This is a genomic window from Brevibacillus reuszeri (assembly GCF_002897295.1).
Taxonomy (GTDB): Bacteria; Bacillota; Bacilli; order Brevibacillales; family Brevibacillaceae; genus Brevibacillus; species Brevibacillus reuszeri_A.
The window spans coordinates 230686-422834 of the sequence record NZ_BEXF01000003.1 but is presented as its reverse complement, the minus strand read 5'-3'; the positions used below and the strand labels follow the sequence as shown (position 1 = coordinate 422834).

Below are 192149 nucleotides of genomic sequence, written 5' to 3'. Positions count from 1 at the left end.
AGGATTTGTTCAATAGCCGTAATTTTTACCGGACCGGAAATCTTTGCTCTGTGAGACATAAAAATGCTCCTCCTTGCAGGTAGACAGTTTTATTATTTCAACTGTCTACCCGAAGGGGAGCATATCAATTCGTGTTCAGAAGGTCTTTTTGCTGTGGAAGTGTGAAATGCCAAGATAGTCATTGCCCGACTGTTCTTTTTCACCTATAATACATAAATGATTATGATAATTATTATCAATTATGTTTTGGAGGTAACTTACGCATGAAAAAAAGGTCAACCCTGCAAATAGCTTCTTCCCTGCTGGTATTTACCGCACTTCTCGTCAGCGCCTGCTCTGGCAATACAGGTACAACTCCCGAAAAAGCTGCTCCCGAGCAAGCTGCGGCTACGGAACGCGTAGTAACAGATGCAATGGGAAATAAAGTAACACTACCAGTACATCCCCAGAAGGTGATTGCTACATATTTAGAAGACCATCTCGTAGCATTGGGAGTAAAGCCTGTTGCCCAATGGTCTGTAGGAGAAGGCTCTGTCCAAGGCTATTTGCAAAAGGAGCTGGCAGGAATTCCAGCGATCCCTTACGATTTACCGCTAGAGGTCGTCATGAGCCATAGCCCTGATCTGATTATTTTGGAAAGCGCCGAGCTTGCTGCCGGTGATAAGTACAATCAATATGCCAAAATCGCACCGACCTATGCAGTTGGAATCGAAAAAAATACGGATTGGCGAAAAGAACTGCTAGCGGTAGGAGAGGTTCTAAATAAAGGGGATGAAGCCAAAGCCGTCCTGGCAGCCTATGAAAAGAAAGCACAGGAAGCCAAGGAAAAGCTGCAGCAAGGGATAGGGACCAAATCTGCCACCGCGCTATGGGTTCTACCGAAAAGCACTTTTGTTGTAAAAGAGACCATGTCTAGCGGCGATGTTCTCTACAAGGATTTAGGATTTACGGTTCCAGAAATCGTGAAGGAAGTGACCCAAGCCAGCGATGCAAACTGGAGCAAAATTACATTGGAAAAATTGGCAGTCCTAAATACTGACTACTTGTTCATCGTGAACAGCAAAGGCATGCCTTTGAAAGAGCTCGTAAGTGATCCGGTCTACGCTAATATACCAGCGGTGAAAAATGGACATGTCTACGAGTTTTCAAAAGACTCGAGCTGGCTCTATTCCGGAACGATTGCAAATGGACAGATCATCGATGATGTGGTGAAAAGCGTTATGAACTAGGCAGGGAGGGCTCTCTATGAGGCACATGCTTTCCCAGGTGGAGATGTTCCAGACTGGCTGGTTGAACAATGCAAAAAAGGCAACAGACCTTCGTTGCCTTTTTGCTATGCGAAAACGAACGGACATTTTTTCTTACGGGACTTGCTTACTGTCAATTGCCCCTGTTCTTCCGGCTTTCACATGCTTCAGCTCAGCGACAATGATGAAGCTGACGATTACAAGCAAAAACCACGAGCTGATTTTACTGAGGTGCACGAGCTCCCAGCCCGACCGTTGATTCGGGTAATACCATGCCCCCAGGAAGGTAGCGATATTTTCCGCAATCCAGATGAAAAAGCCAATCAAAAAGTAGGCGAGAGGAAGCGGCATGAAAAACCGCTCATGTGTGACACGAAAATAAACGCGCGTTTTCCAAAACACGATAAAGATTGCTGCCATCAATACCCACCGTATATCCCAAAGGAAGTGATGGGTAAAAAAGTTGAGATAAATGGCCGCGCCGAGTGTAATGGCAAACAGTGGGTTTGGCCAGCCTGTGATGCTTACGTCTAGTCTTCGCCACGCTTGACATAGATAACTCGCAACACTTGCGTACATAAATCCACTGTACAGTGGTACTCCAAAAAACTTGCTGAGTGCTGCCTCTGGATACCCCCAAGAGCCCATATGCACCTTGAATAGCTCAAGTGCCAGACCAATCACGTGAAAAACGGAGATGACCTTCAACTCATCCACGCTTTCCAGTCCACTTTTTACCATAAAAATTTGAAAGAGCAGACAAAGCACAAGCAGCAAATCGTAGCGAGCTAGACCAGGGACGGTAACGAATTTGGACAAAGCGAGCGAAGCAAAAATAAAGACTGGAAAGATGCAGGACATTGCCTCCTGATAACCAAAATGTAGCAGGAGGCGTATAAACCGGATCACTCTTCGATCACTTCAGCTGGGGTTGGACCTTTGGCTACAGGCAAATCATATGAGCTCCAATCGCTCCAGCTACCCGCGTACAGTTTTACATCTGTCCGTCCCGCTGCATGAAAGGCAAGCAGGTTCGTGCAAGCAGTCACGCCAGAGCCGCAGTAGACGATAATGTCCTGCTTCGCAAAGTCAGCAATGCGCGCTTGCAATTTTTCTACCGGGAGCATCGTCAGGTCTGCTGCGAGATTCTCTTTATAAAAGAAGCTAAGAGCACCAGGAATGTGGCCTGCTTTAGGGTCCAGTGGTTCTACTTCCCCGCGATAGCGTTCTGCTGCACGTGAGTCCAAGAGTACGGTTTGCTCGCTGCGCTCACGCACTCCCTGAATATCCACCAGCATATCCTGCCGCACGTTTGGCGTGAAGGTACGAGGCTTTGGTGTTGGCACGTCTGCTGTCGACGCGAAGCCAGCCTGCTTCCAGGCAGCATAGCCGCCGTCCAGCACGGCTACCTTGTCATGACCGAGGTAGCGCAAAAGCCACCACAGACGTCCAGCCATCGCCATTTCCTGATCGTCATATGCGATGACGGTAACATTTTCATCTATTCCTGCCTGTGAAAACAGGGAAGCGAGTTTAGCGGGATCAGGCAATGGATGACGTCCGCCATGTTCACTTTTGTGTCCAGAGAGATCGCGGTTCAAATCAAAGTATAAGGCACCAGGAATATGATCAACCCGATAATCTTCGGCACCGGCTTCTGCCGCGCTCAGTGCAAAACGGCAATCGGCGATGACCACGTTTTCATCATCGAGATGATCCTTGAGCCATTGTGGGGTGACGAGTGCTTGCATGTATCTCCCTACTTTCCCTTTTTTCCTCCATCATAGCAGATGACCCGGGAATCAGGTACAATATTTCTGGTAGAGGAATGTGACCATCGTTTTTGTATAGGCTTTGGTAAAGAGGGGGAAGGAGAAGAATAATGAAGCGCATCGTACGTTATTTTCTGGAGGGCTTGCTTTATGTGATCCCGCTCGCGGTCACCATTTACATCCTGTATTACATTTTCACGACGGTAGACAGCTGGTTGAATCTCCAGATACCCGGAGTAGGGTTTCTCCTGACGATTTTGGGCATCACAATCATTGGCTTTCTGGCATCGAATGTGCTGACACGTGGGGTTTTATCGCTAGTGTCCAAAGTATTTGAAAAAGTACCCTTTATCAAATTGATCTATTCGTCCCTCAAGGATTTGATTGGAGCATTCGTAGGGGACAAAAAGAGCTTCGACAAGCCTGTACTGGTAACGCTGTTTAAAGACGGAAACGCAAAGGTCATCGGCTTTATTACAAAGGAAAGCCTGGAAGCATACGGGCTTACTGACCATGTAGCCGTATACGTTCCGCAATCGTATAACTTCGCGGGGAATCTGCTGCTGTTTCCAAGTGAGCAGGTACAGCCATTAGACGTGGAAAGCGCCGAAGCAATGGCTTTTCTCGTATCCGGTGGAGTCTCAGGGAAAAAATCAGATAAAAGTGAGGAGAAAAAGTAAGAGAAGGCTGCCATGCGCAGCTTTTTTTATTTCTGAGCAGTCAAATATAGTGAAGACAAGGTACCTTGCAATGTATAGTACCGTGTGATAGGATATTACTGGAAAGATCATCAAAACCAGATACAAAGAGGAGAGGGACAAGTATGAGTCCAACGGTGAAAGCATACCTGGACACATTGTACGAGCAATTGAAAATCATGCCAGAAGAGGATCGCTTGGAGTCCGTTCGCGAAATCGAGACTCATATAATAGATGGAATCAGGAACGGTAAAAAAGAAGCTGATATATTAGAGAAGCTGGGAGATCCCAAGCTGCTTGCAAAAGCGTATCGCAGTGAGCACATCATGCAGAGGGGCAACACGCGTTCCATTCGTGATGTTCTGACCATAATTGGATTTTATTGTACAACAGGCTTACTCAGTGTCATCGTAGTCCCGGTTTTAGCAACAATTGCCTATGGCTTCGGTTTTAGTGCTATTCTTGTTTTTGTAGCAGGGATCGTTCGCAGTTTTGGAGTAACTTGGATTCAGATGGATCTCGGGCCAAATTACACCGTTCCGATCGAATGGAGCATGGCATACGTCATCATTATTGGCGGCATTATTGGGTGGATTGCCTATATCAGTAATAAATATTTGAAAAAGTACATAACGTTCGTACAGAAGCACTATCGCACCTTACTCCCTGTAAAATGAACATGAACAACCAACGTTGAAAAGTAGAAGAAAATAAAAACGAGCTGCCAAAAACGGGCAGCTTGTTTGTTTCTGCAAGAGATCTATTAACTACTGAAAAACCCGCTACGACTGGAATGTCTGCGACGATAGTGGCGGTGACCGTATGTTTTATTACCCTGCTTCCAAAATGGGTTATGGTGTCTGTAATCGCTACTACTGTACCTTCGATAACCGTGCCTGCCGCTTTTCCATAAGAAGCTGACACCTTTTTTCAATAAGGCTACCACAATAATAATAGCGATAATGAACAGGACCAAACCGATACCCAAGATGGTAAGTATAACTGACATCCACATCGCTCCTCAATAAAAGGTCTACCATTGTTTACGGATATCCCTTCTAGAAGTTTCGAGAAAGATGTCGCCCTCGCAATTAGCCCTCTGCGTTCAAATATTTCTCGTATGGCGTATAATCGATTTGCTTCGTTTTCAAATGGGCGATCAGCCATTTATGATCACGCTTGGGAGTTGCTACGATATAGCCCTTGACGATCAGGTCTGTCGTGATCGTAGTCGCTTTTTCTTCCAGCGCAATTTGACCGATTCTCGCTGCGATTGAGCGTCTGGCCACGTCGCGGAACAGCTGGGGAACTGGGTCTACAAGCTCGTTCAGAAGAGTGAGTCCCTCGTCTGTCCAGAGAGAACGGGTCTGGTCGATGTAATGATCCTGCCAGTCTAGATCGGATTTACCGTCCTTCTTCGGCATGGATTTTAAAAACTTGCGAAACATAAAATACCCACCAATGCCCATTAGGCCGACCAGTATAAAAGTCCAGGAAACGATGAACAGGGAAAACCCCGTGGACATTTCAGCCATCTGCGAACACCTCTTTTACCGTAACGTTTTCATGAAAAAAGGAATAGATAGTAAAAGTGTACCGTATTTTGGTTCTGGCAACAAACTTTTTGTGCTTTTGGCTATCCTTGGGGTTTACTCTTCCCAAGAACACATACAATTTAGTATGATTAGAATTAATCTTTATAGGGAGTTGACGCTCATGTTCAAGCTTGGACAACGCGTCGTCATCGTTGCCGACTCCTTTGAGCAAGGTTTGCCACTCGGTGAGTACGGTTATTTAATCGCTCGTGACCGTAATCCGGACAGCGCGTTTGCGTGGGTAATCCGCATCCCCAAAATAGATAAGCAGTTTCCTATTGTAGAAGATGATATTGATCTAGAGGAACGTCTGCTGGAGGAGGAAGCAGCGCGTGTATCACACGAAGCTTTGCTCGACTATGCTTTGGCCACGCGCAACGAGGCTCTGTTCCGACAACTGATGGGTATGCAGGATGTCGAGGAGACGAATGACGAACCCGCGAAGGAATCAATGGAGGATTTTATTCGTAAAGTAAACATGAAAGCCTGGATTTGAGGCACGAACTTATCCGGTACCTTGAAACTATTGCGAAGGAAATGAAAGTGAGGCTGTTTCATGTCTGATTTTGTGACGTTTACCAATGAATTTGGTCATTCCATCGAAATGTCCCGAGAGGATTATCAGAAGAAGGTGATCCCACATAACCTGGATATGTACTGGGATGAGAAGGAAAAGCTTCGCGATTTCGCGATGGAGTTGGTGAAGGATCAATTTCATGAGCAGGCTGCCGTTGCGGCGGACAGGCTTCTCGAATTATATGGTCCGATTGAGTCTGCCCTGATTTTCCGTGCAGTCGTACATATGCAAGCAAAAGAATTCGACCGTGCCAAATCGATCTTGACGGATTGCCTGGAACGATTCCCGTCGTCAGGTACTGCCTGCACAAATCTCGCCAAGATTTATGCGTACGAGGGGGACGAGGCAAAAGCGTTTGAGACGCTGAATACGGGATTACATAAAGACCCGAACCAAGAAAATGGACTCAACATGTATGTAGAAAGCTTTCTGCATAGTGGGAAAAAGGAAGAGCTGCGTGGACAGCTGGAGGCGCTTTCAGGCAAAGAAGGGGCATGGCGCCCACAACTGCATCTGGCACGCCTCGCCTTGACCGAGGAAAATCTGCTCAAAGCCATGCATTGGTATACGCTTGCGATCGAAGGAGCAAAAGACCGCTTCGAGGTCGTCATGACGGTAACTGGTGAATTGGGACAAGCAGGCTATGTATACCAGCTCATTCAGATTTGTGAAAAGTTCTGGACCCCTGAATTCCCACTTCCTTATGCCGGCTTTAACTATGCCAACGCACTGCTCGCAACCGATCAAAAAGAAAAAGCAATCGCGATTTTGCGAAACATGCAAGAGCATTTGCCCGACAACTACAAGCCCATGATCGATCACTTCCTCGCACGTGTACCCGGCGCACAGGAAGTCGAGGCTGCTGCACAGCAAAAAGTCGCAGACAGTCAATCCGCTGACCCAGCAAGCAAAAAGAGCTGGTGGAAGTTCTGGAAGCAATGATTAGGAAGCAAAAAGTACGCCCGGCCAATTGCGTCGGGCGTTTTTACTTTGGCGAGATTGTAGCGCCCTGAGTTGATTGTCTATCCCAGCTGCTTGATTTTCTCGGATATCTTATCTTGCTTGTCCTCATCCCAGACGATGGATATCTCAAAGGTACCAGGCTCAAAAAACAATGGGAATCTGCGGCGAAACCACGGCTGCATCGGAACCTCGTCAATTTTATCGATCGGAACCCAATGAAGCTCACCTTCTGGAGGATTCGTCAAAAGCTCTCCTTCAAAGAGGGTGGCCAAGTAGTTAAACACCATATAGCGCAGGCCTGTCTGTGGCACCATGAATTCGTCAATACCTTTAAAAACGAGATCACTTACAGTTAAACCTGTTTCTTCGTAAACCTCGCGGATTGCGGCTTCCGTCAAGCTTTCGGGATATTCTACTTTCCCACCAGGGGCGATAAATCCCGGGAAGCCTTTGGAGTTGGGGCGATTTATGAGGAGAACCTGATCATGGTCACGGATCATGCACATCGTCATCAGCTCGTATGTAATCGGTGTAACAGCAGGCGTAGGCGTACTCATCGAAACGTTTTGACTCCTTTCCTTTTTTTGTAGTATAGCATAAGCAAACGGTACTAGCCGCCCCGGGTAGCGTTCCAGTACCGTTTGGTCAATCCATCTATTTAAACTGGCTGGTGAGCCGCCGTTCTAAGAAAGCGACGCCTTGGTACATCAGAGTCGCGACGACTGCGATGATAGCGAGGCTCATCATGACCAGGGTAAAATTAAAGACCTGGAATCCATAAATGATCAGGTAGCCAAGACCTTGCTGGGATACGAGGAACTCTCCGACAATGACGCCTACCCAGGAAAGGCCGACATTTACTTTCAATGTGGCAAGAATGGTGGGAATGGTAGCGGGTAGAATCACCAAGGAAAAGATTTGCCGCTTGTTGCCACCGAGTGTTTGCACGACTTTGATGTAGTTTTGATTGACTTCCTTAAAGCTGGTGTAGATGTTGATCGTGGTGATGATGACCGAGATTGCACAGCCCATGGCGATGACGGAAAACAAACCGGGTCCAAAGCTGACGATAAACACCGGACCAAGCGCCACCTTGGGCATGCTGTTGGCGATGACTAAATAGGGCTCCAGTACACGTGAAAGAAAAGGGGACCACCAGATGATGGCTGCGAGCACGGTCCCAAGAATCGTTCCGAGTAAAAAACCTATGATTGTCTCCCAAACGGTCATTCCAATATGGGGGAGAAGACTACCATCTAGTAACTGCGTCCAGAATTGAGCCCAAACTTTTGAGGGGTAGCTGAAAATCAGCGCGTTGATCGTATTCGTGCGGGCTAAAAGCTCCCAAAGTCCGAGAAACAAGAGGAACAAAATGACCTGGGTCGTAAACACCCATGTACGTGTTTTGCGTACATCTTTCAAATAGCGTCGATGGACGGATTCAAGTTCCTTTGGCTGCATCAGATACTACCTCCATCTCTTTCCAAACGCGATGGAACAAGTCTTGAAAACCTTCTTGATTCCGTGCGTCAAATGGAAGGGTATCTCGAATCGTGGGAGGAACAACGATCTCGCTATTGATCCGACCAGGATTCCGAGAAAGGATGTAGATACGATCACCCATCGCTATCGATTCAGAGAGGTCATGAGTGACCAGAATGGCGGTTTTCTTATGACGGCGTAAAGCTGAGAATATCAAGTCCTCCAGCTTTAGCTTGGTTTGATAATCTAAAGCGGAGAATGGTTCATCCAAGAGCAATACATCAGGCTGGCAGGCAAGAGTTCGAACGAGGGCAACTCGCTGCCTCATACCGCCTGAGAGCTGCATCGGAGAGGAATTGCGAACATCCGCTAGCTCCATTTCATCTAGCAGGTGAAGCGCATATTCTTCTGTTTCTTTGCTTCTGATGCCCTGTATATCCAAACCGAGGAAGACATTGTCCTCGATTGTACGCCAGTTAAACAAATAGTCTTGCTGCAGCATGTAACCGACTTGACGTGATGTACCAGATACGACATGACCATCAATCAGGACTTTGCCGGCTGTAGGCTTCTCCAATCCGGCAATCAGGGAGAGTAGCGTCGTCTTTCCGCAACCACTGGGACCGACCAAACAGATGAACTCGCCTTCCTCCACGCGCAGGTTAATGTCTTTGACCGCCATGAATGCCCTGGTCGTGGATAAGTAGAGATGGGTCACGTGGCCGAGCTCGATCTTGGCCGGCGCAGAAGGAATCTTGTTCATAGTCTATTTCCCTTCCTTGGCTGTTTTGGCAAAGCTGGTATTGACCAGTTTGGTATAATCCACGCGCTGTTTGAGCTCTCCGGCGGCGTCCATGATCTCCTGCAGCTGGTTCCATTCTGCTTCGTCCAAAATCGGATCTGTTGCGTAAGAGCCTTGTTCCAAATAGCGTTTTACGGAGCTCTCCAAAATTTCGGGCTTGATCTGTTCAAAGTATTTGCTGATGACTTCAGCCGTTTCCTTTGGACTGTGGCTCGCAACCCACTGTTGCCCTTTGTAGACCGCATTGGTAAACTTTTGGATAGCGGCTGAATTGCTGTCCAAATAGCTTTGCTTCGTCATGAATACGGTGTATGGCACCGTACCGCTTTCTTTTCCGAAAGAAGCGACGACGTGACCGATTCCTTCTTGTTCAAAACGTGATGCCTCTGGCTCGAACAATTGGACGTATTCACCTGTTCCGGAGGCAAACGAGGCAGCTATATTTTTGAACTCGATATTTTGAATCAGGGTAAGGTCGCTTTGCGGATTGATATTATGCTGTTTCAGTACGTATTCTCCAACCATCTGCGGCATGCCGCCTTTTCGCTGACCGAGGAATACGCTGCCTTTCACTTGATCGAACGAAAAATTGTCTACTTTATTTCGTGCGACAAGAAAAGTACCGTCTGTTTGAGTCAACTGGGCGAAGTTGATCACGGGGTCTGCTGCCCCCTGCTGAGATACATAAATACTGGTTTCAGAGCCGACCAGTGCTACCTCAATCCCCCCGGATAATAGGGCAGACATTACCTTGTCGCCACCGGGAATGGTAGATAGCTCGACATCCAAACCCTCTTCTTTAAAAAATCCCTTTTCAAGTGCGACATACTGCGGCGCATAAAAAAGAGAGCGAGTAACTTCGCCAATTCTTATTTTTTCAGGTGTGCTGGAGCATCCGGCCAAGAAAGTCATAACAGCAAGGCCGGTGGCTAGCCCCAGCGAGAAAAGTCGTTTCATATCCAATGTCCCTCCTCCATGACTGGTGTTTGTTGTAGGCTATGCGCCCAGACAAAAAAGGGTGAATGCCCAGCAATGCGAACAGGCACCAGATTGGCAGCTGAGGAGGAAGTAATGAAGGAGATGTATCTGCTGTGATCGTTACATTTTTAGGAACAGGATCAGGAGCACCTACCACCAGACGCAACGTTAGCGGGATCGGGCTTCGATTTTTACAGGCAGGAAAGTGGTGGCTGTTTGATTGTGGAGAAGGCACACAGCATCAGCTGCTGCGTGCTCCGATGAAGATCAGTCAGCTGGAGAAAATTTTTATTACCCACCTTCACGGGGATCATCTCTATGGCTTGATTGGTTTACTGGCAAGCAGGTCTCTGAGAAATGGGGAAGCGTCCACTTTGGAGCTGTACGGACCACCTGGGTTGGATCGTTATTTTAAAGCTGTCATGGAAACGAGCCCCGTGCACCTGCAATATCCCTTGCAGCTGCGAATCGTCAGTGAAGGTGTCGTCTATGAGGATGAGGATGTCATCGTGACATGCCGTTTGGCTAATCACCGAGTGGCTTCCTATGCTTATTCTGTCGTGGAAAAAGAAAAGCCAGGTGCCTTCCAAGTGGATTTGGCAAAGGCAGCGGGTGTACCGTTTGGCCCTCTGTACGGTGCTCTCAAGAGAGGAGAGCAGATTACGCTTGAGGATGGTCGTGTCCTGGACGGAAAGGACTTTGTAGGAGAGCCTCAGCCAGGGCGCAAAATTGTTTTTAGTGGAGACACCATGCCGTGTCAGTCTGTATTGGAGCTGGCGGAAGGTGCTGATTTGTTGGTGCATGAAGCGACTTATGCCGATAAGGATCAAGACCTAGCGGTGCGCAGTGGTCATTCGACAGCAAAGGAAGCAGCAGAAATCGGGAAAAAAGCGGGAATTAAAATGCTTTGTCTGACGCACTTTAGTCCTCGGTATGAAGATGAGGAAGGGGATTTCACGATGGAGGATCTGCTCGCAGAGGCACAGGAGATCTTTCCATGCACCTTGCTGGCGGAGGATTTAGGCAGCGTTCCCGTAAAACGTGTGCGAAAATCGGTGGGAGAAGCAGCAGAAGCCTGTTATAATGAATGATCATCAACAAGGAAAGAGGGGGAATATGAAACGGGTTACCTTTTTGACACCAGAAGAGCTGGTGGCGCATTGTGAAAATGAAGAAGTTAGCTTGGTAATTGAATACCGGGACGATGATAATAAACAGCGGCAGGTTACTTTGGCGGGTGAGCGCTTGAAAGAAGCAGCTGAGTATTTGCGTCGTCCGAAGTTTGAGGCTTATTACCGCAAGGACGGCATATTTTTTGAAGTAGTAGTGGGCTGGAAGTAATCGAGTTTATACAAAGAGAGCTTTACTGGAGAGGAAAGGTGAAAGGCAGTGTCCGGTATACGGATTCGCAGGTCAATCGTTGTTCGCTACTTCATGTTTATTTTGGGGCTGTTCATCGGTGCCTTTGGCTGTGTTCTCGCCATCAAAGCAAATCTGGGTGTAGCGCCGTGGGATACGTTCCACATTGGTCTGCAAAAAACGTTTGGACTAACGATCGGAATTTGGTCGCAAATCGTGGGAGTTATTGTTATTTTATCTTCTTATGTCGTTGCGAAAATCAAACCGACGTTTGGCATGTTTTTAAACATGATCTGTTTTGGCAGCTTTCTCGATTTGATTCTGTGGTGGAATCTGGTTCCTGAGCCTGAATCAATCTGGACGCGCCTGGTGATGTTTTTGATCGGGGTTGTGGTGATGACGATCGGTATCGGCATGTATTTGTCGCCTCGCCTCGGAGCAGGTCCGCGAGACAGCTTTATGCTTGCGATGAATGAGCGCTTGGGATGGAGCATCCAAAAAGTGCGCTTGATCATTGAGATCACTGTCTTGCTTGCTGGTGCAGCTCTGGGCGGGCCAGTGTCGATAGGCACGGTCCTCATTGCTGTTCTGACGGGTCCGCTGATCCAACGAACCATTCCTTTTTGGCAAATGGTTATGAAAAAACAATACGACTTGATTGAACCGGTAGAACGGCAGGCTGGATAAGGCTTTCCTCGGTCAGCAATACAACGAATATCCCGATTTGGGTGCTTGTATGGGCAATCGTCCAATCATGATTGGTTATGCGCACATACAGTATAACTAGTTGCTGACAAAGGAGGGAAAGCGAATGAGTAGCCTGTTTAACGGCGGTTTTGACGACTTTGCTTTAATACTGGTGTTGTTCGTATTGCTGACAATTGTTGGATGTGCTTGCGACTAAAATCTTGTATCGTTCTTAGTTTGGCAAAGCAAAAGGGAGAGCAGCCGCTCTCCCTTTTGTTTTTTTATCCTAATTTCTCATGAACTTGTTTTTGGACACTGGAAATTTGCTTGTCGGATAATTTAACTCCTACAGCCTTGCTCACTTTTTTTATCAGGCTTTTCAATTTTTTATCATCCTTCAAGTCTTTTTTCGAGTAGCCTTTGGCCAGCGACTTGATATCCTTCATTTTCCATTTCTTTTTGCTTTTTTTATTGATTTTCTTCAACAGATCACTTGTCTTGCCTTTGCTTTTTTTCTTTGCCATAGTAGATCGCTCCCATCCTATGAAATACGCCTGCCCTATGCAGTTATATGGGAGCGTGCTGTTATTTGCTTGGACATATGGCTACTGTATTTCGCCTATTTTGGCAGGCGTGTGTATTTGCCCAAACCCACCAAGGCAGTACGAACATAGGATGAGGCAGAGCATTGCATGACAGGAGGCTAGAGAATTGAAAATAATCAGCTTTCAAAAAAATATGCCGTTTCAAGAGATTGTCGCCGAAATAAAAGCAAATGTCATGGGGAAAGCAGAGAAGCTGCCTTGGCGCTGCTTCCATGATTTATCCTGTATGTGTGTCAATCAAAATGTGTATGAACGCCATCACAAGCACTTCAGCAAATATCAGGCAACGGTCGAGGAAAATGTAACCATCAGTGTCCATGCCGAAGGAGAAGATGAAGTGCCATGGGGTGTGAAATATGTAGGTGCACAAAAGCTATGGCGCAAAGGCCGTGGAGCAGGTGTGAAGGTGGCAGTTATTGATACAGGTATCTCCCGGGAGCATTTTGATTTGAGGGATCAGATAAGAGGCGGCGTCGATCTTGTACGCGGCAGACAAAACGGACATGGTACCCATGTAGCAGGGATCATCGTCGCTGAATTAAATCAGAGGGGCATCGTTGGCGTTTCGCCTGAAGCAGAAATCTATGACGTGCGGGCGTTTGGGGAAGCCGGAAAATCATCCTTGTCCACGATTTTGCGTGCGATTGATTGGTCAGTAGAAAATCAAATGGATATTATCAATATGAGCTTCGGGATGCCTCAATACAGCGAGGCATTGGCGCGGGCGGTAGATAGGGCGAGCGAGCGTGGAGTGGTCATGGTCGCATCTGCAGGCAACAATGGAGGAGAAGTGGAGTATCCTGCCCGATACAAAAATGTTGTGGGTGTCAGTGCGATCGATCAAAAGGGAAAGCTGGCGTCGTTTAGTGCACGCGGTGCGGGGGCAAATACAAAGGCTCCTGGAGTTGAAATTTTGTCTACGTGGCCAGGGAATCAGTTTAAACAACTAAATGGCACATCGATGGCAGCTCCGCATGTTACAGGGCTGATGGCGCTTGAATTATCACGAAAACGAAAAACACCTACGTCGTAACGACGTGTGCTCATCCGGCCATACACGAAAGCCCCAGGACTGCTCCGGGGGCTTTTTTGCATACATATTCGTATAGGGTGGTCACATTGTCATTGATGCATTTTCGTTTCGTGGTCTTGCTGGACACGGAACCATATATTAAGATCATTAATGACACTGGCCAATTCGTGAATTTCACTGTTCAATTCGCACGAACGAGCAAAATTCTCCTCTTCAGACATTTGCTTGGTTTTATCGATAATCACGGTTTCCACTCGAATGATTTGGTCAGGGATGGTCGCACGGATTTCTTCCCATTCCAGCAAAATGTCAGCTCTCTCTGCGGAAGAATATTCTTCCCACTCCAGGCCAAGCGCAGGAAGGCGAATGCCCAGTCGTTCATCAAGTATAAACTGATAGCGCAAAGGTAATCTCACTCCTCTCCACAACCATCATACCAAAAATGGAGCTAGACGGGGAGAGAAAAAAGCGCGCGGAAGGTGGAAAACAATGCAGGAAAAACGCGTGCTCATTGATGCAGATGCGTGTCCGCGACAAGCACTTATCATTGCACAAACGCTATGCAGGGAGCTTGGCTGGAAATGTGTGACGTTTGCCAGCTACAACCATCAAATTGGCTCTGATAACCACGTCACGGTGGATGCTGGCCCGCAAGCGGTCGATATGAAGCTGGCGAATGAGACACGTGCTGGAGACATTGTGGTCACACAGGATATCGGCCTTGCTGCTTTGATTCTTGGAAAAAAAGGATTGGCGCTAACACCACATGGAATGATCTTCGACCCACAACGAATCACCTTTCATTTAGAAGAACGTAACGAAAAGGCTCGTTTTCGGCGGGGGGGAGGACGCACGAGAGGACCTGCCGCTAGGACGAGAGAGGATGATGAGCGATTTGCAGAGTCGCTCCAATTAGTAATGGGTAAAGGAGAGTAATATGAGATCGAGAAAAAACGAGACGTGCTTGATCGTTTGGGCTTTTTTGTTTGCGATTTTGTCAGCGGTCATGCTCATTTTGTATACGAGAAATGCCGTATCGAAAATGGATGAGGCAGCCTTTGCGCTGGTAGCAGATATTCGTACGGATGGCTTAACTGTATTATTTCATTTTCTTACGCATTTTGGCGGTGGCACTGTATTGGCTCCATTGGGGGTAGTGCTTGTCATTGCTTTTTTCATAAAAGGACATCGGGATAAAGCGATGCTGGTCATACTGACACTCGGGGTATGCGAGTTAGTGAACGAAGTGATGAAGCTGATGTTTGCTCGGACTCGCCCAGACGGATTACATCTGATCGATTTGCCAACCTCGTTCTCCTTCCCCAGCGGTCATGCAATGGTCGGTTCAGCCTTTTATCTCATGCTCGCCTATTTGATAAGTCGCTGGGGGCAGGAAAAGCGCTGGTCACACTATGTGCAGCCTGTTGCCCTGATTTTTATCGTTATGGTAGCTGGCAGCCGTGTGTATTTAGGCGTCCATTATTTAAGCGATGTATTAACGGGCTTTGCGCTTTCGATGTTTTGGTATTTTGTCGTGCGTATCGGACTTGCGAGGTGGGAGGGTAGACGCCATACGCTCACCCATCCATTGCAGCAATCTCAATAGAACCTAAGTCGAATATCCCCATTCTTTCATCAGACCCAGCCATTTTTCTACGCTGGGTTTGTTCTTTTTGTCTTTGGGCAGAACGATATACGCAGACCGTTTCGGTGGCTTATTTCCGGTAATAATTAATTCCTTTAATGTTCCTGCAGCCAGATCAGCTTTGACAGCTGAGCGGGTCAAAAGGCTTACGCCAACACCTTCCTTGATCAAATCAATCGCAAGCTCCGCTTTGTCAACCGTCAGCTTAGGCACATAGTTGCGCGGCAGCGTCTGTCTGATCCATTCGTTGAACGGGGGACCCCAATTCATATAGAGAAGAGGCATATTGCGCAGCTCGCGGGAATCTACATGAGTCGCGGAGGTGATCGAATTGTCCGGAGCACAGACCAATACAACCTCGTCCTCCCAGGTAGGGATTACATCAAATGTGGGGAGAGATGGTGGTACATAGACAATCCCGATTTGTATGACGTTGTCCAGCAAGTATTGGATAACATCTGAGGAATGTCCGGTTTTTGTACTTATCGCAATTTGTGGGTAACGGTAGTGGTATTCCTTTAGGATCGGCTCTAGGGTGGAGGTCCAGATGGCATTCAGGCTGCCGATAGACAAATAATCTTCATAAGGCTGTAGGGATGCTACCTCATTCAGTGCTTCATGAGAAAGCTTGAGGATTCTCTCAGCGTAGGGCAACAGCGTCAACCCGGCTTGAGTGATCTCCACACTTCGCTTGTCCCGAATGAAGAGAGGCTTACCTACTTTTTCTTCCAGTTGTTTTATGCGCATAGTCACAGTAGACTGAACCAAATGGAGCATTTCCGCCGCTTTGGTAAAATTCTTCGTCTGGGCCAACGTGTAAAAAGCGCGCAATTGTTCGAAGTCCATAAGGTGAGAATCCCTCTTATCTAAATATTTGATTACAATATACAAAATTGTTCGTTTCTCAAATTATACCCTGTTATTTAAGCTGGGGATATCCCTATTTCATGTAGGGTATTGAGAGAGCGAGGGGTATTTACGATGAAACGGGAAATATGGAGAGAAACGCCGTTTTCAGTAAAATTGCTGTTAACTACATCCTTTTTAATGAATTTAGGATTTTATGCGTTAATCCCATATCTCACTCTATATTTAACTGGCAGTATCGGCTGGACACTTGCCATGGCTGGATTTGTTTTGAGTGTGAGACAATTTTCCCAGCAGGGCTTTGCTTTTTTGGGCGGAGTGATGGCAGATGTTTTTGGATACAAAGGCGCAATGGTTCTTGGTATGGGGATTCGTGCCGTCGGATTTGCCATGTTTGCCTTCTGTACAGAAACATGGCAATTTTTTGTAGCTGCTATCTTGTCAGGCTTGGGCGGAGCACTTTTTGATCCAGCGGGATCGGCGGCTTTTGCGGTTTTGACTCCTGATTCCATTCGCAAAGAGGTATTCGCGTTTCGGAATGTATTAATGAATATTGCAGTCGTCGGCTCCCAAATTGTAGGGACTGCCTTGTCTGCCGTTGATTTTACGTACTTATCGTTATTTGCAGGCGGAATGTTTGCCATTAATGCCATCCTCTCTTTTGTGCTACTGCCGCCAATCGCAGCAACAAATACGCGGCATAGTGTGTGGGAGAGCATGTCTATCGTACTGAAAGATCGGCGCTTTGTGCGCTTTACGATTATATTGATGGGCTATTACTACCTGAATATGCAGGTTTTCTTAACAATTCCGATGCTTGTAGAGGATGTGACCCATAACAAAGCGTACGTCGGGATTGTACTGTCTGCCCTATCACTGTTTGTCATCCTGTTTCAAATGAAAGTGACACAGTGGCTTGAGGGCTACCAGCAAAGACTGACGTTAATCGGTATAGGTACACTTGTGATGAGCATGGGACTGTTCCTCTTTACCTTTGCTGACTCGCTTTGGATGCTTTTGGTTGACGTATTCCTCTACGCATTGGGTACGATGATTGCGGTGCCGAATTTGGTTGATGTTGTTCCGCGTTTTGCTCCCAAAGAGCTTGTAGGTGCGTACTACGGGTTTAATGGCTATTCGATTGCAATCGGAGGTTCGCTCGGGCAGGTTGCTGGCGGCTGGGTATACGACATTGGCTTCAGGCTCCAGACCCCATGGCTTCCATGGACCATCTGTCTCGTTGTCGGGTTGGTGGTGGCGTGGATGCTGTATCAGATGGAGCGCGATACTGGGCAGATCGGAAATGATTATCCAAAGATTGCACGTTCATAAAATTGACACCGAAAAAAATCGGGCGGAATTGAAACATTTTCCATCGGAAGTACGTATATAACGGTAGAGATGACTGGCGTATGAAAGAGAGGGAATCAGATATGGAAGATATGAAGAAGCTAAAAAAGATGTTACTGGTAACAAGTTCCCTTGGATTCGCTGTATTTGCGATGGTAGTGATTACAGAGATTGTACGAATTTCCTTGTAACACGAGCGATAGGAAAAGCATAGAATACAAAAAGCTTGCAGCTTCTACAAAGAGCTGCAAGCTTTTCTTTTGGTTCCAAAGATCATGTTCGAGAGCGTGAATTAGCTCGTTGGCTCCAGCTTTTTCTTATAGTGAAGCTGGTAAACGATGATCGCGATAATCATAAACGGAATACCGCAGTAGAGGGCAATACGCTGCTCTGGATCGAAAGCAAGGCTGACCAACACTGTCAGGTTCAACACCAAAGAAACAATAGGGACGATCGGATAAAGCGGTGTACGGAACTTGAGATCCTCAAGCTTGCCGCCATTTTTCAAGTAGTGGCGACGGAAGGCGAGCTGAGATGCTGATATCGAAATCCAGCCTACTTGTGCACCTAGTCCCGCAATCGACAGCAGAACCATGAACACCGTGTTTTCTGCAAAAAAACCGGACAACAGGGACAAAAGCGCAATGGCAAACGTAATCGAAAGCGCATTCATTGGAATGCCTTTTTTATTTACTGCAGCGAGTTTTTTGGAAGCCATTCCTTCATTAGAAAGGGCATAGAGCATCCGGGTAGCTGCGTACAGTCCTGAGTTTGCTACGGACAACAGAGCAGTCAGAACGACAAAGTTCATAATATCAGCAGCATACGGAATACCGATACTATCGAATACGACAACAAAAGGACTCTCAATCACACCAGCTTGCTCGTGTGGAATCATACCAGCCAAAATGAAAATTGCAAGAATAAAGAACACGAGTGTACGCCAAACCGTATTTCGGATCGATTGTGGAATCGTCTTCTCAGGCTCCTTGCTTTCCCCAGCAGCGATACCGATAAGCTCTGTTCCTTGGAAGGAGAAGTTCACCGTAATCATGGTCATCAACAGACCCGTAATTCCGTGGGGCAGCAAAGGCGAATTCGTGAAATTCGAGAACATCGGTGCCGGCTGTCCGTTTTTCAAATCAATCAGACCAAACATCGCGGCTCCACCTAAAATGATAAACAAGATGATAGCGCTTACTTTAATGCTGGAAAACCAAAATTCGGATTCACCAAAAGCTCGCGCTGACAACGCATTCAACAGGAAAAGAACACCACCAAAAATAGCACACCACATCCAGACGGGAGAGTCAGGGAACCACCGCTGCATCAACAATCCAGAGGACAACAGCTCAAGAGCGACCGTTACCGCCCATCCTAACCAATACAACCAGCCTACACCAAAACCGAGAGAAGGACTGACGAAGCGCGTCATGTAGGTCTGAAACGAACCGGACACGGGCATCGCTACGGTCAATTCCCCAAGGCATAGCATCGTCAGATACATGATAAAGCCACCAACTAGAAAGGAAAGAATGGTTCCAATAGGTCCAGCCTGACTGATTGTATAGCCAGAACCGAGGAACAATCCGGTTCCTATAACCCCTCCGAGAGAAATCATGAAGAGATGTCTACTACTCATGCTGCGTTTTAGTTCATTTTGTTGTTCATGGCTCGTGTTCATATAACCCTCTCCTAACGCAAAAAATATAGCATGAATGAATACGTTTTCAAGCGTGATATATGCATAGCAAGAATGATACCAAAAGAAAGACGCAGATGAAATCAAGCGTGGAGTGGAAGTTTATGGATAAAGTGCAAAAAAATTTTTCGTTCTTGTGCAAAATAATTAAAAAAACGCCAAATAATTTGGCGTTTTATGAAAAAAGATTGAATTTTATCCCTTCATACCTAATTTTCGCAAACGGTATTGAAGACTTTGCCGACTGATTTGTAGTTCTTTGGCAGCGCGTGAAATATTTCCATTGTAACGGTCAACGACATGGTGAATGTAGGCAGTTTCAAATTCCTGCATTGTTTCCTTTAACGAGCGGCCGTCCTCGGTGAACGAAAGGATTGGTGTCTGCTGCTCTGGAATGACGACTGAATTGGCGGGAGCGCGTCGCAAAAAATGGAGAGGCAAGTGATCGTAGCGTATCGTTGTTTCATCGATCATTAAATTCATTGCGCCTTCGATCAAGTGCTGCAGCTCGCGCACATTTCCAGGCCAATCATGCTCCCGGAAAAAGTGCAAAACATCATCACTTACACCAGTCACTTCCATTTGAAACAGTTCATTATATTTTTCAATAAAGTGCGAAGTCAGCACAGGAATATCTTCTTTTCTCTCCCGCAGAGGTGGCAAAAACAACGTGACAACTCCCAGACGGTAATAAAGGTCTTTTCGCAAATGCTGATTGGCAATTGCCTCCACGGGGTCTTCATTGATAGCGGCAACGATGCGAACATCGATGGAACGGTCTTTTGTGTCGCCAATCCGGCGAATGGACTTCTCCTGCAAGGCACGCAACAATTTTGCTTGCAGTGGCATACTAAGCGAGTTGATTTCATCGAGAAAAAGCGTCCCGCCCTCAGCCTGCTCGAACAAGCCCGGTCGCTCAACCGCCCCAGTAAACGCACCACGAGCGGTCCCGAACAAGAGACCCTCAATCAGACTGTCAGGCAGTGCTGCACAGTTTTGGGAAATGAGCGGCCCGGATGCCCGCAGGCTAGCGTTGTGTATGCTTTGCACAAACAGTTCCTTGCCCGCGCCCGTTTCACCTACAACCAATACGGAGGATGAGGTTCGCGCAGCCCGTTTGGCATTTTCAATCACATCGAGAATGGGGGTACTTTTCCCGATGATTTGCTCAAACGTGTACCTGGAGCCATTTTTTTGCAACAGGTTTTCACGAATGAGACGTTCCATTTTGGTTACGTCATTGGCAATTTCCATAGCGCCAACGATTTGTCCGTTCTCCACGATGGGATACGTATTGTTAATGGTTGTAATTTCTTTTTGCTTGTCATTAAAATACGTTTGTCTTGTATTGCGAATACTATTTCCAGTTCGTAAGCAGGTGAGCAGCGTGCTTTCTTGACCGTTTGGAAACTGAAATACTTCAGACAAAGGCTTGTGCAGGACGTCCTGTCTCGCCATGGATTCTAATTCCGTCATTTTTTGATTGTAAACAATCGTAGTGCCCAGAGCGTCAATGACATGCACGCCTTCATTCATTCTGTCCAATATATGTTCGTAGATGCGCAAAAACGTGTCGAGTGTAGAAGGGGACATCGAAGACGACACAATAATTCACCAGCCTTTCCTCATAGAAATATCATAACACGAAAAAAAGATGGTGCAAAATGTTTATGCACCGCGTTAATCAGAAAATGTTGCATGCAAAAATATTTTGCGTTAAATTCGCTGAATCTGCGTGATTTCTAGTGGGTTTTAAGTTGGCATTGATCTTGCAAAGTAAATAATGGCAAGTGACATTGAAGGAGGACATTCACATGGGAAAAACACAAGTTGTTATTGATCAAACAGAAAAATTCGGTGCGCGCAACTATAATCCGCTCCCAATTGTTATCTCCAAAGCTGAAGGCGTATGGGTTGAAGATCCAGAGGGCAACAAATACCTCGATATGCTCAGTGCTTACTCCGCACTGAATCAAGGTCACCGCCACCCACGCATCATCCAAGCGCTGAAAGATCAAGCAGACAAAGTTACCTTGACTTCTCGTGCTTTCTATAACGATCAATTGGGTGAATTCTACGAAAAGCTGTCTGCCCTGACTGGAAAAGAAATGATTCTGCCAATGAACACAGGTGCTGAAGCTGTTGAGACAGCACTGAAAGCCGTTCGTCGTTGGGCATATGATGTGAAAAAAGTACCTGAAAACCAAGCAGAAATCATCGTTTGTGAAGGTAACTTCCATGGCCGTACAGTAACTGTAACGTCTTTCTCCTCTGATGAAGGCTACAGACGTGGTTTTGGTCCTTTCACACCTGGCTTCAAAATCATTCCTTACGGCGATATCGAAGCACTGAAACAAGCGATCACTCCAAATACAGCAGCATTCATGCTGGAACCAATTCAAGGGGAAGCGGGTATCCTCATTCCTCAGGATGGTTTCCTGAAACAAGCACAAGAGCTGTGCAAAGCCAATAACGTACTCTTGGTATGTGATGAAATCCAAACTGGATTTGGCCGTACAGGTAAAATGTTCGCAAGCGATTGGGAAGATGTTAAACCAGATATGTACATCATGGGGAAAGCTCTTGGCGGTGGTGTGTTCCCAATCTCTGCAATCGCAGCTGACAAAGAAATCCTCAGTGTATTCGAGCCAGGCTCCCACGGTTCTACATTCGGTGGAAACCCACTGGGTTGTGCGGTAGCAATCGCTGCTATGGATGTATTGGCTGACGAAGGATTGGTTCAACGCTCCCTTGAAATGGGTGAGTACTTCATTGGTAAACTCCGTGAAATCAATAACCCAGTGATCAAAGAAATCCGTGGTCGTGGACTGTTCATCGGTGTGGAGCTGACAACAGCAGCACGTCCTTATTGCGAGCAACTGAAAGAATTGGGACTGCTTTGCAAAGAAACACATGAAACAACGATCCGTTTCGCACCACCACTCATGATCAGCAAGGAAGATCTCGACTGGGCAATCGAACGCATCAAAAAAGTGTTGAGCTAATCAATGAAGATGAGAAAAAGCCGTTCCCTAGGGAATGGCTTTTTTCATGACAAAAATATGTCAAAAAGTTTTTGAGAATCGTTCGACAAAATTTGACAACATGTGGATAAGACTGGAAGAAAAATCCACATCGTCCCCTCTCGCTTTTGATCAGTTACACACAAATTGCCCACAAGTTACTAACAAGATGTCCACATGAGTTGTGGATATCAGAACGGTTGTTCGTTTTATAAGCATCTGTTACAATGGGCTCATAAACGAGATGGAGGTGAGCAAAGGTGAAATACTTGAGCGACCAAATGTTGATAGAAGTATATCATCGAGCTATCGACCTTCAACTAGATTCTGCTTTTATTGACCTGCTCAAAGCAGAATTAAAGCATCGAGAGATTCGAATTGGTCAGGTTAGTGCTTAACTCCAAAAAATATTCAATTGAAATTTAACATGAAAGCCATCCCTATTCTTAGCGGATGGCTTTTTCTTTCCTAAAAAAGAAAGCAGCTATGGAGCTGTTATGAATTCAAGTGCAGTGATTCCAGTCAACGGTTCTTCCTTTGCGAGCAGTGTTTCAGGCAGATAGAAGTATACGGGACCGTTTTCTTTAATCGGCCTACCGTCCTTGGAAAATTGCAAGATGGCACGTCTCGCTTCCTCTAGAGGAAGGATGACGGACTCTTGATTCTCGCGGTGAAGACGAACATGTGTCGCTTCTGGCAGTGGCTGCGCATTTGTAATAAAAGGGGCCAAGTGGATGCCGTACTCGCCCTCCAGTACTTTACGCTCTTCTGCCAGCGTACGTCGCTCCTGTGGCAAGGTTGCGCCCTCACGAAGCTCCTTGTCCCATTGTGTACCGGTTCCTTGCAGATATTTGGCTTGCTTGGACAAATCTGTATCAGTTTCACCCGTATAGGTGGAAAGATCAAATTTTCTCTCATCAAAAACCCAGACAGTCGGATCTAAGGTAATAGGGAAAGAGACGGCCCCTTTAAACACGATTACGTCAGACATGAGGCAAACCTCCAATATGTAGTAGCGTACCTGATTTATTGTACCGCAGGGGTAGAGAGGAGGCAAACAGCGATTACACTTGTCCATGGAATGAAAAAAAGTATATTCTGAAAAGTAGAAAACGATGAAGAGGTGAAAGCGAGTGAGATACAGCTTTGATGAGCGAATCGATCGAACAGGTACTAATAGTGTAAAGTGGGAGACAAATCACCCGGATTATAATGCGGAGGGAATGCTGCCATTATGGGTGGCAGACATGGACTTTGCCTGCCCGCCAGAAGTGACGGAAGCGTTGATTAAAAGAGCTTCCCACCCGATTTATGGCTATCCGATGAAGCAGGCAGCCTTTTATCAGAGCTTGCAGGAATGGATCCAGAAGCGTTTTGGCGTCACGGTAGAACAGAGCTGGATGACGGGGATAACGGGAGTGGTGCCAGGCCTGCATGTCGCGATCGAGGCTTTTACGCAAGGGGGTGAAAAGGTATTGATTCAGTCACCAGTCTATCACCCCTTCTTTCATGCAGTCACAAATAGAGGGCGTCAGGTAGTTACCAGCTCTCTCGTTCAGAACGAGGGGCGCTACGAAATGGATTGGGACGATCTGGCGAAAAAATTAAGTGATCCTGCTGTAAAGCTGATGCTCTTGTGCAGTCCGCATAATCCGGTTGGACGTGTGTGGACCAAAGAAGAGCTGGAAAGGCTGGGGACGCTATGTGCGCAGCAGGGAGTGATCGTTGTGGCAGACGAGATTCATGCAGACCTGATACTCAAAGAGGGCAGCCACACGCCGTACTACTCCCTGTCGCCTGAGCTTTCCAAAAACAGCGTTACTTTTTTGTCAGCGAGCAAGACCTTCAATCTCGCCGGATTGTTCACCTCCTATTTGTTAACAGAGAATAGCCAGCTGCTGCGAGATTTTTCACGGACAGCCTCCAAAATGGGCTACGAAAATTTGAATTTGTTCGGAATGGAAGCTACGATTGCGGCGTATCGACATGGTGAGGCGTGGCTGGAGGAGCTGCTTGTCTATTTGAAGGGAAATGCAGACTATCTGAATCGATTCTTAGCAGACAAGCTCCCAGAAGTTTCGATGGCAGTTCCGGAGGCTACCTATCTCGGATGGATGGATTTTCGCTCATTGGGCTTGTCTCAGTCAGAGCTAAACAAGCTGCTTCGTCAGGAAGCGAAGCTGGGGCTACACGACGGTGTCACATTTGGTCCCGAGGGAGAGGGCTTCCAACGAATTAATTTTGGCTGCCCCAGATCGATTCTGATCGAAGCCATGGAGCGGCTCGCGAGCGTAATTCGTAAGTAGGGTGCCAGCATTTGACAGTGACCCTTTTGATATCTACAATTTACATATGACAACTGTGAGTGGCAAGAGGAGAGAGCTTATGGACAGAGCTTTGGCAACAAAGCAATTGGAAGATGTTTTGAATCAGGCATCCGCTTATACGAATAAAGGCAGTGTCGCAACGTACATTCCGGAGTTAGCCAAAGAGGACCCGAAGCAATTGGGTATCAGTGTCTGTTTTTCGGATGGAACGTTATTATCAGTTGGGGATGTAGATGTTCGCTTCACGCTGCAAAGTATCTCCAAAATTTTTTCGCTCATCATCGCGCTCTGCCAAAATGGCCAAAAGCATGTGTTCGAGCGAGTGGGAAAAGAGCCTACGGGAGATCCGTTCAACTCTATTATCAAGCTAGAGACGATCAAGCCGCACAAGCCGTTAAATCCGATGATCAATGCAGGAGCTATCGCGGTTGCGGGTATGATCCAAGGAAAAAATATAGACGAGCGGTTGAATAGTGTCTTGGACATGCTTCGCAAAATGACGGGAAATCCGAGCATTTGTGTGAATGAAGCAGTCTACTGTTCGGAGAAAAGGACAGCTGACCGCAATCGAGCACTCGCCTGGTTCCTAAAGGATAGCGGCATTTTGACCACGGATGTAGAGGAGACCTTGGATCTATACTTCCGTCACTGTGCGATAGAGGTAACGGCCAAGGATGTTGCCAGGCTGGGAATGGTCCTCGCCGCAGACGGAATGGATATGCAAACAGGGGAGCGGTATTTCCCTGAGGAGGTTGCACGTATTTGCAAGACCTTCATGGTAACTTGTGGCATGTACAACGCTTCGGGAGAGTTTGCCATTGATGTTGGCATACCAGCAAAAAGCGGCGTCGCTGGCGGGATTATGGCGACGGTGCCTCAGAAAATGGGAATTGGGGTTTTTGGACCTACTTTGGATGAAAAAGGAAACTCGGTTGCTGGAGTCGAGCTGCTCAGGCTACTCTCAAAAGAGTGGAAACTTGGTATCTTTTAGCTTCTTGCAGTTGTTCGTTCTTCGCCCCTTTTCAAATGGCCCAGAATAACGTACTATGTATGTTAAGGATGGAGGCAAACGGAGGGATAGGTTTTGACAGAAATTAAGGTTCCCGATCTGGAACAAAAAGCGCTAGCGTTGCTTCAAGCAGACGCAGACAAGATTTATAAACTGATCGACGTACAGATGGAGAACCTGACTATGCCGCAGTGCCCACTGTATGAAGAGGTACTAGATACTCAGATGTTCGGGCTTTCCCGTGAAGTAGAGTATGCAGTACGCCTAGGACTTATTGGTGAAGAGATCGGCCGGGAAATTATGGGGTCCCTGGAACGCAAATTGGCTCATCTCCATGAATTGTATAATCAGAAGTAAAAGCGAGGAGAGCAAGCGATATTCCTCGCTTTTCATTTTGTCTAAAAAAAGAGCTTGATTATTTTTTGTGTGTATATTAAATTTGTAACTATGTTTTTTATTGTGGAAAATGCGATGATGGAGACTAGTACACGGATCGTCCACTTGACAGGGAGAGGCTGCCAGAGACTGTAAGCAGCTTTGAAGTGTGACCGTAGAATTCCCTCCAGAGCAGTTCTCTGAAAGTCTCTGACCAATAGGAGAAAATCGGGTCATTCCGTTATCGATGATCAAGTGAGGCATGGAAAGAAGTAACTCTATGCTTAATCAGGGTGGTACCGCGAATAAACTCGTCCCTTTTGTGGACGGGTTTTTTTTGTTTTCTACAAACAACATGATAGACCTACAGAGGAGTGAAAATGGTTATGAAACAAACCGAGCAATGGACGAGCAGGCTAGGCTTTATTCTAGCTGCAGCAGGTTCAGCAATCGGTCTGGGAGCAATCTGGAAGTTTCCTTATATCGTAGGAACGAGCGGAGGCGGGGCTTTTTTTCTTTTATTTTTGCTGTTTACTGTGGCAATTGGCCTTCCGCTGCTACTCGGGGAGTTCACGATTGGACGGAGTACCCAAAAAGAGGCCATTTCCGCTTATCGAACGATTGCCCCAGGTACTTTGTGGCATTGGGTAGGGCGTCTGGGTGTGATCACCTGCTTTCTACTGCTTTCGTTCTATAGTGTGGTAGGGGGCTGGATTTTGTCCTATTTGCTGCGCGGTCTGACTGGTCAAATTACAGGTCCTCACTATGACACGTTATTCGGAGAGGTTATTGCTGACCCGATTGGCGCTGTGGCTGCGCAACTGGTATTTATGCTGATCACAGCCTGGGTAGTAGCTCGTGGAGTGCAAAGCGGGATTGAATCAGCCGACAAATACATGATGCCTGCACTTTTTATTTTATTTGTGGTGTTGATGGTTCGCTCTCTGACGCTGGAGGGAGCAATGGAAGGGGTCTCCTTCTTTTTGCGACCTGATTTTTCCAAGCTGGATGCCCAATCGATTTTGTATGCCATGGGACAGTCCTTCTTTTCCCTGAGTGTCGGGGTATCCGTAATGGTAACGTACAGCTCTTATTTGGCCAAAAATGAAAGTCTCGTGCGTTCTGCTGGCTCCATTGTCAGCTTGAACGTATTTGTTTCCTTGTTTGCGGGTCTTGCGATTTTTCCAGCTGTTTTTTCACTTGGAGTCGAGCCTACAGCAGGGCCAGGATTGCTCTTTATCGTTCTGCCATCTGTGTTTGAAAAGCTTGCATTCGGTAGCTTCTTCCTGCTGATCTTTCTGGCACTGTTCCTGTTTGCAACCTTGACCTCAGCCTTTTCCATGCTCGAGATCATTGTGGCGTCTCTGGCCAAAGGAGATGAAGCCAAGCGAAAGCGTCTATCTTGGTTGATTGGCTTGCTCATTTTCGCTGCCGGAGTCCCTTCTGCGCTTTCCTTTGGTATTTGGAGCGAGTTTACTCTGTTCGGCAAGTCGATCTTCGATGCGGTTGATTTTTTGGTCAGCAATTTGTTGATGCCGCTCGGAGCATTGCTGATTGCGATCTTCGTTCCATTCAAAATGAAACGCGAGGTCTTGATCGCAGAATTGCAGGCGGATTCCCGTTTGGGCAAAAAGCTGTTTGTAGTTTGGCTGCTCTTGCTCAAATACGTAGCTCCGCTGGCAATTATTTTCGTCTTTTTGAATACATTGGGGATTCTGTAGCGAGATATACAGTAGAAAGGACTGCTGGGCTTGATCTAAGCCACCTGCAGTCCTTTTTTTAAACATGCGTGACCAAATGCCTAGGCAAAGAAAAAAGCGGTCCCTAGGATGATGTAGACGGTAAGGAGGAGGACACCCTCAAACCAGTTTGTGGCCCCGTCTTTGGTGATGGATATCGTGATAAAGGTAGCGACTCCGATTGCAGCGAGTTCAAATGGAGAAAAGACGATGTCCATAGGCTTGCCAATCAGCAGGCTGACTAACACGAGGGTAGGAGCCACAAAGAGAGCAATTTGCAAGCTGGAGCCGATCGCAATTTCAACGGCTGCGCCAATCCGGCCCTTCAAAGCCATTAACATGGCTGCGCTATGCTCAGCAGCGTTTCCGATGATGGCGATCACAAAAGCACCGACGAACAGCTCAGACCACCCCAGTGACTGTGAAACGTGCTGGACCCCATGTACAAGCCATTCGGATACAATCGCAACGAACACGGTAGAGACGGCCAGCATGATAATGGAAACGCCTTTGGACCATACGGCTTCACTGCCATGCGGTTCGATGTCTGATAAAAAATCACTGTGAGTGACCATCGAAAATACGAGCCACAGAACATAAGCGATGATGAGTAGAGCGGCAATGACAATGCTTAAGGTCTCAATCTTGACTGGTGGCAGCTCCTGCATAAAGACAGCAGGGATGAACAAGGCAACAATCGCCAGCGTCATCAGCGACGCGTTGTGTCCAGCCAGTCTGCTGTTAAAGGTCTGCTCTTTGTATTTAAGACCACCCAAAAATACGCTAAGCCCAAGTACGAGCAGCATATTCCCGATAATCGCCCCTGTGATGGAGGCTTTGACCATGTCAAAAAGCCCTTCTTTCACGAGAAAAAAAGCGATGATCAGCTCAGCTGCGTTGCCAAAGGTGGCATTGAGAAAGCCACCAATGCGATCTCCCGCGTAGTGAGCTACGCTCTCGGTTGATTTGCCTAACCACGCAGCCAAAAAGATGATGGCGAGCGAGGAGGTTGCAAATTGAAACATCTCATTTTCGGTGAAATAATGGGCGAATGCAGCCAAAAGGAGAGAGGCACCCACCAGTGTAAAAAAGAGCCGCAAGTTCATTCGATCACCTCGTCTGTATGAATGGTTGATTGGATAAGGGCAGAGTAGATAGTTTACCCTATGCACAAAAAATCACCATATCCTTCTGGATTTTTGTCCAGGTAGGTATAGGGTTCCTCTAGTGGAAGAAACTAAACAGTGAATGAAAAATTGGGAGGTGGCTCGTATGACAAAGCCTTTACTGTGCCCGACGTGCAAGTCAAATCGCATGAGATTTACCGTCATCGAACAAACACCACGCTATATGCGCCTCGATCCACAATCGGGCGAAGTGGTAGCGGAGCTAAGCTCGGAACAGCTGGACATGTTTCACCAGCCGTACAAAGGTGAATCCTATATGGTTCAATGTGGGGTATGCGGGACGACAGAGCCGGAAGAACGCTTCGTAAAAATGGCTCAGCACGTGCAGAATCAACGATCCTAACATGGCAAAGACACAAAAAGAAAACAGGCACGTGGTCAATGACGACCGTGCCTGTTTTTTGTTTGATTCTAGCGGCAGAAAATATGTCTGCCGATCTTTTTGATTTGTGGACGGCTCCAAATCCAGCCAGAGGTAGCGGTATCCGGGTTGAAGTAGTAAATGGCGCCTCCGGTAGGGTCCCATCCTTTCAGGGCATCGTTCACGGCCTTTTTGGACTGCTCGTTTGGCGTCAGCCAGATTTGACCATCTGCCACTGCTGTAAAGGCACGCGGTTCAAAAATGACACCGGCAGGCGTGTTTGGAAACGCCGCATTCTTGGTTCGGTTCAAGATAACAGCGGCAACAGCCACCTGGCCGATGTACGGTTCGCCACGCGATTCACCATAAACAGCATTGGCCATTAAACGTAAATCATTCTCAGAGATTCCCGCGGCACGATAGGTTTCTTTTTTGGGAGCACTTGGTGCGCTCGGTGCACTCGGTGCTGCCTGCGAGGTTTCCGGAACGCCTAGTTCAGCGGCGGTTGGTTTGTATTGTGTTGTGGCATTGTATAGCTTTACTTTTGTTTTCGGACCAAGCACTCCGTCTACCTTCAACCCAAACTCGTATTGAAAGTTGCGCAATGCCCAGTAAGAGCGCCAACCAAAAATGCCATCCACTTTTCCGGTATAGAAGCCCAAAAATTTCAGTCGTCCTTGCATTTCGCGGACGTCCTTCCCTTCCGCTCCTACCTTGACGATTTGTTGGCTGAAGGCATCAGAGCGCATTGGCAAAACCACTACAGCAGTCGTGACTAAAATTGCAACAACGACAACAGCCATCAGCCATTTGAAAGGCTGCTTCATGGCAAATCCTCCTTCTTTAGGGTGCAACAACACCCAGATGATAATTGTTAGGTTACCCAAATTCCGTCAGCCAGCCTTAGTAAAAAGCTGGGGATTGTGTAGACTAGCGGATGACAAACTCACTTGAATAACAGGGAGGCAGACGGATGAAGGTAGCCCAGTTTATCACCGTGCAGTTGGTTCAGTGGGGAGTAACGCGGGTATACGGTGTAGCAGGAGATGCCATATTTGCATGGCTGGATGCTTTAGGACGCCAGGACAAGCTTGAGTACATAGCGTGCAAGCATGAGGCTGCTGCCGCAATGATGGCAAGCGCGGAGGCAAAATTGACGGGGAGACCAGCCGTTTGTACGGCTACGATGGGGCCAGGTGCAATTAACCTGTTGAACGGGCTGGCAGATGCTTACTCTGATCGCGTACCGGTCATTGCCATAACTGGACACGTAGAGACGAAAAAGCTGGGGGGAGGCTATAAGCAATACATCCCGCTAGAAGATGTGATACGACCCATCGCGCGTTACTCGACTACCGTCGTCCATCCGCAGGCAATAGGGGAAGTTATGCACAAAGCATTTGTTTGTGCGATGCACCAAAAAGGGGTAGCACATGTGGCCATTTGCAAGGATGTCTTTGAACGGATGACAGATGCTCCACTTGTTCCAGAGCTGCCACGTGTAACTGCGGCTGTACGCCCAGACCGTTTAGAAATGGAATATGCACAAGAGCAGCTTATGAATGCGAAAAGACCTCTCGTCCTGCTTGGGATCGGGGCGAGAGACACAGCACAAGGCTGCCGCCAACTGGCTGAACAACTGGGGGCTGGTATTTTGCTGACGCTTGGGGCAAAAGGGATTCTGGAGGATTCTCATCCGCTCGTTTTGGGTGGCTTGGGTGAAGGGGGAAGCGAGACAGCACTGCTTGCTTTGGCAGAGGCTGATGTTCTGTTGATTTTAGGGGCGAGCTGGTTCCCGCGAGCTTTTTTGCCAAAGGAGCTGGCGATTGTTCATGTAGATACCAATCCTGAATCGATTCACGCCCACCCCAAGCTGCAGTCGGTGACGGCAGATTTGGATGATGTGCTGTCTTTATGGCTGAGGCGTTTAGAATCTCGTCGAATAGACCAAGCTTGGGAAGAACAGGTAGAGCGATGGCATGCCCGCTTTTGGGAGGAAACACAGCAGATTACAGAGCAACAGCCAAATGAATTGGTAAAACCAGAAACATTGTTCCATACACTCGGAAAAGTGGTGGAGGAGGATGCGATCATCGTGCTTGATACTGGGGAGCATACTATCTGGTTTAACCGGGCATTTCGTGGGACACAGCAAGTTCCTCTATTCTCTGGTAAATGGCGCACGATGGGATTTGGTCTGCCCGCTGCCATTGCGGCCAAGCTCACGCATCCAGAAAAACAGGTGGTTTGCGTGACTGGCGATGGCGGATTCCAGATGAATCTTCCCGAGCTGATGACTGCAGTGGAACAGCATACGGACTTTGTGCTCATCGTCGTGAATAACGGGACTCTTGGTCTAGAACAAATGAAAATGGTACAGGCAGGATATCAGCCATTTGGTGTAAGACTGCACAACCCTGATTTTGTGTTGTGGGCAGCGGCTTGCGGTGTCCAGGGGCAGATCGTGGAGAGTGTGTCGTCCCTAGAACAGCAATTGAAGCAGGCGCTTTCTAGCGGGCGGTTGACGCTGCTTGATGTACACTGCAGCGCACCGACATTGACCGAGAGAAAAAAACAAATTCCCTTCCAAGCCCAAGCTTGATTTGTTTATAATGAGTAAAAAGGTAAATGGACCCAGATAGGGAAAGCAAACTATTCGGGCGAAGAGGAGGACGTCCAGATGGCTGACAGGCTCGGTGATATTAGAGTTGCAGATCAAGTGATTGCAGTCATTGCTGGAGTGGCGGTTGAAGAAGTGCTTGACGTATCTGTTCGATCCGGTGGGCTGTATCAGGATTTGGCTAAGAAAATCAATGGAGGGGCAAAAGGGATCACGGTGTTTGTCACAGACGATAGAGTCACCATTGATATGCGAGTGTCTGTGCGATACGGAGCGCCGATTCACCAAGTGTGTCACACGCTGCAGGAGAAGGTAAAGGAAGCTGTGGAAGCATTGACTGGCCTTTTCGTAGAGGCGGTAAACGTCCGTGTCGAAACGATAGAAATCAAAAATCCATAAGCAAGAACGAGTCAATGGAAATGGGTTCGCTTTCTCACGTTAAAATAAAACGACCTGCGTAGTTGGCAGGTCGTTTTTCATTTGCAGTTTTCATCCGCACACTACATGGAATATGGCTGCTTCTGCAGCTGCTCGTCCACCTTTTGCCTGCTTACTTCCCTAGAAACACTCAGGAGGAAGCCTGTGGAAATGAGACAGACGAGAAGCGAAGAGCCCCCGTAGCTGATAAACGGAAGAGGTACCCCTGTAAGCGGAATAAATCCGGTTACGCCGCCGATATTCAGGATGGCCTGAAGTCCGATCATACTGACCACACCAATCCCTGCAAGGCTGGCAAACGGGTCTTTAACCCGTAGACAAATGTGAATGCCGCGCAACAAAAACAAGAGGTATACCAGCAAAAAGAGGGAGGAGCCGATAAATCCAAGTTCTTCTGTAATGATGGAGAAAATGAAATCGGTGTGCCTCTCCGGCAGGTACAAATACTTTTGAATGCTTTTTCCGAATCCGGTACCTGATAGTCCCCCGTGGGCGATGGCAATCCATGACTGAATGATGTTGTACCCGGTGTGCATCGGATCGCTCCAAGGGTCCATGTACGAGTTAATACGATCCAGGGCGTGCTGCTTGGTAGAGATATACCCCGTCAGGGCAATGGTGACAGCAGGTCCACCAAGCAAGATGAGGTGGCGAATCTTGACGCCTCCGCAGATCATCACGATCAATGAGCTCCCGAGAAGAATGGCCGCAGTCCCTAAGTCAGGTTGAATCGCAATGAGAAGAAAAAAGATCCCGGTAACGACCAAGGGTGGCATCAAGCCAGATTTTAGCTTGCGCACACCTTCCCCCTTTTTCGCGATGATTGCAGCCAAATACAGGATTAGTCCCAGCTTGGCAAACTCGGCAGGCTGTAAGTTGAACGAACCAATCTTAAACCAGGAGCGTGCCCCGTTAATATATTGACCAATCCCGGGAATCAAAACCAGAAGCAAGGCCAGGAAGCTAACCATGGCAATCAGCAAAAAATTGCGCTTGTAAAAGGAGAAGGGGATGTTCATCGCAATCAGCATCCCGACCACACCAATCAGCAAAAAGCGGATTTGCCGTTTGACAAAATACAGCTCATCGCCACCACAGTAAGAGCAGCCGTTGGAGGTAAAGCTGGTCAAAGCAAAAATAGAGCTGGAGCTGAGTACCATCGTGATGCCAAAGCCGACAATCAGGGCGGTTAAAAACAGGAGCAAAAAATCAGGAACGCCCCTCGTCTTCATGGTAAAACCCCCCTCTACGTGAAACAGAGAGGGGAGTCCTCTCTGTAACGCAGTGCATTTTCGATTTGAATTTTAGTGCGAAGACAGTTTTTCTTTCAGCATTTGCAGCTTGAGCTTCGCCGTTTTCACAGCAGAGTCAGGCATCGGGAAGTCATAGTCCAGTCCGTGCGGGAACAGGTGCTTACCCATGTAAGGCTCTTCCAGCTTGAGAACAGCATGGGTATCTTCCAGTTTGCCTTGGGTCACGTTTGCTTCGATACGCAGATAGAAAACGTTTCCTTTATCTTGGATTTTATAGTCGTATGTAGCGTGTTTGTAATCCCAAGCGCCGCGGTCAAATCCGAGCTCGCTCATGTAGTGCTCCAGATCGGCGAAAAAGACTTCTTTAGTGCCAACCCCAGTGTCTTTAATAACCATCCTATTTCCTCCTACAAATGGTGATATTCACTTATTCATCATAGTCTGTTTTTGGAAGAATCGCAATGGATAACTCGGTATTGTGGATGGATGACCATGATTGGTTAGATATGGTATAATTTGTTACTACAATAGTTCGGTTTCTCAAGGGCGGTCGGCATCCCCGAATGAGAGGGGGTGATACCATGACAGTATTCGAGGCACTAAGTCTAATGTTGACATTTGGGACTTTAGTAGTGATGCTGTCTTCTAGTCGAAAAAAGTAGACCTCCCTTGAGCTAGACAGCCAGGAGGTCTACGAGCTGGTACTGTGAGCCGACTCCCATGTAGGAACGACTGTTGTAGCTTACGGCCGTAGGGGTGATGAGGCACCCTTGCGGCCTTTTTGGCTACATTCACAGAAACCATGCTTCCATCTTAACATAGGGGGTGTGTCTTCTCTAGTCAGAAAAATCATGACACACGTCCCGGTTGGCGCATGAAACGATAGGTAGCAGGACACACTACAATCGTTCATTAGCAAAAGGAGGAGACTGACATGGCGAAAGTAGAAAACCGCACATTGCGTGAGATTATGACGAAAGATGTCGCTACTGTGACGCTTAAGGATAATGTGTACGAGGTAGCTTGCAAGATGCGCGACTGGAACGTCGGTGTCATCCCTGTAGTGGATGAGAAGCAAGATGTGATCGGGGTCATTACAGACCGTGACATCGTTATTCGTGGACTTGCTGAAAAGCATGAGGGCTCTACTGCGACAGAAGTGGTCATGACACGTGATATCATTCTTGGTCAACCAGGAATGACTGTGGATGAAGCAGCGAAGATTATGGCTCAGCACCAAATTCGCCGTTTACCCGTTGTGGAAAATGGCAAGCTGGTGGGGATTGTAGCTCTTGCTGACATGGCGATTCGCCAGGTCCACCATGACGAGGCAAGCGATGCGCTGCAGGAAATTTCCGAGCCAGCGACTCATTAAGGAAAAATAACTATACAAGTCAAGCGGAAAAGCTGTTGGACGTATCCAAGCAGCTTTTTCTTTTTGGACTTTACATTCACGTAACGGTAAGGTTTATGATACAAAGGAAGAAATCATGCGGGAGAGGAACCTCATGCAAATCAAGGACATTGCACGACGTTTGCATATTACACCGCGCGCCATCCGTTTTTATGAAGAAAAAGGACTGATTCAACCCAAAAAGGCGGATGAATCTGGTTATCGCTATTTTTCAGAAGAGGATGTTTGGCGTTTGCAGACGATTATTACATTGCGAGAAGTGGGAATGCCCATCGATGATATCCGGGAGCTTTTGCAGGAGCAAAATGAAACGGAAGGCAGCCTCCTTCATTATTTGGAGCTACAGCGCTCCTTTATGTACAGTAGATGGGTAGAGATGAGCAAGGTGATATCGACTACCGAGGCGATGATTGAAAGAGTGAAGCGTGATGACAGGATCGATCCAGGTGCCTTGTACGAGTTGGCAGAAGCGAACAAGCGGCTTCGTGAAACCCGGGATAATTGGGTGGATCGCTGGAATTTTAATCACATCGCAGACAAGTATGACGAACTGGTGACCCGTGAACACGATGGATTCAATACACACGCGTTTTATAATGAAATCTTAGATCAAGTAGTCGAGGCAGTTGCCCCGACGCCCGGTGAGTCTGGGCTGGATGCGGGAACGGGGACGGGGAATCTCGCTAGTCGTTTTATTAAAAAAGGAGTCCACATGAGTGGTTTTGATCAATCCCCTCAGATGCTCCTACAATGTCGACGTAAATCTCCTGAGGTGGAAACCAAGCTCGGCACTTTTTTTGCTTTTCCGTTTCTTGAAAATGATTTTGATTTTGTGGCTACAAGCTATGCCCTGCACCATTTGACAGATGATCAGAAGCAGCTTGCCTTGGCAGAATGCCGCAGGGTTTTAAAGCCAGGGGGCAGGCTGATTATTGCGGACTTGATGTTTGTGGATCAGGAGCATCGCAGCTCTCATTTGGATCATTTGCGCCAGCAGGGTAACGAAGAAGCCATTTCGCAAATCCTAGACAGATGCTACGCTGATCGATCACGTATGCTGGCAGAGCTTGATTCATTGGGCTTCGTTACGGAGGTAAGGCAGTTAACCACATATGTCCACTTGATCTGGGCGAGGCTCGGGTAGAACATCCTTTTCATATTTGGGCTCTTCCATGTAATGACACGTGTCTAGTCTGTTGCATAGGCTGTAGCGAGAAGGAAAGGGGGACTCCGCTATGGGTCTATTCGACGGTTTCTTTGACCGAGATAATGATGAGCTATTGTGGATTATTATCGTTGTGGTCGTTCTATTGTTCTTATTTAACTCCGATCGCGACTAAGAGTGCTCGTATAGACAAAACGACCTTGAGCAAGGTCGTTTTTTTCGGTTTCCTCGTGTCATTTCCTCCGGGTATTGACCGAAGCCTTTTCTTCCACTACTCTGGAAAACAATGCAACAATGAAAAGGGGAAGGGAAGAAATGAAGCGTTGGACGTTTTGGATCTGCCTGATGATGGTGGCGATCATGCTGGGAGCCTGTGCTTCTAGTGGACAGCCGCAGGCAAATGGACAGATGGAGGCCACAGTAAAACGTGTGGTCGATGGAGATACGTTTGAACTCGAAAATGGAGAAAAAGTGCGGATGATTGGGATGGATACTCCCGAGACAGTCAAGCCCAACCATCCTGTAGAGCCATATGGAAAAGAAGCAAGTAATTTTACAAAGGAGCTTTTGACGGGGCAAAAAGTCACATTGAAGTTTGACGTAGAACCGTATGACAAATACAAGCGGCTGCTCGCGTACGTTTACTTGTCTGATGGTACTTTTGTGAATGAAAAGCTGGTTCGTGATGGGTATGCCCACATCATGACGATTCCGCCAAACGTGGCCAAGGCCGATTTGTTTTTGGAGGCAGAGAGGGAAGCGAGAGAACAGAACCGCGGTTTATGGGGGCTGCAAGACGAGAATAAAGCAGACTCCAAAAAGAAAGAGAATCAGCCAAAGAAATCGGCAAAGGAGTCTGCGAATAAAGCGGAGCAGCCTCCAGAAGGAAAATTGATCAAAGGCAACATTAACTCCAAGGGAGACAAAATCTATCACGTTCCAGGATCCGCCAGCTACGAACAGACGAACGCCGAGATGTGGTTCGCAACGGAAGAAGAAGCGCAGGCGGCGGGCTTCCGCGCACCAAAGCGGTAGATTTCCAATGAACTGCAACGAAATCAATAAAAAAAGTTGGCCCTATCTGTTTCTAACGGATAGGGTTTTTGTATATTTTGTCGAAGATTTCAACATATTGTCAATAGATGTTGTATAGTAAAAGATGACATATGTCCTGTAGTAAACAATGTAAGTAAAGGTGATTGGATATATTGGAGCAAAAATATACTGGTATGTTTCAAATGTAATGTGCAATCAGATGGGGGAGTTACATGTTTACAGAAATCACCGACGTTGCTTATGCGTTATCCGCACTGGAAGAGTCTTCTATTATATCCGTCACAGATCATGAAGGAAAAATCATCTATGTTAATCACCTTTTTTGTGAGATATCTCAGTATGAGAGTCATGAGCTGATTGGAAAAACGCATAACAAAATCGACTCGGGCTTCCATCCCAAGGCATTTTTTAAGGATTTATGGGATACGATCATTCATGGAAAAGTATGGAAGGGTGAAATGAAAAACCAGGCAAAGGATGGTACGATTTATTGGTTGGATATCACCTTGGTACCATTTCGCAATGATGATGGATTCATCTATCAATACGTGGCAATCGGAAAGGACATTACCGAGCGCAAACAGGTAGAAGAATCGCTGGGTCATACGATGAAGGATTTACATGATATTAAAAATGCGCTGGACGAATCCTCCATTGTGGCGATCACGGACGAGAAGGGCGTTATTACTTATGTTAATGATAAATTTTGTGAGGTTTCAAAATATGACATAGAAGAGCTGGTTGGCAAGACACATCGACTCATTAATTCTGGTTATCATCCGAAAACCTTTTTCAGGGAGATGTGGGAGACAATCAGACGAGGGCAAGTGTGGAAGGGAGAAGTGAAGAATCGGGCCAAGGACGGCAGTGAATATTGGATGAATACAACGATTGTTCCGTTTCTGGACGATGAAGGCGCGCCGTATCAATATGTCTCCATCCGTACAGATATCACGGACCGCATAAAAGCAGAAACCGCATTGGCGGAAGCGATGCAAAATGATTTCCGCAGGACAGTAAAAAATTTGCAGAACTGCGTCTTTAAAATTGTCACGGACAAAAAAGGTACCATTACGTTTACGTTATGCGAAGGCAAAATTGCCGAGGAACTCGGTCTAACAACAGAGAAAACGATGAGAAAAACGTCTCATGAGGTTTTTCCTGAGGATGTTGCCGATCAGCTGGAAACGCAATTTCAGATTGCATTCAATGGGGAGATTGTCAATTTTGAATTGGCCTATTTAGATAAATTTTTATACATTACACTATCCCCTATTGAAGAAAACGATCAAATATTAGAAGTAGTAGGCTCCATGATGGATGTTACTGAAAGAAAAAAAGCAGCTGAAATCATACATTACATGGCTCATTATGATTCGTTGACCAATTTGCCAAATCGTACGTTGTTCAATGAAACACTGAGATTGGCCTTGCAGCAGGCGAAGCAAAAGAAACAGAAAATCGGAGTTATGTTCATCGACTTGGATCGATTTAAAAATATAAATGATACGCTCGGTCACTCAATCGGAGATATTTTGCTCAAGGCGGTTGCCCAGCGATTGCTTGGTTGTTTACGCAAAGGAGATTCCGTTTCTAGGCAAGGCGGTGATGAGTTTGCGATTTTCTTGACAGACGTTACACGTGAGGAAGTTGCAGATATCGCCAAACGCATTATTGATATGATGGCGGAATCAGTCACGTTGGAACATTTGGAGCTGTACATAACACCAAGCATCGGCATCAGCTTGTACCCCGATGATGGAGAAGATATCGAGGTCTTGCTGAAAAACGCAGACGCTGCTATGTATCTCGCCAAAGAGCAGGGGAAAAACAACTTTCAATTCTTTTCAGAGGAACTACATCGGTCCATCTCGAAAAAGCTCAAGCTTGAGGGTGAACTGAGAAAAGCGCTGGATGAGCGGCAATTTATCCTGTATTATCAGCCGAAGATCAACATTAACACAGGTAAAATTATTGGCACCGAGGCATTGATTCGTTGGGAGCATCCAGAACTAGGGCTGATACCACCGATCCAGTTCATCCCGATTGCTGAAGAAACGGGATTGATTGTCAAAATTGGCGAATGGGTGATGCGGACAGCTTGCCACCAAACCAAAGAGTGGCAAGAAGCCGGGTACAAGGACTTGTCTGTAGCCGTCAATATTTCTTTGCGTCAATTTATGCAAAACAATTTGATTGAAATGATTGAGAGTATCCTCGCAGAAACGGCTTTGGAACCGAAATTTTTGGAGCTGGAGATTACAGAAAGCATGGCACTGGATGCGACGTATACGATTCGCATGCTGAACAGGCTGAAAGCTCTTGGCATTAGCATCAGCATCGATGATTTTGGGACGGGCTACAGCTCCCTGAGTTATTTGAGCCAGTTTCCAATCGACCGCCTCAAAATAGATCAATCCTTTATGCGCAACCTGAATACAAGCAATCAAGCCATCGTAAAAACAATCATCGATATGGCGCATAATATGAACATCGCAGTCATAGCAGAAGGTGTGGAAACACAAACGCATGTGGATTTTCTAAAAGGACAAATGTGCAAAGAGGTTCAAGGGTACTTTTACAGCAAGCCATTGCCGTACAAAGAAGCAACAGACCTTTTATATACAAAAAGTTGAAGCCAAAGCTTGACATGAAACGTACTTCCAGTGAACGTAAAAAATCTCCCTTGCTACAGGACGATGCAGAAAGCTGCATTTGCCTACAAGGGAGATTTTTATTTGATTATAAAAGATTGCGCTTCGTATCATTGAGGTCCCAGGCTAGCCGTAATGATTCAACGACCTGATCTGCCGCAGTTTCTGCATCTATATCACTGCTGGAAATACTGTAGTGATTCAAGGCATAGGCGGACTTTCTACTTTTGAAAAGCTCCTCAATCTGATCCAAAGACTTATTTTGTAAAATCGGACGACTGTCGATAATCAGTGGAATGCGTTCCTTCCAGGCTTCCCACGATACGTCGATGAAAAAAACGATGCAATTGGCGAGGCAAATATTTCTCACTTCTTCCTGCATGTAAGCACCGCCGCCGAGGGAAATGATTTTCGAGTGAGTTTCTGAGCAAAGCGACACAATCAGCTCACGTTCCATTTTACGAAAGCTGGCTTCACCAAGCTCTTGAAAAATCGCCGAAACAGGCATTTGGTGGATTCGCTCAATTTCCTGGTCAATATCAATGAAATCTCGGGACAATTTATTGGCGACAAGCTGTCCGACCGTGGTTTTTCCAGCACCCATAAATCCGATAAAAACAATGTTCTTTTCACGAAACGATATTTCTATATTTTCAGTCATTTTTTTACTCTCTTTCCATCGTCTTGATGATTGCCTCTATACATTATGACGTCTATTATGATGCGAAAAAGAGCCTTGTGTCAATTCTATTTGAGAGAAATTCTCTTTTGCTTCACATTACTAAAGTGGGTGGATCCTCACCGCGTCTGGAATTAACGAGCAATGGTCTTTTTTTGAGGAAAGCTTGTGCACGAATCACGCCTAGTAGACTGGTGACATAGTGTAGTGGTGAGTAGTCAGATACCTATATCTGAAGGAGGATGTCTGCTTTGCAATCGCAAACAAGGGTCTACTTTCCTTATGTTGGCCCATTCGACCCCTGCCCACCTAAACGTGTAAAGACGTACCAGGTTCCACCTGAGTTATTCATCACCTTTCAACCACCAAATCTCCCGCAATATTCGCCAAGTGAAGCGTTGCGTTTAGGTACATTATGGCCTGCGCTGTTTAGTCCTTACAATCCTGCAGCAGATAGGGCAGGTGGGCTAGGATGACACCTGCGAACAACTCTTTCGATCAGCAGCATTATTACGCGTTGCTCGAAGAACTACAGGCGATCGACTTCGTGCTGGTTGAACTCAATCTGTATCTGGACACACACCCTACGGATGCAAATGCTATCGAACAGTTCAACCAGCTAACCCAAAAGCGTTGGAGTCTGGCAAACGAATACGAAGCTTTGTATGGCCCGTTGCAAAATTTTGGGCGCAGTTATTCCGGATTTCCTTGGCAGTGGAACGAAGAGCCATGGCCATGGCAAGTGTAGAAATGAGGGGTAATCGTAACCATGTGGATTTATGAGAAAAAGCTTCAATACCCGGTGCGTGTAAGCAAATGCGACGTTAGAATGGCGAAATTTTTAATGGAGCAATACGGAGGAGCAGACGGGGAATTAGCGGCAGCCCTGCGGTACATGAACCAACGTTATACCATTCCAAACAAGGTAATCGGGCTGCTCACCGATATCGCTACAGAAGAATTTGCGCATCTAGAAATGATTGCGACGATGGTTTACAAGCTGACGAAGGATGCGTCAGTAGAACAGCTGGAAGAAGCGGGGCTTGGGGCGCATTATGCGAATCATGACAGGGCATTGTTTTACAGTAACGCAGCAGGGGTGCCGTGGACAGCAACCTATATACAAGCCAAGGGCGATCCAATCGCAGATTTGTATGAGGATATTGCTGCGGAGGAAAAAGCACGGGCTACCTACCAGTGGCTGATTGATATGACGGATGACGTGGATTTACAAGACAGTCTGAAATTTTTGCGCGAACGTGAAGTCGTACACTCGCTACGCTTCAGAGAGGCTGTCGAGATTTTAAAGGAAGATCAGGAAACCAAGAAAATTTTTTAGCAGCCAAAAGAAAAAGAGAGCCTCCAGAGCTCTCTTTTTTGCGCTGCCGTTTCTTACACTTCCATAATGATGGGAAGAATCATCGGTCTTCTTTTCGTACGCGCATACAGGTACTGTCCGATGGATTCCCGGATGCCTTGTTTCAAACGGTTCCATTGATTCACGTTTTCTGCTGATAAAGTCGCCAAGGTTTCCGCGGCGATTCGAGTCGCTTCTTCCAGTAGTCCCTCGAATTCTGATGCGAAAACAAATCCACGCGAGATGAGATCGGGCCCCGAGAGAATTTTGCCATCCGTTTTACTACGGGTGATCACTACTACGAGAATACCGTCTTCTGAAAGATGCTTCCGATCCCGCAGGATTACAGTTCCTACATCGCCGATACCTAGCCCGTCGACAAGGGTGCTTCCTGCTGGCACCTTGCGTTCTTGCCAGGCTTCTTGGTTTTGGAAATCAACGACATCACCGTTGTTCAAGATAAAAATATTTTCGGTCTCGATTCCGAGCGATTCTGCCAATATGCGATGCTGCTGCAGCATCCGATATTCGCCATGGATCGGGATAAAGTAGGTCGGCTTCATGAGTGTAAGCATTAATTTCAATTCTTCCTGACTGCCGTGACCAGAAACATGCATACCTGTTCCAGACCCGTAAATGACATGGGCACCGAGAATGAACAAATTGTCAACGATGCGTGATACATTTCGCTCGTTTCCAGGAATCGGGGATGAGGAAAGAATAACGGTGTCACCTGGCCGTACCTTGATATGTCGATAGCCAGAAGTGGACAGGCGTGCAAGTGCGGCATTCGGTTCTCCTTGGCTGCCAGTGCACAGAACGGCTATCTGGCTGGGATCGAGCTGATTTGCTTCATCGGCCTCGATCAGCATTCCTTCGGGGATATACAAATATCCTTGTTCAGAAGCGATCCGTACGACGTTTACCATGCTGCGTCCGAGCAAGACGAGCTTTCGATTTGTCAATTGTGCTGCATCGATTACCTGCTGCAGGCGATAAACATTGGAGGCAAAGGTCGATACGAAAACCTGTTGCTTTGCTTTCATGAACGCCTCTTTTAAATGCTCGCCAACATGAATCTCGGATGGAGTAAAGCCGGACCGCTCTGCATTAGTGCTCTCAGACAATAATACGAGGACTCCTTTTTGCCCGATTGCCGCCATCTTGTATAGGTCTGGCGATTGATTGTTCACGGGGGTCAAATCAAATTTAAAATCCCCGGTATGGACAACTGTGCCTTCCGGTGTATCAAAAACAACCCCAAGACAATCAGGTATGCTGTGATTGGTTTGGAAAAAACGGATTTGCAAAGAACCCAGCTGAATTTCTGAGTCGGAATGAATCGTGATCAGCTCCGAATCGTTCAGCAGCTGATGCTCCTTCAGCTTTTCAGCAACCAGTCCTAACGTTAAGCGTGTCCCGTATAGAGGGATGTTCAACTGTTTTAGGAAATAAGGAATCCCGCCGATGTGATCCTCATGTCCATGAGTGATGATGAGCCCCCGTACTTTATCACGATTTTCCAACAAGTACGTGATATCTGGGATAATCAGGTCAATTCCCAAGTAGCTCTCATCCGGGAATTTCGAGCCGCAATCGATTACGACAATATCGTCATCATATTGAATGACGTACATATTTTTTCCGATTTCATAAACGCCACCTAAGGCAAAGATGGACAGCGCACGCGAAGCAGACATTTGTGAAGTGGACCTCCTTGCAACACCATAATGTGGTTAATCTTTGCGATAGTTAGATGGATTATGTAACAGACACCGTAGGTTAGTGAGAATAATTGGCAGGAAAAAGTCGCATGATAACCAAGTCAAATAACAAACATGATGACTGGAGGCCTCTATGGAACCGATTTCCCAAACACGACACATAAACGAACAGCTTGCACACTGCCAGCAGCTAATCGGACAATTGGTACAGCAAACTCAACAAGCTTCTGCTCAATACCAACAGTTGTTAAAGCAGGAACAGCAAAATGCTATGCAGCTGCAGCAGCTCGCTCAGCGTGAACAACAGGCTGTTCAAATCATTCAGACTGCGCTTCAGGGCCACCAAAAAGCCATCCAACAATTGCAGCATGTTTCAACTATTTGCAATCAGGTTGCCCATTCGGCTTTGCCTACCAACACAGTTTTTGCAAATACAAACCAACTTGAAACAGGTTTCGGCAACTATTCGCAGCAGTAATAAAGGTAATGCCCTGAGTAAGAAAAGAAGTCATGGCGCTGGAGAAATGATTATGAATGAACGCTCGAGCAATCGGGCACAATGTGGGATGACTGAATTTGGAAAGGGGTTGTCCCGGTGAAGGCAAAAAGACTGATATTTCGTTTGCTGCTGCTGATTGCTGTTGCAGCCTGCATCGAGTGGTTCCTGTATGCGAACAAAGAGACACAAACAGGGGCTGATGTGGAGAACGTTCAGACCCAGCAAGTCGCTCCGACGCTCGCAGTCAAACATTCCTTGGAGCAAGATGACCTGAAGCTGCAGCTTGCTGTAACCAACTTTTCTTTTTCTCTTGAAAACATGGGAAAAGAAAACAAGCACGGAGAAGGTCATGTCCACCTTTATCTGGATGGAAAAAAGGTAGCAAAGGTATTTGAGTCTTCGTACGTTCTAAAGGATATTCCGAGCGGTAAGCATGAAGTCATGGTGGAGCTTGCTCATAACAACCACGAGTCGTACGGTGTGTCCGAACGCTTTTCCGTTGAGGTAGCGCCTTAACATTACATACGAAAAGCGTGGTGTTTCATGCAAAAAAGCCGACATCCGAGTGCCGTGTGGCGCTTCGAAGTCGGCTTTTTGTATAATGGATTAGCTCAATCTTATTAGCGGAACTGAACGTTTACTTGTGCCTGCTGGTCAGGAAGTGCGATCACCAAGGTTGGATACGAAATAACTTGGATTTTCATGGACCCAGGAGCGGGAGACTGCAGATGAACGCGAACCGTATAGCCATGTGCTCCAGTTTTCTGGATTTGATCCGTTACGATGCGATATCCACCAGTTGGGCGCTGTCCTGCGCTTATGACGACATACGCTTTTCCGTTTGCGCGAACGATTGTATGTCCACCACTTTTCCGTACTTTTGTCAAAGCAGTTTGCACGGCAGGTGGATACGGTGCTGCCACAGCTTCATATTGTACATCGTTTTGAGCAGCCACTTCCGTCACAGGAGTGGATACGGTAGGATGTTGAGTAGGCAAAGCGTGTGTACCCGTGATCGTCAAAGCAGCGGCAAGCAACAAGCCAGGAATTGTGTTTATCATTAACGATTTCCCTCCTATATAGATGCAATCATTTACAATCATTTTCATGAAAGAAGCAGAGGTGACGGGCGTGCGCGTACAGGATTCGCTGGAATACCTGTCCGAATCAACACAGCAAGCTATTTTGGTAGAACAAACGAGGCGATTTGGGATCGCTGACGACATGGATCTATCTTCACGATTGCAAGACCCTCATTTCTTGGGTCAGGTGTGGGAACAGGCAGGCGAGCTGGAACGAACAGTGATCAGACTATTCGTGACGAGTGCAACAAGAGGTTTTTTTAGCAAACGTTCCTGGGAACGTGAAACGGCAAAAGAGCACAGACATCTGTCAGTCGGTTTAACAAAGTTACGGCGACTGGGACTGATCTTGACTGTACGAAAAATGTGGAGTGAAGTCGGTTATTTCATGCCGCAGGAAGTGCGGGAGCAGATGACTGTTTATCTGCTGCCAGAAGCCTCCCAGGCATATGTCTCTCTTTCAAAAACGCTCCCTTATTATATATCAGCAGGTAGGGGTATACAGCTGGATCTTTTTGGGCTTTTGATTTTTATCCGTGAGAATCAAGTTTCGGTGACGCAAAAAGGAACGATTCACCGTCGCATGTTTCAAAAGATGCAGCCTCTGCTGTCTCTTTCAGACGAACATGTCAAAGGCTTGTCACTGCCTCCGTTGGATCAGGAGCCGAGGGAGGGCTTGGCTTTGACCGTCGCTCTTGACCTTGCGCTTAGGCTGGGACTGGTACAAATCATGGAGCGACGACTGGTCATCTCGCCGCACCAGATCAAAATGTGGCTTTCACAATCGGCTCCTGCAAGGTGGGAGCAGTTATTTGAATTGATCATTACGCAATACTTGCCACATGGCAGCTGGTGGGATGCGTTTGCCCAGCAAATGAAAGCGGTGCCCCTCGATCAATGGTGTTTTCTTGAGAGCCAATTGAGCATGCTAGAGAAAGCAGGATTTGCTCTGCCAGCAGAAGCAAAAAATCTTGTTACAGAGCAGTGGCTGCATTTTCTTGCTGGACTCGGCTGGATTCACCTGGGGGAGGACGACGATAAGAAGCTGTATTGGCGCTGGAACAGCTTGCCGCGGTTGACAGCTGAGGAAGGCTGGTTCATCGATCCTACTGGTGCTGTTACAATTCCTCCATTGGTACCGCTGCAGGATGTGTGGGAGATTAGCAAACTGTGCCAGCTTCAATTTGATGGACCCTTGATTCGCGGAGAATTACATGCAAGAATGCTCCAATCCTTTCTCACGGCTGGCGCATCCGAAGAGCAGGCGATGGACATCCTGTGCTCCGGATCGGCACATCCACTGCCGGATAGCCTTACTGAGATGATCCATCAGTGGGCGAAAACAGCACGTCAAATACAGATCGAGCCTTGCTTTCGTGTACGTACGGCTCATGCCGGATTCATCGAGGAATGGAAGCAGATTCCCGAATTTCACTCGTTCTTGTCCCAAATCATATCACCAACAGATTTTCTCATTCCCCAGGGTCAAGAACTAGCTTTGGTAGAGACATTGCGCCAGTTTGGCTACGAGCCGCAGGTGTTGACCCATTTTCCTGCGAAGCCTGCTGATGCGGAAATGGAGACGGATGATAAGGGGCGGAACGGATTATTTCTTGTAGAGCGCCCGTGGGATGGGTATGCCGTAGAAAATACGTTCCCTGAGCAAATGGAAGGGATTACGGAGATTGTCTCGTTGCCAAAAATGTGGACCCAGCATTTTCAATCATACCATCCACAATCGATGCGCGATTTGTTTAAACGGTCCGCTGAATTGCAGCTCGAAGTCGAGTTTCAACCGCGAGACAAGGAAAAGCTGCGTGGTACACCACTGGAGGTTCGCATTGAGCTTGGTTACTGGATGGTAACCATGGAGACGACGAGTGGTAAACAAAAGTACCGCCTAGAGGAAATAGAGCGAGTGCGCATTGTGGTGCCTCAATATCTGTACTAAGAAAGTGGATCATGGTACAATCAAGGGGGTAATTATGGCGTTACTGTGAAAGGAGGTCTCGCTCTATGGAAACATTGGAAGCCGCGGACATCACGCAATTAATGATGGAATCCCATGAATTGTCCTCAATGATTAACCAATCACGCGAGGTCTCAGAATACCTGCAGGCTAAGCGCGAGATGGAATTGGATACAGAAGTTCAGCGTTTGCTTGTTTTGTTCGAGAAGAAAAAAGAGCAATACGAGGATGTACAACGTTTCGGGAAATACCATCCCGACTACAATCATATATCCAAAGAAGTCAGGGAGCTGAAGCGCACGATAGAGCTGCGGGATTCTGTGCAGGCTTTCAAACGTGCGGAAGACACGCTTGACGAGCTGTTGTATCAAGTGAGTCGGACCATTGCTCATGCCGTTTCCAATACGATCAAGGTCCCCAGCAACAATCCGTTTTTGGAAGTGCAGGGCAGCGGTTGTGGAAGTGGCGGAAGCTGCGGCTGCAGCGTGAAAAGCCGTCCAAGCTAAGTACCCGACGGGATGATTTAAGGCGTTTGTTTTTCTCGCAACAAAAAGCAGTCTTCACACAGGTTGCCACAACAAAATTGCTTTTCACTCGGTACGAGAAAGCGAAAGCGATAAACATGCTGGGTTTCGTGTGAACGCACATATATACACTCTAGCTTTAATTTAGTATCCGTGGTCAGACGCTCACCCGTCTCCATCAGTCTTTTTGTCAGACTCGGAGCGGGGAGCGTACTGCTTACATAGAAGAAGCGTTGTCCGGCATGGGTTTGCCATCCGGTTTTTGTCACAATGCCTTGCTGATGGAGCTTTTCTTCAAATTTTTGATAAAAAGTTGCCAACATAAGGCCTCGATTCCTTTCTGTAACAAATTTCCACTAACGGTCATAATAACATAATTGGGAAGGAGACCGACTGCCAAACATGAGAGAGCGAAGACTGGGGGTAGCGGTGTGGGTGAAGAACACGCGAGCCGCCAAAAATTTACGCAAATTTGGCACCATTCATTACATCTCCAAGCGGTTAAACTATGTTTCGATGTATGTGGATGCCAATCAGTTGGATGAGACGATTCGCATTATGGAAAAGCTGCATTTTGTAACCAAGATTGAACGTTCTCATCGCCACGAGATACCGGTAGAATATAATAATGCAAGACCGGATAAAGCGAAGGAATACGATTACAAGCAGGAAAAGAATCAAGTAATGGCGCTCGCCGAAACACTGATGACAGAGGAAGGAACTCCGGTCACTGTCGTTTCGACATAAGTGCCTAGAGGCTGCCATATTTCGGCAGCTTTTTTGCTTTTGCTAAAACGTTGTTCATGATATGCTTATGAAAGATGAAAAAATGAGTGACAATGCGAATGAATGCGTTTTCAAAATGCATACATATAAGTAAGAGGAAGGGTGGGAGCATACATCCATGATTCAACTAGACATTAACTGCGATATGGCAGAAGGCTTTAGCCGCAGCCGACAATCCGAGGATTTAGGAATTATGAAGTGGATTACCTCCGTCAACATCGCGTGCGGATTGCATGCGGGCGACCCGCACCTCATTAGCAGAACCATTGAGGCAGCTCTCAAGCACGATGTAAAAATCGGAGCTCATCCGGGCTATGCGGATATCCAAGGCTTTGGACGACGCTCGATGAACCTTTCGGTGAATGAAGTGTATGAGCTGGTTTTGTACCAGGTGGCTGCATTGTCTGGTATGACCCGTGCGATGGGAGGAGAGCTTCACCATGTGAAACTGCATGGCGCCTTGTACAATGAGGCGGCAGAGCGTCCTGAGCTGGCAGAAGCGGTTGTATCAGCGATTGCAGATATCGATGAAGAGTTGATTCTGTATGCACTGTCGGGTAGCAAGCTGGTTGAAGCGGGCTTGGAGCATGGCCTGCAGGTTGCCGAAGAGGTTTTTGCCGAGCGTGCCTATTTGCCAAATGGGCGATTGGCGCCACGTGAGCTGGAAGGCAGTGTCCTGATCAGCAAGGAAGAGCGCATGGAGCAAACGCGTCAGCTGGTGCTGAAGCAAAAGGTGCTGACAGTAAATGGGCAGCATATTGACCTGGCAGCGGATACCTTATGTGTTCTTCAGGAAGGACCGGATGTACTGCAATTCCTGGGCGATTTGCATCGCTGGGCGAAGCAGAATGGCGTATCGATTGAGCCGATTATGGCTAGGTAACTGACTAAAAAAGGAAAGCCATACAGGAATGACCTGTCCACCAAGGATTCAGGCGTACCTGTATGGCTTTTTTGTTTAGCTGATTGAAGGACTTAAAAGAGGCTCTTTCTTTTTTTGCGAAATGAGTTTGCCGTCTTCGATCATCAAGATGACATCAGCCAGCTTCTCAGCCTCTTCCCGATCATGGGTGACCAATAGAAACGGGATGTTCCACATTTGGTGCAGTCGCAAAAGCTCATCCTGGCATTGTCTTCGTGTTTCAGCATCGAGAGCAGATAAAGGCTCGTCAAGCAAGAGAATATCTGGCTCTGTGGCTAAAGCGCGGACGAGGGCGACGCGTTGCTTTTGCCCGCCAGATAATTGATGCGGGTACTTTTGCATCAGCTGATCAATTCCAACTGAAGAGAGCAAAGGCTCCAGGTGCAGCTCATGACCTTCCTTCAGTCCGTAACGGACGTTTTGGGCTACCGTCATGTGCGGGAAAAGCGCATAGTCCTGAAATAAATAACCGATATTTCGCTTTTGCACCGGGAGTGGCTTCTTGCCCTGTTCATAAAAAAACTGATCATGGAGCTTGATATGCCCATAATCGGGATGGACAAGTCCTGCGATACAGTTCAAGATCGTCGTTTTGCCAGAACCGGAAGGACCAAACAAGACTACAACCTCTTGCTGGATGGAAAAACGAACGTCCAATAAAAAATCAGGCAATCGCTTCTTTATGTCAACCGTAAGCATATGGGTCCACCTGCCTTACTTTTGATTGGCGTATCGGCGTACATTGCGCCTGCTCCACCAGTTGAGCCAGAGGGTAGTCCCCATCCCGAGCGAAACAATGATAACAACCCAGAACAGAGCCTTTTCCATTTGGCCTGCCTCGACTGCAAAATAGATGGCGACAGGAATTGTATCCGTTTTTCCTGGAATATATCCAGCCAGCATGAGAGTAGCGCCGAATTCACCTAAGCCACGGGCAAAGGACAGGACAAATCCGGCTAAAAGACCTGGCCACGCCAAAGGAAACGCCACTGTCCAAAAGACTCGCCACTCCGAAGCTCCCATCGTCCGAGCCGCGTTTTCAAAGCGTCGATCTACGCCAGTAAAGGCGGCAACAGCACTTTGGTACATTAAGGGGAAGGAAACCACGACAGAGGCAATAACAGCTCCTGTCAGGGTAAAAACGACGGTAATGCCAAACCATTCGTTTAGCAACTGTCCAAGAAAGCCATTTTTCCCAAAAAGCATTAACAGCCCAAAGCCAACGACTGTGGGCGGAAGAACAAGTGGCAATAAAAAAAGAGATTCCAAAACATGCTTTCCCCAAAAGTCCTTTTGAGTCATCCATCTGGCAGCTAACATCCCGAGTATAAAAACAAGGGAGGTGGAGAGCGCAGCTACTTTTAGAGAAAGCAGTAATGGTGTGAGATTTGTTTCGATCATCGCTAACCACCTCCTTTTTTCTTACGTGCAATGTGTCGTTATTGGAATCCGTACTTTTTCAAGATCTCTTTTCCCTTGTCACTTGTCAAGTAGGTAAGAAAAGCTTTTGCTGCATCCCCGTGCTGGGTTGCAGTAACTACAGCACCAGGATAAACGATAGGCTTGTGCCATTCTGGCTTTGCTGTCGCCAATACTTTTACATTTTTGGAGATAGCCGCATCGCTGGAGTAGACAACACCCACCTCGGCGTTGCCAGATTCAACAAACGTCAACACTTGTCTCACGTCACTACCATATACCATGCGACCAGAGAGGCTCTCCCACAATTTCAATGCCTCAAGTGTTTCTTTGGCATAACGGCCAGCAGGGACCGTCTCAGGCTCGCCAACTGCGATGTGCTTGATAGCTGGATTGTTCAGCTCTTCAAAGGAAGAGATTGCTGGCGTACTATTCGCATTTGCCACTAGAACGAGTGCATTGCCGGTGAAATCCTGGCGAGTCGCCTTGTCGATCAGCTGCTTTTCTTCTAATCCATCCATATCCTTTTTGCTCGCAGACAAAAAGACGTCAGATGGAGCACCCTGCGTAATTTGGGTAGCCAATTTACCAGAGCTGCCAAAGTTAAAAGTAAGTGTGGTTCCCGGATGATCGGATTCAAAAGATGTTTTCAGTTCATTCAGTGCATCAGTCAAGCTCGCAGCGGCAGAGATCATTAATTCGACCTTTTCCGCTTCAGGCTGCTTTGTTTCGGAGACTGCCGGCGTATTTGGCTGCGGTGCGCTTTGCTGTGGCGCTGGTTGCGAGGTGGAGCAGGCTGTTATTATGAGGCAAAGAGCGGCCCCAATAGCCAGGAGTTGCTTCTTCATTTCGATAAGACCCCCAATGTTATGTTTAGTTATAATTAATTATAACTGGATATAATTAGATTATAGTGATTTGTCATTAATAATCAATTGCGATTTTTGTATAATGGAATGAGTATGAAATAGAGTGGAACTAATAGGAGGTCGGCTATGAGTAATGAAAATTCCTATACGACAGAAGAAATCGCAAAGCTTTTGCGAATTTCCAAGCTGACCGTCTATGACTTGATAAAAAAAGGAGAATTGCCTGCTTATCGAGTCGGCAGGCAGATGCGTGTAGATGCAAGCGATCTGGAAGCGTATAAAACACGGGCAAAAGGAGAGTATCGTCAAGTTCCTTCTCCTTCACCTCAAGCCAGTCAAATTCAGCAAGTTATTCTTAACGGAAATAACACTGCTGGAAGTGCCGTACGAAATATTATCATAAGCGGTCAGGATGTCAGCCTCGATATGCTAGCGACCCAATTAACGCAAAAGGACAAAACGATTCGCCCACTACGCTCTTACGTCGGCAGCCTGAACAGCTTGGTAGCGATGTACAATGGTGAAGCAGATATCGTCAGCACGCATTTGTACGATGGGGATACAGACCAATACAATGTTCCTTATGTTCGCAGAATTTTGTCCGGACATCGTTTTATTATCGTGAACATGCTATCTCGGCTCGCCGGCTTTTACGTACAGCCTGGGAATCCGAAGCAAATAAGCTCGTGGAAGGACTTGACCAAGCCGGGGGTTCGGATGATTAACCGGGAAAAAGGCTCAGGAGCACGCACACTCATCGAAGAACAGTTTCGCATCCACGGCATCGCAGGCAAGGATGTGCCCGGATACGAGCGGGAAGAGGCCAATCATTTGGCAGTAGCGGGGGCTGTCGCTAGAAAAGAAGCGGATGTGGGGGTCGGAATCGAGAAGGCAGCAAGCTTGGTAGGCGTTGATTTTTTGCCAGTAGTGCGCGAAAGCTATGATTTAGTTGTGATGAAGACAAAAGAAAATGAGTCATTAATCCGATACATAGTAGAGGTGCTGCAATCTGCTTCCTTCCAGAAAGAGCTGGAAGCGATCGGGGGCTACGATTTGCGTCACACTGGACAAGTCGTATACGAAACGTGGTAACAAGGATCACGTGAAGCATCTTGCCAGCCCTGCGAATTTTTACTCAGCTTTACTAACTTTTGGTACAATAGAATTCTGGCTACGCCTTGCCTTTTGTCAGGCGCAGCAGGATAAAAAAAGAACGCTTGCCGCCGAGCGATTTGGGGGCTGTCATGAGAAAATTGCAAAAAACGAGCCTATTAGTTTGTCTAACGATCCTGGTCCTCTTTGGTTCAGCTGGAGTAATCGCTTATTGGCCGGCGATATCACAGTTTCTTGCGGCAAGTCAGACTGCCGTATCCGAGCAGACGGGAGTAGACCCGTTCTCCTATGATCCACCCTTGCCGTCTTATGTAAAGGATTTGCATCCAGCCTATAAGATACAGGCAGAATTACATTCATCCGAAGCCAAAATATCAGGCAAGATGACTGTGGAGTTTGACAACCCGAAAACAAAAGATGTCAGGTTGTACGTGTACGATTACATATGGAACAAAATGTCAGTTAAATCTATCCGCTACAAAGAGAGGGCATTGCCGTTCAACAGGGAGATTTCCGTTGTCAAGCTGGACAATCCATTTGGCAATGAACTGCGCGGTGAGCTCACGATCGAATTTGAAAATCCGGTTCCGCGCAGAGGTACGCGCTTCGGGGTTAAGGACGATATCTGGACCTTAACGACATGGTATCCGATGCTGGCAGCACAAAATCAACAAGGAAACTGGTATGATCCACCGCAGCGTATCGATTTTGGCGATCCGTTTATTTATCACTATGGCGACTATGATGTATCCTTTGTTTCCCCACGAGGCTATCAGTGGGTTAGCTCCGCGGGGAGAGGGCAGATCCGCGAGTTGGAAGGTAGTAAACAGGAGATTCATTATCACGGGAAAAAGCTGCTCAATTTTGCTTTGGTAGGAAGTCCGCTGTATCACATTGAAACGATTACGTTTCCACCTAATTTGACGGTTGATATTGCCTCGGTAGATAAAGGAAATATAGAGCGAATCAAGGCAATTGCCGAATCTGTTTTCCCTACGTACACGGATTGGTACGGGGCTTTGCCTTATCCACATGTGTCTATTGCAGAAACAAGCACAGGTACGACCTATGCGATGGAGTATGCCAACCTCGCCATATTCAAGCGGGACATGTACCAGCGAAATCTGATCGACCACTGGCTGCCGCACGAAATCGCCCACTTATGGTGGTATAACAGCGTGGCAACACTGGAAGCATCGCATGGCTGGCTAGATGAGGGCTTGGTGGAATTAAGTGTATATCATTATTTGCAAAATCGTTATGGCGATCAGTCAGCATCCACACTGCTAAGCGAGTATACACGTGACAATCAGCGTTTGCGGGAGAAGTATCCTGCGGGCAAGCTGGACAAGCCACTGCAAACCTTTGCGACGGAAGAAGAGTTCCACTGGACGTGGTACTCAAAGGGCGCGCTTTTGTTTGACAATCTTCGCCGGCAAATTGGGGATGACAGCTACAAGCGCTTTTTGAAACGTGTACAACAAAACTACCATGGCAGTGTCATTGGAGCCGAGCATCTTGATCAAGCACTGGGGCAAGCGCTCCAGGGTGAAGCCAAATATTTCGTCACCAACACGAAAAATCCGCATACCCAAGGCTTTGCCCCCGTTTATTTTGAACCTTATATCACCACGGTAATTAACGGCATGAGCTTTTATCCAACAATCCCGGCAAGAGTCACCAAAAATACCGTCTACATTCCGCTTCGAGAAGTAGGTGAACGCATGGGACTTGGGATTAGCTGGGATAAAGAGAAACAAATGATTCGGGTAAAAGGATATGGTCGGGAAGTATTTATAAAAGAGCGCGAACAGATGGCTATGGTTGGGGAAAAGCGTTTGGATCTTGGCCAACCACTCCTGGAAATCAAAGAACGCACGATGGTTCCGCTATCCTTTTTCGACCAGGCACTCGGGTTTGAAACCATCTATGAACCGGAAGAGAAAACGGTAAAAATTTATACAAGAGCAGCAGGAAATTGATGGGGATCAGACTGCGAAGCGACTGAAGCTGAAAATACTAGCCATACGGTTGAAATCTGAGGGGACGGGACAGACTAGAAGTGAAGCGCTCCGCCGCAGGCAAAACGGCGTGAATCCGCAGGGTATAAAGGAGGTCACGTACGATGTCTTTTCAGGAGTATTTGAAATATCTGACCCGCTTGTTTGTCACGTACATGGAAACCCCAAAAGATGAACGTCGTCAACGCAAGACGCCAAAAGAATCTTGGTCGTCGCGTTGGTTCGGGGCAATTCCGATGTCTATTCGTCTATTGTGGCGTAAGTAAATTGTGGACGGAGGATGAAGATGGCGAGAGTAGCAGTTGAAAATTCCCTTTCTGAGATTAGCAAAATGCTGCGTGACAATGGTTACGAGGTCGTTGATTTAGGGAACTGGCAGCAGGTGGTCGATGCAATCGTCATCACTGGCCAGGACATAAACGTACTTGGTGATCAAAACAAAACAATTACGAGTGCACCTGTGATCAACGCAGAAGGCATGACAGCAAATGAAGTTTTCCATGCGGTAAACGTAAGACTGTCTCCGATGGACCATCATTGAACAGCGGCTGCTACAAACTAACGAGCTCTCCGACCGGTTATTCGGCAGGAGAGCTTGTTTGATTTAGATAAAAATGTCCCACTTTTTTGGCATAGGTGTAGGGAACAAAGCGCAAGCCCTCATCCCAGACGCCGACATACGCATTTTGGTCATCCCATAAATGAAGCGAGCTGACGACAAAGGGAGCAAGCACCTTCGAATGATGCAAAGGAACAGTAAGGGTAATAGAAGAGCCTTCCTGCTGCTGCCAGAGCTGTTTCCAGGTGATATCAGAGGTGGACTGCAGCTGATGGACCCAGCCAATCTGATCAAAAGGATCGGATTCCTGCTGCTTCAGGAGGCGCGTCTGGGTCAAGCGCTGGCCGCTATGAACCAATTCATTGGGAGGCAAAGTGCGCATTACTGGTTCATTTGCGATGAATGCAGTCGGGTAAGGCTCGCCTGTTTTGGCGTTCACCATATGCGAAGCAGGGTTTTGGGTAAGGAGCCAATGGGAAGCGAAACCGTCATAGACTGGCTCCGCTGCGATTTCCCTTGGCGCAAAAGCATCATCAAACAGAATGTATTCTCCTAGCCCGTATTCCAGCAAAACAAATTTACTTTTTGGATCAGGATCAGAGTCAGGTGTTTCTCCGACAACCAAATACCCGACTTGCTTGCCTGATTTTTTGATGCTTACCAGCCATTGACGTTGATTGGCACCCAGCGTCTGGACCTCGGTTTGTGAATGCTGCCATTCTTTGAAGCCCGGGTCCCGATTCGCGATTGCGTCCTTCCACTCCGTGATTTGTGTTTGGAACTGCTTGTCCCAGCTGGTGTCCTCGGCATTTACAGGCATGGCGAGAAGCAGCAGCATCGAGAGCAGGGCAGAGATGAGCGGGAAAAATCGTCTGGTCACAAAGCATGCACCACCTTTAATAAGGCTATCCTATTCCTATTGTAACCAGGTATACCAAAAAGATTTGTTGCAACTTGTCTTTTCCGCTTCATAATTTCTCGTTGTTCTTTTACATGATTCGCCGTGAAACGGGGGTATTAGCTTTGCTTAGAATCGGTGTCATAGGGAATGGTGCAGGGGCGGAGTATAAATAGAAAAGCCCGCCATTGATGAGCTGCACCTCAATGCGTGGTTCGTACTGCCATTTGAGCTCGTCCATCCGACGCTTTCGTTCCTCTTCTGGCGTGCTTTTTTGCCATTCCCCATGATCGATCTGTTCGCGTGGTGTCGTCTGAATGCCATTTGCACGTAAAAAGTCGAGGATTCGCCCACCGGAGGACCGATATTCGTCAAGTGTCTGCGGCTGTTCGACAACGGTACTGGCAAGTGAGACCGCAGGAGCAGACGGGATATTATTTTCGACAGTCACTTCTTGTGTCGGAGCTTCTTCCTCTTCTTCTGTACTTTCTCTTGATGCATCGTCCTCAGCAGCGGGTTCGCGCCGCGCCAGCTCCTCGTAATACGCAGCAAGAATAGCCAGCTCTTCCATCAAGCGCTCCCGTGCTTCCTCAGCCCACTTTTGATCTTCTTTTTCCAGCACAGTACTGACTTCCTGCTTTGCCATCTCCAGCGCTTGCTCGATACTTATCCTCCGGTCCAACGTGTAAAAGTAATCCGGGATGGCGGGCGTAAGAGGCAACTGAAACAGGAAGGAGGTAAAATCGTGTACGATCCGCGGGTTATGCAGGTTAATCCCCAGATACAATAAAATATCGCGCTTCTTGTCACACAGCAGTGATAGTTTGAGATTCAGTGCAAGCCATGGAACGAGTGGGGCAGAACGGCGTTTCCCACCTGCTCCCAGCGCCAGCGGGCTTTGCTCGTACATACAGAGAAATCGCCCGTGCTTTTTCGTTGAATCGAAAATTTGCTGCATCCGCGCCGCTCCCAGATGCATATGCTCGGCGCGTACTCCATCCGGCATGCGATCTGGGTTGAAGGCAAATGTCAGCACCAGAGGCTGATAGGCGAGATTCATTTTTTCCACCCAGCTCCAGTAAAATGGGCGATTGCCGATGTCTTTATCTACTTCTACTGGCAGCTTCACAGTCAAATAATCGGGATGTGTTTCTACAATATGAGCCGAAAAAGTGGCAAGATAGCGTTCGATGAATTGCCGCACTTGTTGCTGTTGCATGAGAGAGCCTCTTTTCTTGTATTAGAGTGCGTGCTTATGTTTATTTATTGATCAGCAGCTTCCGTTAACGGAGTCTCTGATCGTGTTTGCCGCACCGCGCGTATAGCATGGCCCATATTGTCCAGCTTCAGGGCCATTTCTTTATTGGAGTGTGAATCCATAATGATTTGAATCAGATTTTCCTCTAGTGACTGGCTCAGGTTAAGCCGCTCCACAATATCGTCCAGTTCACCGATAACCATTTCAAATAAATCAATTTTTTCATAGAGCAAGCTCAGGATGTTTTCTTCGATTGTGCCGATTGTCGACATGTTGTAAATATGCACATCCCGTTTTTGACCCAAACGATGTACACGACCGATTCGCTGCTCGACACGCATCGGATTCCACGGAAGATCGTAATTGATTACCTGATTGCAGAACTGGAGATTGATGCCTTCACCGCCAGCCTCTGTCGCGATTAATACTTGTGCGCGATTTTGGAACAAATCCGTCATCCAGTCTTTTTTACTGCGCTTAAATCCACCGCGAAATGGTACGGAGGTGATGCCGTGATCATGCAAGTATTTTTGCAAGTAATTTTGGGTGGCGCGATATTCTGTGAAAATGATGACCTTGTCATTAATTTGTTGAATCAGCTCAACGGTTTTGGCTGCTTTGGAATGTGTCTCGATTTTTTTAATCATCTCGACCAGATGGATGATTTGCTCGCGTAGCGGGGAATCCTCCGCCATTCTTTGATGCATGTTGTACAGTGTCATGAACGAAGCTTCCTTGCTGGAACAGACCTCACGCTGCAAGGTGATGAGTGCGAGTGAATTGAAGCCGCCGATGCCAGACTGGTACTGCTCGCGAACAAAGCGGGTAACACCGTCATAAAGAGCCATTTCCTCTACCGAGAGCTCAATCGGAATGGACTGCACGCGACGACTCGTAAACTGGATACCGCCGTCGCTGCGCTTATTTCGGATCATCACCTTCTCTATTTCCTCACGCAGCTTGTCGCTGTTTTTGGACTGACGCTTGCCCTCTACATAATTGGAGGAAAAAGAAGTCGTGTGGCCGAGGTGACCGGGCTTTAGCAAATTGATCAGATTGTACAGCTCATCCATCTCGTTTTGAATCGGAGTGGCAGTTAGGAGCAGACAATATTTTTTGCGAATTTCTTTTACGAATTGATAGTTTCGGGTTCGCTTGTTTTTGAGCTTGTGCGCTTCATCGATGATGAGCATATCGTAATCGATATCGAGGACGTGACGGCGATGAGGATCACGTTTGGCGGTATCGATTGAGGCGACGACGACCTCATGCTGACGCCACATGTACTCTTTTTTCTGGGCAACGGCAGGAATTCCGAATTTTTGCTGCAGCTCTTTCGTCCATTGAATGACGAGAGAGGCTGGGACGAGAATGAGAATTTTTTTGGCCAATCCACGAACCATATACTCCTTCATGATCAAGCCGGCCTCGATCGTTTTTCCGAGGCCAACCTCATCAGCGAGAATGGCTCGCCCGCGCATATCTAAAAGCACACGCTCAGCCGTTTGAAGCTGATGGGGAAAAGGAGACAAGAGGGGTAAATACTTCAGGCATTGCAACTGGTCAAACTCATGGACAGCCATGGCCTCCTCTGCTTCCAACGCGAGTTTCCAAAGCTCCCATTTGTCCCAGGGTCCATCCTGCTGCAGACGTTCTGAAAGCGGATCTATCCAGCTCGTATCAAATGAAACAGGAACATTCGGCATATTGGTTACTCCTTTGCGTAGCTCTGCCATAAGTTACAAGTCATTCTCTAAAAAACTTAACGTTTTTTATATGAAATAACATTTTGTTAAGTATTTCTTAATCTGACTGTTAATTTGTATATTTTCAACTGCGTAGTCTCGTGGTAGGATAAAGGAGAAAGTTCCTTTCCTAGTATGGAAAAGTTATCAATAACTTATGTATGACCATCTAACCACCGCGAATGATAGTAGCAGGGAGAGACTGCGAGCACCACTGCAGCGCCGAAGGAGCAAGCCGGAAACGGTGAATCTCTCAGGCAAAAGTACCTCTACTGGACGCAACTCTGGAGAGAGCTCGCAAGGAGCCACCAAAGGGGAAACTTGCAAGTGAGGAGAACCCCGACTCACTTGATTCGCAAGGTAACTCTCAGGTACCAAGGACAGAGGAGGAAAAATGGGCACCCTTATTTTGGTGTACCGTTTTTTCGACTCTGTCTTTTTTGTGCAGGTAGGAATGAGAAATTCTTATCGGTATATGCACAGCCGCGGCTCCGCCACAAGGCATGGCGTAGCCAGGTTTTCTAGTTCAGGGGGAAAAATGCCATAACGCATGGTTAACAGGAGGTGCCACACATGTCCAATCTGAAGCGAACGCCTTTGTTCGATTCATATGCAAAGTATGGTGGAAAGACAATCGACTTCGGCGGATGGGAATTGCCTGTGCAGTTCTCAAGTATTGGCCAGGAGCACGAGGCAGTTCGGACAAAAGCTGGTCTGTTTGATGTTTCCCACATGGGAGAGGTGGATGTAAAAGGGGAGAATGCTCTCGCTTACCTCCAGCACGTTACGACAAATGACGTGTCCAAACTCGCAGTAGGGCAGGCACAATACAGTGTTCTGTGTTATCCAGATGGCGGGACCATTGATGATCTGCTTGTATACAAATACGCAGATGACCATTACCTGCTAGTTATTAATGCTGGAAATATTGACAAAGACTATGCCTGGCTCAAGGAGCATTTGATTCCAGGTGTGACCATTGAAAATATCTCTCCACAAACGGCTCAAATTGCGATTCAAGGCCCTCTGGCTGAATCGATTCTGCAAAAACTGACAACGACAGATTTGTCCCAAATCGGGTTTTTCCGCTTTGAGCGTGATGTCGTCATCGATGGCATTTCGGCACTTGTATCTCGCACAGGATACACGGGTGAAGACGGATTTGAAATTTATTTAGACGCAGATAAAGCGGTCAAACTGTGGGATACACTTCTTCTCGCAGGACAGGAAGACGGTCTTCTGCCATGCGGACTCGGTGCGCGTGACACGCTGCGTTTCGAAGCAAAGCTGCCACTCTACGGCCAAGAGCTGAGCAAGGACATTACTCCGATCGAAGCGGGTATTGGCTTTGCAGTTAAGGTAGATAAAGAAGTAGCATTCATCGGTCAAGAAGCGTTGAAGGCACAAAAGGAAAACGGTTCGCCTCGCAAACTGGTCGGTATTGAAATGATCGACCGCGGTATTCCGCGCACGCACTATCCTGTATACGCAGGCGAAGAGCTCATTGGTGAAGTGACGACAGGTACTCAGTCACCAACCTTGAAAAAGAACGTCGGTCTCGCACTCGTGAAAACCGAGCACGCGGCTATTGGTACGCAACTCGAGGTAGAAATTCGAGGTAAACGTTTAAAGGCAGAGGTTGTTTCTGCTCCGTTCTACAAACGTCCGAAAAACTAAGCTGTACCCACCAAACATCCTATTAGAGGAGGACAACGTTCGTGAAATACCGCTACCTGCCACAAACCGATCAGGACAAGCGCGAAATGCTGGAAACGCTAGGAATTTCGAGCATTGATGAGCTGTTCGCTGACATCCCTGAGGAAGTACGCTTCAAAGGTGCTCTCAATATTCCAGAGGCGTTGTCTGAGCCTGACCTGGTGAAGTACTTCACACGTCTGGCCAATCAGAATGTAAATTTCAGCACACATGTAAACTTCCTCGGTGCAGGAGTTTATCAGCACTATACACCGAGCACGGTGAATCATATGCTCTTGCGCGGTGAGTTTTTCACTGCTTACACCCCATACCAGCCTGAAATCAGCCAAGGAGAGCTGCAGGCGATTTTCGAATTCCAGACAATGGTATGCGAGCTGACTGGCATGGAAGTAGCAAACTCCTCGATGTATGACGGAGCGACTTCTTTGGCAGAGGCAGCAATGATGGCCGCTGGTCATACAGGCAAGAAACGCGTAATCGTGTCTCGCGCTGTGCATCCTGAAGCACGCGGCGTGCTGAAAACCTACGCATATGGTCAAAACGTTGAGCTGATAGAAGTAGGGACGAACAGTGACGGTGTCACCGATCCTGCTGCATTAGAAGCACTCATCGATGATAATACGGCGGCAGTTATTGTTCAGTATCCAAACTTCTTCGGTAACGTAGAAGATCTGGCTACGATTGAGCCTATTGCACATGGAAAAGGCGCTCTCTTGATTGCTTCGTCGAATCCACTCGCACTGGGCGTATTGGAAGCACCAGGCAAGCTCGGAGCAGACATCGTGGTAGGGGATATGCAACCATTCGGTATTCCGGCATCCTTTGGTGGACCACACTGCGGTTACTTTGCAACAACAACCAAGCTCATGCGCAAAATGCCAGGCCGTATCGTTGGTCAAACCAAGGATGAGAATGGCAAGCGCGGTTTTGTGTTGACACTGCAAGCGCGCGAACAGCACATCCGTCGTGAAAAAGCGACATCGAATATTTGCTCAAACCAAGCATTGCTCGCACTGGCGGCTGCAATTACATTGACAGCACTCGGCAAAAATGGTGTTCAAGAAATGGCGATGATGAACCTGCAAAAAGCGCATTACGCTAAAAAAGCCCTGGAAGCAAAAGGACTAGAGGTAGTGAATGCATCCCCGTTCTTCAACGAATTCATCGTAAAGCTGAACAAACCAGTTGCTGATGTGAACAAAAAACTGCTTGCAGCAGGCATGATCGGGGGCTACGATCTCGGACTGGATTATCCAGAGCTGGCACAGCATACCTTGATCGCAGTAACCGAGCTGAGAACCAAAGAAGAGATCGACACACTGGCGGCTGAATTGGAGGCGATCACACGTGCGTAACGACCAGGAGAAAGCACTGATCTTTGAAATGAGCAAACCAGGCCGTGTGGGCTACAATTTGCCTGCGCTTGATGTACCTGAAGTAGAGGTTGCCTCTCTGCTGCCAAAGCATCTGATTCGTGAAACACCGGCTGAGCTGCCGGAAGTATCCGAGCTGCAACTGGTACGTCACTATACAGAGCTGTCTCGTCGCAACCATGGGGTAGACAACGGCTTTTACCCACTTGGTTCTTGCACGATGAAATACAATCCAAAAATTAACGAGGATATCGCTCGTTATGCTGGCTTTGCTCAAACACATCCTTATCAACCGGAAGAAACGGTTCAGGGTGCGCTGGAGCTCTTGTACAATCTGCAAGACGAGTTGGCTGAAATCACTGGGATGGACGCAGTTACATTGCAGCCGGCAGCAGGTGCAGCAGGTGAGTGGACTGGTCTGATGATGATTCGCGCTTACCATGAAAGCCGTGGAGAAGACCACCGTACAAAAGTTATCGTACCTAACTCCGCCCACGGAACAAACCCTGCTTCTGCAGCGGTTGCAGGTTTGGATACAGTCACTATTGCTTCTGATGAGCGCGGTTTGGTTGATATTCAGGCTCTGCGTGATGCAGTTGGCTCGGATACGGCAGCATTGATGCTGACAAACCCGAATACGCTCGGACTGTTTGAGGAAGACATCGTGGAAATGGCGAAAATCGTCCACGAAGCTGGCGGTCTCCTGTATTATGATGGAGCAAATGCCAATGCAATTCTCGGTATTGCTCGTCCTGGAGACATGGGCTTTGATGTTGTGCACTTGAACTTGCACAAAACATTCACAGGTCCTCACGGCGGCGGCGGTCCTGGTGCGGGTCCAGTAGGGGTTAAAAAGGTACTGGAGCCATTCCTGCCAACTCCGATCGTAGCTAAGAAAGAAGACGGAACCTTCTACTGGGATAGCAATCGCCCGAATTCCATTGGTCGTGTAAAAGGCTATAACGGAAACTTCGGTATCCTCGTTCGTGCATACAGCTACATCCGTACGATGGGGCCAGAAGGCTTGCTCCAGGTTTCCCAAAATGCGGTACTCAGTGCAAACTACATGATGCGTCGTCTGGCTACAGCGTACAACCTGCCATTTGACCGTGTGTGCAAGCATGAGTTCGTGTTGTCTGGCGTGAACCAGAAGAAATTGGGTGTTCGTACATTGGATATTGCGAAGCGTTTGCTCGACTTCGGCTACCATCCACCAACCATCTACTTCCCGCTCATCGTGGATGAGTGCTTGATGATTGAACCAACGGAAACAGAAACGAAAGAAACACTGGATGAATTCATCGATGTCATGCTGCAAATCGCTCGCGAGTGTGAAGAGAATCCGGAAATCGTACAGGAAGCACCTCATACAACTGTTGTAAAGCGTTTGGATGAGGCAACAGCTGCCAGAAAACCAATCCTTCGTTACCAACCTCAAGCGTAATACTTTTTTTGCCAAGCCGCCTGTTCGTTATGGGCGGCTTTTCTTTCCAGATGGTGCTATCATGGATGAGGATAGCGATTCCCTAGGGATGTGGGAGGAGAGCGGGATGAAAAAGCGTATTGCGTTTACAGGTGGAGGTTCGGCAGGGCATGTGACTGTCAATCTTGCCTTGATTCCTCATTTTATTCAGGCGGGCTGGGAGGTAGCTTATATCGGCTCGACAGCTGGCATCGAGCGAGATCTGGTATCAGGTATGTCCGGTGTTCACTACGTGGGGATATCCTCAGGCAAGCTGCGCCGTTATTTTGACTGGAAAAATATCACAGATCCTGTGCGTGTAACGAAAGGAATCTGGCAAGCCTATCGCTTTTTGCGGACGTGGAAGCCGCAAGTCATCTTCTCCAAAGGCGGCTTTGTCTCTGTACCGGTAGTACTTGGAGGATGGCTGAATCGCCAACCAGTGGTCATCCATGAATCGGATTTGACCCCAGGACTGGCAAATCGCCTGGCTACGCCCTTTGCAAACAAGATTTGTGCTACCTTTCCCGAAACGGTCAATCATTTGCCGCAGGAAAAAGGGGTTCACGTAGGGGCGGTTGTACGCGAAGAATTGAAGCGTGGGAGAAACGACAAAGGACTTGCATTTTGTGGGTTTACCAAACATAAACCGATCTTACTTGTGATGGGCGGAAGCCTGGGGGCACGTCGCATCAACGAAGCTGTCCGGAACAATCTCACACAGCTGCTGGCGACTTATCAGATTGTACATATTTGTGGAAAAGGGCAAGTAGACGAAGGATTTCAGCTAACAGGTTACCGCCAGTATGAATACGTTCAGGAAGAACTGGCGGATCTTATCGCCATGGCAGACCTGGTCATATCACGTGCCGGCTCCAATGCCATATTTGAATTTTTAACGATGCAAAAACCAATGCTGCTGATTCCGTTGTCACGGGCAGCAAGTCGGGGAGACCAGATTGTGAATGCTCGTTCTTTTGAGAAGCAAGGCTTTTGCCATGTGCTTCAGGAAGAGGACATCACGGACGAGGCATTTACGCAGGCGATCACCGCGTTGATGGAGAAGCGGGGGGCGATCGTGCAGCGGATGCAGCAAGCAAAGCAGCATGATGCCTTGACTCGGGTGATCACGGTTTTACAAGAGGTCGCCAACTGATTTAGCCCATTAGAAGCTTGCAGTATTTTGCCAGACCAGCGTACAATGAAGGCGTTGTCAAAGAGGAGGTACTTTACTATGGAACAGTGGCGCTATATCGTGACGGAGCCGATGTCTCCCGCGATGAATATGGCAGTAGACGAAGCGATATTGCAATTGCACAGCGAAGGCAAGGTAGGACCTACCGTTCGTTTTTATACATGGGATCCCGCAACGTTGTCGATCGGTTATTTCCAGAAGGCAGTTAAGGAAATTAACATGGATGAGGTACATAAAAGAGGGCTAGGCTTTGTTCGTCGTCCAACGGGGGGGAGAGCTGTCCTGCACGATCAGGAGCTGACCTATAGCGTCATCGTATCGGAGGAGCATCCCAAAATGCCGACGGGTGTGACGGAGGCATACAAGATCATTAGCCTGGGACTCCTGCATGGTTTTCAAAATCTGGGACTTCAAGCTGAAATGGTGTCACTGGCAAGCGAAGAGGAAAAAGAAAAGTACAACTCGCCAGGCTCTTCTGCATGTTTTGACTCGCCATCCTGGTATGAACTGGTTGTCGAAGGGAAAAAGGTTGCTGGAAGCGCGCAGACGCGTCAAAAAGGCGTAATCCTGCAGCATGGCTCCATTTTGCTCGATATGGATGTAGAGCTGTTGTTTTCACTCTTGAATTTCCCATCCGAACGAGTCAAGGAACGGATGATGGAAAGCTTCCGTCAAAAGGCGGTCACGATCAACGAGGTAAGCTCACGACCGATCAGTTTGCAGGAAGTTGTAGATGCATTTGGCCGCGGCTTTGCATCGGGACTGGAAGTTGAGCTGGTTCCAACTGAGCTGACGAGCGAAGAGCGCACGCTGGCAGAAGAGCTGGCACGAACTCGCTACGCGACAGACGAGTGGAATCTGCGCCGATAACACAAAGAAACGTAATCAAAATGCAAAAGCTCTCAGCGGACAGCAGTAGATGCCGTTGAGAGCTTTTTGTACAGGAGCGAATAAATACAGTCGCGACACTGTAGACCGTGTAAGTATTGCTTTCATACTGACGATACGTCATTACGTTAACGGGTAGTATAGTTGAAAAAGAAGTTACATGTAAAACTCGAATATAAAATGTACTTGGATAGCTAAAAATACGAAAGACAGGAGTTAGATACGATGATAAAAGGTTTCGGAGGAATATTTTGGAGAACGAAGGACCTTGAAACAATAAAAAAGTGGTACAGTGAAGTCTTGAAGATTGAATTAGATAATTGGAATGGGACTGTGATAAAACCCCAATTAGGAAATGAGACTATTTTTTCTTTTTTTACTGAGAATGACAGTTATTTCCCAACAGAACAACAAGTGATGTTAAATTTCCAAGTACATAATCTAGACGAGACGATTAAGCATCTTGAACATATTGGAGTACCTCTTGCAAGGGAAAAAGAGATAAGTGAATTCGGAAAGTTTATTTGGATTGAAGATCCTGAAGGTCGACTGGTCGAGCTTTGGGAGAAATAATGACTTCATTCATTTGATATTGAGCTAACGGGGCGATAGTTCAAAAAACAGCGGGAGCCGAGGACTTTATTTTCTGGTCCATGGCTACCGCTGTATTGATTGGTCTATCTATAACTTTATTATCTTCGAATAATTAGCGCTGTCAGGCTTTAGTAGTTAGACGAGCACACTTTCGTTAATGTGCTGTTCAAACAAGGCTTGAAGCTTTTGCACGATTGGACCGACTTTTCCGTCACCGATCGGTTGGCCATCCACAGAAATTAACGACATGATCTCAACCGTAGTACTGGTCAGGAACAGCTCATCTGCTTGCTTGAGGAACGTGATATCGAAAGGCTCCTCATGGACAGCGATGCCGTTTTCTTTGGCGAGATCAATCACACTCTGTCTAGTAATGCCATGCAAAATCATGTGATCTGCCGGATGCGTATACAATGCGCCGTTCTTTACAGCAAACAGATTGGCGGAGCTGCACTCTGTGATTGTGCCGTTGCGGTGCAGGATGGATTCCTGTGCGCCGGCATCCTTTGCATACTGCTTCACCAGCACAGCACCTAAGAGATTGAGAGTTTTGATGTCACAGCGGAGCCAACGAATATCATCAACAAGCTGTGCGCTCCAGCCCTTTTTCATATCTTCTAGAGGACGAGCTTTTTTACGCACAAATGCCATGATAACAGGCTTGATGCCACTCGGAATATCGTGTACACGAGGGGCTGCTCCACGAGAAATTTGCAAATAAAGACTGGCGTCATCTTGATCGGTCAAATTGTTCTTTTCAATGAGCTGCAAAGCCACTTCACTGAGTTCTTCCGGGCTCCAAGGCAAATCTAGCTTGATTTCCCGAGCGCTTCTGTACAAGCGCGTCAGATGCCCCTCCCATTGATACATCTTCCCCTTGTAGATACGAACAACCTCGTAAATACCATCTCCGAAGTTGTAGCCGCGGTCTTCAGGGTGCACCGCTAATTGACCCTCTTCCACCCAATTGCCGTCTACATATAGCATGGTGAATCCTCCTTCAGTGCAATCCGCTTGTTCTACTTTCGGAACAGATCATTCCCGTTAACGCTATGAAGCATGAAAGTACCCGAAAAACGAAGGCCCACGTTTTGTACCGTTAAGCCAAGTTTTTCTAACAACGGTTTATGAATCAACCTTAGCACCATCGGTATGAGGGGGTCAATTTGAAAATAGCAAAATGGTTATCAATAATTTTGCGTGTTGGGACACCCTTCTATAAACATTTCATATGGAGGCAAAACGCGGTGGAGGAATCGACAAATCGACGCTTTCCAAGGTATGTACATAGGGGTACAGAAAGATTTGGGAAGAAGAGAAACTAAAGCTGTCGTCCATTGACGCCAGATGATGGTATTTGACTAACTATTCTGACTAGACGCTGTTTGAGAAAACAGCCCATAATAAATAAACAAAGCGAATGAGAAGGGAGAATGCTATGCGATCCGTCCGATTTTATGCCATGAGCGCACTGCTTGCTTGGGGAATGACGCTCTTGCCATTGCCGTTCTCCTCTACAGTAAGTGCGATAGATATACCAGAGTGGATCGATGAAGACAATTTATCTCGACATATGGATCATCTCGCCAGATTGCCTCGGCCACCTGCTACTGAAACAGAGTTTGCTGCTGGAGCCTACGTGGAGGAAGTACTGCGCTCCTACGGGTATCAGACATCGTTGCAGCCCTTTTACTATTACACCTATCAAAAGCCCTCTACCCTGTCATTTCAAGTGGAGGGAGTGCAGGTAAGCTGGAATCCGCATGGCTTGACCTATGGACCAAACGGGGTGGGAACAGCCCGGATTGTCAACAGCGGGCAGGGAACTGCTGCTGATTTTGAAAACGGAAAAGCCCGGGGGAATATTGCCTTTGTCCAAAGGGGCGAGATTCCATTCGCAGAAAAAGTGAGACAGGCTGCGGCTGCTGGTGCGGTAGCCGTCGTTATTGGAAATGATCGGGAAGGAGAATGGAAGGGTACCCTGAAGGAGCCGTTGGACATGTCGGTGCCAGTGATTGCGCTGTCAAAAGAAGAGGGTCTGCTTTTACAAAAGCTGCTTCTGGCCAATGAACAGCTGAAGGCGACGGTGAAGGTAGAGGGTAGCTACTCCAGCAAGCAAACCTCTGCAAATTTCGTCGCTACTCGCAAGCCGACCCAAGGGGGAACAGGGCAAATCGTGATGGTAACTGCTCATCACGACTCCGTACCTTTTTCACCTGCTGCAAATCATGGTGCTGCTGGCCTGGCCGTTTTATTGGAGCTTGCGCGCACGATGGCAGAGCGTCCGATTGATACAGAGATACGCTTCGTCAGTTTAGGAGCAATATCGGCGGGTGAGAAGGGAGCGGGTGCATACGTTAGCTCTTTATCTGCTGGGGAAAAAGAAAGAATCATCGCAGCGTACAGCCTAGATGGAGTGGGAAGCGAGGATGCTGGTGATTTACTGGTGACGACGGCTCTACGGACAAAGAACCTGCCTGTAGAATTGGCAGAGAAGGCGGGAGCGCGTTTCTCGAGCGCCGCAGAGGATCAGGTGAGTGGATATCGGGAGGACAGAACTTTGGCTTTGGCTGGAATCCCTACCGCACTCATCACACGTCCACCTGTTAATCAGTTGCGAAATCAGGCAGAGGATACACGTGAGAAGATCAGTCTGGAGCAATTGAGCAAAACCGCACAGCTGATGTTTACAGCCATCACGAAAATTACGGATACCAGTACTTCCGCGTACGCGCGAGGAAAAGAGAAAATGCCCGAGCAAAAGCCTGAAGCGGAAGAGGAAAATTAGGCACTTGCTACCATCAAACGTGAAAAAGCGTCCTGAGCAAAGGGGCGCTTTTTTTGAGGGAATAATGTCGTAATATGTCGAATGACAAGGAATAGTCACATTTCGATAAAAATCGTATAATTTTTAAGAATCTTAAAAATTTGTTCGATTTAAATCATTTTGCTACTTGCGACCATGCTTCACTTCCATCCAATGTAAAACAACGAATCAAGTCATCCCAGCACCTAGTTAATGTAATGACATCATCGAAGCAGTGGAGGTTGTGATGAAACAAGTAAGCTCTTTTTCCATTGATTATGTCCTTCTTCTTTTAGTTGGGTGGGTACCCATTCAAGCCGTTATTTTATGTTTGTCCCCCAACTATGCAGACACACGCTATTTTATTCTTACGCAACTGCTGTTTACGTTCTTTGTCGTATTTTGGATGAACCGGTTGTTGAAGAAAGTTCGGGTTTTGAAAAAGACTACGTTAGAATTGGATGCATTAGTAGGAGCTGGAAACGATCAGCTAAAGAAAACGGATCTGGCAATTGCCGTTGTGCAGCAAATGACGGATGCGGTGGCCATTTTGGATCAGCAAGGAAAAATTGTGCTGATAAATCAGGCTTTTTTGGATCTGACAGGATACGAGGAAGAAAAACTGATCGGCCGCCGGGTTTCGAGCGGCTCTGAAGAGTTAACCGCTTTGGTAGAACGCCATTACATTGATGTTCTAGAGGGGAAAGGAATTAGCGGTTTGGAAATGGTGCGGCGTCGCCCAAATGGCACAACTGTGCGTATTTTGTTTGATCTGGTCCCGTTATACAGTCAAACAAAAAAAGTAGTTGGTATCGTATGGCGCTCACGGGAAGTGGACAATCGTCAGCATACAGAGCTCTCATTTGAGGAGGGCCAGGCGAACTTCCATTTGATCACGGAGAATATGACAGATATGGTCTTCGTGTATGGACAAAATAGAGTTCCTAAATATATATCGGCATCGCTGGCAATGCTGCTGGGCTACACGGCAGATGAGCTTATGCAGATGGAGGATAGGTCCAAGCTGATTCATCCTGAGGATTTGGAAAAAGTCGAAAAAGTGTTTACCAGCAGCTGGACAAAAGAAACCGTGACGACCATTTTATACCGCATGCTCCATCGGGACGGACATTGGCTGCATGTAGAATCACGCTACAAACCGATCAAAGACTATGGAGGCAAAGTCGACAGCATCATGATCCTTTCGCGCGACGTAACCGAGCTGATCCGTGCAAAGGAATTACTACGCCAATCGGACAAGCTCTCGGCGCTTGGCCAATTAGCGGCAGGAATTGCCCATGAAATCAGAAATCCGTTGACCTCACTTCGTGGATTTGTTCAGCTGTTGCAATCCTCCCTGGAGGACAATGAAAAGCGCTATTGCGAGATCATGCTTGCGGAGCTGGACCGTATTAATTTTATTGTCAGTGAATTGCTCGTCTTGGCAAAGCCACAAGGAGTAAAATACCAGCAAAAGGATATTGCCAAAATCGTGGAAGACGTTATTTCCTTTTTGGCTAGCCAAGCGAATTTAAATAACATTCAAATACATACTTCGATCCAATCACAGCTGCCATTCGTTTCCTGCGAAGAGAATCAGCTGAAGCAGGTGCTCCTGAATATTTGCAAAAATGCCATTGAAGCATTGCCAGATGGCGGTGAGATCTACGTGGAGGTCGTACGTGAATCGTCTGCCTACCTGCAAGTGCTTATACGGGATACTGGCTGTGGTATAGATTCTGAGCATATACCGCGTCTCGGGGAGCCTTTTTACACCACCAAGGAAAACGGGACTGGACTCGGTCTAATGATCAGCTCGCGTATTTTGGAAGATCACGGAGGCAGTATCCGAATTGAAAGCAAAAGGCAACAGGGGACTACAGTAAGCATCCTGTTGCCTGTTTCAGCCAGCTCTTGATTCAGCTTTGTCGTTTCCAAATGTATCTGCCCAAAACGAGCATGCCGCAGTAAGTGGCAGCACTGGCAATCACCGTAGTGCTCCAGGGGATAGCAAGCGGAACCAGGGCAACTAATAACAGAGTAACCAGAATGACCAAAACAAGGGGAGCAAGCTGTAAATCATTGCGCTGCGCTACAGGGGCGGCAAGAGCGTACGTAAGCGTAGCGATCATAAGCGCTCCGTGTGCGAGAGAAAGTATGGCAAGTAGCCAATCTCCCATGGGAATAAGCTGCAGCAGGATCTGCTTCGTGGGCAAAGCCAGAGCGTGAACATCGTGCCAATATGCCAGTAGGATCGCTTGGCCTAGCAGGGTAGTCAAAAAGAAGAAGCCGGTCCCAATCCCAACACCACGCCATAGTGTATGCTCACTGCCTGTTCGAGCCGCGAGTGGGATCGTGACAACGATGCAAAGCAGCGTGTGCGAAGCGAGATAAAAAAGAGAATGTATAAGCCAATTCAGATTCATTTGATAGCCTAGACCGGGAATAGGCACATGAAACTGTTCGATAAAAATGAGACCGAATAAGAAAAAGCCGATGGCCAAGGAGATACCTAAGCCGGATACAATCCATTTCCAGCTGCGCAAAATAAAAACGACAGAAAGGAGAATGGTAAGGAGGATAAACCAAATAGGAGACAAGCCTTGGATGAGGTTACTCGCCATTTGACTGATCATGACTCCGACATAGGCAATCAATAAAAAATGAGTGACAACAGATAGAGTAGACGCAATTGCTTCGCCAAATAGGTACAAATAGAGATCGTAAATCGAGCGCGCGCCGATGCGATGGCATAAAGCGAGTAGGGAGTACCCGAGCCAGCCCATCCCAAGACTGACAAGCACGATGCCAATGGTTCCCCATGAGCCGAAATATGTGAAAAAGCGTAGCCATTCATAACCGCCTAAATAGGTTCCTCCAAGTGCAGACCCGGCAAATACAATAGCGATCTGCCATGCGGCTTTGTCCATAGGCATCATCCTTCTATCCAACTTGGTACAAGTGTATGAGAGAAGTGGGCTTGTTCAGAACCGTAGATAGAAAACAAACATTTTTATTTACTAATTATACTTATTTGGTTATAATTACAATATCAGCATTGATTTTTCGTATGGGGTGATACAAATGAAAATCGTAGGAATTGCTGGAAGCATGAATGCAAATTCGACGACAAAGCAAGCGGTACAAATCGTACTGGACGCAGCGAAGGAAGCAGGAGCAACTGTCGAGATGATCCACCTCGCTGAATGGAAACTGCCTATTTATGATGATAGAGAGGATTCATCCACTTATCCTGAGGCAGTACATGCATTTACAAAAGCGATCTCAGAAGCGGACGCACTGGTGATTGGATCACCTGAATACCATGGGACTATCAGTGGAGCATTAAAAAATGCGATGGACTTTCTGGAGGGCCGGCATCTTCGCGACAAGCAGGTAGCTTTGATTGGTACAGCGGGCGGGAGCATGGGAGCGACAAATACAGTCAACACCCTGCAATTGATCATGCGCAATCTGCATGCATGGCCACTCCCATCTAGTCCGAGTGTTCCAAACGCATACAATGCGTTCACACCGGAAGGCAAGCTCAAAGATGAACGCTTACAGGCTCGTATGGAGGGCTTGGGCAAGCAATTGGTCCAATTTGTCCAAATGATGAACCTAAATCGTGAAAAACAACCGAATTAGGGCAGGTTTATCTTGCAAATGCTTCTCAATAAGCGGTATTATATTTCTACGTGCCTTTTTTGGACGTCAGAAATATACGGTTTGGAAATGAGGGGTTCACATGCCGACGCCGAGTATGGAAGACTATTTGGAACGCATTTACAGCTTAATTGAAGAAAAGGGCTATGCTCGTGTCTCCGATATCGCTGAAGCGTTGGAAGTACATCCCTCTTCGGTTACGAAGATGGTACAAAAACTGGACAAGGACAAGTACCTCGTCTATGAAAAATATCGTGGGCTGGTTTTGACTGCAAAAGGAAAAAAGATTGGCAAAAGGTTAGTTGACCGCCACAGCCTTCTTGAGGAATTCATGCGAGTCATTGGTGTTGCAGAGGAGCATGTGTATCAGGATGTTGAGGGAATCGAGCATCACCTCAGCTGGGAATCCATCACGTGCTTGGAATACCTCGTGCAATACTTCCAGGCTGATCCTGCCCGGATGGAAGAGCTTCGACGCATCCGCCAGGAAGATGAGCAAAAAGAAGAATAACAATGACATGTAAAGAAGCGCAAGCCGTCCAGGCTTGCGCTTTTCGCTGTCGTAAGGGATTAGCCATCACCCTATATTTGTAGAGAGGAGCATTTTTTCGGGCAAGATGCTGTCGTGCTTCGGTCAACAGGCATAGAAAAGGCTGTTTTAAGGAGGCTGACATGAAAGCAGACGCAGTCTTTGAGGGTGGCGGAGTGAAGGGGATTGCTTTTCTTGGGGCCTTACAGGTAATGGAAGAGCATGGCTACACATGGGAAAAGCTGGCTGGTACTTCCGCCGGTTCTATCGTAGCAGCCTTGCTTAGTGCTGGATACACCAGTCAGGAGCTAAAACCGATCTACGAAGAACTGGATTACCTCTATTTTCTTCAGCGAAGCGGAATGGGTCGCCTGCCAGTTGTGGGCCCGATTTATGAGCTGGTTGTCCGAGAAGGGGTTTATCGTGCGGATCGGATTGAATTGTTTGTGGAAGATTTGCTGCGTAGAAAAGGAATACGAACCTTTGGGGACCTTCCCATCGGCAAGCTGCGCATCGTTGCCTCGGATATCAGTGTTGGCAAGATGCTCGTCATGCCGGATGACTTGGTGCGATACGATTTGGACCCTGAAGATTTTCCGATTGCTAGGGCTGTTCGAATGTCGTCCTCTATTCCTTTTTTCTTTCAACCTGCGCTTTTAAAAAAGCCAGGCCAAACTCACTATATCGTAGACGGTGCTCTACTGAGCAACTACCCTGTCTGGCTGTTTGATGTGGACGGTACGCCCCGCTGGCCAACGATCGGTTTTCGTCTCCAGGACGACCAAGGGAAAAGGAATGAGGACCGCATAAAAGGGCTGTTCTCGTTTGCGAGCAGCCTTCTTTCCACCATGCTGGATGCCCATGACCGCCTTCACGTCGAAAAAGCAAAAGCAGTGCGGACTATTTTTATCAACACGCTCGGTGTTCGAACTACTCAATTCCAATTGCCACCTGAAATGAAGCAGCAGCTGTTTTCGTCCGGGGAATCGGCAGCACGTGTGTTTTTAGAACATTGGGATTTCGATGACTATGTCAAAGTCTTTCGCAATACCTCTCCCAAAATACCCGTGTGAAACGTTATAACCTTTGTACAAAAAAGAAACAGGCAGCCTTATTCGGGCAACCTGTTTCTTTTTCGTTTCGCATTCTTCAATGAGAGATGTGGTCTTGCGATTTCTGATCGCTCTGCTTTTCTTTGGATTTCCCTTTGTTGCCATCAATCACTCGGAATGGGTGATCTTTCCTGGGCGACGCAGATTGCTTTTTAAACGCTTGTCGGATGACCGGTGTTTTGGGACTCCCCTTGGTTTTTGGCTTTGCGTGCTTAGGCTTTCGCTGCTCAGATGCCCGGGGAAAGAAGGAGCCGCTTTGCAAGTAATTTCGAACCACCAAAAAGAGTACCACACACAATCCCAAAATAATCAAGGTGTTAATGGGGTCAGCGATGAGTTTAGTCATAAATCCATAGATTGCAAGCAACAACACAATCAGAATCACTGGTGGGATGCGGCGTAACATAGGGCTTCACCTCTATGAGATTAAAAGTGCCTCACGTTATCCGGTCGTAGCCATTCTCTCTTGCACATGCTTCTGATCAAGCTCTCGCATCTTTTGGAAGGAAGCGATCGCTACTTCCACTTGACTGTCGTCTGGCTCTCTCGTTGTGATCTTTTGGAGCCACAATCCTGGGTAGCCAAGATAACGGAGGACTGGAGTTTCACGAAGCTTGTTTGTCCACTGTAGAACCTCATAGGAAACGCCAATCACCAGTGGCAAGAGAACAATGCGTTGCACGACACGTTCCGTCAGGGAGTCATAACTGAACAGTGAGTAAATCACGACACCGACGAATACCGTGAAAATGAGAAAACTACTGCCGCAACGGTAATGCAAGGTGGAAAATTTTTGCACATTCGCTACTGTTAATTCTACCCCGGACTCGAAGGCATTAATCACTTTGTGCTCAGCCCCATGATATTGAAACAGCCTTTTGATGATGGGGGCTTTCGCTATGGCAGTAATGTAGCCGAGGAGTAGAAGAATCTTAAAGCCGCCTTCTGCCAAGGTCTGAGGTACGCCATCTGGAACCCATTTACCCAATAGAAAGTCGGCAAGAAATACGGGAACGAGCGTGAATACGAATTTGCCGAACAAGAACGAGAGGACACCAACGACCGCAACACCAAGAATCATGGTAAGTTTGGATGGGCCTTCCGATACTTCTTCACCAGATTCCGTATTGTAGCGCTCGGAGGCGAAGTTGAGATGTTTGGCCCCGTTCGCACTTGCCTCAATTAATCCGACAATCCCGCGCAAAAACGGAATTTTTTTCAAGGGAGTAATCCATTTATATTCCGTTCGGGGGGCTTCAAAATACTCAATGTCTTGATTTTTTTTGCGAACAGCTGTAACGGTCATAGTTTTGCCGCCGAACATGACACCTTCGATAACGGCCTGACCACCGTAGCTGGGTACTTTTTGCTCTGCCAACGTGAATCACCTTCCTTACCTCCTATATTAACGGAAATAAGGCAATGAGGCTACAAGCAGTTCACGATCTGGTTAGAAAAGTCAACAATTAGTGAAAAACAAGCAGGGCGCGCATACTACAAAGGAGGTGATGTATGTGGAAGCGACTAAGACAAGAGGTAGGCATCGAGAAAATAAAGCAGAGCAGGAAGGACAGCAAACAAGTAAGCAGTCGTCGACATCCAAAGTGCTTGAGATTGCTTTTTGGGGCACGATTATTTGGAGTATTGTTCGTTTGCTTGCCCACTTTTTAAATCTGACCCCTTACGGATTGGGCGCTTTTGCACGTCCACTGGTGGGTGTGGATGAGAATTCGATAGCCGGTATTGGTTTGGGAGCAGTGATTCTTTTTATCGAAGCTCTCGTTGCGACATTCTTGTTCTCCATGCTGTTTAGCAGACAGCGGGTATGGTGGAGCGGCTTGTTATTTGGACTAGTTATGCTCATGATTGCAGGATTTTTTTTCCGGATGGGGAACTGGGACTTTGACACCTTGTCTAGTGAAGGGGCTTGGTATTTATCCTTTGGTTTGTTCGTAGGAATGACTTTGACCCTGGAGGAATCAGATGAAATCCACTGACACGCAAATCGGGTGATGGAGAACCATCCCCACGGAAGAATAAGTGCAAATCTTTCTAATCGTATGGACTACTCTTTCATCTCTATTCCATTTGCAGGGCTTGTGGTAAAATGTTTCATTAGTAAAAAAACTTTTTTATCGAAACCTATTTGGGGAGGGATGCATAATGACTTCCATCCTATTGCTGAATGGCCCAAATCTCAATTTATTGGGAACACGGGAGCCAGACGTATATGGAAGGGAAACACTTGCGGATTTGGTCACGAATCTAAGCAAGGTAATGGATGAGCTGGGAGGCAAGCTAGAACATTGCCAATCCAATCACGAAGGCGTACTGATCGATGCGATTCATCAAGCACGAGGCGTTCATGACGGGATCCTGATAAACCCAGGTGCTTTCACACATTACAGCTATGCGATACGTGATGCACTGTCGAGTGTGGCCCTGCCAACTATCGAAATACATATTTCCAATATTCATGCCAGAGAAGAATTTAGACATCATTCTGTTCTCGCTCCTATTGTGATCGGACAAGTTGTCGGTTTGGGAATGGATGGCTATGAGTGGGCATTGCGTGCCCTTGTCCGCAAAATCGAAAAGAAATAAAGGGACCAAAGATGAAAGGGGAGACGGTTGTGATGAAACAACGTCTGACAAAATTAAGAGAAGCACTAGCAAATTTGGGAGCGGATGCGCTCATTACAGAAAAAGCAGAGAATCGTTTTTATTTGAGCGGTTTCTCTGGCTCAACTGGCTGGGTGATTGTAACCGAATCCGAAGCCTTTCTGGTAACAGATTTCCGTTATGTAGAACAAGCACAGGAGCAGGCCCCAGATTTTACGGTCGTAAACAATGAGCGCAAAGCAATTGAAGCAATCGCAAAGCTTTTAGCAGACAAAGGAATCAAGCGTTTGGCGTTTGAGAGCAGTGTTTCATTTGGCACACATCAAGAATGGAATCGGGCATTTGAAAATGTTGAATTGATTGCAACGAGTGGACTTGTGGAAAAAATTCGGATGTTCAAGGATGAATCCGAAATGGTAATCATCCGCGAGGCTGTCCGAATAGCCGAAGTGGCATTTGAGCATATTCAAGGCTATATCAGACCAGGAGTACGTGAAACAGATGTGGCGCTTGAACTCGAATACTTCATGCGCAAGCAAGGTGCGACAGGTTCTGCATTTGATATGATCGTGGCTTCTGGTGTTCGCGGGGCACTACCACATGGACGTGCAAGTGAGAAAATTATCGAGGCGGGCGAAATGGTTACACTTGATTTTGGTGCCGCTTACAATGGGTATAATTCAGATATTACCCGTACGCTTGCTGTTGGTGAGCCGAGTTCAAAAATGAAAGAGATTTACGACATTGTCCTGCGTGCACAGCTTGCGGGTGTACAAGCTCTGAAGCCCGGCGTATCTGCCAAGGCTGCGGATGCTGCAACACGTGACATTATCACAGCTGCAGGCTATGGAGACGCGTATGGCCACAGTGCTGGGCACGGACTTGGCATTGAAGTGCACGAGCTGCCAGGATTGTCGACTGTAAGCACCTTTGTCTTGGAGCCAGGGATGCTCGTGACGATGGAACCAGGCATTTATGTTAGCGGGCTTGGTGGCGTGCGTATTGAGGACGATGTGCTCATCACAGCAGATGGCCATGAGAACCTAGGCAAGTCTACGAAAGAGTTGATCATTTTGCCCGTCTAATTTATACTATTTCTGTTATTGATTGATTCTCGGGAGGACTACCATGATCTCTGTAAACGATTTTCGTACTGGCTTGACAATCGAAGTAGATGGCAATATTTATACCGTGCTTGAATTCCAACACGTAAAACCAGGAAAAGGTGCAGCATTTGTGCGCTCCAAGCTGCGCAACCTGCGCAACGGAAATACGACTGAAATGACGTTCCGTGGCGGAGAGAAAGTGAACCCAGCCCGCATCGAGTCTAGCACCATGCAATACCTGTATGCGAGTGGAGACGACTACACATTCATGAATACGGAAACTTACGAGCAAATGACATTTACTCGTAGCCAAATCGAGCGTGAGCTGCGTTTCCTCAAGGAAAACATGAACGTACAAATCATGCAATACAACGGAGAGACGATCGGAATTCAACTTCCTAACACGGTTGAACTCGTTGTAACAGAATGTGAGCCAGGTGTAAAAGGGGATACAGCTTCTAACGTAACGAAGAAAGCTACCCTGGAAACTGGCTTCGTAGTAAACGTTCCTCTTTTCGTAGAAGAAGGAGAGCGTCTGATCATCGATACTCGTTCGGAAGCGTATGTTTCCCGCGCGTAAACGGCGAAAGTACAAAAAAAGCTGTGCCCATCTGGGTGCAGCTTTTTTTGTTGCCAAAAGCAGGTGTTTGATAAAAAGTTTTGAAAAGCTTGAAAGAAAATACAATCTGATCCGTTAAACCAAGTGAGCCTGCCAAAAAGAGCGCTGCGCAGCGAACTGATTTTTGGGATAGGAGGATCTATCAAGTGCAGGACGATTGGTTGATCATACAACAAGTGCGTGAGGGAGACAGGGAAGTTTATGCGCACCTCGTTGACAAGTACAAGGATAAATTGTACGGCTTTCTGTACCGAATGACTGGACAGACGCAGGATGCACAAGACCTGACGCAAGAGGTCTTCTTCAAAGCATTCTGTCAGTTGGACAAATACAGACCAACAGATGCGTTTTTGGCCTGGTTATACCGAATCGGGTCCAATCTTTGTATAGATGTCTGGCGTAAAAACAAGCGTTACTCCAGGGAGCCTTTGGAAGAGGCGATGCTTATTGAGAACAACACGCCGGAAAAAGCATACCTCAAAAAAGAAAAGAAAGACGTCATAGGGCGCCAGATCATGGCATTAGGGGAAGAATATCGTGCGGCATTCCTGTTGAAATATACGGAGCAGCTCAGCTACAAGGAAATCAGCGAAATCCTCAATCTACCTATGACCACTGTACAGATGCGGATTCATCATGCTAAGAAAAAGCTGCGGGCCGGCTTTGCTCACGAAATGTCAGGAGGTGCTGCCATCTATGAATTGTTCTAAAGCTGATGCAGTGCGAGCCTATTTTCGTGGAGAGCTTCCTGAAAAAGAAAACAGACAAGTAGAGAAACATGTGGACAGCTGCCCGCATTGCAGTCGCCTGGTGTCTGAGGAAGATGAATTCGTATTGGAGATTGTGCTGCCGCCAACCCAGCTCCCGGCTGATTTCACCCAGCAGGTCATGCGTTCATTAGAGAATGTACCGATTCCCGTTCCGAAACCAAACTGGAAAAAAAGGAGTATTTCCATTATGAAAAAAACAGCATTAGCAGTTGCGAGTGTGACTGCTCTCATTACTTTTGGTTCGATTGTGTCCCCTACGTTTGCCAGCTACGTGACCAGTGTCATAGATTCGATCAAAGGAGTGGACAATGGAATAAAAAAAGCGGTAGAAACTGGTTATGTACAGGTAATCAACAAGAGTGACACGCAGCAAGGCGTTACCTTTACTGTGAAAGAAGTAGTTGCCGATCCGACGCGTATCGCGATCTTTTCCAGACTAGTAGATCGGGATGGAAAACAAATCAAATTGAAAGACAGCGAAAAATTTATCCTTACTTTTATGGATAAGGACGGAAACAAAATTGAACGTAAAGGCGGCCAATCTCAACGTCCGGATGGAGAGTATTTTGTTTTTGAGCGCGAAATCTTCAAGGACTGGCCAGAGCCAAGTAAAATCCCAGATGAAATCCAAATCAATATTAAAACAAATTCTCTCGATGGGAGACTCGGTAACTGGGAGGTAACGTTCCCGGTGGATATGAAAAAGGCAAGAGCTGTCGCTGTTGTAACGGACATCAATCAGCAGTATACAACGCCACAAGGTATCTCGTTCTCGTTCAAAAATATCATGACAACACCAAGCGCCAGTATTATTGAGATGGAGCGGACAGCAACAGATAAGTGGACTCAGCGGTTGAATCAAATCATGAGTGAGCACAATTGGAACATGGCTACACTAGAAAAAGGAAAAAACAAAGAAGCCGATATGGTGCTCCGTTATTTAAAGGATGTGGGTATTGCTGTTCAAATTTTCGACGAGAAGGGCAATGCAGTAGCCGGATATGACGATGTATTGCATGCCGATATTAACAATCTGAAAAAGAACGACCTCAAAAACATGAACATTGTTGAAGGATCTGAAGACGGCTCGGTATATACGATTCGGCATGGATTCTCGCCATTTGCAAAAAATCAAAAGCTGACCATGAAGCTGCACTCACTTTATATACATGAACCAGCAAATTTTGAGATGACAGTAGACGCAAATGCTTTAAGCAAGCATTCCGTTACGGTCGAAAAGGACGGAGCCTCCTTTCTCTTGCAAAGCCTTCATGTAAAAAACACAGATAAGGAAGAAATGATAGAGGGCGGATTCTATGATGAACCAGGTGTGGTAATTCCGTTCACAGGTAAATTGCCGGAGGGAGTGATTGATTCGCTCGCATGGAAAGCAAAGGATGAGTCAGGAAGAGTGTATGAAGTATCATACGACAGAAAGTATAACAGAGGTGAAGACGGTCGAATCCACGTTACAGGAGCATTCTTCATCGAGGGCATGGTACAGCAACCGAAGACGCTCACTCTTTCGTATATGCTCCAAAAGAAACAATATCGCGACCTGCATTGGGAAGTCCCATTTGAAATAGAAAAATAACGGGCATTAGAGCATTAAACCAGTCACTCGTTCTTTACATTGAAAACATCCTTTAAATACGTATGACCCCCTTCTTTCATCTCCTGAAGGGGGTTTTGTTGTATTCTATCCTTTTTACTTGTCATCAACGCTGCGCACGCCAGCGGTTCAGCAGTTCGTTTAGCGAGTCCAAAAAATATTCGATGCCTCTGTCCATTTCTACAAAGCGCTTGGAGATTATCTCGTTTTCATTCACGTCTTGAATTTGCGCTCCTTTTTCAATCGTCTTTTTCAAGGAATGAACTCGCTCAATGGAGGCGAGGAACTCTCTTTCCAGAGCATTTTCTGAATATATGTAGTAGGTGATGCGGTCACCTGTTATGCTCTTTTTTTCTACATGCCCAGACTGTAGCAGTAAACGCATGTTGGTCGACACGCTACCAAGGCTAACCTGGAGTGCTGTCGCAATTTGTTCAGCCGACAGTGTGCCTTCAGTAACCATTAGCAAGCCCAAAATTCTCCCCGCGATTCTGGATGCGCCTTGCTGCTCGTGATATAGGCCTATCTCTTCGATATAAGCCAACAGTTCTGGAGATAACTTATTCAACGCCAAAACTCCCTTTGGAAAAACGTCAGGACGTTTCTCAAGTAACTTGGCTAGACCCGTCTTTGAAAACGAGCCTAGACCTTTCATCATTATAGCAACATTAGCTTTTTCTGTCTGCTTTGGTCAGCTGACGGAACCCGAACAATATTCGGCAGACCCGCCTATTTTCATCCCGGTAGAATATTACTGAGTTGCTCATGCCGGGACCTAGCTCTGCAATGAATTGATCGGGGCCGACCGGAAGGAGTGGTATAGCGCTTTCGATCTCTCCCAACTTGACGGAAATGGTAAGTGTCTCACCAGATAAGCTGGCTGAGACACGGCTCCCCTCACTGGATGAATAATCACCACAGTATTCGGTCATAGCTGCTGTCTCTGGCACATAGCTGGGGTAGTGGAACTCAGATGTATCCACCGGCCGCTCATGTAGAGCATTGAGTGCCGCCGCTAACAGACCCCTTACTGCAAAAGCACCGTCTGCATTAATCAGGACGATCCCGGTAATTCCTGCTTCAGGCAGGATATGCATTTGCGCAGAAACGCCTTTTATTCCGCCCGAGTGCTCAACTAAGGAACCGCCGTGATAATGCGGGGATGGTGTGATGAACAACCCATAGCCGTAGTGAATAAAGGAATCAATCCCGATATGAGGTTTCATCATCTGTGCTACGCTCACTTCCGAGAGAATCCGCACATCTCCGGCGCAGCCACCTGTCCGGAATATTTCGGCAAAGCGGAGCATGTCGCGGGCGGTTGATTTCAAGAAACCGGCTGCACGTTGTGCTGGTGCATCCAACCAATAAGGGGAAGCAAACAGCTCCGGCTTACCATTTGTCAATCGCTTGGTATAGAGGGTGGAAATGGCAGTATCTTCAGGTAAATCGGATATCGAAAAACCTGTGTTCGTCATTCCGGCGGGCTCGAGAATGTGCTTTTTTACATACACTTCATAAGGCATTCCACTGACCTTCTCGATGATTGCACCTAGCAGTCCGAAGGCGTCATTCGAATAGCTGAACTGGCTTCCTGCTCCTCCCAAAAGCGAGAGGTCCGATGCAGAGAGGTAGGCGAGCAAATCATCGTAGGTGTCAATATATGCAAGCTCCTGGATGCTTTTTGTATCAAAGGGAGGCAGAAAATAGGAGTGATCAGGATCTGCCTCAATGCTTCTCCGCATGGCACCGAACAGCGATGCAAGCGGTGGGATTCCTGACGAATTGCTCATAAAGTGATGGATGGTAATTTGCCGACTTGCTTCCTCATCTCCGAAGCGGAAATGAGGCAAATGGGCAACAACCGGGTCTGTGACAGACAGCTTGCCAGCCTCCTGCAATTGCAAAATCGCGATGCAGCTGAATGACTTGGTGATGGAGCCAATACCAAATACGGTGTCCAATGTGATCTCTTGCTGAAGCTCGACATCGCTGTATCCGAAGGCATGCTCGTAAATTTGTTCGCCATCCTTGGCAAGCGCAATAATCGCCCCGGGAACCATTTTGGGATCGAGGATTTTGTTGGCGTAATCTTCAAAAACTAAGGTCCAGTTTTCCTTGTTCATGGGAATCATCCTTTCTGATTGACGGTGGTTGAGATTAGACATCATGATCAACTCCTTTATCAAAATGAGATTCTTGCCTCACCTCCTTTAAAAATGAGTTCATACTCCAGGGGGGAGCTTGCTTTCGGCCAGCATACTATCGCTTCGAGCGACAGGCTTGATTCGTACGCCGATTGTTGCAGCGATGGACAGCAATAAGCCCACCAAGAGAAATACAAAGCTTGCCTCAAACGAAATGTGAGCAATGATGGCACCCATGGCGACAGGTGTAATGATGCTGGCTGCTTTTATACCAGTGAGGAGCATGCCACTGCCGATGCCCAATACATTCGCAGGAATAATTCGCATGGCCAGTCCCATAACCGGCTGATTCGTCATAGAAAGAAATGCGAGTGCGGCGGCTTCATAGAGGACGAATTGCAAAACGGAGCCGGAAGTGATCATCAGAACAAGAAAAAGAGAGGAGAGTAATAAGGACGGAATGACCATTTGATGAAATCGATTCCCTAGATAGCGGTCAAACAACCAACCGCCTGTGAGGTTTGCGACCATGGCGGCGAACAGCGGGAGCGAAGCGGCAAAGCCGGTTTGCGTCAAATCAAGATGCTTCTCGGTCGTCAAATAAGTCGGTACCCACGTGAGAAACCCTGTAGCAACGATGCTGATGCCAGACATGATCATCGTCAGCATCCAGATTTGGCGGTTGCGCAGCACATCAGTCAATTTCATGCCAGGCTGCTGTGGCGTAGTATTGGCTACATTTTCTGGCACTGCTTCCGCTACCGGATTAGCTATTTCTGGAGGAAGCGGACGGGGCAGCAAAAACCAAATGATAGGAGCTATTAAGAGCCCTAGCACACCGAGCAGGATTGAAGTGTTGTGCCAGCCCAGCATAACGATAAGCGGGGCTACAATTAGTGGTGTAATCGCGGAGCCGAACGGGTCGGCAGAGAGGACAAATGCATTTGTTGTTGTGCGAATCTTGGCAGGGGTACGCTCCGCTACAGCTTTAAGGATCGCAGGGGACAAAGGAGCCTGGATGATTCCGAGAAGTACACGCACAACGAATAGTGTGAGAAAACCATTTACAAAGCCAGTGAGTGAAGTAAAGATAGCCCAAAGTAAAAGCCCAATAGCAATGATCCTTTTCGAACCGACCTTATCAGCAAAAGCCCCACCAGGAATCGTAAAGATGGCATAGCCGAGAAAATAAGCGCTTACAATTGCCCCCAGCTCAACCGAGTTGAGCCCAAATTCCTCGCTAATTAAGGGGAGAGCCATGATGATGCCAGTAACTCCGATCACCTCCACAAGTAATGTTAAAAATAAGAGTGCTGCACTAACTGAAACATGTTTCTTCACAAGCCATCATCACCTGTCCCGGTTATGTGTCTAATCTTACTGATTTTCAGTCATTTCAGTCAATGCTAAAATTACTGAAAATTAAAAGTCCAACCATTACGAATGTTTGTAGTCATTCTCATTCATGCGAGGATGGCGGTAAAAGGAACGATCCAAGGCAGCGACCGCCTACTTCAAATAAAAATTTCTCGCAGGAATAGGGCAGTTTTCCCCGTTCTTCGGTACATGTCAAGAGAATTTCTCAAATGAAAGAAATTAGTGGAGATGAGAAGCACATCGTAAGCTGATATCAAAAGATAGACAAGAAAAATCCCCTCCTCAGGAAACAAGGAAGGGGGCATCGTCTACCCTATCACTGCCGTAGTTGATCAGAACTATCGTCCGCCGAACCATTCCCATAGCTTCAATACAAATGCCGTAATCCCAGCGGCCATCAGCGGACCGACAGGGATACCTCGAAAAAACACAATTCCAATAATCGAGCCAATAACTAAGCCGACAATCATATGCGGTTCGGTCCGAAGTAAATCAAGACCTTTTCCATTCATCCAGGTGGCAATCGCTCCGCCTGCGAGAGCCGTCAAACCAACGACAGTCGTAAAGAGAGGGGTGACGTCTTTCCACGAGATCTTTTCGCTCGCAAATGGGACCAATACGGAGATGGTTAAAAAAAGCAGACCAAGCTCCAAGCCCCGTCGCTCGACTGTCGGGAAAAATCGTTCCAATGCCGTCAGTTTCAGTACCAGTAAGATACTCGCGGCAGTAGCAATAATCGGTGACCGGCCAATTAACCCTATGACGATAAGGATGACGAGCATCACTTCTCCAGACATCATTGGCATCTTCAAAACCCCTGTCCCTGTTCTCCTTTCACTTTATGAGACAAGGTGTGGGAGTATTCGTTTCTCCTTAACGAACGGGACAAGTTTATAGTGATCGACCCTGGCGCAATAGTGCAGATCACTCCCAAAGTGGTTCTGTACAAGCCGTTTTCCAGTTGTCGTTTGGAGCAGTTGTGCTGCCAGTCTATCAGAGAGATGGAGGTAGCTCGCTTTTAATGCTTCTCCCAGATCACATACTTGGAAATGAGCATTCAGCTTTTGTGCCTGCACGAGCATCAAGCCCGCCGCCAAACCATCCTCCAAGGCAAATTCAGAACGTGTGCCAGCACAATAAAGCGTGATATCGAGATGATGGGTGAGCGCGTGCTGGATACACGCCGTGGCGTTGAGAAAACAGCCAATAAGCAGAGCAGAGGCTCGTTCTGCTTTTTGGATAGCCCGTGTCCCGTTCGTTGTCGTCAGGATGAGGTGGCACCTGCCATTTGCTCGCGTGGCAATTTCAGTTGGAGAGTTGTTACAGTCAAACTCAGGAATTTTTCGACAGTGCCGTTCACCAGCCAGGACGCTGTCAGGTGTGCGAAGGGAGTTGGCTTGACCAATTGTCTCTACGGGTATGACGGACAGAAACCCGTTCCCGAGTGCAGTCACGATCGTGCTGGACGCACGGAGAACATCGATAACGATCACTACACGATTACTGATTTGGTCAAAACGAATTTCCTCCACAGTAGGCACCACTTCTATCCGCACGGATCTGACCTCCCCTCTTCCATAATGAGGGCTGTATCGCTGCGTAAGCCACGCCGGAGTGTTTCCAATGCCAAAACGTCCGTGTAGGCGATATTTCCCAAATTTACGTCACTTCCGATGGAACGAATCAGGTTCACTTGCTGCTCCTTTTGGGGTGCTTCCCAGATGAGGCGAGCTGCCTGGCTTTTTACCGTATGGACGATATCGTGAACAAAGCTCTCGTCCACCTGGCCATTAGGATCAAAAACACCTACAGTTCCACTTTCCCTTGCCTCAACGATTACGTGGCTTGCACCTGACTCTAGATCGGCAAATAGAGTTTCGATGAGCTCGTCACGTTCTGCGCGGTAGTCCGCGGCCTTCTTACCGAATTCGGTATAGACGACAAGTCCGGTTTCTACCCCTATCCGAATAGCCTCCCGGCGCTGCGAGGCAGGCAGAGCAAAGGTTCCGTCCGAAATTTCAACTGCGTTAAAGCCTAGTGCGTGAATATGTGCCATATAATCCTTTACGGGTGCTCGTCGGACAGCGATTTCGAAAAAAGTTCCGCCTGGCATGACAGTAAGTCCATGTTGTTTCGCCAGCGTGATTTTTTGCTGTAGCAGGTTTAGCGGGTACAGGGCAGTCGTGCCAAAGCCAAGTTTGTATATGTCCATATAGGGAGAGGCCAGTTCCAGTAAATCGCAAAAGGCAGTACTCCCAAGTCCTTTGTCTATAACCATTGTCATTCCATTTGTACGAGGTTTGCTCCTTGTCAGCCCGGACGGATTTGCCCAGTTGGCGGGCACAAACGGATACTCGCAGTCTAGCATTGGCAGTTTCCTCATTTCTTCTAGGCGTATGGTTCAGTGTATGCCCTCTTGGGTGGAGGAGTGAAAAGCATAGGCGTTTACCCATATAGTGCTTAAATGGTCTGGTACAGGCATAGAGTGGAACGAGAGGAGGACGAGACGGTATGTGGGAAAAAGCAATCATGGGGATGGCTGCTCTGCGAATATTGTCCGGAAGTATTGAAATATTGGCTGCTCTGCTCATTTTAAAGGTAAACCAGGTGGAAAAGGCACTCATGATCAATTCCGGACTGGCGGTTGTCGGACCCGCTATTCTGATTACGACGACGGCGATCGGTCTGCTCGGGATGTCAGATCGGATCAGCTTTGCCAAAATTGCGTGGATCATGGTTGGCGTTTCGTTTATTTTGATTGGGGTGCGAAAATAATCTCCAATTCCTTCCACTGGTATCGCTGCTCACTATTGGGAAAGATAGTGTCAGGAACTAGATAGGGGAGTGGAAAAAGTGGAGTCGTTGACCAATCGAATTGCTTATTTGCGTGGTTTGGCAGAAGGAATGGACATAAGTGAAAAAAGTTCTGAGGGCAAGATCATTCTTGAGCTGATCGATATCATCGACGATGTGACTGCCCAGTTTCATGAACTGGAGACCCGAGTAGAAGAAGCGGAAGATTACGTAGAGGCTATCGACGAAGATTTGGAAGACATCGAGCTTTACTTGTTTGATGATGACGAACAGCTGTACGAAACAGTAAGAGATTACGACGACGATGAGCAGGACGAATACGCGACATACTACGATCTCGACGATGATGAGGATGCGTATGTATACGAAGGAGCGGGCGATAATCATCTCGAAACGACGTATGAGTTTTCCTGCCCAAACTGTCATGAAATGATTTTTTTACACGAAGGACAGGATGATGAGGGCTATACCCACTATGTCATCGAACAACATGATAGTAGGGCGGACACAGAGCCGATTAATCCGACCTAAACCAGGTAGTGCCAGAAGACATAAGCTTGTCGACTTACATGAATACATGTGAGGGCAAGCTTTTTTGTTTTTTTTTTGGTACAAGCAATCCACTGACTTATTTTTTAGCATAAATCTCGTCCATCTCTGCATAGGATGGAGGTAAGTTCAATGTGGACAAAGGCTAGGTGAGTAAAAAAGCAACCTTTAGCCAAAAAGGAGGGGACCAGCCGTGAAGGAGATCATGGCGATCTTGCCGGCAAGCATACGCACTATTTTACACGCCCTTCCTCCCACGGTAACAGAGCAACTAGAAGAAATACGTCTTCGGCAAAATCAGCCCTTGGAAGTCAGATATGGTCAGCAGTCCAGTTATGTCACAGCTTCTGGGCAGCTCACTTCGATAGCGAGCCAAGGGTGGGAATTCACCGAAGAACAGTCAGTCAAGCTCTTGAACCAGGTAAGCCAGCACTCCTTGTACGCATTGGAAGAAGAGCTGAAACGGGGCTACATCACTGTCGTTGGCGGTCATCGGATCGGAATCGCGGGTAAAGTGGTGCTGGACAAGGGAGAGGTAAAAGGAATCCGCGATGTCACCAGCTTCAATATCCGGATTGCCCGCGAGAAAAAAGGAGCGGCACAAAAGGTCATGCCGGTTCTCTTTGAGAGCGGTAAATTGCTCAACACGCTACTCATCTCCCCTCCTCAATGCGGAAAGACCACATTGTTACGTGACATGGCCAGGTCCATCAGTTACGGCAGCGAGTGGTCTTCGAGTCGGAAGGTAGGGATTGTGGACGAGCGTTCCGAGCTGGCTGGCTGCTTGCAAGGCGTACCGCAGCGAGATGTCGGTCCACGTACGGATGTGTTGGATGCTTGTCCCAAAGCAGCGGGCATGATGATGCTGATCCGCTCCATGTCTCCGGATGTTTTGATCGTGGACGAGATAGGCCGCCCCGAAGACGGTGATGCCGTGTGGGAAGCGATACATGCGGGTGTATCTGTCATCTGCTCTGCACACGGAGCGGATGTGACGGAGGTTGCCGAGAGACCAATGCTGGGAAAGCTGATCCGACAGGGTGCTTTCTCACGTTACATTGTCCTCAGTCGGACAAAAGGGGTAGGTACGATCCAGGCCATCTACGATCAAGGCTTGAACCCGCTTAAAAAGGAGCAGGTCGTATGATCAAGCTGATCGGCGCCGTACTGATCCTTTTTTCCGCATCTATGGTTGGCTGGCAGATTGGTCGCTATTACGCTTATCGCCCCGTTCAGCTGCGAGCGCTGCTGGTTGCCCTACAAATGCTTGAAACCGAAATCGTGTACGGTCTAACTCCGTTAAATCGTGCATTCGTAAAGGTCGGTCAACGTGTTTCGGAGGACGTCGGCAAAATGTTTCTCTTTGCTGCGGAACTACTGAATACCGAGAAGGCACAATCCGCTGAGGAAGCTCTGAGGCAAGCGATGGGGAAGCTGTGGACGCATACGGCCTTGCGAAAACAGGAACGAGATGTGCTGACAAGCTTGGGCCAGGTTTTAGGTTCATCTGATCGGGAAGACCAGCAAAAGCATTTGCGCCTGGCTGTAACCCATCTTCAGGGACTTGCCCAGGAAGCTCGTTTCGAACAGGAAAAGTACGAAAAAATGTATAAGAGTCTTGGCTTCCTTGGTGGTCTGCTGGTCGTCATCCTGATGTTCTAAAGGTGAGGTGTTCACAGTGGATTTTGATTTGACACCTGTTTTCCAGATCGGAGCGGTAGGATTCATTACAGCCATCTTGCATACGGTCCTGAAGCAGGCGGGCAAGGAAGATATCGCGCACTGGGCTACACTCGTAGGGTTTATCATTGTCCTGTATATGGTGTCGCACTACATCGGCGATCTTTTTACCGAGGTAAAACGCGTCTTCCTGTTCAACTGAGGAGGGGCTTCAGATGGAGATCGTGCAAATCGTCGGGCTTGGGCTGGTGGCAACGATTCTGGCTTTGGTCATCAAAGAGCAGAAGCCGATGTTCGCCTTCCTTTTGGCTATCGCCAGCGGTGTCATCATCTTTTATTTTCTCGTTGGCAAAATAGCCGAAGTCATTCGAATTCTCGAACGGCTGGCAGTCCAAGCAGATTTGAACCTGGTGTTCCTGGAAACCATTCTAAAAATAATCGGAATTGCTTACATTGCTGAATTCGGCGCACAAATGACCAGAGACGCAGGGCAAGGGGCCATCGCCTCCAAGATCGAGCTGGCGGGTAAGGTCTTGATTTTGGTCATGGCCGTGCCGATTATCCAAATCATCATTGAGACAGTCATCGACTTGTTGCCGGCGTGAGGGGAGGTGGGATGTCAGTGGCGCTTACACGCAAGTTGATCCTCGTCTTGTTCCTACTAATGCTCCTACCGATTGAAGGTGTATTCGCTTCTGCTACGCCCACTGCTGACCCGATAAACGAGATCGTCCAGCAGCAGGTAAGCCATTTGCAGCTAGAGAGAGTAGAGCAATACTGGACACAGCTTCAGAAAGAGTACAAAGGCTATTTGCCCGACATCAAATCTGAAGGCTTTGTTCAACTGCTCATGAATCAGGGAGAATTCAGCATTTCAGGTGTGCTCAAAGGAATGGGCAAGTTCGTTTTTCATGAGATTTTGATGAATGGAAAATTGCTCAGCTCCATTATTATCATTACCGTTTTCGCCATGATTTTGGAAACAATGCAAAATGCTTTTGAACGAAATGCCGTTTCGACCGTTGCCTATTCCATTGCTTATCTCGTCTTGATGGTTCTAGCTATCAACAGCTTCCATGTCGCCATTACTTACGCCAAGGACGCCATAGCAAACATGTCGGATTTCATGCTGGCTATGATTCCTCTGGTGATAGCGCTTCTCGCATCAGTTGGCAATCTGGCCACAGCAACCATGTTTCACCCGCTCATCATTTTCATGATCAACATCAGCGGGATGATGATCTCGTACGTGGTGTTTCCGTTACTGTTTCTCTCAGCGATGCTCTCCATCGTCAGCCTGTTTTCTGAAAGATATAAAGTGACACAGCTCGCCACACTGCTGCGCAATATTGCCATGGGTGTCCTCGGCTCCTTTCTAACCATTTTTCTGGCGGTCATCTCCATTCAGGGGGCCACCTCGGCAGTAACAGACGGAGTAACGCTCAGGACAGCCAAATATATTACCGGAAACTTCATTCCGATTGTCGGGCGAATGTTTTCTGATGCAGCGGATACCGTGTTGAATGCATCGTTACTCGTCAAAAATGCAGTTGGTTTAGCTGGGGTTTTGATCTTAATCACGCTATGCGCTTTTCCAGCTTTAAAAATTTTGGTACTGGCACTGATCTACAACGTATCCTCTGCCGTACTGCAGCCTCTCGGGAACAGTCCAATTATTAGTGCGCTAGGCACGATTGGCAAAAGCCTGTTGTTCGTTTTCGCCGCGCTGGCAACGGTCGGGCTGATGTTCTTTCTAGCCATCACCATCATTATCGCAGCGGGCAACATCTCTATGATGGTTCGGTAGGTGATCGAAATGACATGGTTAACCTTATGGCTGAAAAAAATCATCCTACTCGTCCTTTTGGCGGCCTTTCTCGATTTAATTCTCCCGAATACGACACTCCAGCGCTACGTCAAGATGGTGATGGGCCTGATTCTTTTGCTCACGATCATTTCTCCGGTCTTTTCTCTGTTTAGTCTTTCGCAGGAGGACCTTGCGTTTCGACTGGATCGCTATCAGCAGCAATTGAACAAGCCAGCCGATGCAGAGTGGAAAAGGATCACTGACAAACTATTAGGCCAGCAGGATGTACAAATGACCGCCTATGTCCAAAAACAGGTTGCAGCGGGAGTGAAGGCAAGGGTAGAGGAAGCGTATGGGGTGGAGGTGCAGGATGTGGCAGTCATCGTAAATAGCAAAAATCCCGACCAGCCTAAGCTGGAAAGAATCGAGCTTGTACTGGGAGAGCCAGGAGAGGAAAAGCAGGAAGGGCAGATTCCGATCGAAACCGTTAAACCAATTCAACCGGTAGAGATAGTCATCGGCGAGAAGTCTTCTGTCGAGCCAAAACGGGAAATTGCAGCAGCAGCGCAGCAGAGCGACCCGATGCTCACACAAATTTCGATGGATATTGCCACGCAGTGGGGACTTACCAAGGAACAGGTTGTCGTCGTGGACGAGTCTCGCAGAGGGGAAAAACAATAACGGATGTGTCCGAGAAAGCGAGGTGAGAGAGATGCTGGAAAAGCTGAAGAAGCTGTGGGAAGGCAATAGTGGAAGTAAAAAGCTGAGGCCATTCCATTACTTGATTGTCATATTGGGAGTAGGAATTGCAGCTATGATCTTGACGGACTTTCTCGCTGTAGAAAAAGATCAGGCCCCCCTCGGATTTGGTGTCTCCACGAATGAATCTGGGGGCACGCCAAGCGGCGACTCATCGACTCCCGTACTGGGAAGCTCACCCGCTACGGACATCATCGCTGAGTACGAAAACATATACGAATCACAGCTGCGGGATATTTTGGGGAGCGTGGTCGGTGTAGGGGGTGTGGACGTCATGGTCAATCTAGAATCCACACCTGAGCTGGTAGTAGAAAAGAACCGAAACATACGCTCCTCCACGAATCAGGAGATGGACAAGGAAAAAGCGACTCGCAATCAAAATGACCAGTCCCGCGATGAGCAGTTGGTCATCATCCAAGGCGGCAAGCAAGACCAACCCGTCGTCGTGAAAACGCTGAAGCCTCGCGTTCGCGGCGTCCTGGTGGTAGCAAAGGGTGCTGATAACATTCAGGTGAAAGCGTGGATCACCGAAGCTGTTCAAAAGGTTTTAGATGTTCCCGCTTACAAGATATCCATTTTGCCCAAAAAAGGGTAGGAGGTAATGGCAAATGATTCTGCGGAAACAAACAGTGTGGTTGTTGACAATGCTGGCTGTCATGGTGGTGCTTTCTGGGTACTATTTAGTGAAAGGACCTGTGGACCAAGTGCCCACCTCGGGAAATCAGCAGGCTGTTCAAAAGCAGGAGCAGATTTCAGGGGTCGTGGTTGAATCCAAGCAAGTCGAGCAAGCTCCTCAAGCTACACCAGTCGATGCGAAAAACAACAATCAAGAAGCTACTGCACCACAAGCAAATACTCCCATGACTCCTGATCCAGCCAAGCAGACAGCAGGTAATGCAGTCCTACCAGTAGCAGATACTACGAGCGAGATTTTCCAAGGCTATAAAATGAAGAGAGAAGCGCAGGTACAACAGCAAAAGGATGAACAGCTCGCGATCATGAGCAATGCAGACTCCTCCCCACAAGCAGTCGCAGAAGCAAAAGCAAAATACGAAGAGCTTTCTTCCCAGGACAATGCCACGATGAATGTCGAGGAAATGCTCAAAGCGAGCGGCTACCAGGATGCAGTCGTATTTGTACAGGACGATAAAGTAACGGTCATTGTACAAAAGGATAAACTGAGCGCAAATGAAGCTGTTGAAATCATCGCGCATGTCAAGCAGCATCTGAATGTGCCAGCTACGAATATTAACGTCCAGTTTAAGACTTCTTGAGTGAATGCAGGTGAAGCTTGTGGACGACTTCCCGTTATAAGCCACACTCAAAACGGGCATGATTGTAAGGATTTCCTCACTTCTTCTGGGAAAGAAGAGGGGAAATCCTTTCTTGACGTGGTCTGGGCAACAAGCTACCATGGATTTATGGTTTGCCAAAAGGATACATAATTGACTCCCTGAATCTTGATCGAAACAAACGAAGGAGTGCTTGTTCGTAATGAAAATTCATGAAATCCGCGAAATTATTAAGTTGATTGATCAATCTTCCATTAATGAATTCAAGCTGGAATCCGACGGGACAAAAGTCACCGTGAGAAAATCCAGTGGTACAGAGACAGTAGTAGTCGCACAACCTGCTGCAGCTGCTCAGGTAGCAGCACCAGTGGCAGTAGCTCCCGTAACAGCTGCACCAGCTCCTATAGCGGCCCCAGTGGCTGTGGAAGCGCCAAAAGCTGCGCCAGTAGCAGATGACGCTAACCTGCATAAAATTGTTTCCCCAATGGTAGGAACCTTCTACAGTTCTCCAGAGCCAGGCAAACCAGCATATGTCCAAGCAGGCGACAAAGTGAGCGCAAGCAAAGTAGTTTGCATCGTAGAAGCGATGAAGCTGTTTAACGAGATTGAAGCAGAAGTAACGGGCGAGATTGTTAAAGTACTCGTAGAAGACGGCCAATTGGTAGAATATGGTCAACCGTTGTTTTTGGTGAAGCCAGAATAAGGTGGAGGAGAGCGAAATGTTTCAAAAAGTATTGATTGCCAATCGCGGTGAGATTGCCGTACGGGTTATCCGTGCATGTCGCGAGCTGGGCATTCGTACGGTCGCTGTCTACTCCGAAGCGGATCGTGAGGCGCTTCATGTCAAACTGGCCGACGAAGCCTATTGTATTGGTCCAAAGGCATCCAAAGAAAGCTATTTGAACATAGCAAACATCATGAGCGTAGCGACCAAGGTGGGAGCAGATGCGATCCATCCGGGCTACGGCTTTTTGGCTGAAAACGCTGATTTTGCAGAGATTTGCACTGCATGCAATATCACCTTTATCGGTCCAGATCCAGAAGCGATAGTGAAAATGGGTGACAAGTCTACAGCCAAAGACACGATGAAAACGGCTGGCGTACCGACAGTACCAGGTACAGAGGGTTTGATTGAAGATGTAGCTGACGCAATCAAAACAGCGAATGAAATTGGCTACCCAGTCATGGTCAAAGCAACTGCAGGCGGTGGCGGCCGTGGAATGCGCGTTGCGGTAGACGACGAAGACTTGGAAAAAGCGATTCGTCAGGCACAAAATGAAGCGAAAACAGCGTTTGGTAATGCCGGGGTGTACCTGGAGAAATTCGTAGAAGGCCCTCGCCATGTAGAGATTCAAATCATGGCTGACAAGCATGGCAATGCTGTCTACTTGGGCGAACGCGATTGCTCCATCCAGCGCCGTCATCAAAAGCTGATCGAAGAAGCACCATCGCCTGCATTGAGCGAAGAGACCCGCAAGCAAATGGGTGAAGCCGCAGTGGCAGCAGCGAAAGCTGTTTCCTACCACGGAGCGGGTACAGTAGAGTTTCTGTTGGATAAGCATGGCAAATTCTACTTCATGGAAATGAATACACGTATTCAGGTAGAGCATCCTGTAACAGAGCTGGTAACAGGAATCGATCTGATCAAGGAACAGCTGACTGTTGCAGCGGGAGAGCAGCTGTCATTTACTCAGGATGACATCAAGTTGGACGGATGGGCGATTGAGTGCCGGATTAATGCTGAGAACCCTGCGAAAAACTTCATGCCATCTCCAGGACGGATTACAGAATACCTGGCCCCAGGTGGTTTCGGAGTTCGAGTGGACAGCGCAGCTTATTCCGGATACGCTATTCCGCCGTACTACGATTCGATGATCGCAAAGCTGATCGTATGGGGAAAAGACCGCGATGAAGCGATCGAGAGAATGAAACGAGCACTCGGAGAATTTGTGGTCGAAGGAATTACAACCACGATTCCTTTCCATTTGAAGGTTCTTGAGCATGAAGTGTTTGTCAGTGGGCACTTTGACACCAAGTTTTTGGAGCTGTATGATCTGAATCTTGGTGAGTAAGAGCTGATTTGTAAAAAAACGGTGCTCTTGCTATAATGAATAACAAATCTAAAGGGAGGTGCGAAGCATGGAAGAGTTTACTCCAGATTTAGATAGAACGGAGCTGGGAAAAGTCCAGATCGCTCCCGAAGTATTGGAAGTGATCGCTGGCATGGCTGCGTCCGAGGTAGAAGGCGTAGCACAAATGAGCGGCGGTTTCGTAGGAGAAATAGCTGAACGACTAGGCCGTAAAAATATTGCACGAGGCGTTCGCGTGGAAGTAGGTTCCCGTGAGGCTGCGGTTGATGTTTCTATTATCGTGAAATACGGACATCGAATTCCGGATGTTGCTCGAAATATTCAAGATAGTGTGCGTAATGCGATCGAGGGCATGACTGGTCTTTCGGTGGTTGAGGTTAACGTACATATCGTCGACGTAGAGCTGAAAGCCGAAGAAAAAGCGCCAGCGCCTGCTGCTGTAGTGGAAGATTACCAGCGCGTGCGTTAACATGCAGCGGATGGATGCCCCCTACTAACAGGGGGCATTTTGCTCATTCAAATTGAGCTTTTGTCATACGTGCCATGTTTGTCTCCACTGCAAACTTGGCTTAAAGGAGAGATGCATGTGAATTTGTTTGACCGCTTTATCTTGACGATTTACAGCTTTGCTCTGATCATCCTATCCTGCATTGCAATAACCGCTTTTAGCGGATGGGTCTCACCAGATGTATTTACGCCATATGTAGATCAAATGCTAGCTGGGACCAACATCACGTATCTCATCGTTGCGATTATTTTCCTCGTTGTCAGCCTTCGTTTCTTTTTCAGTTCCTTCCGCAGAAACAAGCCTAAAGTGGAACGCGGTATTCGCCAGCGCAATGATCTCGGTGAAGTTAATATTACGATTCAGACGATCCAAACCATTGCTGAGCGTGCTGCGAGACGGGTAAAAGGCGTTCGTGATATGAAGACGACTGTGAAAGCATTAGAAAGCGGAAATATTATTACCTTGCGTGTTTCTGTGGATGGGGAAACGCCTTTGCCTGATTTGACACAGCAATTGCAGGCCGGTGTAAAGGAGCAAGTGGAAGGCATTGCTGGGGTTGTTATTTCTGAAGTAGCAGTCGTTGTTACGGAAGTTGCTCAGCAAGAAAACTACGCGGCTCGCAAGCGTGTGGAATAGAAGGTGAACGCCATGTTATGGGAGTTATTGTGGGAGCACAAGGGGAAGCTAATGGGGGTTATTGCCGGACTTTTTTTCGGTATCATCTACCTTCTTGTCGGCTTTTGGGATACACTGGTGTTTGTTGTGTTTGTCGGAACCGGCTACTATATTGGTCGTAAATTGGATCATAAAGAAGATTTGCGGGAAATCCTTGATCGGATTCTGCCAGGCAAGTTCCGGTGATTACGTTCGGAGAGATGAACTCCGAGCTCACTTTAATTAGTAGGTGAATGGAATGAAACGAAGAACAGCACGAGAAAAAGCAGTCCAATGTCTATTCCAGATTGACATGGCTGAAGTCCCAGTTAAGGAAGCAGTTGCACTAGTTATGGAAGAATCCGAAGAAAAAACCGAGTATTTGCGTTATCTCCTCGATGGTGTATTAAAAAACCTGGCAGAGATTGATGCAGAAATCAAAAAGTATTTGCGTGGCTGGCAGTTAGAGAGAATTGCCAATGTTGATCGCGCTATTCTTCGTCTGGCTTTCTATGAGATCATGTTTGAAGCAGAAACTCCCGATAAAGTCGTTATGAACGAAGCCATCGAGATTGCCAAGCTGTTTTCTGATGAGCAATCCCATCGATATATTAACGGCGTCTTGTCCAGCTTCTTGCAGACTCGTGAGACGGCACAGGCGTAACAGGCAGGAGATACAAGCATGACTAAGGTAATGTTAGGCATTGATACGAGCAATTACCGGACATCACTGTGCTTGGCTCAAGAAGACGGCCGGATTGTGGCAGAAGCAAAACGCCTCCTGAAAGTAAAGGAAGGAAAGCGCGGTCTGCAACAGTCTGAAGCCGTCTTTCAGCATGTGATGAACTTGCCAGAACTAAGTGAGCAAATGAAATGGATGGATTATGAGATTGAAGCTGTATGTGTCAGTGAAAAGCCGCGTCCTGTAGATCAATCCTATATGCCAGTGTTTAAGGTAGGAGAGGGTCTCGCGAAATCACTTGCAACCTATTTGCGTGTTCCCCTTCATTTGACTACCCATCAGGAAGGACATATTGCCGCAGGGGAATATACCGCCGATGTACGTCCCGAAGAGAACCGTTTTTTGGCTGTACATCTATCCGGAGGTACGAGTGAGCTTCTAGTATGTGAACGATTGAGTACGGGCTACTCGATTGAAAAGGTAGGGGGAACTATTGACCTTCATGCCGGACAATTGGTAGACCGCATCGGCGTTGCTCTTGGGATGTCATTTCCTGCAGGTCCACAATTGGAGGAGCTAGCGAAACAAGCATCAGGAGAATTTCGGGTTTCCTCAGCGGTGGATGGTCTATCGTTCAGCTTTTCTGGTCCGGAAGCATCGCTGCTGCGCGCACTTCAGGCGGGGGCGGCAAGCCACGCTGATATTGCCCGTGCAACAGAGCAATGCATCGCCAATACACTGGAAAAGTCATTGCGCCGTGCAGTAGAGCAAGGCTTGCCGAAAGATATCCTGATCGTCGGCGGTGTCGCTGCGAATCAATACATGCGTGAGCGCTTGATCAAACGATTGGAGCACCCTGCAGTCAAAGCGAAATTATACTTCTGCGACCCTGTTTATTCAGGAGATAACGCTTATGGCGTGGCTATGCTTGGGTGGATGAAGCAAAAGACGAACATTAAATAATGATAAACTTTTTATGATTCGGCTTTACAGCTACTCACTAAATCGGTACACTGGATGTATCGACGTAAATGAAGGAGGCTTTTTCTCCATGGCTGCAACCATTCTCCAAGGAAAAGAAGTAGCACAAAGTATTCGCTTCGAATTGGCAAACGAAGTTGCTGATCTGAAAGAACAAGGGATCGTCCCAGGCTTGACGGTAGTGCTGGTTGGCGATGATCCTGCGTCGCATTCGTATGTACGCGGAAAGTCTAAAGGCTGTGAGGAAGTCGGTATCCGTTCTGAGTTGATTTTGAAGGATGCTTCGACTACAGAGGAAGAATTGCTCTCGATCATCCAAGGATTGAACGAAAATCCGAACGTTAACGGGATTTTGGTTCAACTCCCTCTGCCAGCTCATATTTCAGAGGCTGCTGTGATCGAAGCGATCCATCCAGAAAAAGACGTGGACGGCTTTCATCCAATCAGCGTAGGCAACATGGTGCTGGGGAATGAAACGATGCTTCCTTGCACACCGCACGGGATTATTGAATTAATCAAACGCACAGGTACATCAATTGCAGGCAAGCATGCTGTTGTCATCGGCCGCAGCAACATCGTAGGCAAACCAGTTTCCTTACTTTTGCAGCAAGAAAACGCTACGGTCACGATGTGTCATTCGCGCACGCAAAATCTGGAGGAGTACACGCGAAAAGCGGATATTCTCGTAGTTGCTACTGGTCGTGCTCACATGATCGGAAAAGAACACGTGAAGCCTGGGGCGGTCGTAATCGACGTCGGGGTGAACCGCATCGAAACAGGCAAGCTGGTCGGAGATGTCAAATTTGACGAAGTGCAGGAAGTGGCAAGCTTCCTGACACCAGTTCCTGGCGGCGTAGGACCTATGACCATTACGATGCTTTTGAAAAACACGGTGATGGCAGCGAGAAAGCAAGCAAAACGATAAAAGTACCTGCTACTTGGAAATGGATAGGGCACTCATTGCTTTATCCATTTCTTTTCTATAGGAGGGCGTATGGCTGCACAAAACATTTTATCTGTCAGTGATCTGAATCGCTTCATCAAGCATGTGCTGGAAAAGGAAGCGTATTTGCAGGATATATGGGTGAGAGGAGAAATCTCGAATTTTACCCACCACTCCAGCGGGCATATGTATTTTACCCTCAAGGATAAGACTTCGCGGATCAAAGTGGTGATGTTTGCCAGCTATAATCGATTCGTGCGCTTCCTGCCAAAGGATGGTACCAAAACAATCGTACGAGGCTCGATCTCTGCATTTGAAAGGGATGGCGCCTATCAGCTATATGCCAAAGAGATGCAGCCGGATGGACTGGGATCTCTTTATTTGGCGTTTGAGCAATTAAAAGAAAAGCTGGCGGCAGAAGGCTTGTTTGCGGCAGAAAGAAAACGGCTGCTTCCACGTTTCCCAAAAAAGGTAGGGGTGGTTACATCACCTACCGGGGCAGCGATTCGGGATATTTGCACAACGATCAGGCGCAGATACCCGCAAGCCCAGATCGTACTGGCTCCGGCTGTCGTGCAGGGAGTGGACGCACCTACTTCTATCATCTCAGCGATTCGCATCATGAATCAGCAGACGGATATCGATGTGCTGATCGTGGGGCGAGGCGGCGGCTCGATCGAAGAGCTATGGGCTTTTAATGACGAAATGGTAGCGCGGGCTATCGCCTCCTCGGTCATCCCTGTCATATCGGCTGTCGGACACGAAACGGACGTAACGATTGCAGATTTCGTAGCGGATGTGCGAGCAGCTACTCCTACCGCCGCAGCCGAATTGGCCGTACCGCACTACTTGGAATGGGTAGAGCGAGTCAAGCAATTCGATAGCCGCATATCCCGCGCTGTACAAAATCGCTTGAGCGCAGAGCGTAAGCGGTTGGAGCGTTTAGCGAACTCCTATGCCATGCGTCAGCCACAGAGAAGGCTGGAGGAATCAGCCGAACGACTGGACAGGGCACATCTGCGGATGAGTCAAGCGATGAAGAATCTCCTCGTCCGAAGACGCGAGCGCTTCGAACGAATCGACGGACAGCTGAAGCGGTACAGACTCGTAGATCGGATCGGCGAGCGGCGTAATAATGTATCCACTCTCCGGGCGCGACTGGATGAGCGAATCAGGGGACATCTCACACAAAAGCAAATGTCGTTTGCGGCTCGCATTGCACAGCTCGATGCCCTCAGTCCACTGAAGGTCATGCAGCGGGGATTTTCCTTGGTGTATACAGGTGAAACTTTAGTGAAATCCGTAGAGCAGTTTGCTCCAGGAGACGAGCTCATGGTACGATTAAAAGATGGTAGTGCGACTGCACGTGTGGAACAGATTAATCGGGAGGAGAAACATAATGGCTCGCAAGAAAACAGACCAAGAGAATGACATGCAGTTTGAAGAAGCGATGAAACGGCTCGAGGAAGTTGTGAATCGTCTTGAAGAAGGAGAAATTTCTTTGGAAGAAGCAATCACTCTGTATCAGGAAGGGGTAACCCTCTCCCGGATTTGCGGCCAGAAACTGGATGCAATTGAAGCCAAAATCGTTCAGCTGGTAGAAGAGGACGGACAGTTGAAGCAAAAGGCTTTTCGGGTGGAAGGGGAATGATGATTACCGTGGATACATTCCAAACCTACCTGAGAGAGAAGATCGATTTTATTGAGGACAAACTCGTTCCTGCTCTGGAACAACAAGGTGTTCCTTCTTCCCTCTACGAATCCATGAAGTATTCCTTGATGGCGGGTGGAAAAAGACTGCGTCCGATGCTGGTGCTCGCAGTATTGGAGGCGCTGGACAAGCCGATTGAGCGGGGGATTCCTTTTGCGGTCGCCCTGGAAATGATACATACGTACTCGTTAATTCATGATGATCTGCCTGCGATGGATGATGATGATCTGCGACGCGGCAAGCCAACGAATCACAAGGTGTTTGGTGAGGCTACGGCTATCCTGGCTGGAGATGCGTTGCTGACACGTGCCTTCTCTTATATTGCGGAACAATACGGTGAGCGAGCAGATGTATCTGCAAAAACTACGGTCAGCCTGATCGCCGAGCTTGGCAAACGCGCCGGTGCTACCGGGATGGTCGGGGGTCAAATGGCTGACATCGAGGGAGAGACCAAGAAGCTCGACCTGGAGCAGCTGGAGTTCATTCATCGTCACAAAACGGGGGACCTGCTGATCGCTGCACTGCGGGGTGGAGGGTACCTCGCTGAAGCTACAGAAGCGCAGATGGATGCTTTGACACGCTACGGTGTCTGCATCGGACTGGCATTCCAGATTAAAGACGATATTTTGAATGTAGAGGGAGACGCAGCTGAGCTTGGCAAGGCAGTGGGCAGTGATGCTGATCGTCAAAAAGCAACGTATCCTTCGTTGTTAGGCTTGGCAGAATCCAAGGAACGTCTCGTTGCCTTGATTGATGAGGCCAGAGCAGCACTTGTCGATGCTGGAATCGAGCACTCGGCGCTGAGTCCGCTTGCTGATTATGTGCGCAATCGAAAAAAATAAGAGAAAGCTGGCGTCCAGAAGTGGAAAGCCAGCTTTTTTGTATGACCCTGTAACAAAGCTTTACAGCTGCTTGTCATCAACACTGTTTAACCAGTTTTCAATCTCGCCAATCACAGATTCAATGCAGCCATCCTCAAAAGGCGAGTACAGCTTAGCGAAGGCAACCAGCTCTGTAAACGATTTACTGCCGCCTTCTTTACATAAAGCAAGGTAGTCAGACCAAGCCTCTTCGGCATTATCTTGCGAGCGTTTCCAGAACTGGAAGGCGCAGATTTGAGCAAGCGTGTAATCGATGTAATAGAACGGATCACGGAAGATGTGGGCTTGTTGCTGCCAGTAGCCCCCTGCTTCCAAAAAAGCATTTTCATCATAGTTTCGATAAGGCAGGTACTTGTGCTCAATCTCACGCCACGTCTGCTTCCGTTCTTGTGGGGTCATCTCTGGCTTTTCATAAACGGCATGCTGGAATTCATCTACAGCAACACCGTACGGGATGAACAGGAGTGCCCCGCTCAAGTGAGCAAATTTGTATTTCTGCGTATCCTCTTCAAAAAAGAGATCCATCCACGGCCAAGTCAAAAATTCCATGCTCATTGAGTGGATTTCGCATGCCTCGTAGGTTGGGAAGTGGTACTCAGGCACCTCAAATCTACGACTCACATACACCTGAAAAGCATGACCAGCTTCGTGCGTCAACACATCGATATCGCCAGAGGTTCCATTGAAATTGGAGAAGATAAAAGGCAGCTTATAGTGACTCATATAGGTACAGTAGCCGCCGCTTGCCTTTCCTTTTTTACTTACTAGATCCAGACAATCATTGTCGAGCATGAAGGTATAAAACTCGTCAGTCTCGGCTGACAGCTCCGCATACATCTTTTTCCCGTTGTCCACGTTCCATTCGGGGGAGCCTTTGGGAGCCGGATTGCCTGTAGCAAAATCAAAGTCCAAATCGTAATACTTCATAGTATCAACGCCTATGCGTTCTTGCTGCCTTTTGATCAGCTTTGTCGCAACAGGTACGATGTGCTCATGTACTTGGGAGCGGAAGGCTGCTACCATATCTGCGTTGTAGTCAGTTCGATTTAACCGGGCGTAGGCAAGCTCTACGAAGTTTTTAAAGCCGAGTTTTTTCGCGATTCGCGAGCGTACCTTTACCAAGCTGTCGTAAATGCGATCCAGTTCTTCGGTATGCTGCTCTAGAAAATGATACTTGGCTTCAAATGCACGTTTGCGCATCTGTCTATCCGTAGATTTTTGAAAAGGAATCAGCTGTGGAAGGTTGCGTTCTTCGCCTTCAAACATAATCTTGGCGGAAGCAATTAACGCTGTGTATTGACTCGTCAACCGATTTTCTTCCTGCAAATCAGCCACAACTTCAGGTGAGAACGTTTTTAAGGTTGTTTCAGCAAGCCGAAACAGCTGTGCTCCCCATTTGTTCTCAAGGTCGGTACGAAAAGCAGAGTGGACGATCGCATCGTAGTACCGGGAAATCATTCCTTGGTACAAGGGACCAGCTTCATCCCAATAGTCCTGCTCAGCTTTGTAGTACGGGTCCTCAGTATTGATGGTGTGGCGGATTTGCGCCACCTCCCGAGCTGTTTCTACTTCTTGGCGCAGCTCATTCAACTGTCCCATTACCTTATCCTGTTCTTCAAAGCTTGCCGCGTTCTGAAATGCATTCAACAGGCTTGTGAATTGCTTTTCGATTTGATCCATGTCTACACGGCTGTATGTAATTTCTGTGAACTTCATAGCGATCACACCTCACTTACGCGTTTTTGTCGATCGAGTTTATTTTAACAGAAATTGGTGTTTTTGCGCAGTCTGTTACGAGGTATGTAGGAAAAGTGGTGTTTTTAATAAGAAACCGTTATAATGAATCAAGTTGAAAATAAGCGGAGTAAAGGCTTTATTGAAAGAAAAGAGAGCCGAGTTTTCCATTGGCTAGATTGATTTGCAGCATGCACAATCGCCGGAGAACGAACAGTTGAAAGTGAGGAATACCAATGCTGCTTACTTCTATAAATGATCCAGAGGACCTGAAAAAATGTACAATGCCGCAGCTCTATGCGCTGGCGAATGAGATCAGGCAATTCCTTGTTGAGACACTCTCAAAAACAGGGGGGCATCTTGCTCCAAATCTGGGAGTAGTCGAGCTGACAATGGCTTTGCATTATGTATTTGATAGCCCAAAGGACAAACTGATTTGGGATGTTGGACATCAGGCATATGTACATAAAATGCTGACTGGTCGTCGTGAGATGTTTCCGACACTGCGCCAGTACAAAGGTTTGTGTGGATTTCCCAAAATGGTGGAGAGCCCACATGACGTTTGGGAAACCGGTCATAGCAGTACTTCCTTGTCCGCTGCGATGGGAATGGCAACTGCTCGTGATTTGAAAAAGGAAAAAAACCATGTCGTTGCGGTCATCGGCGATGGTGCCTTGACAGGCGGTATGGCACTGGAAGCCTTGAATCACATTGGACATGAAAACAAAAACGTCATCGTCATCCTAAACGACAATGAAATGTCGATTGCACCTAACGTCGGCGCGCTGCACAATTACTTGGGAAAAATACGCTCGACTGAAAATTACCGCTGGGCAAAGGATGAGGTAGAAGCCCTGCTCAAATCCATTCCTGCTGTTGGCGGCAAATTAGTGAATATGGCGGAGCGATTCAAGGACAGCATGAAGTATTTGCTCGTTTCAGGTGTTCTATTCGAAGAGCTGGGCTTTACCTATATTGGACCGATTGATGGTCATAATATGGAGCTTTTGCTTGATACATTGAAGACAGCCAAGCAGACAAAAGGTCCTGTTCTGATTCATGCGATTACGAAAAAAGGATTAGGCTACGCGCCTGCGGAGGCCGATTCGGTCAAATGGCATGGAATCGGAACCTACAAGATCGAATCAGGCGATACACCAAAGTCTGCACCGACCTATACATCTGTTTTTGCAGATACGATGATAAAGCTGGCGGGTGAAGACAAGTCGATTGTCGCGATTACTCCTGCGATGCCGGCTGGCTCCGGTCTCATTCCGTTTGGTCAAAAATACCCAGATCGTCTGTTCGACGTCGGGATTGCCGAGCAGCACGCATGTACGTTTGCTGCGGGTTTGGCAACACAAGGACTCAAACCGGTGCTAGCCATTTACTCTACATTCCTGCAAAGAGCGTACGATCAGCTTATTCATGACGTTGCGCGACAAAAGCTCAATGTTACGTTTGCCGTAGACCGCGCTGGTTTGGTTGGAGCGGATGGAGAAACACATCAGGGCATGTACGACATCGCTTTCATGCGTGCCATCCCGAACATGGTCATTATGGCTCCCAAAGATGAAAATGAATTGCGTCACATGATGAAAACGGCTTCCGTTTATGAGGGAGGTCCGATCTCGTATCGTTATCCTCGTCTCCCTGCCCGCGGGGTACCACTCGATGAGGAGCTTCAAGTGCTGCCAATCGGTAAAGCCGAGATCGTGCGAGAAGGAAAGCATGTAGCAATCCTCTCTTTCGGTCACGTGTTCGAAATCGCAGAGCAGGCAGTCAATCTGCTTCAAGCTGAAGGAATCAAGCCGATGCTCATTAATGCACGCTTCTGCAAACCGCTTGACGAGGAGCTGTTGTTCCGCCTGGCTGCGGAAGGCTACGATATTATAACGGTCGAGGAAGGCTCAGAGATGGGCGGTTTTGGTAGTGCTGTTCTCGAATGCTACAACCGAGCGGGCTACCATGGCATGAATGTACAGATCATCGCAGTAGACGATTACTTTGTTGAGCATGGCAGTGTCAAGGAACAACGTCAGGAAGTAGGACTCACAGCGGAGAATATTGCTTCTCGTGTGCGTACCCTGTTACCAATTTCGAAGGGCGTAGTGGAAGCATGAGCATAAGAAAAGAAAGAATTGACGTCCTCCTGGTTGAACGAGGACATTATGAAACAAGAGAGAAAGCAAAAGCGGCGGTAATGGCTGGTCTGGTCCAAGTAGCGAATGAACGCTGCGACAAGCCAGGTACAAAGTTTCCCGAGGATGTTGCCATTACGGTGAAAGGCGAGGTCCACCCTTACGTAAGTAGGGGTGGATTGAAGCTGGAAAAAGCACTCAAGGTATTTAATATAGACCTTACTGAACGGGTCATGATGGACATTGGGGCGTCGACCGGCGGGTTTACAGATTGTGCTCTGCAAAATGGGGCAAGGCTCGTCTATGCGATTGACGTGGGATATGGCCAGCTTGCATGGAGCCTGCGCCAGGATGAGCGCGTAGTCGTAATGGAACGGACCAATTTCCGGCATATGGACCCGGCTGGATTTGAACGAGAGCTGCCTGATGCGGCGTCCATCGATGTTTCGTTTATCTCGCTGAAGCTGATTCTTCCTGTGCTGTATCGCTTTTTAAAGCAAGACGGGGATGTAGTGGCTTTGGTCAAGCCGCAATTTGAGGCTGGTAAAGAGAAGGTTGGAAAGAACGGCATTGTTCGAGAGCCCGAAATCCACGAAGCTGTGCTCACGGATATTGGACAATTTGCCAGTAGTCTCGGCTTTGCCTTAAAAGGATTGGATTTTTCTCCGATAACAGGAGGAGAGGGCAACATCGAATTCGTCATGCATCTCAAAAAAAGCAATGCAGGGATGGATTCGGAAAGCTGGCTACAATGCGTGACAGAAGTGGTCGCTGCTGCACATGCAAAGCTGAAATAAAAAAGAAAACAAAAGCCTCGGGCGTAAAGTTACATTCGAGGCTTTTTATTTATGCAAGAAAAGTTGTATACTTGTATAAGGATTTCCAACCAACGAGTTTGGGGTGGGCCATATGAAAAAAATTGCAATTATCGTGAACAAAGGAAAACCAGAAGCGCGCATTGTCGCAAGAGAGCTGCTCTATTTAATTGAGGTCAGAGGCGCACGCGTTTTCTTGGATGAGAATATTGCGTCGGATCTGGGGCGCTCTGAATTGGGAGCATCCATTGAAGAAATAGGCAGAGAAGCTGATCTGGTCTGCGTTTTGGGCGGTGACGGAACCCTGCTCGGAATCGCACGTCAGCTTGCAGGCAGATCCATTCCGATCTTTGGGATTAATTTAGGAACTCTCGGTTTTTTATCAGAAGCCGAGCCGGAGCACCTGCCGCATGCTGTGGATAATTTGCTCTCTGGGAAGTACGATATAGAAGAACGCGCGATGCTGGAGGCATCCCTCGTCCGCAAAGGCTCGACTTTGGGAACGTATACAGCAATGAATGACATTGGAATTGCCAAAGGCTCTTTTTGTCGCATCATTCAGTGCGCGGTATATCTGGATGACGCCTACGTTGCTACTTTTAGCGGTGATGGTGTAATCGTGTCAACACCGACCGGCTCGACCGCGTATTCGTTGTCAGCAGGTGGTCCGATTGTAGCACCGAATGTGGACATGCTATTACTGACGCCGGTTGCTCCGCATTCGTTGACAGCACGCCCGATGGTCTTGTCCAGTGATCAGGTGATTCGCGTAGAAGTAGATGCGATTCATCAGGAGATGGGCTTATCGATTGATGGACAGTTTGGCTATCGACTCGAGGGCGGCGACCATATTTACATCAAAAAGTCTCCATTTGTTACGCCGTTAATCAGGTGGAAAAAAGGCGGCTTTTTCGAGGCAATTCGAACGAAATTACAAGGGGAATGGGAGTAATCCATATGAACAAAGGGCAACGACATATACGAATTCGGGACATCATCAGTAATCAAGAGGTCGAAACTCAGGATGAGCTGGTGGAGCGTCTGCGTGGGGCAGGTTTTAACGTAACCCAGGCAACGGTATCCCGAGACATCAAGGAATTGCATCTGGTTAAAGTGCCACTTCCTGATGGTCGATATAAGTATTCAATGCCTGCTGAACAAAAGTTCAATCCGTTACAAAAGCTGAGACGCATGCTGGTTGATTCGTATATCAGTATTGATCAAGCTGACCATTTTATCGTATTGAAGACACTCTCAGGACACGCCAATGCCGTTGCCGAGCTGATTGACAATCTCCCATGGGAAGAAATTATGGGAACGATCAGTGGCGACAATACGATCCTGATTATTTGTCGTTCCAAAGAAAATACACATGAAGTGACCAAACGCTTTATGGAAATGCTGTAAAGGTGGTCGCTTGCGATGCTAGTAGAACTCTCTATCCGAAATTTTGCCATCATAAAAGAAGTGACCGTTTCTTTTCAAAAAGGCTTGAATATACTGACGGGGGAAACCGGAGCCGGAAAATCAATCATCATCGATGCATTGGGCCTGCTGCTCGGAGGACGCGCTTCTGCCGATTTCGTCCGCTATGGGGAATCTCGTGCGGAAGTGGAAGGACTGTTTGAGCTGCCTGCGGGGCACCCTGCCCTGGCCGTTTGCGCCAATGTAGGCGTGCAGATCGAGCAGGACGGCATGCTGGTGGTGCGCAGGGACATTTCTAATCAGGGGAAGAGCATTATTCGTTTAAACGGGCAGCTGGTGACTCTGGCGATGCTGCGAGAGCTAGGGCCTTGGCTGGTGACCGTTCATGGGCAGCATGATACGCATATGCTGATGCAGGCCGACAAGCATATTAACTGGCTGGACGCATACGGCGAAGCGGCATTGGGTTCTGCCAAGCACGAGTACACTCAGCTGTACACGGCTTTTCGCAAAACGAAGCAGGATTTGGAACGGATGGCACGCAATGAACGGGAGCTGGTGCAGCGAATCGATCTTCTGGAGTATCAGTTAAACGAGATCGAATCAGCAGAACTGACGCCCGGCGAGGATGAAAAGCTGCTTGCTCAGCGCAAGAAGTGGATGAACATAGAAAAGGTGTACTCCACCATGCAGGATGCCTATCGTTCCCTGCATGGAGATCAAAAGGGTATGGACTGGCTGGGACATGCTATGGGTGATTTGGAGCGGATTGTCGGTTATGAAGAGCAGCTGGCCCCGATCCTTGAAACCGTGCAAACAGCGTATTACCAGATTGAGGATGTCGTGCATCAATTGCGACAGCTCTCCTATCAGATGGACTTCGAGCCGGCGCAATTGGCCGAAGTGGAGAGTAGACTGGACCAGATTCAATTCTTGAAACGCAAGTACGGGAAAAGTGTGGACGATATTTTGGAATACGCGGCCACCATTCAGGATGAGCTGGACGACATGCATCATTATGAAGATCGGCTTCAGCAGATTGAAAAGCGTCTGACAGAGCTTGCTGCTGACCTCGCTGTTGAGGCTTTGGAATTGTCCGTGATTCGCCAGGAGTGTGCAGGCAAGCTGGCACAGGAGATCGAGCAGCAGCTAAAGGAATTACATATGGAGCGTGCCCGTTTTGCCATCGATGTGCGACAAACGCCAGATGAAGACGGGGTCGAAATTGACGGAATCAAGCGGCAAGTCGATGCCAACGGAATGGACCAGATCGAATTCCTTATCTCGCCGAATCCGGGTGAGCCTCTGCGCCCGCTGGCGAAAATCGCTTCAGGCGGTGAGCTGTCACGTGTGATGCTGGCGATAAAGACTATTCTGGCAGGTACGGATCAGGTCGAAACCCTGATCTTTGACGAGGTTGACACAGGAGTGAGCGGCAGAGCGGCTCAGGCTATTGCCGAAAAGCTCGCTCGCGTAGCTGGACAGCGACAAGTGCTGTGCATTACTCACTTGCCGCAGGTTGCTTCAATGGCGGATGCTCATTTTCTGATCAAGAAAGAAATGAGTGAGTACGAGACAAAGACGATCGTGAGCAGATTATCGGATGATGATCGTGTTACCGAGCTGGCTCGAATGCTGAGTGGGGCGGAAGTAACAGCTAAAACAGAAGAACATGCGCGCGAGATGATACTCCTCGGTCGTGAGAGAAAGGCTGTCAACTAATTCAGGTTGACAGTTTTTTTATGCCAAGCAAAAAGCATCCCCAAGTGGTTATTTTCCTGACATAATCCGTTGATCGGCAGGCAACATTATAAGTACACAAGGTGGAGGTGTCTTTTAGGTGTAGGTAGGGAACGGTAGGAGTGATTGCTGGTGATCCGACAAAACAAAAGAAAATGGATGGGAAGTCTCGTTCTCCTCATCACGGCGCTTGTCGTGAGTTCCACCCCGTTCCGCGATCTGTCATCCTTTCCTCGAGAATTGCGAATCATGGAAGGGTCCCTCGAACAGTTGCGCGTCTCCATGCCAGTCATGGGCACTCTGATCAACAGCAATCCCGACATCTTACACGTCAATGGGACAGAGGCACGTGAAGTATCCGTTGATTTAAGTAAGCCCATGTCCGTTGAGCCGCGTCGGGCCGGTGAAGCCAATTTACAGGTAAAGTGGCGAAACATTCCGCTGACAGCTGTCAAAGTTAACGTATTGCCGGATTTGCGATTATACCCTGGTGGACAATCAATCGGGGTAAAGCTGCAAACAGCAGGTGTCCTCGTTGTTGGTCACCATTTGGTGGACAACGGGACTTCCAAATTCTCTCCTGGAGAGCAAGCTGGCATTCATGCGGGCGACATGATCATTAAAATGAATGATCTATACATCAATGACATGAATGATGTAAAAAAGCTGATCAATGAGGCAGGAAAGAAGAACAGTCCCGTTCAACTGCTCGTCGTACGTGGTAAGGAAAAGCTGAATCTTACTTTGAAGCCAACCAAGGATAAAAAGGACAATGAGTATCGCATGGGCTTGTACATCCGCGACTCAGCAGCGGGTGTCGGGACGCTCACTTTTTATGATCCTGGCTCCAAAGCATATGGAGCGCTGGGGCATGTCATTTCAGACGTAGATACTGGACAAGCCATCGTGGTTGGAGATGGTCAGATCGTACAGGCGAGTGTTACTTCGATTGAAAAAGGGCAAAGTGGGAATCCTGGTGAGAAGTTTGCTCGCTTTTACAATGAGAGCGAAGTACTTGGGAACATCACCAAGAATACTCCTTTTGGCATCTTTGGAAAGATGAAGGACGAGCCTAAACGTAGCTACTACAATCGACCGCTGCCGATTGCACTTGCGGAGCAGGTCGAGGAAGGTCCTGCAAAGATTTTGACCGTAGTAAATGGGCAGAAGGTGGAAGAGTTCGATATCGAAATCATGAATGTGATCAAGCAGCATTTTCCTGCTACAAAAGGACTGATTATCAAAGTAACCGATAGTCGGCTCTTAGAAAAAACAGGCGGTATTGTACAAGGAATGAGCGGTAGTCCTATCATTCAAAAAGGGAAGATCGTCGGTGCAGTTACCCATGTGTTTGTAAACGATCCAACGTCTGGCTATGGCTGTTATATCGAATGGATGCTCCAGGATGCAGGAATCAATGTCCGGAATACACCTCAGTCCGAGTCCAAAGCCAAGACGGATAAGCCTGCCTGAATACGACGGGCCGTCACGCATGTAAGCGAGGCGGCTTTTTCCATTTTGTCGTCAACTTTGCCGAATATAGTATGAAAGAAGGTTTCTTTGTCGAAATATCACTTAAATCATTCAATCTTTCGTCATTAGCAGGAATGGATATGCGTTTGTCGAATTATTTTTGTAGTGAAAAGATGGGATGGACTTATCCATTTAGAAATTTTCAACCTCTAGATTGCCACCTTCTTTCCAAAAGACCGTCCATTTGTTAGGAGGAACGACTTTGAGCAAGATTGAAGTGTTGTTGGCAGATGATAACCGAGAATTTGTAAACCTGTTAGAAGAGTACATCAGCAGCCAGTATGACATGAATGTAGTAGGTGTGGCATACAACGGCAACGAAGTAGTACGCTTGTTGCAGGATCGGGTACCTGACGTCCTGATTCTTGACATCATCATGCCTCATTTAGATGGCTTGGCTGTTTTGGAGCAAATCCAGGCGATGCGTCTGAGCCCACAGCCGAAGATTATTATGCTTACTGCCTTTGGCCAGGAAGAAATCACGAAAAAAGCAGTCGAGCTTGGTGCAGCTTATTACATTCTCAAGCCGTTTGACATGGAAGTTTTGGCTCAGCGCATCCGTCAAATCATTACGACCAAACCGGCCTCATCCTTCGTTTCTTCTGTTAAGCCTCAATCAACTCTGCAAGTCAGAGGGCGCAATCTCGATGCGAGCATTACCAGCATCATCCATGAAATTGGAGTTCCTGCGCACATTAAAGGTTATTTGTATTTGCGTGAAGCGATTACGATGGTATACAACGACGTGGAGCTGCTCGGTTCCATTACAAAGGTGCTGTATCCGGACATTGCCAAAAAGTTCAACACTACCGCAAGCCGCGTAGAGCGCGCTATACGCCACGCTATCGAGGTAGCATGGTCTCGTGGTAATCTTGACTCCATCTCCAGCTTGTTTGGCTACACAATCTCCAACACCAAGGCGAAGCCGACCAACTCCGAGTTTATCGCCATGGTGGCGGACAAGCTGCGGATTGAGGCGAAGATTAGCTGAGAGTAGGCAGGACAAGGGTTTTAGCTTATGGAATATTACCCCACCCTCTCGATTTTAGCTACTAATTTCTTTCTAAAGCGACTAATTGAGGTGGGTGTAATCAACCAATTTTCAAATTTATCGGTTCCCTCATTGGATAGAGAAATGAGGGGATTTTTTCTATGACTGATGTAGAGTTTCAAATCGACTATTTCATCCTTTACTGCTCCTCAAAAAACCTTGCTAAGAAAAAATCAACCATCCTGATAACCGTACCGATTATCAGAAACCCGTTTCTTCAACCACAATCGCTAACTATGTTCGCAATATAAAAGTGTTTTTCAATTATCTTCACAAGGTTGAAAAGGAGATAAACAAGAATACTATCAAAAGCATTGAATCCATTAAACCTGAGCGATTCTCCTACCCTCATTCCAGTGTCAAATAACAGCCGTGTGATCGTTGCATTCCGATAACCATGCAGCGTAGAACTTTCGAAAGTATCCAATACCTTTTTAATTTCTTTTGGTGTCAATGTTTGTATTACTTTTGGGCATTAGCACACACCGGCTAGTGTCCTTTTGTATTGGTTGTAGGGAAATCATATTTGGTTACTTAGTGATTCTTTTACATGGTGTGTCTACGTTTACATGAAAGTTAGAGTAGTCCGATAAATGCCTACTGACGGTTTCCAAGCCATGCCGAAGATTGAGGAAATCAAATCCGGTGGATAGGACTTTGGATAATCCGAAATTGCAACATGGTATAACTGCATAACTTGAGGATGACATATATGACTGGAATATCTATGGTGATAAACTTAATATTTGGTAAAAATGTCGAGAATGGTAAGAAAGTAGATCTGCTGATTGAATACGAGGAAACTATTTGAAATGTGAACTATATCTGAACCTGAGCGCATTTGTATCTCAACAAAAGGAGATCTCACAATGTATCTACATATCATCTGGAATGATTTGTTGCAGGATAATGAGTCTATAGCGATACTGAACCAGCAAATGGCATTCTTACGGATATTACATGAACTTGAAATTGAGGAAGTGTTGGTTACTATTTGCTCTGAGTTCAAAGGAGAGTCCTATCCACATTCTTTTGAAATTGTAACCACCCATGAATCGGTTGATAAACTTAGAAAAGTAATCGAGAAAGATGGTACATCAATCATCTATTCCGGAAGCGTTATGGATTACAAAGAATTGCTAATTGCAATGTATTTTGCCATAGCACATATGGCAAGGACTGAAGAGGTCATAACGTTTGTTAGTGACCTAGCCAACAAGATGAAGAGTGTAGATCAAATTGTGTCTAAGAAGTTGCAGCATCTGATTGAGCGTATTGAGAATCGTGGGTAATGCCAGTATCTATTCCAGAGTAGATCTTTATCATATAAGCACCAAAGAGGTGATTATATGTCATTGACAGTGAAGATGAACATTAAAGATAGCAAAGGTAAGGAAGCAGAATTAGAAATCAATGAAACTGATAATTTGAGCAAATTGGTCATCATTCAAAATGTATTTAACCTGTTTGGTATTGAAAAGGACATATTGGATCAGACGAAAGAGTTTGAGAAAATAGGAAAGACCTACTTGCAGTTCTTTGAGAAGGTTGAGCCATTGGAAGTTAATGCAGAGGCACATGAGATTGTACATAAGAGCGATGATATTAAAAACAAGATGATTGAAGGATTTAGCAATACAGAAGAATTGAAGCAAGTATATCGAGCAACAGAAGAGGTTCCAGAGTTTGTTTTGACAGGCATCAAGATAGACGGTGATGGACGTAAAAGATACAGATGTAGGTATCACTGTGTTATTTGCAGCAATCAAGCAACCCATTATGTTTTTGAAGGTTCTGTTGATGTAAGATGCAATTCCTGTAGAGCGACTATGCCAGTTAAGTCAGCTCACCCTGAAGGATTCCCCAATAGAGATACGTATGGGACTTTCTATAGAGCAGGGGAATTTCAGGATTGGAAATTGAGTTAGGTTATGGGGAACCTTTTGCATCTTTGGCATATACTTCTTAACTAGGTTTTTAATTGCTTCATTGGGTCTGTCAAGAATTTTGTGTAAACTCAATCAACCTTTGATATAAATAGGTTTCATCCCCTAATGAGGACATCTTTTTCGAAGCCAACAGGGTCAAGTGCGTAAGGCGAAGCGAACCCTTGACGCGTGGGTGTAGAAAAAGACAATCCCTTCGGGGATGAAGCCTTTTTTTACTTGTTAACGGATGTGTGACCGTACGCGATCCTCAAAGAAAACAGATAGCTGCATGAGAATCTGTCCCCAGTTGTGGACCCTTCCCGTCCATTTTCGTAAGACATCCATGGTTACGAGATATAACATCTTTAGAAGGGCATCGTCTGTCGGAAATATAGCTTTTCCCTTCGTTACTTTTCGAAGCTGACGATGGTAACTTTCAATAACATTAGTTGTATAGATCAGCCTTCGAATCTCTGGAGGATATTTAAAGAAGGTCGCAATCTCCTCCCAGTTGGAACGCCAGGTGCGTACCATTAAGGGATATTTACTCCCCCAAGTTTGCTCAAACTGATCGAGTTCTTCCAGTGCAGCTTGCTCCGTTGGAGCCTTGTAAATAGGTTTTAATTCAGCTGTCACTCTCTTTAAATCCTTATAGGAAACATATTTAATAGAGTTACGTATTTGATGGATGACACACTTTTGAATCTCTGTCTTTGGATAACATGCTGAAATGGCCTCCGTAAAGCCTCGGAGGTTATCGACGCTCGTAATGAGAATATCCTGGACTCCACGGTTTTTCAGTTCATTGAGTACATGTAGCCAGAATTTAGCCGATTCATTCTCGCCAATCCATATACCAAGGACATCTTTATGACCGTCAAGGTCAATGCCAATGACCATATAGGCAGCCTTGTTGACGATAGCCCCGTCCTGTTTTACTTTAAAGTGAATAGCGTCTAAGAAAACAACGGCATATACCGATTGCAAGGGGCGATTTTGCCACTCTTTAATCAGTGGAACGATTTTATTCGTGACATTAGAAATGAGTGTTGGTGAGACTTCGATGCCGTAGAGCTGTTGTAGATGATCTTGAATATCACGTGTGGATACGCCTTTTGCATACAGCGCGAGGATTTGATCTTCGATCCCTGTTACATTGGACTGGTGCTTCTTTACGATGGCAGGCTCAAATTCTCCCTCACGATCACGAGGAATTTGAATATCGACTTCGCCATACTCGGAGCGAACCGTTTTTTTGCTATAACCATTTCGGCTATTGGTTGTTCGCTTGTTTTTCATCTCATGCTTGGCATATCCAAGTGAGGACTCCATCTCAGCTTCGAGCATTTCTTGGATCGTTTCAGCAAACAAATCCTTCAAGGCTGACTGAACGTCGTCCACAGACTTCATGTTTTTCTCCTTGATCCACTGCTTGATCTGCTCTTTTGACATCATAAAAATCTCCCAACCTTTCTAAGACTAATTGTAGTTTAGAGGTTGAGAGTTTACACAGAATATTTTACAGACTCGCTTCATTCCCATTGCTGCGAAAGAATACGTTTTGCTCAGGCCAATAAAGAACGTGGAAGCTTGTGTTGTCTTGAAGAAGAAACCGTATCACATATTCGTTTCTTTCAGCAATCTCGTTCTTTTTTACATATTCTAACGTTAAAAAATTTTCAGCGAATAGCTTACTGTCCTGCTCAGAAAAATCTGCGGAATATATGTCATAATTACTTGTATTGTCATTATCCTTGTAATACTCCAAGGTGACCTTTTTCACTTTTCCAGCTACGTCAAAAATATCACCTAACTTTTTTGTGTTTGGACTGTCAATTGCCTCGTAAATTTTTCCATCAGCAAATAGACGATATGTTTCAGCGTATCCTTGTACTTGATATATCGGAGTGCCAATTTCAACCCAAGTTGCATCACCATTCTTAATATTGTACCCAAGACAAACATTACCGTTGACCTTAAACATGACCTCTCCAATTTTCTTTCCTTTTTCTAATCCTTTATTATCTGCTTTAGGATTTTGGAGATATCGGATGTCATTTAGTCTAAGTTCATCTCCATACTCATCAACTACGAAGCAGTCTTTTGTATTTTTCTGCTTGGAGTTTGTTGCAACTTCGTCTAGTTGCGAGTGGCTATATGATTGGTTGCCATTTAACAAAAACATTAGTATTAGTGAAATAAGTGTAAGCTTCATCGTCTCACCTCCATGTGTTCTAATTATAAGCCGCCATACTGCTTGTTTTTGTTACATATTAACATTTAAGGGGAATGGGTAAATATCGTATATAACTTACCTGTGTTTGGCTCAAGAAGGTAAATCAAAGTCTAATTTCATCCAGAAGTGAGTGGTGTCAGTGCAAGAAGTAACAGTTGAAAGGAAAAGGAAATTTAACAGTTTCTGCCTAACTGGTTTTTATTCAGCAATTGTTTCATTCTTTATTTATGATATCGGTTTTATATTTTTGATTGGATTAATTGTGAGTATTATAGGTTTGATTCGATACAGAAAAGATATACATAAGGGAAGATGGCAAGGGGTTGTTGGAGTAATTTTGCACTCGGCCTATCTGGTACTGAGTGTAATTCATAATCACAGCTGAATGAAATCAATATTTTTCAAGGAGTGGGTATAAGGTATGTAAGATTATTCTTTGTTCCCTGATCGATTTCTTTAAAATGGTTCAAATTGCCTCGTGATAGTATTTTAGTGTTATTGGCGGATGATATTTTTTTAAGCAAGCAAAGAATAGATTCAACGTATTCCAGACAATAAGTATTCGGAATTTAGTCCAAAAGAGAACAACTTTTATTTGATTTGAAATAATGGAGAACTAGTTTTAACTAGAAGTTTAGTTGACTCAGCACTTTTTACCAATTTAGATAATGACTAATGGGGTTATAAATGGCACAGCGATTTAGGTGTACACGCTAAATCGAGACAAGAAAGAAGACATATTAGAGAAAATACAAGATGTGAATAATCTAATGAGAAGATTTTGATTCTGAAAATGGAGTAATTAGGATTCTTAGACTATTTGCAGTCGGATTTAGCATCATGGCGGGCTTCTACTCAAGCCTGTTAGTTATCGGAGATTCTTCGAGGGCCATTGAAGGCTCAATCTTCTGGTTACTGGTCATTCAATACTTTGGACCAATCGGTTAAAAGATGGTTTTTTTAAAAGTCAAAAAGAAGATGGTTATTATGGAAAGATGGAGTATAAAACAATCAAGTTTCAAACGAGAGGGTTCCTCGGAGGAAAGTTAGACACTAAAGAATTTGAGTTGACGTTAAATAAAATGGGCAATGAGGGATGGGAACTAATTTCTTGTTTTGATACTAGTCAGTCTCAGGGAACTACTAGAGATGTTCTTACAGTATTTAAAAGAAAGAAGTAATGAAATGAAGATATGAAAAAATCTACGTTAATGGGGGAATGATGATCTTAAAGAAATATCAGCCTGCAGCGTTATCTGTAATAGCATAGATAGAACTGTTTATTTCAAAGGTAAGTTGGTTTGTTCAACCTATGTTACTGACAGTAAATCGACTATAGATGGAAATGAATACTTGATTTTAGAGAGGTACGTATATGGAAAATCTAATTGATAAATGTCCAAAGTGTGGGTGTACAGAAATAGGCAGAGGTAGGCAGGCAGGACACGCTATAGTAGCACCGTTTGAAAAGTTCTTTGGTCTTGGATCAGTTCTAATCCACCGAATTTGTACGAATTGTGGTTATGTTCTTGAAAGTTACGTAGAAAAGCCTTCCAGATTTAAAGAATAAAACGGTGACTTGGTACAATGAAGACACCATAGATATATAGTAGAAGGTTTAAAGCGATTATATAATTGAATACCTTCAGACTATTAAATGTTTCAAGAAATCAAAAACCCAATATAATCGTTAATTTATCCAAAGCAGCACATGTCCCAAATATAGGAAAATAAAGTATACTAAAGTGATATTAGAATTATTTAGGGACAGGTGAAATAGCATGGAAATGATAACTGTAATGCCGAAACAAGGGATTGGTCTTATTAAGTTAGGAATGAATAAAGAAGAAGTAGAAAGATGTAGACAGGAATACAATACAATGTTTTTTAACGAAAATCGTTGTACAGAATTTTTTAAGGGTACATTTAAAGTTGAATATGACAATGAGGGAAAGGTTATTTTTATTGAATTGTCCTCTATTAAAGGTGAACAAGAGTTCACATGTTCTATAATGGACATAGATATATTTGAAACAAAAGCGGAAGAGCTTGTTGAGAAGATTGATATTGTTTCACCATATGATCGGAATGATTGGGAGCTAGGATTCAGTTATCATTTTCCAGAATTAGGTTTGTGTTTTTGGAGGCCAAATATATTCAAAGATAGCGACATGGAAGAGGAATGGTTTAAGGCCCATGATAAAGAAGAACAGGAATCTTATTTGAAAGATCAGTATTTCAGGACTGTAGCAATAGCAGTGGATGGGTACTGGAAAAGCACATAATAAAAGATACATATGATCCCAAAAAAATATTTTTCATGATACTCTTAGTGAAAATCAAAATGAGAATAAAGTCACATTTACAGTTTAGATAAATGTTCAAAAACGCTCAGTTGGTATGGTAATATATTCCTATATTGTATTGAGGAGGATATAGGAATTGATTTGTACGAATTGTAATCACTCTATCTCTGATGATTTTGAATTTTGCCCAAAATGTGGAATCAAAATATCTAGAGAATATGAACAGGTCCAATTAGAAAATGTAAATAATCCTGATACACCCAAGCATAAGCTACGATCAATAAGAAATTACAAATTCACTTCTAAGAATATTATATTAGCGAGTGTAATAGTAATCTTATTAGTCCTAGGTTCAGTATTAGCGTACGTAAAATTTTTCACGATTGAGGCAAAGGCCAAGGAAGTCGTAAATGGTTATCTAAAAGCAAGTCAGACAGGCGCTAGTACAGTTCCTTTTACTAGAATTGATTCAAATATTAGTGACTTTATTAATGTTTTAGATTATGAATATATTAGTGTGAAAGGAAGTAAACAGAAGCCTAAAAAAGCCAACTTAACACAAGAAATCTGGGAACGGTCCTTTAAAGATGAATACCCAACTTTTACTGAATTTGCAGAAGCGATGATTGAAGTCTATAAGCGCAAAGGCGGGGGTAAACTTGAAGGAATGACTTTAAATAGTGTTGAAGTCACCACAGGAGAAATGTATGACGAGATCACCCTATTGTATAATTTAGAGTTAACGAACAGACTTGGTGAAAAAGTATACAAAAAGGTAGAATTTGTGGTTGATAGTAATGACCCGTTTGACACCCTAGAGATTACAAAAATCTATTATGATTGATTTTTTTAAGATTTGATCTGATAAAATACACATTTGATTGGAAGACTTTGCATCATGCAAGGTCTTTTTTTTCTTGCATAATTTCGTTTCTGGACGCATTGTACGGGAACGAACGTTCTTGTTTAGGGGTGGATTAGAATGTCTAATACGATCAATGACCTATTGGTAGTATGCGCATGATGCTTCCAGAACATGGGACAGTGATTATCAGCCATGGTGAAGAAAGTGGACAACAGGAGAAGCCAGATGTGGATGTAGATGATTTTGGTGAGATATATTTTAGAATTAGATATTGGAGATTCAGGAAAGAGAAGAGGGGGCAAACAAGGATAAAATTTATGATGAATTGAGTTTTCAATTAGAAAAGCTTAAACAGACTGCTGTTGAAAATGGGATAGAAATATCTTCATTCACCATTCAAGGAGATCTTTTAGAAGCGGAAAATCTTATAAAGATAGAGATTATTGAAGATACATCTCACATTATAGCTTCTGGTAGAGGTAAGAAAAATAAGAGGATGAAATCTTCATCAATAATTCCAAGTCTGTCATATACTCGGGAACTGTTACCGACATTGTAGGAAGAAAACTTAATGAAATATATGGCAAAATTGGAGGTGCCATTTTGAACAAAAACCTACTGTCAGAGATATTGGATATAGAAGAAACAGATTATGAAGATATTTTATATCAGGCATTTGTGGAGCAGTACGGAGATTACTGGCTAAGCGGTGACCTTGTCAAAAGATTTAATGCTGTTCCCGATATGGGGACAGCTTTTTTGTTAGTGAAAGGAATCAACTAGCTGAAAACGGAAGTGTCCAAAATATGGGTTTTTTCGTATTACTTGAAGGGGAAACAAGTAACGAAATTACAAATATCGATAGAAATTCGAGGTCATTTCCGATGAAAAGCATAAACAGTAAATTACACGAACTCACTCATTTCATAAATGAACTATGTGAGAAGCAGCATACTGTCGGGATTAGTGTGTCTATTACCTATGAGAATGAAATCATTTACGCAGAAGGATTTGGTTATTCCCAATTAGGAAGTACACCAAAAAAGATTACGCCTGATACGATAATGAGTATTCAAAGCATATCAAAAAACTTTATGGCAACCAGTATTATGCAGGCAAGAGAACAGGGGCTTATTTATCTGGAGACTCCTGTTGTAGATTACTTACCGTATTTTCGCACGAAGGACAAAAAGATGAGTGACAGGATAACGGTGCGCCAGTTGTTAAGTCATACAGCTGGATTCCCACCAGATTTGGGCATCGCCAATTTAATTGCGCCAAATGTAAGGGAGATCTATTCCGATTACCCGACCGAATTTCAGGAAGCGCTCGATTATTATGGCTTGACAGAAGAGGTTCTAGCAGGGATCCGCAGCCGTGAAGACATAACGAAATGGTTTTCAACGGTTCCGTTATCTTACACACCAGGTACGAGCTGGGATTATTGCACGGATGCCTTTGTGATCGCTTGTGACTTGTTTGAAAAGGTCAGTGGACAGTCTTGGGAGTCTCATCTTGAAAAGTATGTATTGGGACCTCTGAAAATGTCTAGGACGACCTGCAATCATGAAAGGGTCGAGTCAGACGGAAATCATGCTCAGTATTACTTAAATGATGAAAAGTTGCTTACGCCGTACCCGAAAAATCCGATATCTGCTCCTATCGGATTTCTTTACTCAACCTCCAATGATTTAGCAAGATATGCAGCTGCACATATGAGCCAATCAGCAATATTGAATACAGAATCGCTTCAAATCATGCAAACAGCAGTACAAAGAGTAACGGAAGAATGGAGGAAGGGAAGCGAGGTTCGAAGCTATGGACTGGCTTGGTTTGTCGATACGTATAAGGGATTTGATGTGATTGAACATGGCGGAGGTCAATTAGCAGTCCGTTCGCTGGTAGCAATGATCCCAAGTAAAAAGCTGGGTGTTGCTGTGCTACTTAATTTTAACAGTGATGTGCATCATACAATCAGTCGTAAGGTATTTGATATTGTACTGGAGCTATGAGAAAAGCACGGGATAGCTGGAGGTTCTGGGGGCAAAAGGAAAACCCCTTGATAAACAAGGGGTCTCATCCAACCATTTCTATCTTATTCCTGCTGCGCTTCCAAAACTGAGCTTCCTCGCATCAGCACGCTTTTTCCCAGACGAGAACGGTAAAATCCCCGTTCGAGCAGTCCAAAGAGAGAACCACTTGTCCAGTAAAGCCCCAGAGCAACGGGGGCCTTCCAGAGAATCATCAGAAAAACGACGACCATAACAAGCGAGTTTAGCATCCTAGTGAATATCGAGCTGTCGGTGGCCATTTCCGCAGTCAACGGGATCATACTCGTTACAAAAGTAAGTCCAGCAGCTAGTGCGGGCAGGAGATGCCACGGGTCAAACTGGGCAAAGGACGCCACCCATGGGATAAAGGAGGACGACATTTGTGCTCCATGAGTTAAGAACAGGCCATACATTGCCATGAAAATTGGCATTTGCAAAATCGCTGTTGAAAACATGGAAAAAGGCTTGACCCCAGCTTTTTTATAAAGGCTCATGGTTTCTTCCATTAGCTTGGTTTGGTCTGATTTATATTGCTCCTGTAGCAGCTTCAGCTCAGGGCGTATGACTCCCTGCAGTACAGTTTGACGAGCTGTTCGCAGGCTTAGTGGGAAAAGCAGTCCTCTCACGAACAGAGTAAAAAGCACGATCGCGATTCCCCAATCCTGTGCGAATTGGAAGAAAACCTGAAGCAGTGTCGCCATTATATCAATAACGGGTTGAACAAATGAGTACATTCATATTCCTCCTTGTATAGGTGCTTCTCACGAGCAATACAAGAAGGAGAGTGGCTCTGCGCCATCCAGAGAACAGTTATATTCCTTTGGTGGAGCTTTGCGCCGAACAAACAGAATTCTCGGTCTGCGGCTCAAACGTACAGCGCCATTATCGTGGTTTGGACAAGCCAGTTCGTACGGCAAAGGCACTCGAAGTACAAAGGGCGCTGCAGGTCCGCTAAACAGGTGAGCGACTAAATAACCTGACAACCCCAGTGCCAGCAGCAATAGCGACATATCTAAGGAAAATTCCATCGCTTCACCTCCAATTGACCAATTGGACACTATCAAGATAAAGATACCACAAATACTCGCTCACTTCCTAGAAATAGCATGAATAAAGGTTGGGAGTATTTGCTACGATTAGCGAAAGGAATTGCAATTCATTGTTGGCATCACAGTCAAAGAATAGAGAGAAGAAGGAGTGGAGTACATGTTCACTAATTTTTTCGAGTTTGGAGCAAAAACAGCAAAGGAAAGTATTCGGCTGCTATTTTTCATTGGAATGGTCCCGATTGCTTTTTATGCGATTGTCATCGGCAGAATCGCCGCACTGACCTTCCTAGCAGAGAGATGGGTCCCGTCAAGTTACGGAATGTATACGTCAGTAATGGAAACAAACTACTTCCTGGGCTTCCTGACGGTTGTGATTGTTTTTATCGTGGGCATTATTTTGTGGAAGCTTTTTTGTGAATTGATATTACTTATCTTCAGAAGCTTGGAAGTATACATACAAAAGAACAGCAATCCAGAATAGGAGGGCAGGATGTGGAGAAATTTCCCATTGTCGTCTTGATCATCGGACTCTTGATTACGCTTTTCTCTGTGAAATATCCGCGGTACCGCAATTTAACCCTAATCGGGTCGGGCGCTCTACCCTGCGTTTTGTATAGTATACAACCAGGCTTTTGGTGGCTTTGTCTGCTTCTGTTAATCGTTACGTACTTCGCAGAATTTTGGAAAATAAGAAAAGGCAGGGCATAATTCGATTTGTGAAAAATCGGTTACCCCAATGAAAATACAGGGGTAATCTCAGCGAAATTACCTGCCAAGCTAGCGAGTGGTCGCAAAGCATCGATATCGATTTTAAACTCGCCGGCGTAGCTAATTCGTGAGATACTTACAGAAAGGAGAGTAACACCGGATGAGTTCAAAACAGCTCGATACACATCAGACGGAGAAAAAACTCGCTCCTTTTGACTACACGCTCTCGATTATCGGTGGAAAATGGAAAATGAAAATCATGTACCAGCTGGCGAACAGCGAAATTCTACGGTATGGAGATCTCAAAAAGCGAATCCCTGAGATTACTCACAAGATGCTGAGTTCACAATTGAGCGAATTAGAGCAAAGTGGAGTTCTTAAACGAGAGGAGTATCCGCAAATCCCACCAAAAGTAGAATATTCCCTGACACCGAGAGGGAACACACTCATGCCAATCCTAGAGGAAATGTGTAAATGGGGCATATATAATCAATAGAATTGAAAGAAATAGTGCTGCGTTCGCTTGAAGGATTGAGATAAGGATGTAAAATAGAAAAGAAAATACTCTGAGTGAGGCAGGTGTTGCGAATTGCGTAATTTAGATGAAATTCTCGCATTCAATCGTGAATTTGTAGCGAATCAGGAGTATGAAAAATATCAGACGACAAAATTTCCAGACAAGCGGCTTGTCGTGCTCTCATGTATGGACACACGATTAGAAGAACTGCTACCGAAAGCCATGAACATGCGTAATGGAGATATTAAGCACGTGAAAAGTGCAGGAGCAATCGTATCCCACCCGTTTGGTAGTATTATGCGCAGCATCATGGTCGCGATTTATGAATTGAACGCAGAGGAAGTAATCGTTGTTGGACACTACGACTGCGGGATGAGTGCACTTGATAGCAAGAAGACCATGGCAAAAATGACGGAAAAAGGGGTCAATGCAGAGACCTTGTCTACCCTGCAGCATGCGGGTATTAATCTGAATAAATGGCTCCGTGGATTTGACTGTGTAGATGACAGTGTAAAAAGCAGTGTCGAGACCATTAAAAATCATCCGCTACTCCCACCGAGTGTCGCTGTTCACGGCTTGCTGATTGATCCAGCAACCGGCAGGCTGGATGTCGTAGTCAATGGCTATGATTATCTAGAAGCCCGTGGCTAATCCACACTTTCAACCGATCTCGCGTAAGTCCTTTTTGCGCAAAGTCATACGAGGCGTAGGGGGACTGGTCGGTCTGGGGGTAGGAGCAGGTGTGTATGGCTACGCCTGGGAGCGGAATACGCTGCAAGTAGAGCGTCTATCGGTCACGTTGTCTGGTTTGCCAAAGAGCTTCACAGGAACTAAGCTGGTCCATTTCAGCGATGTTCATCTGGGACATTTTTTGGAGCCACAAGATCTACAACGAATTGTGGATCGGATTATGGCTGAACAACCAGATATGATCTGCTTTACAGGTGACTTGGTGGATGAAGATACACGTGTTCTGGCACTGGCAGTCCCCATTCTTAGCCAGCTACAAGCTCCCCTTGGGAAATACGCAGTGCTGGGAAATCATGATTACCGGGCAAGAGAGCAGATGGCAGTGCGAAATGCTTGGGCGGCTTCCGGTTTTGAAGTATTGGACAATCGGAATGTATCTGTTACCAAAAATGATGAGAAGCTTTATGTCGCTGGAGTAGATGATGTACTCCATGGCGCGCCTAACATGCGGCAAACCATGACTGCTATTCCAGAGGGACAGACAGTGATCTTGCTCGCACATGAGCCGGATTTTGCTGATGAGGCTGCCAATCATTCTGTACAGCTTCAATTGTCAGGACACAGCCATGGGGGTCAGGTCAGGCTGCCCATAATTGGACATCTGCTGACACCTAAGCTGGCTCGTAAATACGTACAGGGCATGTATCGTGTAGGCAATCATTCTATGCAGGTTTATACAAACAGAGGAATAGGAACAACTATTTTGCCGGTTCGACTTTTTTGCCGACCGGAGCTAACTGTACTTACCTTACTTTAATAAGATTCTTTCATCCATTGGACGAATTGCTGAAAAGCTTCGTCCTCTTTTTTTGGATGTAAATAAGCAATTAACGTGGGGCGCTGCAGTTGACCGTGAGCAATATCGTGTGCGACAAGTCTACCTTCGGATAATTCGTGCTGGATCGTCCTCTCCGGCAGCATGGTGATTCCAAGTTGGCGCTCAACCATTTTTTTTACGGCACTAAAGCTGTCCAGCTCCATGATCGCATTCGGGAATACACCATGCTGAGCGAGAAAGCGGTCAATTCTTTGACGGTACGGTGCTGTATGATTGCCAAACAAAATCATTTCCTCGGTTCCCCATTTTGAAAAGCCGGGAAAGCCGTTTGCCCATGGATGCTCGGGTGCCATCACCAGCAAGATACGGTCACTTGGCAAAAACTCTTGATGAATATGGGGATGGTACATCTCGCTCCCGAGAAAGGCGATGTCCGCGGTACCCGTCAGGAGTGCACTAAGGGATTCCTCGTACAGTGTTGAGCGCACGTAACAGGTAAAACCGGGATTGGCTTGACGATATTCCCCGATCAATCTTGGCAGCTCGTAGGCGACAAAAGCTTTGCCAGCTACGATATTCATAGACTGCGGCTGTTCTTTTTGTTGAGTAAATGACCGCATCTGCTCAACGATAGTAGCAGCGATTGGCAGAAGACGCCTGCCTTCGCCTGTAAGACTGACACCAGAAGCGGTACGTACAAATAAAGGGGTACCCACTCGTCTCTCCAGTTGCTTGAGGCGATGGGTTAACGTAGATTGCGCGAGAAACAATGCTTGTGCTGCGCGATTAATGGAGCCATGCCGTGCGATCGTTAAAAATACCTCAAGACTTTCTTGATCCATGCCAAACAACCACCTATCGAAAAAGTTGATATCTAGTTAACTGTATTCTATAACAAAGAAGGGAATGTGTGGAATAAAATAATGGCAGGAGGTGGTCCTCTTGCAAAAGAAGGATGAAATCAAGCAAACGGTTCAACAGCAATTTGGGAAGAATGCCGAAAACTATGTTCATAGCCAAAACCACGCCAAAGGAAGTGACTTAGAATTACTCGTGGAATGGCTAAAGCCTAAAAAAGACTGGACTGTTCTGGATATCGCTACTGGTGGGGGGCATGTCGCGAGGACTCTGGCTCCACATGTGGACTTAGTGATTGCTGCTGATTTAACCCGTGAGATGCTGGAGGCGGCGTCACGTGCTAACCGTCAGGCAAATGCAGAAAATATTATATACGTACAAGCTGATGCTGAAGCGTTGCCTTTTTTGGATGAATCGGTAGATGTGATTACGTGCCGAATTGCTGCACACCATTTCCCTGATCCGACGGCTTTTGTGCGAGAGGTAAGTCGTGTTTTACGTCCAGGGGGAGCTTTCCTCTTTATTGATAATGTGGCACCTGAGGATATTGAATTAGCTGCTTTCGTCAACCATGTGGAGAAGATGCGCGACCCAAGCCACGTACGTTGTTTATCCGTAAATGAATGGAGGGCGCTGCATGAGGCAAACGGATTGACAGAAAGCAAGCAGCGTCAGCGCAAAAAGAAATTTGAATTCGAGCCATGGGTGAAACGGCTGTCAGAATCACTGGCACAAGAAGAGGCGATCGAGCGCTATTTGTTAGAGGCAACAGAAGCCCAGCAAGCTTTTCTTGAATTGAAAATCGAACAAGGCAGAGTCCTCACTCATCAAATCGACGAGTGGATGGTACTGTGCTACAAAAATGGAGGTCAAGCAGATGGCAAATAAAAAGCATGAATGGGTTGGTTTGGATCATGTACAACTCGCAGCTCCCCCAGGAGCGGAGGATGCAGCACGGCGGTTTTTTGGTGACCTGCTCGGAATGACAGAGGTTCCTAAACCAGAAAAGCTGCTTGTTCGCGGTGGTGTCTGGTTTCAGTGTGGCGCCCAGTTTATCCATATTGGAATTGAGACGGCATTTGCACCAGCCAAAAAAGCACATCCCGCTTTTGTCGTCCAAAACATCGAGTCCCTTATGGAGCACCTGCAGCAAAATGACGTACCGATCCGCATTGATGACGAAATACCTCATTTGATTCGCTTTTTTGCAGAAGACCCATTCGGAAACAGACTTGAGTTTATGGAGGCGAAGTAGCTATGGGAATCGACTTTCACGCTCCTAAAAATCAGCAAAGCTATACAGGACGCACCGTGGACGAATCGTGGTATCAATTGATAAAGACTCTAGTTAATCCGTCTGGGAAACGGGTAGTGGATATAGGCTCTGGAGGGGGAGTGTATTCACAGGCATGGTCTAGTCTGGGGGCTTCCAAAGTGATCGGAGTCGATTTTTCACAGGTCATGCTCGAAGCGGCATGTGAACAATGCAAGGAAGACCCAGCGATTACGTTTGTTCAGGGGGATGCACTTGCAACTGGTCTTGAACAAGCTAGCGCCGATATCGTTTTTGCCCGGGCTCTCATCCATCATTTGCAGGACCTGGATGCTTTTTTTGCAGAGGCCCAGAGAGTACTTGTCCCAGGGGGCATATGTCTAATCCAGGATCGTACAGTTGATGATGTCCTTATGCCTGCATCGCCTACACATCTGCGGGGTTACTTTTTTGAAAAATTTCCGCGGTTGATCGACAGTGAGCAGAGCAGACGACCAGCAGATGACCTCGTGCATGCGTCCATGAAGCGAGCAGGACTTATCTCCAAAGAGACGATCAAGCTTTGGGAGGTCAGACGCGAATACAAGGATTGGCTATTACTAGAGGCAGATCTGTTGGCACGAAAAGGTCGCTCGATTCTTCATGAGCTGCAGGATGATGAACTGCAAGAGCTTATTTCCCACATCAAAGACAAACTGCAGGGCCACGAACCAATCGTAGAACAGGACTGCTGGAGCATTTGGTACGGGGAAAAACCGCTTGAAAAGAAATAGGAAGCATTTGTATTGCTTGTTTAAGGGTGCAGTTGTATTCTGGGGTTGTATCATCTGCTGCTTCCAGATCAATAAAAAGTGGAGGTTAAAGCCTGTGGATTTGCTCACCCTATCTCAATCATACGATGAAAAAAAGGTGTCTCCTGTAGAGATTGTTCAGCAAACCTTGAACAAGATCCAAGAGGAAAATCCTGCCTGCAATGCGTTTATTACCGTTTGCGAGGATGAGGCGCTTACCGCTGCCAGACAAGCAGAAAAGGAAATCATGGCTGGCCAGAAGCGGGGGCCATTACATGGAGTTCCAATTGCGCTCAAAGATCTGATTTTTACAAAAAATATTCGTACCACCATGGGGTCAAAGGTGTATCAAAATTTTGTACCCGATCTCGATGCAACCGTAGTGCAGAAATGTTTAGAGGCAGGCGCCATCCTGATTGGCAAAACAAACACGCATGAATTTGCATACGGTCCGATTGGGGACAGATCGTATTTTGGACCTTCCCGTAATCCTTATGACTTGGAAAAGATTACAGGAGGGTCAAGTGGCGGTTCTGGTGCTGCAATGGCTGCCAATCTGGCCTACGCTGCATTAGGGACGGACACTGGCGGCTCCATTCGCATTCCTGCCTCTGCATGCGGTATTGTAGGGATGAAGCCGACGTTTGGCCTTGTGAGTAAATACGGCGTGTTTGATCTCGCCTATACACTTGATCATGTCGGACCGATGACGAAAACGGTCAAGGATAATGCAGCGCTATTAAATCTTCTCGTAGGACACGATGAAAAAGATCCGTATTCCTTTGCGAAGGCAAGTGAAGACTACTCCCGACTTATCGGTGAGAGTGTGCGGGGGAGAGTCATCGGATTGCCTAGCTTTTTCTTTCAGAATATTGAGGAAGAAGTCAGAAAAGCGGTTGATCGGGTGATTGATGTGTACCGTAGCCTCGGTGCCGAGATACGGGAGGTTGCTGTAAAAGGCATTGATGAAATTGCAGAAGGTCAACGAATTACGATTCAAGCAGAAGCATATGCCGTGCATGAAAAAACGATGAGGGATCACGCAGATGATCTGGACCCTGAAGTGCGTGAGCGATTGGTCATGAGCAAAGAGGTGCGTGGTTACGAGTACGTGCAGGTGCAGCAGCGCAGGAAGCACCTGATTGATCAATTCAATGAGAGCTTTCAGGATGTCGATGTGTTGCTCACACCTACCCTCCCAATTATCCCGACAAATATTAACCAGCGTGAAGTACTGATCGGAAATCATGCAGAAGGCGTGCGACAAGCTCTGCTTCGACTGACATCCCCTACCAACTTTACTGGAAATCCAGGCTTGTCGATTCCATGCGGATTCTCACATGGAGGGCTTCCAATCGGTTTTCAGTTGATTGGAAAGCATCGAGATGAGGCGCAATTGTATCAATTTGGATTTGTTTACGAACAGGCGACCAGCATGAACATTGATGCGGCTGGGAATAATGCAGGGAAGTAGTCATCCGCACAATTGTGAAATCGTTTGTCACAAATTTGGATATGCTTGTTTCGTAATAGCCAAAGCTATATAATGGAATTGCCATTGTATTCCGGTATGCGTCATCTTGGTAAAGGAGTGTCGTAGTTTATGAAGATCATTTTGTTTGATTTCCTGATGTTTGTCTTCACATTCTTTATTGCTTGGGGCTGTGTTAACTCGGTCAAAGCAAAGAACAAGTTTGCTATCGGGTTCGGTCTTGTATCCCTGGCAGTATTCCTGTTCGCTGATGGTTTGATCATCTATTACATAACCAAGGGCGCGTAGTTATGAACGAAAGAGTGTAGCGAAGAGAGGTTGTGCATGATTGCACAGCCTCTTTTTCATTTTCTGGCGCATGATCAAGGAAATTATTAGCATACTAGGGATGGAGGTGGAACAGGTGAGTAAGAGAAAGCTTCCTGCTGCTACAACTTGCACGGCAGTCATTGCAGCAGACCGCATGACCAAGCAGTTGTGCAAACGTCTCCACTCCCAGCAAATTGCACTGATTGACCATCCCGATGTGGATGAGATGGCAGCATTGTCTTTATTGGACTCGGGAGTAAGGATCGTAATTAATCTATCTTCGTTTATGACGGGACACTATCCGGCCGAAGGGGCTCGACTCCTGCTTGATGCGGGGGTGTCCCTATTTGAAATACATCCGTCTTCAAAAGAACAAAATTTGATCGAGCTTCTGGATGGTCAGTATACGACAATTCACGAGAGCAAGCTTTTCGTGCACACCGAAAATGGGTGGCAATTCAAGTGTGACTTACAAAAGGTATCCGCCTCCCTGATTGCTACCAAACGGCTGGAAGCACAGGATAAACTGGATGATACCCTCTCCTTGTTTATTGACAACACGCTTTCGTATGCCAGTCAGGAAAAGGAGCTTTTCTTGAAGCCACTGCGCCCCCTTCCCTTACGGACAAGAATGGCAAACCGTCACGTCGTTGTCGTAGCCCGAGGCAAGCACTACAAAGAAGATTTGCATACACTTGCCTCCTATATTCGCGAATGTAGACCAGTACTCATCGGTGTGGACGGCGGCGCTGATGCGCTGCTGCAATATGGATACGCACCCGATTTGATTATTGGGGATATGGATAGTGTTTCTGACAAAGCCTTGCTATGCGGGGCAGAGGTTGTTGTGCATGCGTTCGTTGATGGGAGTGCTCCAGGGAAAAAACGGGTAGACCAGCTGGGGATTCATTGTCATCTCTTGCCTGCGCCCGGAACAAGTGAAGACGTTGCGATGCTTTTGGCATTTGAACAACAGGCGCAGCTCATCGTTACGATTGGGGCACATACCAATATGATCGATTTTCTGGAAAAAGGCAGAAAAGGCATGGCAAGCACACTTTTGGTTCGAACCAAAATCGGCACGAAGCTGGTTGACGCCAAAGGTGTTAGTCAGCTGTATCAGCCGAGCTCGTCCTGGCGAATGTGGGGGCTATGCATCGGAGCCATGCTTCTTCCTGTTACATCAGCGATTTTGATCAATCCGGTTGCACGTCACGCAGCGCAAATGCTTTGGACACAGTGGCGGACCTGGGCATTTTAAGGAGGACGCTGTCGCTATGATTCATTTTCGTTATCATTTGATCTCGTTAGCTGCTGTCTTCATTGCGCTTGGAGTGGGAATTTTGCTCGGAGGAACAGCAGGGCATAACTGGTTTTCCTGGGGTGAAAAAGAAGTTCTGGCGAATATGTCGGCCAAATATGACCGCGCATTGAAAAGTAATCAAGAATTAAAGCAGCAAATGAATCGACTGCATGTAGAGGTAGAGCGAAACAAGGAAGAGGTTGTCCATCTTATGGCACTTCGCTATGCCCATGAGTTGAAAGGAAGCAAGGTCTTTATATGGCAGGAGAAGGAAGGATCCTTGGAACGAATAACGCGATTACTGCAGTCGGTAGGAGTTGAGGTTGCAGCTCTGCAGGAGGAAAGCTTTCCACCAGATGGTCTGCTGCTCATCTATGCGGACAAGCATCCAGAATGGCTTATTGGGCGGGGGAATAACAATCGCGTATTACTCGTCAAGCAAGAGCCAGACTCGGTAGCCAAGCAGTGGGCACTTTTAGAAAACGTCCAAAAATTGCTCGCAGAAACGAGGGGTGTGCGTGAAAAAGGTTAGCGTCGTCATTCCTGCTTACAACGAAGAGGCTTCCATCGGCTCGACGCTGCGGGCGATTCGAGAACGCATCCTTTGTCAGGAGCTGATCGTTGTGGATGATGGGAGCGTAGATGATACCGCACAGCTCGCCAGACAGTGGGCGGATCTAGTCATTTCCACACCGCAAAACAGGGGAAAGGGTGCGGCGCTGCAAGCGGGCTGGCAACATGCGAGTGGGGATGTCGTGATGCTCTTAGACAGTGATCTTCGCGAGAGTGCAGCTGAGGCAGCACATTTATTGTCCCCGGTGATTGCGGGTGCGTGTGACATGTCAGTTGCTGTTCTGCCTCCTCCACGACAAAAAGCAGGCATGGGCTTGGCAAAGGGCTTGGCTCGTCATGGGATACGCATACTTACAGGCTTTGAACCACGAGCACCGTTGTCCGGCCAACGTGCTTTTCGGCGTGAAGTGCTTCAGCGATTAGGCAGACTGGATAACGGATTTGGGGTAGAAGTGGGCCTGACTGTAGATGCCATTCGGGCAGGCTATCGTGTGCTGGAGGTACCTGTCCGGTTTTCCCATCGCGAGACAGGAAATGATTGGTCAGGCTATTTTCATCGAGGAAAAGAGTTTGTGGCCATCGGACGGACACTTTGTCACAAATGGTGGGAGGGACAAGGATGGAGACAAAATGGATGATAGCTATTGCGGTAAGTATCGGGCTTCCTTTTTTGCTGCATCTGGCTCTTTTAAAACACTTGACCAAAAAGCTTAAAGACATGGGTATGCAAAGAGTGAATTACAGAGGAGCAGAAGTTCTGACAGCGGGTGGCATCATGGTCGTGGCTTCCTCCACACTCACTATAGGAGCCTTGCTGCTGTGCATGCAGGTAAGCGGTGTCTCCCCGTCGAGCCTGAATCATGGATTGCTGCTGATGGCTGGCATGATCACCCTGGCTGTATGGGGATGGCAGGATGACCGAGCGACAGACGAGTCTGCAAAAGGCTTCAGGGGACATCTAGGAGCACTTTGGCGGGAGCGCAAAGTGACGAGCGGCTTGTGGAAGGCGTGGGGAGGAGGGAGTACTGCCCTGCTCATTTCTTTGGCAATCACACATACAGCTTGGGCATGGTTTTTGGTAGTATGTTTACTAGCAATCACACCTAACGTCCTGAATCTGTTTGACGTGAGGCCAGCGCGTGCTCTAAAAGTTTTTTGGCTGCTTTTAGGTCTAGTGGCTCTAGCTGCTTATTACTTTCCTGCAAATGATTCGTCGGCAGTGGACTGGGTGTGGCTATTACCTGTCCTTACTGCATCTATATTACTGTTTCGTCATGATGCGAGCGGCAGGATTATGCTTGGTGATACTGGTGCGAATTCCTTGGGCTTCGTGGTTGGTTACGCCTTTGTCACGCACACAGCCACACAGGTGCAAGTGGTGATCCTCTTGTTTTTTATCAGTTTGCATGTAATCGCAGAGTTCGTTTCTTTTACGCAGTTGATCGATCGATTTTCCTGGTTAAAACGGATGGATGGCTGGGGCAGATCAGCGGAATCGGAGTAATAAGCGAGCGCTACATAAGAAGAGCCAGGCTGAATGTTTGGCCTGGCCTACTCATCATCTTCTGGTTCACGAACCATGAAGCGGGGTTGTACCCGATTTTTTTTGCGTTCGTGATGCAGGATAAACCCCGCAATAAACAATACAGGAATGGCAAAAGCGAGTATGCCAAGAATGAGCTGTCCCCACAAAAAGCCGACGTCCGGGGAGGTGGAATGAAAGAACGCGTCACGGATCAGCTTGATTCCATACATCGCGATAGCAGCAGGAATCACCATGATCAGCAGCGCGATTACTTTTTGAACAACCACGGGTGTTTCACACCTTTCTCTCTCGTCCTTTCATCATATCGGATGCCACGTACCTTGTCCACAGTCTGGAAGCGCCTGAACGAGCGCACGTTAGCTAAGAACACCTGTCCTTATCCCAATCATTGGAGTACAATGGAATCGAGTTTGATTGCAAAGAGAGGGGATCGGTGCGTGCACAAGTTGCTCATCGTTGGTGCTGGACGTGGCGGAACAGCACTTATTAAGATGCTGAACCAGATGGATCGGTTAAAAATCGTAGCTGTTGTCGATCACAGGCCAGATGCCCCGGGACTCGCGCTGGCTCGTTCCTTAGGTATCCATGTAGACACGGATTACAGACCCTATTTGGAAGCGGACCTAGATGTCATTTTGGAAGCGACCGGTGATTTAGGGGAATACAAGCATCTCAAGCATTTGAAAAAGGAAAAAACAGTGCTGATCCCCGGCACTTTTACGCGCATCGTAATGAAGCTGATCCGTGAACGCGACAAGCTGATTGCCGTAATGATGCAAAACCAGCGTGAGCGCGAGACGATGCTGGACTCTACTCACGATGCGATTATCGGTGTAAACAGGCAGGGTATCATTACCTTGTTCAATCAGGCAGCAGAGAGATTGATGGGGATCGACGCGAGTGAAGTGCTCGATACAAAAGTATCAGAACGTATACCTAACACACGCCTACATATCGTATTAGAGACGGGCTCTCCCGAGTTGAATCAGGAGCAGATCCTACCCAATCAGACCCGTATCATTACCAATCGCGTACCCGTTCGGAATGATCGCGATGAAGTAGTAGGGGCTGTTGCCATTTTTCGTGATATTACAGAAGTGATGGCGTTGGCTGAGGAAGTCACGGACTTGAAGGAACTGCAAAGCATGATGCAGGCCATTATCCAATCGTCGGATGAGGCTATTTCTGTGGTGGACAAGGATGGGAACGGGTTATTGATCAACCCGGCTTACACGCGGATTACGGGACTGTCACCTGAAGATATTATCGGCAAGCCTGCAACGGTCGATATTTCGGAAGGCGACAGCATGCATATGCAAGTATTGAAAACGAAGAAGCCAGTCAGGGGAGTCCCGATGAAGCTGGGACCAAAACGCAAGGATGTAGTCGTAAATGTTGCTCCTGTCATGGTAGACGGAGAACTAAAGGGCAGCGTTGGTGTCATCCATGACGTCTCGGAATTCAAGCGTTTGAGCGAGGAATTGGAAAAAGCCCGCCGCATCATCCGAACGTTAGAGGCGAAATATAGCTTTGCAGACATTATTGGGTATAGCGATCCAATGAAAGTCGCCATCGAGCAGGCAAAAAAAGCGGCACTGACCCCTGCAACGGTACTGCTAAGAGGCGAGTCGGGTACGGGAAAGGAATTGTTCGCCCACGCGATTCACAATGCAAGTGAACGTAAGTACAAGCAATTTATCCGTGTAAACTGCGCTGCTATATCCGAGACACTTTTGGAAAGCGAGCTGTTCGGCTACGAAGAAGGAGCGTTTACGGGTGCAAGACGCGGCGGAAAACGAGGATTGTTTGAGGAAGCGAGCGGAGGAACGATTTTTCTCGATGAAATTGGCGAGCTGTCCATGAGTATGCAAGTCATGCTCTTGCGCGTTTTGCAGGAGAGGGAGGTCGTGAGGGTCGGCGGGACGAAGCCAGTTGAAATCGATGTCCGTATCATTGCTGCTACTCATGTCAATCTCGAGTCAGCGATTGGGGCAGGGCGTTTTCGTGAAGACTTGTACTATCGGCTTCAGGTATTTCCAATCCATATTCCTTCTCTCAGACAAAGGCTGGAAGACATCCAGCCAATCGCGATGCATCTATTGCGCAAAGCAAATTTGGAGTACGGGCGTAATGTCGAAGAAATTCACCCAGATACCTTGCAAATGCTTTTTGAATACCAATGGCCAGGCAATGTGAGAGAACTGGAGAATGTCATAGGCAGAGCGATGATCCATATGAAGATCAATGAGCGAATCATTTTGCCAGAACATCTGCCTCCATTGGAACGAAGGATTGTGGGCACGGCAAAAGAGCTTCCTGAAAAGCAAGGGTCCTCAGGCAAAACGTTAAAAGAGGCAGTGGAAGAAGCAGAACGTGAGCACATCTTGCGTGAACTGGCGGCTGCACGCGGAAACAGAACGGTCGCAGCCAAGCGGTTAGGGATTGCTATTCGCAGCTTGTATTACAAAATGGAAAAGCTGGGGATTATGGAAGAGCAGATGTGATTCAGCAAGGAGATGAGTGTGCAAATATTTGCATGCAATACTTTGCGTGATTGTGCAATTATTTGCGTACTTGACCGATTGAATAATCTTCCACATGCACGTGGATAAAGCGCTTTCATAAGATGTTGTGAGTTGGCATGACATTTGCATATCTTTCACGACGAGGAATTCTCCTCGTGGTACCAGCTATGGCGTACGACCACGAGAATATGGAGAATGAATGACACTAGGGAGGTTTCTTCAATGAACATCTTTGATTACATGCAAAACTACGATTACGAGCAGCTGGTATTTTGCCAGGACGAAAATTCCGGATTGAAAGCAATTATTTGCATTCATGATACGACACTTGGACCAGCACTCGGCGGTACGCGTATGTGGCCGTACAAGACAGAAGAAGAGGCTATTATCGACGTACTTCGCCTGGGCCGTGGTATGACCTATAAAAACGCCGCTGCAGGATTGAACATCGGCGGAGGTAAAGCAGTAATCATCGGTGACCCACGTGAGCATAAGAGCGAAGAGCTGTTCCGTGCGTTCGGTCGCTATATCCAGGGCTTGAATGGACGATACATCACAGCAGAAGACGTAGGAACAACAGTTGCTGACATGGACATGATCCATTTGGAAACAGATTATGTAACAGGTGTATCGCCAGCATTTGGTTCCAGCGGAAATCCTTCTCCGGTAACTGCTTACGGTGTATACCGCGGTATGAAGGCTTCTGCTAAGCTCGCTTATGGCAGCGACTCTCTGTCCGGTCGCGTCGTAGCTGTTCAAGGTGTTGGTAACGTTGCTTACAATCTGTGCCGCCATCTGCATGAAGAAGGCGCGCATTTGATCGTTACTGACATCAACCAGGAAAACGTAAATCGTGCAGTGAACGATTTCGGTGCCAAAGCGGTGGGAGTCAATGACATTTTCAGTGTTGAATGCGATATCTTCTCGCCATGCGCATTGGGTGCAATCATCAACGATGACACCATTCCGCTGTTGAAAGCAAAAGTAATCGCTGGCGCAGCGAACAATCAATTGAAAGAAGAAAAACACGGCGACATGATTCATGAAATGGGCCTCATTTACGCACCAGACTACGTAATCAATGCAGGTGGCGTAATCAACGTTGCAGATGAGCTGCAAGGCTACAATCGTGAGCGCGCACTGAAAAAAGTAGAAACCATTTACGATACCATCCTGAAGGTTTACGAAATTGCTGAACGTGATGGCATGCCATCCTACAAAGCAGCTGACCGCATGGCTGAAGAACGTATCGCAAGTGTTGGCAAGTCACGTAATACTTTCCTGCAAAACGGTAAGACTGTTTACCATCGCTAATTTTCAGTGATGGTTGGTTACCCAGGCTGCTTGTCTCGTTACTGACGAGCAGTCGGGGCTACATAAGCAATGTTCTTTGAATATTCATATTCTCGGAAATAGACGGGGGAGCTTACCTCGTTCATCCGAGCTTCGCAACATTATCTCGTAACTACATGCTGAAGCATCCGGGCAAGTGCCTATGCATCTGCATCCAGTTTTCTTCGGTTCAACTTTCCGTTAAAGCGCGCTCGCTCTTTTGTGAGCATACCTCGACAGGTTTTTATTGAAAGGAGCGATCATGGATGTCTCAAGAATTTGATTTGGTCGTTCTCGGTGGTGGCACTGGAGGCTATGTAGCGGCTATTCGTGCTTCTCAATTGGGAATGAATGTGGCAATTGTGGAAAAAGAAAAACTCGGAGGAACATGTCTGCATCGTGGCTGTATCCCTTCCAAGGCACTTCTTCGCAGCGCAGAAGTATTCTCCACTTTGAAAGAAGCCGATAAGTACGGTGTTTTGGCTGACAATGTGGGTTACGATTTTTCAAAGATTCAAGAACGCAAACAAGGCATCATCGACCAGCTTCATAAAGGAATTCAGTATTTGATGAAAAAAGGAAAAATCACTGTATTTGAAGGGTTCGGTCGCGTCATGGGTCCATCCATTTTCTCCCCACAGGCTGGAGCTGTGCGAATCGAAAAGGAAAACGGCGATCAGGAAATGATCGTACCTCGCTTTCTATTGCTGGCGACAGGTTCACGACCACGCACGCTGCCAGGACTTACGATTGATGGTTCCTATGTCGTAACAAGCGACGAAGCATTGCAGTGGGAAAAGCTTCCAGCATCAGTCGTAATCGTAGGGGGCGGAGTCATCGGGATTGAATGGGCATCCATGCTCACTGATTTTGGTGTAGACGTTACAGTAGTGGAGTATGCAGATCGCATCCTGCCTTTGGAGGACGAAGAAGTAAGTAAAGAGCTGGCGCGTCTGTTGAAAAAACGTAAGGTGACGATCGTAACCGGAGCAAAGGTACTCCCGGAATCCATGGAAAAAGGCGAAGGCCGTGTGGTGATTCAGGCCGAAACCCAAACAGGCGTACAAACCTTTGAAGCAGAAAAAGTTCTCGTTTCCGTAGGCAGACAGGCGAATGTAGAAAACCTGGGACTCGAAGCAACAGAGATCAAGGTTGAGCGTGGCGCAGTGGTTGTGAATGAATTCTTTCAAACGGCAGAATCGCATATTTATGCCATTGGCGATGTCATTGGTGGATTGCAGCTGGCACATGTCGCTTCCCACGAAGGAATTTTAGCGGTAGAGCACATGGCTGGATTGAATCCTCATCCAATGGACTACACCAAGGTTCCGAAGTGCACATACAGCCGTCCTGAAGTCGCGAATGTTGGCTTGACGGAAAAAGAGGCGCGTGAACAAGGCTTTGATGTGAAAATTGGAAAGTTCAGCTTCAAGCCGCTAGGAAAGGCCTTGATTCACGGCGAGAACGACGGATTTGTGAAGCTGGTCGTAGATGCTAAAACCAATGATTTACTAGGTGTTCATATGATTGGCCCACATGTCACAGACATGATTTCAGAAGCAGGTCTGGCTCGTGTGCTGGATGCGACCCCATGGGAAATTGGTCAGACGATTCATCCTCATCCATCCTTGTCAGAGGCGATGATGGAAGCAGCGCAAGCAGTTGATGGAAAAGCAATTCACAATTAATGAGGAGGGTATAAAGCGATGACAACCAAACGTCATGAAGAAGTAGGTTTGACCGACGCTCAAGTGCTAGACATGTATTATTACATGCTGCTCGCGCGCAAGGTCGATGAGCGCCAGTGGCTGTTAAACCGGGCGGGCAAAGTCCCGTTCGTCATTTCCTGCCAAGGCCAGGAAGCAGCGCAGGTAGGAGCTGCTTTTGCGATGGAGACAGAAAGAGATTATTTGTGTCCGTATTATCGTGATCTTGGTCTGGTTCTTGTATTTGGCCAGAGTGCACGTGACTGCATGTTGTCTGCTTTTGCCAAGGCTGAAGATCCAAACAGCGGCGGACGTCAAATGCCAGGCCACTTCGGTGGAAAGAAATACAATATCCTGACCGGCTCCAGCCCAGTAACGACACAGGTACCTCATGCAGTGGGCATGGCGTTGGCGGGGAGAATGCAGAAAAAAGATTTTGTTGTGTATACGTCTTTTGGAGAAGGCTCCAGCAACCAAGGGGATTTCCACGAGGGTGCCAACTTTGCTGGCGTACACAAGCTCCCAGTTATCTTCTTCTGTGAAAATAACAAATATGCGATCTCGGTTCCGATCAACAAGCAATTGGCGTGCGAAAGTGTAGCTGACCGTGCTATCGGATACGGCTTCCCGGGAGTAAGCGTAGATGGCAACGATCCGATCGAGGTGTACCGAGTTACCAAAGAAGCGGTAGAACGTGCACGCAGCGGTGCAGGTCCTACTTTGATTGAGGCAGTGATGTACCGTCTGGTTCCACATTCCAGTGATGACGACGATCGTGTATATCGGACACGTGAGGAAGTAGAAGAAGCAAAGAAAAAAGATCCACTCATCCTGTTTGCTACCTATCTGAAAGAGGTTGGCCTTCTGGATGAAAGTACGGAAGCAGATATGCTAGCTCGCGTTCAGCTGGAAGTAGACGAAGCGACGGAGTATGCGGAAAATGCACCATATCCGTCTCCAGAATCGACTCTGACACACGTATACGGGGAATAAGGGGGGTATCCTGATGGCAGTCATCTCGTTTATTGATGCAGTTACAATGGCGATGCGCGAGGAAATGCGCCGCGATCAAAATGTGTTTGTCCTCGGAGAAGACGTAGGTGTGCGCGGAGGTGTTTTCCGTGCCACAGTGGGATTGATTGAAGAGTTTGGAGAAGAGCGTGTGATTGATACGCCACTGGCAGAATCCGCAATCGTTGGGGTAGGAATCGGAGCAGCAGCATATGGCATGCGTCCCATCGCCGAGATCCAATTTGCCGACTTTATTATGCCAGCAGTCAATCAGATCGTCAGTGAAGCAGCAAAAATGCGCTATCGCTCAAATAATGATTGGAATTGCCCGCTTACGATTCGTGCTCCGTTCGGGGGAGGAGTGCACGGTGCACTCTACCACTCTCAATCAGTGGAAGCGATGTTTACCAATACTCCAGGCTTGAAAGTGGTGGCTCCGTCTACCCCTTATGATGCAAAGGGCCTTCTGAAAGCAGCCATTCGCGATGAAGATCCAGTGCTCTTTTTCGAGCATAAGCGTTTGTATCGCCTGATTAAAGGTGAAGTTCCTGATCATGACTATGTTTTGCCAATTGGCAAGGCAGATGTAAAGCGTGAAGGTACCGACATTACTGTCATTTCGTATGGCTTGGCTCTGCACTTCTGCCTGCAAGCAGCAGAAAAGCTTGCTCAAGAAGGAATCAGCGCTCATGTTCTGGATTTGCGTACTCTTTACCCTCTCGACAAAGAGGCGATTGCTGAAGCCGCCTCCAAAACAGGTAAAGTATTGATTGTCCACGAAGACAACAAAGAAGGCGGCGTTGGTGGCGAAGTCGCTGCAATCGTTGCGGAGCATTGCTTGTTTGATCTGGATGCACCGATCAAGCGTCTGTGCGGTCCGGACGTTCCAGCAATGCCTTACAGCCCACCTATGGAAAAATTCTTCATGCTAAACCCGGATAAAGTTTTGGAAGCAATGCGAGAGTTGGCCAACTTTTAAGGCGAGGAGGACCATGGATCATGGCAACGAAAGTGCTAATGCCCCAGCTCGGAGAAAGTGTGACCGAAGGAACGATCAGCAAGTGGCTGGTCAATGTGGGAGACACCGTAAAAAAATATGACTCGTTGGCTGAAGTGACAACAGACAAGGTGAATGCCGAGGTTCCGTCTACGGTTTCCGGCCGCATCACGGAAATTGTGGTCCCAGAAGGCGAGACAGTAGAGATTGGTACATTGATTCTATATATAGAAGAAAGTGGAGAGGCTGGCGCTGCTGCTCCTGCGTCGACACAAGAAGCACCAGTACAACAGCAGCCAGTATCCGCACCTTTGCAACCAAGCGCTGCACTAGCAGCAAGCCAGCCTGCACAGCAAAAAGCCAGCTCGAATCAGGATGGACCGAAACAGCGTTATTCACCTGCTGTCATGGCCCTTTCCCAAGAGCATGGGATCGATCTGTCCCGAGTGGTTGGTACAGGTGCCCAGGGGCGCGTGACTCGTAAGGACGTTCAAGCAATAATTGACGCGGGTGGACAACAAGCAGCAGCTCCTGTCGCTCAAAATACGGCACCAGCTGCTGTTTCCCAGCCGGAACCGACTCCAGTTCCTGCAGCGGCGACTGCGACATCTGTATCATCTGTTCCAGCTGCGACAAGTGTAGATATTCCAGTAGCGAGCGGAGACCAAACCATCCAGGTGACACCGATTCGCAAAACCATTGCGAGCCGAATGGTCCAAAGCAAGCATGAGGCTCCACACGCATGGACAATGGTTGAAGTTGACGTGACCAATCTCGTTCATTTCCGCAATCAGGCAAAGGATGAGTTCAAGCGTAAAGAAGGTCTCAACCTTACATTCCTGCCATTTTTCATCAAGGCAGTTGTGGAATCATTGAAGGAATACCCAATGATTAATTCCACGTGGGCAGGAGACAAAATTATCGTCAAAAAAGACATTAATATTTCGATTGCAGTTGCGACAGAAGACGCACTTTACGTTCCTGTGATCAAGCATGCTGACCAAAAGTCTGTTCTAGGTATCGCCAAGTCTGTGGACGATCTGGCTGCTCGCACACGGGCAGGGAAGCTTACGATGGATGATATGACAGGTGGAACCTTCACTGTCAACAATACGGGTTCGTTTGGCTCTGTGTTGTCGCAACCAATTATTAACGCCCCGCAAGCAGCGATCCTCAGTGTCGAATCGATCGTGAAACGACCAGTGGTTATCAATGACATGATAGCGGTGCGCTCGATGGTAAATCTCTGCATGTCACTCGACCACCGCGTGCTGGATGGCCTGATCTGCGGACGATTCCTGCAGAGCGTTAAGCAAAAGCTGGAAAACGTCGGACCAGATACAAAGCTGTATTAATCTGCGGTAGTTGAGATGCTTGCAAGAAACCAGGCCATGTGCGGTCCTGGTTTTTTGTGATGCTCACATACGGTATGACACAGTAAAATTACGAATCAAAAAAAAGCGTCAAAAACGCAAAAAAAATTTTATTTTGCAGAAGAAGGATATGTAACTTTTTGGAGCGTTCCTTCGTCTTACCAATAGTAGCCAGGGAGTCTATCAAATTCCGTAGAAGAGATTCCCACTAGATATCATTTATGGTAGACTGATAGCGACCTGCTAGAGATTTATTACCAGATTATAGGTAAAAATGGGAGGAAGAACATGAAGAAGACAAACAAAGCACTGCCATTGGTGCTCGCATCTGCGCTAGCAGCTACACCTTTTGTTGCAGTACCACATGCACAAGCGATTTCTGGCTTGGACATTTCGGCGGATGAAGATGGTGCAGGGGATGATAGTGAATACAAAATCGAATTCACGTTAGACAAGGCTCTTGACTCTGGAGATTACATCTATGTGGAATTTGATTCCGATTATACAGTGAGTAAGAATATTTCCACCAGCGACATTGACGCGAATTTCGATATTAAGAGCGTGAAAGTAAGTGGAAGAGAAATCCAGATCAGAATTGATGAAGATCTTGATAAGGATGATGATGTTTCTTTCACTATTGAAGACGGGATCACTAATCCTGATAGTAAAGGCTCCTATAGTGTTGAGGTAAGAACTACAAGTGAGAAATCAGCTAAGTCCAAAAAGGTTTCAATCTCAGGTTCCAGCAGCGGCTCCAGCAGCAAAGGCGATTACTCTGTTACCCTTGGTAGCAAAGCGTCTGGAGATACGACAAGCATCAAGCTGGGCGAAATCTCTCTCAAGAAAAGTGTAAAGCTCGAAACGAATGAGACGATAACAGTCATTTTCCCAAGCAGCAGCATGCTTCCGTCCAAGATCGATTCTGACGATGTAAAAGTAAATGGCTCCGTAGCTAAGTCCGTAAGTGTAAAAGGCGACGAAGTCACCATTAAAGTACCAAGCGGTGCGAATAAAGACAGCTACATCAATTTAGAATTCACAAAATCTGCTGGTATTGAAAACCCTAAAACCGGTGATTACACGTTCAAAGTGAAATATGACGGTTCTACATATGAATCCAAAAAGTTTGAGGTAACGAAATCCGGTTCTGGCAGCTCCAGCACTTCTACAGACGCTTTCACTGTCAACCTGTCTGATCCATCCGCTGGTGCTCGTTCCAGCTATACGTTTGACGCTGATTTCGGTAACAAAAAATTGATGGCTGATGAGGACCTGATTCTGGAATTCCCCTCTGCTGACATGGTCCCTGGAATTTTGACCTACAGTGATTTTACGCTGAACGGGAAAACTCCAAAAAGAGCGAGTGCTTCTGGAAATAAAGTATATATCACGGCTCCATCTGGATTCTCGTCCAGCAGCGAGGTAAAAGTTGTTGTTTCCTTCTCTGCCTGGATCTCGAATCCAAAGACAGCGGGAACCTATACACTCAAGGCTTCCATTGACGGTAAAACACTGGAATCCAAGTCGTTTACCATCGGCGGTTCTTCCGTGAACCCGACACCAACGAATCCGACAAGCCCTACAAATCCGACTAATCCAACCACGCCAAATCCAAACGTGGTCAATAACAGCACCGCTACAATCGGTCTCACTTCAAATGCATTGGGTAAACCGACAGGTGTCAATATTGCCATCAAAGGACTGGGTGTTGGTCTGATGAAGCAGCGTGACTTCGTTGAGCTGGTATTCCCAGCGGGCTACAAAGTGCCAGCTTATATCGCGCCTGCAAACGTTTCAGTAAATGGAGTGGGAGCAAACTATGTAGCGGTTCGCGGACAAAACGTTCTGGTGTATCCAGCGCAGGATATTCCTGCTGCAACAGCTGCGAATATCACAATTACAGCTGCAGCCAATATCGTAAACCCGTCTGTGAAAAATGCGTACAGCATTAGCGTTTTCACTTCGGAAGAAAAAGGACTCTTGTTTGCTCGTGCGGTAGGAGTAGGTATGCCTTCACCTGCACAACCAGCTACACAGCCTACGACACCAGCGACTCAGCCTGCAGTAGCTGTTCCAGCGAATGCAGCACTGTTTAAAGTAAACACAGCAAACTTCACCTTGCAGGGCAAAACATATCCATTGCAAGTAGCACCATACATCGCGGGTGGAAACACAACGATGGTTCCAGCACAGTTTTTCAAAGAGGCTTTGTATTTGACTACACAATGGAACGCAAAGGACGTTGCGATTATTAGTGGCAACAAAGTCATTAAGTTTACTGTTGGTTCCAACAAAGCAAAAATTGGAAATCAAGAGGTTGCTCTCCCAACTCCAGTAGTATTGAACAACGGAATGCCAATGATTCCAGTTCGTTTCGTAACAGATAATCTGGGCTACAAAGTTGGCTGGGATGCTAAAACCTCCAGCGTGTTCGTTTATAAATAAATCGATCAAACAAAACCCCCTTTCGCTTTTGGCGGAAGGGGGTTATTTTTTACCTGGGAGAATCTGCTTATTGGAAATAGAAGAAGGTGGGGAGGATCAAGGCGAAAACGAGAATGACAATTAAAACTTTGGCGACGAGGGATTGCTTCATCCTTCATCAGCCTCCTTTCTGTATATACATCTGCAAACTTGTGAAAAAGGGAAGTTATACATAAAGTGCGTATGATAAAATTGGCGATAAGGACCATTTCTATGCCGCACGTATGCGTACAAGGTTATACTCTACAATCAGGATTTTACCGAATTGTATAAGCAGTGGCAACAGGATTGTCCATATTTACGAAAACGGTCAAACATAGATACAAATAGCGGAGTAAAAAAGAGAGGAAGATGACAGTGAACGCTCCTAACAAAATTGCCCACATCGGTATCGCTGTAAAAAGTCTTGAACAAGCACTTCCTTTTTACACGAAGCATTTGGGGCTAACCCTCGTAGGAACGGAAGAGGTAGAAAGTGAACAGGTGAAGGTCGCTTTTCTGCAAATTGGTGAAAGTCGAATTGAGCTGTTAGAGCCTCTCTCTGATCAGAGTCCAATCGCCAAGTTTATCGAAAAGCGCGGGGAAGGAATCCATCATATCGCACTTGATGTAGACGATGTCCGGGAACGGCTGATCCATTTAAAGGAACAGGGTGTACCGCTTATCCATGAGCAGCCTAAAGAAGGGGCTCATCATGCCCAAATCGGGTTTTTGCATCCAAAAGCGGCAGGCGGAGTCCTGTACGAGCTCTGCCAATATCCACAAGAGGATCATGAGTATTGACATGTGGATTCATAATGAGAGCAATCGGTAAGATTGATTGGTGTTTCAATGGTAGAAAAAATTTTTTTGCGGTATACTGGAACTTGTGAATATGTACCAAAATCGGGCTTTGATTTGGGAGGTAACGAGTGTGAGTAAGATCAACGAGGAACGTTTGTTGAATGAGTTTTTGGAGCTCGTCCAGATTGACAGCGAAACAAAAAACGAAGCTGAAATCAACAAAGTGCTGAAGCAAAAATTGGTGGACATGGGCTTTACTGTTGAGGAAGACGATGCTGCCGCAAAAACGGGACATGGCGCCAACAACCTGATTGCAACATTGGAAGCGACAGGCAAAGGACCTGCCATTCTGTTCAGCAGCCACATGGATACGGTCGTTCCAGGAAATGGCATCAAGCCACAAATCCGTGACGGTTACGTTTATTCCGATGGCACAACGATTTTGGGCGCAGATGACAAAGCGGGGATCGCTGCTATTTTCGAAGGTATTCGTACCATGAAGGAGCAAAACCTGACGCACCCAACGATTCAGGTCGTATTGACTGTCGGTGAAGAGTCTGGTCTGGTTGGTTCCCGTGCAATGGATTCCAGCCTACTAAAAGCAGAAATGGGCTTTATCCTTGACTCCGAAGGTCCAGTTGGCAAAATTACTTCCGCAGGTGCTGGACAATACCGCATTGTTACCAAGATCCATGGAAAAGCAGCTCATGCTGGCGTAAATCCCGAAGATGGCATTAGCGCGATTTCTGTAGCGAGTAAAGCGATCTCCCGTATGCCACTTGGCCGAATCGATGCGGACACGACTGCAAATATCGGTCGCTTCGAGGGTGGTAAAGCGTACAACATCGTCACTGACTATGTAGAAGTATGGTCCGAGGCGCGCAGCCTTGTAATGGACAAGCTGGAAGCGCAAGTGAAGAAAATGACAACGGCTTTCGAGGAAGCAGCAGCTGAGTACGGAGCTACTTGCGAGAATGATGTTATTTTCATGTATCATGGCTACAAGTACGACGAAGAAACGCCAGTAGTGAAAAAAGCAATTGCCGCTGTAAAACGCGTTGAGCGCAATCCTGAGCTGGTTGCAAGTGGCGGCGGAAGCGACGGAAACGTCTTTAACGGCTACAACATCCCAAGCGTTAACTTTGCGATTGGGTACGAAGAGATCCACACCAAAAACGAGCGTATGCCAATTGCAGAGCTGAACAAAGCAGCTGAGCTGGTGCTCGCTATCATCGCTGAAGTGCAAGAGTAATAAGTGTAAGCCGGGACTGTCTTAAAAAGTCCTGGCTTTTTTATTAACCAAAGACAATCTTTGATGATTGGGGCAAGCTATCTGAAACATAGACTAAACGAGAGGGGCAAGCTGCACGGGAAATGGGGGAAGAAAATGCTTCAACTGGTAACAGCGACTGTCGCCGGAGTAGTGGAACAACGGGAGGGCATGCAAATCCTGCGTGTACAGGTCGAGGGAAGCCAGCATATTGAGCAGGCTATTTCCTTTGGTGAAGAAAGCTTTTCGCTAGGAGATCGCTTGCTGGTAAATACGACTGCTGTTCGCTTGCAGCTGGGCACAGGAGGCTTTCATCTCGTAGTAGGGAAAGAAAATACGATGAGAGAACGGGATGTAGCACCGAGCGAATGGGGACATATTATGAAAATGCGCTATGCCCCCTGGCAGCTCGCTGTAGATACAGTAGAAGAACAGAACAGCCCCTACCATGAGTTGTTTAGTCGGGAAGACTTGTCTTTGGAAGGAACGCCAGTTGTCATCAGTGAGCTCCATAGTATGCTCCCTGTTACAGTCCAGGCAATAAAAGAAAAGAATGCTGCGGAACAGATCGTGTATGTGATGCCAGATGGAGCATCATTGCCGCTCGCGCTCAGCAGGCATGTCCATCATTTGAGGAAGACGCAGAAGCTGGCGGCAACTGTGACCGCTGGACATGCGTGGGGTGGGGATTATGAGGCGGTTACGATACATAGTGCCTTACTAGCAGCAAAGCATATCGAGAGTGCGACGATCATCGTCTGTATGCTCGGGCCTGGTGTTGCAGGAACGGGTACCTCCTATGGTTTTTCAGGAGTCCAGCTGGCCGAGGTGATTCATGCCGTGTCAGCTTTGGGAGGAATTCCTTTTTATATTCCACGAATCAGCTTTTCTGACCTTCGCAATCGCCATTACGGGCTGAGTCATCACACGAGTGTGGTTCTGGGACGTTACGCCCTTCGCCCTGTCGTGCTTTCTATACCCAGACTGGGAGATCACAGAGATTTTCATTTAGAGCAGCAAGTGTCTGCATTGTGCAAGCAAAATGAGCATGGCGTCGTCTGGGGAGCCATAGCAAGTTTGGACCGGTTGAATGCGCTTGAAAGGGCCTATGGCTTGTCCTTTTCAACGATGGGAAGAAGCTGGAGGGAGGACCCAGTGCCTTTTCAAACGGCTATTCTTGCAGCCGACCACGTTCTCAGATTTCGTTTATGGCAGCAAGAGTCGTTTTCCTGCGACCCGTATTGGTTCTCCGCGCCAAATATTCTTGCAGAGATAAGTCTTTTTTTGACCAAGAGCGAAGAGCCGCTCTGATTTCCCATGCTTTCCCCACCATGCGCAGCTGCTTTTCATCTACATAGGTTTTCATCTGTGATCTCCTCCGATACAATAAGTGTGGACAAGCTTCATGCTCCCAACTTATGGGGGAGAGTACCGGATTAGAACTACTTTAGAAAAAAGGATGATAGTTGTGAGCAAATACGAGCATTTATATGAGAAGACAATTGCAAGTCAGTCTATTTATGACGGCCGGATCATTAAAGTGAAAGTAGATGAGGTGCTGCTGCCAAATGGCAACACCGCCAAGCGGGAGATCGTTAATCATCAGGGGGCAGTCGCTGTTTTGCCTTTAACCGACGATGGGAAAATGGTTGTCGTTCGTCAATTCCGCAAGCCATTGGAATGTACGATTGTAGAAATTCCTGCAGGGAAGCTGGAAATAGGGGAAGAACCGCTAACTTGTGCAAAACGTGAGCTGGAAGAAGAAACAGGGTACGTAGCCAAAAATTATTCGCTCCTGAGCTCGTTCTACACCTCGCCAGGTTTTGCAGACGAGCTGTTGTATGTTTATGTCGCGACAGAATTGACAAAAGGAGAGAGCCGTCCAGATGAGGACGAGTTCGTCGACGTTCTGGAGCTGACATTGGAGGAGGCACACGAGCTGCATCGCGCAGGGGAAATCCGCGATGCCAAAACAGTCGTTGCCTTATTTGCTTGGGAAAACATGGTGCTGCGTAACCGTGGATAACGCCCTTCTACATTCGTATTTCTGTGACATGCACATTCACATCGGGGGTACAAGGAGCGGTAAACCCGTAAAAATAACAGCATCTCGCCACATGACGCTGACTAAAATCCTGGAAGAGGCATCGGAGAAAAAAGGAATGGATGTAATCGGTATTATCGATTCTCATTCTCCAGAGGTACAAGAGGAACTCCTTGATTTATTAGAAAGAGGCACGGCAAGCGAGCATAAGGATGGGGGGATCGTCTACAAAGAGACGGTACTGCTGCTTGGCTGCGAAGTGGAGATCAAGGAAGAAGGTCGTGGAGAAGCGCATTTTTTGGTCTATCTTCCCAGGCTCAAAGAAATGCAGGAGTTTACACGCTGGCTATCTGTTAGATGTAAAAACGTCACCCTAAGCTCTCAACGTATTCATGCAAAGCTATCAGAGCTGCAGGCATGTGTAAAAGACCTAGGGGGCCTTGTCATCCCTGCGCACATTTTTACTCCTCACAAAGGCTTGTACGGAAGCTGTACAGATGCGATGGCAGATGTACTCGACCCAACCCTTATTTATGCTGTGGAATTAGGGCTGAGTGCGAATACAGAAATGGCGGATACCCTTTCGGAGCTGCAAGACAAAACCTTTTTGACCAACTCAGACGCGCATTCTCTCGGAAAAATCGGTCGCGAGTATCAAGCGCTGATGATGGCAGAAAGATCATTTGCCGAATGGGAAAAAGCGATACGCAGGATAGATGGCAGACACGTCAGCGTAAACTACGGATTGCATCCAGAGCTTGGTAAATACCATCAAACAGCTTGTCAGGGGTGTCAATCGAAGCTGCCGGCAGATGCAGCTGGCAGATGTCCCGAGTGTGGTCATAAGAGGGTGGTACGAGGCGTAGCAGCTCGGATTGAACAGCTGGCTGATCGCGTGCCTGGTCAGCATCCCGACCATCGTCCCCCTTATGTGGAGCAGATTCCGCTCGATTTTATTCCGGGCGTTGGACCCAAAATGTTGGAGAAGCTGTATCAATCCTTTGGAACGCAAATGAATGTACTTCACCGTGTCAGTGAACAGGAGCTGGCAACGGTAATCGGCGAAAAAATTGCAGGGCTGATCGTTCATGCACGCGCTGGAAAACTGCAGGTGCAAGCAGGCGGGGCGGGTACGTACGGGAAAATCGTGAAGACGTAAGGGGCGCAAAAACAGTCATAGTAGCAGACTTGTCCGCATAAGCTGTACAGTAATCAGCAAAGCGGGAGGCGACTGTAGCGTGCGTTCACGAGTCGGACAAACCATCCAAACCTATGCGCGAGAACACCAATCCCTCTATTGGTTTACGATTGTCCTATTTACGATGGGCATTATTTTCGGGGCCGTACTCGTCAATTCCTTGCCACTCTCACAAAAGCAGGAGCTGTATGGATTTCTGCAATATTTTTTTAACAGCTTAAGTCAACAAGGGATTCCAGAAACCAGTACTCATTTTCAGCAGTCTTTTGGTTTTTACGCCAAGACTGTAGCAATCATGTGGGTACTTGGCTTGTCCATTATCGGACTGCCTATGATTTTGTTGATGCTGTTCCTAAAAGGTGTTGTTGTCGGCTTCACAGTCGGCTTTTTGGTAAACCAACTGCAATGGCAAGGTGTCACGTTTGCGATGATGGGTATTTTGCCTCAAAATTTGTTGGTTGTTCCGGCACTATTCATCATCGGCGTGAGTGGAATTTCGTTTTCTCTTCGCTTGATCAAGACGAGACTGGTTAGCAAACGTGATGATATTATGCCGCATTTTATTGGCTACACGGTGCTTGTGATGTGCATGCTGGGCGTTTTGACGATGGCGGCACTGTTCGAAACGTTTGTATCGCCAAGACTGATGCAGGTTGTGCTCAATTAAGAATAATTATCAGGTAATAACTTATGCATTTGACTTATTCTACGCCCCTCTACTATAATAGGAACAGGTTTCATGCGAGCGGGGAGGGGCATTAATGTTGGAAGAAAAATTAGAGAAAATCAAGCAGCAGTTGCATTCACAGAACTACAAGCTGACACCACAGCGTGAAGCCACTGTTCGCGTTCTGTTAGAAAACGAAGAAGATCACTTGAGTGCTGAGGACGTTTACCTGTTGGTAAAGGATAAAGCTCCTGAGATAGGACTTGCGACGGTATACCGGACGCTTGAGCTTTTAAGCGAACTGAAAATCCTCCATAAGATGAACTTTGGAGATGGGGTAGCCCGATATGACCTGCGGGATGACAATGCAGCTTATCACCACCATCATTTAATCTGCCTCAATTGCGGCACTGTGGATGAAATTTTTGAAGATCTGCTTGTAACAGCAGAAGAAAAGGTCAAGAATGTTTATAACTTTTACATTACCGACCATCGGTTGACCTTCTACGGAATTTGCAGCCGTTGCATTGACAAAGTGAATGTCGAGGATTTTAAGTAAGATAACTTCTCTGGGAACGGAGAAGTTTTTTCTTTTCCTAAGATGAATTCTTCTGTAATGGTCATCGTTTTCCTGTGGCATCATAAAACGGTAATAAAACAGACATCATGCAGGATCTTCCTTTTTAGTTCCGAATGGAGAAGTGGACAAGTGCATATAATGGAGGGAAGCAAAGGGGAGGAAAAGAGATGGGAATTTCGTATCGCCGTCTGATGGATGTGCTCCGTTTCCTGCTGCTGTTCATTACGTGCACATTGCTTTCTTACGGAATCATTACGTTATTGTCCGAGAAGCTTCTGCCCACTGATCCTTATCAAGAGCCGCAAGGAAACGCGGTCAAGGTCGTAAAAATCGTGAATGCACCCGAGACGCAGGACTTGGATGGCTATTTGGCGAGATTACAGCTTTTTTATTTGACTGGTGAGTAATTCCACTTTTTTATCCGCATAAAAGGAGGAATTTCATCATTGATGTGGAATGGAATACGGGATACTTATCACCTGAAGGGGACAGCTTCATGGACAGTCTGATTGATCATTTTATCCATTTCCTTGCTGTGGAAAAAGGGCTCTCTCCTAACACGCTGGAGTCATACCAACGAGACATGGTAGCTTTTACCTCCTATTTGCAGGAGCAGGGCATCACGCAGATAGAGGCATCCACGCGAACACACATCATTGAGTACTTGCTTGTCCTTCGGGAAAAAGGACGTGCAACAGCTACACTTTCCCGGAATATGGCTTCGATCCGGGCATTTTATCAGTTTCTCGTTCGAGATAAATACATAGACAAAGACCCATCCATACATCTGGAAACACCCAAGATCGAGAAACGCTTGCCAAAAGTGTTGTCGATAGAGGAAGTGGAGAGACTGTTGGAAAGTCCGCCTGTTCATCATCCTGCCGGGCTTCGAGACAAAGCGATGCTGGAGCTTTTGTACGCGACCGGCATACGTGTTTCTGAGTTGGTCAATTTGGACACGGCAGATGTGAATCTGGATATGGGATTTGTCAAATGTATGGGGAAGGGCTCCAAGGAGCGGATTATTCCTCTGGGCTCGGTTGCCATCCAAATGGTCCAGCATTATTTGCAAGCAGGACGTCCAAAGCTAGTGAAGGGTTCAGGGGATACTGCACTGTTTTTGAATCATTTGGGCAACCAAATAACCCGCCAAGGCTTTTGGAAAATTATTAAGCGCTATGCACTAAAAGCCAATATCCGAACAGAGATAACTCCGCATACTCTGCGCCATTCATTTGCCACTCATTTGCTGGAAAATGGAGCGGATTTGCGGTCCGTTCAGGAAATGCTAGGTCATGCAGACATTTCCACGACCCAAATTTACACGCATGTGACGCGGACACGGATCAAGGACATCTATGCGAAGACACATCCGCGAGCTTAGAAACGAACGCATCAAGGTCTACTGTGGCCTTCTGAGAATAAAAAGAGTACGATAGTGGTACAACATACTCCGCCCTGATGCGAGGCGGGGTAACCTTGTTTACATCAGGTCAGACGTCTGACGACTTGAGGTAATTCCATTATTTTTGAACTGGAGGCGTTATCATTGCGTTTTTCTCGAGTATTTCTGATTGTCATGGATAGCGTGGGGATCGGTGAACAACCAGATGCTCCTAAATTTCGTGACGAGGGAGCTAACACGCTAGGTCATATCGCTGAACGCGTAGAACATTTTCACCTGCCAAATTTGGCGAAGCTAGGTCTTGGTAATATCGCACCGCTTCGCAATGTGCCAGCAGCTTCACAACCAGCCGCTCACTACGGAAAAATGCAAGAAATCTCCATGGGAAAAGACACAACTACCGGACATTGGGAGATTATGGGCCTTCATGTATCTACGCCTTTTAATACGTACCCGGATGGTTTTCCAGCTGCGCTGATTAGTGAATTCGAAGAACGTATCGGTCGCAAAGTGCTTGGAAACAAGGTAGCTTCTGGTACAGACATTCTCGACGAGCTGGGCGCTGAGCATATGGAAACCGGTGCGATCATCGTCTATACGTCTGCTGACAGTGTATTTCAGGTAGCAGCTCACGAAGAGGTAGTACCGCTAGATGAGCTGTACCGCATTTGCGAAATTGCCCGTGAGCTGACTTTGCGGGATGAATTTGCTGTAACTCGTGTCATCGCACGTCCATTTGTGGGAGAGCCAGGTCAGTTTGTGCGCACTTCCAATCGCCATGATTACTCAGTCAAGCCTTTTGCACCGACAGTCATGAACGAACTGCAAAACGCAGGATTGACGTCCATTGCCATCGGGAAAATCAGCGATATTTACGCAGAAGAAGGCATTACCAAATCGATTCGTACGAAAGATAACATGGACGGAGTAGATCAGCTGCTCGGTACGATGAAAGAGTCCTTTACGGGGCTTAGCTTCGTAAACCTCGTTGATTTCGATGCCAAGTATGGTCATCGCCGTGATCCACAGGGCTACGGACAAGCGCTGATGGAATTTGATGCACGAATTCCTGAGCTACTAGCCGGCTTAACAGAAAATGATCTACTTGTAATTACCGCTGATCACGGAAACGACCCTGTTCATCACGGCAGCGATCATACGAGAGAGTATGTTCCTTTGCTTGCCTACCATAAAGGGATTGCAGCAGGAGACGATTTGGGTATTCGCGAGACGTTTGCCGATTTGGGTGCAACGATTGCGGATATTTTTGGAGTACCAGCACCTGCGATTGGGAAAAGTTTCCTCAATCGTGTATAAAGGTTAAATGTTTATAAACATTTATATAGAAGAAACAGAAATGAGGAGTGTTTAATCATGGCAAATTTTCATGAGGCAGTAGCGTATATTCAACCAAAATTGACAGAAAAACCAACAATTGGCTTAGTCCTTGGATCTGGTCTAGGTGTATTGGCAGATGAAATCGAAAATCCAGTCATCATACCTTACCATGAAATCCCTGGGTTTACTGTGTCCACTGTAGTAGGGCACAAGGGACAACTGGTCATCGGTAAGCTGCAAGGCAAGCAAGTCGTTGCGATGCAAGGTCGTTTTCACTTTTATGAAGGCCACGGTCTTGATGCGGTTGTATTCCCGATTCGCGTAATGAAGCTCTTGGGAGTAGAAACCATGATCGTAACGAATGCAGCTGGTGGAATCAACGAAAGCTACAACCCGGGTGACTTGATGCTGATTTCTGATCATCTCAACCTCACATTCCGTAACCCATTGATTGGGGCAAACGATGACGAGATGGGTGCGCGTTTCCCTGACATGTCCGAAGCATACTCCAAACAGCTGCGTCAGGTGGCAAAAGCTGTAGCAGCGGAGCAAGGAATCGAGCTCCGTGAGGGCGTATATGCTGGTTTGCTTGGTCCAAGCTACGAAACACCTGCAGAAATCCGTATGCTGCGCACACTGGGCGGAGACGCTGTTGGAATGTCTACTGTACCTGAGGTGATCGTGGCGCGTCACATGAGGGTAAATGTGCTCGGCATTTCTTGCATCAGCAACATGGCAGCTGGAATTCTGGAACAACCGTTGTCGCATGATGAAGTAATGGAGACAACCGAAAAAGTAAAAACACAGTTCCTGGCGCTGGTAAATGGCATCGTAGCCAAACTATAAAGGACAGAGCGGAGGGATTATGGCATGCGCATGGTCGATATCATTGCCAAAAAAAGGGATGGCGGCGAGCTGTCTTCTGAAGAAATCCAATTTCTAGTAGATGGCTACACAGATGGCAGTATCCCGGATTATCAAATGTCCGCATGGGCGATGGCAGTTTTTTTTCGCGGAATGACTGCGCGAGAAACAGGCGACTTAACCATGGCGATGGCAGGGTCAGGCGAGCAGCTTGACCTGTCTTCTCTGCATGGCGTAAAGGTAGATAAGCACAGCACAGGTGGAGTAGGAGACAAAACGACACTTGTCGTTGCCCCTCTAGTCGCTGCTGCTGGTATTCCTGTGGCCAAAATGTCTGGGCGTGGCCTGGGATACTCTGGCGGAACGATCGACAAGCTCGAATCGTTTGCAGGCTTTGAAGTAGAGCGTACACGCGAGCAATTTTTGCAACAGGTACGTGATATTGGTGTGTCTGTTATCGGGCAATCAGGCAATCTGACACCAGCAGATAAAAAGCTGTACGCACTTCGTGATGTAACTGCCACCGTCGAGGCGGTACCACTCATCGCGAGCTCCATTATGTCCAAAAAGATCGCAGCAGGTGCAGATGCGATCTTGCTTGATGTGAAAGTCGGCAAGGGCGCTTTTATGAAGAGCATTGAAGAGGCAGAGACATTGGCTCGGGCGATGGTAGCAATCGGTAGTCAGGTTGGAAGAAAAACAGTGGCAGTCATCAGCGACATGAATCAGCCGCTGGGCTTTGCTGTGGGCAACGCTCTGGAAGTGAAGGAAGCTGTGGATACCCTCGCAGGACGTGGACCAAGTGATTTGACAGAGCTGGCTCTGTCGATCGGATCACGTATGCTCGTTCTCGGTGGCCTCGTTCAGAGTGTGGAGGAAGGTCGAAGCAAGCTTCAGGAGATCATGTCTACTGGGAAGGCCGTAGAAAAGCTGGCACAGATGGTAGAGGCGCAGGGTGGCAACAAACAGGATGTCTATGACTTGGCACGCTTACCCCAAGCATCAATCATTCACACGATTACAGCAGAACAGGATGGCTTTATTGGGGAAATCGATGCGGAAGCGGTTGGTCATGCGTCGGTTGTACTCGGTGCGGGCAGATTGACCAAGGAGATGCCTATCGATCTGGCAGTTGGTCTGGTTCTGCACAAAAAACGTGGTGACCAGGTCCGCCAAGGCGATGTTCTGCTCACGATCCATGCAAATGCTCAGCAATTGTTACAAAACGCACTGAACGAGTTGCAGGATGCCATCATGATTTCGACAAATTCTCCAGAAGAGCAACCACTCATTTACAAAATTATTGATTAATAGAACGTGGCTCTTTGTTGATCAGTAAAGAAAAAAGGGGTGTTGCATAGCAAATATGCATACCCCTTCCATGTTTAAAAATACAGTTTTCCGAGAAAAAATAGTTGATTAAATCAGCATTTTCATATTCAATAATAGTTATTAACTGCGTGGTTGATAATATCAAAAATATTTTATTGTTCGGATCGACTTTATAAAGTTTTATTATTCTACTTGTCAAATTTCGTTGACACCGCTATCATTTCGGATTACTTTTAATGTACAGACAATATCTATAAGATTTTTTCGAATTTCGTAAAAAAAGGATGGAGGTTCCCCAAAAATCGTATTTATGAAAAAGCTAGACCATGTTGACAAGCAGATTCTGCAAATCCTCCAGGAAGACGGTCGAATCCCGTATACAGAAATCGCACATCAACTTGGCGTGAGCGAGGGAACCATTCGATCTCGCATCACCCGTCTGTTACAAGATGGAGTCTTTCAATTCGTGATTCACCCAGACCCGGAGAAACTAGGCTTACATGTACAGGCAATCATCGGGTTAACCACAAAGCTGGGATTGCAGAAAAGTGTCGCAGAAGAGTTGAGCAAATTTTCTGCAGTGCGATTTGTGGGCGCTTTCAGCGGCAAGCACGACTTGATTATACAAGCGTGTTTCCATAGCAATGATGAGCTGATCACTTTCGTCAACGAACGACTCTCTCAAATTGAAGGGATTGCAGCAGCGGATGTTTCTCTGGAACTGAAGCAGTACAAAGATTCCTTCTCTTTCGTTCAGGATGACGAGGTGACCCTGCAGTGAAAGGGGTTGATGCCTTCCAGCCGAAGTCAAGAAGCTTCGCGTTAAGTTCGTTTTTTTCGTCCTTTATTTTCTGAAAAAAGACAAAAAAGAAAACGTACTGGGGGTTATTGCGTTGAAAAAGAACATATTTGCATTGGTAAGCTCTATTGCTGTACTAGGAACGGCTCTGGCTGGTTGCGGCGGAGGCCAACAAGCAACAACACCGCCTGCTGAACAACCTGCTAATTCTCAACCAGCCGCACCATCGACACCAGCGGCTGAGGCGAAGCCACAAGTGCTGAAATTGAATCTGCACTCTGAGCCGCCTACAGCTGACCCAGGAATCTCTGAGGATACGACTTCAGCAGCAATCATCCGCGCTACCTTTGACGGTCTCACCCGCATTGGAGCAGACGGAAAAGCTCATGAGTCCGCTGCTGAAAGCTATACCATTTCTGAAGACATGCTGACTTACACCTTCAAAATCAGAGATGCAAAATGGAGCAACGGTGATCCTGTTACAGCCAAAGACTTCGAATATGCATGGAAACGCGCGTTGGATCCAGTAACAGCTTCCAACTACGCATACCAGCTCTACTATGTGAAAAACGGGGAAAAAGCGAACAAAAAAGAAGTATCACTTGACGATGTTGGTGTGAAGGCACTCGACGACAAGACACTGGAAGTCAAGTTAGAGAATCCAACTCCGTTCTTCCTGGAGCTGACGGCATTCCCTACGTACTTCCCAGTTAACAAAAAAGTGATTGATGCCAATGCGAAGTGGGCAGGCGAAGCAAAAACCCACGTTGGTAACGGTCCATTCAAAATGGAAACTTGGGAGCACAAGAGCAAGCTCGTGCTCGTGAAAAACGACAACTACTGGGATAAAGATACTGTTAAGCTAGATCGCATCGAATTCTCCATGGTGGAGGACGAAAACACCGAATTGTCCATGTTTGAAAACGGCGAATTGGATTGGGCTGGAGCTCCAATGAGCTCACTGCCAACAGACGCTATTCCAGCGCTGAAGGATCAAGGCAAAATCACAACTCAGCCAATTGCAGGTACTTACTGGTACAAGTTCAACACAGAAAAGGCGCCGTTCAATAACGTGAAGATTCGCAAAGCGTTCGCTTATTCAATTGATCGTAAATCCCTGATTGATAATATTCTGCAAACGGGACAAATCCCTGCAACTGGTGCAGTACCACCATCCATGGTACTGAATCCAAATGGCTACTTCAAAGATAACGATGTAGAAGAAGCGAAAAAGCTCCTGGAAGAAGGCTTGAAAGAAGCTGGCTTGACTAAGCTCCCTGCCATCACTTTGTCTTACAACACGTCTGAGGGTCACAAGAAAATTGCTGAGGCCATCCAAGACCAATGGAAGAAACATCTTGGTGTAGACGTAAAACTGGAAAACAAAGAATGGAAAGTATACTTAGAAGATATGCACAACGGTAACTTCCAGGTGGGACGCATGGGCTGGCTAGGCGATTTCAACGACCCAATCAACTTCCTGGAGCTGTATAAAGAAAAAATGGGTGGAAACAACGATACTCGTTGGGAAAATCCAAAATACAAAGAGCTTTTGAATCAATCTGCGCTTGAATCCGATCCGGAGAAGCGCAAGAAAATTCTGGCAGATGCAGAGCAAATTCTCATGGACGACATGCCAATCATGCCAATCTACTTCTACACGAATTCTTGGGTACAAAAACCAGAGGTTAAAGGTGTAGTAATTGGCGGTTTGGGTGACGTTGACTGGAAATGGGCTGCCGTTGAGTAAGACTTCCTAAAAGGAATCGGGTCATGCAGCAGGGGGTATATGGCAAGCCCATATACCTTCTGCTTTGCAAACCCTTCCCATATATACCAGATGGCATTTAAGCCATCAAAGAGAAAATAGAGAGATATAGTATCGCAAGAGATCATTAGGGTTATTTACACAGCCGATGTGTGCACTGTGTCGGTAACGTCCGCAGTGTAAACATGGGACGTGAAAGCATTCAAAATCTGTCAAGGGGGTAAGTTAGTTGATCCGTTATCTTGGTAAGCGCATCATCTTCATGCTCATCTCGCTTTTCTTGATCGTAACGGCCACCTTCTTCATTATGAAAGCAGTACCTGGTGGCCCATTTACTTCGGAGAAAAATGTTCCAGATGAGATTAAAGCGGCATTAGAGGCTAAGTACAAGCTTAACCTGCCAATGCACGAGCAATATTTCAACTATTTGAAGGGTGTCGCTACTTGGGACTTGGGTCCATCCTTTACGGAAAAATCCTCGACGGTCAATGAAATGATCAACCGTGGTTTTCCAGTCTCAGCTCACTTGGGAGCACAAGCATTATTGCTGGCCATTTTCGGTGGTATTATTCTTGGCGTGATTGCCGCATTAAAGCATAACAAATGGCAAGACTTTTCAGCAATGATCCTGGCAGTTTTGGGTCTATCCGTTCCGAGCTTTATCTTGGCATCCTTTTATCAGTACGTATTTGCAATCAACTGGGGACTGCTGCCAATTGCGAAGTGGGAAGGGTTCTCATATACCATTCTCCCATCCTTGGCGCTCGCAGCTTCTCCGATGGCATTTATCGCACGCTTGACTCGTTCCAACATGATCGAGGTACTTGGTCAAGATTATATTAAAACAGCGAAAGCAAAAGGCTTGCATAGCTTTGCGATTACATTCAGGCATGCGATTCGCAATGCACTGCTGCCCGTTATTACTTACTTGGGTCCATTGATCGCAGGTATTCTCACTGGTGCGTTTGTTATTGAGCGTATCTTCGGTGTACCTGGTCTGGGACGTGAATTCGTTCTTTCCATTACAAACCGTGACTACACTGTTATCATGGGAACGACCGTATTCTACTCCATCATCTTGGTAGTGATGATTCTGATCGTAGACATCGCGTATACCTTGGTAGACCCGCGTATCAAGCTGTCGGACACAGGAAAGGAGTAATGAGACATGCAGCAATTGACTAAAGAGCATTTCGAGCCGATTTCGGTTGACCTCCGTCAAGCAGAAGCAATTAAGCGTCCTAGTCTCTCTTTCTGGTCAGACGTATGGCGTCGATTGAAAATGAATAAAGTAGCAATGGCTTCTATGATTTTTATCGTAGCGTTGCTTGTTTGTGCGATTGTAATACCACTTGTTACACATAACGATTACTTTACAACAGATCTGGCTGGCAAGAACAAAAAGCCATCTGCTGAACACTGGTTTGGTACAGACGATTTGGGACGCGATGTGTTCGTGCGTATTTGGTACGGGGCACGCATTTCCCTTGAGGTAGGTTTGGCTGCAGCATTTATCGACCTCATTATCGGTGTGATTTGGGGCGGTATCGCAGGTTTCTATGGTGGTAAAGTCGATGAAGTAATGATGCGTATCGCTGATATCTTGTTTGCAATTCCTTACCTGCTTGTTGTTATTTTGCTCATGGTTGTGTTAGAACCGGGGGTCGGGACGATTATTATCGCCTTAACGATAACCGGGTGGATTGGGATGGCCCGGATCGTACGGGGTCAGATGCTACAGCTGAAGAATCAGGAATTCGTCTTAGCAGCACGCTCGCTTGGTGCAGACAGTAACCGTCTGATCTTCAAACACTTGATTCCAAATGCTTTGGGACCAATTATCGTAACGCTCAGTTTGACTGTTCCGTCTGCTATCTTTGCAGAATCCTTCCTTTCCTTTATTGGTTTGGGGGTAGCTGCTCCGATTGCGTCGTGGGGAACGATGTCCAATGAAGGTTTGCCTGCCATGAAGTATTACCCGTGGCGCTTGATGTTCCCGGCAGTCTTTATTTCCGTAACCATTTTGGCATTCAACTTGTTTGGTGACGGTCTGCGAGATGCAGTAGACCCACGCCTGCGTAAATAAATTAGGAGGGATCATCGTTATGGAACGCATTCTAGACGTAAAAGACCTGCATGTATCCTTCCATACGTATGCAGGGGAAGTAAAGGCAGTACGTGGCGTTAATTTTCACGTGAACCGTGGAGAAGCAGTAGCGATCGTAGGGGAGTCCGGCTGCGGTAAATCCGTAACCGCTCAAACCTTGATGAAACTGATTCCAATGCCACCAGGAGATATTAAAAAGGGTGAGATTCTCTTCAATGGAGATGACCTCGTCCATAAGACAAATAAACAAATGGAAGCGATTCGCGGTAAAGAAATCGGGATGATCTTCCAGGATCCAATGACTTCTCTGAATCCAACCATGACGATTGGGAACCAAATTACAGAGGGATTAATCAAGCACCAAAACATGTCTCGTTCTGCTGCACGCGATCGTGCAATTGAACTGCTTGCGATGGTTGGTATCCCTCAGCCGGAAAAACGTGTGGAGCAATATCCACACGAGTTCTCCGGAGGTATGCGTCAGCGTGCGATGATCGCCATCGCGCTGTCCTGTTCGCCCAAGCTGTTGATTGCAGATGAGCCAACAACAGCTTTGGATGTAACCATTCAGGCTCAAATTTTGGATTTGATGAAAGACCTGCAAAAGAAAACAGGTACTTCGATTATCCTGATTACGCATGACTTGGGTGTAGTTGCTGAGATGTGCGACCGTGTTATCGTTATGTACGCTGGTAAAGTGATTGAAACCGGAACAGTAGACGACATTTTCTACAATCCTCAGCATCCTTATACCAAAGGATTGTTGCGCTCTGTACCACGTCTCGACCTGAACCGTGATGAGCCACTGACTCCTATTTTCGGTACGCCACCGGATCTTCTGCGTCCACCAGTTGGCTGTGGATTTACGGCGCGCTGTGAATCAGCGATGCGTGTATGTCAGGAGATTGATCCTGAGCTGAACGAAGTCAGCACGTCCCAACGAGCAGCTTGCTGGTTGCAGCATCCGCTTGCTCAGAACCGTGCAGGATCGTAGGAGGAGGAGTACACAATGGATAACCGTGATACATTGATTGAAGTCCGCAACCTTAAAAAGTTCTTTTCCATTGGCGACAATACTCTGAAAGCTGTGAATGATATCTCGTTTGAAATTAAACGAGGAGAAACATTGGGAGTTGTAGGAGAGTCTGGCTGTGGGAAATCCACTGCCGGCCGCACGCTTCTTCGTTTGTACGACGCTACTGGCGGGGACGTCTTGTTCGAAGGAAAGAGCATCATGAATTTGAACAACCAAGAAATGAAAGCAATGCGCCGCAACATGCAAATGATTTTCCAAGACCCTTACGCATCCCTGAACCCGCGTATGACAGTCGGCGATATCATTGGCGAGGCCTTGGACATCCACGGCTTGGCGACTGGTCAAAAGCGCAAGGAGCGTATCCAGGAGCTGCTTTCCTTGGTAAGCTTGAATCCTGAGCATATGAACCGTTTCCCACATGAATTCTCTGGCGGCCAGCGCCAACGGATCGGGATCGCTCGTGCTTTGGCAGTAGAGCCTAAATTCATTGTTTGTGACGAGCCAATCTCTGCTTTGGACGTATCTGTTCAGGCACAGGTTGTTAACCTTCTTGAGCAATTGCAAGAAAAAATGGGCCTGACCTACATGTTCATTGCCCATGACTTGTCCATGGTAAAATATATTTCTGACCGTGTTGCAGTTATGTATCTGGGCAAAATGGTAGAGCTGGCTGAAAGCGACGCCCTGTACGAGAAGCCTTTGCATCCGTACACGCAAGCCCTGCTGTCAGCGATTCCGATTCCAGATCCAGAGGTTGAACGCAATCGTGAGCGTATTGTTCTTCAAGGCGATGTACCTAGTCCTATGAATCCGCCAAGCGGTTGCCATTTCCGTACACGCTGCCCGAAAGCAATGCCAGAATGCGCAGCTTCGGTGCCTGTGTGGAAAGAAGTAGAGCCTGGTCACTTTGCAGCATGCCATTTGTATAACTAATCATCAGACAAGCGGGTTCCCAGGCTATGCGTGGCCAGGAACTCGCTTTTTTTACACTAAAAACACGATAGCGGTTTCATGACACTCAACATGATTTTTTTGTAAAAAAAGGTTTGCAGATAGTGGAAAAAGGGTAGAGAATGAAAGATAGCTGTTTCCTATTGTTTTTGTACGAACCCAAATAGTATAAAAATTTTCAGGATACTGGCATACATACAACTGTGGCTTTGGTTTGCATGGCGGGCAGGGCAAAGTTGGGTCTACTACTATACTTGCATTGTAAAATTATAGTGGAAAACAATAAGGAGGCAGGCAACATGAGTAAATTTTTGTCGCCGAGATGGAAAGTGAAAGGGATGGCATCATCATTTTTTTCACAAATGAAATCATTGAATCAATTTTCGTCTAAACAGATGAAAGGTTCACTCGCAACAAAAATGATCGTCTTTGGTCTGATTCTCGTACTTATCATTATTGGTTCTTTGCAATACATATCTATTTCTTTTTCAAAGTCCACGCTCTTTAGCATTACATCCAAACAAGCGAAAATGTTGGCTGAACAACACGCAGAAAACATGGAGGATTGGTTGGAAGATATCGTATCCTCTTCTGAGTCTGCTGCTTCCAAGCGGGTCATGATGACGGAATTAGAGCCATTAATTATGGAGCAATTCAGCTTGATGCGTCAGGCCCATCGGGAAATTTCGAAAATCTACCTGATTGATTCCAATACCGGGAAATCCTTGTACTCGCTTACCGGGAAAAATGAAATCGATTTCAAGCAAAAGCAATATTTCCAACAGGCGATCAGCTCAGGGGGAACTGTCGTTTCCGATGAAGAAATCGTTAAGGGGATTAACAAAAGTTTTCTTTATATTGCGACACCCGTAGGAGAAAAGAATAAAGACACAAGTCGTATTTTCGTAGTAGGCTTTACGATTGATCAGATGATTCAAAAGATACCTGAGATTCCATTTATGCAAAATGGCTACGCGTTTATCGTTCGTCCGGACGGGTTGGTTGTCGCCCATAAAAACCCGGAGAATAATAACAACATGTCCCTTGCTGAGCAGCCAGAGTATGCAGAGATGTTAGAATTGATGCAAAAAGAATCGAGTGAAAGCTTGATCTACGAAGACCAAGGAATCGACGCCTTTGCTGCATTCGCGCCGATCTCCATGCTGAAGTGGGACGTAGTGCTCACATCAGGAGTTGACGAAGTATACGGTGAAGTCAATGAAATGTGGATCTACTTCGTTCTGTTCAGCTTGCCGATTATCGCTATTTCAGTCTGGTTGATTTGGTGGTTTGCGAAACGGATTCGCCTATCCTTGTTTGCGATTGCTAGGGATATGGACCGAATCGGCGCTGGGCACTTTGACGTAAATGTAAAAGTAAATGGCAATGATGAGCTGGCGATGGTAGGACGTAAGATGAACGAGATGGCTGCAGAATTGCGCAAGCTTATTGCTTTGGTCCAGGGCCAAGCTACCCAGCTTAATGTAGCGACAGATGAGCTGACACAGATCGCCCAGGACAACAGAGGCGCAATCAGCTTAATTACAGATAATATTTCGACGATCGCCCAGCGTGTTTCCACCCAAACAAACGAGGTACAAGCAACAGCCAACACCGTTTCCGAGATTTCCCAAGGCGTAGAGCAAGTCGCAATCGCTGCTGAATCTACCTCGGTCGCAACCACACGTACATTCGAGCGTGCCCAGGGCGGCTTGCAGCTGGTTGAAGATGTTATCGGCACGGTACGACGAGCTACAAACGAAGTGGAACGTACAGCTCAGCAAATGCATAGTCTTAGGGAGCGTGCCCGTCAAATTACGAGCATCGTAGAAATGATCTCAAGCATCGCTTCGCAAACAAACCTGTTGGCGCTGAATGCAGCGATTGAAGCAGCTCGCGCAGGCGATGCTGGTCGTGGCTTCTCTGTCGTTGCAAGCGAAGTTCGCAAGCTGGCGGAGGAGAGCAGCTCCTTCTCAGAGCGTATTGCGTCTATCGCCCATTCCATTAACGATGAAGCTATGGATATGAGCAAGAACATGGACGAAATCGTGACCATGGTGGGTGGCGGCCTGCAATCCGTAGAATCTGTTGGGTCTGCTTTCCAAAATATCGTGGCAGAGATTCAAGCAGCAGCAGAGCAAAGCGAATCCATGACTGCTACCTCTGAAGAAATGGCAGCTGGCAACCAGGTCGTTACCGATTCGATGCGTAGGCTTGCATATATGTCAGACGAAATCAGTGACTCCATCACTGGTGTTGTTGAAACCGTCGATGAGCAGCTGAACTCCATTGCTCGCATTAATGAAAACGTAGAACAACTGAAAAAGATGGCTGACGATCTCACGCAAAATGTTAGTCGTTTTGTCATCTAATATAGAGTCCCTTCTGACGAGTGCAGAAGGGATTTTTGTTGTGAATATTTTCCTCCGTGGTTGGTGAGAATAAAATCATGAATGGAGGGAAGAGACTGCTATGAAACGGAATGGATACATCGCTCTATGCTGCATCATGCTTTTCACCATCTTTTCTCCACTAGCTGTCGCAGCAGAAAAGGCTGGACCGCAAACTGGCGAAATGAATTTTGCCCCCAATGCGAAAGCGGCCATGATGATAGAGGCTGACACGGGTACGGTATTGTACGAAAAGAACGCGAACGAAAAAATGCCGCCCGCAAGCATTACCAAGGTAATGACGATGCTCTTGATTATGGAAGCAGTAGAACGTGGAGAGCTAAAGCTCACGGATAAGGTTCGGACGAGTGAACGAGCAGCATCGATGGGAGGCTCACAAATTTTCTTGCAGCCTGGTGAAGAAATGGCTGTAGAGGATATGATCAAAGGGATCGCCATTGCCTCAGGAAATGATGCCTCTGTGGCGATGGCAGAGCATCTAAGTGGAACAGAAGAAAGCTTTGTCGCCAAAATGAATGAACGAGCGCAGCAACTCGGGATGAAAAATACCCATTTTGTCAATTCGAATGGCCTGCCAGCTCCTAATCATTATTCGTCAGCAGCTGATATTGCTATTATGTCCAGAGAGCTATTGAAGCACGAAGGAATTACGAAATTTACCGGAACCTATCAGGACTATTTGCGCAAGGACTCGGCAAACCCGTTCTGGTTGGTCAATACAAATCGACTCGTGAGGTTTTATGAAGGCGTGGACGGTCTCAAGACAGGCTACACAGGGGAAGCCAAATACTGCTTAACAGCAACCGCCAAACGCAATAACATGCGGATTATCGCAGTCGTCATGGGTGTGCCCGATGTGAAGACACGAAACAATGAGGTTTCAACGATGTTCAACTACGCGTTTACCCATTATCAAGTGATGCCGATGTACAAAAAAGGGGAAACGGTAGAGCAGCTCACCGTAGATAAAGGCAAGCAGCCACAAATAAATGTGGTCACCCCGCACGCGGTCAGTCTTCTGATGAAAAGAGGAGAGTCAGCGGATTCATTCAACAAGGAAGTAGTAATCAAACAGGTAGTCAATGCCCCTGTAAACAGGGATCAGGTAGTAGGACACATCTTCATCCGCACCAAGGATGGAAAAGAAGTAAACAGAATCGATCTTTATCCCGAACAAACGATTGAAAAAGCAGGCATGTGGGAGATTCTCAAGCGAACCACCAAGAATGTTTTAATCAGCTACTAGCGGACATCATGAGCGCGAAAAGAATCGAGTTGCCTCGAATAAGCAGATGTGGCTACTCGATTTTTTTGTTCTTTTGTCGACTGGCAGGAATTGGTTAAACGAAAGAAGAAAGAGACAGCTAATACGGGAGAAGGAGTGAGTCAGCCATGAGTTTGCGCATTGCGATGGAGACCCGGCAGGATGTGCTGGTTATCCGCTTGCAAGGAGAGCTGGATCATCATACGGCAGAAGAGCTGCGAAGCAAGGTAGATGATATTTTACGAACCCCCAAGATCCGTCATATCGTATTGAGTCTGGCGGATTTGGCTTTCATGGACAGCTCCGGAATCGGTGTCATTTTGGGTAGATTTAAGCAAATCTCTGCTCGTTCCGGGGAGATGTATGTTTGCTCGATTAATCCAACCATCTATCGCATTTTTGAGATGTCAGGATTGTTTAAGGTAATCAAATTCCGTGAAAACGAAGCAGACGCATTGCTTGTTCTGGGGGTGGCGTAAAAATGACAGTACAGCGTAATTTCATGTCCGTATCGTTTGCTGCATTGAGCCAAAATGAAGCTTTTGCCCGTGTGGCAGTGGCTTCGTTCATCTCTCATCTGGATATTACGATGGATGAGCTCGAAGAAATGAAAACTGTTATTTCCGAGGCGGTTACAAACGCCATCATTCACGGATATGACGAGAATCCCGAGGGTGTGGTACATATCTCTGTGCGCATTGATGAGGGAACGGTGGAGGTTGTCGTGGAAGACAATGGAAAAGGAATTGAGGATGTAGAGCAGGCCATGCAGCCACTCTACACTACCAAACCGGAACTGGAACGCTCTGGAATGGGCTTCACCATTATGGAGAATTTCATGGATTCTTTGGAAGTGGCGACTGCGATTGGAAAAGGTACAACCGTGCGCCTGACCAAACGCCTGTCGTTTGCCAAAGCCTTACAAAATTAGGGGTAGTGCCAATGGGTGCCGATATCAAAAACGCGAGTCAACCATTTCTGACCAATGACCAAGTGAAGGAACTGATCGCCAAGAGCCAGGCCGGAGACGCCCATGCCCGCGAACTTCTAGTGAACAGCAACATTAGGCTGGTCTGGTCTGTCGTACAGCGTTTTATCAACCGTGGATACGAAGCGGATGATTTGTTTCAAATCGGTTGTATCGGCTTGCTAAAAGCTGTAGATAAGTTTGATCTATCCTACGATGTACGGTTCTCCACCTATGCGGTTCCGATGATTATTGGAGAAATCCAACGCTTTTTACGGGATGACGGAACGGTAAAAGTAAGCCGCTCTCTCAAGGAAACTGCAAACAAGGTGCGGAGAACAAAGGACGAGCTGTATAAGCAATTCGGGCGTGCTCCGACGATTGCTGAAGTAGCTGAAGCCGTAGGGATTACACCGGAGGAAGTCGTTTTTGCGCAGGAAGCGAATCGAGCACCTTCCTCCATCCACGAAACAGTCTTTGAAAATGATGGGGATCCCATTACGCTCATTGATCAAATCGCAGATGAAGGTGTCAACAAATGGTTTGAAAAGATAGCCCTGAAAGACGCAATCAGTCGTCTGAGCGAGCGAGAACAGCTGATCGTGTACTTGCGTTACTATAAGGATCAGACCCAGTCTGAAGTAGCGGAGAGGCTGGGCATATCCCAAGTCCAGGTCTCCCGCTTGGAAAAGCGAATTCTGCAAACGATCAAGGATCAAATTGAAAACTAGCCCGCTTTTTAAGGGTAGTTCAGGAAACACCAGAGCGCTATGGCTTTGGTGTTTTTTTGCATGGCTTTTAGGAGGTGGCACATACTAGCGGGGAAAACGCAGGAAAAGGGGAAAGGAGGGGGCTTTCATGAAGGAAGCGTTATTTCTGCGCCTGCGAAAGCGTTTGGCAGTAAAGCCCGGGGCTTTGATCACGCTGGGAGATATTTGCCAAATTTACTGGGATGGTGAACGGGAAGAAGCGATTAAGCGAATGCCGATTTATCGCGTGGAGCCAAAGGACGGTAATTTAATCATCATCGATATTATGCAAGTGATCCAAAGGCTGCGTCAGGTTTATCCAGAAGCAGAATTAGATATTCAAGGCTCCCCGCAAATTATTGTTGAGGTGCAAAATCCACGGAAAAAAGCAAATCCGTTTCTCGTTGCGATTGTGTGGCTTGTGTTGTTTATCGGGTCGGGGCTTGCCATTATGAACTTTCACACTGACGTGAGTATGACTCAGGTCCACGAACGGATTTTTTATCTCATCACCGGTCAAAAAAGTCAGCAGCCGCTCTGGTTGCAAATCCCGTACTCAATTGGGATTGGACTAGGGATGATTTTGTTTTTTAACCATATATTCAAGAAAAAAATTAACGAAGAACCTAGCCCACTGGAAGTCGAGTTGTTCATGTACCAGCAAAATCTCGATCAGTACTATTTGCAAAACGAAAACAAGGAAAATCAGCGAACGAAAACATGAGCCCAGGTGCATGCTTGCTCATGGTACTGATAGGGCTAGGTGGAGGACTGGCGGTGGGAAGCGGCTTTGTGGCCTTTATTACCGTACTCGATATCATCCCTCGCCTCACTCAACTCACGAATGCACATCGTTATATTCGCGGTTTTGAATGGGCACTGGTGAGCGGGGTTCTCGTTTTTACGTTGATTGATTTCTTTCATTGGGGAATGCAATTGCCAGTGCTCGTCACCGCCATTTATGGGCTGATTGCAGGGGTTTTTGTTGGAACACTTGCAGCAGGCTTAACAGAGGTCTTGAACGTTTTTCCGATACTCGCCAAGCGTCTTTCGATGGATGGAAATTTGCTCCTCTTGTTAATGGCAGTTGTGTTTGGCAAAGTAACGGGTTCGCTCCTGCAATGGCTGCTTCATTTGTAAACTGGTAAATACCACTATTCATAGGTATCTTTTGAAACAGGAAAGATATAGGTATGGTTTTTCCTGAAAGCTCGCGTAATTTAGCAAAAGAAGGAGTGAAAGGGCATGGCGACCAAAACGAAATCAAAACCCATTGGGGCATCCATGCAAATGACGAAGCAGCTGTATCAACAGCAAGCTGCCAAATTCCAACCAAAGCGAAATGTCCTGCTAAACTCTCTCCGTGCGTTTTGGGTTGGAGGAACGATTTGTCTGTTGGGACAAGCCTTGCAAAACATGTACATTTACTTCTTTGGATTTACTGAAAAGACAGCGAGTAATCCAACAGTAGCCACACTCATTTTTATTGCCGTTTTATTAACAGGGCTCGGCATTTACGACAATATTGGTCAGTATGCCGGAGCAGGCTCTGCTGTGCCGGTGACAGGCTTTGCTAACTCGATTGCTTCTGCTGCCATCGAGCATCGAAGCGAAGGGTTGGTCCTGGGAGTTGGAGGGAACATGTTCAAGCTGGCAGGCTCTGTTATCGTTTTTGGTGTGGTAGCGGCTTTTATTGCAGGCATCTTAAAAAGCGTAATGAACATGATTTTTTGAGGAGGGGTGTCAGTGGCAAGCCAAAAACAGGTGTCTCGAATCAACCGGCAAACGTGGCATTTTACTGAAGAAGTAAGATTGCAAGCGTCGGCTGTGGCCGTTGGTCCGAAAGAGGGAGAGGGACCCTTGGCAGCCTATTTTGACAAGATTCATGACGATATGTACGCGGGACAACAAACCTGGGAAGACGCAGAGCGCCAATTGCTTGAGGATGCCATCACTTCATTGCTTCAAAAGGCGGGCATCACTGGTCAGGATGTTGATCTCATTCTTGCTGGGGATCTGCTAAATCAAAATATCACGACTAGCTTTACTGCTGAAAAACTGGCGATCCCTTTGCTTGGCATGTATGGTGCGTGCTCGACCTCCATGCTTACGCTTGCCAATGCCGCGGCTTTGGTCAATGCAGGATATGCGAACAAAGCAATCGCTGCCTGCAGCAGTCATAATGCAACTGCGGAAAGGCAGTATCGTTATCCGACAGAATACGGGGGACAAAAGCCTCCCTCAGCTCAATGGACCGTTACTGGAGCGGGAGCAGGCCTGGTTGGTATTGGAGGTAAGGGTCCACGGATCACCTATGCGACGATAGGCAAGGTAGTGGACATGGGGATCAAGGACCCGTTTGATATGGGATCAGCGATGGCACCGGCGGCTGTCTCTACCTTTTTGGCTCATTTTCATGATACGGGTCGTACACCTGACTCCTACGATTTGATCGTGACTGGAGATTTGGCTTCGGTAGGCTATCCGATTACAAAAGAGCTGTTGCTGCAAGAGGGATACGATATGGATCAGGTGTACAATGACTGCGGTCTCATGGTTTACACTCCTGATCAAGATGTTTTCGCTGGAGGAAGCGGATGTGCAAGCAGTGCTGTGGTTACCTACGGATATATTTTAGACCAGTTAAATCGGGGGTTGCTCAAAAAGGTTCTAGTTTGTGCAACGGGTGCACTGCTTAGTCCTGTAAGCTACCAGCAGGGCAATTCAATCCCGTGTATCGCTCATGCAGTTGCATTGGAAGGAGGCATATGATGGAGTACGTAATTGCGTTTATCGTTGGCGGGCTGATTTGTGTCATCGGACAATTGCTTCTCGACGTGGGAAAACTGACGCCTGCACATGTGATGAGCACACTTGTGGTGGCCGGTGTTGTGCTGGATTTTCTGGGTGTGTATGACAAATTCATCGACTTTGCGGGGGCCGGGGCTACCGTACCGATCACGAGCTTTGGTCATTCCTTGTATCATGGTGCGATAGGTGAGGCCGAGCAGCATGGCTTGATTGGTGTAGCCACCGGAATTTTCGAGGTCACAAGTGCCGGGATATCCGCTGCTATTGCCTTTGGATTTTTTGCTTCCCTTATATTCAAGCCAAAAGGGTAGCCGCTATGACGCTGGGTGAAGGCGGTGGAGGCGACATGGAGGGAGAACGAAGAAGAGTCATCCTCGTAACTGATGGTGATCATGTCGCACAAAAAGTGCTGGAAATGATAGCAAGAGAGATCGGTGGGCGATGCATTTCCTTATCTGCCGGGAATCCGACACCTCTGCGAGGACATCAGATGGTTGAACTCATCAAAATGGCTGCCTACGATCCTGTGATTGTCATGTTTGACGACAATGGTGATTTCGGAAAGGGGCGGGGAGAGAAGGCCATCGAGTATGTGGTCAAGCACCCGGATATCGAGGTAATCGGTGCGATTGCAGTTGCCTCTAATACGCGATGGGTGCAAGGAGCGCGGGTAGCTTATTCCGTCAATAATGAAGGGCAAGTTGTGACAGAAGCTGTAGACAAAGACGGAAATGCAAGTCTAGAGCTTGAAAACCGTATATACGGCGATACGGTCGATATTCTGAATACCCTTCACGTTCCTAATGTCATCGGTATCGGTGATATCGGCAAGATGCTTGGAAAGGACAGCTTGCAAAAAGGCAGTCCGATCACGAAAAAAGCAGTGCAATGGATACTGGAAAGGAGCGACCCGAATGACACAGGTAACGGAAAAACGGCGCCCCATCTCGGACCAAATTGAAGAAAATAAAGCATACTTAAATGACAGGCTAGGCATTGGTTCTAGCTTTGACATGGGTGTGCATGAGTTTTTCGTTGGGAGAACACGACTTCTTTTGTATTACATAAACGGATTTGCAGACAGTAACATCGTTACACAAATTATGCGGGATCTGAATGATTTGCGGGAACGAGACATTCAGGATCATTTATACGATCAATTGTTTTTTAAATATATCCCTTATTTTCAGCTCACGAAAATCTCGACCACGGATGAATTCATGGACAAGCTGTTGGTTGGACAAGTAGGATTAATCCTTGATCGCTATGATACGGCAATCATGGTGGATGCAAAGGTTTATCCGACGCGTACGCCTATGGAGCCGGACACGGAGAGAATCGTTCGAGGAGCACATGACGGCTTTACCGAGACATTGGTCATGAACACCGTCTTGACTCGCAGACGTCTACGAGATGAGCGCCTTCGCTTTGAAATCATGCAAATCGGGGAACGGACAAAAACAGATGTGGCGGTAGCGTATTTACAGGATGTCGCAAACCAAGAACTGGTCGATACGTTAAAGGAAAGACTGCAACACATCCAGATTGATGGGATTCCGATGGCGGAAAAAACCGTAGAGGAATTTATCATAGGAAAGACGTTCAACCCGTTTCCGATGGTGCGTTACACAGAAAGACCGGATGTTGCTGCGGTGCATTTGCTGGAGGGACACGTATTGATTTATGTTGATACATCTCCCAGTGTCATGATAACGCCTGCTACCTATTTTCATCATGTACAACACGCTGAAGAGTACAGGCAGACGCCGGTGGTGGGTGCATACTTGCGCTGGGTACGCTTCTTCGGTATTTTTGCTTCTGTGTTTGTTTTGCCCATATGGCTTCTGTTGGTCATGCACCCATCAATGATTCCCGACGCGCTTCATTTTCTCGGGATGAAGCAAAAAGGCAGTATCCCATTATTGGCGCAATTTTTGATGGCAGAGGTGGGGCTTGATTTGATGAGAATGGCTGCGATCCATACACCAACACCTTTGTCCGTTGCCATGGGCTTATTGGCGGCAATATTGGTTGGTGACGTTGCGATTAAAGTCGGCTTGTTTGCCCCTGAAGTTATTTTGTATTTGGCTGTTGCGGCGATCGGGATGTTTGCAACACCGAGCTATGAATTGAGCCTGGCCAATCGGCTCGTCCGTATCTTTTTAATCTTGATGGTCGGGTTCTTCTCGACACCAGGTCTGATGATCGGTCTCCTCGTTGTTTTGGTCGGACTTGCTTCCACTCGTTCCCTCAACACACCCTATCTGTGGCCGTTCATTCCTTTCAATTACAAAGCAATGAAAGATATCATTGTGCGAATTGCGGTACCGCGAAAAAACAACCGACCAAGCATTGTTCGCTCGCAAAATACGTCCCGTCAATAATATTCTGAAAATGACTGCGGGCACCCATTGTCAAATAAACTATCGTGTAGTAAATTGGATGGGGAAGCCTTACTACGCTCGTTATGTTCGGCAACTGACACCACAAGGTCGGTTGCCTTTCTTTTAACAGGATGGAGGTTGCGTTCGTTTTACGAGGACGGCAGCTTGGTTAAAACCCTCCTGATTGAATGTTTAAGTGCCTTATCGACGGCTCGGGGCTTTAATATGGTAAAGCCTTCTAATAATAGGCGGCGCTTTTCGTGAGCAGGCCACGATTAAGGTGGATAAAAAGAGGCAGTAATGATTCGGTGTCAGAGACTGGGGAGGAACGAAATATGTTTTTACACGGGACAAGTCGAGTGAATGAACGAGGAATTTTAGAAATTGGGGGCTGCGAAACAACAGAGCTGGCAGCAACCTACGGTACACCACTTTACGTATACGACGAAGCCTTGATTCGCAGCAAATGCCGACAGTTTATTGACGCGTTTTCCCAAACAGGCTTTTCCTTTCAAGTTGCTTATGCGAGTAAAGCGTTCTGTACGATGGCGATGTGCAAGCTGGTAGAGGAAGAAGGACTTTCGCTTGACGTTGTTTCTGGCGGCGAACTGTATACAGCATTGCAAGCAGGATTTCCGGTAGATCGTATCCACTTTCATGGCAACAACAAATCGTTGGATGAAATTGTGATGGCGCTGGATGCCAACATCGGCTGCTTTGTAGTCGACAACTTTTATGAGCTCCATTTGTTAGATCAGCTGGCACAGGAGCGCAGCGAAAAGATTTCTGTTTTGCTGCGTGTGACACCAGGGGTTGAGGCTCATACACATGAATATATTTCTACTGGGCAAATCGACTCCAAGTTCGGATTTGACGTACAGAACGGTCAGGCGCTAGAAGCGATCAAATTTTCGCATGAAAGCAATCATCTTCATTTATTGGGTGTGCACAGCCACATCGGGTCGCAAATTTTTGAAACAGAAGGCTTCCTGGTTGCCGTAAAACGATTGACAGAATTACTGGGAGAGGCAAAGGACCAGCACGGCTTTTTGCCAGAAGTACTCAATGTTGGCGGCGGCTTCGGTATCCGTTATGTAGAGGGCGATACACCTCAGCCAGCACATACTTATATTAAAGCGATCGCGGATCTGGTGCGTGGAGAACTGGAAGCTCGCCAAATTCCGTTGCCAGAGCTGTGGATTGAGCCAGGCCGCAGTATTGTTGGTGATTCTGGAACGACGCTTTATCGCATCGGTTCACAAAAAGAAATCCCAAATGTGCGCAAATACGTAGCTGTCGACGGGGGTATGACGGATAATCTTCGTCCAGCGCTCTATCAGGCTGAATACGAAGCAGCCGTTGCCAATAAAATGAATCAACCAGCCACAGAGGTTGTTTCGATCGCTGGAAAATGCTGTGAGTCTGGTGACATGCTGATTTGGGACGTCAAGCTTCCTCCAGCTGAAGCTGGTGATATTTTGGCGGTCCCAAGTACAGGTGCCTATGGTTATTCGATGTCAAACAACTACAACCGCATTGCTCGTCCTGCTGTTGTTTTTGTAAAAGACGGCGAAGCAGATTTGATCGTAAAACGTGAGACGTATGCTGATGTCGTAGGACATGATCTTCTCCCAAAACGCGCGCAGCTTCAGCGCTAGCTCATCACGTTTCAAAGCCTTCCTGCCGATACAGGAGGGCTTTTTTTGCAAGCATGGGATTCTTACAATCTTCATAATCCATTCACTGAAACTTAAGACTTCTTTGCAATAATGGGGGTGGCGAGGAGGATAGATTCAGCATGTTGTCGACGCTCATCAAACGGTTTCGTCACTTTCCCTTTTTTTCACTGGACAAACGGGCTTGGCTGAAAAATGTCATAGGCCAGGAGGTAGACAAGGGACGCAGCGTAGTGATGTTTTATGTGGATATTGTTAAACTAACTGATGTTGAGTACCGTTATGGCGATAGTAGTGCCAAGCGTGTTCTGCATATTTTTGAACGTATATTACCAGGTGTATCTCGTCAAGCTTTTGAGATAAAAGGTAATATTCTTGCCATTCAAAAGCTATGGGGCGACGATTTTGCTATTTATGTCTCCTTTGGGGCCAGTGCGAGTGAAGAAGATTGCAGAATGCTCTCCATTCATTTTCAGGAGGTTGCGGAAAGGCAACTGAATCGACACGTCAGTTTTGTCAACAGGGAGGACCTGCGCGTTCATATCGGATATGCCTGGTTGCCTGGTCAGGACGTCGTGAAGGAAATGTATACTTCCGTGAAGCATGCCGTGCACATGGCGAAATATGGTATCACATCAGAAAAATATACGCATGTCACGCAATTTCATAAATTACTGGCAGAAGAGAACGTCCAGATGCATTTTATGCCGATTATTCATTTGCCAGATGGTGTAGCGCTTGGATGGGAGGCGTTGGCACGTGGTCCGCAAGACACTCCCTTCGCCACTCCCTCTACCTTATTTACCTACGCAGAAGAAACGGACACGGTTTTTCGTTTGGAGCATATTTGCCGCAAAAGAGCATTGGAACAATTACGCTACCTAAACCCACAAGAAAAGCTGTTCATCAATCTCGATCCGCGAGCTATTGATGATCCATTTCTCCTCCGTGGAAAGGTATTCTCACTACTGGAGCAGTATGGACTGAATCCACACAATATCGTATTTGAAATAACAGAGAGACACGCGATCACGAATTACACTATTTTCCGGAAAATCATAGAGGAGTATCGCAAAAAAGGCTACTTGATTGCGGTCGATGATGCTGGAGCGGGCTATTCAAGTCTGGAATCCATAACAGAGATCTATCCTGATTTTATCAAGCTGGATATGTCGCTCATCCGCAACATTGATGTAGATCCGATTAAGCAGGCGCTACTTGAAACGATCGTGCAGTTTGCTGACAAGGTCAGCTGTAAAATCATCGCCGAGGGAATTGAGACGGAGCGTGAATTAAAGACATTGATGGATCTTGGTGTCGTATATGGACAGGGGTACTTTCTCGGAAAGCCGGACAGAGGGATGGCACAGGTGTCTGGGCAAGCGATGAACTTTTTGCGATTTATGCAAGAAAAACGAAGCAGCGAGCAAGCAGAACCGATGGTGTTTACTCCTGCCATGACCGAAATATTAGCGAAGACCATTTGTGTGGAAAAGCATGCAAAAGTGCGGCGAATACATGAAATTTTTGAACAAAATCAACGCACGGAAAGCATTGTTGTGTTAGAAGAGGGAGAGCCGATTGGCCTTCTTATGCGCTTCCAGCTCTATCAAATACTTGGGGGTCAGTACGGAATCGCCTTATACTATGATCGCCCAGTTTCACAAATCATGAATACCAATCCGCTGCTCGCAGGAAAAGACGACAAGCTGGAAGAGGTAGCAAGACGTGCGATGGCGCGGGATGCTCATCATCTGTACGACGTCGTGATCATTATAGGAGACAAAAATGAATATATCGGAATCGTTACCGTGCAGAGTCTATTGGACAAAATGGCTTCGATCAAGCTCGAACTGGCCAGCTCCGCAAATCCGCTAACCGGTTTACCTGGTAATGTACAGATTGAAAGAGAGCTCAATCAACGAGTGAAGCAAAAAGCTGATCAAATGGTCATTTATTGTGATCTCGACCATTTCAAATGGTTTAATGATCGATATGGCTTTGACGTCGGCGATCAGATCATCGTACGGACGGCGGCGTTGTTAAAAGAGGCGGCGAAACGATATGGAAGCGGTGCTGATTTTATCGGTCACATCGGCGGTGATGATTTCATTCTCATTACTTCGGTACAGTGCGCTGATGCGCTTGGCTCTTTTATCATGGATGCCTTTACCCCTTACTTCGCAGATATTTACGAAAAACGGCGAATGGGGGATGGAGAAGTATTGTCCATGTCTATGGCAGGTGTTTATATACAGCCTGGCATGTATGCAAATGCAGAAGCAATCGCGAAACAGGCAGCCGTCATGAAGCAGCTCGCGAAATCGTATGCAGGCACCGTATTTATCAAGGATTGCGAGTTTCCTTTTGAGGATCGGCTCCGGTTGCAGGGTTAAATTGGACGGCAACTCCATCACATGGTAAAATGAGAACGTTAACTTTACCAGGTTTGGAGGCTTACATATGAAAAAAGCACATATTACCATGGATAATGGCAATGAAATCGAGTTGGAGCTGTTTGATCAAGAAGCTCCTGGCACAGTCGCAAACTTTGAAAAGCTGATCAACGAAGGCTTTTACAACGGCCTGTCGTTCCACCGTGTGATCCCTGGCTTCGTTGCACAAGGTGGTTGCCCACACGGAACAGGTACTGGCGGTCCTGGCTACACAATCAAATGTGAAACAAAAGGAAACCCACACAAGCATTTGCGCGGTGCGCTCTCCATGGCTCACGCAGGAAAAGACACTGGCGGAAGCCAATTCTTCATCTGCTACGATTCCTTCCCTCACCTTGATGGCGTACATACTGTATTTGGCCGCATCACTTCCGGTATGGAGCATGTAGATGCGATCAAGCAAGGCGACAAAATGAGCAACGTAAAAATTGTAGCTGAGTAAATCAGTTGCACACCCAAAAAGCCGGCGCCGGAGATGGTGCCGGTTTTTAGTGTCTATTAGACGAACAAGAAAGCAGAATACTTGTAAGCCTATCCATGTGCTGGTATCCTATAAGGTAGACGATTTTTCAGAGGAGGAACCAATGGATCTTTTTCACTTTGAATGGAATACGGTGCCGTTTCGCTTAATCGCGTTCGTCATCGCTTTCTCTTTGCACGAATGGGCACATGCCTTTGTCGCCTGGAAGTTGGGTGACAGCACGGCGAAGGACGAAGGCCGCCTGACATTGAATCCAATCCCGCACATTGATCCATTCGGTTTGATTCTTATTTTGTTTGGTCCTTTTGGGTGGGCGAAGCCAGTGCCAATCAATCCACTGCGCTTTCGTGGAAACAAGCGTCTGGGCATCGTCTACGTATCAGCTGCAGGGCCATTGATTAACTTGGTGCTCTCTATCATCTCTTACACCATCTTCATGCTAATGGACTATTATGGCGTCACGCAGGGAATGGGTGAAAAAGCCGTATTTGCGATTGAGAAAACGATGGAATATCTGGTGATCATTAATGCAGCTTTGTTCATGTTCAACCTGCTGCCGATACCGCCGCTGGATGGCTACAAAATCCTGCGGTTCCTGTCTCCGCGTAGATGGGACGGGATATTTTACAATTTTGAAGTGTATGGACCGTGGATCCTGCTATTGCTCATCTTTATACCGGGAGTCCGCGCGATCATATTTGAAACGCCATTCAGAATGGTATTGATGTGGGTTCAGGAAATAGCGCATAGCATCGCAACACTGTTTATTTAGAGGAAACGAGGGACTACTTTTGGCATACAGCATCAAACTGGATTCCTTTGAGGGTCCACTCGACCTGCTGCTCCACTTGATCGACAAGGCAGAAGTGGATATCTATGACATACCAGTAGCAGAGATTACAGAACAATATCTTGCAACGATAGACACCATGCAGCAGCTTCAACTCGATGTTGCGAGTGAATTCGTAGTTATGGCGGCTACTCTCCTCTCTATTAAAAGTAAAATGCTGTTGCCAAAGAAAGAGGAACACGTCTTTCAGCAGTTCCTAGACATGGATGTAGAAGAGGTCGACCCTCGTGAAGAGCTAGTTGCTAGGCTCTTGGAGTACAAGCGCTATAAAATGTTGGCTGAGCAATTGCGGGAAATGGAAATTGGGCGTAATCAAGTGTTTACTCGACCGGCAGAGAATCTGTCACCTTATGTACGAGAAGAAGATCATACGGTAAAGGACGTAACTCTCTACGATTTGATAAACGCACTAGAGAAGCTGGTGAAGAAGGTAAAGGAAAAAGAGCCTATCACCAAAGTATCCCGTGATGAAGTCTCTATTAAAGACCGGATGAAAGAAATTCGCCATATGGTCCGTGGAGTCGGAGGGATGGTTCGCTTTTCTCAGCTTTTCACAGGCGGAGCTACACGCTCAGAGATCGTTACGACTTTTCTCGCCTTGCTTGAGCTGATGAAGGCCAAAGAAATTACCTGTATTCAAAATCAACTGTTTCAAGATATTATGATTTGTGAAAATGGATCGAAAGGAGCCTCAAATGATGGACTATGACAAGCTGAAAGGCGTCATTGAGGGCTTGTTGTTCATCTCGGGTGATGAAGGAATCGACGCCAAAGAAATTAGTGAAATCACCGAGGTATCCGAAGAGGTGGTTGTTGATGTCATCGAGGACATGAAGGCTGATTTTCGCCGCGCTGGCCGTGGGATTCAAATTGTGGAGGTCGCCAAGGCTTACCAGCTGACTACCTTGCCTGAGCATGTTCCATATTTCGAGCGACTGGCAACTGCACCAGGACAGTCGACACTCTCGCAAGCAGCGCTGGAAACATTGGCGATCGTTGCTTACAAACAACCACTGACGCGTTCTGAAATCGAAGAAATTCGCGGAGTAAAATGTGAAAAGGCACTCAATACCCTCCTGTCGAAGCAACTGATTCGTGAGGCAGGCAGGGCAGAAGGAATCGGACGTCCGATTCTTTATGCGACAACAAAAGATTTTTTGGAGCATTTTGGGTTGCGGGAGCTGGGAGATCTACCTGAGCCGCCCATCAATCTCGACATCGAAGAGGCGCGTTTGGAAGCATCCGCCCTTTTTGGCAAAGCAGAAGAACCATCAAACGACTAGCTACCTGGACAGTTTTTCGTACTACCAAACGACTCGTCCCCATATACTATGGTACAAACCTGTGTTTCGTTGTACTTTTTGTGATGGGGAGGACGTTTATGAACGTGCGAAAAAAGCTGTCCGGCGTGCTCGTCGTTTTTCTTTTGATACAGCTATTGATCGGGCCGGGTACCCTGGCAAAAGCAGCTGGCTCTCCACCTGGGCTATCTGCAGAGGGAGCGGCATTAATAGATGTGACGAGCGGCAGAATCCTTTATTCAAAAAATGGCACGAAAAAAATGCGGATCGCAAGCCTAACCAAGACAATGACAGCGATTGTGGCGATTGAAATGGGGAAATTGGACACAGTCGTAACGGTTCCCCCGGAAGCGGTGGGCGTAGAGGGGTCCTCGATCTATCTGAAGCGCTCGGAAAAGCTGACTCTCGAGGAGCTGCTGTATGGATTGATGCTGCGCTCGGGTAATGACGCAGCTGTAACGATTGCTACACATATCGGCGGTTCTGTGCCGGGTTTTACTTATTTGATGAATGAAAAGGCTGCGCTCATCGGAATGGAGCACACGAATTTTACCAATCCCCACGGTCTGGATGATAGCAATATGCATTACTCGACAGCGGAAGATATGGCAAAGCTTTCAGCCTATGCCCTGCGGAATCCAACGTTCCGGCAAATCGTCTCGACAAAGGTCAAGGACATCTCCTGGGAAGGGGAAGAGTGGGATAGGCGGCTTTTGAACAAAAACAAAATGCTGCACTTGTACAATGGTGGGGATGGAGTGAAAACAGGCTATACAAAGCTTGCAAAGCGTTGTCTGGCCTCGTCAGCGACGCGAGATGGCAGACAGCTCGCAACGATCACACTGAATGCTTCTGATGACTGGAATGATTCGGCGAAGCTTTTGGACTGGGGATTTGCCAATTTCCCGCTGAAAAAGCTGGTGAGCTTAGGTGAGAATGTACAACCGCAGACGCCGATTACGATGGAAGCGGGTACGCATTTGGTCGCGATGAATGGTTTTCAATACCCGCTGCAATCATCTGAGGAGTCCGTCATGCGTACGCGTGTGGTGATGGGGGAATCGAATGTAACAGCCAAAATGGATGGGCAGCTGGTCGGTTTTCTCCAATTTTATCTGAAAGAGGACATGATCGGACAGGTACCGTTGAAAGTAGACGTGACTGAGCCAACGTGGACATCTCAGGCTGAGTCAAGTCCACAAACCTTTTGGCAGAAGGTGTGGAACTTGATGGCAGGGGGGCTGTGGAGTGCTTAATATTATTTGGCTCGCATTGATCGTGATCAGCATCGCTGTAGCGGCGGCAACGGGACGCATGGAAGCGATCAATCAAGCCGCCTTCGAAGGGGCCAAAACAGGTGTCACGGTTTGTTTTGGACTTCTCAGTATATTGGCATTCTGGATGGGGATCATGCGAATTGCGGAAAAATCAGGTCTTTTGGAGCTGTTGGCCCATGCGCTGTCCCCGATTATTTCGCGCTTGTTTCCCGATATTCCAAAAGGACACCCGGCCATGGGGTACATTTTGTCCAATATGAGCGCGAATTTGCTCGGGCTTGGTAATGCAGCTACTCCGATGGGGCTGAAGGCGATGGAAGAATTACAAAAGCTGAATTCGGACAAACAAGTAGCCTCGCCAGCGATGTGTACGCTCCTGGCGATCAATACAGCGAGTATCACGATTATTCCGACAACGATGATTGCGATTCGTATGCAATACGGCTCGGTCAATCCGGTAGAAATTGTCGGTACAACCCTATTGTCATCCTTTGCTGCAACGATTGTCGCACTACTGATTGATCGCTGGTATCGGTATCGTCACATGAGACGCCACAGGTAAAGGGGGACCTTCGCATGTACCAATTGGTATCCCTGCTCTCCCTTTGGGCGATTCCCGTCATGATTGCCTTTGTGCTGCTCTACGGATGGAGCAAACGGGTTCCGGTATATGAGACGTTTGTGGAGGGCGCAAAAGGGGGGCTTACGACCACGATTCGTATTTTGCCTCATCTGATCGCCATGATGGTCGCCGTAACGATGTTCAGAGAATCAGGGGCGCTGGAGCTGCTTTTGAGGGCCATCAGGCCGGCACTGGATGCGATTCACTTTCCTGAGGAAATTGTTCCATTGGCTTTGCTTAGGCCCATGACCGGTACCGGTTCACTGGCGATTGCTACCGATTTAATTGCGCAGTACGGACCAGACTCTTTCCTTGGTCGCTTGGCCGCCACGATGCAAGGCAGTACAGACACGACACTTTACGTGCTAACTGTGTATTTTGGGGCAGTTGGTATCCGCAACTCGGCCTATGCGTTAAAAGTGGGGCTCTGGTCTGATCTTGCAGGTGTCATCTTCTCCTTAATCATCGTGTCTTACGTATTTTCGTAATTCGACAATTACGCTACACTTCCGACAAAAAACTTCCCTGCAGTTGGGGAAGTTTTTGCCTTTTTCTTGTCCACACTGGTAAGAATGGGTATGATGTTGTAGAGGTGATCCATACAATGGAACGTTTACAAAAAGTCTTGGCACATGCTGGAGTAGCCTCTCGTCGCCATTGTGAAGAGTTGATTGTACAAGGCAAGGTACAAGTGAACGGCAGCGTGGTCCGCGAACTCGGAACGAGAGTAGACCCGCAAAGCGATCAGATCGTGGTGAATGGACGAAGAATTCAGCTGGAGCAGCACGTGCATCTGTTGCTTTACAAGCCAACTGGTGTGATTACGAGTGTAACGGACCCACAAGGAAGGCGGGTTGTTACCGATTTGCTAAAAGGGATCAAGGAACGGGTATATCCAGTAGGCCGCTTAGATTACGATACATCCGGCTTGCTCCTCTTGACGAATGACGGAGAGCTGGCAAACAAGCTTGCTCACCCAAGCTACGAAATCGACAAAGTCTATCGAGCATGGGTAAAAGGCATTCCGACGCCGGAGAAAGTAAAGAAGCTCGCAACGGGTGTTCGTCTGGAGGATGGAATGACCTCACCGGGGGAAGCGAGGCTCCTGAAGACAGACACAAAAACGGGCAGAGCTTTAGTCGAGCTGACGATTCATGAGGGTCGCAACCGGCAAGTACGCAGAATGTGTGACGCGATTGGACATCCTGTCATCACACTGGAGCGCATTCGGCTCGGGTTTCTTACATTGGAGGGACTTTCGGCTGGTCAATTTCGTCCTTTGACAACGACGGAAGTAGATAGGCTCAAACAAGGACTGGTTCAAAAGAAGCGGGACGGAGGTCGAAAGCGCTGATCGTTCAAAATCTGTTCATAAGTTATGCGCTGGCGGAAAAACTAGGAACGCTATAATAGAAAGGAAAACCTTGTATTTCTATTAGTAATAGATGGGAGTTTGGGCAACATGAACAAAAGCAATCGTACGTATGTTCGGATTGCCGTGTTGGGCCTTTTGCTCGTGGCACTTGTCTTTGCTCTCTATTCCAGCTTCGTGAAGGATCCACAAGCTGTAAAAGTAGGGAGTAATGCTCCGAATTTTAGCCTGGAGCAGCTAAATGGACCCGAGATGGCACTTGGTGATTTAAAAGGAAAAGGCGTCGTGCTTAATTTCTGGGGCACCTGGTGTGAGCCCTGTAAAGAAGAGATGCCTGCTTTGCAAGCACAATACGATAAGTTCAAGGACAAAGGACTCGTCGTACTGGGCGTGAATATCGGTGAATCGCCAATCGCAGTTGAGCCATTCGTTAAGCAATTCAACGTTACGTTTCCAATCGTGCTAGACCGCCAATCGCAAATTACAAAGCTGTATCGAATTGGACCGATTCCTACTACGTTTTTCATCTCTCCAGAAGGGGAAGTAAAGGAGATTTTCATCGGTCAATTAAACGAAGCAATGATAGCGGACAAAGTGTCCAAAATCTTGCCGTAAGTGAGGATTGAAATGGATCAGCGAAAATGTGAATGTGGGCATACCAATCCCGTTGGAACGCTGCTCTGCGAATCTTGCGGTAAGCCGCTAGACATCGAAATTTCGGAGCAGACAGCGTTTCCTGATATGCGCTATGAGGGCATGGCGCGTCGTTCCCAGACCTACACGAAAAAAATGGTGGATCGGGTTTGGAACTATTTTTCCTCGGTCAAAATTGCAATCGGTATCATTATTGTCATCCTGATCGCTTCGGCGGTGGGAACCGTCTTTCCGCAGCAGCAATACATTCCAGTTCCCGTCCCAACTGAAGCGGATGTCGCACGTTTTTATACCAATACATACGGGACACTCGGTACGATTTACTATCAATTAGGGTTCCATAACCTGTATTCATCCTGGTGGTTTGTCACACTTTTGGTCATGCTGGGTACGTCATTGGTCATCTGTAGTCTCGACCGTGTCGTGCCACTGTACAAAGCATTGAAAAAACCACGTCTGAATCAGCATAAATCCTTCCTGAAGGGACAAAAGCTGTTTGCAGAAGGGGAGCTTGCACAAGGAACGGATCAAACAGAATTACTTGCTGGCTCCGCAGAGACTTTGCGGAAGAAAGGCTACCGGATCTTCCAGACTGACCGCGCTCTAATGGCGGAAAAAGGTCGCTTTAGCCGGTGGGGCCCTTATGTGAATCACATAGGCTTGATTTTATTTTTGGTCGGTGTTTTGGCACGCAGCATACCGGGCTTTTTCTTGGACGAATATGTCTGGGTGCGTGAGGGAGAAACGGTTGCTATCCCGAATACTCCTTACTACATCAAAAATCTGCAGTACACGACGGAATATTGGTCTGAGGATGAAATGCCCGTCAAGCTGGATCTGAAGGGCGGAGTCATCGCGAAAAATTATCAGACAGATGCCATCCTGTACGAAAACAAAAACGCAGAGTTGCCAGGAGCCAAGCCTGATCTCGTAGAAATTAAGAATGGCCCGATCGTTGTAAACCATCCGATGGTACATGAATCTCTCTATTTGTATCAGTCGGGTATGCAAGAAATGCAGCTCGGTGCACTCAATTTCAATTTAATCGACCTGAAGAACGGAAGCAAAGAAGTAGGCAAGATAAAGGTTGATTTGTACAACCCAGCGCAAGAGCAAGTGGTTGCTGATGGGATCAAGGTGAAGGTGCTCGATTATTTCCCTGACTTTATTATGGGGAAAGACGGTAAACCAGCGACTCAGACCAATTTGCCTAAAAATCCAATGGTCGCGATCGAGGTTTTGGACGAAAAAGGGAAGCTGAGTGAGAAAATGGTTTATTTGCAAGGCTCGATTCTTACACAAAAATCGGACCCTACCTATGGAATCGAGATTAAAATGCCTGACCTGATCGATATTTCCGGGATCAACGTGCGTATGGATAAAGCCGTACCGTTAATTTACTTTGGCTCGTTCATCTTCATGATAGGTGTCGCGATGGGCTTCTTCTGGCAGCATCGCCGGATTTGGGTTCAAATCCAGGACGGAACGATCATGATGGCAGCTCATACAAACAAAAACTGGTTTGGCTTGCGCCGGGAAGTAGACGGACTCGTTGAACAGATGAAATTACCTGTGACGATTGAAGAAAAATCGAAGGCCTAGAGCTTCAAGGAGGTACACTCGACGTGCAGCTTATCCAATTGAGTGACTGGTTATTGGATATTGCGTTTTTGCTCTATGTGATCTCGTCCATCGTGTTCGTCGTTGCGATGACTGGGAAAAACTGGGCGGGGCGCGATCCTAAGCAACATGAAAAACGATTCGGTACGATTGCTTATCGATTGGCTGTCGTAGGCTTTATAGCTCAAACTGGTTATGTAATTGCACGCTGGATTGGCGGAGGACACAGTCCAACGAGTAACATGTTTGAGTTCATGGCATTCCTGGATTACTGTATTATCTTGGCTTATTTGATTATCTATCGGATTTACAAGCTGAATGTTATTGGAGCCTTTGTACTTCCTTTAGGTGTAATCATGTTGGCCTATTCCTATGTTTTTCCAAAAGAAGTAACACCGCTGATTCCGTCCTTGCAGAGCTACTGGCTGCATATTCACGTAACGACGGCAGCTCTTGGTGAAGGGATTCTTGCTGTCGGCTTTGCAGCGGGCTTGATGTATTTGATCCGCACCGTACCTCAACAGGTTTCTACCAAGAGCACGAAATGGCTGGAAGTTGTACTTGCTGTTGTTTTGATGCTGGTAGGGTTCATCCTGATGGAATCGACCTTCGCCAGAATGGATCAAAAAACTGTTTTTGAAATGAATCAGCCGCAGCCAAATGTATTTGGGCAAATGGAAAAAGTAAAAGCGGAATACACGATGCCAGCTTTGGTAGCACCTGCTGATTCGAAGATTATCCAGGCTGGTCCGATGTCGCCATTATTCACGGCACCAACGTGGATGGAAGGCAAGGATGCGGCTCGCAAATTGAATACGATGCTGTGGTCAGTCATTACAGGTGTTATTTTGTATGGTGGTTTGCGTCTCATCTTCCGCAAGCGGTTGGGAGCAGTTATTCAACCATCCGTTGATGGCATCGAGCCGGATCTATTGGACGAAATCAGCTACCGTGCGATTAGTATCGGTTACCCAGTATTTACACTCGGAGCTTTGATTTTCGCCATGATCTGGGCGCAGGAGGCGTGGGGTCGATTCTGGGGCTGGGACCCAAAAGAAGTTTGGGCACTCATCGTTTGGCTCTTCTATAGCGCGTACCTGCACTTGCGACTGTCTCGCGGATGGATTGGCGCCAAATCTGCCTGGATGTCTGTGATAGGATTTGTCATTATCTTAATCACACTGGTAGTAGTCAATCTGGTCATCGCAGGTCTGCACTCTTACGCAGGGGTGTAACCTCACTAAAAAAAGCTGGTCTTGCTGCCAGCTTTTTGGACTATCTTCAATTAGATTTTGAAATCATAATGTCAAGAGGTGTAGACAATGGAAAAAATGGCACGTATTCTCGTAGTCGATGATGAAGAACGTATCCGCCGACTGCTTAAGATGTACCTGGAGAGAGAAAACTTTTTGATCGATGAAGCAGATAATGGAGAACAGGCTGTCGAAATGGCTGTTGGCAGTGATTACGATATTATTTTGCTGGACCTTATGCTACCTGGTATGGACGGCATTGAAGTCTGTCAGCGGATTCGTGAATTCAAGGCAACACCTATCATCATGCTGACTGCAAAAGGGGAAGAAACGAATCGTGTCCATGGCTTCGAAGCAGGTGTGGATGATTATGTTGTAAAGCCATTCAGCCCTCGTGAAGTCATGTATCGGGTGAAGGCAATTCTTCGTCGCTCTTCAGCTACGGCCTATTTGAAAACAGAGACGTTTAATAGCCATTCGGTTCTCGTTTTCCCTGAACTGACGATTGATCATGATGCGCACAAAGTGATTGCTAGCGGTCAAGAAGTTAGTCTAACTCCAAAAGAGTATGAACTGTTGCACTACCTAGCACTCTCTCCTGATAAAGTATTTACGCGCGAAGAGCTTTTGAAAGATGTATGGCACTATGAATTTTTCGGCGATCTGCGCACGGTAGATACACACATCAAGCGTTTGCGCGAAAAATTAAACCGCGTCTCTCCTCAGGCTGCGAACATGATCGCGACCGTATGGGGTGTCGGTTACAAACTAGAGGTGCCTAAATAACGTGGACGTCATTTTTCGCAGCGTAGTTGGAAAGCTATGGATGACCATTATTGCGTTATTCGCACTGGTCTTAACGATTTTCAGTCTCCTGCTTGTACAATCCTTTGACACCTTTTACAACGCCCGGCAAACCAAAAATTTGCAAGAGCTTGCAGAGGGTTTATCCACTGGGTTGGCTGCAAGCAAGGATAAGCAGACCGCACTGGAGATGGCATCGACATTTGGCGTAGTACATCATACAGGCATGATTGTCCTGGATGAAAAGCGCGAGGTCGTTGGAAAGAGCGAGGGCAAAGGTTTGCCAGAGATTCCGATAGAGCAGCTGCTGAGTGCTCCGGGACTGAAGCTGGGTGAGGCACTGGCAGGAAAACATCCTGCTCCTGAGAGATTATACGTGCAAATTGATACGGCTGGCTCCACAGATCGTTCTGGGAATCTTCAGCTGTTAGCTGTGGCGGTACCACTGGAGATATCCGCTGGCAAACAAGGATCAGTGGTCATGTATCAGGCGATTGAAGATTTTGATGATACGGTCAGTGAAGTGAGATTTCTGATTTTTGTTGTAGGTGTGATCGGCTTTGTGTCAACGACGGTATTTGCGTTCTTTTTATCCTCTCGAATTACGATTCCATTGCGCCAAATGAAAGAGACGGCACATCGTATTGCAGAAGGAGATTTTCACGCAGAAATTCCGATCAGAACCACTGACGAGATGGGGGAGCTGGCTGCGTCATTTAATACAATGGCGAGTAAGCTCAATCAACTGGTAGATGCCTTGTCAAAGGAAAAAGAGCAGCTGGCGAGTGTACTGCGGAGCATGGTAGATGGCGTCGTAATGATCGATGAAACTGGAAAAATTGCAGTGAAGAATCCTCCTGCAGAGCGCTTCCTGCGTGATTGGGTATACCAGCATGCGGATGAGCCGATACCACTGTTCTCTTTCTATCAAAAGGTTCAGACCGGGGAAGAGGTAATCGAGGATATTGCAGTGCAAGGCCGAATCTGGGCGCTTGTCATGGTCCCGCTAAACGATCGCAATCACATCCGTGGTGCAGTCGCAGTCATGCGAGATATCACACAAGAACGCAAGCTGGACAAAATGCGCAACGATTTTGTGGCCAACGTCTCCCATGAGCTTCGTACGCCGCTATCTATGCTGCAAGGCTATAGCGAAGCCATAGTGGATGATATCGTAACAACTCCAGAAGAGCATAAAGAATTGGCTAAAATCATCTATGACGAATCTGTTCGCATGACCAAGCTCGTGAATGAGCTGCTGAGCCTAGCGCGAATGGAGGCGGGTCACGTAGAGCTGTTCCAGGAAACCTTGGAACTACGACCGTATTTAGAGCGCATCCATCGCAAGTTTACGAATTTGGCGAGAGAGCAGGATATTCAACTGCTGCTAGAGATGTCTACTGCGCATAGTCATGTGCATATCGATCCTGATCGCATGGAGCAGGTGCTTACCAACCTTGTCGACAATGCGCTCAGGCACACTCCTAGTCACGGCAGTGTCACTATCCGGGCGCGCGGAGATAAAACCTTACTACTAGAAATCAGCGACACAGGCAGTGGCATACCACAGGAAGATCTGCCGTTTGTATTTGAACGCTTCTACAAGGCTGACAAAGCGCGTACGCGCGGTCGAGAAGGCGGTACAGGTTTAGGTCTTGCGATCGCAAAAAACATTGTGGAAGCGCATGGTGGAACCATCAATGTCCAAAGCAAAATGGGAGAAGGAACAACGTTTACCATTGCTCTGATGTTGCAATCGAAAAACAAATAGGAGTGTAGAGAGAAATGATCAAAACGATCCTTTTTGATGTTGACGGGGTTATGCTTAGTGAAGAACGTTATTTTGATGCATCTGCTTTGACCGTGTGGGAGCTGCTTTATAGCTCGCAATACCTGGGACTTACAAAAGACAAGTTCTCACCAGCTCCGGAAGAAGCGGAGATCCGTCGTGTGCGTGCTGAAGTATTTGCTCAGGATGATGTACTGAACTTCATTAAATCACGTGGAATCAATTCGAACTGGGACATGGTTTTCCTGGCATTCTCCTATCAATTGATTCGTTTGCTTGAGGTACTGAAGCCGCAATTGGGTACCGAAGCAACCAACATGCTGGCTGGTCAAATTGACCGACCACAGCTTGCGCAAATCAGAGAATGGGGAGCAGCTCATGCACCTGATTTCCAAGTGGACTACGCTGCTTTTACTGCTGATTTTGCAAAGGGCTCTGCGCAAAAAGCCGAAATGCTGCTCTATTTGAATGTCATTGCAGAAGAGCGCTGCGGTGTGAAAACAGAAATGTTCTCACGCAACAGTGATTTATGGCAGCTGGTTCAAAAAACGTTCCAGGAATGGTACTTAGGTGATGATCGGGTAGCAGCATCAATCGGTCGTGAAACAATGCAGCCTGGTAAAAAAGGCTTTTTAACGGATGAAATTCCAATCGTGCCACCTGCTGAAATGGTAGAGCTGTTCCGTACCCTGAAAGAAAAAGGGTACACCATCGGTATTGGAACAGGACGTCCTACAATCGAAACGCATGTTCCTCTGAACGAAATGCAGATTTTGGAATGGTTTGACCAGAATCGTGTGGTGACAGCTTCACATGTCCTCGAGGCAGAAGAAGAGTATCCTGCTTACGCACCGATGTCTAAGCCGCATCCGTTTTCATATGTAAAAGGTCTACTTGGATTAACGACGCCAAACAGTGAAGTCGTGAACTATTCCTTGCCGATTGCAAACGGAGAAGAAGTGCTGATCGTTGGGGATTCCCTGGCTGACTTCCTGGCAGCACGCTCCATTGGTTGCAAATTCGCCGCGACACTAACAGGACTATCTGGACAGGACGCGCGTGCCAAATTTGAAGAAGAGAAGGCAGATTACATTTTGAACGATGTTCGTGAAATCTTGTCTATTTTAGAATAGAACCATGAAAAAGACTCTGCTGAGTATGCTCTCGGCAGAGTCTTTTTTTGTTCGCGCTTATGCCCAACGCAAGGAGGTCAAGCATTGGAAACGAAAGGCGTGGATCAAAAAGCCGGTAATCATATCGTTTCGAACGATGACCTCATAGGTCCCGTCTTCACGGGAGTAGAACAGCACATCGGTATAATCCTTGTTGTCTTCAAAAAAGCTGCGCACCTGCTTCAAACGGCTGCGCATTATTTCTGAATGAATCTCGATTTGAAAGGTAACGTCACTAGACTGCTTCGTCTCCGTGATCGTTATCAGCTTTTCATCAAATGTATAGTGGAGCAAGTGAATTCCTCCTTACCAAATAAAATAACGCAGGTAAACATACACATGAGAGATGAGAATGGACATGATCATCAGTGGAAAGGCAATTTTCATGAAGCTGACAAAGCCGATATGATGCCCTTCCTTTGCTGCCAAACCAGCGACAATGACATTGGCACTGGCTCCAATAAGCGTACCATTACCACCCAGACAGGCGCCAAGAGCGAGACTCCACCAGAGCGGCTCCAAATTTGTGATTCCAAGTGCGC

General features: G+C 46.9%; 207 protein-coding genes, 1 pseudogene, 2 riboswitches and 1 other annotated feature (1 of these 211 running past the window's edge). Of the genes and pseudogenes, 161 read left to right on the top strand and 47 right to left on the bottom strand.

The window, feature by feature from the left end; translation table 11 throughout:
- Positions 1–263: 263 nt before the first annotated feature.
- Positions 264–1229 carry an ABC transporter substrate-binding protein gene (locus C3B52_RS07660; RefSeq protein WP_103105471.1) on the top strand — a complete coding sequence of 322 codons (966 nt, stop codon included), beginning with the start codon at positions 264–266 and terminating at the stop codon, positions 1227–1229.
- A 132-nt stretch (positions 1230–1361) separates the two neighbouring features.
- Here C3B52_RS07660 and C3B52_RS07655 read toward each other — a convergent pair whose 3' ends face one another.
- Positions 1362–2156, bottom strand: a complete 795-nt coding sequence (locus tag C3B52_RS07655; protein ID WP_103105470.1) for a DUF817 domain-containing protein — start codon at positions 2154–2156, stop codon at positions 1362–1364.
- Entirely contained in the window at positions 2153–2998 is an 846-nt protein-coding gene (locus C3B52_RS07650; protein ID WP_103105469.1) for a sulfurtransferase, read from the bottom strand. The genes C3B52_RS07655 and C3B52_RS07650 overlap by 4 nt, the downstream gene beginning before the upstream one ends.
- A 131-nt stretch (positions 2999–3129) precedes the next feature.
- Between C3B52_RS07650 and C3B52_RS07645 the strand changes: the two genes are divergently transcribed.
- Together C3B52_RS07645 and C3B52_RS07640 are read left to right on the top strand one after the other, a co-directional pair.
- Complete coding sequence (locus tag C3B52_RS07645; protein WP_103105468.1) at positions 3130–3699, top strand: DUF502 domain-containing protein; 570 nt, start codon at positions 3130–3132, stop codon at positions 3697–3699.
- A 143-nt stretch (positions 3700–3842) separates the two neighbouring features.
- Complete coding sequence (locus tag C3B52_RS07640; protein ID WP_103105467.1) at positions 3843–4394, top strand: HAAS signaling domain-containing protein; 552 nt, start codon at positions 3843–3845, stop codon at positions 4392–4394.
- 86 nt (positions 4395–4480) lie between these two features.
- Here C3B52_RS07640 and C3B52_RS07635 read toward each other — a convergent pair whose 3' ends face one another.
- A complete protein-coding gene (locus C3B52_RS07635; protein ID WP_103105466.1) occupies positions 4481–4726 on the bottom strand; it encodes a hypothetical protein in 246 nt (81 codons plus the stop codon).
- Positions 4727–4808: 82 nt separating this feature from the next.
- A complete protein-coding gene (locus tag C3B52_RS07630; protein ID WP_103105465.1) occupies positions 4809–5252 on the bottom strand; it encodes a DUF2621 domain-containing protein in 444 nt (147 codons plus the stop codon).
- A gap of 181 nt (positions 5253–5433) precedes the next feature.
- Between C3B52_RS07630 and C3B52_RS07620 the strand changes: the two genes are divergently transcribed.
- Positions 5434–5808 carry an ATPase gene (locus C3B52_RS07620; protein ID WP_103105463.1) on the top strand — a complete coding sequence of 125 codons (375 nt, stop codon included), beginning with the start codon at positions 5434–5436 and terminating at the stop codon, positions 5806–5808.
- Between the two features lie 60 nt (positions 5809–5868).
- A complete protein-coding gene (locus C3B52_RS07615) occupies positions 5869–6831 on the top strand; it encodes a tetratricopeptide repeat protein (protein WP_103105462.1) in 963 nt (320 codons plus the stop codon).
- An 80-nt stretch (positions 6832–6911) separates the two neighbouring features.
- Here the strand turns inward: C3B52_RS07615 and C3B52_RS07610 are convergent, their stop codons facing one another.
- From C3B52_RS07610 to C3B52_RS07595, 4 genes are all read right to left on the bottom strand, one after another.
- Entirely contained in the window at positions 6912–7409 is a 498-nt protein-coding gene (locus C3B52_RS07610; protein WP_103105461.1) for an 8-oxo-dGTP diphosphatase, read from the bottom strand.
- A 97-nt stretch (positions 7410–7506) separates the two neighbouring features.
- Positions 7507–8313 (bottom strand): ABC transporter permease, encoded by an 807-nt coding sequence (locus tag C3B52_RS07605; RefSeq protein WP_103105460.1) that lies wholly within the window; start codon positions 8311–8313, stop codon positions 7507–7509.
- Positions 8294–9097: an ABC transporter ATP-binding protein gene (locus C3B52_RS07600; RefSeq protein WP_103105459.1), complete on the bottom strand. Its 804-nt coding sequence runs from the start codon at positions 9095–9097 to the stop codon at positions 8294–8296. The genes C3B52_RS07605 and C3B52_RS07600 overlap by 20 nt, the downstream gene beginning before the upstream one ends.
- Before the next feature lie 3 nt (positions 9098–9100).
- Positions 9101–10093, bottom strand: coding sequence for an ABC transporter substrate-binding protein (locus C3B52_RS07595; RefSeq protein WP_103105458.1), 993 nt, complete (start codon positions 10091–10093; stop codon positions 9101–9103).
- A 134-nt stretch (positions 10094–10227) separates the two neighbouring features.
- On the opposite strand from C3B52_RS07595, the gene rnz reads away from it, so the two are divergent.
- From rnz to C3B52_RS07575, 4 genes are all read left to right on the top strand, one after another.
- Positions 10228–11205: a ribonuclease Z gene (gene rnz, locus C3B52_RS07590; protein WP_103105457.1), complete on the top strand. Its 978-nt coding sequence runs from the start codon at positions 10228–10230 to the stop codon at positions 11203–11205.
- A gap of 25 nt (positions 11206–11230) precedes the next feature.
- Complete coding sequence (locus C3B52_RS07585) at positions 11231–11455, top strand: hypothetical protein (protein ID WP_103105456.1); 225 nt, start codon at positions 11231–11233, stop codon at positions 11453–11455.
- A 93-nt stretch (positions 11456–11548) separates the two neighbouring features.
- A complete protein-coding gene (locus C3B52_RS07580; RefSeq protein WP_103105498.1) occupies positions 11549–12160 on the top strand; it encodes a YczE/YyaS/YitT family protein in 612 nt (203 codons plus the stop codon).
- Positions 12161–12284: 124 nt separating this feature from the next.
- Positions 12285–12377 (top strand): YjcZ family sporulation protein, encoded by a 93-nt coding sequence (locus C3B52_RS07575; RefSeq protein ID WP_103105455.1) that lies wholly within the window; start codon positions 12285–12287, stop codon positions 12375–12377.
- Between the two features lie 64 nt (positions 12378–12441).
- Here C3B52_RS07575 and C3B52_RS07570 read toward each other — a convergent pair whose 3' ends face one another.
- Positions 12442–12684, bottom strand: a complete 243-nt coding sequence (locus tag C3B52_RS07570; protein WP_103105454.1) for a stage VI sporulation protein F — start codon at positions 12682–12684, stop codon at positions 12442–12444.
- 187 nt (positions 12685–12871) lie between these two features.
- Here C3B52_RS07570 and C3B52_RS07565 point away from each other — a divergent pair, with 187 nt between their 5' ends.
- Positions 12872–13798, top strand: a complete 927-nt coding sequence (locus C3B52_RS07565; RefSeq protein ID WP_103105453.1) for a S8 family peptidase — start codon at positions 12872–12874, stop codon at positions 13796–13798.
- 89 nt (positions 13799–13887) lie between these two features.
- Here C3B52_RS07565 and C3B52_RS07560 read toward each other — a convergent pair whose 3' ends face one another.
- A complete protein-coding gene (locus C3B52_RS07560; protein ID WP_164684717.1) occupies positions 13888–14202 on the bottom strand; it encodes a hypothetical protein in 315 nt (104 codons plus the stop codon).
- A gap of 85 nt (positions 14203–14287) precedes the next feature.
- Here C3B52_RS07560 and C3B52_RS07555 point away from each other — a divergent pair, with 85 nt between their 5' ends.
- On the top strand, positions 14288–14734 hold the full coding sequence (locus C3B52_RS07555) for a DUF188 domain-containing protein (RefSeq protein WP_103105451.1): 447 nt from the start codon (positions 14288–14290) through the stop codon (positions 14732–14734).
- Between the two features lies 1 nt (position 14735).
- On the top strand, positions 14736–15404 hold the full coding sequence (locus tag C3B52_RS07550) for a phosphatase PAP2 family protein (RefSeq protein WP_103105450.1): 669 nt from the start codon (positions 14736–14738) through the stop codon (positions 15402–15404).
- Between the two features lie 3 nt (positions 15405–15407).
- On the opposite strand, the gene C3B52_RS07545 is transcribed toward C3B52_RS07550, so the two are convergent.
- Complete coding sequence (locus C3B52_RS07545) at positions 15408–16289, bottom strand: LysR family transcriptional regulator (RefSeq protein ID WP_103105449.1); 882 nt, start codon at positions 16287–16289, stop codon at positions 15408–15410.
- Positions 16290–16424: 135 nt separating this feature from the next.
- On the opposite strand from C3B52_RS07545, the gene C3B52_RS07540 reads away from it, so the two are divergent.
- Entirely contained in the window at positions 16425–17642 is a 1218-nt protein-coding gene (locus C3B52_RS07540) for an MDR family MFS transporter (protein WP_103105448.1), read from the top strand.
- A gap of 310 nt (positions 17643–17952) precedes the next feature.
- Here C3B52_RS07540 and C3B52_RS07535 read toward each other — a convergent pair whose 3' ends face one another.
- Both C3B52_RS07535 and C3B52_RS07530 read right to left on the bottom strand, forming a co-directional pair.
- Positions 17953–19344 carry an amino acid permease gene (locus C3B52_RS07535; RefSeq protein WP_103105447.1) on the bottom strand — a complete coding sequence of 464 codons (1392 nt, stop codon included), beginning with the start codon at positions 19342–19344 and terminating at the stop codon, positions 17953–17955.
- 213 nt (positions 19345–19557) lie between these two features.
- Complete coding sequence (locus tag C3B52_RS07530) at positions 19558–20955, bottom strand: sigma-54 interaction domain-containing protein (RefSeq protein WP_123058850.1); 1398 nt, start codon at positions 20953–20955, stop codon at positions 19558–19560.
- Between the two features lie 221 nt (positions 20956–21176).
- Here C3B52_RS07530 and C3B52_RS07525 point away from each other — a divergent pair, with 221 nt between their 5' ends.
- A complete protein-coding gene (locus tag C3B52_RS07525; RefSeq protein WP_103105446.1) occupies positions 21177–22367 on the top strand; it encodes an ornithine--oxo-acid transaminase in 1191 nt (396 codons plus the stop codon).
- Between the two features lie 278 nt (positions 22368–22645).
- A complete protein-coding gene (locus C3B52_RS07520; RefSeq protein ID WP_103105445.1) occupies positions 22646–22783 on the top strand; it encodes a sporulation histidine kinase inhibitor Sda in 138 nt (45 codons plus the stop codon).
- Positions 22784–22869: 86 nt separating this feature from the next.
- Here the strand turns inward: C3B52_RS07520 and C3B52_RS07515 are convergent, their stop codons facing one another.
- Positions 22870–23376 (bottom strand): hypothetical protein, encoded by a 507-nt coding sequence (locus C3B52_RS07515; protein ID WP_103105444.1) that lies wholly within the window; start codon positions 23374–23376, stop codon positions 22870–22872.
- 142 nt (positions 23377–23518) lie between these two features.
- Between C3B52_RS07515 and C3B52_RS07510 the strand changes: the two genes are divergently transcribed.
- The 4 genes from C3B52_RS07510 (at position 23519) to C3B52_RS07495 (ending at position 27817) form a co-directional block, all read left to right on the top strand.
- Positions 23519–24691 carry a MalY/PatB family protein gene (locus C3B52_RS07510; protein WP_103105443.1) on the top strand — a complete coding sequence of 391 codons (1173 nt, stop codon included), beginning with the start codon at positions 23519–23521 and terminating at the stop codon, positions 24689–24691.
- Positions 24692–24770: 79 nt separating this feature from the next.
- Positions 24771–25703, top strand: a complete 933-nt coding sequence (gene glsA, locus C3B52_RS07505; protein ID WP_103105442.1) for a glutaminase A — start codon at positions 24771–24773, stop codon at positions 25701–25703.
- 93 nt (positions 25704–25796) lie between these two features.
- The gene (locus tag C3B52_RS07500) at positions 25797–26078 is read left to right on the top strand and encodes a YlaN family protein (RefSeq protein ID WP_049740307.1); all 282 of its coding nucleotides are present in this window, start codon (positions 25797–25799) and stop codon (positions 26076–26078) included.
- 105 nt (positions 26079–26183) lie between these two features.
- Positions 26184–26418: a binding site (T-box leader), on the top strand.
- Between the two features lie 64 nt (positions 26419–26482).
- Positions 26483–27817 (top strand): sodium-dependent transporter, encoded by a 1335-nt coding sequence (locus C3B52_RS07495; RefSeq protein WP_103105441.1) that lies wholly within the window; start codon positions 26483–26485, stop codon positions 27815–27817.
- Between the two features lie 80 nt (positions 27818–27897).
- Here the strand turns inward: C3B52_RS07495 and cax are convergent, their stop codons facing one another.
- Positions 27898–28941 carry a calcium/proton exchanger gene (gene cax / locus C3B52_RS07490; protein WP_103105440.1) on the bottom strand — a complete coding sequence of 348 codons (1044 nt, stop codon included), beginning with the start codon at positions 28939–28941 and terminating at the stop codon, positions 27898–27900.
- A 166-nt stretch (positions 28942–29107) separates the two neighbouring features.
- Here cax and C3B52_RS07485 point away from each other — a divergent pair, with 166 nt between their 5' ends.
- Positions 29108–29365 carry a hypothetical protein gene (locus C3B52_RS07485; RefSeq protein ID WP_103105439.1) on the top strand — a complete coding sequence of 86 codons (258 nt, stop codon included), beginning with the start codon at positions 29108–29110 and terminating at the stop codon, positions 29363–29365.
- A 68-nt stretch (positions 29366–29433) separates the two neighbouring features.
- On the opposite strand, the gene sleB is transcribed toward C3B52_RS07485, so the two are convergent.
- Complete coding sequence (sleB, locus tag C3B52_RS07480) at positions 29434–30210, bottom strand: spore cortex-lytic enzyme (protein ID WP_103105438.1); 777 nt, start codon at positions 30208–30210, stop codon at positions 29434–29436.
- A 146-nt stretch (positions 30211–30356) separates the two neighbouring features.
- On the opposite strand from sleB, the gene C3B52_RS07475 reads away from it, so the two are divergent.
- Positions 30357–31985 carry a thiamine pyrophosphate-binding protein gene (locus C3B52_RS07475; RefSeq protein ID WP_103105437.1) on the top strand — a complete coding sequence of 543 codons (1629 nt, stop codon included), beginning with the start codon at positions 30357–30359 and terminating at the stop codon, positions 31983–31985.
- A gap of 78 nt (positions 31986–32063) precedes the next feature.
- Entirely contained in the window at positions 32064–32402 is a 339-nt protein-coding gene (locus C3B52_RS07470; protein ID WP_103105436.1) for an Asp23/Gls24 family envelope stress response protein, read from the top strand.
- 101 nt (positions 32403–32503) lie between these two features.
- On the opposite strand, the gene ftsW is transcribed toward C3B52_RS07470, so the two are convergent.
- A complete protein-coding gene (ftsW, locus tag C3B52_RS07465) occupies positions 32504–33673 on the bottom strand; it encodes a putative lipid II flippase FtsW (protein ID WP_103105435.1) in 1170 nt (389 codons plus the stop codon).
- Positions 33674–33745: 72 nt separating this feature from the next.
- A complete protein-coding gene (locus C3B52_RS07460; RefSeq protein ID WP_103105434.1) occupies positions 33746–34090 on the bottom strand; it encodes a YugN family protein in 345 nt (114 codons plus the stop codon).
- A gap of 167 nt (positions 34091–34257) precedes the next feature.
- On the opposite strand from C3B52_RS07460, the gene C3B52_RS38160 reads away from it, so the two are divergent.
- The 5 genes from C3B52_RS38160 (at position 34258) to C3B52_RS07440 (ending at position 39965) form a co-directional block, all read left to right on the top strand.
- Positions 34258–34356, top strand: a complete 99-nt coding sequence (locus C3B52_RS38160; RefSeq protein ID WP_373419714.1) for a putative holin-like toxin — start codon at positions 34258–34260, stop codon at positions 34354–34356.
- Positions 34357–34628: 272 nt separating this feature from the next.
- Positions 34629–35069: a CBS domain-containing protein gene (locus C3B52_RS07455; RefSeq protein ID WP_103105433.1), complete on the top strand. Its 441-nt coding sequence runs from the start codon at positions 34629–34631 to the stop codon at positions 35067–35069.
- 133 nt (positions 35070–35202) lie between these two features.
- On the top strand, positions 35203–36252 hold the full coding sequence (locus tag C3B52_RS07450; protein WP_103105432.1) for a MerR family transcriptional regulator: 1050 nt from the start codon (positions 35203–35205) through the stop codon (positions 36250–36252).
- Positions 36253–36588: 336 nt separating this feature from the next.
- Positions 36589–37308 (top strand): thermonuclease family protein, encoded by a 720-nt coding sequence (locus C3B52_RS07445; RefSeq protein WP_103105431.1) that lies wholly within the window; start codon positions 36589–36591, stop codon positions 37306–37308.
- 233 nt (positions 37309–37541) lie between these two features.
- The gene (locus tag C3B52_RS07440; RefSeq protein ID WP_103105430.1) at positions 37542–39965 is read left to right on the top strand and encodes an EAL domain-containing protein; all 2424 of its coding nucleotides are present in this window, start codon (positions 37542–37544) and stop codon (positions 39963–39965) included.
- Positions 39966–40071: 106 nt separating this feature from the next.
- Here the strand turns inward: C3B52_RS07440 and C3B52_RS07435 are convergent, their stop codons facing one another.
- Positions 40072–40644, bottom strand: a complete 573-nt coding sequence (locus C3B52_RS07435; protein WP_103105429.1) for a shikimate kinase — start codon at positions 40642–40644, stop codon at positions 40072–40074.
- A gap of 269 nt (positions 40645–40913) precedes the next feature.
- Between C3B52_RS07435 and C3B52_RS07430 the strand changes: the two genes are divergently transcribed.
- The 3 genes from C3B52_RS07430 to C3B52_RS07420 are packed head-to-tail and all read left to right on the top strand — an operon-like array spanning position 40914 to position 42001.
- Complete coding sequence (locus tag C3B52_RS07430; protein ID WP_103105428.1) at positions 40914–41138, top strand: spore coat associated protein CotJA; 225 nt, start codon at positions 40914–40916, stop codon at positions 41136–41138.
- Positions 41135–41410 carry a spore coat protein CotJB gene (locus C3B52_RS07425; protein WP_103105427.1) on the top strand — a complete coding sequence of 92 codons (276 nt, stop codon included), beginning with the start codon at positions 41135–41137 and terminating at the stop codon, positions 41408–41410. The genes C3B52_RS07430 and C3B52_RS07425 overlap by 4 nt, the downstream gene beginning before the upstream one ends.
- A gap of 21 nt (positions 41411–41431) precedes the next feature.
- Entirely contained in the window at positions 41432–42001 is a 570-nt protein-coding gene (locus tag C3B52_RS07420) for a manganese catalase family protein (RefSeq protein ID WP_103105426.1), read from the top strand.
- Between the two features lie 53 nt (positions 42002–42054).
- On the opposite strand, the gene C3B52_RS07415 is transcribed toward C3B52_RS07420, so the two are convergent.
- Positions 42055–43719 (bottom strand): ribonuclease J, encoded by a 1665-nt coding sequence (locus C3B52_RS07415; RefSeq protein WP_103105425.1) that lies wholly within the window; start codon positions 43717–43719, stop codon positions 42055–42057.
- A gap of 157 nt (positions 43720–43876) precedes the next feature.
- Between C3B52_RS07415 and C3B52_RS07410 the strand changes: the two genes are divergently transcribed.
- Together C3B52_RS07410 and C3B52_RS07405 are read left to right on the top strand one after the other, a co-directional pair.
- Entirely contained in the window at positions 43877–44221 is a 345-nt protein-coding gene (locus tag C3B52_RS07410; protein ID WP_201264850.1) for an AMP-dependent synthetase and ligase, read from the top strand.
- 117 nt (positions 44222–44338) lie between these two features.
- Positions 44339–44758, top strand: coding sequence for a hypothetical protein (locus C3B52_RS07405; RefSeq protein WP_103105424.1), 420 nt, complete (start codon positions 44339–44341; stop codon positions 44756–44758).
- Positions 44759–44862: 104 nt separating this feature from the next.
- On the opposite strand, the gene C3B52_RS07400 is transcribed toward C3B52_RS07405, so the two are convergent.
- The gene (locus C3B52_RS07400; RefSeq protein WP_103105423.1) at positions 44863–45303 is read right to left on the bottom strand and encodes a protease complex subunit PrcB family protein; all 441 of its coding nucleotides are present in this window, start codon (positions 45301–45303) and stop codon (positions 44863–44865) included.
- Positions 45304–45325: 22 nt separating this feature from the next.
- On the opposite strand from C3B52_RS07400, the gene C3B52_RS07395 reads away from it, so the two are divergent.
- Both C3B52_RS07395 and C3B52_RS07390 read left to right on the top strand, forming a co-directional pair.
- Positions 45326–47275 carry a hypothetical protein gene (locus tag C3B52_RS07395; protein WP_235615621.1) on the top strand — a complete coding sequence of 650 codons (1950 nt, stop codon included), beginning with the start codon at positions 45326–45328 and terminating at the stop codon, positions 47273–47275.
- A 65-nt stretch (positions 47276–47340) separates the two neighbouring features.
- The gene (locus C3B52_RS07390) at positions 47341–47799 is read left to right on the top strand and encodes a YlbF family regulator (RefSeq protein ID WP_103105422.1); all 459 of its coding nucleotides are present in this window, start codon (positions 47341–47343) and stop codon (positions 47797–47799) included.
- 17 nt (positions 47800–47816) lie between these two features.
- Here the strand turns inward: C3B52_RS07390 and C3B52_RS07385 are convergent, their stop codons facing one another.
- A complete protein-coding gene (locus C3B52_RS07385; protein WP_103105421.1) occupies positions 47817–48140 on the bottom strand; it encodes a hypothetical protein in 324 nt (107 codons plus the stop codon).
- Between the two features lie 79 nt (positions 48141–48219).
- Between C3B52_RS07385 and C3B52_RS07380 the strand changes: the two genes are divergently transcribed.
- Complete coding sequence (locus tag C3B52_RS07380; RefSeq protein ID WP_103105420.1) at positions 48220–48564, top strand: YlbG family protein; 345 nt, start codon at positions 48220–48222, stop codon at positions 48562–48564.
- Between the two features lie 157 nt (positions 48565–48721).
- Positions 48722–49486, top strand: a complete 765-nt coding sequence (locus tag C3B52_RS07375) for a LamB/YcsF family protein (protein ID WP_103105419.1) — start codon at positions 48722–48724, stop codon at positions 49484–49486.
- Positions 49487–49561: 75 nt separating this feature from the next.
- Here C3B52_RS07375 and C3B52_RS07370 read toward each other — a convergent pair whose 3' ends face one another.
- Genes C3B52_RS07370 through modA form a run of 3 tightly spaced genes read right to left on the bottom strand, consistent with a single transcriptional unit; the run spans position 49562 to position 51792 of the window.
- The gene (locus C3B52_RS07370) at positions 49562–50224 is read right to left on the bottom strand and encodes a sulfate/molybdate ABC transporter ATP-binding protein (RefSeq protein ID WP_103105418.1); all 663 of its coding nucleotides are present in this window, start codon (positions 50222–50224) and stop codon (positions 49562–49564) included.
- A gap of 15 nt (positions 50225–50239) precedes the next feature.
- Positions 50240–50926, bottom strand: coding sequence for a molybdate ABC transporter permease subunit (gene modB / locus C3B52_RS07365; RefSeq protein WP_103105417.1), 687 nt, complete (start codon positions 50924–50926; stop codon positions 50240–50242).
- Between the two features lie 38 nt (positions 50927–50964).
- Positions 50965–51792, bottom strand: coding sequence for a molybdate ABC transporter substrate-binding protein (gene modA / locus C3B52_RS07360; RefSeq protein ID WP_103105416.1), 828 nt, complete (start codon positions 51790–51792; stop codon positions 50965–50967).
- Positions 51793–51939: 147 nt separating this feature from the next.
- On the opposite strand from modA, the gene C3B52_RS07355 reads away from it, so the two are divergent.
- The 4 genes from C3B52_RS07355 to C3B52_RS07340 all read left to right on the top strand — a co-directional run bounded on the left by C3B52_RS07355 (position 51940) and on the right by C3B52_RS07340 (position 55488).
- Positions 51940–52905, top strand: a complete 966-nt coding sequence (locus tag C3B52_RS07355) for a helix-turn-helix transcriptional regulator (RefSeq protein ID WP_103105415.1) — start codon at positions 51940–51942, stop codon at positions 52903–52905.
- Between the two features lie 152 nt (positions 52906–53057).
- Positions 53058–54908, top strand: coding sequence for a stalk domain-containing protein (locus C3B52_RS07350; RefSeq protein ID WP_103105414.1), 1851 nt, complete (start codon positions 53058–53060; stop codon positions 54906–54908).
- A 143-nt stretch (positions 54909–55051) separates the two neighbouring features.
- Positions 55052–55213, top strand: a complete 162-nt coding sequence (locus C3B52_RS07345) for a YqzE family protein (RefSeq protein WP_103105413.1) — start codon at positions 55052–55054, stop codon at positions 55211–55213.
- Positions 55214–55233: 20 nt separating this feature from the next.
- Positions 55234–55488, top strand: coding sequence for a YkuS family protein (locus C3B52_RS07340; RefSeq protein ID WP_103105412.1), 255 nt, complete (start codon positions 55234–55236; stop codon positions 55486–55488).
- Positions 55489–55525: 37 nt separating this feature from the next.
- Here C3B52_RS07340 and C3B52_RS07335 read toward each other — a convergent pair whose 3' ends face one another.
- From C3B52_RS07335 to C3B52_RS07325, 3 genes are all read right to left on the bottom strand, one after another.
- Entirely contained in the window at positions 55526–56386 is an 861-nt protein-coding gene (locus tag C3B52_RS07335; RefSeq protein ID WP_103105411.1) for a hypothetical protein, read from the bottom strand.
- 109 nt (positions 56387–56495) lie between these two features.
- Positions 56496–57623, bottom strand: coding sequence for a YqhG family protein (locus C3B52_RS07330; protein WP_103105410.1), 1128 nt, complete (start codon positions 57621–57623; stop codon positions 56496–56498).
- Between the two features lie 44 nt (positions 57624–57667).
- Positions 57668–59368, bottom strand: a complete 1701-nt coding sequence (locus C3B52_RS07325) for a DEAD/DEAH box helicase (RefSeq protein ID WP_103105409.1) — start codon at positions 59366–59368, stop codon at positions 57668–57670.
- Positions 59369–59589: 221 nt separating this feature from the next.
- Positions 59590–59686: riboswitch (glycine riboswitch) on the top strand.
- A riboswitch (glycine riboswitch) is annotated at positions 59687–59801 on the top strand.
- 179 nt (positions 59802–59980) lie between these two features.
- On the opposite strand from C3B52_RS07325, the gene gcvT reads away from it, so the two are divergent.
- The 6 genes from gcvT (at position 59981) to C3B52_RS07295 (ending at position 66614) form a co-directional block, all read left to right on the top strand.
- Positions 59981–61084: a glycine cleavage system aminomethyltransferase GcvT gene (gcvT, locus tag C3B52_RS07320; protein WP_103105408.1), complete on the top strand. Its 1104-nt coding sequence runs from the start codon at positions 59981–59983 to the stop codon at positions 61082–61084.
- Between the two features lie 41 nt (positions 61085–61125).
- Complete coding sequence (gene gcvPA, locus C3B52_RS07315) at positions 61126–62478, top strand: aminomethyl-transferring glycine dehydrogenase subunit GcvPA (protein ID WP_103105407.1); 1353 nt, start codon at positions 61126–61128, stop codon at positions 62476–62478.
- Positions 62471–63940, top strand: coding sequence for an aminomethyl-transferring glycine dehydrogenase subunit GcvPB (gene gcvPB / locus C3B52_RS07310; protein WP_103105406.1), 1470 nt, complete (start codon positions 62471–62473; stop codon positions 63938–63940). Before gcvPA ends, gcvPB begins: the two co-directional genes overlap by 8 nt.
- A gap of 106 nt (positions 63941–64046) precedes the next feature.
- Entirely contained in the window at positions 64047–65114 is a 1068-nt protein-coding gene (locus C3B52_RS07305; protein WP_103105495.1) for an undecaprenyldiphospho-muramoylpentapeptide beta-N-acetylglucosaminyltransferase, read from the top strand.
- A 78-nt stretch (positions 65115–65192) separates the two neighbouring features.
- Complete coding sequence (locus C3B52_RS07300; RefSeq protein ID WP_103105405.1) at positions 65193–66023, top strand: lipoate--protein ligase family protein; 831 nt, start codon at positions 65193–65195, stop codon at positions 66021–66023.
- 243 nt (positions 66024–66266) lie between these two features.
- On the top strand, positions 66267–66614 hold the full coding sequence (locus C3B52_RS07295; protein ID WP_103105404.1) for a VOC family protein: 348 nt from the start codon (positions 66267–66269) through the stop codon (positions 66612–66614).
- 156 nt (positions 66615–66770) lie between these two features.
- On the opposite strand, the gene dat is transcribed toward C3B52_RS07295, so the two are convergent.
- On the bottom strand, positions 66771–67622 hold the full coding sequence (gene dat / locus C3B52_RS07290; protein ID WP_103105403.1) for a D-amino-acid transaminase: 852 nt from the start codon (positions 67620–67622) through the stop codon (positions 66771–66773).
- A 475-nt stretch (positions 67623–68097) separates the two neighbouring features.
- Here dat and C3B52_RS07285 point away from each other — a divergent pair, with 475 nt between their 5' ends.
- Together C3B52_RS07285 and C3B52_RS07280 are read left to right on the top strand one after the other, a co-directional pair.
- A complete protein-coding gene (locus C3B52_RS07285) occupies positions 68098–69423 on the top strand; it encodes a M28 family peptidase (RefSeq protein ID WP_235615620.1) in 1326 nt (441 codons plus the stop codon).
- Positions 69424–69688: 265 nt separating this feature from the next.
- Positions 69689–71359, top strand: coding sequence for a PAS domain-containing sensor histidine kinase (locus tag C3B52_RS07280; RefSeq protein WP_103105401.1), 1671 nt, complete (start codon positions 69689–69691; stop codon positions 71357–71359).
- A 1-nt stretch (position 71360) separates the two neighbouring features.
- Here the strand turns inward: C3B52_RS07280 and C3B52_RS07275 are convergent, their stop codons facing one another.
- Entirely contained in the window at positions 71361–72371 is a 1011-nt protein-coding gene (locus C3B52_RS07275) for a hypothetical protein (RefSeq protein ID WP_103105400.1), read from the bottom strand.
- Between the two features lie 154 nt (positions 72372–72525).
- Between C3B52_RS07275 and C3B52_RS07270 the strand changes: the two genes are divergently transcribed.
- The 3 genes from C3B52_RS07270 (at position 72526) to C3B52_RS07260 (ending at position 74709) form a co-directional block, all read left to right on the top strand.
- Positions 72526–73089, top strand: coding sequence for an NADPH-dependent FMN reductase (locus C3B52_RS07270; RefSeq protein ID WP_103105399.1), 564 nt, complete (start codon positions 72526–72528; stop codon positions 73087–73089).
- Between the two features lie 100 nt (positions 73090–73189).
- Positions 73190–73618 (top strand): transcriptional regulator MntR, encoded by a 429-nt coding sequence (mntR, locus tag C3B52_RS07265; RefSeq protein WP_103105398.1) that lies wholly within the window; start codon positions 73190–73192, stop codon positions 73616–73618.
- Positions 73619–73779: 161 nt separating this feature from the next.
- Positions 73780–74709 carry a patatin-like phospholipase family protein gene (locus tag C3B52_RS07260; protein ID WP_103105397.1) on the top strand — a complete coding sequence of 310 codons (930 nt, stop codon included), beginning with the start codon at positions 73780–73782 and terminating at the stop codon, positions 74707–74709.
- 76 nt (positions 74710–74785) lie between these two features.
- Here the strand turns inward: C3B52_RS07260 and C3B52_RS07255 are convergent, their stop codons facing one another.
- A complete protein-coding gene (locus C3B52_RS07255; RefSeq protein WP_103105396.1) occupies positions 74786–75154 on the bottom strand; it encodes a hypothetical protein in 369 nt (122 codons plus the stop codon).
- A 36-nt stretch (positions 75155–75190) separates the two neighbouring features.
- Positions 75191–76126 (bottom strand): DUF1385 domain-containing protein, encoded by a 936-nt coding sequence (locus C3B52_RS07250; RefSeq protein WP_103105395.1) that lies wholly within the window; start codon positions 76124–76126, stop codon positions 75191–75193.
- A 130-nt stretch (positions 76127–76256) separates the two neighbouring features.
- Between C3B52_RS07250 and C3B52_RS07245 the strand changes: the two genes are divergently transcribed.
- The 6 genes from C3B52_RS07245 to C3B52_RS07220 all read left to right on the top strand — a co-directional run bounded on the left by C3B52_RS07245 (position 76257) and on the right by C3B52_RS07220 (position 81459).
- Positions 76257–76745 carry a YqhR family membrane protein gene (locus C3B52_RS07245; RefSeq protein WP_103105394.1) on the top strand — a complete coding sequence of 163 codons (489 nt, stop codon included), beginning with the start codon at positions 76257–76259 and terminating at the stop codon, positions 76743–76745.
- Positions 76746–76911: 166 nt separating this feature from the next.
- Positions 76912–77352 carry a type II 3-dehydroquinate dehydratase gene (aroQ, locus tag C3B52_RS07240; protein ID WP_103105393.1) on the top strand — a complete coding sequence of 147 codons (441 nt, stop codon included), beginning with the start codon at positions 76912–76914 and terminating at the stop codon, positions 77350–77352.
- Positions 77353–77384: 32 nt separating this feature from the next.
- The gene (locus C3B52_RS07235; protein WP_103105392.1) at positions 77385–78455 is read left to right on the top strand and encodes a M24 family metallopeptidase; all 1071 of its coding nucleotides are present in this window, start codon (positions 77385–77387) and stop codon (positions 78453–78455) included.
- A 43-nt stretch (positions 78456–78498) separates the two neighbouring features.
- On the top strand, positions 78499–79056 hold the full coding sequence (efp, locus tag C3B52_RS07230; protein WP_103105391.1) for an elongation factor P: 558 nt from the start codon (positions 78499–78501) through the stop codon (positions 79054–79056).
- Positions 79057–79241: 185 nt separating this feature from the next.
- Positions 79242–79805 carry an RNA polymerase sigma factor gene (locus tag C3B52_RS07225; protein WP_103105390.1) on the top strand — a complete coding sequence of 188 codons (564 nt, stop codon included), beginning with the start codon at positions 79242–79244 and terminating at the stop codon, positions 79803–79805.
- A complete protein-coding gene (locus C3B52_RS07220; protein ID WP_164684718.1) occupies positions 79792–81459 on the top strand; it encodes a DUF4179 domain-containing protein in 1668 nt (555 codons plus the stop codon). The genes C3B52_RS07225 and C3B52_RS07220 overlap by 14 nt, the downstream gene beginning before the upstream one ends.
- Before the next feature lie 124 nt (positions 81460–81583).
- On the opposite strand, the gene C3B52_RS07215 is transcribed toward C3B52_RS07220, so the two are convergent.
- The 6 genes from C3B52_RS07215 to C3B52_RS07190 form a co-directional block, all read right to left on the bottom strand.
- Positions 81584–82045: a GbsR/MarR family transcriptional regulator gene (locus C3B52_RS07215; protein WP_235615619.1), complete on the bottom strand. Its 462-nt coding sequence runs from the start codon at positions 82043–82045 to the stop codon at positions 81584–81586.
- A 100-nt stretch (positions 82046–82145) separates the two neighbouring features.
- Positions 82146–83645: a serine hydrolase domain-containing protein gene (locus tag C3B52_RS07210; RefSeq protein WP_164684716.1), complete on the bottom strand. Its 1500-nt coding sequence runs from the start codon at positions 83643–83645 to the stop codon at positions 82146–82148.
- A gap of 57 nt (positions 83646–83702) precedes the next feature.
- Complete coding sequence (locus tag C3B52_RS07205; protein ID WP_103105387.1) at positions 83703–84965, bottom strand: MFS transporter; 1263 nt, start codon at positions 84963–84965, stop codon at positions 83703–83705.
- Between the two features lie 374 nt (positions 84966–85339).
- Positions 85340–85801, bottom strand: a complete 462-nt coding sequence (locus C3B52_RS07200; protein ID WP_103105493.1) for a DUF441 domain-containing protein — start codon at positions 85799–85801, stop codon at positions 85340–85342.
- A 39-nt stretch (positions 85802–85840) separates the two neighbouring features.
- Complete coding sequence (locus tag C3B52_RS07195) at positions 85841–86557, bottom strand: 2-phosphosulfolactate phosphatase (RefSeq protein ID WP_103105386.1); 717 nt, start codon at positions 86555–86557, stop codon at positions 85841–85843.
- The gene (locus C3B52_RS07190; RefSeq protein WP_103105385.1) at positions 86548–87369 is read right to left on the bottom strand and encodes a phosphosulfolactate synthase; all 822 of its coding nucleotides are present in this window, start codon (positions 87367–87369) and stop codon (positions 86548–86550) included. The genes C3B52_RS07195 and C3B52_RS07190 overlap by 10 nt, the downstream gene beginning before the upstream one ends.
- Positions 87370–87512: 143 nt before the next feature.
- Between C3B52_RS07190 and C3B52_RS07185 the strand changes: the two genes are divergently transcribed.
- The 21 genes from C3B52_RS07185 (at position 87513) to C3B52_RS07085 (ending at position 102313) form a co-directional block, all read left to right on the top strand.
- The gene (locus tag C3B52_RS07185; protein ID WP_103105384.1) at positions 87513–87776 is read left to right on the top strand and encodes a YqhV family protein; all 264 of its coding nucleotides are present in this window, start codon (positions 87513–87515) and stop codon (positions 87774–87776) included.
- A 69-nt stretch (positions 87777–87845) separates the two neighbouring features.
- Positions 87846–88346: a CD1247 N-terminal domain-containing protein gene (locus C3B52_RS07180; RefSeq protein ID WP_306418808.1), complete on the top strand. Its 501-nt coding sequence runs from the start codon at positions 87846–87848 to the stop codon at positions 88344–88346.
- 211 nt (positions 88347–88557) lie between these two features.
- The gene (gene spoIIIAA, locus C3B52_RS07175; RefSeq protein WP_103105383.1) at positions 88558–89511 is read left to right on the top strand and encodes a stage III sporulation protein AA; all 954 of its coding nucleotides are present in this window, start codon (positions 88558–88560) and stop codon (positions 89509–89511) included.
- Positions 89508–90026, top strand: coding sequence for a stage III sporulation protein SpoIIIAB (spoIIIAB, locus tag C3B52_RS07170; protein ID WP_103105382.1), 519 nt, complete (start codon positions 89508–89510; stop codon positions 90024–90026). The genes spoIIIAA and spoIIIAB overlap by 4 nt, the downstream gene beginning before the upstream one ends.
- A 16-nt stretch (positions 90027–90042) precedes the next feature.
- On the top strand, positions 90043–90246 hold the full coding sequence (gene spoIIIAC, locus C3B52_RS07165; protein ID WP_049740243.1) for a stage III sporulation protein AC: 204 nt from the start codon (positions 90043–90045) through the stop codon (positions 90244–90246).
- Between the two features lie 13 nt (positions 90247–90259).
- On the top strand, positions 90260–90649 hold the full coding sequence (spoIIIAD, locus tag C3B52_RS07160; protein ID WP_005827266.1) for a stage III sporulation protein AD: 390 nt from the start codon (positions 90260–90262) through the stop codon (positions 90647–90649).
- A gap of 17 nt (positions 90650–90666) precedes the next feature.
- The gene (gene spoIIIAE, locus C3B52_RS07155) at positions 90667–91851 is read left to right on the top strand and encodes a stage III sporulation protein AE (RefSeq protein WP_103105381.1); all 1185 of its coding nucleotides are present in this window, start codon (positions 90667–90669) and stop codon (positions 91849–91851) included.
- Between the two features lie 9 nt (positions 91852–91860).
- Positions 91861–92532 carry a stage III sporulation protein AF gene (gene spoIIIAF, locus C3B52_RS07150; RefSeq protein WP_103105491.1) on the top strand — a complete coding sequence of 224 codons (672 nt, stop codon included), beginning with the start codon at positions 91861–91863 and terminating at the stop codon, positions 92530–92532.
- A gap of 31 nt (positions 92533–92563) precedes the next feature.
- A complete protein-coding gene (spoIIIAG, locus tag C3B52_RS07145) occupies positions 92564–93205 on the top strand; it encodes a stage III sporulation protein AG (RefSeq protein WP_103105380.1) in 642 nt (213 codons plus the stop codon).
- Between the two features lie 13 nt (positions 93206–93218).
- Positions 93219–93884 (top strand): SpoIIIAH-like family protein, encoded by a 666-nt coding sequence (locus tag C3B52_RS07140; RefSeq protein WP_103105379.1) that lies wholly within the window; start codon positions 93219–93221, stop codon positions 93882–93884.
- Positions 93885–94104: 220 nt separating this feature from the next.
- On the top strand, positions 94105–94605 hold the full coding sequence (gene accB, locus C3B52_RS07135; RefSeq protein ID WP_103105378.1) for an acetyl-CoA carboxylase biotin carboxyl carrier protein: 501 nt from the start codon (positions 94105–94107) through the stop codon (positions 94603–94605).
- Between the two features lie 16 nt (positions 94606–94621).
- Entirely contained in the window at positions 94622–95974 is a 1353-nt protein-coding gene (gene accC / locus C3B52_RS07130) for an acetyl-CoA carboxylase biotin carboxylase subunit (protein ID WP_103105377.1), read from the top strand.
- A 67-nt stretch (positions 95975–96041) separates the two neighbouring features.
- A complete protein-coding gene (locus C3B52_RS07125; RefSeq protein WP_103105376.1) occupies positions 96042–96461 on the top strand; it encodes an Asp23/Gls24 family envelope stress response protein in 420 nt (139 codons plus the stop codon).
- Positions 96462–96578: 117 nt separating this feature from the next.
- Complete coding sequence (gene amaP, locus C3B52_RS07120) at positions 96579–97136, top strand: alkaline shock response membrane anchor protein AmaP (protein WP_103105490.1); 558 nt, start codon at positions 96579–96581, stop codon at positions 97134–97136.
- A 12-nt stretch (positions 97137–97148) separates the two neighbouring features.
- Positions 97149–97361 (top strand): DUF2273 domain-containing protein, encoded by a 213-nt coding sequence (locus C3B52_RS07115; RefSeq protein ID WP_103105375.1) that lies wholly within the window; start codon positions 97149–97151, stop codon positions 97359–97361.
- Positions 97362–97413: 52 nt separating this feature from the next.
- On the top strand, positions 97414–97818 hold the full coding sequence (nusB, locus tag C3B52_RS07110) for a transcription antitermination factor NusB (RefSeq protein WP_103105374.1): 405 nt from the start codon (positions 97414–97416) through the stop codon (positions 97816–97818).
- 18 nt (positions 97819–97836) lie between these two features.
- Entirely contained in the window at positions 97837–98799 is a 963-nt protein-coding gene (locus C3B52_RS07105) for an O-sialoglycoprotein endopeptidase (RefSeq protein WP_103105373.1), read from the top strand.
- An 88-nt stretch (positions 98800–98887) separates the two neighbouring features.
- Positions 98888–99742 carry a bifunctional methylenetetrahydrofolate dehydrogenase/methenyltetrahydrofolate cyclohydrolase FolD gene (folD, locus tag C3B52_RS07100; RefSeq protein WP_103105372.1) on the top strand — a complete coding sequence of 285 codons (855 nt, stop codon included), beginning with the start codon at positions 98888–98890 and terminating at the stop codon, positions 99740–99742.
- 69 nt (positions 99743–99811) lie between these two features.
- A complete protein-coding gene (gene xseA, locus C3B52_RS07095; protein ID WP_103105371.1) occupies positions 99812–101191 on the top strand; it encodes an exodeoxyribonuclease VII large subunit in 1380 nt (459 codons plus the stop codon).
- Complete coding sequence (locus C3B52_RS07090) at positions 101160–101411, top strand: exodeoxyribonuclease VII small subunit (RefSeq protein WP_103105370.1); 252 nt, start codon at positions 101160–101162, stop codon at positions 101409–101411. The genes xseA and C3B52_RS07090 overlap by 32 nt, the downstream gene beginning before the upstream one ends.
- Complete coding sequence (locus C3B52_RS07085; RefSeq protein WP_103105489.1) at positions 101411–102313, top strand: polyprenyl synthetase family protein; 903 nt, start codon at positions 101411–101413, stop codon at positions 102311–102313. The genes C3B52_RS07090 and C3B52_RS07085 overlap by 1 nt, the downstream gene beginning before the upstream one ends.
- Before the next feature lie 60 nt (positions 102314–102373).
- Here C3B52_RS07085 and C3B52_RS07080 read toward each other — a convergent pair whose 3' ends face one another.
- Positions 102374–104068 (bottom strand): M3 family oligoendopeptidase, encoded by a 1695-nt coding sequence (locus C3B52_RS07080; RefSeq protein ID WP_103105369.1) that lies wholly within the window; start codon positions 104066–104068, stop codon positions 102374–102376.
- A gap of 254 nt (positions 104069–104322) precedes the next feature.
- Here C3B52_RS07080 and dxs point away from each other — a divergent pair, with 254 nt between their 5' ends.
- The 10 genes and pseudogenes from dxs (at position 104323) to C3B52_RS07035 (ending at position 114719) form a co-directional block, all read left to right on the top strand.
- Positions 104323–106209, top strand: coding sequence for a 1-deoxy-D-xylulose-5-phosphate synthase (gene dxs / locus C3B52_RS07075; protein WP_103105368.1), 1887 nt, complete (start codon positions 104323–104325; stop codon positions 106207–106209).
- The gene (locus tag C3B52_RS07070; RefSeq protein WP_103105367.1) at positions 106206–107024 is read left to right on the top strand and encodes a TlyA family RNA methyltransferase; all 819 of its coding nucleotides are present in this window, start codon (positions 106206–106208) and stop codon (positions 107022–107024) included. The genes dxs and C3B52_RS07070 overlap by 4 nt, the downstream gene beginning before the upstream one ends.
- Before the next feature lie 112 nt (positions 107025–107136).
- A complete protein-coding gene (locus tag C3B52_RS07065; protein ID WP_103105366.1) occupies positions 107137–107994 on the top strand; it encodes an NAD(+)/NADH kinase in 858 nt (285 codons plus the stop codon).
- A 5-nt stretch (positions 107995–107999) separates the two neighbouring features.
- Positions 108000–108449 (top strand): transcriptional regulator AhrC/ArgR, encoded by a 450-nt coding sequence (gene ahrC / locus C3B52_RS07060; RefSeq protein WP_103105365.1) that lies wholly within the window; start codon positions 108000–108002, stop codon positions 108447–108449.
- Positions 108450–108464: 15 nt separating this feature from the next.
- The gene (gene recN, locus C3B52_RS07055) at positions 108465–110189 is read left to right on the top strand and encodes a DNA repair protein RecN (protein WP_103105364.1); all 1725 of its coding nucleotides are present in this window, start codon (positions 108465–108467) and stop codon (positions 110187–110189) included.
- A gap of 150 nt (positions 110190–110339) precedes the next feature.
- Positions 110340–111680 (top strand): SpoIVB peptidase, encoded by a 1341-nt coding sequence (spoIVB, locus tag C3B52_RS07050; protein WP_103105363.1) that lies wholly within the window; start codon positions 110340–110342, stop codon positions 111678–111680.
- Between the two features lie 262 nt (positions 111681–111942).
- Positions 111943–112731 (top strand): sporulation transcription factor Spo0A, encoded by a 789-nt coding sequence (gene spo0A, locus C3B52_RS07045; RefSeq protein ID WP_049740221.1) that lies wholly within the window; start codon positions 111943–111945, stop codon positions 112729–112731.
- Between the two features lie 226 nt (positions 112732–112957).
- Positions 112958–113128 (top strand): annotated as a pseudogene (locus C3B52_RS38155) (tyrosine-type recombinase/integrase); the annotation flags it as partial.
- A 532-nt stretch (positions 113129–113660) separates the two neighbouring features.
- Positions 113661–114083, top strand: coding sequence for a hypothetical protein (locus C3B52_RS07040; protein ID WP_103105362.1), 423 nt, complete (start codon positions 113661–113663; stop codon positions 114081–114083).
- 75 nt (positions 114084–114158) lie between these two features.
- On the top strand, positions 114159–114719 hold the full coding sequence (locus tag C3B52_RS07035) for a hypothetical protein (protein WP_235615618.1): 561 nt from the start codon (positions 114159–114161) through the stop codon (positions 114717–114719).
- Between the two features lie 240 nt (positions 114720–114959).
- Here C3B52_RS07035 and C3B52_RS07030 read toward each other — a convergent pair whose 3' ends face one another.
- A complete protein-coding gene (locus tag C3B52_RS07030) occupies positions 114960–116174 on the bottom strand; it encodes an IS256 family transposase (protein WP_103105360.1) in 1215 nt (404 codons plus the stop codon).
- A gap of 64 nt (positions 116175–116238) precedes the next feature.
- Positions 116239–116934 carry a hypothetical protein gene (locus tag C3B52_RS07025; protein ID WP_103105359.1) on the bottom strand — a complete coding sequence of 232 codons (696 nt, stop codon included), beginning with the start codon at positions 116932–116934 and terminating at the stop codon, positions 116239–116241.
- Positions 116935–117950: 1016 nt separating this feature from the next.
- On the opposite strand from C3B52_RS07025, the gene C3B52_RS07020 reads away from it, so the two are divergent.
- The 6 genes from C3B52_RS07020 to C3B52_RS06990 all read left to right on the top strand — a co-directional run bounded on the left by C3B52_RS07020 (position 117951) and on the right by C3B52_RS06990 (position 122138).
- The gene (locus C3B52_RS07020) at positions 117951–118136 is read left to right on the top strand and encodes a DUF4177 domain-containing protein (protein ID WP_103105358.1); all 186 of its coding nucleotides are present in this window, start codon (positions 117951–117953) and stop codon (positions 118134–118136) included.
- Positions 118137–118736: 600 nt separating this feature from the next.
- The gene (locus tag C3B52_RS07010; protein WP_103105356.1) at positions 118737–119240 is read left to right on the top strand and encodes a hypothetical protein; all 504 of its coding nucleotides are present in this window, start codon (positions 118737–118739) and stop codon (positions 119238–119240) included.
- Positions 119241–119397: 157 nt separating this feature from the next.
- Entirely contained in the window at positions 119398–120105 is a 708-nt protein-coding gene (locus C3B52_RS07005; protein ID WP_103105355.1) for a zinc-ribbon domain-containing protein, read from the top strand.
- Positions 120106–120397: 292 nt separating this feature from the next.
- Complete coding sequence (locus C3B52_RS07000) at positions 120398–120685, top strand: hypothetical protein (RefSeq protein ID WP_164684715.1); 288 nt, start codon at positions 120398–120400, stop codon at positions 120683–120685.
- 44 nt (positions 120686–120729) lie between these two features.
- Complete coding sequence (locus C3B52_RS06995; protein ID WP_103105353.1) at positions 120730–120909, top strand: hypothetical protein; 180 nt, start codon at positions 120730–120732, stop codon at positions 120907–120909.
- Positions 120910–120932: 23 nt separating this feature from the next.
- Positions 120933–122138 carry a serine hydrolase domain-containing protein gene (locus tag C3B52_RS06990; protein WP_103105352.1) on the top strand — a complete coding sequence of 402 codons (1206 nt, stop codon included), beginning with the start codon at positions 120933–120935 and terminating at the stop codon, positions 122136–122138.
- Positions 122139–122221: 83 nt separating this feature from the next.
- Here the strand turns inward: C3B52_RS06990 and C3B52_RS06985 are convergent, their stop codons facing one another.
- Together C3B52_RS06985 and C3B52_RS06980 are read right to left on the bottom strand one after the other, a co-directional pair.
- A complete protein-coding gene (locus tag C3B52_RS06985; RefSeq protein ID WP_103105351.1) occupies positions 122222–122911 on the bottom strand; it encodes a YidC/Oxa1 family membrane protein insertase in 690 nt (229 codons plus the stop codon).
- 27 nt (positions 122912–122938) lie between these two features.
- Complete coding sequence (locus tag C3B52_RS06980; protein ID WP_103105350.1) at positions 122939–123205, bottom strand: hypothetical protein; 267 nt, start codon at positions 123203–123205, stop codon at positions 122939–122941.
- A gap of 178 nt (positions 123206–123383) precedes the next feature.
- Between C3B52_RS06980 and C3B52_RS06975 the strand changes: the two genes are divergently transcribed.
- The 5 genes from C3B52_RS06975 to C3B52_RS06955 all read left to right on the top strand — a co-directional run bounded on the left by C3B52_RS06975 (position 123384) and on the right by C3B52_RS06955 (position 125958).
- Positions 123384–123707, top strand: a complete 324-nt coding sequence (locus C3B52_RS06975) for a hypothetical protein (protein WP_103105349.1) — start codon at positions 123384–123386, stop codon at positions 123705–123707.
- Positions 123708–123718: 11 nt separating this feature from the next.
- Positions 123719–123934 carry a hypothetical protein gene (locus C3B52_RS06970; protein WP_103105348.1) on the top strand — a complete coding sequence of 72 codons (216 nt, stop codon included), beginning with the start codon at positions 123719–123721 and terminating at the stop codon, positions 123932–123934.
- A 160-nt stretch (positions 123935–124094) separates the two neighbouring features.
- Entirely contained in the window at positions 124095–124430 is a 336-nt protein-coding gene (locus C3B52_RS06965; RefSeq protein WP_103105347.1) for a winged helix-turn-helix transcriptional regulator, read from the top strand.
- A 93-nt stretch (positions 124431–124523) separates the two neighbouring features.
- Positions 124524–125102 carry a beta-class carbonic anhydrase gene (locus C3B52_RS06960; protein ID WP_103105346.1) on the top strand — a complete coding sequence of 193 codons (579 nt, stop codon included), beginning with the start codon at positions 124524–124526 and terminating at the stop codon, positions 125100–125102.
- Positions 125095–125958: a metallophosphoesterase gene (locus tag C3B52_RS06955; RefSeq protein ID WP_103105345.1), complete on the top strand. Its 864-nt coding sequence runs from the start codon at positions 125095–125097 to the stop codon at positions 125956–125958. The genes C3B52_RS06960 and C3B52_RS06955 overlap by 8 nt, the downstream gene beginning before the upstream one ends.
- Here C3B52_RS06955 and C3B52_RS06950 read toward each other — a convergent pair.
- The gene (locus tag C3B52_RS06950) at positions 125955–126821 is read right to left on the bottom strand and encodes a LysR family transcriptional regulator (RefSeq protein ID WP_103105344.1); all 867 of its coding nucleotides are present in this window, start codon (positions 126819–126821) and stop codon (positions 125955–125957) included. The two genes, C3B52_RS06955 and C3B52_RS06950, sit on opposite strands and share 4 nt — an antisense overlap.
- Before the next feature lie 100 nt (positions 126822–126921).
- Here C3B52_RS06950 and C3B52_RS06945 point away from each other — a divergent pair, with 100 nt between their 5' ends.
- From C3B52_RS06945 to C3B52_RS06905, 9 genes are all read left to right on the top strand, one after another.
- Positions 126922–127725, top strand: a complete 804-nt coding sequence (locus C3B52_RS06945; RefSeq protein WP_103105343.1) for a class I SAM-dependent methyltransferase — start codon at positions 126922–126924, stop codon at positions 127723–127725.
- Positions 127715–128092 (top strand): VOC family protein, encoded by a 378-nt coding sequence (locus C3B52_RS06940; RefSeq protein ID WP_103105342.1) that lies wholly within the window; start codon positions 127715–127717, stop codon positions 128090–128092. Before C3B52_RS06945 ends, C3B52_RS06940 begins: the two co-directional genes overlap by 11 nt.
- A 2-nt stretch (positions 128093–128094) precedes the next feature.
- Positions 128095–128883 (top strand): class I SAM-dependent methyltransferase, encoded by a 789-nt coding sequence (locus C3B52_RS06935; RefSeq protein WP_103105341.1) that lies wholly within the window; start codon positions 128095–128097, stop codon positions 128881–128883.
- A gap of 94 nt (positions 128884–128977) precedes the next feature.
- A complete protein-coding gene (locus C3B52_RS06930; RefSeq protein WP_103105340.1) occupies positions 128978–130375 on the top strand; it encodes an amidase in 1398 nt (465 codons plus the stop codon).
- A 129-nt stretch (positions 130376–130504) separates the two neighbouring features.
- Complete coding sequence (locus tag C3B52_RS06925; RefSeq protein WP_103105339.1) at positions 130505–130681, top strand: DUF2759 family protein; 177 nt, start codon at positions 130505–130507, stop codon at positions 130679–130681.
- A gap of 115 nt (positions 130682–130796) precedes the next feature.
- The gene (gene steA / locus C3B52_RS06920) at positions 130797–131963 is read left to right on the top strand and encodes a putative cytokinetic ring protein SteA (RefSeq protein WP_103105488.1); all 1167 of its coding nucleotides are present in this window, start codon (positions 130797–130799) and stop codon (positions 131961–131963) included.
- A gap of 16 nt (positions 131964–131979) precedes the next feature.
- Positions 131980–132537, top strand: a complete 558-nt coding sequence (locus tag C3B52_RS06915) for a copper transporter (RefSeq protein WP_103105338.1) — start codon at positions 131980–131982, stop codon at positions 132535–132537.
- Complete coding sequence (locus tag C3B52_RS06910; protein WP_103105337.1) at positions 132524–133216, top strand: glycosyltransferase family 2 protein; 693 nt, start codon at positions 132524–132526, stop codon at positions 133214–133216. Before C3B52_RS06915 ends, C3B52_RS06910 begins: the two co-directional genes overlap by 14 nt.
- Positions 133198–134082 (top strand): UDP-N-acetylmuramyl pentapeptide phosphotransferase, encoded by an 885-nt coding sequence (locus tag C3B52_RS06905; RefSeq protein ID WP_103105336.1) that lies wholly within the window; start codon positions 133198–133200, stop codon positions 134080–134082. The genes C3B52_RS06910 and C3B52_RS06905 overlap by 19 nt, the downstream gene beginning before the upstream one ends.
- 47 nt (positions 134083–134129) lie before the next feature.
- On the opposite strand, the gene C3B52_RS06900 is transcribed toward C3B52_RS06905, so the two are convergent.
- Positions 134130–134390 (bottom strand): DUF2627 domain-containing protein, encoded by a 261-nt coding sequence (locus C3B52_RS06900; RefSeq protein ID WP_103105335.1) that lies wholly within the window; start codon positions 134388–134390, stop codon positions 134130–134132.
- A 171-nt stretch (positions 134391–134561) separates the two neighbouring features.
- On the opposite strand from C3B52_RS06900, the gene C3B52_RS06895 reads away from it, so the two are divergent.
- The 53 genes from C3B52_RS06895 (at position 134562) to C3B52_RS06630 (ending at position 191568) form a co-directional block, all read left to right on the top strand.
- Positions 134562–136628: a sigma-54 interaction domain-containing protein gene (locus tag C3B52_RS06895; RefSeq protein WP_103105334.1), complete on the top strand. Its 2067-nt coding sequence runs from the start codon at positions 134562–134564 to the stop codon at positions 136626–136628.
- A gap of 243 nt (positions 136629–136871) precedes the next feature.
- Positions 136872–137963, top strand: a complete 1092-nt coding sequence (locus C3B52_RS06890; protein WP_103105333.1) for a Glu/Leu/Phe/Val dehydrogenase dimerization domain-containing protein — start codon at positions 136872–136874, stop codon at positions 137961–137963.
- Positions 137964–138247: 284 nt separating this feature from the next.
- Positions 138248–139669, top strand: coding sequence for a dihydrolipoyl dehydrogenase (lpdA, locus tag C3B52_RS06885; RefSeq protein WP_103105332.1), 1422 nt, complete (start codon positions 138248–138250; stop codon positions 139667–139669).
- An 18-nt stretch (positions 139670–139687) separates the two neighbouring features.
- Entirely contained in the window at positions 139688–140680 is a 993-nt protein-coding gene (locus tag C3B52_RS06880) for a thiamine pyrophosphate-dependent dehydrogenase E1 component subunit alpha (protein WP_103105331.1), read from the top strand.
- Between the two features lie 13 nt (positions 140681–140693).
- Complete coding sequence (locus C3B52_RS06875) at positions 140694–141677, top strand: alpha-ketoacid dehydrogenase subunit beta (RefSeq protein ID WP_103105330.1); 984 nt, start codon at positions 140694–140696, stop codon at positions 141675–141677.
- 20 nt (positions 141678–141697) lie between these two features.
- A complete protein-coding gene (locus C3B52_RS06870) occupies positions 141698–143050 on the top strand; it encodes a dihydrolipoamide acetyltransferase family protein (protein WP_103105329.1) in 1353 nt (450 codons plus the stop codon).
- A 306-nt stretch (positions 143051–143356) separates the two neighbouring features.
- Entirely contained in the window at positions 143357–145513 is a 2157-nt protein-coding gene (locus C3B52_RS06865; RefSeq protein ID WP_103105328.1) for a copper amine oxidase N-terminal domain-containing protein, read from the top strand.
- 390 nt (positions 145514–145903) lie between these two features.
- Entirely contained in the window at positions 145904–146335 is a 432-nt protein-coding gene (gene mce, locus C3B52_RS06860; RefSeq protein ID WP_235615617.1) for a methylmalonyl-CoA epimerase, read from the top strand.
- A gap of 130 nt (positions 146336–146465) precedes the next feature.
- Complete coding sequence (locus tag C3B52_RS06855; RefSeq protein WP_103105327.1) at positions 146466–147587, top strand: M20/M25/M40 family metallo-hydrolase; 1122 nt, start codon at positions 146466–146468, stop codon at positions 147585–147587.
- A 135-nt stretch (positions 147588–147722) separates the two neighbouring features.
- Positions 147723–148916, top strand: coding sequence for a DUF3866 family protein (locus tag C3B52_RS37255; protein WP_103105326.1), 1194 nt, complete (start codon positions 147723–147725; stop codon positions 148914–148916).
- 157 nt (positions 148917–149073) lie between these two features.
- On the top strand, positions 149074–149631 hold the full coding sequence (locus tag C3B52_RS06840) for an NUDIX domain-containing protein (RefSeq protein WP_103105325.1): 558 nt from the start codon (positions 149074–149076) through the stop codon (positions 149629–149631).
- A 28-nt stretch (positions 149632–149659) separates the two neighbouring features.
- On the top strand, positions 149660–150808 hold the full coding sequence (locus tag C3B52_RS06835; RefSeq protein ID WP_103105486.1) for an endonuclease Q family protein: 1149 nt from the start codon (positions 149660–149662) through the stop codon (positions 150806–150808).
- Between the two features lie 79 nt (positions 150809–150887).
- The gene (gene spoIIM / locus C3B52_RS06830; RefSeq protein WP_103105324.1) at positions 150888–151514 is read left to right on the top strand and encodes a stage II sporulation protein M; all 627 of its coding nucleotides are present in this window, start codon (positions 150888–150890) and stop codon (positions 151512–151514) included.
- A gap of 94 nt (positions 151515–151608) precedes the next feature.
- Positions 151609–152073: a ferric iron uptake transcriptional regulator gene (fur, locus tag C3B52_RS06825; RefSeq protein ID WP_049740193.1), complete on the top strand. Its 465-nt coding sequence runs from the start codon at positions 151609–151611 to the stop codon at positions 152071–152073.
- Between the two features lie 188 nt (positions 152074–152261).
- Positions 152262–152501: a YqzK family protein gene (locus C3B52_RS06820; protein ID WP_103105323.1), complete on the top strand. Its 240-nt coding sequence runs from the start codon at positions 152262–152264 to the stop codon at positions 152499–152501.
- An 89-nt stretch (positions 152502–152590) separates the two neighbouring features.
- A complete protein-coding gene (gene xerD / locus C3B52_RS06815) occupies positions 152591–153478 on the top strand; it encodes a site-specific tyrosine recombinase XerD (protein WP_103105485.1) in 888 nt (295 codons plus the stop codon).
- 165 nt (positions 153479–153643) lie between these two features.
- On the top strand, positions 153644–154816 hold the full coding sequence (deoB, locus tag C3B52_RS06810; protein WP_103105322.1) for a phosphopentomutase: 1173 nt from the start codon (positions 153644–153646) through the stop codon (positions 154814–154816).
- A gap of 57 nt (positions 154817–154873) precedes the next feature.
- A complete protein-coding gene (locus tag C3B52_RS06805; RefSeq protein ID WP_103105321.1) occupies positions 154874–155683 on the top strand; it encodes a purine-nucleoside phosphorylase in 810 nt (269 codons plus the stop codon).
- 24 nt (positions 155684–155707) lie between these two features.
- On the top strand, positions 155708–157012 hold the full coding sequence (locus C3B52_RS06800; protein WP_103105320.1) for a pyrimidine-nucleoside phosphorylase: 1305 nt from the start codon (positions 155708–155710) through the stop codon (positions 157010–157012).
- A gap of 331 nt (positions 157013–157343) precedes the next feature.
- Positions 157344–157814, top strand: coding sequence for an Lrp/AsnC family transcriptional regulator (locus C3B52_RS06795; protein ID WP_049740186.1), 471 nt, complete (start codon positions 157344–157346; stop codon positions 157812–157814).
- A gap of 112 nt (positions 157815–157926) precedes the next feature.
- Positions 157927–159582 carry a peptide ABC transporter substrate-binding protein gene (locus C3B52_RS06790; protein WP_103105319.1) on the top strand — a complete coding sequence of 552 codons (1656 nt, stop codon included), beginning with the start codon at positions 157927–157929 and terminating at the stop codon, positions 159580–159582.
- 247 nt (positions 159583–159829) lie between these two features.
- Positions 159830–160762 (top strand): ABC transporter permease, encoded by a 933-nt coding sequence (locus C3B52_RS06785; protein WP_103105318.1) that lies wholly within the window; start codon positions 159830–159832, stop codon positions 160760–160762.
- 6 nt (positions 160763–160768) lie between these two features.
- Complete coding sequence (locus tag C3B52_RS06780) at positions 160769–161686, top strand: ABC transporter permease (protein ID WP_103105317.1); 918 nt, start codon at positions 160769–160771, stop codon at positions 161684–161686.
- A gap of 19 nt (positions 161687–161705) precedes the next feature.
- Positions 161706–162701 (top strand): ABC transporter ATP-binding protein, encoded by a 996-nt coding sequence (locus C3B52_RS06775; protein ID WP_103105316.1) that lies wholly within the window; start codon positions 161706–161708, stop codon positions 162699–162701.
- Positions 162702–162716: 15 nt separating this feature from the next.
- Positions 162717–163676: an ABC transporter ATP-binding protein gene (locus C3B52_RS06770; protein WP_103105315.1), complete on the top strand. Its 960-nt coding sequence runs from the start codon at positions 162717–162719 to the stop codon at positions 163674–163676.
- A 317-nt stretch (positions 163677–163993) separates the two neighbouring features.
- Positions 163994–166066, top strand: a complete 2073-nt coding sequence (locus tag C3B52_RS06765; protein WP_103105314.1) for a methyl-accepting chemotaxis protein — start codon at positions 163994–163996, stop codon at positions 166064–166066.
- Between the two features lie 100 nt (positions 166067–166166).
- Positions 166167–167351 (top strand): D-alanyl-D-alanine carboxypeptidase family protein, encoded by a 1185-nt coding sequence (locus tag C3B52_RS06760; RefSeq protein WP_103105313.1) that lies wholly within the window; start codon positions 166167–166169, stop codon positions 167349–167351.
- Positions 167352–167497: 146 nt separating this feature from the next.
- Positions 167498–167848, top strand: a complete 351-nt coding sequence (gene spoIIAA / locus C3B52_RS06755) for an anti-sigma F factor antagonist (protein WP_103105312.1) — start codon at positions 167498–167500, stop codon at positions 167846–167848.
- Positions 167849–167850: 2 nt separating this feature from the next.
- Positions 167851–168300, top strand: a complete 450-nt coding sequence (gene spoIIAB / locus C3B52_RS06750; protein WP_103105311.1) for an anti-sigma F factor — start codon at positions 167851–167853, stop codon at positions 168298–168300.
- A gap of 11 nt (positions 168301–168311) precedes the next feature.
- A complete protein-coding gene (gene sigF / locus C3B52_RS06745) occupies positions 168312–169067 on the top strand; it encodes an RNA polymerase sporulation sigma factor SigF (protein ID WP_103105310.1) in 756 nt (251 codons plus the stop codon).
- Between the two features lie 127 nt (positions 169068–169194).
- Complete coding sequence (locus C3B52_RS06740; RefSeq protein WP_103105309.1) at positions 169195–169809, top strand: stage V sporulation protein AA; 615 nt, start codon at positions 169195–169197, stop codon at positions 169807–169809.
- On the top strand, positions 169806–170225 hold the full coding sequence (locus tag C3B52_RS06735; RefSeq protein WP_103105308.1) for a stage V sporulation protein AB: 420 nt from the start codon (positions 169806–169808) through the stop codon (positions 170223–170225). The genes C3B52_RS06740 and C3B52_RS06735 overlap by 4 nt, the downstream gene beginning before the upstream one ends.
- Before the next feature lie 105 nt (positions 170226–170330).
- Entirely contained in the window at positions 170331–170819 is a 489-nt protein-coding gene (gene spoVAC, locus C3B52_RS06730; RefSeq protein WP_103105307.1) for a stage V sporulation protein AC, read from the top strand.
- 12 nt (positions 170820–170831) lie between these two features.
- Entirely contained in the window at positions 170832–171857 is a 1026-nt protein-coding gene (gene spoVAD / locus C3B52_RS06725; protein WP_103105306.1) for a stage V sporulation protein AD, read from the top strand.
- Positions 171857–172207 carry a stage V sporulation protein AE gene (gene spoVAE, locus C3B52_RS06720; protein ID WP_103105305.1) on the top strand — a complete coding sequence of 117 codons (351 nt, stop codon included), beginning with the start codon at positions 171857–171859 and terminating at the stop codon, positions 172205–172207. Before spoVAD ends, spoVAE begins: the two co-directional genes overlap by 1 nt.
- 35 nt (positions 172208–172242) lie before the next feature.
- Positions 172243–172857 (top strand): stage V sporulation protein AE, encoded by a 615-nt coding sequence (locus C3B52_RS06715; RefSeq protein ID WP_103105484.1) that lies wholly within the window; start codon positions 172243–172245, stop codon positions 172855–172857.
- Entirely contained in the window at positions 172811–174280 is a 1470-nt protein-coding gene (locus C3B52_RS06710) for a spore germination protein (protein WP_103105304.1), read from the top strand. The genes C3B52_RS06715 and C3B52_RS06710 overlap by 47 nt, the downstream gene beginning before the upstream one ends.
- Positions 174281–174615: 335 nt before the next feature.
- Positions 174616–175938 (top strand): diaminopimelate decarboxylase, encoded by a 1323-nt coding sequence (gene lysA / locus C3B52_RS06705; RefSeq protein WP_103105303.1) that lies wholly within the window; start codon positions 174616–174618, stop codon positions 175936–175938.
- Between the two features lie 140 nt (positions 175939–176078).
- Positions 176079–178352: a GGDEF domain-containing protein gene (locus C3B52_RS06700; protein ID WP_103105302.1), complete on the top strand. Its 2274-nt coding sequence runs from the start codon at positions 176079–176081 to the stop codon at positions 178350–178352.
- A 67-nt stretch (positions 178353–178419) separates the two neighbouring features.
- Complete coding sequence (locus C3B52_RS06695; protein ID WP_103105301.1) at positions 178420–178854, top strand: peptidylprolyl isomerase; 435 nt, start codon at positions 178420–178422, stop codon at positions 178852–178854.
- A 142-nt stretch (positions 178855–178996) separates the two neighbouring features.
- Positions 178997–179665, top strand: coding sequence for a site-2 protease family protein (locus C3B52_RS06690; RefSeq protein ID WP_103105300.1), 669 nt, complete (start codon positions 178997–178999; stop codon positions 179663–179665).
- Positions 179666–179684: 19 nt separating this feature from the next.
- Entirely contained in the window at positions 179685–180452 is a 768-nt protein-coding gene (locus C3B52_RS06685) for a segregation/condensation protein A (protein WP_103105299.1), read from the top strand.
- The gene (gene scpB / locus C3B52_RS06680; protein WP_103105298.1) at positions 180442–181026 is read left to right on the top strand and encodes an SMC-Scp complex subunit ScpB; all 585 of its coding nucleotides are present in this window, start codon (positions 180442–180444) and stop codon (positions 181024–181026) included. The genes C3B52_RS06685 and scpB overlap by 11 nt, the downstream gene beginning before the upstream one ends.
- 98 nt (positions 181027–181124) lie before the next feature.
- A complete protein-coding gene (locus C3B52_RS06675; protein WP_103105297.1) occupies positions 181125–182300 on the top strand; it encodes a D-alanyl-D-alanine carboxypeptidase family protein in 1176 nt (391 codons plus the stop codon).
- Positions 182293–182883 carry a nucleoside recognition domain-containing protein gene (locus tag C3B52_RS06670; RefSeq protein ID WP_103105296.1) on the top strand — a complete coding sequence of 197 codons (591 nt, stop codon included), beginning with the start codon at positions 182293–182295 and terminating at the stop codon, positions 182881–182883. Before C3B52_RS06675 ends, C3B52_RS06670 begins: the two co-directional genes overlap by 8 nt.
- Positions 182884–182897: 14 nt before the next feature.
- The gene (locus tag C3B52_RS06665) at positions 182898–183431 is read left to right on the top strand and encodes a spore maturation protein (RefSeq protein WP_103105295.1); all 534 of its coding nucleotides are present in this window, start codon (positions 182898–182900) and stop codon (positions 183429–183431) included.
- 116 nt (positions 183432–183547) lie between these two features.
- On the top strand, positions 183548–184297 hold the full coding sequence (locus C3B52_RS06660) for a pseudouridine synthase (RefSeq protein ID WP_103105294.1): 750 nt from the start codon (positions 183548–183550) through the stop codon (positions 184295–184297).
- Between the two features lie 108 nt (positions 184298–184405).
- Entirely contained in the window at positions 184406–184930 is a 525-nt protein-coding gene (gene resA / locus C3B52_RS06655) for a thiol-disulfide oxidoreductase ResA (RefSeq protein WP_103105293.1), read from the top strand.
- A 12-nt stretch (positions 184931–184942) separates the two neighbouring features.
- Positions 184943–186571: a cytochrome c biogenesis protein ResB gene (gene resB / locus C3B52_RS06650; RefSeq protein WP_103105292.1), complete on the top strand. Its 1629-nt coding sequence runs from the start codon at positions 184943–184945 to the stop codon at positions 186569–186571.
- Between the two features lie 23 nt (positions 186572–186594).
- Positions 186595–187824, top strand: a complete 1230-nt coding sequence (gene ccsA / locus C3B52_RS06645; protein ID WP_103105291.1) for a cytochrome c biogenesis protein CcsA — start codon at positions 186595–186597, stop codon at positions 187822–187824.
- A gap of 87 nt (positions 187825–187911) precedes the next feature.
- Positions 187912–188628 (top strand): response regulator transcription factor, encoded by a 717-nt coding sequence (locus C3B52_RS06640; protein ID WP_005835983.1) that lies wholly within the window; start codon positions 187912–187914, stop codon positions 188626–188628.
- A 1-nt stretch (position 188629) separates the two neighbouring features.
- The gene (locus C3B52_RS06635; RefSeq protein ID WP_103105290.1) at positions 188630–190417 is read left to right on the top strand and encodes an ATP-binding protein; all 1788 of its coding nucleotides are present in this window, start codon (positions 188630–188632) and stop codon (positions 190415–190417) included.
- Positions 190418–190431: 14 nt separating this feature from the next.
- On the top strand, positions 190432–191568 hold the full coding sequence (locus tag C3B52_RS06630; RefSeq protein ID WP_103105289.1) for an HAD family hydrolase: 1137 nt from the start codon (positions 190432–190434) through the stop codon (positions 191566–191568).
- A gap of 57 nt (positions 191569–191625) precedes the next feature.
- On the opposite strand, the gene C3B52_RS06625 is transcribed toward C3B52_RS06630, so the two are convergent.
- Complete coding sequence (locus C3B52_RS06625) at positions 191626–191901, bottom strand: hypothetical protein (protein WP_103105288.1); 276 nt, start codon at positions 191899–191901, stop codon at positions 191626–191628.
- Positions 191902–191913: 12 nt separating this feature from the next.
- Positions 191914–192149 carry the 3' end of an SLC13 family permease gene (locus C3B52_RS06620; RefSeq protein WP_103105287.1) on the bottom strand. Its footprint extends 1048 nt past the window's final position, so 236 of the gene's 1284 nt are visible here — the last part of the coding sequence; its start codon lies off the right edge, out of view — the gene reads right to left on this strand; its stop codon occupies positions 191914–191916.

Bases quoted from the DNA above. Each gene is read 5' to 3' on its own strand.
- C3B52_RS07660 (WP_103105471.1), top strand. From the start codon at position 264: ATGAAAAAAAGGTCAACCCTGCAAATAGCTTCTTCCCTGCTGGTATTT.
- C3B52_RS07650 (WP_103105469.1), bottom strand. From the start codon at position 2,998: ATGCAAGCACTCGTCACCCCACAATGGCTCAAGGATCATCTCGATGAT.
- C3B52_RS07645 (WP_103105468.1), top strand. From the start codon at position 3,130: ATGAAGCGCATCGTACGTTATTTTCTGGAGGGCTTGCTTTATGTGATC.
- C3B52_RS07640 (WP_103105467.1), top strand. From the start codon at position 3,843: ATGAGTCCAACGGTGAAAGCATACCTGGACACATTGTACGAGCAATTG.
- C3B52_RS07635 (WP_103105466.1), bottom strand. From the start codon at position 4,726: ATGTCAGTTATACTTACCATCTTGGGTATCGGTTTGGTCCTGTTCATT.
- C3B52_RS07630 (WP_103105465.1), bottom strand. From the start codon at position 5,252: ATGGCTGAAATGTCCACGGGGTTTTCCCTGTTCATCGTTTCCTGGACT.
- C3B52_RS07620 (WP_103105463.1), top strand. From the start codon at position 5,434: ATGTTCAAGCTTGGACAACGCGTCGTCATCGTTGCCGACTCCTTTGAG.
- C3B52_RS07615 (WP_103105462.1), top strand. From the start codon at position 5,869: ATGTCTGATTTTGTGACGTTTACCAATGAATTTGGTCATTCCATCGAA.
- C3B52_RS07610 (WP_103105461.1), bottom strand. From the start codon at position 7,409: ATGAGTACGCCTACGCCTGCTGTTACACCGATTACATACGAGCTGATG.
- C3B52_RS07605 (WP_103105460.1), bottom strand. From the start codon at position 8,313: ATGCAGCCAAAGGAACTTGAATCCGTCCATCGACGCTATTTGAAAGAT.
- C3B52_RS07600 (WP_103105459.1), bottom strand. From the start codon at position 9,097: ATGAACAAGATTCCTTCTGCGCCGGCCAAGATCGAGCTCGGCCACGTG.
- C3B52_RS07595 (WP_103105458.1), bottom strand. From the start codon at position 10,093: ATGAAACGACTTTTCTCGCTGGGGCTAGCCACCGGCCTTGCTGTTATG.
- C3B52_RS07585 (WP_103105456.1), top strand. From the start codon at position 11,231: ATGAAACGGGTTACCTTTTTGACACCAGAAGAGCTGGTGGCGCATTGT.
- C3B52_RS07580 (WP_103105498.1), top strand. From the start codon at position 11,549: ATGTTTATTTTGGGGCTGTTCATCGGTGCCTTTGGCTGTGTTCTCGCC.
- C3B52_RS07575 (WP_103105455.1), top strand. From the start codon at position 12,285: ATGAGTAGCCTGTTTAACGGCGGTTTTGACGACTTTGCTTTAATACTG.
- C3B52_RS07570 (WP_103105454.1), bottom strand. From the start codon at position 12,684: ATGGCAAAGAAAAAAAGCAAAGGCAAGACAAGTGATCTGTTGAAGAAA.
- C3B52_RS07555 (WP_103105451.1), top strand. From the start codon at position 14,288: ATGCAGGAAAAACGCGTGCTCATTGATGCAGATGCGTGTCCGCGACAA.
- C3B52_RS07550 (WP_103105450.1), top strand. From the start codon at position 14,736: ATGAGATCGAGAAAAAACGAGACGTGCTTGATCGTTTGGGCTTTTTTG.
- C3B52_RS07545 (WP_103105449.1), bottom strand. From the start codon at position 16,289: ATGGACTTCGAACAATTGCGCGCTTTTTACACGTTGGCCCAGACGAAG.
- C3B52_RS07540 (WP_103105448.1), top strand. From the start codon at position 16,425: ATGAAACGGGAAATATGGAGAGAAACGCCGTTTTCAGTAAAATTGCTG.
- C3B52_RS07535 (WP_103105447.1), bottom strand. From the start codon at position 19,344: ATGAACACGAGCCATGAACAACAAAATGAACTAAAACGCAGCATGAGT.
- C3B52_RS07530 (WP_123058850.1), bottom strand. From the start codon at position 20,955: ATGTCCCCTTCTACACTCGACACGTTTTTGCGCATCTACGAACATATA.
- C3B52_RS07525 (WP_103105446.1), top strand. From the start codon at position 21,177: ATGGGAAAAACACAAGTTGTTATTGATCAAACAGAAAAATTCGGTGCG.
- C3B52_RS07515 (WP_103105444.1), bottom strand. From the start codon at position 23,376: ATGTCTGACGTAATCGTGTTTAAAGGGGCCGTCTCTTTCCCTATTACC.
- glsA (WP_103105442.1), top strand. From the start codon at position 24,771: ATGGACAGAGCTTTGGCAACAAAGCAATTGGAAGATGTTTTGAATCAG.
- C3B52_RS07495 (WP_103105441.1), top strand. From the start codon at position 26,483: ATGAAACAAACCGAGCAATGGACGAGCAGGCTAGGCTTTATTCTAGCT.
- cax (WP_103105440.1), bottom strand. From the start codon at position 28,941: ATGAACTTGCGGCTCTTTTTTACACTGGTGGGTGCCTCTCTCCTTTTG.
- C3B52_RS07485 (WP_103105439.1), top strand. From the start codon at position 29,108: ATGACAAAGCCTTTACTGTGCCCGACGTGCAAGTCAAATCGCATGAGA.
- sleB (WP_103105438.1), bottom strand. From the start codon at position 30,210: ATGAAGCAGCCTTTCAAATGGCTGATGGCTGTTGTCGTTGTTGCAATT.
- C3B52_RS07475 (WP_103105437.1), top strand. From the start codon at position 30,357: ATGAAGGTAGCCCAGTTTATCACCGTGCAGTTGGTTCAGTGGGGAGTA.
- C3B52_RS07470 (WP_103105436.1), top strand. From the start codon at position 32,064: ATGGCTGACAGGCTCGGTGATATTAGAGTTGCAGATCAAGTGATTGCA.
- ftsW (WP_103105435.1), bottom strand. From the start codon at position 33,673: ATGAAGACGAGGGGCGTTCCTGATTTTTTGCTCCTGTTTTTAACCGCC.
- C3B52_RS07460 (WP_103105434.1), bottom strand. From the start codon at position 34,090: ATGGTTATTAAAGACACTGGGGTTGGCACTAAAGAAGTCTTTTTCGCC.
- C3B52_RS38160 (WP_373419714.1), top strand. From the start codon at position 34,258: ATGAGAGGGGGTGATACCATGACAGTATTCGAGGCACTAAGTCTAATG.
- C3B52_RS07455 (WP_103105433.1), top strand. From the start codon at position 34,629: ATGGCGAAAGTAGAAAACCGCACATTGCGTGAGATTATGACGAAAGAT.
- C3B52_RS07450 (WP_103105432.1), top strand. From the start codon at position 35,203: ATGCAAATCAAGGACATTGCACGACGTTTGCATATTACACCGCGCGCC.
- C3B52_RS07445 (WP_103105431.1), top strand. From the start codon at position 36,589: ATGAAGCGTTGGACGTTTTGGATCTGCCTGATGATGGTGGCGATCATG.
- C3B52_RS07440 (WP_103105430.1), top strand. From the start codon at position 37,542: ATGTTTACAGAAATCACCGACGTTGCTTATGCGTTATCCGCACTGGAA.
- C3B52_RS07435 (WP_103105429.1), bottom strand. From the start codon at position 40,644: ATGACTGAAAATATAGAAATATCGTTTCGTGAAAAGAACATTGTTTTT.
- C3B52_RS07425 (WP_103105427.1), top strand. From the start codon at position 41,135: ATGACACCTGCGAACAACTCTTTCGATCAGCAGCATTATTACGCGTTG.
- C3B52_RS07420 (WP_103105426.1), top strand. From the start codon at position 41,432: ATGTGGATTTATGAGAAAAAGCTTCAATACCCGGTGCGTGTAAGCAAA.
- C3B52_RS07415 (WP_103105425.1), bottom strand. From the start codon at position 43,719: ATGTCTGCTTCGCGTGCGCTGTCCATCTTTGCCTTAGGTGGCGTTTAT.
- C3B52_RS07410 (WP_201264850.1), top strand. From the start codon at position 43,877: ATGGAACCGATTTCCCAAACACGACACATAAACGAACAGCTTGCACAC.
- C3B52_RS07400 (WP_103105423.1), bottom strand. From the start codon at position 45,303: ATGATAAACACAATTCCTGGCTTGTTGCTTGCCGCTGCTTTGACGATC.
- C3B52_RS07395 (WP_235615621.1), top strand. From the start codon at position 45,326: ATGCAATCATTTACAATCATTTTCATGAAAGAAGCAGAGGTGACGGGC.
- C3B52_RS07390 (WP_103105422.1), top strand. From the start codon at position 47,341: ATGGAAACATTGGAAGCCGCGGACATCACGCAATTAATGATGGAATCC.
- C3B52_RS07385 (WP_103105421.1), bottom strand. From the start codon at position 48,140: ATGTTGGCAACTTTTTATCAAAAATTTGAAGAAAAGCTCCATCAGCAA.
- C3B52_RS07380 (WP_103105420.1), top strand. From the start codon at position 48,220: ATGAGAGAGCGAAGACTGGGGGTAGCGGTGTGGGTGAAGAACACGCGA.
- C3B52_RS07375 (WP_103105419.1), top strand. From the start codon at position 48,722: ATGATTCAACTAGACATTAACTGCGATATGGCAGAAGGCTTTAGCCGC.
- C3B52_RS07370 (WP_103105418.1), bottom strand. From the start codon at position 50,224: ATGCTTACGGTTGACATAAAGAAGCGATTGCCTGATTTTTTATTGGAC.
- modB (WP_103105417.1), bottom strand. From the start codon at position 50,926: ATGATCGAAACAAATCTCACACCATTACTGCTTTCTCTAAAAGTAGCT.
- modA (WP_103105416.1), bottom strand. From the start codon at position 51,792: ATGAAGAAGCAACTCCTGGCTATTGGGGCCGCTCTTTGCCTCATAATA.
- C3B52_RS07355 (WP_103105415.1), top strand. From the start codon at position 51,940: ATGAGTAATGAAAATTCCTATACGACAGAAGAAATCGCAAAGCTTTTG.
- C3B52_RS07350 (WP_103105414.1), top strand. From the start codon at position 53,058: ATGAGAAAATTGCAAAAAACGAGCCTATTAGTTTGTCTAACGATCCTG.
- C3B52_RS07345 (WP_103105413.1), top strand. From the start codon at position 55,052: ATGTCTTTTCAGGAGTATTTGAAATATCTGACCCGCTTGTTTGTCACG.
- C3B52_RS07340 (WP_103105412.1), top strand. From the start codon at position 55,234: ATGGCGAGAGTAGCAGTTGAAAATTCCCTTTCTGAGATTAGCAAAATG.
- C3B52_RS07330 (WP_103105410.1), bottom strand. From the start codon at position 57,623: ATGCAACAGCAACAAGTGCGGCAATTCATCGAACGCTATCTTGCCACT.
- C3B52_RS07325 (WP_103105409.1), bottom strand. From the start codon at position 59,368: ATGCCGAATGTTCCTGTTTCATTTGATACGAGCTGGATAGATCCGCTT.
- gcvT (WP_103105408.1), top strand. From the start codon at position 59,981: ATGTCCAATCTGAAGCGAACGCCTTTGTTCGATTCATATGCAAAGTAT.
- C3B52_RS07305 (WP_103105495.1), top strand. From the start codon at position 64,047: ATGAAAAAGCGTATTGCGTTTACAGGTGGAGGTTCGGCAGGGCATGTG.
- C3B52_RS07300 (WP_103105405.1), top strand. From the start codon at position 65,193: ATGGAACAGTGGCGCTATATCGTGACGGAGCCGATGTCTCCCGCGATG.
- C3B52_RS07295 (WP_103105404.1), top strand. From the start codon at position 66,267: ATGATAAAAGGTTTCGGAGGAATATTTTGGAGAACGAAGGACCTTGAA.
- dat (WP_103105403.1), bottom strand. From the start codon at position 67,622: ATGCTATATGTAGACGGCAATTGGGTGGAAGAGGGTCAATTAGCGGTG.
- C3B52_RS07285 (WP_235615620.1), top strand. From the start codon at position 68,098: ATGAGCGCACTGCTTGCTTGGGGAATGACGCTCTTGCCATTGCCGTTC.
- C3B52_RS07280 (WP_103105401.1), top strand. From the start codon at position 69,689: ATGAAACAAGTAAGCTCTTTTTCCATTGATTATGTCCTTCTTCTTTTA.
- C3B52_RS07275 (WP_103105400.1), bottom strand. From the start codon at position 72,371: ATGGACAAAGCCGCATGGCAGATCGCTATTGTATTTGCCGGGTCTGCA.
- C3B52_RS07270 (WP_103105399.1), top strand. From the start codon at position 72,526: ATGAAAATCGTAGGAATTGCTGGAAGCATGAATGCAAATTCGACGACA.
- mntR (WP_103105398.1), top strand. From the start codon at position 73,190: ATGCCGACGCCGAGTATGGAAGACTATTTGGAACGCATTTACAGCTTA.
- C3B52_RS07260 (WP_103105397.1), top strand. From the start codon at position 73,780: ATGAAAGCAGACGCAGTCTTTGAGGGTGGCGGAGTGAAGGGGATTGCT.
- C3B52_RS07255 (WP_103105396.1), bottom strand. From the start codon at position 75,154: ATGTTACGCCGCATCCCACCAGTGATTCTGATTGTGTTGTTGCTTGCA.
- C3B52_RS07245 (WP_103105394.1), top strand. From the start codon at position 76,257: ATGTATGTGGAAGCGACTAAGACAAGAGGTAGGCATCGAGAAAATAAA.
- aroQ (WP_103105393.1), top strand. From the start codon at position 76,912: ATGACTTCCATCCTATTGCTGAATGGCCCAAATCTCAATTTATTGGGA.
- C3B52_RS07235 (WP_103105392.1), top strand. From the start codon at position 77,385: ATGAAACAACGTCTGACAAAATTAAGAGAAGCACTAGCAAATTTGGGA.
- efp (WP_103105391.1), top strand. From the start codon at position 78,499: ATGATCTCTGTAAACGATTTTCGTACTGGCTTGACAATCGAAGTAGAT.
- C3B52_RS07220 (WP_164684718.1), top strand. From the start codon at position 79,792: ATGAATTGTTCTAAAGCTGATGCAGTGCGAGCCTATTTTCGTGGAGAG.
- C3B52_RS07210 (WP_164684716.1), bottom strand. From the start codon at position 83,645: ATGTCTAATCTCAACCACCGTCAATCAGAAAGGATGATTCCCATGAAC.
- C3B52_RS07200 (WP_103105493.1), bottom strand. From the start codon at position 85,801: ATGATGTCTGGAGAAGTGATGCTCGTCATCCTTATCGTCATAGGGTTA.
- C3B52_RS07190 (WP_103105385.1), bottom strand. From the start codon at position 87,369: ATGCTAGACTGCGAGTATCCGTTTGTGCCCGCCAACTGGGCAAATCCG.
- C3B52_RS07185 (WP_103105384.1), top strand. From the start codon at position 87,513: ATGTGGGAAAAAGCAATCATGGGGATGGCTGCTCTGCGAATATTGTCC.
- spoIIIAB (WP_103105382.1), top strand. From the start codon at position 89,508: ATGATCAAGCTGATCGGCGCCGTACTGATCCTTTTTTCCGCATCTATG.
- spoIIIAD (WP_005827266.1), top strand. From the start codon at position 90,260: ATGGAGATCGTGCAAATCGTCGGGCTTGGGCTGGTGGCAACGATTCTG.
- spoIIIAF (WP_103105491.1), top strand. From the start codon at position 91,861: ATGACATGGTTAACCTTATGGCTGAAAAAAATCATCCTACTCGTCCTT.
- spoIIIAG (WP_103105380.1), top strand. From the start codon at position 92,564: ATGCTGGAAAAGCTGAAGAAGCTGTGGGAAGGCAATAGTGGAAGTAAA.
- C3B52_RS07140 (WP_103105379.1), top strand. From the start codon at position 93,219: ATGATTCTGCGGAAACAAACAGTGTGGTTGTTGACAATGCTGGCTGTC.
- accB (WP_103105378.1), top strand. From the start codon at position 94,105: ATGAAAATTCATGAAATCCGCGAAATTATTAAGTTGATTGATCAATCT.
- accC (WP_103105377.1), top strand. From the start codon at position 94,622: ATGTTTCAAAAAGTATTGATTGCCAATCGCGGTGAGATTGCCGTACGG.
- C3B52_RS07125 (WP_103105376.1), top strand. From the start codon at position 96,042: ATGGAAGAGTTTACTCCAGATTTAGATAGAACGGAGCTGGGAAAAGTC.
- C3B52_RS07115 (WP_103105375.1), top strand. From the start codon at position 97,149: ATGTTATGGGAGTTATTGTGGGAGCACAAGGGGAAGCTAATGGGGGTT.
- nusB (WP_103105374.1), top strand. From the start codon at position 97,414: ATGAAACGAAGAACAGCACGAGAAAAAGCAGTCCAATGTCTATTCCAG.
- C3B52_RS07105 (WP_103105373.1), top strand. From the start codon at position 97,837: ATGACTAAGGTAATGTTAGGCATTGATACGAGCAATTACCGGACATCA.
- folD (WP_103105372.1), top strand. From the start codon at position 98,888: ATGGCTGCAACCATTCTCCAAGGAAAAGAAGTAGCACAAAGTATTCGC.
- xseA (WP_103105371.1), top strand. From the start codon at position 99,812: ATGGCTGCACAAAACATTTTATCTGTCAGTGATCTGAATCGCTTCATC.
- C3B52_RS07090 (WP_103105370.1), top strand. From the start codon at position 101,160: ATGGCTCGCAAGAAAACAGACCAAGAGAATGACATGCAGTTTGAAGAA.
- C3B52_RS07085 (WP_103105489.1), top strand. From the start codon at position 101,411: ATGATTACCGTGGATACATTCCAAACCTACCTGAGAGAGAAGATCGAT.
- C3B52_RS07080 (WP_103105369.1), bottom strand. From the start codon at position 104,068: ATGAAGTTCACAGAAATTACATACAGCCGTGTAGACATGGATCAAATC.
- dxs (WP_103105368.1), top strand. From the start codon at position 104,323: ATGCTGCTTACTTCTATAAATGATCCAGAGGACCTGAAAAAATGTACA.
- C3B52_RS07070 (WP_103105367.1), top strand. From the start codon at position 106,206: ATGAGCATAAGAAAAGAAAGAATTGACGTCCTCCTGGTTGAACGAGGA.
- C3B52_RS07065 (WP_103105366.1), top strand. From the start codon at position 107,137: ATGAAAAAAATTGCAATTATCGTGAACAAAGGAAAACCAGAAGCGCGC.
- ahrC (WP_103105365.1), top strand. From the start codon at position 108,000: ATGAACAAAGGGCAACGACATATACGAATTCGGGACATCATCAGTAAT.
- recN (WP_103105364.1), top strand. From the start codon at position 108,465: ATGCTAGTAGAACTCTCTATCCGAAATTTTGCCATCATAAAAGAAGTG.
- C3B52_RS07040 (WP_103105362.1), top strand. From the start codon at position 113,661: ATGTATCTACATATCATCTGGAATGATTTGTTGCAGGATAATGAGTCT.
- C3B52_RS07035 (WP_235615618.1), top strand. From the start codon at position 114,159: ATGAACATTAAAGATAGCAAAGGTAAGGAAGCAGAATTAGAAATCAAT.
- C3B52_RS07030 (WP_103105360.1), bottom strand. From the start codon at position 116,174: ATGATGTCAAAAGAGCAGATCAAGCAGTGGATCAAGGAGAAAAACATG.
- C3B52_RS07025 (WP_103105359.1), bottom strand. From the start codon at position 116,934: ATGAAGCTTACACTTATTTCACTAATACTAATGTTTTTGTTAAATGGC.
- C3B52_RS07020 (WP_103105358.1), top strand. From the start codon at position 117,951: ATGGAGTATAAAACAATCAAGTTTCAAACGAGAGGGTTCCTCGGAGGA.
- C3B52_RS07010 (WP_103105356.1), top strand. From the start codon at position 118,737: ATGGAAATGATAACTGTAATGCCGAAACAAGGGATTGGTCTTATTAAG.
- C3B52_RS06990 (WP_103105352.1), top strand. From the start codon at position 120,933: ATGGGTTTTTTCGTATTACTTGAAGGGGAAACAAGTAACGAAATTACA.
- C3B52_RS06985 (WP_103105351.1), bottom strand. From the start codon at position 122,911: ATGTACTCATTTGTTCAACCCGTTATTGATATAATGGCGACACTGCTT.
- C3B52_RS06980 (WP_103105350.1), bottom strand. From the start codon at position 123,205: ATGGAATTTTCCTTAGATATGTCGCTATTGCTGCTGGCACTGGGGTTG.
- C3B52_RS06975 (WP_103105349.1), top strand. From the start codon at position 123,384: ATGTTCACTAATTTTTTCGAGTTTGGAGCAAAAACAGCAAAGGAAAGT.
- C3B52_RS06965 (WP_103105347.1), top strand. From the start codon at position 124,095: ATGAGTTCAAAACAGCTCGATACACATCAGACGGAGAAAAAACTCGCT.
- C3B52_RS06950 (WP_103105344.1), bottom strand. From the start codon at position 126,821: ATGGATCAAGAAAGTCTTGAGGTATTTTTAACGATCGCACGGCATGGC.
- C3B52_RS06940 (WP_103105342.1), top strand. From the start codon at position 127,715: ATGGCAAATAAAAAGCATGAATGGGTTGGTTTGGATCATGTACAACTC.
- C3B52_RS06935 (WP_103105341.1), top strand. From the start codon at position 128,095: ATGGGAATCGACTTTCACGCTCCTAAAAATCAGCAAAGCTATACAGGA.
- C3B52_RS06925 (WP_103105339.1), top strand. From the start codon at position 130,505: ATGAAGATCATTTTGTTTGATTTCCTGATGTTTGTCTTCACATTCTTT.
- C3B52_RS06915 (WP_103105338.1), top strand. From the start codon at position 131,980: ATGATTCATTTTCGTTATCATTTGATCTCGTTAGCTGCTGTCTTCATT.
- C3B52_RS06905 (WP_103105336.1), top strand. From the start codon at position 133,198: ATGGAGACAAAATGGATGATAGCTATTGCGGTAAGTATCGGGCTTCCT.
- C3B52_RS06890 (WP_103105333.1), top strand. From the start codon at position 136,872: ATGAACATCTTTGATTACATGCAAAACTACGATTACGAGCAGCTGGTA.
- lpdA (WP_103105332.1), top strand. From the start codon at position 138,248: ATGTCTCAAGAATTTGATTTGGTCGTTCTCGGTGGTGGCACTGGAGGC.
- C3B52_RS06880 (WP_103105331.1), top strand. From the start codon at position 139,688: ATGACAACCAAACGTCATGAAGAAGTAGGTTTGACCGACGCTCAAGTG.
- C3B52_RS06875 (WP_103105330.1), top strand. From the start codon at position 140,694: ATGGCAGTCATCTCGTTTATTGATGCAGTTACAATGGCGATGCGCGAG.
- C3B52_RS06870 (WP_103105329.1), top strand. From the start codon at position 141,698: ATGGCAACGAAAGTGCTAATGCCCCAGCTCGGAGAAAGTGTGACCGAA.
- C3B52_RS06865 (WP_103105328.1), top strand. From the start codon at position 143,357: ATGAAGAAGACAAACAAAGCACTGCCATTGGTGCTCGCATCTGCGCTA.
- mce (WP_235615617.1), top strand. From the start codon at position 145,904: ATGACAGTGAACGCTCCTAACAAAATTGCCCACATCGGTATCGCTGTA.
- C3B52_RS37255 (WP_103105326.1), top strand. From the start codon at position 147,723: ATGCTTCAACTGGTAACAGCGACTGTCGCCGGAGTAGTGGAACAACGG.
- C3B52_RS06835 (WP_103105486.1), top strand. From the start codon at position 149,660: ATGCACATTCACATCGGGGGTACAAGGAGCGGTAAACCCGTAAAAATA.
- fur (WP_049740193.1), top strand. From the start codon at position 151,609: ATGTTGGAAGAAAAATTAGAGAAAATCAAGCAGCAGTTGCATTCACAG.
- C3B52_RS06820 (WP_103105323.1), top strand. From the start codon at position 152,262: ATGGGAATTTCGTATCGCCGTCTGATGGATGTGCTCCGTTTCCTGCTG.
- xerD (WP_103105485.1), top strand. From the start codon at position 152,591: ATGGACAGTCTGATTGATCATTTTATCCATTTCCTTGCTGTGGAAAAA.
- C3B52_RS06805 (WP_103105321.1), top strand. From the start codon at position 154,874: ATGGCAAATTTTCATGAGGCAGTAGCGTATATTCAACCAAAATTGACA.
- C3B52_RS06800 (WP_103105320.1), top strand. From the start codon at position 155,708: ATGCGCATGGTCGATATCATTGCCAAAAAAAGGGATGGCGGCGAGCTG.
- C3B52_RS06795 (WP_049740186.1), top strand. From the start codon at position 157,344: ATGAAAAAGCTAGACCATGTTGACAAGCAGATTCTGCAAATCCTCCAG.
- C3B52_RS06780 (WP_103105317.1), top strand. From the start codon at position 160,769: ATGCAGCAATTGACTAAAGAGCATTTCGAGCCGATTTCGGTTGACCTC.
- C3B52_RS06775 (WP_103105316.1), top strand. From the start codon at position 161,706: ATGGAACGCATTCTAGACGTAAAAGACCTGCATGTATCCTTCCATACG.
- C3B52_RS06770 (WP_103105315.1), top strand. From the start codon at position 162,717: ATGGATAACCGTGATACATTGATTGAAGTCCGCAACCTTAAAAAGTTC.
- C3B52_RS06765 (WP_103105314.1), top strand. From the start codon at position 163,994: ATGAGTAAATTTTTGTCGCCGAGATGGAAAGTGAAAGGGATGGCATCA.
- C3B52_RS06760 (WP_103105313.1), top strand. From the start codon at position 166,167: ATGAAACGGAATGGATACATCGCTCTATGCTGCATCATGCTTTTCACC.
- spoIIAA (WP_103105312.1), top strand. From the start codon at position 167,498: ATGAGTTTGCGCATTGCGATGGAGACCCGGCAGGATGTGCTGGTTATC.
- spoIIAB (WP_103105311.1), top strand. From the start codon at position 167,851: ATGACAGTACAGCGTAATTTCATGTCCGTATCGTTTGCTGCATTGAGC.
- sigF (WP_103105310.1), top strand. From the start codon at position 168,312: ATGGGTGCCGATATCAAAAACGCGAGTCAACCATTTCTGACCAATGAC.
- C3B52_RS06740 (WP_103105309.1), top strand. From the start codon at position 169,195: ATGAAGGAAGCGTTATTTCTGCGCCTGCGAAAGCGTTTGGCAGTAAAG.
- C3B52_RS06735 (WP_103105308.1), top strand. From the start codon at position 169,806: ATGAGCCCAGGTGCATGCTTGCTCATGGTACTGATAGGGCTAGGTGGA.
- spoVAC (WP_103105307.1), top strand. From the start codon at position 170,331: ATGGCGACCAAAACGAAATCAAAACCCATTGGGGCATCCATGCAAATG.
- spoVAE (WP_103105305.1), top strand. From the start codon at position 171,857: ATGGAGTACGTAATTGCGTTTATCGTTGGCGGGCTGATTTGTGTCATC.
- C3B52_RS06715 (WP_103105484.1), top strand. From the start codon at position 172,243: ATGGAGGGAGAACGAAGAAGAGTCATCCTCGTAACTGATGGTGATCAT.
- C3B52_RS06710 (WP_103105304.1), top strand. From the start codon at position 172,811: ATGACACAGGTAACGGAAAAACGGCGCCCCATCTCGGACCAAATTGAA.
- lysA (WP_103105303.1), top strand. From the start codon at position 174,616: ATGTTTTTACACGGGACAAGTCGAGTGAATGAACGAGGAATTTTAGAA.
- C3B52_RS06700 (WP_103105302.1), top strand. From the start codon at position 176,079: ATGTTGTCGACGCTCATCAAACGGTTTCGTCACTTTCCCTTTTTTTCA.
- C3B52_RS06695 (WP_103105301.1), top strand. From the start codon at position 178,420: ATGAAAAAAGCACATATTACCATGGATAATGGCAATGAAATCGAGTTG.
- C3B52_RS06690 (WP_103105300.1), top strand. From the start codon at position 178,997: ATGGATCTTTTTCACTTTGAATGGAATACGGTGCCGTTTCGCTTAATC.
- scpB (WP_103105298.1), top strand. From the start codon at position 180,442: ATGGACTATGACAAGCTGAAAGGCGTCATTGAGGGCTTGTTGTTCATC.
- C3B52_RS06675 (WP_103105297.1), top strand. From the start codon at position 181,125: ATGAACGTGCGAAAAAAGCTGTCCGGCGTGCTCGTCGTTTTTCTTTTG.
- C3B52_RS06665 (WP_103105295.1), top strand. From the start codon at position 182,898: ATGTACCAATTGGTATCCCTGCTCTCCCTTTGGGCGATTCCCGTCATG.
- C3B52_RS06660 (WP_103105294.1), top strand. From the start codon at position 183,548: ATGGAACGTTTACAAAAAGTCTTGGCACATGCTGGAGTAGCCTCTCGT.
- resA (WP_103105293.1), top strand. From the start codon at position 184,406: ATGAACAAAAGCAATCGTACGTATGTTCGGATTGCCGTGTTGGGCCTT.
- resB (WP_103105292.1), top strand. From the start codon at position 184,943: ATGGATCAGCGAAAATGTGAATGTGGGCATACCAATCCCGTTGGAACG.
- C3B52_RS06640 (WP_005835983.1), top strand. From the start codon at position 187,912: ATGGAAAAAATGGCACGTATTCTCGTAGTCGATGATGAAGAACGTATC.
- C3B52_RS06630 (WP_103105289.1), top strand. From the start codon at position 190,432: ATGATCAAAACGATCCTTTTTGATGTTGACGGGGTTATGCTTAGTGAA.